Origin of the sequence: Mycolicibacterium gilvum (assembly GCF_900454025.1) — a bacterium.
Taxonomy (GTDB): Bacteria; Actinomycetota; Actinomycetes; order Mycobacteriales; family Mycobacteriaceae; genus Mycobacterium; species Mycobacterium gilvum.
Window position 1 is genome coordinate 806,007 of sequence record NZ_UGQM01000001.1, and the last position, 230,686, is coordinate 1,036,692.

General features: G+C 67.4%; 217 protein-coding genes, 1 tRNA gene, 2 pseudogenes and 3 riboswitches (1 of these 223 running past the window's edge). Of the genes and pseudogenes, 150 read left to right on the forward strand and 70 right to left on the reverse strand.

Translation table 11 applies throughout. From position 1 onward, the window contains the following. Both DYE23_RS03790 and DYE23_RS03795 read left to right on the forward strand, forming a co-directional pair. Nucleotides 1–13, forward strand: partial view of a 3-hydroxybutyryl-CoA dehydrogenase gene (locus tag DYE23_RS03790; protein ID WP_011891108.1) — the 3' end only. It extends 842 nt beyond the left edge of the window; the window shows 13 of its 855 coding nt (coding positions 843–855); its start codon lies beyond the left edge, outside the window; its stop codon occupies nt 11–13. Nucleotides 14–76: 63 nt separating this feature from the next. Further along, a pseudogene (locus tag DYE23_RS03795) lies at nt 77–975 on the forward strand (hypothetical protein). Nucleotides 976–1,030: 55 nt separating this feature from the next. On the opposite strand, the gene DYE23_RS03800 reads toward DYE23_RS03795, so the two are convergent. Then, nucleotides 1,031–1,897, reverse strand: a complete 867-nt coding sequence (locus DYE23_RS03800) for a polyphosphate kinase 2 family protein (RefSeq protein ID WP_011891107.1) — start codon at nt 1,895–1,897, stop codon at nt 1,031–1,033. A gap of 4 nt (nt 1,898–1,901) precedes the next feature. Beyond that, nucleotides 1,902–2,606, reverse strand: a complete 705-nt coding sequence (locus DYE23_RS03805; RefSeq protein WP_011891106.1) for a TetR/AcrR family transcriptional regulator — start codon at nt 2,604–2,606, stop codon at nt 1,902–1,904. A 114-nt stretch (nt 2,607–2,720) separates the two neighbouring features. Here DYE23_RS03805 and DYE23_RS03810 point away from each other — a divergent pair, with 114 nt between their 5' ends. The 6 genes from DYE23_RS03810 to deoC all read left to right on the forward strand — a co-directional run bounded on the left by DYE23_RS03810 (nt 2,721) and on the right by deoC (nt 6,768). Beyond that, complete coding sequence (locus tag DYE23_RS03810) at nt 2,721–4,040, forward strand: DUF445 domain-containing protein (protein ID WP_013470597.1); 1,320 nt, start codon at nt 2,721–2,723, stop codon at nt 4,038–4,040. Between the two features lie 93 nt (nt 4,041–4,133). Beyond that, nucleotides 4,134–4,682 carry a helix-turn-helix domain-containing protein gene (locus DYE23_RS03815; RefSeq protein WP_115326526.1) on the forward strand — a complete coding sequence of 183 codons (549 nt, stop codon included), beginning with the start codon at nt 4,134–4,136 and terminating at the stop codon, nt 4,680–4,682. Beyond that, nucleotides 4,675–5,337: a hypothetical protein gene (locus DYE23_RS03820; RefSeq protein WP_011891103.1), complete on the forward strand. Its 663-nt coding sequence runs from the start codon at nt 4,675–4,677 to the stop codon at nt 5,335–5,337. Before DYE23_RS03815 ends, DYE23_RS03820 begins: the two co-directional genes overlap by 8 nt. A 62-nt stretch (nt 5,338–5,399) precedes the next feature. After that, a complete protein-coding gene (locus DYE23_RS03825; RefSeq protein WP_115326527.1) occupies nt 5,400–5,681 on the forward strand; it encodes a DUF2516 family protein in 282 nt (93 codons plus the stop codon). Further along, nucleotides 5,681–6,091 carry a DUF2599 domain-containing protein gene (locus DYE23_RS03830; RefSeq protein ID WP_011891101.1) on the forward strand — a complete coding sequence of 137 codons (411 nt, stop codon included), beginning with the start codon at nt 5,681–5,683 and terminating at the stop codon, nt 6,089–6,091. Before DYE23_RS03825 ends, DYE23_RS03830 begins: the two co-directional genes overlap by 1 nt. After that, nucleotides 6,088–6,768: a deoxyribose-phosphate aldolase gene (gene deoC, locus DYE23_RS03835; RefSeq protein ID WP_172527880.1), complete on the forward strand. Its 681-nt coding sequence runs from the start codon at nt 6,088–6,090 to the stop codon at nt 6,766–6,768. Before DYE23_RS03830 ends, deoC begins: the two co-directional genes overlap by 4 nt. Here the strand turns inward: deoC and DYE23_RS03840 are convergent. The 3 genes from DYE23_RS03840 to DYE23_RS03850 are packed head-to-tail and all read right to left on the reverse strand — an operon-like array spanning nt 6,765 to nt 9,620. Beyond that, on the reverse strand, nt 6,765–7,622 hold the full coding sequence (locus tag DYE23_RS03840) for an LmeA family phospholipid-binding protein (RefSeq protein ID WP_099962413.1): 858 nt from the start codon (nt 7,620–7,622) through the stop codon (nt 6,765–6,767). The two genes, deoC and DYE23_RS03840, sit on opposite strands and share 4 nt — an antisense overlap. Further along, entirely contained in the window at nt 7,619–8,446 is an 828-nt protein-coding gene (locus tag DYE23_RS03845) for a carbon-nitrogen hydrolase family protein (RefSeq protein ID WP_172527881.1), read from the reverse strand. The genes DYE23_RS03840 and DYE23_RS03845 overlap by 4 nt, the downstream gene beginning before the upstream one ends. A 25-nt stretch (nt 8,447–8,471) precedes the next feature. Continuing rightward, nucleotides 8,472–9,620: an agmatinase family protein gene (locus DYE23_RS03850; RefSeq protein WP_011891097.1), complete on the reverse strand. Its 1,149-nt coding sequence runs from the start codon at nt 9,618–9,620 to the stop codon at nt 8,472–8,474. A gap of 10 nt (nt 9,621–9,630) precedes the next feature. Then, nucleotides 9,631–9,698: riboswitch (guanidine-III (ykkC-III) riboswitch) on the reverse strand. Nucleotides 9,699–9,816: 118 nt separating this feature from the next. Then, a riboswitch (guanidine-I (ykkC/yxkD leader) is annotated at nt 9,817–9,936 on the forward strand. A 30-nt stretch (nt 9,937–9,966) separates the two neighbouring features. On the opposite strand from DYE23_RS03850, the gene DYE23_RS03855 reads away from it, so the two are divergent. Further along, on the forward strand, nt 9,967–11,484 hold the full coding sequence (locus tag DYE23_RS03855) for a high affinity choline transporter 1 (RefSeq protein ID WP_115326529.1): 1,518 nt from the start codon (nt 9,967–9,969) through the stop codon (nt 11,482–11,484). Here the strand turns inward: DYE23_RS03855 and DYE23_RS03860 are convergent. Next, nucleotides 11,477–12,271 carry a hypothetical protein gene (locus DYE23_RS03860; RefSeq protein ID WP_011891095.1) on the reverse strand — a complete coding sequence of 265 codons (795 nt, stop codon included), beginning with the start codon at nt 12,269–12,271 and terminating at the stop codon, nt 11,477–11,479. The two genes, DYE23_RS03855 and DYE23_RS03860, sit on opposite strands and share 8 nt — an antisense overlap. A 21-nt stretch (nt 12,272–12,292) precedes the next feature. Continuing rightward, nucleotides 12,293–12,814, reverse strand: coding sequence for a DUF2505 domain-containing protein (locus tag DYE23_RS03865; RefSeq protein ID WP_011891094.1), 522 nt, complete (start codon nt 12,812–12,814; stop codon nt 12,293–12,295). Nucleotides 12,815–12,839: 25 nt separating this feature from the next. Here DYE23_RS03865 and DYE23_RS03870 point away from each other — a divergent pair, with 25 nt between their 5' ends. Together DYE23_RS03870 and DYE23_RS03875 are read left to right on the forward strand one after the other, a co-directional pair. After that, the gene (locus DYE23_RS03870) at nt 12,840–13,889 is read left to right on the forward strand and encodes a UDP-N-acetylmuramate dehydrogenase (RefSeq protein WP_115328855.1); all 1,050 of its coding nucleotides are present in this window, start codon (nt 12,840–12,842) and stop codon (nt 13,887–13,889) included. Nucleotides 13,890–13,904: 15 nt separating this feature from the next. Beyond that, nucleotides 13,905–15,203: a L,D-transpeptidase gene (locus DYE23_RS03875; RefSeq protein WP_115326530.1), complete on the forward strand. Its 1,299-nt coding sequence runs from the start codon at nt 13,905–13,907 to the stop codon at nt 15,201–15,203. Between the two features lie 96 nt (nt 15,204–15,299). Here DYE23_RS03875 and DYE23_RS03880 read toward each other — a convergent pair whose 3' ends face one another. After that, nucleotides 15,300–16,058: an SDR family oxidoreductase gene (locus tag DYE23_RS03880; protein WP_011891091.1), complete on the reverse strand. Its 759-nt coding sequence runs from the start codon at nt 16,056–16,058 to the stop codon at nt 15,300–15,302. A 223-nt stretch (nt 16,059–16,281) separates the two neighbouring features. Here DYE23_RS03880 and DYE23_RS03885 point away from each other — a divergent pair, with 223 nt between their 5' ends. The 6 genes from DYE23_RS03885 (at nt 16,282) to regX (ending at nt 22,283) form a co-directional block, all read left to right on the forward strand. Next, a complete protein-coding gene (locus tag DYE23_RS03885) occupies nt 16,282–17,604 on the forward strand; it encodes an ROK family transcriptional regulator (protein ID WP_115326531.1) in 1,323 nt (440 codons plus the stop codon). A gap of 10 nt (nt 17,605–17,614) precedes the next feature. After that, on the forward strand, nt 17,615–18,943 hold the full coding sequence (gene mshA, locus DYE23_RS03890; protein WP_011891089.1) for a D-inositol-3-phosphate glycosyltransferase: 1,329 nt from the start codon (nt 17,615–17,617) through the stop codon (nt 18,941–18,943). Continuing rightward, nucleotides 18,940–19,449: a type III secretion system chaperone family protein gene (locus tag DYE23_RS03895; protein WP_011891088.1), complete on the forward strand. Its 510-nt coding sequence runs from the start codon at nt 18,940–18,942 to the stop codon at nt 19,447–19,449. The genes mshA and DYE23_RS03895 overlap by 4 nt, the downstream gene beginning before the upstream one ends. A gap of 24 nt (nt 19,450–19,473) precedes the next feature. Further along, complete coding sequence (locus tag DYE23_RS03900) at nt 19,474–20,241, forward strand: phosphoglyceromutase (protein ID WP_115326532.1); 768 nt, start codon at nt 19,474–19,476, stop codon at nt 20,239–20,241. 139 nt (nt 20,242–20,380) lie between these two features. Beyond that, nucleotides 20,381–21,589 (forward strand): sensor histidine kinase, encoded by a 1,209-nt coding sequence (locus tag DYE23_RS03905; protein ID WP_115326533.1) that lies wholly within the window; start codon nt 20,381–20,383, stop codon nt 21,587–21,589. Nucleotides 21,590–21,596: 7 nt separating this feature from the next. Then, nucleotides 21,597–22,283: a two-component sensory transduction protein RegX gene (regX, locus tag DYE23_RS03910; protein ID WP_011891085.1), complete on the forward strand. Its 687-nt coding sequence runs from the start codon at nt 21,597–21,599 to the stop codon at nt 22,281–22,283. Between the two features lie 81 nt (nt 22,284–22,364). Here regX and DYE23_RS03915 read toward each other — a convergent pair whose 3' ends face one another. The 3 genes from DYE23_RS03915 to DYE23_RS03925 all read right to left on the reverse strand — a co-directional run bounded on the left by DYE23_RS03915 (nt 22,365) and on the right by DYE23_RS03925 (nt 25,053). Next, the gene (locus DYE23_RS03915; RefSeq protein ID WP_115326534.1) at nt 22,365–22,673 is read right to left on the reverse strand and encodes a YciI family protein; all 309 of its coding nucleotides are present in this window, start codon (nt 22,671–22,673) and stop codon (nt 22,365–22,367) included. Then, nucleotides 22,670–23,473 (reverse strand): DUF3109 family protein, encoded by an 804-nt coding sequence (locus DYE23_RS03920; protein ID WP_115326535.1) that lies wholly within the window; start codon nt 23,471–23,473, stop codon nt 22,670–22,672. Before DYE23_RS03920 ends, DYE23_RS03915 begins: the two co-directional genes overlap by 4 nt. A 173-nt stretch (nt 23,474–23,646) precedes the next feature. After that, nucleotides 23,647–25,053 (reverse strand): IS1380 family transposase, encoded by a 1,407-nt coding sequence (locus DYE23_RS03925; protein WP_016341434.1) that lies wholly within the window; start codon nt 25,051–25,053, stop codon nt 23,647–23,649. 133 nt (nt 25,054–25,186) lie between these two features. Here DYE23_RS03925 and DYE23_RS03930 point away from each other — a divergent pair, with 133 nt between their 5' ends. From DYE23_RS03930 to DYE23_RS03970, 9 genes are all read left to right on the forward strand, one after another. Continuing rightward, the gene (locus tag DYE23_RS03930) at nt 25,187–26,218 is read left to right on the forward strand and encodes a Ppx/GppA family phosphatase (protein ID WP_115326536.1); all 1,032 of its coding nucleotides are present in this window, start codon (nt 25,187–25,189) and stop codon (nt 26,216–26,218) included. A 40-nt stretch (nt 26,219–26,258) separates the two neighbouring features. Next, the gene (locus DYE23_RS03935) at nt 26,259–27,524 is read left to right on the forward strand and encodes an Rv0497 family membrane protein (RefSeq protein ID WP_115326537.1); all 1,266 of its coding nucleotides are present in this window, start codon (nt 26,259–26,261) and stop codon (nt 27,522–27,524) included. A 27-nt stretch (nt 27,525–27,551) separates the two neighbouring features. Continuing rightward, nucleotides 27,552–28,397, forward strand: coding sequence for a sugar phosphate isomerase/epimerase family protein (locus DYE23_RS03940; protein WP_115326538.1), 846 nt, complete (start codon nt 27,552–27,554; stop codon nt 28,395–28,397). Between the two features lie 24 nt (nt 28,398–28,421). Beyond that, nucleotides 28,422–29,234: a thioesterase family protein gene (locus DYE23_RS03945; RefSeq protein WP_115326539.1), complete on the forward strand. Its 813-nt coding sequence runs from the start codon at nt 28,422–28,424 to the stop codon at nt 29,232–29,234. Between the two features lie 45 nt (nt 29,235–29,279). After that, on the forward strand, nt 29,280–30,149 hold the full coding sequence (gene proC, locus DYE23_RS03950) for a pyrroline-5-carboxylate reductase (protein ID WP_115326540.1): 870 nt from the start codon (nt 29,280–29,282) through the stop codon (nt 30,147–30,149). Between the two features lie 137 nt (nt 30,150–30,286). Then, on the forward strand, nt 30,287–30,559 hold the full coding sequence (locus tag DYE23_RS03955; protein WP_011891077.1) for a helix-turn-helix domain-containing protein: 273 nt from the start codon (nt 30,287–30,289) through the stop codon (nt 30,557–30,559). A gap of 148 nt (nt 30,560–30,707) precedes the next feature. Continuing rightward, entirely contained in the window at nt 30,708–30,809 is a 102-nt protein-coding gene (locus tag DYE23_RS03960; RefSeq protein ID WP_003402602.1) for a 30S ribosomal protein bS22, read from the forward strand. Nucleotides 30,810–30,840: 31 nt separating this feature from the next. Beyond that, nucleotides 30,841–31,941 (forward strand): SDR family oxidoreductase, encoded by a 1,101-nt coding sequence (locus DYE23_RS03965; protein WP_013470609.1) that lies wholly within the window; start codon nt 30,841–30,843, stop codon nt 31,939–31,941. Between the two features lie 50 nt (nt 31,942–31,991). Beyond that, nucleotides 31,992–33,062 carry a lysophospholipid acyltransferase family protein gene (locus tag DYE23_RS03970; RefSeq protein ID WP_011891075.1) on the forward strand — a complete coding sequence of 357 codons (1,071 nt, stop codon included), beginning with the start codon at nt 31,992–31,994 and terminating at the stop codon, nt 33,060–33,062. A gap of 29 nt (nt 33,063–33,091) precedes the next feature. On the opposite strand, the gene DYE23_RS03975 is transcribed toward DYE23_RS03970, so the two are convergent. Together DYE23_RS03975 and DYE23_RS03980 are read right to left on the reverse strand one after the other, a co-directional pair. Continuing rightward, nucleotides 33,092–33,640, reverse strand: coding sequence for an FAS1-like dehydratase domain-containing protein (locus DYE23_RS03975; protein WP_115326541.1), 549 nt, complete (start codon nt 33,638–33,640; stop codon nt 33,092–33,094). Nucleotides 33,641–33,690: 50 nt separating this feature from the next. Further along, the gene (locus DYE23_RS03980; RefSeq protein WP_011891073.1) at nt 33,691–34,578 is read right to left on the reverse strand and encodes an HAD family hydrolase; all 888 of its coding nucleotides are present in this window, start codon (nt 34,576–34,578) and stop codon (nt 33,691–33,693) included. A gap of 39 nt (nt 34,579–34,617) precedes the next feature. Between DYE23_RS03980 and DYE23_RS03985 the strand changes: the two genes are divergently transcribed. The 22 genes from DYE23_RS03985 (at nt 34,618) to DYE23_RS04090 (ending at nt 54,421) form a co-directional block, all read left to right on the forward strand. After that, on the forward strand, nt 34,618–34,872 hold the full coding sequence (locus tag DYE23_RS03985; protein WP_011891072.1) for a glutaredoxin family protein: 255 nt from the start codon (nt 34,618–34,620) through the stop codon (nt 34,870–34,872). A gap of 143 nt (nt 34,873–35,015) precedes the next feature. After that, nucleotides 35,016–36,383 (forward strand): glutamyl-tRNA reductase, encoded by a 1,368-nt coding sequence (locus DYE23_RS03990; RefSeq protein ID WP_115326542.1) that lies wholly within the window; start codon nt 35,016–35,018, stop codon nt 36,381–36,383. Nucleotides 36,384–36,408: 25 nt separating this feature from the next. After that, a complete protein-coding gene (gene hemC / locus DYE23_RS03995; RefSeq protein WP_115326543.1) occupies nt 36,409–37,347 on the forward strand; it encodes a hydroxymethylbilane synthase in 939 nt (312 codons plus the stop codon). Next, a complete protein-coding gene (locus tag DYE23_RS04000; RefSeq protein ID WP_011891069.1) occupies nt 37,344–39,053 on the forward strand; it encodes a bifunctional uroporphyrinogen-III C-methyltransferase/uroporphyrinogen-III synthase in 1,710 nt (569 codons plus the stop codon). The genes hemC and DYE23_RS04000 overlap by 4 nt, the downstream gene beginning before the upstream one ends. Nucleotides 39,054–39,141: 88 nt before the next feature. Beyond that, on the forward strand, nt 39,142–40,122 hold the full coding sequence (hemB, locus tag DYE23_RS04005) for a porphobilinogen synthase (RefSeq protein ID WP_011891068.1): 981 nt from the start codon (nt 39,142–39,144) through the stop codon (nt 40,120–40,122). After that, nucleotides 40,119–40,556, forward strand: coding sequence for a hypothetical protein (locus DYE23_RS04010; protein WP_115326544.1), 438 nt, complete (start codon nt 40,119–40,121; stop codon nt 40,554–40,556). The genes hemB and DYE23_RS04010 overlap by 4 nt, the downstream gene beginning before the upstream one ends. A gap of 20 nt (nt 40,557–40,576) precedes the next feature. Continuing rightward, a complete protein-coding gene (locus DYE23_RS04015) occupies nt 40,577–41,023 on the forward strand; it encodes a hypothetical protein (protein WP_041787611.1) in 447 nt (148 codons plus the stop codon). Continuing rightward, a complete protein-coding gene (mce1N, locus tag DYE23_RS04020) occupies nt 41,020–41,508 on the forward strand; it encodes a transport-regulating membrane protein Mce1N (RefSeq protein WP_115326545.1) in 489 nt (162 codons plus the stop codon). The genes DYE23_RS04015 and mce1N overlap by 4 nt, the downstream gene beginning before the upstream one ends. Then, entirely contained in the window at nt 41,505–41,747 is a 243-nt protein-coding gene (locus DYE23_RS04025; RefSeq protein ID WP_115326546.1) for a hypothetical protein, read from the forward strand. Before mce1N ends, DYE23_RS04025 begins: the two co-directional genes overlap by 4 nt. 125 nt (nt 41,748–41,872) lie before the next feature. Continuing rightward, nucleotides 41,873–42,781 carry an oxygenase MpaB family protein gene (locus DYE23_RS04030; protein ID WP_115326547.1) on the forward strand — a complete coding sequence of 303 codons (909 nt, stop codon included), beginning with the start codon at nt 41,873–41,875 and terminating at the stop codon, nt 42,779–42,781. Next, a complete protein-coding gene (locus DYE23_RS04035; RefSeq protein ID WP_041788367.1) occupies nt 42,768–43,361 on the forward strand; it encodes a TetR/AcrR family transcriptional regulator in 594 nt (197 codons plus the stop codon). The genes DYE23_RS04030 and DYE23_RS04035 overlap by 14 nt, the downstream gene beginning before the upstream one ends. Nucleotides 43,362–43,403: 42 nt before the next feature. Next, entirely contained in the window at nt 43,404–43,739 is a 336-nt protein-coding gene (locus tag DYE23_RS04040; protein ID WP_115326548.1) for a hypothetical protein, read from the forward strand. Nucleotides 43,740–43,788: 49 nt separating this feature from the next. Next, a complete protein-coding gene (locus tag DYE23_RS04045) occupies nt 43,789–44,289 on the forward strand; it encodes a pyridoxamine 5'-phosphate oxidase family protein (protein WP_099962422.1) in 501 nt (166 codons plus the stop codon). Further along, nucleotides 44,273–45,634, forward strand: a complete 1,362-nt coding sequence (locus DYE23_RS04050; RefSeq protein ID WP_011891060.1) for a cytochrome P450 — start codon at nt 44,273–44,275, stop codon at nt 45,632–45,634. Before DYE23_RS04045 ends, DYE23_RS04050 begins: the two co-directional genes overlap by 17 nt. Nucleotides 45,635–45,838: 204 nt before the next feature. After that, a complete protein-coding gene (locus tag DYE23_RS04055) occupies nt 45,839–47,224 on the forward strand; it encodes a cytosine permease (protein ID WP_115326549.1) in 1,386 nt (461 codons plus the stop codon). Between the two features lie 86 nt (nt 47,225–47,310). After that, nucleotides 47,311–48,609, forward strand: coding sequence for a glutamate-1-semialdehyde 2,1-aminomutase (gene hemL, locus DYE23_RS04060; RefSeq protein WP_115326550.1), 1,299 nt, complete (start codon nt 47,311–47,313; stop codon nt 48,607–48,609). Nucleotides 48,610–48,740: 131 nt separating this feature from the next. Next, nucleotides 48,741–49,322: a histidine phosphatase family protein gene (locus DYE23_RS04065; RefSeq protein ID WP_115328856.1), complete on the forward strand. Its 582-nt coding sequence runs from the start codon at nt 48,741–48,743 to the stop codon at nt 49,320–49,322. Next, nucleotides 49,319–49,921 carry a TlpA disulfide reductase family protein gene (locus DYE23_RS04070; RefSeq protein WP_011891056.1) on the forward strand — a complete coding sequence of 201 codons (603 nt, stop codon included), beginning with the start codon at nt 49,319–49,321 and terminating at the stop codon, nt 49,919–49,921. The genes DYE23_RS04065 and DYE23_RS04070 overlap by 4 nt, the downstream gene beginning before the upstream one ends. After that, nucleotides 49,918–50,703 (forward strand): cytochrome c biogenesis CcdA family protein, encoded by a 786-nt coding sequence (locus DYE23_RS04075; protein ID WP_172527702.1) that lies wholly within the window; start codon nt 49,918–49,920, stop codon nt 50,701–50,703. The genes DYE23_RS04070 and DYE23_RS04075 overlap by 4 nt, the downstream gene beginning before the upstream one ends. Beyond that, nucleotides 50,703–52,352 carry a cytochrome c biogenesis protein ResB gene (gene resB, locus DYE23_RS04080; protein ID WP_011891054.1) on the forward strand — a complete coding sequence of 550 codons (1,650 nt, stop codon included), beginning with the start codon at nt 50,703–50,705 and terminating at the stop codon, nt 52,350–52,352. Before DYE23_RS04075 ends, resB begins: the two co-directional genes overlap by 1 nt. Continuing rightward, nucleotides 52,349–53,323, forward strand: a complete 975-nt coding sequence (gene ccsB / locus DYE23_RS04085; protein WP_011891053.1) for a c-type cytochrome biogenesis protein CcsB — start codon at nt 52,349–52,351, stop codon at nt 53,321–53,323. The genes resB and ccsB overlap by 4 nt, the downstream gene beginning before the upstream one ends. A 3-nt stretch (nt 53,324–53,326) precedes the next feature. Then, on the forward strand, nt 53,327–54,421 hold the full coding sequence (locus DYE23_RS04090) for a MinD/ParA family ATP-binding protein (RefSeq protein ID WP_115326551.1): 1,095 nt from the start codon (nt 53,327–53,329) through the stop codon (nt 54,419–54,421). A 25-nt stretch (nt 54,422–54,446) separates the two neighbouring features. Here the strand turns inward: DYE23_RS04090 and DYE23_RS30745 are convergent, their stop codons facing one another. Continuing rightward, on the reverse strand, nt 54,447–54,611 hold the full coding sequence (locus DYE23_RS30745; protein WP_011891051.1) for a hypothetical protein: 165 nt from the start codon (nt 54,609–54,611) through the stop codon (nt 54,447–54,449). A 49-nt stretch (nt 54,612–54,660) separates the two neighbouring features. On the opposite strand from DYE23_RS30745, the gene DYE23_RS04095 reads away from it, so the two are divergent. Together DYE23_RS04095 and DYE23_RS04100 are read left to right on the forward strand one after the other, a co-directional pair. Continuing rightward, nucleotides 54,661–55,002, forward strand: a complete 342-nt coding sequence (locus tag DYE23_RS04095) for a DUF4229 domain-containing protein (protein ID WP_115326552.1) — start codon at nt 54,661–54,663, stop codon at nt 55,000–55,002. A gap of 64 nt (nt 55,003–55,066) precedes the next feature. Further along, complete coding sequence (locus DYE23_RS04100) at nt 55,067–55,480, forward strand: ester cyclase (RefSeq protein WP_115326553.1); 414 nt, start codon at nt 55,067–55,069, stop codon at nt 55,478–55,480. Here DYE23_RS04100 and DYE23_RS04105 read toward each other — a convergent pair. The 7 genes and pseudogenes from DYE23_RS04105 to DYE23_RS04135 all read right to left on the reverse strand — a co-directional run bounded on the left by DYE23_RS04105 (nt 55,477) and on the right by DYE23_RS04135 (nt 61,295). Next, a complete protein-coding gene (locus tag DYE23_RS04105; protein ID WP_115326554.1) occupies nt 55,477–56,187 on the reverse strand; it encodes a hypothetical protein in 711 nt (236 codons plus the stop codon). The genes DYE23_RS04100 and DYE23_RS04105 overlap by 4 nt on opposite strands. Next, nucleotides 56,184–57,098, reverse strand: a complete 915-nt coding sequence (locus DYE23_RS04110; protein WP_115326555.1) for a vWA domain-containing protein — start codon at nt 57,096–57,098, stop codon at nt 56,184–56,186. The genes DYE23_RS04105 and DYE23_RS04110 overlap by 4 nt, the downstream gene beginning before the upstream one ends. Beyond that, entirely contained in the window at nt 57,095–58,051 is a 957-nt protein-coding gene (locus DYE23_RS04115; RefSeq protein ID WP_011891046.1) for a hypothetical protein, read from the reverse strand. Before DYE23_RS04115 ends, DYE23_RS04110 begins: the two co-directional genes overlap by 4 nt. After that, entirely contained in the window at nt 58,042–58,515 is a 474-nt protein-coding gene (locus tag DYE23_RS04120; protein ID WP_011891045.1) for a hypothetical protein, read from the reverse strand. Before DYE23_RS04120 ends, DYE23_RS04115 begins: the two co-directional genes overlap by 10 nt. After that, nucleotides 58,505–59,366: pseudogene (locus DYE23_RS04125) on the reverse strand (DUF58 domain-containing protein). The gene DYE23_RS04120 and the pseudogene DYE23_RS04125 overlap by 11 nt, the downstream one beginning before the upstream one ends. A 13-nt stretch (nt 59,367–59,379) precedes the next feature. Further along, nucleotides 59,380–60,381, reverse strand: a complete 1,002-nt coding sequence (locus DYE23_RS04130; RefSeq protein WP_115326556.1) for an AAA family ATPase — start codon at nt 60,379–60,381, stop codon at nt 59,380–59,382. 44 nt (nt 60,382–60,425) lie between these two features. Continuing rightward, complete coding sequence (locus tag DYE23_RS04135; protein ID WP_115326557.1) at nt 60,426–61,295, reverse strand: 1,4-dihydroxy-2-naphthoate polyprenyltransferase; 870 nt, start codon at nt 61,293–61,295, stop codon at nt 60,426–60,428. A 42-nt stretch (nt 61,296–61,337) separates the two neighbouring features. Between DYE23_RS04135 and DYE23_RS04140 the strand changes: the two genes are divergently transcribed. Together DYE23_RS04140 and DYE23_RS04145 are read left to right on the forward strand one after the other, a co-directional pair. Further along, on the forward strand, nt 61,338–61,550 hold the full coding sequence (locus tag DYE23_RS04140) for a hypothetical protein (protein ID WP_013470638.1): 213 nt from the start codon (nt 61,338–61,340) through the stop codon (nt 61,548–61,550). A gap of 83 nt (nt 61,551–61,633) precedes the next feature. Continuing rightward, nucleotides 61,634–62,764: an NAD(P)H-dependent flavin oxidoreductase gene (locus DYE23_RS04145; RefSeq protein ID WP_041788370.1), complete on the forward strand. Its 1,131-nt coding sequence runs from the start codon at nt 61,634–61,636 to the stop codon at nt 62,762–62,764. Between the two features lie 80 nt (nt 62,765–62,844). Here the strand turns inward: DYE23_RS04145 and DYE23_RS04150 are convergent, their stop codons facing one another. The 5 genes from DYE23_RS04150 to DYE23_RS04170 all read right to left on the reverse strand — a co-directional run bounded on the left by DYE23_RS04150 (nt 62,845) and on the right by DYE23_RS04170 (nt 66,745). Beyond that, nucleotides 62,845–63,867, reverse strand: coding sequence for a sensor histidine kinase (locus tag DYE23_RS04150; RefSeq protein ID WP_011891040.1), 1,023 nt, complete (start codon nt 63,865–63,867; stop codon nt 62,845–62,847). After that, complete coding sequence (locus DYE23_RS04155) at nt 63,854–64,561, reverse strand: response regulator transcription factor (protein WP_041788371.1); 708 nt, start codon at nt 64,559–64,561, stop codon at nt 63,854–63,856. Before DYE23_RS04155 ends, DYE23_RS04150 begins: the two co-directional genes overlap by 14 nt. 66 nt (nt 64,562–64,627) lie before the next feature. Continuing rightward, nucleotides 64,628–65,242 carry a pyridoxamine 5'-phosphate oxidase family protein gene (locus DYE23_RS04160; protein ID WP_011891038.1) on the reverse strand — a complete coding sequence of 205 codons (615 nt, stop codon included), beginning with the start codon at nt 65,240–65,242 and terminating at the stop codon, nt 64,628–64,630. Nucleotides 65,243–65,285: 43 nt separating this feature from the next. After that, nucleotides 65,286–66,371, reverse strand: coding sequence for an o-succinylbenzoate--CoA ligase (menE, locus tag DYE23_RS04165; RefSeq protein WP_011891037.1), 1,086 nt, complete (start codon nt 66,369–66,371; stop codon nt 65,286–65,288). A 56-nt stretch (nt 66,372–66,427) separates the two neighbouring features. Then, a complete protein-coding gene (locus DYE23_RS04170; protein WP_011891036.1) occupies nt 66,428–66,745 on the reverse strand; it encodes a DUF3349 domain-containing protein in 318 nt (105 codons plus the stop codon). Nucleotides 66,746–66,978: 233 nt separating this feature from the next. Between DYE23_RS04170 and DYE23_RS04175 the strand changes: the two genes are divergently transcribed. From DYE23_RS04175 to DYE23_RS04185, 3 genes are read left to right on the forward strand one after another with little or no spacing between them, the layout of a single operon-like run. After that, nucleotides 66,979–68,229 (forward strand): inorganic phosphate transporter, encoded by a 1,251-nt coding sequence (locus DYE23_RS04175; protein WP_013470643.1) that lies wholly within the window; start codon nt 66,979–66,981, stop codon nt 68,227–68,229. Between the two features lie 16 nt (nt 68,230–68,245). Continuing rightward, nucleotides 68,246–68,533 (forward strand): hypothetical protein, encoded by a 288-nt coding sequence (locus DYE23_RS04180; protein WP_011891034.1) that lies wholly within the window; start codon nt 68,246–68,248, stop codon nt 68,531–68,533. A gap of 10 nt (nt 68,534–68,543) precedes the next feature. Beyond that, nucleotides 68,544–68,843, forward strand: coding sequence for a DUF3349 domain-containing protein (locus tag DYE23_RS04185; RefSeq protein ID WP_115326558.1), 300 nt, complete (start codon nt 68,544–68,546; stop codon nt 68,841–68,843). On the opposite strand, the gene DYE23_RS04190 is transcribed toward DYE23_RS04185, so the two are convergent. From DYE23_RS04190 to DYE23_RS04215, 6 genes are all read right to left on the reverse strand, one after another. Then, entirely contained in the window at nt 68,840–69,223 is a 384-nt protein-coding gene (locus DYE23_RS04190) for a VOC family protein (protein ID WP_115326559.1), read from the reverse strand. The two genes, DYE23_RS04185 and DYE23_RS04190, sit on opposite strands and share 4 nt — an antisense overlap. A 23-nt stretch (nt 69,224–69,246) precedes the next feature. Continuing rightward, nucleotides 69,247–70,776, reverse strand: coding sequence for a long-chain-fatty-acid--CoA ligase (locus DYE23_RS04195; RefSeq protein WP_115326560.1), 1,530 nt, complete (start codon nt 70,774–70,776; stop codon nt 69,247–69,249). A gap of 6 nt (nt 70,777–70,782) precedes the next feature. Further along, the gene (locus DYE23_RS04200) at nt 70,783–71,667 is read right to left on the reverse strand and encodes an SDR family oxidoreductase (RefSeq protein WP_115326561.1); all 885 of its coding nucleotides are present in this window, start codon (nt 71,665–71,667) and stop codon (nt 70,783–70,785) included. 90 nt (nt 71,668–71,757) lie between these two features. Then, complete coding sequence (locus tag DYE23_RS04205) at nt 71,758–72,669, reverse strand: 1,4-dihydroxy-2-naphthoyl-CoA synthase (RefSeq protein ID WP_115326562.1); 912 nt, start codon at nt 72,667–72,669, stop codon at nt 71,758–71,760. 3 nt (nt 72,670–72,672) lie between these two features. Next, nucleotides 72,673–73,122 carry a nitroreductase family deazaflavin-dependent oxidoreductase gene (locus tag DYE23_RS04210; protein ID WP_115326563.1) on the reverse strand — a complete coding sequence of 150 codons (450 nt, stop codon included), beginning with the start codon at nt 73,120–73,122 and terminating at the stop codon, nt 72,673–72,675. Nucleotides 73,123–73,132: 10 nt separating this feature from the next. Beyond that, on the reverse strand, nt 73,133–73,819 hold the full coding sequence (locus DYE23_RS04215; protein ID WP_115326564.1) for an HAD family hydrolase: 687 nt from the start codon (nt 73,817–73,819) through the stop codon (nt 73,133–73,135). 51 nt (nt 73,820–73,870) lie between these two features. On the opposite strand from DYE23_RS04215, the gene DYE23_RS04220 reads away from it, so the two are divergent. The 4 genes from DYE23_RS04220 to DYE23_RS04235 are packed head-to-tail and all read left to right on the forward strand — an operon-like array spanning nt 73,871 to nt 76,906. After that, the gene (locus DYE23_RS04220) at nt 73,871–74,584 is read left to right on the forward strand and encodes a glycosyltransferase family 2 protein (RefSeq protein ID WP_115326565.1); all 714 of its coding nucleotides are present in this window, start codon (nt 73,871–73,873) and stop codon (nt 74,582–74,584) included. Then, nucleotides 74,581–75,522 (forward strand): acyl-CoA dehydrogenase family protein, encoded by a 942-nt coding sequence (locus DYE23_RS04225; RefSeq protein WP_115326566.1) that lies wholly within the window; start codon nt 74,581–74,583, stop codon nt 75,520–75,522. Before DYE23_RS04220 ends, DYE23_RS04225 begins: the two co-directional genes overlap by 4 nt. Beyond that, nucleotides 75,519–76,286 (forward strand): PIG-L deacetylase family protein, encoded by a 768-nt coding sequence (locus DYE23_RS04230; protein ID WP_115326567.1) that lies wholly within the window; start codon nt 75,519–75,521, stop codon nt 76,284–76,286. Before DYE23_RS04225 ends, DYE23_RS04230 begins: the two co-directional genes overlap by 4 nt. Then, the gene (locus DYE23_RS04235; protein WP_115326568.1) at nt 76,283–76,906 is read left to right on the forward strand and encodes an SAM-dependent methyltransferase; all 624 of its coding nucleotides are present in this window, start codon (nt 76,283–76,285) and stop codon (nt 76,904–76,906) included. Before DYE23_RS04230 ends, DYE23_RS04235 begins: the two co-directional genes overlap by 4 nt. Before the next feature lie 9 nt (nt 76,907–76,915). On the opposite strand, the gene DYE23_RS04240 is transcribed toward DYE23_RS04235, so the two are convergent. Both DYE23_RS04240 and DYE23_RS04245 read right to left on the reverse strand, forming a co-directional pair. Beyond that, nucleotides 76,916–78,166 carry a hypothetical protein gene (locus DYE23_RS04240; protein ID WP_115326569.1) on the reverse strand — a complete coding sequence of 417 codons (1,251 nt, stop codon included), beginning with the start codon at nt 78,164–78,166 and terminating at the stop codon, nt 76,916–76,918. 22 nt (nt 78,167–78,188) lie between these two features. Continuing rightward, on the reverse strand, nt 78,189–79,409 hold the full coding sequence (locus tag DYE23_RS04245) for a CynX/NimT family MFS transporter (protein ID WP_011891021.1): 1,221 nt from the start codon (nt 79,407–79,409) through the stop codon (nt 78,189–78,191). Nucleotides 79,410–79,456: 47 nt separating this feature from the next. On the opposite strand from DYE23_RS04245, the gene DYE23_RS04250 reads away from it, so the two are divergent. After that, complete coding sequence (locus DYE23_RS04250) at nt 79,457–80,134, forward strand: FadR/GntR family transcriptional regulator (RefSeq protein WP_115326570.1); 678 nt, start codon at nt 79,457–79,459, stop codon at nt 80,132–80,134. A 36-nt stretch (nt 80,135–80,170) separates the two neighbouring features. On the opposite strand, the gene fadD8 is transcribed toward DYE23_RS04250, so the two are convergent. Together fadD8 and DYE23_RS04260 are read right to left on the reverse strand one after the other, a co-directional pair. Further along, nucleotides 80,171–81,781 carry a fatty-acid--CoA ligase FadD8 gene (fadD8, locus tag DYE23_RS04255; RefSeq protein WP_115326571.1) on the reverse strand — a complete coding sequence of 537 codons (1,611 nt, stop codon included), beginning with the start codon at nt 81,779–81,781 and terminating at the stop codon, nt 80,171–80,173. Nucleotides 81,782–81,839: 58 nt separating this feature from the next. Continuing rightward, entirely contained in the window at nt 81,840–82,133 is a 294-nt protein-coding gene (locus DYE23_RS04260) for a hypothetical protein (RefSeq protein ID WP_235660323.1), read from the reverse strand. A 293-nt stretch (nt 82,134–82,426) separates the two neighbouring features. Here DYE23_RS04260 and DYE23_RS04265 point away from each other — a divergent pair, with 293 nt between their 5' ends. The 20 genes from DYE23_RS04265 to DYE23_RS04360 all read left to right on the forward strand — a co-directional run bounded on the left by DYE23_RS04265 (nt 82,427) and on the right by DYE23_RS04360 (nt 101,908). Then, nucleotides 82,427–83,638, forward strand: coding sequence for a TetR/AcrR family transcriptional regulator (locus tag DYE23_RS04265; protein WP_115326573.1), 1,212 nt, complete (start codon nt 82,427–82,429; stop codon nt 83,636–83,638). 268 nt (nt 83,639–83,906) lie between these two features. Continuing rightward, nucleotides 83,907–84,764 carry an MlaE family ABC transporter permease gene (locus DYE23_RS04270; RefSeq protein WP_013470657.1) on the forward strand — a complete coding sequence of 286 codons (858 nt, stop codon included), beginning with the start codon at nt 83,907–83,909 and terminating at the stop codon, nt 84,762–84,764. A gap of 1 nt (nt 84,765) precedes the next feature. Then, nucleotides 84,766–85,620: an ABC transporter permease gene (locus DYE23_RS04275; RefSeq protein ID WP_013470658.1), complete on the forward strand. Its 855-nt coding sequence runs from the start codon at nt 84,766–84,768 to the stop codon at nt 85,618–85,620. Then, nucleotides 85,621–87,264 (forward strand): MlaD family protein, encoded by a 1,644-nt coding sequence (locus DYE23_RS04280; RefSeq protein WP_115326574.1) that lies wholly within the window; start codon nt 85,621–85,623, stop codon nt 87,262–87,264. Beyond that, a complete protein-coding gene (locus DYE23_RS04285) occupies nt 87,261–88,316 on the forward strand; it encodes an MCE family protein (protein ID WP_115326575.1) in 1,056 nt (351 codons plus the stop codon). The genes DYE23_RS04280 and DYE23_RS04285 overlap by 4 nt, the downstream gene beginning before the upstream one ends. Beyond that, nucleotides 88,309–89,355, forward strand: coding sequence for an MCE family protein (locus DYE23_RS04290; RefSeq protein WP_115326576.1), 1,047 nt, complete (start codon nt 88,309–88,311; stop codon nt 89,353–89,355). The genes DYE23_RS04285 and DYE23_RS04290 overlap by 8 nt, the downstream gene beginning before the upstream one ends. Next, complete coding sequence (locus DYE23_RS04295) at nt 89,352–90,470, forward strand: MCE family protein (protein WP_013470662.1); 1,119 nt, start codon at nt 89,352–89,354, stop codon at nt 90,468–90,470. The genes DYE23_RS04290 and DYE23_RS04295 overlap by 4 nt, the downstream gene beginning before the upstream one ends. Further along, a complete protein-coding gene (locus DYE23_RS04300) occupies nt 90,467–91,753 on the forward strand; it encodes an MCE family protein (protein WP_115326577.1) in 1,287 nt (428 codons plus the stop codon). Before DYE23_RS04295 ends, DYE23_RS04300 begins: the two co-directional genes overlap by 4 nt. After that, complete coding sequence (locus DYE23_RS04305) at nt 91,750–93,000, forward strand: MlaD family protein (protein WP_013470664.1); 1,251 nt, start codon at nt 91,750–91,752, stop codon at nt 92,998–93,000. Before DYE23_RS04300 ends, DYE23_RS04305 begins: the two co-directional genes overlap by 4 nt. A gap of 25 nt (nt 93,001–93,025) precedes the next feature. Beyond that, the gene (locus DYE23_RS04310) at nt 93,026–93,694 is read left to right on the forward strand and encodes an Rv1363c family protein (protein WP_115328858.1); all 669 of its coding nucleotides are present in this window, start codon (nt 93,026–93,028) and stop codon (nt 93,692–93,694) included. Continuing rightward, complete coding sequence (locus tag DYE23_RS04315) at nt 93,694–94,500, forward strand: mannan-binding family protein (protein ID WP_115326578.1); 807 nt, start codon at nt 93,694–93,696, stop codon at nt 94,498–94,500. The genes DYE23_RS04310 and DYE23_RS04315 overlap by 1 nt, the downstream gene beginning before the upstream one ends. A 2-nt stretch (nt 94,501–94,502) precedes the next feature. Continuing rightward, nucleotides 94,503–95,081: a hypothetical protein gene (locus DYE23_RS04320; RefSeq protein ID WP_013470667.1), complete on the forward strand. Its 579-nt coding sequence runs from the start codon at nt 94,503–94,505 to the stop codon at nt 95,079–95,081. Between the two features lie 80 nt (nt 95,082–95,161). Further along, nucleotides 95,162–96,130: an oxygenase MpaB family protein gene (locus tag DYE23_RS04325; RefSeq protein ID WP_099962447.1), complete on the forward strand. Its 969-nt coding sequence runs from the start codon at nt 95,162–95,164 to the stop codon at nt 96,128–96,130. Between the two features lie 4 nt (nt 96,131–96,134). Further along, nucleotides 96,135–96,722, forward strand: coding sequence for a TetR/AcrR family transcriptional regulator (locus DYE23_RS04330; protein WP_011896092.1), 588 nt, complete (start codon nt 96,135–96,137; stop codon nt 96,720–96,722). A gap of 59 nt (nt 96,723–96,781) precedes the next feature. Then, the gene (locus tag DYE23_RS04335; protein WP_115326579.1) at nt 96,782–98,344 is read left to right on the forward strand and encodes a long-chain-fatty-acid--CoA ligase; all 1,563 of its coding nucleotides are present in this window, start codon (nt 96,782–96,784) and stop codon (nt 98,342–98,344) included. A 77-nt stretch (nt 98,345–98,421) separates the two neighbouring features. Next, nucleotides 98,422–98,488, forward strand: a riboswitch (guanidine-III (ykkC-III) riboswitch). A gap of 10 nt (nt 98,489–98,498) precedes the next feature. After that, nucleotides 98,499–98,813: a DMT family transporter gene (locus DYE23_RS04340; protein WP_013470670.1), complete on the forward strand. Its 315-nt coding sequence runs from the start codon at nt 98,499–98,501 to the stop codon at nt 98,811–98,813. 1 nt (nt 98,814) lies between these two features. Continuing rightward, nucleotides 98,815–99,162, forward strand: coding sequence for a DMT family transporter (locus DYE23_RS04345; RefSeq protein WP_011896089.1), 348 nt, complete (start codon nt 98,815–98,817; stop codon nt 99,160–99,162). Nucleotides 99,163–99,176: 14 nt separating this feature from the next. Next, a complete protein-coding gene (locus DYE23_RS04350; protein WP_115326580.1) occupies nt 99,177–100,133 on the forward strand; it encodes an o-succinylbenzoate synthase in 957 nt (318 codons plus the stop codon). Between the two features lie 53 nt (nt 100,134–100,186). Continuing rightward, nucleotides 100,187–101,149 carry a GlxA family transcriptional regulator gene (locus tag DYE23_RS04355; protein ID WP_115326581.1) on the forward strand — a complete coding sequence of 321 codons (963 nt, stop codon included), beginning with the start codon at nt 100,187–100,189 and terminating at the stop codon, nt 101,147–101,149. 18 nt (nt 101,150–101,167) lie between these two features. Continuing rightward, a complete protein-coding gene (locus DYE23_RS04360) occupies nt 101,168–101,908 on the forward strand; it encodes a DJ-1/PfpI family protein (RefSeq protein ID WP_115326582.1) in 741 nt (246 codons plus the stop codon). Here the strand turns inward: DYE23_RS04360 and DYE23_RS04365 are convergent. Then, complete coding sequence (locus tag DYE23_RS04365; RefSeq protein ID WP_115326583.1) at nt 101,895–102,755, reverse strand: PDDEXK-like endonuclease domain-containing protein; 861 nt, start codon at nt 102,753–102,755, stop codon at nt 101,895–101,897. The genes DYE23_RS04360 and DYE23_RS04365 overlap by 14 nt on opposite strands. A 113-nt stretch (nt 102,756–102,868) precedes the next feature. Between DYE23_RS04365 and DYE23_RS04370 the strand changes: the two genes are divergently transcribed. Genes DYE23_RS04370 through DYE23_RS04380 form a run of 3 tightly spaced genes read left to right on the forward strand, consistent with a single transcriptional unit; the run spans nt 102,869 to nt 105,815 of the window. Next, complete coding sequence (locus tag DYE23_RS04370; RefSeq protein WP_115326584.1) at nt 102,869–103,651, forward strand: alpha/beta fold hydrolase; 783 nt, start codon at nt 102,869–102,871, stop codon at nt 103,649–103,651. 2 nt (nt 103,652–103,653) lie between these two features. After that, nucleotides 103,654–105,288: a 2-succinyl-5-enolpyruvyl-6-hydroxy-3-cyclohexene-1-carboxylic-acid synthase gene (gene menD / locus DYE23_RS04375; RefSeq protein ID WP_172527703.1), complete on the forward strand. Its 1,635-nt coding sequence runs from the start codon at nt 103,654–103,656 to the stop codon at nt 105,286–105,288. Beyond that, on the forward strand, nt 105,285–105,815 hold the full coding sequence (locus tag DYE23_RS04380; RefSeq protein ID WP_115326586.1) for a DUF3592 domain-containing protein: 531 nt from the start codon (nt 105,285–105,287) through the stop codon (nt 105,813–105,815). Before menD ends, DYE23_RS04380 begins: the two co-directional genes overlap by 4 nt. Here DYE23_RS04380 and DYE23_RS04385 read toward each other — a convergent pair. Beyond that, on the reverse strand, nt 105,812–106,495 hold the full coding sequence (locus DYE23_RS04385) for a DsbA family protein (RefSeq protein WP_115326587.1): 684 nt from the start codon (nt 106,493–106,495) through the stop codon (nt 105,812–105,814). The two genes, DYE23_RS04380 and DYE23_RS04385, sit on opposite strands and share 4 nt — an antisense overlap. A gap of 134 nt (nt 106,496–106,629) precedes the next feature. On the opposite strand from DYE23_RS04385, the gene DYE23_RS04390 reads away from it, so the two are divergent. The 4 genes from DYE23_RS04390 (at nt 106,630) to DYE23_RS04405 (ending at nt 110,583) form a co-directional block, all read left to right on the forward strand. Continuing rightward, nucleotides 106,630–107,757 (forward strand): glycosyltransferase family 4 protein, encoded by a 1,128-nt coding sequence (locus DYE23_RS04390; protein ID WP_011896080.1) that lies wholly within the window; start codon nt 106,630–106,632, stop codon nt 107,755–107,757. 71 nt (nt 107,758–107,828) lie between these two features. Then, nucleotides 107,829–108,632: a class I SAM-dependent methyltransferase gene (locus DYE23_RS04395; RefSeq protein WP_011896079.1), complete on the forward strand. Its 804-nt coding sequence runs from the start codon at nt 107,829–107,831 to the stop codon at nt 108,630–108,632. A gap of 58 nt (nt 108,633–108,690) precedes the next feature. After that, a complete protein-coding gene (locus tag DYE23_RS04400; RefSeq protein ID WP_011896078.1) occupies nt 108,691–109,377 on the forward strand; it encodes a demethylmenaquinone methyltransferase in 687 nt (228 codons plus the stop codon). 129 nt (nt 109,378–109,506) lie between these two features. After that, nucleotides 109,507–110,583 (forward strand): alpha/beta hydrolase fold domain-containing protein, encoded by a 1,077-nt coding sequence (locus DYE23_RS04405; protein ID WP_115326588.1) that lies wholly within the window; start codon nt 109,507–109,509, stop codon nt 110,581–110,583. Here the strand turns inward: DYE23_RS04405 and DYE23_RS04410 are convergent. The 3 genes from DYE23_RS04410 to menJ are packed head-to-tail and all read right to left on the reverse strand — an operon-like array spanning nt 110,567 to nt 112,789. After that, nucleotides 110,567–111,049, reverse strand: coding sequence for a YflT domain-containing protein (locus tag DYE23_RS04410; protein ID WP_115328859.1), 483 nt, complete (start codon nt 111,047–111,049; stop codon nt 110,567–110,569). The two genes, DYE23_RS04405 and DYE23_RS04410, sit on opposite strands and share 17 nt — an antisense overlap. Nucleotides 111,050–111,098: 49 nt before the next feature. Next, nucleotides 111,099–111,542, reverse strand: a complete 444-nt coding sequence (locus DYE23_RS04415; protein WP_115326589.1) for a GAF domain-containing protein — start codon at nt 111,540–111,542, stop codon at nt 111,099–111,101. After that, a complete protein-coding gene (menJ, locus tag DYE23_RS04420; protein ID WP_115326590.1) occupies nt 111,539–112,789 on the reverse strand; it encodes a menaquinone reductase MenJ in 1,251 nt (416 codons plus the stop codon). The genes DYE23_RS04415 and menJ overlap by 4 nt, the downstream gene beginning before the upstream one ends. Nucleotides 112,790–112,810: 21 nt before the next feature. Between menJ and grcC1 the strand changes: the two genes are divergently transcribed. The 4 genes from grcC1 to DYE23_RS04440 all read left to right on the forward strand — a co-directional run bounded on the left by grcC1 (nt 112,811) and on the right by DYE23_RS04440 (nt 115,885). Continuing rightward, a complete protein-coding gene (gene grcC1 / locus DYE23_RS04425; protein WP_172527704.1) occupies nt 112,811–113,818 on the forward strand; it encodes a nonaprenyl/(2E,6E)-farnesyl/geranylgeranyl diphosphat synthase in 1,008 nt (335 codons plus the stop codon). 92 nt (nt 113,819–113,910) lie between these two features. Further along, nucleotides 113,911–114,789, forward strand: coding sequence for a zinc metalloprotease HtpX (htpX, locus tag DYE23_RS04430; RefSeq protein WP_011896072.1), 879 nt, complete (start codon nt 113,911–113,913; stop codon nt 114,787–114,789). Nucleotides 114,790–114,850: 61 nt separating this feature from the next. Next, nucleotides 114,851–115,315 carry a hypothetical protein gene (locus tag DYE23_RS04435; RefSeq protein WP_041788374.1) on the forward strand — a complete coding sequence of 155 codons (465 nt, stop codon included), beginning with the start codon at nt 114,851–114,853 and terminating at the stop codon, nt 115,313–115,315. 36 nt (nt 115,316–115,351) lie between these two features. Next, entirely contained in the window at nt 115,352–115,885 is a 534-nt protein-coding gene (locus DYE23_RS04440; RefSeq protein WP_013470681.1) for a hypothetical protein, read from the forward strand. 3 nt (nt 115,886–115,888) lie between these two features. Here DYE23_RS04440 and DYE23_RS04445 read toward each other — a convergent pair whose 3' ends face one another. Both DYE23_RS04445 and DYE23_RS04450 read right to left on the reverse strand, forming a co-directional pair. Next, nucleotides 115,889–116,914 (reverse strand): NAD(P)H-dependent glycerol-3-phosphate dehydrogenase, encoded by a 1,026-nt coding sequence (locus tag DYE23_RS04445; RefSeq protein ID WP_011896069.1) that lies wholly within the window; start codon nt 116,912–116,914, stop codon nt 115,889–115,891. Nucleotides 116,915–117,045: 131 nt separating this feature from the next. Next, nucleotides 117,046–117,537, reverse strand: coding sequence for a YajQ family cyclic di-GMP-binding protein (locus tag DYE23_RS04450; RefSeq protein ID WP_115326592.1), 492 nt, complete (start codon nt 117,535–117,537; stop codon nt 117,046–117,048). Nucleotides 117,538–117,684: 147 nt separating this feature from the next. Here DYE23_RS04450 and DYE23_RS04455 point away from each other — a divergent pair. Continuing rightward, nucleotides 117,685–117,767 (forward strand) — tRNA-Tyr (locus DYE23_RS04455). A 6-nt stretch (nt 117,768–117,773) separates the two neighbouring features. On the opposite strand, the gene DYE23_RS04460 is transcribed toward DYE23_RS04455, so the two are convergent. Further along, nucleotides 117,774–119,009, reverse strand: a complete 1,236-nt coding sequence (locus DYE23_RS04460; protein ID WP_115326593.1) for a tyrosine-type recombinase/integrase — start codon at nt 119,007–119,009, stop codon at nt 117,774–117,776. Continuing rightward, entirely contained in the window at nt 118,993–119,712 is a 720-nt protein-coding gene (locus DYE23_RS04465) for a helix-turn-helix domain-containing protein (RefSeq protein WP_172527705.1), read from the reverse strand. The genes DYE23_RS04460 and DYE23_RS04465 overlap by 17 nt, the downstream gene beginning before the upstream one ends. A 96-nt stretch (nt 119,713–119,808) precedes the next feature. On the opposite strand from DYE23_RS04465, the gene DYE23_RS04470 reads away from it, so the two are divergent. From DYE23_RS04470 to DYE23_RS04550, 16 genes are all read left to right on the forward strand, one after another. Then, nucleotides 119,809–120,021: a helix-turn-helix domain-containing protein gene (locus DYE23_RS04470; protein WP_105389448.1), complete on the forward strand. Its 213-nt coding sequence runs from the start codon at nt 119,809–119,811 to the stop codon at nt 120,019–120,021. Between the two features lie 157 nt (nt 120,022–120,178). Further along, entirely contained in the window at nt 120,179–120,571 is a 393-nt protein-coding gene (locus tag DYE23_RS04475) for a hypothetical protein (protein WP_115326595.1), read from the forward strand. Further along, on the forward strand, nt 120,568–120,783 hold the full coding sequence (locus DYE23_RS04480) for a hypothetical protein (RefSeq protein ID WP_115326596.1): 216 nt from the start codon (nt 120,568–120,570) through the stop codon (nt 120,781–120,783). Before DYE23_RS04475 ends, DYE23_RS04480 begins: the two co-directional genes overlap by 4 nt. A gap of 558 nt (nt 120,784–121,341) precedes the next feature. Beyond that, nucleotides 121,342–122,136, forward strand: coding sequence for a helix-turn-helix domain-containing protein (locus tag DYE23_RS04495; RefSeq protein ID WP_147292261.1), 795 nt, complete (start codon nt 121,342–121,344; stop codon nt 122,134–122,136). Further along, nucleotides 122,133–122,432 carry a hypothetical protein gene (locus DYE23_RS04500; RefSeq protein WP_147292262.1) on the forward strand — a complete coding sequence of 100 codons (300 nt, stop codon included), beginning with the start codon at nt 122,133–122,135 and terminating at the stop codon, nt 122,430–122,432. Before DYE23_RS04495 ends, DYE23_RS04500 begins: the two co-directional genes overlap by 4 nt. Next, nucleotides 122,429–122,659, forward strand: coding sequence for a hypothetical protein (locus DYE23_RS04505; RefSeq protein WP_115326601.1), 231 nt, complete (start codon nt 122,429–122,431; stop codon nt 122,657–122,659). Before DYE23_RS04500 ends, DYE23_RS04505 begins: the two co-directional genes overlap by 4 nt. Further along, entirely contained in the window at nt 122,656–122,829 is a 174-nt protein-coding gene (locus tag DYE23_RS30750) for a hypothetical protein (protein ID WP_172527706.1), read from the forward strand. The genes DYE23_RS04505 and DYE23_RS30750 overlap by 4 nt, the downstream gene beginning before the upstream one ends. Before the next feature lie 382 nt (nt 122,830–123,211). Beyond that, the gene (locus DYE23_RS04515; RefSeq protein WP_115326602.1) at nt 123,212–124,678 is read left to right on the forward strand and encodes a terminase TerL endonuclease subunit; all 1,467 of its coding nucleotides are present in this window, start codon (nt 123,212–123,214) and stop codon (nt 124,676–124,678) included. Between the two features lie 44 nt (nt 124,679–124,722). Then, complete coding sequence (locus DYE23_RS04520; protein ID WP_115328860.1) at nt 124,723–126,006, forward strand: phage portal protein; 1,284 nt, start codon at nt 124,723–124,725, stop codon at nt 126,004–126,006. Beyond that, nucleotides 125,996–126,199, forward strand: a complete 204-nt coding sequence (locus DYE23_RS30555; protein ID WP_147292263.1) for a hypothetical protein — start codon at nt 125,996–125,998, stop codon at nt 126,197–126,199. Before DYE23_RS04520 ends, DYE23_RS30555 begins: the two co-directional genes overlap by 11 nt. Continuing rightward, a complete protein-coding gene (locus tag DYE23_RS04525) occupies nt 126,196–126,684 on the forward strand; it encodes a hypothetical protein (RefSeq protein ID WP_115326603.1) in 489 nt (162 codons plus the stop codon). Before DYE23_RS30555 ends, DYE23_RS04525 begins: the two co-directional genes overlap by 4 nt. A 99-nt stretch (nt 126,685–126,783) precedes the next feature. Beyond that, nucleotides 126,784–127,659 (forward strand): phage major capsid protein, encoded by an 876-nt coding sequence (locus tag DYE23_RS04530; RefSeq protein ID WP_115326604.1) that lies wholly within the window; start codon nt 126,784–126,786, stop codon nt 127,657–127,659. After that, nucleotides 127,659–127,970 carry a hypothetical protein gene (locus DYE23_RS04535; RefSeq protein ID WP_115326605.1) on the forward strand — a complete coding sequence of 104 codons (312 nt, stop codon included), beginning with the start codon at nt 127,659–127,661 and terminating at the stop codon, nt 127,968–127,970. Before DYE23_RS04530 ends, DYE23_RS04535 begins: the two co-directional genes overlap by 1 nt. Beyond that, a complete protein-coding gene (locus tag DYE23_RS04540; RefSeq protein ID WP_115326606.1) occupies nt 127,967–128,326 on the forward strand; it encodes a hypothetical protein in 360 nt (119 codons plus the stop codon). The genes DYE23_RS04535 and DYE23_RS04540 overlap by 4 nt, the downstream gene beginning before the upstream one ends. Before the next feature lie 331 nt (nt 128,327–128,657). After that, nucleotides 128,658–129,758 (forward strand): ferredoxin reductase, encoded by a 1,101-nt coding sequence (locus DYE23_RS04545; RefSeq protein WP_115326607.1) that lies wholly within the window; start codon nt 128,658–128,660, stop codon nt 129,756–129,758. Nucleotides 129,759–129,770: 12 nt separating this feature from the next. Continuing rightward, a complete protein-coding gene (locus tag DYE23_RS04550) occupies nt 129,771–131,165 on the forward strand; it encodes a fatty acid desaturase family protein (RefSeq protein ID WP_115326608.1) in 1,395 nt (464 codons plus the stop codon). A gap of 20 nt (nt 131,166–131,185) precedes the next feature. Here DYE23_RS04550 and DYE23_RS04555 read toward each other — a convergent pair whose 3' ends face one another. Next, nucleotides 131,186–132,955 (reverse strand): PQQ-dependent sugar dehydrogenase, encoded by a 1,770-nt coding sequence (locus DYE23_RS04555; RefSeq protein ID WP_115326609.1) that lies wholly within the window; start codon nt 132,953–132,955, stop codon nt 131,186–131,188. A gap of 269 nt (nt 132,956–133,224) precedes the next feature. On the opposite strand from DYE23_RS04555, the gene DYE23_RS04560 reads away from it, so the two are divergent. From DYE23_RS04560 to DYE23_RS04580, 5 genes are all read left to right on the forward strand, one after another. Then, the gene (locus DYE23_RS04560; protein WP_115326610.1) at nt 133,225–134,535 is read left to right on the forward strand and encodes a PE-PPE domain-containing protein; all 1,311 of its coding nucleotides are present in this window, start codon (nt 133,225–133,227) and stop codon (nt 134,533–134,535) included. A gap of 71 nt (nt 134,536–134,606) precedes the next feature. Continuing rightward, entirely contained in the window at nt 134,607–135,344 is a 738-nt protein-coding gene (locus DYE23_RS04565) for an SDR family oxidoreductase (protein ID WP_115326611.1), read from the forward strand. 37 nt (nt 135,345–135,381) lie between these two features. Then, nucleotides 135,382–136,308: an AraC family transcriptional regulator gene (locus DYE23_RS04570; RefSeq protein ID WP_435404780.1), complete on the forward strand. Its 927-nt coding sequence runs from the start codon at nt 135,382–135,384 to the stop codon at nt 136,306–136,308. A 124-nt stretch (nt 136,309–136,432) separates the two neighbouring features. Continuing rightward, entirely contained in the window at nt 136,433–137,587 is a 1,155-nt protein-coding gene (locus DYE23_RS04575; protein WP_013470686.1) for a DUF7159 family protein, read from the forward strand. A 30-nt stretch (nt 137,588–137,617) separates the two neighbouring features. Then, nucleotides 137,618–138,589: a 2-hydroxyacid dehydrogenase gene (locus DYE23_RS04580; RefSeq protein ID WP_115326613.1), complete on the forward strand. Its 972-nt coding sequence runs from the start codon at nt 137,618–137,620 to the stop codon at nt 138,587–138,589. 81 nt (nt 138,590–138,670) lie between these two features. Here the strand turns inward: DYE23_RS04580 and DYE23_RS04585 are convergent, their stop codons facing one another. Both DYE23_RS04585 and DYE23_RS04590 read right to left on the reverse strand, forming a co-directional pair. Further along, nucleotides 138,671–139,147 carry a PNPOx family protein gene (locus DYE23_RS04585; protein ID WP_115326614.1) on the reverse strand — a complete coding sequence of 159 codons (477 nt, stop codon included), beginning with the start codon at nt 139,145–139,147 and terminating at the stop codon, nt 138,671–138,673. A 113-nt stretch (nt 139,148–139,260) separates the two neighbouring features. Beyond that, on the reverse strand, nt 139,261–139,947 hold the full coding sequence (locus tag DYE23_RS04590) for an HxlR-like winged helix-turn-helix transcriptional regulator (RefSeq protein WP_115326615.1): 687 nt from the start codon (nt 139,945–139,947) through the stop codon (nt 139,261–139,263). Nucleotides 139,948–140,049: 102 nt separating this feature from the next. Between DYE23_RS04590 and DYE23_RS04595 the strand changes: the two genes are divergently transcribed. The 5 genes from DYE23_RS04595 to DYE23_RS04615 all read left to right on the forward strand — a co-directional run bounded on the left by DYE23_RS04595 (nt 140,050) and on the right by DYE23_RS04615 (nt 143,901). Then, the gene (locus DYE23_RS04595; RefSeq protein ID WP_041800423.1) at nt 140,050–140,274 is read left to right on the forward strand and encodes a hypothetical protein; all 225 of its coding nucleotides are present in this window, start codon (nt 140,050–140,052) and stop codon (nt 140,272–140,274) included. Between the two features lie 298 nt (nt 140,275–140,572). Next, on the forward strand, nt 140,573–142,324 hold the full coding sequence (gene stpK7, locus DYE23_RS04600) for a serine/threonine protein kinase StpK7 (RefSeq protein WP_115326616.1): 1,752 nt from the start codon (nt 140,573–140,575) through the stop codon (nt 142,322–142,324). Nucleotides 142,325–142,412: 88 nt separating this feature from the next. Continuing rightward, nucleotides 142,413–142,958, forward strand: coding sequence for a CsbD family protein (locus DYE23_RS04605; RefSeq protein WP_041800932.1), 546 nt, complete (start codon nt 142,413–142,415; stop codon nt 142,956–142,958). A gap of 32 nt (nt 142,959–142,990) precedes the next feature. Beyond that, nucleotides 142,991–143,665: an IF2 family translation initiation factor gene (locus DYE23_RS04610; RefSeq protein ID WP_099962464.1), complete on the forward strand. Its 675-nt coding sequence runs from the start codon at nt 142,991–142,993 to the stop codon at nt 143,663–143,665. After that, nucleotides 143,662–143,901 (forward strand): DUF6480 family protein, encoded by a 240-nt coding sequence (locus DYE23_RS04615; protein WP_011896054.1) that lies wholly within the window; start codon nt 143,662–143,664, stop codon nt 143,899–143,901. Before DYE23_RS04610 ends, DYE23_RS04615 begins: the two co-directional genes overlap by 4 nt. A gap of 4 nt (nt 143,902–143,905) precedes the next feature. Here the strand turns inward: DYE23_RS04615 and DYE23_RS04620 are convergent, their stop codons facing one another. Further along, a complete protein-coding gene (locus tag DYE23_RS04620; RefSeq protein WP_013470693.1) occupies nt 143,906–144,334 on the reverse strand; it encodes an ATP-binding protein in 429 nt (142 codons plus the stop codon). Nucleotides 144,335–144,420: 86 nt separating this feature from the next. Next, the gene (locus DYE23_RS04625) at nt 144,421–146,619 is read right to left on the reverse strand and encodes an MMPL family transporter (RefSeq protein ID WP_115328861.1); all 2,199 of its coding nucleotides are present in this window, start codon (nt 146,617–146,619) and stop codon (nt 144,421–144,423) included. A gap of 83 nt (nt 146,620–146,702) precedes the next feature. Here DYE23_RS04625 and DYE23_RS04630 point away from each other — a divergent pair, with 83 nt between their 5' ends. Next, a complete protein-coding gene (locus tag DYE23_RS04630; protein WP_235660550.1) occupies nt 146,703–148,055 on the forward strand; it encodes a cytochrome P450 in 1,353 nt (450 codons plus the stop codon). Nucleotides 148,056–148,267: 212 nt separating this feature from the next. Here DYE23_RS04630 and DYE23_RS04640 read toward each other — a convergent pair whose 3' ends face one another. Further along, on the reverse strand, nt 148,268–149,473 hold the full coding sequence (locus DYE23_RS04640; RefSeq protein WP_011891513.1) for an IS4-like element ISMfl1 family transposase: 1,206 nt from the start codon (nt 149,471–149,473) through the stop codon (nt 148,268–148,270). Between the two features lie 184 nt (nt 149,474–149,657). Here DYE23_RS04640 and DYE23_RS30755 point away from each other — a divergent pair, with 184 nt between their 5' ends. From DYE23_RS30755 to DYE23_RS04665, 7 genes are all read left to right on the forward strand, one after another. After that, nucleotides 149,658–149,798 carry a hypothetical protein gene (locus DYE23_RS30755; protein WP_172527707.1) on the forward strand — a complete coding sequence of 47 codons (141 nt, stop codon included), beginning with the start codon at nt 149,658–149,660 and terminating at the stop codon, nt 149,796–149,798. Nucleotides 149,799–149,967: 169 nt separating this feature from the next. After that, on the forward strand, nt 149,968–150,171 hold the full coding sequence (gene cspE / locus DYE23_RS04645) for a transcription antiterminator/RNA stability regulator CspE (RefSeq protein ID WP_011896051.1): 204 nt from the start codon (nt 149,968–149,970) through the stop codon (nt 150,169–150,171). Nucleotides 150,172–150,384: 213 nt separating this feature from the next. After that, complete coding sequence (locus DYE23_RS04650; RefSeq protein WP_099962466.1) at nt 150,385–152,823, forward strand: S15 peptidase family protein; 2,439 nt, start codon at nt 150,385–150,387, stop codon at nt 152,821–152,823. A gap of 161 nt (nt 152,824–152,984) precedes the next feature. After that, complete coding sequence (locus DYE23_RS30760; protein ID WP_013470698.1) at nt 152,985–153,125, forward strand: hypothetical protein; 141 nt, start codon at nt 152,985–152,987, stop codon at nt 153,123–153,125. Next, nucleotides 153,122–153,613, forward strand: a complete 492-nt coding sequence (locus DYE23_RS04655) for a DUF5994 family protein (protein WP_115326618.1) — start codon at nt 153,122–153,124, stop codon at nt 153,611–153,613. The genes DYE23_RS30760 and DYE23_RS04655 overlap by 4 nt, the downstream gene beginning before the upstream one ends. Before the next feature lie 108 nt (nt 153,614–153,721). Beyond that, the gene (locus DYE23_RS04660; RefSeq protein WP_011896048.1) at nt 153,722–153,925 is read left to right on the forward strand and encodes a cold-shock protein; all 204 of its coding nucleotides are present in this window, start codon (nt 153,722–153,724) and stop codon (nt 153,923–153,925) included. Nucleotides 153,926–154,097: 172 nt separating this feature from the next. Continuing rightward, nucleotides 154,098–154,562 (forward strand): DUF5994 family protein, encoded by a 465-nt coding sequence (locus tag DYE23_RS04665; protein ID WP_115326619.1) that lies wholly within the window; start codon nt 154,098–154,100, stop codon nt 154,560–154,562. A 50-nt stretch (nt 154,563–154,612) separates the two neighbouring features. On the opposite strand, the gene DYE23_RS30765 is transcribed toward DYE23_RS04665, so the two are convergent. Beyond that, nucleotides 154,613–154,750 carry a hypothetical protein gene (locus DYE23_RS30765; protein ID WP_172527708.1) on the reverse strand — a complete coding sequence of 46 codons (138 nt, stop codon included), beginning with the start codon at nt 154,748–154,750 and terminating at the stop codon, nt 154,613–154,615. A 193-nt stretch (nt 154,751–154,943) separates the two neighbouring features. Here DYE23_RS30765 and DYE23_RS04670 point away from each other — a divergent pair, with 193 nt between their 5' ends. Continuing rightward, nucleotides 154,944–156,113 (forward strand): glycosyltransferase, encoded by a 1,170-nt coding sequence (locus DYE23_RS04670; protein WP_235660324.1) that lies wholly within the window; start codon nt 154,944–154,946, stop codon nt 156,111–156,113. Nucleotides 156,114–156,138: 25 nt separating this feature from the next. Here the strand turns inward: DYE23_RS04670 and DYE23_RS04675 are convergent, their stop codons facing one another. Then, on the reverse strand, nt 156,139–157,311 hold the full coding sequence (locus DYE23_RS04675; RefSeq protein WP_115326621.1) for a N(5)-(carboxyethyl)ornithine synthase: 1,173 nt from the start codon (nt 157,309–157,311) through the stop codon (nt 156,139–156,141). 239 nt (nt 157,312–157,550) lie between these two features. Here DYE23_RS04675 and DYE23_RS04680 point away from each other — a divergent pair, with 239 nt between their 5' ends. From DYE23_RS04680 to DYE23_RS04695, 5 genes are all read left to right on the forward strand, one after another. After that, a complete protein-coding gene (locus tag DYE23_RS04680; protein ID WP_115328862.1) occupies nt 157,551–158,699 on the forward strand; it encodes a fatty acid desaturase family protein in 1,149 nt (382 codons plus the stop codon). Nucleotides 158,700–158,789: 90 nt separating this feature from the next. Beyond that, on the forward strand, nt 158,790–158,948 hold the full coding sequence (locus tag DYE23_RS30770; RefSeq protein ID WP_162097001.1) for a DUF6307 family protein: 159 nt from the start codon (nt 158,790–158,792) through the stop codon (nt 158,946–158,948). Between the two features lie 40 nt (nt 158,949–158,988). Then, the gene (locus DYE23_RS04685) at nt 158,989–159,186 is read left to right on the forward strand and encodes a hypothetical protein (protein WP_099962469.1); all 198 of its coding nucleotides are present in this window, start codon (nt 158,989–158,991) and stop codon (nt 159,184–159,186) included. A 33-nt stretch (nt 159,187–159,219) separates the two neighbouring features. After that, nucleotides 159,220–159,927, forward strand: a complete 708-nt coding sequence (locus DYE23_RS04690) for a GAF and ANTAR domain-containing protein (RefSeq protein ID WP_115326622.1) — start codon at nt 159,220–159,222, stop codon at nt 159,925–159,927. 33 nt (nt 159,928–159,960) lie between these two features. Next, on the forward strand, nt 159,961–160,719 hold the full coding sequence (locus DYE23_RS04695; protein WP_115328863.1) for a GAF and ANTAR domain-containing protein: 759 nt from the start codon (nt 159,961–159,963) through the stop codon (nt 160,717–160,719). On the opposite strand, the gene DYE23_RS04700 is transcribed toward DYE23_RS04695, so the two are convergent. Beyond that, on the reverse strand, nt 160,716–161,516 hold the full coding sequence (locus tag DYE23_RS04700) for a GAF and ANTAR domain-containing protein (RefSeq protein ID WP_115326623.1): 801 nt from the start codon (nt 161,514–161,516) through the stop codon (nt 160,716–160,718). The genes DYE23_RS04695 and DYE23_RS04700 overlap by 4 nt on opposite strands. 23 nt (nt 161,517–161,539) lie before the next feature. Then, the gene (locus tag DYE23_RS04705; protein WP_115326624.1) at nt 161,540–163,174 is read right to left on the reverse strand and encodes a fatty acyl-AMP ligase; all 1,635 of its coding nucleotides are present in this window, start codon (nt 163,172–163,174) and stop codon (nt 161,540–161,542) included. 521 nt (nt 163,175–163,695) lie between these two features. Here DYE23_RS04705 and DYE23_RS04710 point away from each other — a divergent pair. From DYE23_RS04710 to DYE23_RS04735, 6 genes are all read left to right on the forward strand, one after another. Beyond that, on the forward strand, nt 163,696–164,829 hold the full coding sequence (locus tag DYE23_RS04710; protein WP_115326625.1) for a glycosyltransferase: 1,134 nt from the start codon (nt 163,696–163,698) through the stop codon (nt 164,827–164,829). After that, complete coding sequence (locus DYE23_RS04715; RefSeq protein WP_115326626.1) at nt 164,826–165,848, forward strand: glycosyltransferase; 1,023 nt, start codon at nt 164,826–164,828, stop codon at nt 165,846–165,848. The genes DYE23_RS04710 and DYE23_RS04715 overlap by 4 nt, the downstream gene beginning before the upstream one ends. Next, entirely contained in the window at nt 165,845–167,320 is a 1,476-nt protein-coding gene (locus DYE23_RS04720) for a glycoside hydrolase family 130 protein (protein WP_011896035.1), read from the forward strand. The genes DYE23_RS04715 and DYE23_RS04720 overlap by 4 nt, the downstream gene beginning before the upstream one ends. Before the next feature lie 146 nt (nt 167,321–167,466). Beyond that, nucleotides 167,467–168,540, forward strand: coding sequence for a fatty acid desaturase family protein (locus tag DYE23_RS04725; protein ID WP_115326627.1), 1,074 nt, complete (start codon nt 167,467–167,469; stop codon nt 168,538–168,540). 30 nt (nt 168,541–168,570) lie between these two features. Next, nucleotides 168,571–169,956 (forward strand): WS/DGAT/MGAT family O-acyltransferase, encoded by a 1,386-nt coding sequence (locus DYE23_RS04730; RefSeq protein WP_115326628.1) that lies wholly within the window; start codon nt 168,571–168,573, stop codon nt 169,954–169,956. 90 nt (nt 169,957–170,046) lie between these two features. Then, on the forward strand, nt 170,047–171,498 hold the full coding sequence (locus DYE23_RS04735) for a serine/threonine-protein kinase (protein ID WP_115326629.1): 1,452 nt from the start codon (nt 170,047–170,049) through the stop codon (nt 171,496–171,498). 70 nt (nt 171,499–171,568) lie between these two features. Here DYE23_RS04735 and ponA2 read toward each other — a convergent pair whose 3' ends face one another. Both ponA2 and DYE23_RS04745 read right to left on the reverse strand, forming a co-directional pair. Then, nucleotides 171,569–174,052 carry a transglycosylase/D,D-transpeptidase PonA2 gene (gene ponA2, locus DYE23_RS04740; RefSeq protein ID WP_172527709.1) on the reverse strand — a complete coding sequence of 828 codons (2,484 nt, stop codon included), beginning with the start codon at nt 174,050–174,052 and terminating at the stop codon, nt 171,569–171,571. Nucleotides 174,053–174,086: 34 nt separating this feature from the next. Continuing rightward, nucleotides 174,087–175,415 carry an IS701 family transposase gene (locus tag DYE23_RS04745; protein ID WP_435404778.1) on the reverse strand — a complete coding sequence of 443 codons (1,329 nt, stop codon included), beginning with the start codon at nt 175,413–175,415 and terminating at the stop codon, nt 174,087–174,089. 191 nt (nt 175,416–175,606) lie between these two features. On the opposite strand from DYE23_RS04745, the gene DYE23_RS04750 reads away from it, so the two are divergent. The 3 genes from DYE23_RS04750 to DYE23_RS04760 all read left to right on the forward strand — a co-directional run bounded on the left by DYE23_RS04750 (nt 175,607) and on the right by DYE23_RS04760 (nt 179,149). After that, nucleotides 175,607–176,956: an MFS transporter gene (locus tag DYE23_RS04750; protein WP_115326630.1), complete on the forward strand. Its 1,350-nt coding sequence runs from the start codon at nt 175,607–175,609 to the stop codon at nt 176,954–176,956. A gap of 148 nt (nt 176,957–177,104) precedes the next feature. Next, nucleotides 177,105–178,388: a hypothetical protein gene (locus DYE23_RS04755; protein WP_235660325.1), complete on the forward strand. Its 1,284-nt coding sequence runs from the start codon at nt 177,105–177,107 to the stop codon at nt 178,386–178,388. Beyond that, a complete protein-coding gene (locus DYE23_RS04760; RefSeq protein WP_115326632.1) occupies nt 178,376–179,149 on the forward strand; it encodes a hypothetical protein in 774 nt (257 codons plus the stop codon). Before DYE23_RS04755 ends, DYE23_RS04760 begins: the two co-directional genes overlap by 13 nt. 217 nt (nt 179,150–179,366) lie before the next feature. Here the strand turns inward: DYE23_RS04760 and DYE23_RS04765 are convergent, their stop codons facing one another. Next, the gene (locus DYE23_RS04765) at nt 179,367–180,332 is read right to left on the reverse strand and encodes a DUF2293 domain-containing protein (protein WP_172527710.1); all 966 of its coding nucleotides are present in this window, start codon (nt 180,330–180,332) and stop codon (nt 179,367–179,369) included. A gap of 294 nt (nt 180,333–180,626) precedes the next feature. Between DYE23_RS04765 and DYE23_RS04770 the strand changes: the two genes are divergently transcribed. From DYE23_RS04770 to DYE23_RS04780, 3 genes are all read left to right on the forward strand, one after another. Next, the gene (locus tag DYE23_RS04770; RefSeq protein ID WP_235660326.1) at nt 180,627–183,980 is read left to right on the forward strand and encodes a hypothetical protein; all 3,354 of its coding nucleotides are present in this window, start codon (nt 180,627–180,629) and stop codon (nt 183,978–183,980) included. Next, a complete protein-coding gene (locus DYE23_RS04775; RefSeq protein ID WP_115326635.1) occupies nt 183,977–188,602 on the forward strand; it encodes a DEAD/DEAH box helicase family protein in 4,626 nt (1,541 codons plus the stop codon). The genes DYE23_RS04770 and DYE23_RS04775 overlap by 4 nt, the downstream gene beginning before the upstream one ends. Before the next feature lie 134 nt (nt 188,603–188,736). Further along, the gene (locus DYE23_RS04780; RefSeq protein ID WP_235660327.1) at nt 188,737–189,573 is read left to right on the forward strand and encodes a hypothetical protein; all 837 of its coding nucleotides are present in this window, start codon (nt 188,737–188,739) and stop codon (nt 189,571–189,573) included. A 467-nt stretch (nt 189,574–190,040) separates the two neighbouring features. Here the strand turns inward: DYE23_RS04780 and DYE23_RS04785 are convergent, their stop codons facing one another. The 7 genes from DYE23_RS04785 to pglW are packed head-to-tail and all read right to left on the reverse strand — an operon-like array spanning nt 190,041 to nt 209,288. Further along, nucleotides 190,041–191,828: a DUF262 domain-containing protein gene (locus tag DYE23_RS04785; protein WP_115326637.1), complete on the reverse strand. Its 1,788-nt coding sequence runs from the start codon at nt 191,826–191,828 to the stop codon at nt 190,041–190,043. 20 nt (nt 191,829–191,848) lie between these two features. Beyond that, nucleotides 191,849–193,927, reverse strand: coding sequence for a DEAD/DEAH box helicase (locus DYE23_RS04790; protein ID WP_115326638.1), 2,079 nt, complete (start codon nt 193,925–193,927; stop codon nt 191,849–191,851). Further along, nucleotides 193,927–195,201, reverse strand: coding sequence for a BREX system ATP-binding protein BrxD (brxD, locus tag DYE23_RS04795; RefSeq protein WP_115326639.1), 1,275 nt, complete (start codon nt 195,199–195,201; stop codon nt 193,927–193,929). Before brxD ends, DYE23_RS04790 begins: the two co-directional genes overlap by 1 nt. Next, a complete protein-coding gene (pglZ, locus tag DYE23_RS04800; protein WP_115326640.1) occupies nt 195,198–197,849 on the reverse strand; it encodes a BREX-2 system phosphatase PglZ in 2,652 nt (883 codons plus the stop codon). The genes brxD and pglZ overlap by 4 nt, the downstream gene beginning before the upstream one ends. Then, on the reverse strand, nt 197,846–201,532 hold the full coding sequence (locus tag DYE23_RS04805) for a DUF6079 family protein (RefSeq protein ID WP_115328865.1): 3,687 nt from the start codon (nt 201,530–201,532) through the stop codon (nt 197,846–197,848). Before DYE23_RS04805 ends, pglZ begins: the two co-directional genes overlap by 4 nt. After that, nucleotides 201,529–205,071 carry a BREX-2 system adenine-specific DNA-methyltransferase PglX gene (gene pglX / locus DYE23_RS04810; protein WP_115326641.1) on the reverse strand — a complete coding sequence of 1,181 codons (3,543 nt, stop codon included), beginning with the start codon at nt 205,069–205,071 and terminating at the stop codon, nt 201,529–201,531. The genes DYE23_RS04805 and pglX overlap by 4 nt, the downstream gene beginning before the upstream one ends. Beyond that, nucleotides 205,071–209,288, reverse strand: a complete 4,218-nt coding sequence (pglW, locus tag DYE23_RS04815) for a BREX system serine/threonine kinase PglW (RefSeq protein ID WP_115326642.1) — start codon at nt 209,286–209,288, stop codon at nt 205,071–205,073. The genes pglX and pglW overlap by 1 nt, the downstream gene beginning before the upstream one ends. A gap of 400 nt (nt 209,289–209,688) precedes the next feature. Between pglW and DYE23_RS04820 the strand changes: the two genes are divergently transcribed. Next, nucleotides 209,689–210,378, forward strand: a complete 690-nt coding sequence (locus DYE23_RS04820) for a hypothetical protein (protein ID WP_147292264.1) — start codon at nt 209,689–209,691, stop codon at nt 210,376–210,378. A 7-nt stretch (nt 210,379–210,385) separates the two neighbouring features. On the opposite strand, the gene DYE23_RS04825 is transcribed toward DYE23_RS04820, so the two are convergent. Further along, nucleotides 210,386–211,714 (reverse strand): IS701 family transposase, encoded by a 1,329-nt coding sequence (locus DYE23_RS04825; RefSeq protein ID WP_435404778.1) that lies wholly within the window; start codon nt 211,712–211,714, stop codon nt 210,386–210,388. A gap of 296 nt (nt 211,715–212,010) precedes the next feature. On the opposite strand from DYE23_RS04825, the gene DYE23_RS04830 reads away from it, so the two are divergent. After that, nucleotides 212,011–212,442, forward strand: coding sequence for a hypothetical protein (locus DYE23_RS04830; protein WP_218566979.1), 432 nt, complete (start codon nt 212,011–212,013; stop codon nt 212,440–212,442). Between the two features lie 619 nt (nt 212,443–213,061). Further along, nucleotides 213,062–219,400 (forward strand): anti-phage protein ProA, encoded by a 6,339-nt coding sequence (gene proA, locus DYE23_RS04835; protein WP_115326644.1) that lies wholly within the window; start codon nt 213,062–213,064, stop codon nt 219,398–219,400. Between the two features lie 1,235 nt (nt 219,401–220,635). On the opposite strand, the gene DYE23_RS04850 is transcribed toward proA, so the two are convergent. The 4 genes from DYE23_RS04850 to DYE23_RS04865 all read right to left on the reverse strand — a co-directional run bounded on the left by DYE23_RS04850 (nt 220,636) and on the right by DYE23_RS04865 (nt 225,418). After that, complete coding sequence (locus DYE23_RS04850) at nt 220,636–221,280, reverse strand: vWA domain-containing protein (protein ID WP_115326647.1); 645 nt, start codon at nt 221,278–221,280, stop codon at nt 220,636–220,638. 23 nt (nt 221,281–221,303) lie between these two features. Beyond that, on the reverse strand, nt 221,304–221,594 hold the full coding sequence (locus tag DYE23_RS04855; RefSeq protein WP_235660328.1) for a hypothetical protein: 291 nt from the start codon (nt 221,592–221,594) through the stop codon (nt 221,304–221,306). A gap of 152 nt (nt 221,595–221,746) precedes the next feature. Then, nucleotides 221,747–222,448 carry an endonuclease/exonuclease/phosphatase family protein gene (locus tag DYE23_RS04860; RefSeq protein WP_115326649.1) on the reverse strand — a complete coding sequence of 234 codons (702 nt, stop codon included), beginning with the start codon at nt 222,446–222,448 and terminating at the stop codon, nt 221,747–221,749. Between the two features lie 123 nt (nt 222,449–222,571). Then, nucleotides 222,572–225,418: a DEAD/DEAH box helicase gene (locus DYE23_RS04865; protein WP_235660329.1), complete on the reverse strand. Its 2,847-nt coding sequence runs from the start codon at nt 225,416–225,418 to the stop codon at nt 222,572–222,574. A gap of 119 nt (nt 225,419–225,537) precedes the next feature. Between DYE23_RS04865 and DYE23_RS04870 the strand changes: the two genes are divergently transcribed. The 3 genes from DYE23_RS04870 to DYE23_RS04880 all read left to right on the forward strand — a co-directional run bounded on the left by DYE23_RS04870 (nt 225,538) and on the right by DYE23_RS04880 (nt 230,608). Further along, nucleotides 225,538–226,464 (forward strand): hypothetical protein, encoded by a 927-nt coding sequence (locus tag DYE23_RS04870; RefSeq protein ID WP_235660551.1) that lies wholly within the window; start codon nt 225,538–225,540, stop codon nt 226,462–226,464. Nucleotides 226,465–226,467: 3 nt separating this feature from the next. Next, nucleotides 226,468–229,221 (forward strand): AAA family ATPase, encoded by a 2,754-nt coding sequence (locus DYE23_RS04875; RefSeq protein WP_115326652.1) that lies wholly within the window; start codon nt 226,468–226,470, stop codon nt 229,219–229,221. A gap of 283 nt (nt 229,222–229,504) precedes the next feature. Further along, nucleotides 229,505–230,608, forward strand: coding sequence for a hypothetical protein (locus DYE23_RS04880; protein WP_235660330.1), 1,104 nt, complete (start codon nt 229,505–229,507; stop codon nt 230,606–230,608). Nucleotides 230,609–230,686: the final 78 nt, after the last annotated feature.

Below are 230,686 nucleotides of genomic sequence, written 5' to 3' on the forward strand. Positions count from 1 at the left end.
CTACTCCTACTGAGTCGCGCCGAACGCAACGCGTGCAGTCGGGAACCGGCCGGCGTCCCCGTGCGCCTAACAGTGTGTGAGTGGACTCTTTCTCGGATCGGAGGCGCTGGCCGACGGACGGGTGACCCGCTACGACCTTCGTCGGAGATACGTCAAACTCCATCACAACGTGTACGCGCCTGTCGGCATGGAGCTTTCGGCATGCGATCGCGCGGTCGCGGCGTGGCTGTGGTCGGGACGGCGCGCCACCGTGGCGGGGCTGTCGGCGGCGGCCATGCACGGGTCACGGTGGCTGCCCGACACCGCCCCGGCCGAGCTCACCCGCATGCGGTGCGGCAGGCCGCCGGGTATCGCGATCCATCGGGACACCCTGTTCGACGACGAGGTCTGCCTGGTGCGGAGCATCGACTGCACGACGGTCGCCCGCACCGCATTCGACCTCGGCCGTCGAATTCCCGGCGATGAGGCCATCATTCGCATCGACGCGCTGCTCAACGCGACCCTCTGCCCGTGTCGCAGGTGAGCGTACTGGCAAGCAGGCATCCCGGGGTGCGCGGACTGCGTCGTCTTCGCACGGTCCTGTCGCTGGTCGACGGGGGAGCGGAATCGCCGCAGGAGACCCGGTTGCGGCTGGTGCTCGTGCGCCGCGGGCTTCCCCGGCCCGTCACCCAGGTCCCGGTCACCGACTCCAGAGGCCGGGTGGTACGACGCATCGACCTGGGCTGGCCTTGCTACCGGGTCGGTGTCGAGTACGACGGCGGTCTGGGGGCACCTCCCGCTTGCGGGGGACACTGGACGGACCCGCGAGCGCATGCCGAGGACATCGGCCGGCTGGAATTTCTGGCCGGCCGCGGGTGGATCATCGTGCGGGTGAGCGCACTCCATCTGCGCGACGCCGACGACATACTCCTTCGGGTCGAGCAGGCATTGCGCCGGCGGGGGTGGCCGGGACCGCCGCGAGTGCACGAACATTGACTGAATTTCGGCGAAAACTGCGCAGAATGCGTGCATTCGGCGCGCCAACCCGCCCCTACGCGGACGCCAGCCGCTTCTTCTCGGCCGCCACGTCGAAATCCGGTGGCGGCCAGGCCATGTTGAGCCCTTTGAGTGCCTCGATCATCAACTCGGTGATCGCCAGCCGGCTGTACCACTTCCGGTTGCACGGCACGATGTGCCACGGCGCGTGATCGGTCGACGTCCGGTCCAGCATCGCCTGGTAGGCCTCCTGGTACGCAGGCCATTTGAGGCGTTCGTCGATGTCGCCCGGGTTGTACTTCCAGTACTTGTCCGGCCGTTCCAGTCGCTCTGCCAGTCGCTTCTTCTGCTCGTCGAGCGAGACGAACATCGCGACCTTCACCAAAGTCGTTCCACCGTCGACGAGTTCACGTTCGAAGGCGTTGATCTCGTCGTAGCGCGGCTCCCAGACCTCCGGCGGCACCAGGTTGTGCACCCGCACGATCAGCACGTCCTCGTAGTGCGACCGGTCGAAGACCCCGATGTGGCCGGCCGAGGGCAGCGCCTTGCGGATCCGCCACAGGTAGTGGTGCGCCAACTCTTCAGCAGTCGGCTTGCCGAAGCTGCGGTACTGCACGCCCTGCGGGTTGCAGCCTCCGACAACATGTTTGACGATGCCGCCCTTGCCTGCGGTGTCCATGCCCTGCAGCACCAGCAGCACCGAGCGGGTGTCGCCGGAGCGGCTGTTGGCGTACAGCATCTCCTGCAGCTCGGCGAAACGCACGTTGCGTTCGGCCTGCAGCGTGGGTGCGTCGGACTTGTCGCCGCGGAATCCGGGCGTCGCATCGGCGTCGATGTCGGCGACCCGGTCGCCCGGCCGGAACCTCAGCTCGACGTGCGGTTCGTGGCTCCACAGCGACGGAAGGTCGTCAGGCTCGGTCATGCCCTCAGTCAAGCAGGCTCGACGGCAGGACCGGGGACGGATGGGGGTTCTGCCGGAACGTCTCCAGCGATCCGTTGACCTCGACGATGCCGCACAGCGCGCTCCACGACAGCATGGTCAGGTAGTCGATCAGGTCGTCGGAGGTCATCCGCGGGTTCGACATCCACGAGTGTGTGGCGAGCTGCACTCCGCCGACGGTGTGGAACGCCCACGGCTCGGCGCCGCTGGCGTCCATTCCCGCCGCGGCCATCCTCCTGCGCAGCATCACCGCGAGCATGCGGGCGATGATCGCCTCCGAGTCGGCGACGGCCTTGCTCTTGCTCGCCGAGTTGTTGGCCATCACGAACTGGTAGGGCTCGGGTTCGTTGGCGACGGTCTCGACGTAGACGCGGATGACCTCGCGCGTCAGCTCGTAGCCGTCGAGGTTCGACGTCAGGGCCGCGGCCATGTTCGGGATGAGGGTGGTCTGCGCGAAGCGCATCATCACCGCGGTGGTGAGGTCGTTCTTGTCGACGAAGTACCGGTAGAGCACCGTTTTGGACACGCCGATCTCCGCGGCGATCTCGTCCATGCTGACGTTGCTGCCGAGGCGGCGGATCGCGTCGAGGGTCCCGTCGACCAATTCGTTGCGCCGTTCGACCTTGTGCTGGTGCCAGCGACGCTTACGGCCATCGGTCTTGACCGCCACGGGCGAAGTGTGTTGGGCCACGTTCGTGCAGATCCGTTCCTTAAGTCGGTGTCGATAATACGTTGGCCAGGGGCGCAGGTCGTGTCGGACCGCTGCGCCGACGGGGCACTCGGCGCGGTAGCGGATGATGTAGGGGTGGCACACCGACCTGATGTCGTCGACGCCCCGGTGCGCCGGAGTTTCGCCGAGAAGCTCGCCGGGGCAGATTCGGCCGCCGACGCGGAACGCCGTCGCGGGTTGCGACGGATGAAGGCCGTCGCGCTGAGCTTCCTGCTCGGCGCGACCGTTGTCTTCCTCGTCTGCAGCTGGTGGCAGTCCGCGGGCGCTCCCGGATGGGTCGGGTACGTGCGGGCGGCCGCCGAGGCCGGCATGATCGGCGCGCTGGCCGACTGGTTCGCCGTCACCGCCCTGTTCAAGCACCCTCTGGGCATCCCGATCCCGCACACCGCGATCATCAAGCGCAAGAAGGACCAGCTCGGTGAGGGGCTGGGCAGCTTCGTGCGGGAGAACTTCCTGTCCCCGGAGAACGTCGAGACGAAGCTGCGCGACGCCGATGTCGCGGGACGGGCCGGCAAGTGGCTGGCCGAGCCGGTCAACGCCGAGCGGGTGGCCGCCGAGGCGTCCACCGTGCTTCGCGTGCTGGTCGAGATGCTGCGTGACGAGGACGTCCAGCAGGTGCTGGACCGCATGATCATCAAGCGGATCGCCGAACCGCAGTGGGGCCCGCCGATCGGCCGTGTCCTGAACTCGCTGCTCGACGAGGGCCGCCAGGAGGCGCTGCTGCAACTGCTCGCCGACCGCGCTTTCCAGTGGTCGCTCGACTCCGAAGAGATCATCGAGCGCGTCATCGAGCGCGATTCACCGCAGTGGTCACCGCGCTGGGTGGACCATCTGGTCGGCGATCGCATCCACCGCGAACTGGTCGATTTCACCGACAAGGTGCGGCGCAACCCCGACCACGAGCTGCGCCGGTCGGCGACCCGGTTCCTGTTCGAGTTCGCGGGCGACCTGCAGAACGACGCGGTGACGATCCAGAAGGCCGAGAACGTCAAGGAACAGATCATGGCCCGCGACGAGGTCGCCCGGGCCGCCGAGACCGCGTGGAGCGCGGCGAAGCGGATCATCCTGGAGTCGGTCGACGACCCGTCCTCGACCCTGCGCGCGCGTATCGCGGACACCGTGGTGCGGTTCGGGGAGTCGCTGCGCGACGACGTGGAGATGCGCGACAAGGTCGACAACTGGATCGTGCGCGGTGCGAACCATCTGGTCTCGGAGTATGGGGCGGAGATCACAACGATCATCACCGACACGATCGAGCGCTGGGACGCCGAAGAGGCCAGTCGCCGGATCGAACTCCATGTGGGCCGTGACCTGCAGTTCATCCGCATCAACGGCACCGTGGTCGGTTCGTTGGCGGGTCTGGTGATCTACACCGTGGCGCAGCTACTGTTCTGACCTGCGCTAACTCAGTGCTTGCAAAAGTTAGCACTCCGTCGTACGGTGGGTTTTGTCGGTAACCGGATACCCATCGCACGTGAGGGAGCAGGCATGCCACCGCCGCCGCAGGATGAGAATCTTGCCGCTGTCGTGTCCAACGCCGCACAGGACATCGGGTCGTTCATCCGCTCCCAGCGCGAAGCTGCGCAGGTGTCGGTGCGGCAACTGGCTGAGAAGGCGGGAGTTTCCAACCCGTACCTCAGCCAGATCGAGCGCGGTCTGCGGAAGCCGTCCGCAGACGTGCTCAACCAGATCGCCAAAGCGCTGCGGGTCTCTGCCGAGGTGCTCTACATCCAGGCGGGGATCCTCGAACCGGGTGACACCAACGAGGTCCGCGACGCGATCATCACCGACATGGCGATCAACGAGCGGCAGAAGCAGGTGCTGCTCGACATCTACACGTCGTTCTGCCAGCAGAACGAAGCCGCACTTGCGGAGGCCGCCGCCGCCGAGGAAATGGCGAAGGCATCCGCGGACAGTGTCAGCGACGCAGATGAGGAGCCCACGACTGAACAAGGCACGAGCGCTCTAGAAATCTCCCGAACTCCGCAATCCATTGCAGAACTCAATCTTCAGAAGGAAGGACTCCACCATGGCTGAGGCCAAGAACCAACTCGATGTCGACGATCTGAAGGCCCCGCTGCTCGCCGCCGTGGGTGCTGCCGACCTCGCTCTCGAGCGTGTCAACGAGATCGTCGCGACGCTGCGTGAGCGCGCCGGCGACGCCCGCACCGACGCCGAGACCCGCGTCGAAGAGAGCCGCGCCCGGGTCGCGAAGCTGCAGGAAGACCTGCCCAACCAGTTCGGCGACCTGCGTGACCGGTTGACCTCCGACGAACTGCGCAAGTTCGCCGAGGGCTACGCCGAGGCCGCCCAGACCACCTACACCAAGCTGATCGAGCGCGGTGAGGCCGCTCTGGAGCGCCTGCGCAGCCAGCCCGCCCTCGAGGGCGCGGCCAGCCGGGTCGAGGAGTACACCGACCAGGCCGTCGAGCTGACGCAGGAGGCGCTGGGCAACGTCGCGTCGCAGACCCGCGCCGTCGGCGAGCGCGCCGCCAAGCTGGTCGGTGTCGAGCTGCCGAAGAAGGCCGAGTCGGCCGCCGAGCCGGTGAAGAAGGCCGCCGAGAAGGCTCCCGCCAAGAAGGCGCCGGCCAAGAAGGCGACCCCGGCCGCGGCTGCGAAGGCCAACCCGACCGTCCCGGCCAAGAAGGCCCCCGCCAAGAAGGCGCCGGCCAAGAAGGTCACCCAGAAGTAAGCCGACATCACCCGTGAGTGGGTGAAGGTCGAACAGGGGACGTAACCCGTAGGCTGTGGAGCGTGGAGCTCATCGACTTGGCGGGTTACGTCCTCCGTGCATTGAAGGTCGCTGTGTTGGTTGCTGCGGTCTATGCATTCGTACATGCTGCGATGCAGCGTCCGGACGCCTACACCGCGGTCGACAAGCTCACCAAGCCGGTCTGGCTGGTGATCCTCGGTGTCGGTGTGCTGCTTCTGGCGGTGTTCGACGTGATGGGGATGGCGATCGCGGCCGTCGCAGCCGGCGTCTACATCGTCGATGTACGTCCGAAGATTCTTGAGGTGCAAGGGAAGTCGCGCTGATGCGGTGGATGCCCGCGGCCCTGGCGGCGGTGACGCTGCCCGTTCTGCTCGCTCCCGCGGCGACCGCCACGCCGGCCGCCCCGGCTCCGCCCTACATCGACCACGTCACGTGGGCGAAGTGGGGAGACCTGTCGAGCCTGCGCGTCTACCCGACGCCGGGGGCCCGCCGGGCGTCGGGTCACGCCGGCACCCAACCGCTGGCCGATGCCGCGTGGAACGAGATCCTCGCGCTGGCCCCGGACGCCGCGATCCCCGGCATGCGCGATCAGTTCCTGTGCCACTGGAACCTCGCCGAATTCGTCGAACCGGGCAAGACGAGCTGGAACCTCGAACCATGGCGTCCTGAGGTCAGCTACGAGCAGATGGTCGCCAAGCGCTGCAACCCGGGCGGCACCGAAGAGCCCTTCTGATGGGGTCCTACACCCGCGCCCAGGTCGCCGCCCTGGTCGATCACACGCTTCTCAAGCCGGAAGTGACCGAGGCCGACATCGAGGCGGTGGTCGCCGAGGCGCTCGCGCTGGAGGTGAAGGCGATCTGCGTGTCGCCCACCTTCGTGGCCGCTGTCGCGTCACTGGCCCCCGCGGCCACCGTGGCCTCGGTCGTCGGATTCCCGTCCGGCAAGCACCTGTCCTCGGTGAAGGCCGCCGAGGCGCAGGCGGCCGCCGCGGCCGGGGCCGCCGAGATCGACATGGTGATCGACGTCGGCGCCGCGCTGGCCGGTCAGCTGGACGCCGTGCGCGCCGACATCGCCGCGGTGCGCGACGCCGCGCCGGAAGCGGTGCTCAAGGTGATCGTCGAGTCGGCGGCCCTGCTGGAGTTCGGCGGGCAGCCGATTCTGCTCGACGTGTGCCGGATCGCCGAGGACGCCGGTGCCGACTTCGTCAAGACCTCGACAGGCTTCCATCCCAGCGGCGGCGCGTCGCCGCGGGCGGTCGAACTGATGGCGGGCGCCGTCGGCGGCCGGCTCGGGGTCAAAGCCAGCGGCGGCATCCGGACCGCCGCAGCGGCGACGGAGATGCTCGACGCCGGCGCGACCCGGCTCGGTCTGTCCGGAACCCGCGCGGTGCTCGACGGCTTACGCGCTTAGAGGCCCGCGAAGCAGGGATCCTGCTGGCCCTTCGGGATCGATGCGTTGCTGGTCGAGAACTGGCTCACCACACCGGAATCGGTGACCTCGACGGAATCGGCGCGGATGTCCATCGGGTAGTCCTGGGTGAGCCGCTCGGTGAATGCGTCGAGAGCCGGTTGCACCGCCTCGCGAGGGAGGGTGAACCCGAGACCGGTGACCTGCTGAACCTGCAGGGAGAGTCCGCCGTTGACGACGACAGGCTTGGCGGTGATGCTGCCGAGCGCGCCTTCGAGCTCGATGGTGCCGGCGCCGGCATCGGTTGTGACCGCGTTGACGAAGCTGCCGACCAGCGGAATGGCGCCCTGGATCGTCTCCCGGATGCCCTCGGTGCTCCAGCTGATGTTCGCGACGAGTGAGCCGATCGAACCGCTCGACGTCGCGGAGTCCTCCAGCCGCACGTCGTTGATGTCGATGTTGAGCTTCATGCCCTTGGCGTCGCGGACCTGATTGCCCGCGGTCTCGATGCGGATGTTGTCGTAGTGGCCCGACAGGTGCTGCAGCAGGAACGGCGGCATGACACCGAACGATGCGGTCGCATCGTCCTGCACGACGCACTCGATGGTGCCGGCGACGACGGTGTCGGCGCGGTTGCGCGCGTAGAGCTCCGTGCCGAGCAGGCCGGCGAACACCAGCGCGAGCACGATCACCACCACGAGCACGACCGATACGGGGTCGCTGAAGATCCTCTTGAGCTTCGCGGGAAGCGAGGAGTCGTCCTGTGGCGCGGGCGCCGACGGTTGGCTCGGGTCCTGCGGAAACGGCCCCGGCGCGGTGCCGGGCTGCTGCGGCGGACGGGCCCAGGGATCGGTCATCCCCGCGATTCTGCCTTACCGCGATGAGCGAAACCTGAGCGGTTCTGCATCACCGCCACCGTCTGGCGTGCTTTCCGGGCCGCCTCGAGGTCGACGTCGCACACCAGCAACTCGGGATCGTCACCGGCGGAGGCCAGCACCTCACCCAGCGCGGAGGCGACCAGGCTGCCCCCCACCCCGGTGGGCCCGAGCGCGGCGATCTCGTCGCCGGGGTAGGCCTGACCCACCGCGGCGACCACGCTGCTGGTGTCGATCGCCCGGGCTCTGGCCAGCAGCGTCCACTGCTCGAGCTTGCCCGGACCGGTGCCCCAGGAGGCGTGCGCGGTGATGATCTCGGCGCCGCGGTCGGCGAGCTCGACGTAGAGCTCCGGGAAGCGGATGTCGTAGCAGAGCGTCAGCCCGACGGTGACCGGGCCCGACTCGGTGTCCACGGAGATGACGACCGGTTCGCGTCCCGGCGCCACCGTCTTGGACTCGAGGAAGCCGAACGCGTCGTAGAGGTGGATCTTGTCGTAGCGCGCCTCCACCCCGGGCCCGGTGGCCAGCAGCGTGTTGAACGAGCGGCCATCGTCAGAGGGCACGAACATGCCCGCGACGACGACGATGCCCGCGCGTGCCGCGATGTCGCGGACCGCGTTGGCCCAGGGCCCGTCGAACGGTTCGGCGACCCCGCCGAGCGGGACCCCGAAGCGCACCATGGTGGCCTCCGGAAAGAGCACCAGCGACGCACCCGCGTCGACGGCGCGACGGGTGTACTCCTCGACCAGCGTCAGGTTGGCCGCGGGGTCGGTGCTGCTCTGGATCTGGGCCAGCGCGATTCGCATTCCTGAACGCATGGCACCAGCCTAGTTACGGCCCCCAGGCCGGCCGGTCGGCCTTGGCGGCCTTCTTGCCGAGCTTTCCGGAGCGGACCTGCGCGGCGAGGCTGTCGAGGATCACCCGCGAGCTCATCAGCGCGGTCTGCTCGGCCCAGTCGTACGGGGGTGAGCACTCGACGACCTCGATGCCCGCCAGACCCGGCTCGGAGATCATCTTGACCAGATTCAGCGCCTCGCGGGGCAGCAGCCCGCCCGGCTCCGGCCACCCGGTGCCGGGGACGAACCCGGCGTCGATGACGTCGATGTCGAACGACAGGTAGACCGCCTTGGCGCCCTTCCACGCGATCTCCAGGGCCGTTTCCGCGATCTTCTCTATGCCGACGCGTTCGACGTCCCCGACGGTGATGACCGTCGACTTGCGTTCGCGGCCCACCTTGACGCCCTCGCGCGGGCTCTGCCAGCCGCCGATCCCGATCTGGACAAGGTTGGTCGCGGGCGCGTTCTTGATGTTGGTGGCGTGGAACCACGGCGTGGTGTGCATCCGCTCGTCGAGGTCGGTCTCCTGCGTGTCGACGTGACGGTCGAAGTGGATGATGCCGATGTTGCCGTCCATGTGCGGTGCGAGGCCGCGGATGGTCGGGAAGCCGATCGAGTGGTCACCACCCAGCACGATCGGCATCACGCCTTTGCTCGCGACGTGGGCCATCGCGGTGCTGATCTGGTCGAACGACTTCTCCAGATTGCCCGGGATGGTGAACACGTCGCCGATGTCGACCATGTTGAGCTGCTCGCGCAGATCGACCCCGGACTCGTAGTTGTAGGTACCGAAAAGGTTGGTGGAGCGGCGAATTCCCTGCGGACCGAATCGCGTCCCGGGTCGGTAGGTCGCCCCGGCGTCGAGCGGGACACCGAAGATCGCGACCTCGGCGTCGTCGACCTCGTTGACGTCCTCGATGAAGGGGCACTTCAGGAATGTGCCGCGCTCACCGGCGAAGTGGGGTTTCTCGCCGCGCACGAACGTCGAGATCGTCCGGTCGTTGATCGTCGGCGCGGCCTCCAGGCCGTAGGTCAGGCCGCGGTCGATCTCCTCGCGCAGCCGACGGTCGCCGAGGTTGGCCTCGACCTGTTGCGCCCACGCGCCTTCGGCATTCGGTAGCGACGGGTCTGGGTAGTCGGACATGAGAGCTCCCAACGCGCCGTCTTGTCGCTGACCGGGTACGGCACACCTCGTCCGGGGCGCCGGATCGACGGCGCCTGCGACAATTGTTGGCACGTCGGCGAATCCCTGTCCAGCGGAAGTGGAAACCTACCGTTAACGCGACGTGCGACCGGAGGTAATGCGCAGGGCTTTTCCTGACGTGGACTCACATGTGCATGTGGGGCGCGTCTAGGGTTCCGCCGGCGGCATTCGTCGAACAGGCCGGGTCTGGTCCGAGAGACGCAGGCGGCCGGCACCGACGCAGACCGTTCCACGGCGGGAGAAAAGCCCGGGAGACTCCAGCGCGTCAATCGGAGGCTCCCGCAACATGATTCTTCTCGGCGTGGCGATCAGCATCGCCGTGGTCGTCGCTGTCGGCTTCTTCGTGTCCACACGGATCAAGGGCGACAGCTCGAACTTCCTCGTCGGCGGCCGGATGCTGCCGTTCTGGCTCGTCGGCGGCGCGTTGATGGGCGCGGCCGTCGACACCAATGCGACCCTCGGAAACACCGACCTTGCTTACGAATTCGGATTCTGGGCGGGTGCGTGCCTGCCCCTGGGGCTGGCGCTGTGCCTACTGATCACCGGCATCTTCTTCGCCAAGCCGATGAACCGGATGGGCCTCACGTCGTTCCCGGACTACTACCGGTTGCGGTTCGGGCGCTCGGTCGAGATCGGCGCCTCGATACTGCTCGCCGTCGCGTTCTGCATGCTCGTGGCGGGCAACCTGGTGGCCGGTGGTCTGCTGTTCAACTACTTCCTCGGCATGCCGTACTGGCTCGGGGTCGTGCTGATCGCGGCGATCGCGGTGGCCTACACCGGAACCGGCGGGCTGATCGCCGACGCGTACACCGCGATCATCCAGATGGGGCTGATCCTGGCCGGCGCGATCGGCCTGTTCTTCTGGATGACGACGACCCACGGACTCGACATCGCCGACGGCACAGGTCCTTTCGCGCTGGGCCAGCTGTCGGACCCGGCACAGGGCGCGGTGATCAACTGGGCGACGCTGATCGCGCTGGGCATCGGCGACATCGTCGCGATCGACTTCATGGCGCGGGTGTTCTCGGCGAAATCGCCTGAGGCGGCACGCCGGGCCTGCTTCACCGCGGCGGCCGGCACGGCCGCGATCTGCGTGCCGTTCGGGCTCGTCGTGCTCGCCGCGCACTCGTTCCTGCCCGCCGAACTCGACGGGCCGGTGCTGTTCGTGCTGCTCGATCAGTACGCGCCGGCCGGGCTGACGGTGCTGGTGCTGTGCGGACTGGTCGGCGCGTCGATGTCGACCGCCAACGGCGCGATCCTGGCGATCTCGAACGTGTGCGTGCGCAACCTCGGCGGGGTGCGGCGCATCCACGAGCCGGGCAGGAAGGATCCGCTGCTGCGCGCCGCCCGCGTCGCCATGGCGCCGATGACGCTGTTCTCGATCCTGTTCGCGATCTACGTGCAGCAGACGGGAATCCTGCTCACGCTGGCGTTCGACCTGATGCTGGCCTGCCTGATCGTTCCGTTCATCCTGGGCCTGGTGTGGCGACGGGGGACGACGACGGCGGCGCTCGCCGCGATCGCGGTCGGATTCACCGTCCGGATCGGTCTTTTCGTGCTGACCCCGACGATGTTCGGCGTCGAGAACACCATCCTGTACATCCCCAACGATCTGGTCAGCGCATCGTTCGACGGCTGGCCGACGTTCATCGCATTCGCGGCGGGTCTGGCGACCTATGTCGCGGTCGCACTGGCCACGAAGCCGGCCCACATGCGCGGACTGGACATCCAGGTCGCCAGGGATCTCGACGACATCCTCGACGATGCGGACCGCTTCGAGAAGGAACCCGAGCCCGTCAGCTGACCGGTGCGACGGCGTCCCACGGCACCGTGAGGACGCCGTCGCGCAGGCTGCGTCGCGGTACCTCGATCGGAAACCCCTCGGCGACAAGCAGATCCAGCATCGCCCGCCAGCGGATCCGTGGGCCGAAAACCCCGTGGCCGGCGACGCTGGCCCATGCACGATCGGCGGCACGCAGCAGGGTGTGGATCGGCTGGCCCTCGACGTTGTGGTGGATCAGCACCTTCGGCAGCCGCTCGGCCAGCTGCGAGGGACGCTCGATGGCGAACGGATCGCAGGCGAGCGTCAGGCTCACCGGCCGCGTCGCGTCCAACAGCACCCAGCAGCACAGCCGGCCCAGTTCGTCGCAGGTGCCGTCGACGATCAGGCCGCCGGTGGCGAGCCGGTCACGCATGGCGGCCCACGCCCCCTCCACGTCCTCGACCGGGTACTGGCGCAGAACGTTGAAGGCGCGCACCAGGATCGGCCGATGATCGGCCAACTCGAAACCGCCGAGGGCGAATTCAACGCCGGGGTGCGCGCCGTGGCGTACAGCGGACTGACCGGCGCGCACCCGTTCCGGCTCGATCTCCAACCCGACGACCCGCACGTCGCGGCGCACCTCACGCAACCGGATCGCCAGTTCCAGCGTCGTCACCGGTTTGGCCCCGTATCCGAGATCGACGACGAGCGGGTCCGCCGCTGCCTGCAGGGCGGTGCGCACGCGCGACGAGTGCACCAGCCAGCGGTCGCTACGACGCAGCCTGTTGTGCCCCGTCGTGCCCCGGGTCACCTGTCCGAGGGGGGCCATGGCTCGATGGTAGAGACCAGATCAGCTGTTCTCGGTGATCCACACCGTGGTGAATCGCTGTTCGGCGATCAGCAGTTCGACGAGCTGGCTGCCGATGAAGTTCTCGATCTTGCCGCCGACGAGCGGCACCCGGACCTCGACGGTGGCCGTGAACGCTAGCCGGGACGCGATGGCGCCCGCGGAATCGGCCACCGATGACAACACCGCGTCGCCGGTCAGCGAGGCCGGGGCCCCCGGGATCGAACCGGTAACCCGTGCGGTGGAGCGCCGGTTGCTGATCGGGGTCCAGATCTCCTCGCGCACGAGGCTGAGGTCGCCGCGGTGGAACTGGCTGACGATCCCGGGCAGCCGGTCGGCGCGCAGCGTCTGGGTGGTGCGGATACGCAGGCCACCGGCGTCGTCGACGGTCAACTCGTCGAGGGTGGCGTAGTCGGCACCGGAGTCGTCGAGGCGGATCTGCCAGTAGTCCTCGTCGCTGAACGCGCGGTGCACGTCTTCGACCGTGCCGCCGTACTCGGTCGCCATGTCGAATGAACGGGGCATGGTCGGCACGCTACCGTTACCCGCCGTGGGCACTTCGTTGTTGGGCGGCGTGCCGGTCGCCGAGAACGTGCCGCTCGCGCCGTTGACGACGCTGCGGGTCGGGCCGGTCGCCCGTCGCCTGGTCACCTGCGTCACCACCGATCAAATCGTCGACGCCGTCATGGCCGCGGGTCCGGAGGCGCTCATCCTGGCCGGCGGGTCGAACGTGGTGCTGGCCGGCGACGCCGCCGATCTGACCGTCGTGCGGCTGGCCAACACCGGGATCAGCGTGGACGGCGACGTGGTGCGCGCCGAGGCCGGCGCCGGTTGGGACGACGTCGTCGCGGCGTCGCTCGCCCACGGGTTGGGCGGGCTGGAGTGTCTGTCCGGTATCCCCGGCTCGGCCGGGGCGACCCCGGTGCAGAACGTCGGCGCCTACGGAGCCGAGGTCGCCGACACCATCCGCCGGGTCAGGCTGTTGGAGCGCGGCACCGGATCCGTCCGCTGGGTGTCTCCGGAGTTCCTCCGGTTCGGTTACCGCACAAGCGTTCTCAAGCACTCGTCGCAGTGGGTGGTGCTGGAGGTCGAGTTCGGCCTCGATGCCGCCGGGCGCAGCGCACCGGTGCGTTACCGCGAGCTCGCCACCGAACTGGCCGTGGAGCAGGGGGAGCGCACCGATCCGCAGCGGGTCCGCGCGGCGGTGCTGGAGCTTCGCGCCCGCAAGGGGATGGTGCTCGACGCGGCCGACCACGACACCTGGAGCGTCGGATCCTTCTTCACCAACCCGGTCGTGTCCCGTGCCGAGTTCGAGCGGATCGCCGCGACCGTCGGATCTGCGGTCCCGAACTATCCCGCCGAGGACGGTGTGAAGCTCGCGGCGGGCTGGCTCGTCGAACAGGCTGGATTCGGCAAGGGTTATCCGGGTGCTGACGCGCCCGCCCGGCTGTCGACCAAGCACGCCCTGGCGCTGACCAACCGCGGGACCGCCACCACCGCCGACGTCCTCGCGCTGGCCAGGACCGTCCGAGACGGTGTCAAGGCGGCCTTCGGGATCGAACTCACACCTGAACCTGTGCTGGTCGGCTGCTCGCTGTAAGTACGCTGGGTCTACGTGAGCCCTGCCGATCCACTGCCGTCGATCACCCGTAGGCGCGCGCTGGCCGCGTTCGCGGTCGGGATCGTCGCGCCGGCGACCCTGGCGGCCTGCATGTCCGACGGCGGCGGCGCAGGCGCCGAGAACGCCGACGAGGCGCCCCAGGCGCCCACCGTCAGCTATGAGCCCGTCGACGGGTCGTCCGACGTGGCCCCCAAGGGAGCGGTCGGCGTCACGGTCGAGAACGGCTGGTTCCAGAAGGTCTCGCTGGTCAACGCGAATACCGGCAAGGTCGTCGCCGGGACCCTGGACAAGGACCGCACCACCTTCACCGTCACCGAATCGCTGGGTTACGGCGCCGACTACGAGTGGTCGGGCTCGGTGGTCGGCGAGGACGGCAAGGCCGTGCCGCTGTCCGGATCGTTCACGACCGTCGCCCCGACGACCGAGGTCAACGGACGATTCCAGCTGGCCGACGGGCAGACCGTCGGGGTGGCCGCGCCCATCATCCTGCAGTTCGACGCCGCGATCGCCGACGCCGACCGCGCCGAGGTGGAGAAGGCCGTCACGGTCACCACCACCCCGCCGGTGGAGGGCAGCTGGGCCTGGCTGCCCGACGAGGCGGGCGGTTCGCGCATGCACTGGCGCACCAGGGAGTACTACCCGGCGGGCGCCACGGTGCATGTCGATGCCGACCTCTACGGCGTGCCGTTCGGCGACGGCGCGTACGGCGCCGCCGACTCGACGCTGGACTTCACCGTCGGGCGCTTCCAGGTCGTCAAGGCCGAGGCGTCGTCGCACCGCATCCAGGTGATCACCGACGCCGGCGTCATCATGGACTTCCCGTGCAGTTACGGCGAGGGGGACCTGGACCGCAACGTCACCCGCAGCGGCATCCACGTGGTCACGGAGAAGTACGAGGACTTCTACATGACCAACCCGGCGGCCGGCTACGCCAATGTGCGCGAGCGGTTCGCGGTGCGTATCTCCAACAACGGCGAGTTCATCCACGCCAACCCGGCCAGTCTGGGCTCGCAGGGCAACTCGAACGTCACCAACGGGTGTATCAACCTGTCCGAGTCGGACGCCCAGCAGTACTTCAACACCGCGATCTACGGCGATCCGGTCGAGGTGACGGGCACCCGTATCCAGCTCTCCTACGCCGACGGCGACATCTGGGACTGGGCTGTGCCGTGGGACGAGTGGACCTCGATGTCGGCGTTGTCGTCGGCCGACCGCACCGACGACATTCCCAGCTCGGCGCCCGTGACCCCGTCCGGCGCGCCCCAGCCCGCCGGCGCCCGGCCCGGGGGATAGCCCCCCAGACCCCCGCCGAAATTGCATTCCAGCAGGAAAATGCCGAGAAGAGGCCTGCTGGAATGCAATTTCGGCGGTCTCGCGGCGGTCAGAAGGTCAGCTCTGCCGGTGGAACCGCGAGCCGCTGGCCCCGGACACCTGGTCGCGTGGGCGGACCACGATCAGGTCGAGGTCGACGTGCGACGGTCGGCTGGCGACGAAGCCGACGACCTCGGCGATGTCCTCGGCCACCAGCGGCGTCACCCCCTCGTACACCTTCTCGGCGCGTTCGGCGTCGCCGTCGAAGCGGTTCAGCGAGAAGTCGGTCTTCACCATGCCCGGCGCAACCTCGGTGAGCCGCACCGGTTTTCCGAGCAGCTCGCTGCGCAGCGTGCGGTGCAGGACCCCCTGCGCGTGCTTGGCCGACGTGTACCCGCCGCCGTTGTCGTAGATCTCCACCGCCGCGATCGAGGTGATCGTGACGATCAGCCCGTCGCCGGAATCGATCAGCTTCGGCAGCAGTGCCCTGGTGACGTGCAGGGTGCCCATCACGTTGGCCTCCCACATCCACCGCCAGTTCTCCACGTCGGCGTCGGAGATGGACTCCAGGCCGCGGGCGCCGCCGGCGTTGTTGACCAGGACGTCGACCCGGTCGAGCCGTCCGGCGAGCGCCGCCACCGCCGTCGGGTCAGTGACGTCCGCCACAATCGCCGTCCCGTCGATCTCGGCGGCCAGCGCCTTGATCGGACCCTCTCTCCGTGCCACGCAGATCACGTGAAAGCCCTGCGCCGCAAGAGTTCTGGCGATTGCTTCACCGATTCCGGCGCTGGCCCCGGTGACCACTGCGACCCGGCGGGCGTCTGATGGCGTCGTCATGGGATCAAGACTAGGCCCCTCTCACGAGTCGTCGCGATGACGGCGATGCTCGTGCTACGTTGACCGCGTGTTCCCGAACAGTCAGGCAGTTCTCGCTGCCGCGCGGCGTGCGTGTTGTTGTTGCGCACACCGCCGCGCCTGACTGCGCCCGGGACTGATCGAGTCCTGCTGAGTCGCCAGGTGTGGCTTCGTCCCACCTCCCGACTCGACGAAGGACCCTCCCGTGAGCACCACCACCCTCGCCCCGCGCACCCGCACCACGTCGGCCACGGGCGCCCCCGCGAAGAGTCCCGCCGTCGGCGGGCGCTACCCCCAGGCTCTGCTGCACCAGATCGTGGCACCGTCGCTGTGCCTCCCCGAGGCCGCCGCGGCGTCGGTGTTCGCCGCCGCCCGGCAGCGGGGGCCGATCGCCCGCGACGTGATCGCGCAGGTCACCGGCCTGTCCATCGCCACCGTGAACCGGCAGGTCACCGCGCTCCTCGACGCCGGACTGCTCCGCGAACGGGCGGACCTCGCGGTGTCGGGTGCCATCGGCCGGCCCCGCGTTCCGGTCGAGGTCAACCATGAACCCTTCCTGACGCTCGGCATCCACATCGGCGCCCGCACCACCAGCATCGTCGCCGCCGACCTGTTCGGCCGCACCCTCGACGTCGTCGAGACGCCCACCCCCCGCGTCGCGCAGGCGGTCGCGCTGACCGCCATCGCGGGCAGCGCGAGCCGGTATCTGAGCCGCTGGCACCGCAGGCGTCCGCTGTGGGTCGGCGTGGCCACCGGCGGCGTCGTCGACAGCGCCACCGGCTACCTGGACCATCCGCGGCTGGGCTGGGCGGACGCTCCGGTCGGGCCGGTGCTCGCCGAAACCCTGGGCCTGCCGGTGTCGGTGGCGTCGCACGTCGACGCGATGGCCGGTGCCGAACTGTTGCTCGGTACGCGCCGCCGGCCCGGCAAGGCGGCCACCAGCCTCTATGTCTACGCCCGCGAGACCGTCGGCTACGCGCTGTCGATCGGCGGACGCGTGCACTCCCCGACGAGCGGACCCGGCACCATCGCGTCGCTGCCGGTGCGCTCCGAACTCTTGGGCGGCACAGGGCAATTGGAGTCCACCGTCAGCGACGAGGCGGTGCTGACCGCGGCACGCAGGGCAGGCATCGTGCCCGCCGAGGGCCCGGCCTCGACGCTGACCGCGGTGCTTCGCGCCGCCAGGAAGGGCAACGAGCACGCCGTCGCGCTCATCGCCGAACGCGCGCGGGTGCTCGGTGAGGCGGTCGCACTGCTGCGCGACATGCTCAACCCCGACGACCTCGTGGTCGGCGGCCAGGCCTTCACGGAGTACCCCGAGGGCATGAGCATCGTCGAGGAGGCGTTCAACGAGCGGTCGGCGCTCGGGCACCGCGACATCCGTCTGACCGCCTTCGGCAACCGGGTGCAGGAGGCCGGCGCCGGCATCGTATCCCTCGGCGGGCTCTACGCCGATCCGATCGCCGCGATGCGCCGGGCGCTGGCCCGAAACGAACGCCTCGGTTCGGCCTCTCCGGCGGCGGTGTAGACATGACGGTGTGCGCCTAGCAACCGATCCGGCCGGTTCGTCCTCCGGACTTCCTCAGCCACGGCGGGTCGCGGTGCTGTCCGTGCACACGTCCCCGTTGGCGCAGCCCGGAACCGGTGACGCCGGAGGCATGAACGTCTACGTGCTGCAAACCTCTCTGGAGCTGGCGCGCCGCGGCGTCGAGGTCGAGATCTTCACCAGGGCCACCTCGTCGGCGGATCAGCCGATCGTCTCGGTGGCGCCGGGAGTGGTGGTGCGCAACGTCGTTGCAGGCCCCTTCGAGGGACTCGACAAGAACGACCTGCCCACGCAGCTGTGTGCGTTCACCGCCGGCGTGCTGCGCGCCGAGGCCACCCACGAACCCGGCTATTACGACATCCTGCATTCGCACTACTGGCTGTCCGGTCAGGTCGGCTGGCTGGCCGCCGACCGGTGGGCGGTGCCGCTGGTGCACACCGCGCACACGCTGGCCGCGGTGAAAAATGCGTCGCTGGCGGCCGGGGACACCCCGGAACCGCCGATGCGCGCGATCGGTGAGCAGCAGGTCGTCGACGAGGCCGACCGCCTGATCGTCAACACCGAACACGAGGCGCAGCAACTGGTTTCGCTGCATCACGCCGACCCCGGCCGCATCGACGTCGTGCACCCCGGCGTCGACCTGGCGACGTTCACCCCCGGCGACCGTGCCGCGGCGCGCGCCGCCCTCGGCCTGGATCCGGCAGCCAGGATCGTCGCGTTCGTCGGACGCATCCAGCCGCTGAAGGCGCCCGACGTGCTGCTGCGCGCCGCGGCGCTGCTGCCCGACGTGCACGTGGTGATCGCGGGCGGGCCGTCCGGGTCCGGTATGGCGACTCCCGACAACCTTGTTCACCTCGCCGGCGAACTGGGTATCGCCGAGCGTGTGACGTTCCTGCCGCCGCAATCGCGTGATCACCTCGTCCGGGTGTACCGGGCCGCTGACATCGTCGCGGTGCCCAGCCACAACGAATCGTTCGGTCTGGTCGCCGTCGAGGCGCAGGCCTGTGGCACCCCGGTGGTCGCGGCCGCGGTCGGCGGGCTTCCCGTCGCGGTGCGCGACGGTGTCAGCGGAGCGCTGGTGCACAGCCACGAACCCGACGCGTGGGCCACGACGCTGGGTGAGGTGTTTGCCGCCGATCCGTCGACGTTCGGGCGGGCCGCCGTCGACCACGCGGCGACGTTCTCCTGGGCGCACACCGTGGATGCGTTGCTGACGGGGTACGGCCGCGCCATCGCCGACCACCGCGCCGACAACACGCTCCAGGTCGCGGCGCGACGCAGCGGACGCCGGTTCTCGATGCGGCGGGGAGTGCGGGCATGAGCACCACCGACGACGTCTCCGACCTGATCGAGCGAACGCTCAAGGACAACGACCTGGAGTATGTCCGCCACGAGGGCGCGGCCGGCGGCCTGCCCGGTCTGGTGGTCGCGCTGCCGGGGGAGCGGCGGCTCAAGACCAACACGATCCTGTCCGTCGGCGAGCATTCGGTGCGCGTCGAGGCGTTCGTGTGCCGCAGGCCCGACGAGAACCACGAGGGCGTCTACCGGTTTCTGCTCAAACGCAATCGCCGGCTCTACGGCGTCGCCTACACGCTCGACAACGTCGGCGACATCTATCTCGTCGGGCGGATGGCACTGGCCTCGGTGACCCCCGACGAGGTGGACCGGGTGCTCGGGCAGGTGCTCGAAGCCGTCGACGCGGACTTCAACACCCTGCTGGAGCTGGGTTTCCGGACCTCGATCCAGAAGGAATGGGAGTGGCGGGTGTCGCGCGGGGAGTCGCTGAAGAACCTGCGCGCGTTCGAGCATCTGATCTCCGACGACTGAACCGGGCCGTGAGAGGATCTGGCCATGGCTGATACCGCGACGGCTGATACCGCGACGCTGATCCTGCTCCGCCACGGTGAGAGCGAATGGAACGCCCTGAACCTGTTCACCGGCTGGGTCGACGTCGACCTCACGGACAAGGGCAGGGCCGAGGCGACCCGGGCGGGCGAGTTGATCGGCGAACAGGACAAGCTTCCCGACGTGCTGTACACCTCGCTGCTGCGGCGCGCGATCACGACCGCGAACATCGCGCTCGACAAGGCCGACCGGCACTGGATCCCCGTGCACCGCGACTGGCGGCTCAACGAACGCCACTACGGCGCGCTGCAGGGACTGAACAAGGCCGAGACGAAGGCCAAGTACGGCGACGAGCAGTTCATGGCGTGGCGTCGCAGCTACGACACCCCGCCCCCGCAGATCGAGGCAGGCAGCGAGTTCAGCCAGGACCGCGACCCGCGCTACGCCGACATCGACGGTGGCGCTCCGCTGACCGAATGCCTCAAGGACGTCGTGGAGCGGTTCGTGCCGTACTTCACCGAGGTGATCGTTCCCGACCTGAAAGCCGGGAAGACCGTGCTGATCGCCGCGCACGGCAATTCGCTGCGCGCGCTGGTCAAGTACCTCGACGGGATGTCCGACGACGACGTCGTGGGCCTCAACATCCCGACGGGCATTCCGCTGCGCTACGACCTGGACGAGAACCTGAAGCCCCTCGTGGCCGGTGGCAGCTACCTCGACCCCGATGCCGCGGCCGCCGGTGCGGCCGCGGTGGCCGCGCAGGGAGCCAAGTAGTCCGGTCTCGGTCGCCGCCGCGAACGGAAGGTGAACAACCGGGGACTGTGGACGAAACTTCCGTCTTTGAGTCTGTGACTTGTCCCGGTTTGGCCGCACGCTGCTGGGATGACGTTCACCGAATGCGTACGCTTTGCGCGTGAGTGTCGTATCGGCGCTGCTGCTCGCGGCGATCGTCGCACTGCTCGCGCTGGCGATCGGTGTCGCGATCGGCGTACGGGCGGTGCCCCGGCTTCGGGAGCGCCGCCAGCGGCGCTCGGCTGAGCAGTCGGGCATCACCGTGTCGCAGATGCTCGAACGCATCGTGTCGTTCTCCCCGATCGGGATCGCGGTCGTCGACAACTTCCGCGACGTGGTCTACAAGAACGACCGGGCCCAGGAACTCGGCCTGCTCGGCGACCGTCTGCTCGACGACCGGGCCTGGGTCGCGGCGCAGCGCACGCTGACCACCGGCGAACCGCACGGATTCGATCTGTCACCGCGCAAGGGCAGCAGGACGGGCCGTTCGGGGCTCTCGGTGCGAGGCTACTGCCGGTTGCTGGCCGAGGAGGACCGCCGGTTCGCCGTCGTCTACGTCGACGACCAGTCCGAGCACGCGCGGATGGAGGCCACGCGCCGCGACTTCGTCGCCAACGTCAGCCACGAACTCAAGACCCCGGTCGGGGCACTCGGTGTGCTCGCTGAGGCGGTGCTGGCCTCGGTCGAGGATCCCGACACCGTCCGGCACTTCGCCGAGAAGATGGTGACCGAAGCCGACCGGTTGGCGAACATGGTCGGCGAGCTGATCGAACTGTCGCGACTGCAGGGCGGTGAACCCCTGCCCGATCTGGAGGCCGTCGACGTCGATGTCGTTGTCTCCGAGGCACTGTCGAGGCACAAGGTGGCTGCCGACAACGCCGACATCGCGATCACCACCGACGCGCCGACGGGCTTTCAGGTGCTGGGCGACCAGACGTTGCTGGTGGCGGCGGTCGCGAACCTGGTCTCCAACGCCATCGCTTACTCGCCCAACGGATCTGCCGTCTCCATCAGCCGTCGCAGAAACGGCGACAATATCGAGATCGCGGTCACCGACCGTGGTATCGGCATCGCGCCCGCCGATCAGGAGCGGGTGTTCGAACGGTTCTTCCGTGTCGACAAGGCACGGTCCCGGGCCACCGGTGGCACCGGGCTCGGGCTGGCGATCGTCAAGCACGTCGCCGCCAACCACAACGGCTCCATCCGGTTGTGGAGTCAACCCGGCACCGGGTCGACGTTCACGTTGTCCATACCCGCGGCACCCCCCGGGGAGCAGCGCAGCGGCGATGCCGCCGGCGGTGCCGCCGATCTCGCCCAACGAGAGGATTGATTCATCGATGACCAGCGTGCTGATCGTGGAGGACGAGGAGTCCTTGGCCGATCCTCTGGCGTTCCTGCTCCGTAAAGAGGGGTTCGAGACCACGGTGGTGACCGACGGGCCTTCTGCGCTGGCCGAATTCGAACGCGCCGGCGCCGACATCGTGTTGCTCGACCTGATGCTGCCGGGCATGAGCGGCACCGATGTCTGCAAGCAGCTGAGGTCACGGTCCAGCGTGCCGGTGATCATGGTGACCGCCCGCGACAGCGAGATCGACAAGGTGGTGGGACTGGAGCTCGGGGCCGACGACTACGTCACCAAGCCGTACTCGGCACGTGAGCTGATCGCCCGGATCCGTGCCGTGCTGCGCCGCGGCGCCGACGCCGACGACCTCGGCGTCGCCGACGGTGTCCTGGAGGCCGGCCCGGTGCGGATGGATGTCGAGCGCCATGTGGTGAGTGTGAACGGTGCTCCGATCACGTTGCCGCTCAAGGAGTTCGATCTGCTCGAGTACCTGATGCGCAACAGCGGCCGGGTGCTCACCCGCGGCCAGTTGATCGACCGTGTCTGGGGGGCCGACTACGTCGGTGACACCAAGACGCTCGACGTGCACGTCAAGCGATTGCGCAGCAAGATCGAATCCGACCCGGCCAACCCGGTGCACCTGGTCACCGTGCGCGGGCTGGGCTACAAGCTGGAGGGCTGAGCCCCCCGCTTTGGCTCCCGACGGGCGATTTCGGTGTAGTTGGTCAACGTCAGCGTGACAAACTACACCGAAATCGCGGGGTCAGCCGGTGGTGCCGCCGAGAATCTCGAGCACCTCGAAGGTGTTGACACCGGCGATGATCGACGGATCGGCCTCGGCGATGGCGAGGGCCTCGGCGCGATCGGCGACCCGCAGCACGCCCAGGCCCCACACGCCTTCGGGATCGGCGACCGGGCCGTAGACGACGACGCGGCCGGCGGCCAGCAACTCCTGCCAGTACGTCATGTGCAGGTGCATCGTGTGCTCTTCGATGTCGGTCATGGTCTGGGCGAAATCCGCTCGCGGCGGGATGAGCCGGAACAGGAAGAGCTGCGAGCGCTCTGTGCTCATTCGGCGGCCCGGGTCGCCGGATGTATCGCGATGAGACCTAATCCACTGCGCCGCTTGCACATTGCCGCGAGCTCGGCGTAGGCCTTCTCGCCGAGCAGCTCGGTCAGCTCGGGGGCGTAGGACTGCCACACCGGCTTGGCGCCGACGTGGGCGGCGGGATCGCCGGTGCAGTACCAGTGCAGGTCGGCTCCGCCCTCACCCCAGCCGCGACGGTCGTACTCGGTGATCGTGGTCTTGAGGATCTCGGTGTCGTCGGGCCGGGTGATCCACTCCTGCGTGCGCCGGATCGGCAGCTGCCAGCACACTTCCGGCTTGAGGGTCAGCGGTTCGACGCCGATCTCGAGCGCCTTGCTGTGCAGCGCGCAGCCGATCCCCTTGGGCCAGCCGGGACGGTTCAGAAAGATGCAGGCGCCCTTGTACTTTCGGGTGCGCCAATTGGGCTTACCGTCATACTCGTCCATCTCCAGGTAGCCCTTCTTGCCGAGCCCCTTGTCGCGGTACTGCCAGTCCTCGGCGGTGAGCAGCGTGACGGCGTCGTCGAGCTGTGCCCGGTCGTCGTCGTCGGAGAGAAACGCGCCGTGGGAACAACATCCGTCGTCGGGCCGGTCCACGACGGTGCCCTTGCAGGCCGGGGTGCCGAACACGCAGGTCCAGCGGGACAGCAGCCACGTCATATCGGCGGCGATCAGATGTTCGGGATTGTCCGGGTCGTAGAACTCCACCCATTCGCGGGCGAAATCCAATTCGACCTCACCAGGATGCGATGCCGATGCGCTCACGATCTTCAACGGTAGACCCATTAGCCCGGATTTTGCGTGGTAATTGGTGTGGGTTCGGTGTGATGCCGAGTTGTGTTGTTGGGTAGTGGTTTTCGTGTGGTGGCGTAGAGGTGCTGTCCCGTGTCGCCGGGTGGGGCGGGCTTTCCTGGGGCCTGTGGGTCCTTCATCGTTGATGGGTCCGATGGGGTGGGGTGTTATCCGAAGGCGGTGCGGACGCGGTGCCAGGCGGCGGCGATCGCCGCCGCCCAGCGCCAGGTGGCATCGATGCGTAGCCGCAGTTGGCGGGCGCCGCGGGTGATACGGGCGGCCACGTGCAGGACCCGGTAGCGGAACGTGGTGATCTCGACGCGGGCCAGAGCGCGATCGCTGGCGAACCCGATGAGGCGGGTCCAGGTGACCAGGTCAGCGGCGGCCAGGACGATTTCGAGCCAGGCAGCATTGGCCCAGAAGGAGTGGCAGGGCAGGTTACGCAGCCCGGTGGCTTTGAGTTCGCGGATACGGTCCTCGACGCGGGCGTGCTGGCGGTGCCGTAGTTCCAGACCGGCGACCTGACCGGGTACGACACCCGGTGGTGTGTCGGTGATGAACGCGGTGACCCGCATGCCGTCGGCGTCGGTGAACCGCAACTGCGCGCCGGGGTGGGGGCGTTCTTTACGCAGGATCAGCCGGGTCCCTTCGGGCCAGGAGGCCAGGTTGACCAGGTCGGTGGCTTCAGCGACCCACGCGCCGTCGCGGATCCCGCCGTCGGTGTCGATCGCTGGATACCAGCAATCGCCGAGGTTGAGGGTGTCCACGGCGTCCTGGACGCGGGTATCGACGGGGTACCCGAAGGAGAACCCGGCCCCGGCGGCCCGGCACGCTGCGGCGAATTTGTGGGTGGATCCGGCGGTATCGCAGCGCACCAACACCTTCGGGGCCTCGGGGTTGTCGGGATCGTCGGGGTTGGGCCGCCACGCCGCTGGCAGCGATGCCAAAGCCTGGTGCAGGACGATGATGTGGTCGGAGGCGGTGTTGGAGCCGGCGTTACCGTTGCGCAGCAACCCGGCCAGGGCTTCGCCGCCGGCGATGTCGGGGCGGTCCAGAAACGCCAGCAGCGGGTGCAGCCCGAACGTTTTCTTCCAGGTCGGCGCAGCCCCGGCCTTGTTGTCGGAGTGATCGATCACCAGCGTGGCATCGATGTCGATATGCAGCCAGCCGCCGGTGGTGGGGGCGGCTCCGACAGCCCAGGCCGCTGCCCGCGCCGCGGCTCGGGCTGCGCGCACCCCGGGTAGATGCGCGGCATCGATCCGCTCATCGATCAGCCGCCACATGGTGGTCGTTGAGGCCTTGGCCCCCAGGACGTGCTCCCGGTCACCGCACAGCTGACCGACCGCGTCGATGCAGTCCGCGCCGTCGGCGACCGCGGCCGCCAGATCAGCGAACACCTCCCCAGGCGCATACACCCACGGGCCGCGGTAGGTGTCGGCCAACGCGGCCGTGACCTGCGCCGATAAGCCGGTCCGGTCGGCAAGCTCACGCAGCATGCCCATCCCGGCATGCGACACAACGCCATGGCCGTCGGCGGAAACTTTCACCGGCGATGCCGCCGCGATATTCTTCACCTGCGAAGTGCCTTCCCGTCAGGGTTTTTGAACCGTAGAGAAGTCCAATTATTCCTTGCAGGACAGGCACTTTCGCTTATCTACACACCCCCACAGTCAACATTCCACGAAAAATCCGGGTTAGGTTGGACGAGTGCGATTAGGCGTGCTCGACGTGGGCAGCAACACCGTTCATCTGTTGGTGGTGGACGCCCGCCGGGGTGGGCACCCGACGCCGATGAGTTCCACGAAGGCCTCCCTGCGCCTCGCCGAGGCGATCGACGACTCGGGGAAGCTGACCCGCCGGGGGGCCGACAAGCTGATCGGCACCCTCGACGAGTTCGCCCGCATCGCGACCAGCTCCGGATGTGCGGAGCTGATGGCGTTCGCGACCTCGGCGGTGCGCGACGCGCGCAACTCCGAAGAGGTGCTCGCCCGCGTGAAGGCCGAGACCGGTGTCGAGCTCAAGGTGCTCAGCGGGGTCGACGAGTCACGGCTGACCTTCCTGGCGGTGCGCCGCTGGTACGGCTGGAGTGCGGGACGCATCGTCAACATCGACATCGGCGGAGGCTCGCTGGAGCTCTCCAGCGGTGTCGACGAGGAGCCCGATGTGGCGTTGTCGCTGCCGCTGGGCGCGGGCCGGATGACCCGCGAATGGCTTCCCGACGATCCGCCGGGGCGGCGCCGGGTCGCGATGCTGCGCGACTGGCTGACCAACGAGCTGTCCGACGCCGCGGCGGCGGTCACCGAGGCCGGGACCCCGGACCTCGCGGTCGCGTCCTCGAAGACGTTCCGTTCGCTGGCGCGCCTCACCGGTGCCGCGCCGTCGGGAGCCGGGCCGAGGGTCAAGCGCACGCTCACCGCAACGGGTCTTCGGCAACTCATAAATTTCATCTCTAGGATGACCGCGGCTGACCGAGCTGAACTGGAAGGAGTGAGCGCCGATCGTGCGCCGCAGATCGTTGCGGGCGCGCTGGTGGCGGAGGCGAGCATGAACGCCCTGAACATCGAGAGTGTCGACATCTGTCCCTGGGCGTTGCGGGAAGGGCTCATCCTGCGGAAACTCGACAGCGAGGCCGACGGCAGCGATTTCGTCGGCGGATCCTCGAACCAAGTGAGTGGAAGGGGCAAGGCAGCCAAGACCGGCGCACGGGAATCCGCCCGCACGGCAGATGCCCGTACGTAATGCTCAACGGTGAAGCAGCGAGGCTCGAAGGCGACAGGCGATGACTGGAACTGAGGACAGCAACAGCAGTACCCGGCCGATCTCGGTCGCCGAACTGCTGGCCAAGAACGGCACCATCGGCGCACCGCCGGTTGGGGGCCGGCGTCGCCGACGCCGCGGCAACAGCGATGCCGTCACCGTCGCCGAGCTCACCGGTGAGATCCCGATCATCCGTCCCGACGACCCCCCGCCCGCGCCGGTCACGGCCACGGAGCCGGTGGCCGAGCCGATCGAGGAAGCTCCCGCTGAGGCTGAAGTCGAAGTCGAAGCTGAAGCCGAAGTCGAAGCCGAGTCCGAAGTCGAGGCTGAGGACACCGACGTCGAGGACGCCACCGACGTCGAGGTTGAGGCCACCGACGACGTCGAGGCCCCCGACGTCGAGGCTGAGGCCCCCGCCGACGTCGTGGACACCGACGTTCAGGCTGAGGCCACCGATGTCGACGTTGAGGCTGAGACCGTCGAGCAGGTTGCGCCCGTCGCACCGCCGGCCGCGGAGCCTTCCCGGTCGCGCCGCTTCGGCTTCCTTCGCCTCGGCCGCAGGAGCGCTCCCGCCGCAGTAACTCCCGTCGCTGAGACTTCTGTCGCCGAAGTTCCCGCCGACCAGGTCGACACGGTCGACGACGCCCCGGTGGCCGAGGAGACGGCCGAGATCGAGAAGACCGAGTCCGGGGAGACCGCCGAAGACGCGATCGCCGAGGAGCCCAGCGACACGATCACCGAGGACGCGCACGACGAGGACCTGCACGCCGAGGACCTCGAACCGGCCTTCGACGACGAGGACCTCGACGACCGGGACAGTGACGAGCTGCCCTCCTACCTGCGCTCGTCGGAGGAACCGCTGTTCGGAGGACAGTCCGTCGTCGACGAGCTGGCACGGCAGGGCGACCGCTCGTCGCGTGCCGACACGGTCGAGGACAGGGACGCCGCCGTCGAGACGGTCGACGCCGACGAGACCGACGACGATCTGGTCGACGAGCCGGACGACCACGACGCACCGCGGACGATGTCACCGCTGGTGAGCGCGCTGTGGATCATCGGGCAGAGCGTGATCGCCGTGGTCTTCGGTGCGGGCCTGTTCGTCGCCTTCGATCAGCTGTGGAAGTGGAACAACATCATCGCGCTGGTGCTGTCGGTCCTGGTGATCCTGGGCCTTGTCGTCGGTGTCCGGCTGGTGCGCAAGACCGAGGACATCGGCAGCACGTTGATCGCCGTGGCGGTCGGTGCGCTGGTCACCCTCGGCCCGCTGGCGTTGTTGCAGTCGGGCTGAGCGCGGATCCCGGTACCCCACACCACTGTGCGCCCTGCAATCAAGGTTGGCCTGTCGACGGCCTCGGTCTATCCGCTCAAGACCGAGGCGGCCTTCGAGTACGCCGCGAACCTCGGCTACGACGGGGTTGAGCTGATGGTGTGGGCCGAAGCCGTCAGCCAGGACATCGATGCGATCGCCGCGATGTCGAAGCGCTACGGCGTGCCGGTGCTGTCGGTGCATGCTCCGTGTCTGCTCATCACCCAGCGGGTGTGGGGCGCCAACCCGATCACGAAGCTCGCGCGCAGCGTGCGCGCGGCCGAACAGCTCGGCGCCCAGACCGTGGTGGTGCATCCACCGTTCCGCTGGCAGCGGCGCTACGCCGAGGGTTTCAGCGACCAGGTGGCCGAACTGGAGTCCGGCAGCGACGTGTTGGTCGCGGTGGAGAACATGTTCCCGTTCCGCGCCGACCGGTTCTTCGGGGCCGGCCCCACCTCGATCGAGCGGATGCGCAAACGCGGCGGAACTCCGGGCCCGGGTATCTCGGCGTTCGCACCGTCCTATGACCCGCTCGACGGAGGCCACGCCCACTACACGCTCGACCTGTCCCACACCGCGACAGCGGGCACCGATGCCCTCGACATGGCCGCCCGGATGGGCGAAGGCCTGGCCCACCTCCACCTCTGCGACGGCAGCGGCGCCTCCTACGACGAGCACCTGGTGCCCGGCCGCGGCACCCAGCCGACGGCCGAGGTGTGCGAGATGCTGGCTGCGAGCGACTTCGCCGGGCATGTCATCCTCGAGGTCACGACCTCCGGCGCGCGCAGCGCGGCCGAGCGGGAGGCGTTGTTGACCGAGTCGCTGCAGTTCGCCAGGACGCATCTGCTGCGCTGAGCCGAGGATGCTGAGGTTGCGGTGATGACGAGTTCCACCCTGTTCACCGACGCGATGGCGCTGACGCCGGCCGGCGACGGTGTGTATCACGGTGTGCTGAACGAACATTGGACGATCGGGCCCAAGGTGCACGGTGGCGCGATGCTCGCGTTGTGCGCGAACGCGGCCAGGACCGAGTTCGGCGAGGAGGGCGTGGAACCGATCGCGGTGTCGGGCAGTTTCCTGTGGGCGCCCGATCCCGGTGCCATGCAGGTCGTCACGACGGTACGCAAGCGGGGCCGCCGGGTCAGCCTGCTCGACGTCGAGCTTCAGCAGGGAGATCGGGTCGCGTTGCGGGCGGCCATCACTATGGGCACCCCGGAACATCATGTGCCGCCGCTGTTGTCGGTGAACCCGGTCGTCCCGTTGATGACGCCGGAGCCGCCGCCCGGGCTGGAACCGATCGGGCCGGGCCACTCGATGGCCGACATCGTCCACCTCGCCCACGGCTGCGACATCAGGCCGTCGCTGACGACGTTCGATCCCCGCCAGGACGGGGGCATGCCGGTGATCGAGTACTGGGTGCGGCCCAAGGGTGTGGCGCCGGATCTGCTGTTCGCGCTGCTGTGCGGCGATGTGTCGGCTCCGGTCACGTTCGGGGTCAACAGGTTCGGCTGGGCCCCGACCGTGCAGCTGACGGCGTACCTGCGGGCGCTGCCCGCCGACGGCTGGCTGCGCGTGATGTGCACGGCCACCCAGATCGGCGAGGACTGGTTCGACGAGGACCATATCGTCGTCGACTGCGAGGGCCGGATCATCGTGCAGACACGACAGCTGGCGATGGTGCCGTCCCGGTAGCCGCCGGGCGCACGCCGACGGGGATCGCGTGCAATGCTTGCCCGCATGGCCAGAATCGCGATCATTGGCGGCGGAAGTATCGGTGAGGCGTTGCTGGCGGGGCTGCTGCGCGCCGGCAGGCAGGTCAAGGACCTGGTGGTTGCGGAGAAGAGCCCCGATCGCGGCAAGTACCTCGCCGAGAAGTACTCCGTGCTGGTGACGACGGTGGCCGACGCCGTCGACGCGGCCACCTACGTGATCGTCGCCGTGAAACCCGCTGACGTGCAGCATGTGATCGGCGACATCGCCGATACCGCGGCCCGTGCCGACAGCGACGCCGCCGAGCAGGTGTTCGTGTCCGTCGCCGCGGGCGTCGGCACATCGTTCTACGAGAGCAAGCTGCCGGCGGGCTCGCCGGTGATCCGGGTGATGCCGAACGCGCCGATGCTCGTCGGCGGCGGTGTCAGCGCGCTGGCCCCGGGGCGCTTCGCGAGCCCCGAGCAACTCAAAGAGGTGTCGCTGCTGTTCGACGCCGTCGGGGGCGTCCTCACCGTCGCCGAGTCACAGATCGACGCCGTCACCGCGGTGTCGGGGTCCGGCCCGGCGTACTTTTTCCTGATGGTCGAGGCGCTCGTCGACGCCGGAGTGGACGCCGGTCTGCCGCGCGCGGTGGCGACGGATCTGGCGGTCCAGACGATGGCGGGTTCGGCGGCGATGCTCCTGGAACGGCTCGATCAGAACGCGGCGGGGAGCGCGTCGGCGGGTCCGTCGATGGACACCTCGGCCGCCCAGCTGCGGGCCACCGTGACGTCCCCGGGCGGTACCACGGCGGCTGGTCTGCGGGAACTGGAGCGGGGCGGTCTGCGGGCGGCGGTCGCGAACGCCGTGGAAGCCGCAAAAAAGCGCTCTGAGCAGCTCGGAATTACAACTGAGTAGTTCACCAATTTGGGACTGAATACCCCACACCCGTCGCAGTAACCCCACCCGCCACGCTATTCTCCCAGTGGTAAGCACGGGTGGGTCCAGCGGTGGGGAAGCCGCTGGAACTGCCCGCGCCTGAGGATTGGGTTGCGATGACGTCTATGAACGGGCCATCTTCGCGGGATTCGGCTGGCGGCAAGGCGGCGCGGGACGCCGGGCAGGGCAGTGCGGGTGACGCGCAGTCGCCTCGTGCCCAGTTCCTGACCGTCGCCGAGGTGGCGAGCCTGATGCGGGTCAGCAAAATGACCGTGTACCGCCTGGTGCACAACGGTGAGCTGCCCGCCGTCCGGGTGGGTCGCTCGTTCCGGGTGCACGCCAAAGCGGTGCACGACATGCTGGAGAGCTCGTACTTCGACGCAGGCTGAGCCTGCCCGAGCACCCCGGTTGCGCCCGGCAACCGGATTTCAGCGCCAGGACGGTCGCCAGGTAAGGTGATCGGTCGAGGCTGGCACCGGCACGGATGGTGTCCGGAGTGCCTTCTAGTCAACTGATCGGACGTAGGTAGCGGAGTTCATGGGTTCTGTCATCAAGAAGCGGCGTAAGCGCATGTCGAAGAAGAAGCACCGCAAGCTGCTTCGTCGCACCCGGGTGCAGCGCAGAAAACTCGGCAAGTAACCCGCCGGCTCGTCGTCGCTAGGCTGTCTGGATGGATTCCGAGGGTCGGTCCGGGACAGGCCCCGAAGGATCCGACGCCCGCGAGGGCCTGGACTATCCGAAGGTCGTCCTGGTCACGGGTGCCTGCCGATTTCTCGGCGGATACCTGACCGCCCGACTGGCGCAGAACCCGCTGATCAACCATGTGATCGCGGTCGACGCGGTCGCACCCAGCAAGGATCTGCTGAGAAGGATGGGCCGCGCGGAGTTCGTCCGCGCCGACATCCGCAACCCGTTCATCGCGAAGGTCATCCGTAACGGCGAGGTCGACACCGTCGTCCACGCCGCGGCCGCGTCCTACGCGCCCCGCGCGGGCGGCCGGGCGACGCTCAAAGAGATCAACGTCATGGGTGCGATCCAGCTTTTCGCCGCGTGCCAGAAGGCGCCGTCGGTGCGCCGGGTCATCCTGAAGTCGACGTCGGAGGTCTACGGGTCCAGTTCACGGGATCCGGTGTTGTTCTCCGAGAGCAGCAGCCGCCGCAGACCTCCGGGCGAGGGCTTCGCCCGGGACAGCATCGACATCGAGGGCTACGCGCGCGGCATGGGCCGGCGCAGGCCCGACATCGCGGTCACCATCCTGCGGCTGGCGAACATGATCGGCCCGGCCATGGACACCGCGCTGTCGCGGTATCTGGCCGGACCGGTGGTACCGACCGTGATCGGACACGATCCGCGGTTGCAGCTGCTCCATGAGCAGGACGCGCTCGGAGCCCTGGAACGCGCCACCATGGCAGGCAGGTCAGGGGCGTTCAACATCGGAGCCTCCGGAATCATCACGATGAGCCAGGCGATCCGGCGCGCCGGCCGGTTGGCCCTTCCGGTTCCGCGTTCGGCGCTGGTGGCGGTGGATTCGCTGTGGCGGGCCACCCGCAACACCGAACTCGACCGCGAGCAACTCGACTATCTGAGCTACGGCCGGGTGATGGACACGTCGAGGATGCGCAACGAGCTCGGCTACTCGCCGAAGTGGACCACTGCCGAAGCCTTCGACGATTATGTCCGGGGCCGCGGTCTGACGCCGATCATCGATCCGCGGTGGATACACGCCGTGGAGAATCGCGCGGTAGCGGCGGCGCAGCGCTGGGGACGGTAGACTCAGCGGCTAGCGCGACAACGGGGGATTGTGGGGAGGAAGTAGAGACGGTGGCCGGCGAGCCTAAAGCGAAAGTCATTCCGCTGCACGCGAATTCAGGTCGCGGTGCGGCCGCTCGTCGTTCGGCGTCGCAGCGGGCTGACAGTGCGTCGCGGCATCCGTCGGTTCTGTCCGACCCGAAGGGCCGCGCCTCGGCCGAGCAGATCGCCTCCGTCGTCCGCGAGATCGACCAGCGTCGCGGGCCGAGTTCCGGCACCGGTTTCGACGCCCCGCCGCCCAACGAACTCGCGCAGCGCATCGCCGCAATCGCCGAGTTCGTCCGCAAGCGGATGACGGGCGAGTACACCGTCGACGAGTTCGGGTTCGACCCACACCTCAACGACGCAATCTTTCTTCCTTTGCTGCGCGTGCTGTTCAACTCGTGGTTCCGGGTCGAGGTCAGCGGAATCGAGAACCTCCCCGAGACGGGTGCCGCGCTCGTGGTGGCCAACCACGCCGGGGTGCTCCCGTTCGACGGCCTGATGACCCAGGTGGCGGTTCGCGACGAGCATCCCGCCCACCGCGATCTGCGCCTGCTGGCCGCCGACATCGTGTTCGACATGCCGATGGTCGGCCAGGCCGCCCGCAAGGCCGGCCACACGATGGCGTGCACCGACGACGCCCACCGGTTGCTGGCCGCGGGCGAGCTGACGGCCGTGTTCCCCGAGGGGTACAAGGGCCTGGGCAAGCACTTCAAGGACCGGTACAAGCTGCAACGGTTCGGCCGCGGCGGCTTCGTGTCCGCCGCGCTGCGCACCAAGGCGCCCATCGTGCCGTGCTCGATCGTCGGGTCCGAGGAGATCTACCCGATGATCGCCGACGTCAAATTGCTGGCCAGGCTGCTGGGTCTGCCCTACTTCCCGGTGACCCCGCTGTTCCCGGCGGCCGGACCGCTGGGTGTGGTGCCGCTGCCGTCGAAGTGGTACATCCAGTTCGGCGAGCCGATCGACACCACCGACTACGACGAGTCCGCCGCCGAGGATCCGATGGTCACGTTCGACCTGACCGACCAGGTGCGCGAGACGATCCAGCAGACGCTCTACCAGCTGCTGGCCAACCGGCGGAACACCTTCTTCGGCTGACTCCCGGGCCGTCGGCCCACTGCGGGTATCTAGTCGGTCTGCCCTTTTTGCCCAGCTACGAACTTCGCCAGGGCATCGGCGTCGCGCTTGGCGGCGATCTGAGCGGTGAGCTCGTCGGCCTCGGTCTCGTGCGCGGCCTCGCCCATCACGGTCACGATGCTGGTGATGATCGGGTTGCCCTCGTCGTCGGTGATCTCACCGCGGATCTCGGTCAGCACGGCGCCGTGCGATTCGGTGACCGAATCGAGGTAGGAGTCGAACCACAGCTTGTCGCCGGCCAGGATAGGCCGGTGGAAGACCAGCTTCTGATCGCGGTGCAGCACCCGCTCCATGTTGATCGGGAGGTCGAACTGGTTGAAGATCTCCTGCTGCACGCGCCGGCCCGCGACCGCGAGGAACGTCAGTGACGCGATCAGCGCGTCGTGCCCGCATTCGCGGGCGGCGTCCTCGTCGTGGTGCGCCGGGTGCTCGTCCTTGACGGCCCGGGCGAACTCGCGGATCTTCTCGCGGTCCACCTGGAAGTAGTCGGGATACCGGTAGTGGGTGCCGATGATGTCTGCAGCGATGCTCGTCGCCATGCGCGCTCCTCGTCGGTTGGCTCGCGCGAGCCTATCAGCGCTCGGAGGGCCTACTTCTTGTCGCGATGGGACACCGCGGCGGCCAGCGCGCCGCCGACCGCGCCCAGTGCCAGCGCCGACGGGACGCCGATGCGGGCGGCCTTGCGGGCGGTGCGGAAGTCTCGAACCTCCCAGCCCCGCTGCCGGGCGAGGTCGCGCAGCGCGGCGTCCGGGTTGATCGCGACGGCCGTGCCCACCAGCGACAACATCGGCACGTCGTTGAAGCTGTCCGAGTACGCGGTGCACCGGCGCAGGTTCAGCCCCTCGCGGATCGCCAGCGAGCGCACCGCGTGCGCCTTGCCGGTGCCGTGCAGGATGTCGCCCACCAGCCGTCCGGTGAACACGCCGTCGATGGACTCGGCGACCGTGCCGAGCGCCCCGGTCAGGCCCAGCCGGCGCGCAATGGTCTCGGCCAGCTCGTAGGGCGTCGCGGTCACCAGCCACACCTGCTGGCCGGCGTCGAGGTGCATCTGCGCCAGCCGTCTGGTGCCCGGCCAGATCTTGTCGGCGATGATCTCGTCGTAGATGTCCTCGCCGAGGGCGACCAGCTCGGCCGTCGAGCGCCCCTCGATGAACGACAGTGCCTTGCGTCGGCCCGCGGCGACGTCGTCGCTGTTCTCGCGGCCCGTCAGCTGGAACTTGGCCTGTGCATACGCGAAGCGGGCCAGGTCCTGGTAGGTGAAGTACTCCCGGGCGGCCAGGCCGCGCGCGAAGTGCACCAGCGACGATCCGTGCACCAGGGTGTTGTCGACGTCGAAGAACGCGGCGGCGGTCAGGTCGGGCGGGGGCGGCGGGGGAGGTGGCGCGGCGGGGCCCAACGGCTCGGTGAGACCCTCGACGGCCGCCTCGGCGCTGGCTTCACCTGCGAGTTGCTGGGCCCGGCCTCCGATATCGGACACGGTGACAACATTAGGTCACCTCGCCGGGATACTGGCGGGGTGGATCGACAGGTGGAGCTGCTGACGCGAGAAGGATGTCCGATGTGCGCGGCTGCCGCGGCGCAGTTGGACGCCCTGGCCGGCGAACTCGGCTTCACCGTCGTCGTCACCGACGTCGACGCCGCGGCCGCGGCGGGGGACGCCGCGCTGCGCGCCGAGTACGGCGACCGGCTGCCCGTGGTCCTGCTCGACGGCGTCGAGCACAGTTACTGGGAGGTCGACGAAGCCCGGCTGCGGGCCGATCTGAGCGGGTGACACCCCCGCCGAAATTGCGTTCCGGCAGGCCCGCACTCGCACGTGCGCTGCTGGAATGCAATTTCGGCGGAAGTCGGAGCAAATTTGGTAGCCCAGCTGGTTAACGACTACCTTGGACCTGTGCAAATCGTGGTGAGGAAGCCATGAGCGTCTTGCTTTTCGGGGTTTCGCACCGCAGCGCGCCGGTGTCTGTGCTGGAGCAGTTGAGCACCGATGAATCCGATCAGGCCAAGATCATCGCCGAAGTGCTGCGATCGTCCCTGGTCACCGAAGCAATGGTGCTCTCGACCTGCAACCGTGTGGAGATCTACGCGGTTGTCGAGGCGTTCCACGGTGGCCTCTCGGTGATCGGCCAGGTGCTGTCCGACCACTCCGGGATGTCGCTGCAGGACCTCACCAAGTACGCCTACGTGCGTTACGCCGAAGCCGCCGTCGAGCACCTCTTCGCCGTCGCGAGCGGACTGGACTCCGCCGTCGTCGGCGAACAGCAGGTGCTGGGCCAGGTGCGGCGCGCCTACGCCTCCGCCGAGTCCAACCACACCGTCGGGCGCACCCTGCACGAGCTGTCCCAGCGGGCGCTGGCGGTCGGCAAACGCGTGCACTCCGAGACCGGGATCGACCGGGCCGGGGCGTCGGTCGTCTCTGTCGCGCTGGACGTCGCCGAGAAGAAGGTCGGCCCGCTGGCGGGCCGCAGCGCGGTCGTCGTCGGCGCAGGATCCATGGGAGCGCTCGCGGCCACGCAGCTGGCGCGGGCCGGCATCGAGCGCATCCACGTCGTCAACCGCAGCCTGCCTCGCGGCAAGCGGCTCGCCGAGAACATCCGCGGGTACGGGATCGCCGCCGAGGCCTACCCCTTCGACCACCTGCCCCCGCTGCTCACCGACGCCGACATCGTCATCAGCTGCACCGGGGCGGTGCGACCGGTGGTCTCCCTCGCCGACGTGCACCGCGGGCTGGCGCACGTCCGCGAACCCAAAGAGCTGGTCATCTGCGACCTGGGGATGCCGCGCGACGTCGATGCGGCGGTGGCCGGGCTGCCCGGGGTCTTCGTCATCGACATGGACCGCATCCTGCGGGAGCCGACGGCCAAGACCGCGACGTCGGACGCCGACGCCGCCCGCACGATCGTCGCCGCCGAGGTGGCGAACTACCTTGCCGGCCAGCGGGTCGCCGAGGTCACGCCCACCGTCACCGCGCTGCGCCAGCGCGCCGCCGACGTCGTCGAGGCCGAGTTGCTGCGCCTGGACAACCGTTTGCCAGGGCTGGAGTCGTCGCACCGCGACGAGGTCGCCAACACCGTGCGCCGCGTCGTGGACAAGCTCCTGCACGCGCCGACAGTGCGCGTCAAGCAACTCGCCAGCGCTCCGGGCGGTGACAGTTACGCCGAAGCGTTGCGCGAGCTGTTCGAACTCGACCAGCATGCCGTCGACGCCGTCGCCGGAAGTGAACTCGGAGCGGTTTCCAGTGACGAATTGGCCGCTCCTGCAATCGATATCGACCTAACCGAGTGACACCCACTCAGCCGAAAGCTGCCACGTGATTCGAATCGGCACCAGGGGAAGCCTGCTTGCCACCACCCAGGCCGGCACCATCCGGGACGCTCTGATCGCCGCCGGGCACGACGCCGAGCTGGTCATCATCTCCACCGAGGGTGACCGTCGCGCCGACGAGCCCATCGCCGACATCGGGGTGGGGGTGTTCACCGCCGCACTGCGCGAGGCCATCGCCGACAACGTCGTCGACGCCGCCGTGCATTCGTACAAAGATTTGCCGACGGCCGTCGACCCGAGGTTCATGATCGCCGCGACGCCGGTGCGCGAGGACGCCAGGGACGCATTCGTCGCCCGCGACGGGATGGTGCTCGGGGAGTTGCCGACGGGCTCGGTGATCGGCACGTCGTCCCCGCGAAGGGTGGCACAGCTTAAAGCACTGGGTCTGGGTTTGGAAATCCGCCCCCTAAGAGGCAACCTAGATACCAGGTTGAACAGGGTAAGCAGCGGTGAACTCGACGCAATCGTGGTGGCCAAGGCGGGTCTGTCCCGCATCGGCCGTCTCGAGGTGGTGACCGAGACGCTGGAGCCGGTGCAGATGTTGCCGGCCCCGGCGCAGGGAGCCTTGGCGATCGAGTGCCGTGCGGGTGACACCGCGCTCGCACAGCTGTTGGCGGAGCTCGACGACGCCGACACGCGAGCGGCGGTCACCGCGGAGCGAACCTTGCTCGCCGAACTGGAGGCGGGCTGCTCAGCACCGGTGGGCGCGATCGCGGAAGTGGTCGAGTCGATCGATGAGGACGGCCGGGTCTTCGAAGAGCTGTCGTTGCGCGGCTGCGTGGCGACGCTGGACGGATCCGACGTGATCCGCGCGTCCGGAATCGGAAGTCCCGATCGGGCACGAGAGCTGGGTCTCTCGGTGGCCGCGGAACTTTTCGATCTGGGGGCGCGCGACTTGTTGGACGAACGCGGGAGAGACACATGAGCTTGCGAGGACGCAAGAACAAGCCCGGCCGCATCACGTTCGTCGGCTCCGGACCCGGTGATCCGGGTCTGTTGACGTCACGTGCCCGCGCTGTGCTGGCCAACGCCGCCCTGGTGTTCACCGATCCCGACGTGCCTGAGGCAGTGCGCGCCCTGGTGGGCTCCGAGCTGCCGCCGCCGTCGGGGCCGTTGCCCCCGGTGGCCGACGCGGCGCCCAAGACCGCCGCTGCCGGCGCCGATCAGCCGGCGAGCCAGGACGCCGCCCCAGCCGACGCCGCGAAGACCGCCAAAGCCGCCGAGGATGCGGTGATCCCGGGTGGCCCCGATGTGCGGCCCGCGCTCGGTGATCCGGCCGAGGTCGCCAAGACGCTGGCCCACGAGGCTCGTACGGGTGTGGACGTGGTCCGGCTCGTAGCCGGGGATCCCCTGTCGAACGACTCTGTGATCACCGAGGTGAACGCGCTGGCCAAGACCCAGCTGAGCTTCGAGATCGTGCCCGGACTGCCCGGTACCTCGGCTGTGCCGACGTATGCCGGTCTGCCGCTGGGCTCCTCGCACACCGTCGCCGACGTGCGCGGGGATGTGGACTGGGCGGCGCTGGCCGCCGCGCCGGGACCGCTGATCCTGCACGCGACCCCGTCGCACCTTCCCGAGGCGGCGCGCACGCTGATCGAGTACGGCCTCGCCGAGTCCACCCCCGCGGTGGTCACCGCCAACGGCACCACGTGCCAACAGCGTTCGGTCGAGACCACGCTGGCCGGTCTGCTCGACAAGGCCGCGCTGGCCGGTACCGAGCCCGCCGGGCCGCTGACGGGGACGCTGGTCGTCACCATCGGTCGCACCGTCGCCAACCGCGCGAAGCTGAACTGGTGGGAGAGCCGTGCGCTGTACGGCTGGACCGTCCTCGTGCCGCGCACCAAGGACCAGGCCGGTGAGATGAGCGATCGTCTCGTAGGACATGGCGCGCTGCCGATCGAGGTGCCGACCATCGCCGTCGAGCCGCCGCGCAGCCCCGCCCAGATGGAAAGGGCCGTCAAGGGTTTGGTGGACGGCCGATTCCAGTGGGTGGTGTTCACCTCCACCAACGCCGTGCGTGCGGTGTGGGAGAAGTTCAACGAGTTCGGCCTCGACGCCCGCGCGTTCTCCGGTGTGAAGATCGCCTGCGTCGGACAGGCGACCGCCGAGAAGGTGCGCGCGTTCGGGATCAACCCGGAGCTGGTGCCCACCGGCGAGCAGTCGTCCCTCGGCCTGCTCGACGAATTCCCGCCGTACGACGACATCTTCGATCCGGTCAACCGGGTGCTGTTGCCGCGTGCCGACATCGCCACCGAGACGCTGGCCGAAGGTCTGCGCGAACTCGGTTGGGAGATCGAGGATGTCACCGCGTACCGCACGGTCCGCGCGGCTCCGCCGCCGGCGCACACCCGCGAGATGATCAAGACGGGCGGCTTCGACGCCGTGTGCTTCACGTCGAGCTCGACGGTGCGCAACCTGGTCGGCATCGCCGGCAAGCCGCACGCCCGCACGATCGTCGCGTGCATCGGACCCAAGACTGCCGAAACCGCAGCGGAATTCGGGCTGCGCGTCGACGTCCAGCCCGAGGTGGCCGCGGTCGGACCGCTGGTCGAGGCGCTGGCCGAACACGCCGCCCGGCTGCGCGCCGAGGGTGCGTTGCCGCCGCCGCGGAAGAAGAGTCGCCGCCGCTAGAACACTCGCCGAAATTGCATTCCAGCAGGCCGTTACTCGGACTGTCTCTGATGGAATGCAATTTCGCCGGAGAAGGAGACGCGCGATAGTGGGGTTCCCCCGACACCGCCCCCGGCGGTTGCGCACGACGCCGGCGATGCGCCGTCTGGTATCCGAGACGTCGCTGGAGCCACGGCATCTCGTGCTGCCGATGTTCGTGGCCGACGGTCTCGACGAGCCGCGCGACATCGCGTCGATGCCCGGGGTGGTGCAGCACACCCGAGAGTCGTTGCGCCGCGCCGCCGCCGAGGCGGTCGAGGCCGGTGTGGGCGGCCTGATGCTCTTCGGCGTGCCCCGGGACGAGGACAAGGACGCGACGGGCAGCATCGGCGTCGATCCGGACGGCATCCTCAACCGCGCACTGCGGGACCTGACCAGGGATCTCGGCGACGACACCGTGCTGATGGCCGACACCTGTCTCGACGAGTTCACCGACCACGGCCACTGCGGGGTGGTGGACCCGACGGGCCGCGTCGACAACGATCTGACCAACCGTCGCTACGTCGAACTCGCTGTGGCCCAAGCAAATTCAGGGGCACAGGTGGTCAGCCCCAGCGGCATGATGGACGGTCAGGTGGCCGCCATCCGGGACGGTCTGGACGTCGCCGGCTACACGCACACCGCGATCCTGGCCTACTCCGCGAAGTTCGCCTCGGGTTTCTACGGGCCGTTCCGCGAGGCGGTGGGCTCCAGCCTGGAGGGCGACCGCCGCACCTACCAACAGGATCCCGGCAACGGCCGGGAGGCGCTGCACGAGGTTCGGCTCGACATCGAGGAGGGCGCCGACATCGTGATGGTCAAACCCGCGATGTCCTACCTCGACGTGGTGCGGGCGACCGCCGAGATATGCCCGTTGCCGCTGGCCGCCTATCAGGTGTCGGGGGAGTACTCGATGATCGCGGCCGCGGCCGAGAAGGGCTGGATCGATCTGCCCACCGTCGTCCTGGAGTCGCTGGTCGGGATCCGGCGCGCCGGCGCCGACATCGTGCTGAGCTACTGGGCCGTCGACGTGGCCCGTTGGCTGACGTGACGGGACCGCACCAACCGCCGCCCGGGCCGCCCGCGGCACCTGGCGCCCGCCCGGCGGATGTGGACACCGGCTTCTGGCTGTGGGTGGCCGCGCTGCCGCTGATGACGGCCGGCTACGTGATCGACATGCTCACGGTGCAGGAGTTCCCGAACACGCTGGTGCTGGCGATCTCGCTGGTGTTCGTGGTCATCGTCGCGTCGGTGGTGCTGACGTTCCAGATCCTGATGCGCCAGGGGTACCGCTGGACACGGACCGTGCTCACGGGCGGTGCGATCGCAGCCGTGGTGTTCTCGGTGTCGGGCCTGTTCTCGACCGAACGCGCCGAGGTGTGGGCGATGGCCTATGCCGCCTGCGTGATCATCGGGTCGGTGTTGATCGCCGGCGGGGTGTACCTGCTGCACCGTAAGGACTCCCACGAGTTCTTCACTCGATGATTGGTTACGCTGACCCGACCATGAGCGCCCCCACCTCGTCCGGCCGTCCCCGCATCGTCGATCTCGGTTTCTGGTGCTTCATGGCCGGCGCGGTGATCATGATCGTCGGCGGATTGATGGCCGTGACCGCGACGTTCGAGGCAGCGCGCTCGGCGATCCCGGACACCGTCTCCGATGACCAGGTCCGCAGTTATCTGACCATCTACCGGGGCACCGGGTTCGGCGCGGTGCTGGGCGCGGGAGCCCTGGCGTTTCTCGCGGGACGCGCCCGCCGCGGCGACGCCCGGTTCCGGCTGGCCACGCTCGCGCTGACCTTCGCCGCCGTCGTCGTCATCGGGCTGCTCGCACTCGGGATCGGGGTGGCCCAACCGCTGATCCTGCTGGGCCTGCTGCCCGCGGTGATCGGCGCGCTGCTGTTCGTCCAACCGTCGGCGCGGGAGTGGTTCCAGCGGGACGGCGCATCGTGACCGGGCTACGCGCGCCCGAGGTGCTGTTCTCCGAGCAGGGCGCCAGCTGGCTGTGGGTGCTGGCCGGTCCCGCCGCGGGCGTCGCGATGGCGCTGATCCAGTACTCCGGCGGATACGGCATCCAGTGGGTCGTCCCGGTGCTGTTCCTCGTGCTCGTCTCGGGTTTCCTCGCGATCCAGGTCAAGGCCGCGCGCATCCACACGTCGGTGGAGTTGACGACCGAGTCGTTGCGCCAGGGCACAGAGCTCATCCGCACCGAGGAGATCGTCCGGATCTACCCCGAGGCCAGCGGTTCGGAGACGCCGAAGTGGCAGTACGCGCGCGCGCTCGGTGAGCTCACCGGCGTGCCGCGCGGGCGCACCGGTATCGGCGTCCGGTTGACGAACGACCGCACCGCTCAGGCGTGGGCCCGCAAGCATCACCAGTTGCGGGCGGCGCTGACGAATCTGGTGGAGGAGCGCATACCTCCCGAGCCGGCTCAGTGAGTCGTCGGCGCGCACTCGTCGAGCTCCTGCTCGGGGCGCTGGCGGCCGTGGGCTGTGTGGCGGCCTGGCTCGGCGCCGCCACCCCGGTGACCGTGGCCCCGGTGCTGCCGGGCGAACCGTCCACCTCGTCCTACACCTACTACGCGCCGATGCTCACACTGTCGCTGCTGCTGGCGACGCTCGCCGGGGTGCTCGTCGTCGTCGGCGTCACGCGGCTGCGCCGCACCTCCGCGAAATAGCATTCCGGGTCGTCAATTGCCCCCGAACCACAGCCGTGGTTGCACACTCGGCGACTCAGGACAGCAACTGTGGGTCTCGCCACATCCGCTTTGGTACAAAGTTCAAGATCTGTAACACTGTGTCCATGACCGAGTTGGCGGACAAGAACGGACATCTCGACGGTGCTGATACGGATGCGTTGCCGCTGGGGCCGCAGTCCCTGGTCTGGCGCTACTTCGGCGACAACCGCATGTATCTGATCGGCCCGCGTCCGGCGGTGCTGCAGAACATGCTGGCCGAACTGGGCCAGGGGGTGTACGACCACTCGACGTTCTTCGCCGATACCGCCGAGCGCCTCAAGCGCACCATCCCGCCGATCTTCAACACCGTCTACGGCTCTGACGACGAGAACGCCGGGCTGCAGGTCCGCGATTTCCACACCGACATCAAGGGCGTGATGCCCGGTCCCGACGGCGAAGAGGCCGGTCGCTACCACGCGCTCGACCCCGAGACGTACTTCTGGGCGCACGCCACGTTCGTCGAGCAGGTCTACTACTTCGCCGACACCTTCGTGAAGCGCCTGACCGACGCCGAGCGTGAGCAGATCTGGCTCGAGTCGAAGACCTGGTATCGCCGGTACGGGGTCAGCGACCGGGTGATGCCCGCGACCTACGCCGAGTTCGTGCAGTACTGGGATCGGATGATGGACCAGGTCGTCGTCGCGCACCCGACCGCGAAGTACGGGGTCGGCTATGTGACCAAGGGCTTCCCGAAGCCGAAGGCCGTCCACCCGCTCGTATGGCGGCTCGTGGCCCCCGTGTTCAACCCGCTGGCGGCGTTCCTGACCACCGGCGGCCTGCCGCCACGGGCCCGGATGCTGTTGGGGCTTCCGTGGAGCGACAAGCAGGAGCGCCGGTATCAGCGCTTCGCCGCGTTCTGGCGCTCGCGGCCGGTGAACTGGGTCTGGGATCGCCTGCCCATGACGGTGCGCTACAGCGGCTACGCCGTGAAGGGCTTCACCCGATCCGACCCGCGATCCGATGTCCGGGCCTGATCCGGCGTCCGAACAGATCCTCGACGCCGCCGTCGTCGAGTTCGAACGGCACGGCTTCCGCCGCGTCGCGCTCGAAGACGTCGCGCGCCGCGCCGGCGTGAGCCGCACGACGATCTACCGGCGCTTCGCCAACAAGGACCAACTCGTCGGCGCCGTGATCGAGCGCGAGAACGTCGCGCTGTTCAGCGACATCGCCACTGAGCTGAAACAGGCCGGCCCGCAGTCGAATTACTATGTCGAGGCGTTCACGCTGTCGATTCTGAAGTTCCGCGGACATCGCGTGCTGCACCGGATGATCACCGAGGAACCGGGCCTCGTGCTGGAGCTGGCGTCGCTGTACTACCGCGCGGCGATCGAGCGGATGGCGGAGGCGCTGCGGGTCATCTTCCCGCCCGGCTTCGCCGAGCGGATCGGCGCCGACGCCGTCGACGAACTCGCCGACACCATCCTGCGGTACGCGACGATGGTGCTGCTGCTGCCCAGCGCCCAACCGCTGGAGACGGCCGACGACATCCGTGCTTTCGCGCGCCGCCATTTCCTGCCGAGCCTTCCCGAAGCGCTGCGCTCGGTGCCCGCGTGACGGGGTGTTTCGCGCGTCACACTTTCGGGCAGCCCGAAAGTCATGACCACCAATGATCAGACCCAGCAACGTTCCACCGGGGACAAACCGGACGTCACACTCGACCACGTCACCGAAACCCCGGATCCGGACACCGACGAACGCACCGAGAAGCCCGAGATCACCGACGAGCACCGGGAAAAGGCCAAGGAGATGGCCAAGGCCTACTCTGACGACCTGCAGACCACCACGCTGCCCGGCAGCAGCGGGACCGTGTCGGGGACGTCGGTCACCGACTGGGTCGACGACGCGGACAAGGGCAAGATCGAGACCTCGGCCGACGAGGGCAACGTCGAGTACCGCAACACCGAGGAGTTCAAGAAGAAGCTGGAGGGCTGACCGGGGTCGACCGGCGCGCCGCCGGGAGCGGTTGCCTAGTCTGAGAGCCGTGACAGCGCTGGAGAGCATCGCGCCCGCCTTCGTCGACATGGCTCACTCGATCGTGTGGGCATCTGTTGCCACCGTCGACGCCGTCGGCAGACCGCGCACCCGCATCCTGCACCCGATCTGGGAGTGGGACGGCACGGACCTCTTCGGATGGATCGCGACGGTCCCGACTCCGCTCAAACGCGCTCACCTGGCCGCGCATCCCGACGTGTCGGTGAGTTACTGGACCACCACCCAGGACACGTGTTCGGCCGAATGCCTCGTCGAGTGGTACACCGACGACGACACCTGCGCCCAGGTATGGGACAAGTTCGCGACGGGCCCGGCACCTGTCGGCTACGACCCGCGCATCATCCCGATGTGGAAGGACGGTCCGACCTCGCACGAGTTCGCCGTCCTGCGGCTGGCGCCGTACCGGCTGCGGGTGATGCCGGGTGCGGTGATGATGCGCGGTGAAGGTGCCCCGCTGATGTGGAGTGACCACAGTGGTCGCCGGGACTGAGCCCGGCGTCGGGCATCTGCCGCTGGCGCCGAAGAACCCGCTTCCGTACCGGCGACTGCTCACGCTGGTGCGCGCGCTCGACACCGGCCAGCTGCAGGTCCGGGCCGCCGGCGGGCCGATCACCCGGGTTCAGGTCGCGCCGCGCTGGCTGTTCCCCCCGTTCGTCGCCGTGTTCTCCCCCCGAGGTGTGCGCGACGTCCTTGGCCGCAACGATGCGTTCTCCGAACGGTGCATCGTCCACGAGGAAGTTCGGGACATGGCCGGCGACAGCCTGTTCGTGCTGCCCAACGAGCCGTGGCGACCGCGCAAACGCGCGCTGCAACCGGTGTTCACCCCGCAGAACGTGCGCAGGTTCGGCGGCCACATGTCGCGCGCCGCCGAGGTCTTCGTCGACGCCTGGCGCGACGGTGGCGACGTCGATCTCGATCTCGAATGCCGCCGCATCACCATGCAGTCGCTGGGGCGCTCGGTGCTCGGCGTGGATCTCAACGAGAGCGCCGACGTGATCGCCGAGCACATGCACGTCGCGTCCTCGTACACCGCCGACCGCGCCCTGCGCCCGGTGCGCGCCCCGCGCTGGCTGCCGACGCCGGCCCGCCGACGGGCCGCCCACGCCGTCGCCGAGATGCGGCAGGTCGCCGCGGACATGCTGCAGGTCTGCCGTGACGACCCGGACCGCGACGCCCCGCTGGTGCGCGCGTTGATGGACGCCAGGGATCCCGAGACCGGTATGGCGTTGTCGGACGACGACATCTGCAACGATCTGCTGATCTTCATGCTCGCCGGTCACGACACCACGGCGACCGCGCTGACCTACGCGCTGTGGGTTCTCGGGCACCATCCCGACGTCCAGGATCGCGTCGCCGCCGAGGCGGCCGCGCTCGGGCGGCGTGAACTCGAGCCCGGCGACGTGCCGCACCTGAAGTACACGACGCAGGTGTTGCTCGAGGCGCTGCGGTTGTGCCCGCCCGCCGCCGGGGTGGGACGGATGGCGGTCCGCGACATCGACGTCGACGGCCACCGGGTGCAGGCGGGAACCCTGGTGGCGGTGGGCATCTACGCGCTGCACCGGGATCCCGAGATCTGGCCGGACCCGGACAGATTCGACCCCGACCGCTTCAGCCCCGAGCAGACCGCGCAGCGCGACCGCTGGCATTTCCTGCCGTTCGCCGGTGGTGCGCGCTCGTGCATCGGAGAGCACTTCGCCCGGCTGGAGACGACGCTGGCGTTGGCGACGATCGTCCGCAGCATGCGAGTCACGTCTTCTGACAACGACTTTCCCGTGGATGTGCCGTTCACGACCGTCGCGCACGGACCGATCCCGGCGCACCTGACACCGCGCTGATCTCCCCGCGCCGATTTCGACATGCGGATGACGGCCGGATGAACGAGACTCTCACCATCGTGGTGACATCCCCTGGGGGGCGGACCCACCGGCGCAGCGTCGCGCGTTCCATTCCGGCCTCTTCAGTGAATCAGGATGTTCTCCGTGACCTCGCTCGATACCCCCTCGGCGCCGACCGGCCCCGGCTCTGGCTCCGGGAATGGCATGCACGATCTCGAAGCCGAACTGACCGTCATCCCCGAGTCCGCCAAGACCACCGATCTGCGGGGTCAGTTCTGGATCTGGGCCGGCGTCAACATCGCGCCGATCAACTGGATCCTGGGAGCGCTCGGCGTCACGATGGGGCTCGGTCTGTTCGAGACCATCGCCGTGCTGGTGGTGGGCAACGCCATCGGCATGTCGCTGTTCGGCACGTTCGTGGTGATCGGTCAGAAGACCGGCGTCACCGGGATGGTGTTGTCGCGCATGGTGTTCGGCCGCCGCGGCGCCTACGTGCCGGCCGCCGTGCAGGCCGCGCTGTGTATCGGCTGGTGTGCCGTCAACACCTGGATCGTGCTCGATCTGGTGATGGCCCTGCTCGGGCGCATCGGCCTTGTCGATCCCGAGCTCAGCAACCACGCGGCGCGCATCGTCGTCGCCGGCATCATCATGACCACCCAGGTGGTCATCGCCTGGTTCGGGTACCGGCTGATCGCGGCCTTCGAACGCTGGACGGTGCCGCCGACGGTCGCGGTGCTCGTCGCGATGACGGCCGTGGCCTGGTTCGGTCTCGACGTCGACTGGGGCTACACCGGTGACGCCGCGCTGACCGGCGCCGAGCACTTCACCGCGATCACCGCGGTCATGACGGCGATCGGAATCGGTTGGGGCATCACGTGGTTGGGCTACGCCGGAGACTACTCCCGGTTCGTGTCGTCCTCGGTGCCGGCGCGGAAACTGTTCGCGGCCAGCGCACTCGGGCAGTTCATCCCGGTCGTGTGGCTCGGCGCTCTGGGCGCGACCCTGGCCACGCTGAGCGCCTCGTCGGACCCGGGCGAGATCATCGTCGACGCCTACGGCGTGCTCGCGATCCCGGTCCTGCTCCTCGTCGTGCACGGCCCCCTGGCCACCAACATCCTCAACATCTACACCTGTGCGGTCTCCACCCAGGCCCTCGACATCCACGTCAACCGCCGCGTGCTCAACATCGTGATCGGCGTGGTCGCGATGGCGTGGGTGGTCTACTTCGTCCTCAACGGCGACTTCGCCGCGACGATCGACGCGTGGCTGGTCGGCATCGTCGGCTGGCTGGCGCCGTGGGCCGCGGTGATGCTGGTCCACTGGTTCGGGGTCGCGCGTCGTCAGGTCGATCCTGCGACGTTGCTCACCCCGCCCAACGAGTCGACCCTGCCCGCGGTGCGCCCCAGCGCGCTGATCTCGCTGGCGGTCGGGATCGTGTTCACCTGGCTGTTCATGTACGGGATGGTGCCGATGATGCAGGGCCCGATCGCGGTCGCCCTCGGCGGTGTCGACCTGTCCTGGCTCGCCGGGGGCCTGGCCGCCGGCTCGCTGTACGCGGCTCTGGAGATCCCGAAGGCCCGCCGGGCGTGAGGCGAGTGGCGCAGGTCACCGGCGGGACGGGGCTCCACTACACCCTGTAGTTGGAGGTTCCTCATCCGGCTGGGACACTGGTCGGCATGAGCACAACCGAGGAGTCCGCGAAGCTGTTCGCCGACGCGTCCTCTGTGATCCCGGGCGGGGTGAACTCCCCGGTCCGCGCGTTCAACTCCGTCGGCGGGACGCCGCGCTTCATCACCTCCGCCAAGGGTTGCCGGCTCACCGACGTCGACGGCAATCAGTACGTGGACCTGGTGTGTTCGTGGGGGCCGATGATCCTGGGACACGCCCACCCGGCCGTTGTGGAGGCGGTGCAGCGGGTAGCCGCCCACGGGCTGTCCTTCGGCGCGCCGACGCCGTCGGAGTCCGAACTGGCCCGCGAGATCATCGACCGGGTCGCTCCCGTCGAACGGGTCCGGCTGGTGAACTCCGGCACCGAGGCCACCATGAGCGCGATCCGGCTGGCCCGGGGATTCACCGGGCGCGCCAAGATCGTGAAGTTCTCCGGCTGCTACCACGGGCACAGCGACGCGCTGCTGGCCGACGCGGGCTCCGGGGTCGCGACGCTGGGTCTGCCGTCGTCGCCGGGTGTCACGGGTGCCGCCGCGGCCGACACCCTCGTGCTGCCGTACAACAACGTCGCCGCGGTCGAGGAGATCTTCGCGCAGTTCGGCGACGAGATCGCCTGCGTCATCACCGAGGCCAGCCCGGGCAACATGGGCACGGTGCCGCCGCTGCCCGGCTTCAACGCCGCGCTGCGCCGCATCACCGCCGCGCACGGCGCCCTGCTGATCGTCGACGAGGTGATGACGGGTTTCCGGGTCAGCCGCTCCGGCTGGTACGGCCTCGATCCGGTCGACGCCGACCTGTTCACGTTCGGCAAGGTGATGAGCGGCGGCCTGCCCGCCGCGGCGTTCGGCGGCACGGCCGAGGTGATGGGACGGCTGGCCCCGCTGGGTCCGGTGTATCAGGCGGGCACGCTGTCGGGAAACCCCGTCGCGATGGCCGCCGGCCTGGCGACGCTGCGGGCGGCGGACGACGCCGCGTACGCGAAGCTCGACGCCAACGCCGACCGCCTCGTCGGGCTGATCGGCGATGCGCTCACCGAAGCCGGTGTCACACACCAGATTCCGCGGGCGGGCAACATGTTCAGCGTGTTCTTCGGTGGTGATCCCGTCACCGACTTCGCCTCCGCGAAGGCCACCGAGACGTGGCGGTTTCCGGCGTTCTTCCATGCGCTGCTCGATGCCGGCATCTACCCGCCGCCGAGCGCCTACGAGGCCTGGTTCGTGTCGACGGCTCTCGATGACGAGGCATTCGACCAGATCGCGGACGCGCTGCCCGGCGCGGCCCGTGCCGCAGCGCAGGCCGCCGCATGACCGATCAGACGCCCGGCGCCGGAGGCGCCAATCAGACGCCCGGCGCCGGAGGTGCCAATCAGACGCCCGGCGCCGGAGGTGCCAATCAGACGCCCGGCGCCGGAGGTGCCAATCAGACGATCGTGCACGTCATGCGCCACGGCGAGGTGCACAACCCGGAGAAGATCCTGTACGGGCGGCTGCCGGACTATCACCTGTCCGACCGCGGTCAGGCGCAGGCGAGAAGGGTGGCCGAGTGGCTGGGCTCGCGCGACATCACCCACGTGGTGGCCTCGCCGCTGGAACGCGCCCAGGAGACCGCCGCCCCGATCGCCGCGGCGCACGGGTTGACCGTCAGCACCGACGACGAGCTGATCGAATCCGAGAACATCTTTCAGGGGCAACGGGTTTCACCGGGAGACGGCGCGCTGCGCGACCCGCGCAACTGGTGGCACCTGCGCAACCCCCGCACGCCGTCCTGGGGTGAGCCGTACAGCCACATCGCGGCACGCATGAAGCGGGCGGTGTTGCGCGCACGCGAGGCCGCCCACGGTCACGAAGCGGTATGTGTCAGTCATCAGCTGCCGGTGGAGACGCTGCGCCGGGCGATGACCGACAGGCCGCTGCACCACTTCCCGACCCGGCGCATGTGCAACCTGGCGTCGGTGACGTCCTTCTATTTCCATGACGGGGTCTGTGTCGGCTGGGGGTATTCGGAGTTGGCCGGGCAGTGAACCGTGTGGTGGCCTTCGGGCGCACGCTGATGGCAGCGTGCGCGGCCACTGCTGTCTTCGCCGGGTGCGCCACAGGCAGCGATGCCGTCGCCCAGGGCGGCACCTTCGAGTTCGTCGCTCCCGGTGGGCAGACCGACATCTTTTACGACCCGCCGCAGGAGCGCGGCACGCCGGGCCCGCTGTCGGGACCGGACCTGATGGACACCGACAGGACCATCTCCCTCGACGACTTCGCCGGCAAGGTCGTGGTGATCAACGTGTGGGGGCAGTGGTGCGGACCGTGCCGCACCGAGATCACCGAGCTGCAGAAGGTCTATGACGCCACCCGCGACAGGGGTGTGGCATTCCTCGGAATCGATGTGCGGGACAACAACATCGACGCCCCGCGGGATTTCATCATCGACCGGGCGATCACCTTCCCGTCGATCTACGACCCCCCGATGCGCACCATGATCGCGTTCGGCGGCCGGTACCCGACCACGGTGATCCCGTCGACGGTCGTGCTGGACCGCGAGCACCGGGTCGCGGCGGTGTTCCTGCGGGAGCTGCTCGCCCAGGACTTGCAGCCGGTCGTCGAGCGGTTGGCGGCCGAGCAGTGAACGTCGACCAGATCGACCAGCTGACCGCGTCCGGCCCCTTGCTGCTGGCCATGGGTCTGGCGGCGCTGGCGGGTCTGGTGTCGTTCGCGTCGCCGTGTGTGGTGCCGTTGGTGCCCGGCTATCTGTCGTATCTGGCCGCGGTCGTCGGTGTCGACGACGGCAACGCCGGATCCGGGGCGGTGGCCGTCAAGGGTGCCCGGCTGCGCGTGGCGGGTGCGGCGGCGCTGTTCGTCGCGGGGTTCACCGTGGTGTTCCTGCTCGGCACCGTCGCGGTGCTCGGTATGACGACCACGCTGATCACCAATCAGCTTCTGCTGCAACGCATCGGCGGCGTCATCACGATACTGATGGGTCTGGTGTTCATCGGCCTGGTCCCGGTGCTGCAGCGCGACACCAGGTTCACCCCGCGTCGCATCTCCACCGTCGGCGGGGCGCCGCTGCTGGGCGCGGTGTTCGCGCTGGGCTGGACCCCGTGCCTGGGGCCGACGCTGACCGGTGTGATCGCGGTGGCCTCGGCGACCGAGGGCAGCAACGTGGCCCGCGGCGTGGTGCTGGTGATCGCCTACTGCCTCGGCCTCGGAATTCCGTTCGTGTTGCTCGCGTTCGGTTCGGCGCGGGCCGTCGCGGGTCTCGGCTGGCTGCGCCGCAACACCCGCACCATCCAGATCCTGGGCGGGGTGTTGATGATCCTCGTCGGCGCCGCGCTCGTCACCGGTCTGTGGAACGAGTTCGTGTCGTGGGTGCGCGACGCGTTCGTCAGCGACGTGAGGCTCCCGATCTGATGGTCACCACCACCCCGCGAGAAGACACAAACTCGCGCAACACGCCGCCGACACGCCCGATTACGCGTCTGCTCGCGCTGGTGCGCAACACGTGGCGGACCCTGACGTCCATGGGCACCGCCCTGGTGCTGCTGTTCCTGCTCGCGCTCGCCGCGATCCCGGGCGCCCTGCTGCCGCAGCGCAGCCTCAACGAGAGCAAGGTCGCCGAGTACATCGCCGAGCATCCGACGCTCGGCCCGTGGCTGGACCGCGTCCAGGCGTTCGACGTCTTCTCCAGCTTCTGGTTCACCTCGATCTACGTGCTGCTGTTCGTGTCGCTGGTGGGATGCCTGACGCCGCGACTGTTCGAGCATTTCCGCAGCCTGCGCGCGACACCCGTCCCGGCCCCCCGCAACCTGAGCCGGCTCCCCAAGCACCACAGCGCCGACGTGCCCTGCGCCGACGTCGACGCCGCCGCGACGGCTGTCGACGGCCAACTCCGCGGGTGGCGCCGCACCACCCGGCGCGACGGTGAGGCCACAGAAATCTCCGCGGAGAAGGGGTATCTGCGCGAGTTCGGCAACATCGTCTTCCACTTCTCGCTACTCGGTCTGCTCGTCGCGATCGCCGCCGGCAAGCTGTTCAGCTACGAGGGCAACGTCATCGTCATCGCCAACGGCGGGCCGGGCTTCTGCACCGCGTCGCCGGCGGCGTTCGACTCGTTCCGCGCCGGCAACACCGTCGACGGCACCTCGCTGTATCCGATGTGCATCCAGGTCGACGACTTCGACGCCACCTATCTGGACAACGGCCAGGCCGTCGGATTCCAGGCCAACATCAGGTACCAGGCGGACGACGACCTGACCACCGGGACGTGGCAGCCGTACCTGCTGAAGGTCAACGAGCCGCTGCGCGTCGGCGGGGACCGCGTCTACCTGCAGGGCCACGGTTACGCCCCGACGTTCACCGTGACGTTCCCCGACGGGCAGACCCGCACCCAGACGCTGCAGTGGCGACCCGACGACCAGTTCACGTTCCTGTCCTCGGGCGCGATGCGGTTCGATCCGCCCGCGGGTACCTACCCCGACGAAGACGAACGCCGCGACAATCAGATCGCGATCCAGGGTCTGTTCGCCCCGACCGCGCTGCTGCACGGCGCACTGCTGTCGTCGCGCTTCCCCGAGATGCAGGATCCGGCGGTCGCCATCGACATCTACAAGGGCGACACCGGCCTGGACACCGGCCGGCCGCAGTCGGTCTTCTCCCTCGACGAGCGCATGATCGGGCAGGGGCGCCTGGAGAAGATGGCCCGGGTGAACCTGAAGGTCGGGGAAGACACCCGTCTGGCCGACGGCACCGTCGTGCGGTTCGACGGGGCGGAGCAGTTCGTGAACCTGCAGGTGTCCCACGATCCCGCCCAGATCTGGGTGCTGGTCTTCTCGATGACGATGATGGGCGGACTGCTCGTGTCGCTGATCGTCCGGCGGCGACGAGTCTGGGTGCGGTTGACCCCGGGACCGGCAGGTACGGTGAACGTCGAGCTGGGTGGCCTGGCCCGCACCGACAACTCGGGATGGGGCGACGAGTTCGAGCGGCTGACGGAACGGCTGCTCACCGCAGTCGAGTCGGCCACGCCGGCGGAGAAAGCGAAGAAAGCGGATCATTCATGAGTACGACCATCGACCTGGATCTGGCCCGTTACTCCGATTGGGCGTTCACGTCGTCGGTGCTGGTCCTTGTCGCCGCGCTGTTGTTGTTCGCCGTCGAACTGGCCTACAGCCGCAGTCGCAAGGTGGAGGACCGCGAATTGGTCGGCGCCGCTTCGGGCCGGGTGTCGGGTGACAGCTCCGCGCCCGGGGTCGTCGTCGATGCGCCTCGGCGCTCGATGGACGAGCGGCTCGGCGCGGCGGGCATGTCGCTGACGTATGTCGGGATCGCGTTGCTGCTGGCGTGCATCGTGCTGCGTGGCCTGTCCACGTCGCGGGTGCCGTGGGGCAACATGTACGAGTTCATCAACCTGACGTGTTTCTGCGGTCTGGTCGCCGCGGCGTGGGTGCTGCGCAAGCCCCAGTACCGGTCGCTGTGGGTGTTCGTCCTGGTGCCCGTGCTGATCCTGCTGACGGTGTCGGGCAAGTGGCTGTACTCGCATGCCGCGCCGGTGATGCCCGCGCTGCAGTCCTACTGGCTGCCGATCCACGTGTCGGTGGTGAGCCTCGGGTCCGGGGTGTTCCTGGTGGCGGGCGTGGCCAGCATCCTGTTCCTGGTGAAGATGTCGCGGCTGGCCGACCGCGACGACGCGATCGGCCGGATCGTGGCGAAACTGCCCGACGGTCAGACGTTGGATCGGATCGCCTACCGCACAACGATCTTCGCATTCCCGGTGTTCGGTTTCGGGGTGATCTTCGGCGCCATCTGGGCCGAGGAGGCGTGGGGCCGCTACTGGGGCTGGGACCCGAAGGAGACGGTGTCGTTCATCGCGTGGGTGGTCTATGCGGCGTACCTGCACGCGCGGTCGACGGCGGGGTGGCGCGACCGTAAGGCCGCGTGGATCAACATCGCCGGGTTCGTCGCGATGGTGTTCAACCTGTTCTTCATCAACTTGGTGACGGTGGGCCTGCACTCCTATGCAGGCGTCGGGTAGCCGATGAGCTTTCGGGCGCAGCAACGGTTCTCGGATCCGATGGCGCCGGTGCCCGCCGAGTGGACGGCGCCGACACCCCCGGAGGGCGTCGTGCCCGTCGTCGCCGCGGCCACCCCGTCCACCGAACTTGTGCCGTATCGCGAACTGTCGACGGTCGCGCTGCTGGGGGCGCTCCCGAAGGCCCCGTCGGCGGGCTGGCGCAAATGGGTGTACCGGGCGTCCGGCCGGTTGATCAATCCCGGCGAGAGCCCGAAGGTGATCCGGCACGACGACCTGCTGGTGCGGATGCAGCAGCCACTGCAGGGCTGCTATCGGGTCGCGATGCTCTCGCAGAAGGGCGGGGTCGGCAAGACCACGATCACCGCAACCCTCGGCGCGACGTTCGCCGGCGCGCGCGGCGACCGCGTGATCGCCGTGGACGCGAACCCCGACCGCGGCACGCTGAGCCAGAAGGTGCCGGTGCAGACTCCGGCGACGGTGCGGCATCTGCTGCGCGATGCGGAGGGTGTCTCGGCCTACAGCGATGTGCGCCGGTACACCTCGCAGGGGCCCAGCCGGCTTGAGGTGTTGGCGTCGGAGAGCGATCCCGCGGTGTCGGAGGCGTTCTCGGCGACCGACTACGTCCGCGCGCTGAACATCCTCGAGCGCTTCTACAGCATGGTGCTCACCGACTGCGGCACCGGCATGCTGCACTCGGCGATGTCGGCGGTCATCGACAAGGCGGACGTTCTGGTCGTGATCAGCTCGGGATCGGCGGACGGCGCGCGCAGCGCGTCGGCGACGCTGGACTGGCTCGACGCCCACGGCCACGACGACATGGTGCGCAACTCGATCGCGGTCATCAACGGGGTGCGGCCCCGGGGCCGTCGGGGGACGAGCCGGGGCACCGCGAAGGTCGACCTGGACAAGATCGTCGACCATTTCACGAGACGGTGCCGCGCCGTGTGTCAGGTGCCGTTCGATACCCACCTGGAGGAGGGCGCCGAGATCAGCCTTGAGCGACTGCGCCCGCAGACGCGGGAGTCCCTGCTGGAGTTGGCGGCTGCGGTGGCCGACGGATTTCCCGGGGCACGCAGTCGGTCCGACCCGGCCGATTGACACCGGGTCTCGCGGTCACTTCTCGTCAGGACCTGGGCTGGTCGTCGCGCGGATTGATCCGCCGCAGGAACTCGGGATCGTCGTCCGGCCCGATCGTCCGGGTGCGCGGTCTGTTCGCGTTCATCCGGATCACCCGCCAGCCGACGTAGACCAGTCCGGCCAAGACGAGAACAAGGAGCAAATACGCCACTCAAAACCTCCTTCCTGCCAATATACGCGTCGGCGCTAGGCTCGGATTCGTGTCTGACGACCCGCGACCCGGCTCCCGGTTGTATCTCGATGTGCTCGCCTACGTGGCGGCGCGACTTGTCCTCGTCGCCGCGGTGGCGGCCGCCGTGCTCGGTATCGGCCATCTGATCGGAATTCGCGATTTCCCCGTCGTGGTGGCTTTGCTGTTCGCGATCGTGGTGGCGTTGCCGCTGGGAATCTGGTTGTTCAGCCCGCTTCGCCGGCGCGCCAATGCCAGCATCGCGGCGATCGACGAACGCCGCCGCCGGGACCGTGAGCAACTGCAGGAGCGGCTGCGTGGCGGTGCCGGTAAGCCTGCGCCGAAGTCCGATCCGAAACGTCGGGACGGCTGAATGCGCATGTACTTTTCGTAATTTGGCGGCGTAGCTGAGGTGTGTTCTGGGTAACACTCGGTACATGACTGATCCGCAGGTCATGAACCGTCCTCGTGGTCTGACCGACCACAGAGCCCTCAGTAGCCCCGGCCGCGCGGGAGCGCACCGGCTCTACCGCCGCTGGATCCACGAACTGTGGTCCGGGCGCCGTGTCGCCGAGCAGTTGGTGTCGCCCGATTTCGTCGGCCATCTGCCCAACCGCGAGATTCGCGGGCCCGCGGGGCTGCAGGCCGAGGTCGACCGGACCCATCTGACGTTGAAGGAGTTGTCCTTCGTCGTCGACGTCGGGCCGATCGTGGACGGTGACATGGTCGCGGCGCGCTGGATCGCCACTGGGGCCGGCCGCAACGGTCCGGTGCGCTACACGGGCAATGACCTGCTGCGGATCGCGAACGGCAAGGTCGTCGAGTACTGGTCGGGGACCTCGCGCGCCTAACCGGCGGCGTCCCGGAGGAGTTGGCGCAGGGCCGCCAGCGGGTCTTCACCGATATCGAGGCGACGTTCGTCCGGCCGCGGCTGATCGGCGCCGGCAGGCGGGGGAGCCGTCGGCGCGACGGGTGCGGCCGGTGGCGGCGGGGACGGTGGTGCGAGGGGTGCCACCGTCCCCAGCGCGTCGATCTTGGCCTGGACCCGCGCAGCGGCATCGGCACGGACCGCGCGCCGCTGCGGATCGGGATCGTCGTTGCCGGAGAAGCACGCAGGCGGTGCCTCGGCGATCACGGTCAGCGCTTCCTCGTAGCGTTGTCTGGCGTCGTCCAGTCGCGCCTCCCACGCGTCGATGTCACCGCGCCGCTCGCGGACCAGTTCCAGATTGATCCGCACCGGACAGGAACGGCTGTCGTCGGTGGTCTCTAGCGCCGCGGTGAACTGCATGTCGGCGACGTCGAGTCGATCCTGGAGCACCGCGAGGACGCCCGCGGCGACGGTCGCGTTCGCCGGCTCGATCATGTTGGCGACCTGCAGCAGCGACACGTCGTCGGACAGGGCGCCGATGTCGCCGGACGCGTAGTGCTGTTGGGCCGCACCGCCGACGACGACTACCGAGATCAGCTTGACGGCCAGCAGCGTGACCAGCACGGCGGGCACCGCGGAGAACAGCAGCAGGCGGCGCCGCAGACGGATGCGCGCGGGTGGGCGGGTCATGACGGGGCCTGCCGGCGGACGGCGCGGGTACGGTGCAGATCCCTGGTGGTCAGGTAGATCTCGACGAGAAGCAGCGCGGTGGCGAGCATCGTCAGCACCCAGTACAGCTCGGTGGGCTGCGGCGCAGTCGCCGGATCCGTCGCGGTGGCGGTTCCCGATGCAGGCGCGCGGTCGGAGGGGAGTTCGGCGCCGTCGCGGCGCGGCACGTAGGGCAGCCCCAGCTGCCCGGCGATCTCACGCAGCCTGGCCTCGCCGGGTCCGGTGCCGTAGCCCAGAACCGCGCCGTCGTCGATCCGCGGGGTGTCGAAGACGCCCTGCGGCACCGTGGACTCACCCGCCCCCGAACCGAGGTAGTAGACCAGATTCTCGGCTTGTGGAAACTGCTGTCCTGCTGAAATCAGTTGATAGCGAAGGACATTGGCTGCCGCGGCAGCGTTGACTTCGGTGCTGTCGATGCCCGGATGCGGCGTCAGCGCGTCGACGGCGGGTTGCAGACTCCACGCGTCCGCCGACAGCGGCCAGTCGATCGAGGGACGCGCAGCGAACCCGATGATCGCGAACCGCGCGTCGGGGTGGGCCCGGATCACCTCCTCGATGTCGGAGCGCATGGCCGTGATCCGCGGAGCGTCTCCGAAGTCCGGGATGGCCGAGTCGGACGACCGATCGACGAGGAAGTAGATGTTGGCGCCCGCCTGCGGGCGTTGCGCGTTCTGTTCTCCGGCAGCGGATCCGGTGACGGGCCGCGCCGCGGCGAGCACGAGGAGGAGCAGCGCGACGGTGGTGACCGCCCACCGGGCCACCGACGTGCGGCCCGCCCTCGCCGCCGGCAGGAGTGCGACCGCGCGCAGCGCGAGAAGTGTTGCGGCGGCGACCGCGAGCACGATTCCCGGCATCACCGGATCGAACGTCATCGGCGCACCGCCAACAGCGAGACCGCCAGCAGGGCAGATAGTGCCAGCGCGACGATCAGGGCGACGACGGGTGAGTCCTCACGGACGTCGATCCCCTCGGGCGGTGCGGCCGCGGCGGCGCGGATCGCGTCGAGTTGCCCGTCGACCCTGGCTGGGTCGAATCGGAAGAACTGCCCGCCGGTCTCGCCGACCGCCGCGCTCAGCGCCCCGGTGTCGCGGCCGGGTGTCGCGATCGCGCTGATCTGCACCCCGGCGCGGCGCGCCATCTCGACGGTCTCGGCGTCGGTGTAGAGCGACGGCCGGGTGTCGCCGGGAGCTCGCAGCGAGCCGGGGCCCACGTAGATCAGCGACCGGCGCGTCGTCGATTCGTTCTCGAAATCCGGGAATCCGGTGAGGCACAACGCCAGGACGTCGGCGACGGTGGGGGAGTAGTCGGCATAGGTCACCGATGAGGCGAACGTCGGTGCGGCGGGCGAGTTCCGGGCGAAGTCGCCGAGGCGGCCCGCGGCGAACTGATGGTCGCGGGTCAACGGGATGAGCCGCCGGTTCGACGATGTCAGGCCGATCCGCTCGGCGCCGTACGTCGGGGCCTGGCGCGCGAAGTAGCGGAGGAAGTCCGACGTCGCCGGCTCGTCGACGGGAGATCCGGCGCACAGCATGATGTCCTGGCGCGCGACAGCACCCGCCTCATCGCGACGGGGTTCGCTCGGCCGGGCGCTGACGAGGGCGGTGGTGCCGCACAGCAGGATGAGCAGGGTCAGCGTCACGACCGCGGCGCGCGTCTGGCGGCGTAGCACGGCCCGGTATTCGGGCAGCCTGGTCAACCGGTCGGTGTTGGCCAGCGGAAGCCGGCGGTCCTGGTTCCCGGTGACGGGCAGCAGGATCGCCACCGCGATCACCAGCACGACGGCGCCGGCTCCGAGGGCCGCGACCGGCCACCACGTCAGGTCCATGAGCGGATCAACTCTTCGGTCGCGTCACCGAGTGACCCGACATCGACTGTGGACGCGCGGTCGAACTGCGCGCTGCCCAGCGACTCGAGAAGCGGTGCGGCGGCGGCGAGGTCGCTCGCGGCGATGGCCCGCACCTGCATGTACTGCGCGCGGACACCCGTCGCCTGGTGCAGGAAACTGCGCAGCGTGCGGCTGAGGTCGGCCCCGGCCTGCTCGGCGGTGATCTCACCGCTGCGGTGGCGGTCGGTGATGTCGCGGGCGGTTCCCGCGAAGCGCCTGCGCAGCATGCGCGCGTGGGCGTCCTCGACGCCGGGGATGCGGCGTAGCCGGTCTGACGGCATGGTCGCGACGAAAACCGCGGTGTACCAGAGGATCACGGCACCAAGCAGGGCGATGCCGAGCCACAGCCAGATCGCGGAGTACCCCGGCGGTCCGCTGACGAACTCCAGTAGATCATCCGGCACGGGACCACACCCGCGTCATCTCGCCGACCGCCCGCCGGATCTGCCCGGATCCGGTGATGGTGGCGCGTGGGACACCGCGTGCCACCAGAAGTTTGGCTCAGGCGCTCGGCGCGCCGCAGCTCGGCCCGCTCGTAGGCGGCGACGACCCGCGGGTCGGTCGCGGCGCTGCCCAGCACCGGGCGTCCGGTGGCGACGTCGTACGCGCCGTCCTTGACGCCGGCCGCGGGCATGTCGGTGACCATCGCCCACATCACGTCGTGTCGAGACGTCAACCGCGCCACGGCGTCTTCGAGTCGGCTGTCGGTGTCGGGTTCGTCGGAGACCACCACGATCAGCATCGGATGGCGGTAGTGCGTTGCCACATAGGTCAATTGGCAGACGATGTCGCTGGGTCCGTGACGCCCCGCGTGGCCGTGGTAGCCGGCCAGCATGCTCTCGATGTGGTTCTCGCCGCGACTCTGGCGGACCCGCAGGCTGCCTCGGGCATCTCCGTACACCATCCCGATCTGGTCGGAACGGCCCAGCGTGATCAGCCCCACCGCGCCCAGGACGTGCAGCGCCACATCGCTTTTGCGTTCACCGTCGGCGGCCAGTGCCGCCATGTTGCGTCCGGTGTCGGCGACCAGCAGCACCTTGTGGTGCTTCTCGGAGACGAACCTCTTGATCAGGACACTCCCGGAGCGCGCCGAGGCCTTCCAGTCGATGTCGCGCACGTCGTCGCCAGGCACGTAGGGTCGCAGCTCGTCGAATTCCAGGCTGCGCGTGTGCAGCAACGCGTGACGGCCGCCCTCCAGCATGCCCCGGGTGTCGGTGCCGAAATGCGCCCTGGCGCGGTTGAGATGCGTGCCCAATCTGTGCCGCCGCTCAGGGCACCCGCACCGCGTGCAGCACTGCGTCGATCACCCTGTTCGGGGTGACGCCGGCACTGGCCGCCTCGAAGCCGAGGATCAGCCGGTGCTGCAGTACCCGGTGCGCGAGATCGGCGATGTCCGAAGGGATCACGTGGTCGCGGCCGGACAGCACCGCCAACGCCCGCGCCGCGGTGCACAGCGCGATCGTCGCGCGCGGGCTCGCCCCGTACTCGACCATGCGGGCCAGTTGGCTGGGCAGGTGGTTGCCCGGGTCCCGGGTGACCCCGACCAGCCGGCTTGCGTAGAGCATGAGGTCGCGGCTCATGTAGACGTCGCGGGTGATCCGCTGCAGCCGGCGGACGTCGTCGAGGCCGACGACGGGGCTGCTGCGGTGATCCTTGTCGTAGAGCCCGGCGTCGCGGCGCGACATCATGTCGACCTCCTGCTCGGGCGACGGATACCGCACGATCTCCTTGAGTAGGAAGCGGTCGGTCTGCGCCTCGGACAGCGCGTAGGTGCCCTCCTGGTCGACGGGGTTCTGGGTGGCGATCACCAGGAACGGTTCGGGGATCGGGTAGACCGTGCCCGCGATGGTGGTCTGGCGTTCCTCCATCGCTTCGAGCATCGCGCTCTGGGTTTTGGCGCTGGAGCGGTTGATCTCGTCGAGCAGCACGACGTTCGCGTGGACCGGTCCGAGCTGGGTGACGAATGCGGTGGTCGTCGCGTCGTAGACCTGGGTGCCGATGATGTCGCTGGGCAGCAGGTCGGGGGTGCACTGGATGCGGCGGAACTCGCCGTCGATCGACTCGGCGATCACCCGCGCCGCGGTGGTCTTGGCCAGTCCCGGCACGCTTTCGAGCAGGATGTGCCCGCCGGTGAGCAGGCCGATCAGCAGCGTCTCGCGCAGGTGCTCCTGGCCGACGACCTTCGCCGAGAACGCTTCGGACAGCGCCGCGACGACCCGCTGCGCTTCACGGGCGTCGTCGGACTCGCGGGGCATGGGGGCGGCGGTCATCCCGCGCTATGTACCACGCGATTCGGGCCCGCAAACAGCCGTCGTCAGCCGAGGATCAGCGCTGCGGCCACCACGACCGCCCACACCAGCATCGTCAGGCCGGTGTCCTTGAGCACCGGGATCAGGTCCTTGCCGCCCTGTCCGCTGCGCACCGGTCCGGCCGCACGCAGGGCGAGCGGCAGCGCGAGCAGGCCGGCCGCGCACCACGGCGTCGCGGCGATCAGGACCAGCGTCAGCACGAACGGGATCGCCGTCAGCACGGTGAACAGCACCCGTGTTTTCGCGTCGCCGAGCCGTACGGCCAGCGTGATCTTGCCCGACTCCGCGTCGGTGGGGATGTCGCGCAGATTGTTGGCGACCAGGACCGCCGACGACAGGCAGCCGATGGCCACGGCCAGCGTCAGCCCGACCCAGTCCACCCGCAACGCCTGCGTGTACTGGGTGCCGAGCACCGCGACGAGGCCGAAGAACACGAACACCGCGACCTCGCCGAGCCCCAGATACCCGTACGGTTTCGAGCCGCCGGTGTAGAGCCATGCGCCGGCGATGCACACCGCGCCGACCGCGATCAGCCACGGGGCGGAGAACCAGGCCAGCACCAAGCCGGCGAGCGCGCCGACGGCCAGGCTCACCACCGCCGCCGTCAGTACCGACTTCGGTGCTGCGAGCTTCGATCCGACCAGGCGCAGCGGGCCGGAGCGGACATCGTCGGTGCCGCGGATGCCGTCGGAGTAGTCGTTGGCGTAGTTCACCCCGATGATCAGTGCGACGGCGACGACCAGAGCGAGCAGCGCCTTCCACCAGGACGTGCCGTCGAGCCACGCGGCGGCGCCGGTCCCGGCGATGACGGGTGCGACGGCGTTGGGCAACGTCCGGGGACGCGCGCCCTCGATCCACTGGGCAAGACTGGCCACGACGGCCAGTCTTGCAGGTGCCGACCGTGGCAGACTGGGCGCATGGACGACCGGCTGAGCAAGTCCGAGATCGGTAAGGACGCGGTACAGGAGATCGTCGCGGCAGGGGCCTCGGCGGTCGGCGAGGTCACCACGATCATCACCACCGCGGTCAAGGACGTCGCGAACGCGATCGGCGGCTTCGCCACCGACGTGTTCGAGATCCGCGACGGCGCCCGCCGCGCCACCCAGGAGTTCCACGAGGACGACGCCTAGCCCCACGCAGGTGCGCGGGGGTTCCCGCCACATCGTGACACCGGCGCTTCCTTCTTGACACCCGTCAAGTCATACTCATGTCCATGACGTCCACAGCGCTGTGTGAACAGTTCGGCATCGACTTCCCTCTCTTCGCGTTCAGCCACTGTCGCGACGTGGTGGCTGCGGTGACCAATGCCGGCGGCTTCGGCGTGCTCGGCGCCACCGCGTATTCGCCCGACCAGCTCGACCAGGAGCTGGCCTGGATCGACGAGGCCGTCGGCGGCAGGCCCTACGGCGTGGACCTGATCGTCCCGGCGAAGTTCGAGGGCAAGGGCGAGAAGCTGTCCAGCTCCGATCTCGCGGCGCGCATCCCGCAGACCTACAAGGACCTCGTCGACGAGCTGCTGCGCAAGCACGACATCGAGCCCGAGCCTGAGCGGCGTATCGGCAAGCCGATGCTGTCCGGCAACACCGGCCGTGAGCTGCTCGACGTCGCGCTCACCCATCCGGTCAAGCTGATCGCCAACGCCCTCGGCGTCCCGCCGGACTACATGATCGAGGCCGGCAAGGAACGCGGCATCCCGGTCGCGGCGCTCGTCGGCGCCAAGGAGCACGCGGTCAAGCAGGCCGCCGCCGGCGTGGACCTGATCGTCGCGCAGGGCACCGAGGCGGGCGGACACTGCGGTGAGGTCAGCACGCTCGTCGTGGTGCCCGAGGTCTTGGAGGGTCTGGCGGCGCTCGGCGTGTCCACCCCGGTGCTCGCGGCCGGCGGCATCGTCACCGGACGCCAGATGGCGGGCATGGTCGCGATGGGCGCCTCCGGGGCGTGGACGGGGTCGGTGTGGCTGACCACCGAAGAGGCCGAGACCGCACCGCACACCGTGGCCAAGATGCTGGCCGCGACGTCACGCGACACCGTGCGCTCGGCGGGCCGAACCGGCAAGCCGTCACGGCAGCTGGTGTCGGACTGGACGAAGGCGTGGGCGCCGTCGAAGGACGGGGAGCAGCCGCTGGGCCTGCCGCTGCAGTCGATGCTGTGCGAGCCGGTGATCCGCCGCATCGACGTGCTGGCCTCGCAGGGCCACGAGGGTGCGCAGGCGCTCGCGACGTACTTCGTCGGGCAGGGCGTGGGGCTGATGAACAAGGTGAAGCCTGCCCGCGAGGTCGTCCGCGAGTTCATCGAGGATTACCTCGCCGCCGCCGAGCGCCTCAGCAGCTCTCTGCCGGGCTGACACCCCGCGAAATATCATTCCGGGTCGTGCTTTCGGACCCGATCGCAGCCCGGAATGATATTTCGCGCGCGAAACGCGCGCTACTCGGCCAGCGGCAGGCGCACCTCGAACCGTGCGCCCGTCGGCAGGTTGTGCGCCGTGAGCGTGCCGCGGTGGGCCTGCACCAGCCCGGCCGCGATGGCGAGCCCCAGCCCGGAGCCACTCGGCAGTGACGAATCCGACCGTGGCACACGGCTGTTGGATCCGCGATAGGCGACGTCGAACACGCGCGGCAGGTCGGCCTCGTCGATGCCGACCCCGGTGTCGTCGACGCGGGCCCACGCGCTGATCTCGTCGGCGCCCAGCGCCAGCTCGACGGTCCCTCCCGGCGGGGTGTGGGCGATCGCGTTGGCGACGAGGTTCGACAGCACCCGCACCAGCGCACGGTCGCTGCCGACCACCTGCACGGGCTGCTCGGGCAGGCTGGCACGCAGCCGGACTCCGGCGCGTTCGGCGGGCATTCGGTGCGCGGCGATCACGTCGTCGACGACCTCGTCGAGCGCCACCATGTCGAACGTCGGGGTCAGCGCGCCGGCGTTGATCTTCGACATCTCGAACAGGTCGTCGACCATCTCGGAGAGCCGAATCGATTCGTTCTCAATGTGTTTGGCGTGCACCCGGACTTCTTCGTCGGGCACCACACCGTCGGCGATCGCCTCGGCCACCGCGCGGATACCGGCCAGCGGGGTGCGCAGGTCGTGGCTGACGAAGGCGACCAGCCGTCGCCGGGAGTGCTCTGCCGCCGCCTCGGAATCGCGGATCTCGGCTTCCCACACCATCCGTCGCGCCTGATAGCGGGCCAGCATCACGGCCGCCGGGATCGTCACGATCGAGACGATCACCAGCACCACGGCGGTCCGCTCGAAGGTCCCGCTGATCATGAAGCCGCTGGCTCCCAGCACCCCGGCCAGCGTCGCCAGCACCGGGATCAGCACCAGCGCGACCATGCTCACCGCCAGCGACCACGCCCTCGCCAGCCGCACCACCGCGGCGCCGACGAGCACCACAGGCACCGAGCAGGCCAGCGCCCACCCGATGATCTCCCAGTATTCAGCCGGCAGCATCCGGCTGCCCGGGCGACGCTTCGTCGGGGGCCCACATGTAGCCGCGGCCCCACACGGTCTGTACCCGGTGCCGGTCACCGAGCTTGGAGCGCAGTCGCTTCACATGCACGGTGACCGTGGACAGGTCGCCGAAATCCCAGTGCCACACCTCTTTGAGGAGGTCCTCGCGGGTGTAGACGGTGCCGGCGTGGGTCAGGAAGAACAACAGCAGGTCGAACTCGCGATTGGTCAGGCTGACCGTCCTGCCGCCGACGGTGGCCGAGCGCGACGCCGTCGACACGGTCAGGTCACCGGAGGTGATGTCGACCGGGTGGGCCGCGATCGAGGCCGGTGAGCGTCGCAGCACCGACCGGACGCGCAGCGCCAGCTCACGCGGGCTGAACGGTTTGGTCAGGTAGTCGTCGGCACCGGCTTCCAGCCCGGCGATGCGGTCGTCCTCCTCGCCGAGGGCCGTCAGCAGGATCACGGGCACCGAGTAGTGGCCGTTCTGGCGCAGACGTCGGCACAGCGCCATCCCGTCGGGGCCGGGCATCATCACGTCGAGCACTGCGACGTCGATGCGCTGCGAACTGAGCAGTCGCAGCGCCTCGTTGCCGTCGTGTGCGGTGGACACCTCGAGTCCGTCGCGCTCCAGGTAGCGGCGGACGACGTCGCGGACGACGCCATCGTCATCGGCGATGAGGACTCGGGTCACCACACCGAGGTTAGCGCGACGGACCGGCTACCAGCGTCGACGTCACGCTTTTGTCATGCCCGCAGTTCAGTACAGGGCCTGGCGCATCATGTCCTCGTCGAGCGCCCTGCGCATGTCGTCGAGGTCGGCGTCGGCGTACATCTGCTTGGCCAGGTGCGCCGCGCTGGGCACCGCCGCCGGATCCCAGCTCTGCGGGTCCCACGCGTCCGACCGAAGAAACGCCTTCGCACAGTGGAAGAACACCTCCTCGACCGCGATCTCCAGCGCCAGGATCGGGCGCCTGCCCTCGACCGACATCGCGTCGAAGTAGTCGGCGTCGGCCATCACGCGGGCGCTGCCGTTGATCCGCAGGGTGTCGCCGCGGCCGGGGATGACGAACAGGGTGCCGACGCGCGGGCGCTCCAGCACGTTGAGGTAGCCGTCGACGCGCTTGTTGCCGGGCCGTTCGGGGATCGCGATGGTGTGGTCGTCGATGATGTGGACGAATCCGGCCGGATCACCTTTCGGGGAGACGTCGACGCGGCCGTCGGCATCCGTCGTCGCGACGAAGCCCAGCGGCGAATGCGCCAGCCAGTCCCGCATCGCCGGCAACAGGCGGTCGCGGACCTTGCCGGCGACCACGGCGTGGGGATGTCCGACGATCGCGCGCAGTTCCTCGACGGTGGTGACGTGGCGGCTCATGGTGTCCATGATGCGGGTCGGCGGCGGCGAAAGGGGAGGTCCCTCAGTCCGACTCACCGAAGCGCCGGACCAGTTCGCGTCGGTCGATCTTGCCGATGCCGAGGCGGGGAAGCTCGTCGACGAGATGCAGCTGGCGCGGCGCGGCGCTCGACGGCAGCGTCTCGGTGACATGAGATCGCAACTGCGCCAACGTCACCGATGATTCCGGAGTGGTCACCACCGCGGCGGCCACACGCTGGCCGAGCCTGGCGTCGGCGACCCCGAACACCGCGCATTCGGCGACGGCGGGGTGGGTGGCCAACGCGGCCTCGACCATGCCGGGTAGCACCGTCAGCCCGCCGGTGCTGATCGCGTCGTCGGCGCGGCCGAGGACGCGCAGCACCCCGGCGTCGAGGACACCGATGTCGTCGGTGCGGAACCAGCCGGGCTCGGCGAACGGGTCCGGTGTGACGGGGTTGCGGTACCCGACCGCGACCGTCGGCCCGCCGAGCTCGATGCGGCCGTCCTCGGCGATACGCACCTCGACGCCGCGCAGAGGTACCCCGTCGTAGACGCAGCCGCCGGCCGTCTCGCTCATGCCGTACGTGCGGATCACCGAAATGCCTGCGGCCGACGCCTTTTCGGCGACCCCGGCCGGCATCGGGCCACCGCCGATCAGCACCGCGTCGAGGGAGGCCAGCGCCCGGGTGGCCGCGACGTCGCCCAAAGCCTTGTCCAATTGGACCGCAACCAGCGACGCATACCGCCGACCCGGCTCCATCCCTGCGATCGCCGAGGTCAGCGCCTCGGGTTCGAACGACGCCGGGACGGCCACCGGGCGGGTGCCCGCGACGACGCTGCGGACGAGGACCTGAAATCCCGCGACGTGATGGGCCGGCAGCGCGAGCAGCCACTGACCGGGACCGCCGAGGCGCTCGTGGGTGGCCTCCGCGCCGGCCCTCAGTGCGGCGGCGGTCAGCAGGGCGCCTTTGGGGGTTCCCGTGGTTCCGGACGTCGACAGCACCGCGCCGACGGCGTCGTCGATGTCTTCGCCGGCACGCAGGGCGGTGGCCAGCGCCGCGCTCTGGTGCGGATCGTCCGCGGGCACCGGCAGCACCGCGGCGCGACCGTCGAGGACGTCGGCGATCACCGGCAGCTGCGCCGATGCCGCTGCGCCGGAACCGAATTCGACCGCTCGTAGGATCGCTATGTGTCCTCCTCATCGCGCGAATCGTCGAGCGGCCAGCCCTGCGCGGCGAGGCGGGCGCGGACCCTTTCGATGTCGTCGGGGGACGGCAGGCCGTCGGTGATCTCGGTGATCAGCACGCCGATGTCGACGGTGTCGATGCCGGGCGTGTCGGTCAGTTCGGCACGGGTGCGCAATTCGGTGACCACGGCCCGCACCTCGTCGTCGGTCAACCGGCGGCGCAGCAACGCCAGCAGCGGTACCCGGTCGGGGCCGGGGACACCCTCCGGATATCCCTCGACGATCCAGGCGACGATCCTGGCCAGGAACTTGGTCACGAACTCACTCCCCACACGGCATCGGAATGCCCACGGCCGTAGATCTTAGACGCGAGGACCCCGCCGGACCGGCCACGCGAAGGCCCCGGCGAACGGGGGTGGCCCCCAAGATGAACATTGGATGAACAGCTGCGCGTGACTTGGGAAAACGGCATGTTGTGGGCTCAATCTCACACGCGCCCACGCCCGCGAAAATTCGGAAAACGGGCGCCGAAGGACGCAGAATCAACAGCATGAGCGCAGAGTTGGTCGTGCTGGTGCTGTTGATCATCACCGCACTGGCGTTCGACTTCACCAACGGGTTCCACGACACCGGGAACGCGATGGCCACGTCGATCGCCACCGGCGCTCTCAAGCCCAAGACCGCGGTTCTGCTGGCCGGAATTTTGAACCTCGTCGGCGCCTTCCTGTCGGTCGAGGTGGCGGTCACGGTGACCACCTCGGTCCTCAAGGTCCAGGACTCCACGTCCGGTGAACTGCTGTCGGGTATCGACGCCTCCACAGGTCTGACGATCATCTTCGCGGGCCTGATCGGCGGCATCCTGTGGAACCTGCTGACGTGGTTGTTCGGCATCCCGTCGAGCTCCTCGCACGCGCTGTTCGGCGGGCTGATCGGCGCGGGCCTCGCGGCCCTCGGCCTGGCGGGGGTCAACTGGTCGGGTGTCACCCAGAAGGTGCTGATCCCCGCGCTGGCCGCCCCGATGATCGCGTGCCTGGTCGCCGGCTGCGGAACCTGGCTGGTCTACCGCCTCACCCGCCGGGTCGCCGAGAAGCGTCGGCGTGAGGGCTTCCGCTGGGGGCAGATCGCGACCGCCTCGCTCGTCGCGCTCTCGCACGGCACCAACGACGCGCAGAAGACCATGGGCGTCATCGCGCTGGCGCTCATCACCACCGGGCACCTGACCGGCGATGTGAAGGAAGAGGGTCTGCCGTTCTGGATCATCTTCAGCTGCGCGGTCGCGATCGGGCTGGGCACCTACCTCGGCGGCTGGCGCGTCATCCGCACCCTCGGCAAGGGTCTGGTGGAGATCCAGTCGCCGCAGGGTTTCGCCGCCGAAGCCTCGTCGGCGGCGATCATCCTGAGCTCGAGCGCGGCCGGGATGGCGCTGTCGACCACCCACGTCGCCACCGGGTCGATCCTGGGCAGCGGCGTCGGCAAGCCCGGCGCCGAGGTGCGCTGGGCGGTCGCCGGACGGATGGCGGTCGCCTGGCTGATCACGTTGCCGGCCGCGGGCCTCGTCGGTGCGCTGACCTACTGGCTGTCCAGCGGCGTGACGTCGGCGACCGGCTCCGATCTCGCCGGCGACGGCCTGATCTTCGTGATCCTGGTGGGCCTGTCGGCGTTCATGTGGTGGCGCGCCCAGCAGCAGAAGGTCGACCACAAGAACGTCAACGCCGACTGGGACGACACCACCAACTCCGTCGTGCCCGCCGAACTGCGCGTGACCACCACCCCCGACCCCAAGCCCGTCGCCACGGTCTGATCGGCAAGGAATCCAGATGACGTACTTCGAGAGCATTTTCAAGGTGCTCGGCATCGGGCTGCTGCTGGGTGCGGGGCTGCCGGCGGTCTTCGCCCTCGGCCTGGTCGCGTTCTCACGCGGCGCCGGATCGGACGGCTCCGACGGCGGCGCCGTGGCCGCACCGAACCCTGCGATGAAGATCCTGGGCGTCAGCATGTTCGTGTTCGTCGGCTGGGTGATCCTGACCGCGGTCCTGTGGATCACGCGCGGGACGGTCATCCACTACACCGGCATCGACATGTTCCCGTTCCTTCCGGCGAAGTGAGGCGACGCAGATGCGTGAGAACGTCTTCGACAACGTCCTGGGCTGGTTGCGACACGGGTACCCGCACGGCATCCCGACGACGGACTATTTCCCGCTGTCGGCGCTGTTGTCCCGCACGCTGACCGAGGACGAGGTCGTCGGGGTCGCCCAGACCGTGCTGCGTGGAACGGACTCCGACACGGTGACGCCGCAGGAGATCCGCGCGGCGATCCATCTGGTCACCGACAAGGAACCCAATCCCGAAGAGATGCACCAGGTGGCGGCGCGGCTCGCGTCGGTCGGCTGGCCGCTGGCCGCTCCTGCCGGTTAGCGGGTGTCCCTGCGCAGCGGGTGGTCGTCGGGTACCTGCACGAAGATCAGGCTGATGCCGTCGGGATCGGCGACGTGCATCTCGTGCAGTCCCCACGGTTCCTGACGGGCCTCCCGCGCGATCGTCACGCCGCGTTGTGTCAGCTGCTCCTGGGTGGCGGCGAGGTCTCGCACCTGCAGCCACAGCGCGCCGGGAAATGGGGGAGCCCCGACGGGTGGCGCTCCGTGTCCGGCGATCTCGATCAGCGTCTGGCCCGCGTAGAACACCGTGCCGCCGCTGTACTCCCGGGCGATCGCGAGTCCGAGGCTGTCGCGGTAGAACGCGACCGTGCGCGCACAGTCCTTCGGACGGAACAACACCCGGCTGGCCAGGATCTCCATGGGTGTGTGTCTATCACGCCCGCTCAGCCGATGTGGCGGTGCTCGTCTGTCCAGTACGGTTCTCGCAGCTGGCGTTTGAGCAGCTTGCCGCTGGGGTTGCGGGGCAGCGCGTCGACGAAGTCGACGGACTTCGGCAGCTTGAACCCGGCCAGCTGTTCGCGCGCGAAGGCGATCAACTCGGCCTCGGTGACCGGGGCGCCGGCGACGACGACGGCTTTGACGGCCTCGCCCCACCGGGTGTCCGGGATGCCGATGACGGCGACGTCGGTGACGGCCGGGTGCGTCATCAGCACGTTCTCGACCTCGGCGGGATACACGTTCTCCGCACCCGAGACGATCATGTCCTTGATCCGGTCGTGCAGGTACAGGTAGCCGTCCCGGTCGAGGTATCCGGCATCGCCGGTTCGCAGCCAGCCGTCGGGGGTCAGCGTCGCCGCCGTCGCCTCGGGGTTGTTCCAGTAGCCGAGCATGTTCTGGTCCGACCGGGTCCACACCTCGCCGACGGTGCCGGGCGCGACGTCGCGTCCCGTCGGGTCCACGACGCGGATCTGCACCCACGGGTAGGGCCTGCCGCAGGAGCGCAGCAGCTGCGGCAGGTGTTCGTCGCCGTCGAGCTGGGTGACCGATCCGGTCGACTCGGTCATGCCGTACACCTGGGCGAAGATCCCGCCGAACCGGTCGATCCCGCGCATCAGGACGTCATCGGTGATCGGGGAGGCCCCGTACACGACGATCCGCAGCCGGGAGAGGTCGGTGTCGTCGAGACCCGGTGTGTCGAGCAGGAATTGGATCACCGCGGGAACCAGCAGCATGTTGGTGACGCGGTGGCGCGCGACGGCGTCGAGGATTGCGCCGGGGTCGACGTCACGCAGCACCACGGTGACCGCGCCCTCCCACAGCCCGGCCAGCGCCCACCCGAATCCCGCCATGTGGAACAGAGGCATCACCGCCAGGCTCACCGAGTCCGCGTCGAACTTCCACGGCCCGCCCACGCCCGCGGTCTTGCACACGACGTTGGCGTTGCTCAGCATCACCCCCTTCGGCGCCCCGGTGGTGCCCGACGTGTACATCAGGAACACCAGGTCGTCGGGTCCGGTGACGACACCGGGGTCGACGGCCGGCGCCGCGGCCAGCAGGTCCTCGAAAGTCGGCCAGTGGCGGTGCTTTCCGATGACGACGACCTCGACGTCGAGATCGTCTGCGATGGCTTCGATCTGACCGGTGAACTCCTGTCCGACGACCACCACCGATGCGCCGCAGTCGGCGATCACGTGGCGCATCTCCGGCGCGGTGAGCCGCCAGTTCACCGGTACCGCGACGGCGCCGAGTTTCGCGGAACCGAAAGCGACGTCGAAGAATTCGATGCCGTTGCGCTCCACGAAAGCGACCCTGTCGCCGGGCCCGACGCCGGTCCGGGAGAACGCCTGGGCGGTCCGGTTGGAGCGCTCGTCGAGTTTGCGGTAGCTGACGGTGCGGTCGCCGACGATCAGCGCGGGCGCGTCCGGGCGGTCGCGGCCGTGGCTGCGGACGATGTCGGCGAGGTTGTGGAACACGGCTTTTCAGTCCCTGGGCTGCATCCGCTGGCGTTTCATGATGGTGTCGACGGCGCCCGGGGCGACGCTGTTGATCGCATGGGCGGTGACGGCGATGCGCGGTGCGATGCTGACCGGACGGTGCCGCGCGGCGGTGACGATCCAGCCGGCGGCCTCGTCGGCCGACAGACCGGGCAGTCCGTCGTAGGCCCGTGTCGGGGCGATCATCGGCGTCTTCACCAGCGGGTAGTACAGCGTGGTCGCGTGCACGCCGCGGCCGGACCATTCGGTCTCGATGATGCGGCTGACCGAGCTCAGCGCGGCCTTCGAGGCGTTGTAGACGCCGAACAGCGGTGGGCTCTCGGTCTTCACGCCCCAGGTGGACACGTTGATGATGTGCCCGTCGCCACGCGCCAGCATGCCGGGCGCCAGGCCGCGGATCAGCCGCAGCGGGCCGTAGTAGTTCAGCGTCATCGTGCGTTCCACGTCATGCCAGCGCTCCAGCGACTCCTCCAGCGGGCGGCGAATCGAGCGGCCGGCGTTGTTGACCAGGATGTCGATGCCGCCGAGGTCCTTCTCGACGGTCGCGACGAGCTCGTCGACGGCGTCGAGGTCGGACAGGTCGCAGGCGTGGGCCCGGGCGTCACCCCCGGCGTCAGCGATCCGGATGACGAGCTCGTCGAGCAGATCCCGGCGCCGCGCGACCGCCACCACCGTCGCTCCGCGGCGGGCGAGCTTCTCGGCGGCGGCCTCCCCGATACCCGAGGACGAGCCGGTGAGCAGGACGCGCTTGCCCCGCAGCTCGATGGTCTCGCGGGTCGGTCGGTTCAGCAGCGCCGGCAGGATCGGCGGACGCATGCTGGTCAGCACCACCTGGTCGGCGAGACGCCGCAGCGGATTCCTACTCGTCACGCCGCGGAGTCTATTTCCAGCGCCGAAATTGCATTCCAGCAGGACCTCACTCGCACTTCTCCTGCTGGAACGCAATTTCGGCGGAAATCACTAGAAGTAGCGGGGGAACGGCGACCAGTCGGGGTCGCGTTTCTCCAGGAACGCGTCGCGACCTTCGACGGCCTCGTCGGTCATGTACGCCAACCGCGTCGCCTCGCCGGCGAACAGCTGCTGGCCGACCAGTCCGTCGTCGAGCAGGTTGAACGCATACTTGAGCATCCGGACGGCCTGTGGAGATTTGCCGTTGATCTCCGAAGCCCACTGCAGCGCAACATTTTCCAGCTCGGCGTGGTCGACGACCTCGTTGACCGCGCCCATCGCGTGCATCTGCTCGGCGGTGTAGGGCCGGCCCAGGAAGAAGATCTCGCGGGCGAACTTCTGCCCGGCCTGGCGCGCCAGGTACGCCGAACCGTAGCCGCCGTCGAACGAGCCGACATCGGCGTCGGTCTGCTTGAAGCGGGCGTGCTCCCGCGACGCCAGGGTCAGGTCGCACACTACGTGCAGCGAGTGTCCGCCGCCGGCGGCCCACCCGTTGACCAGACAGATCACCGGTTTGGGCATGAAGCGGATCAGCCGCTGGACCTCGAGGATGTGCAGCCGCCCGGCACGGGCCGGGTCCACCGTCTCGGCGGTATCGCCGCTGGCGTACTGGTAGCCGCTGCGGCCGCGGATCCGCTGGTCGCCGCCGGAGCAGAACGCCCAGCCGCCGTCCTTCGGCGACGGCCCGTTGCCGGTCAGCAGCACCACCCCGACGTTCGACGACATCCTGGCGTGGTCCAGGACGCGGTACAGCTCGTCGACGGTGTGCGGTCGGAACGCGTTGCGCACCTCCGGGCGGTCGAACGCGATCCTTACGGTCGGTTGGTCGACGGCGCGGTGATAGGTGATGTCGGTCAGGTCGTCGAAGCCGGACACCGGCTCCCAGAGGCTGGGGTCGAACGGATTGCTCCCGGGGGTAGTCACGCCTCAAACGTTATCGAAGCGGAACACCGGGCAGCGTTCGGCCAGTGCCTCGAACTCGTCGGGGTGAGGTCCGGTGACCAGACCGGCGTTCTTCATGAAGTCCATGCCGGTCGGCACCAGCACCGGGAACTGCCGCAGCAGCGGGCGCGCTTCCTCGACGGGCAGCTCGGCCATCCGCACGCGTTCCCGCGTCCGGCCGCGTGTCAGCACGGCATCGGGATTGGCCTGCAGATTGCGGACCCAGTCCGATCCGGGAAGCCCGCCGACCACATACCGCCGCCCGTCGACCTCGAACGGGGTGATCGGTGTGGAGCGCGGCTTACCGGTTCTGCGTCCGGTCACGGTCAGCACCACGGGCCCGTTCTTCAGCAGACCGGTCCTGTTGATCGCGATCATCGCCTTGTTCACGTATTTGAGCCACCACGGAGGCCGGATCCGCTCGCCACTCGCCATGAGTTCGACGCTACAACCGGATTCCGTGTACCCGCAGGGCGCCGAGCAGCCCGTCGCTGCGTTCACGCGTCGGTAGCGGGTCGACGAGCGCGAACGCGCACCCCAGCGCGCGGGCGCCGCCGTCGGCTTCGTCGCTGTCTCCGACCATCAAGGCGCGCTCTGCGGGCACTCCGAGCCGGTCCAGGGCGGTCTGGAAGATCGACGGATCCGGTTTGACGGCGCCCACCTCGAAGGAGAGCACGAACTCGTCGACGGTCCCGACGCCGTCGAATGCGGGCCGCAGATCGAACGCGATGTTGGACACGACCGCTGTCCTGATGCCGCGCCGGCGAAGACCGGTGAGCACCGTCGCGGTGTCGGGGTAGGGCGTCCAGCAGGCGGGGTCGATCACCCGGGAGTAGAGCGATTCGGCGTGCTCGCACGCGAGTCCCGACTCCCGCAGCACGTGCAGATAAGCCTCGCGGTGCAGGTGCGGGGCGAGGTCGCGGTTCATCCACGCCTCCAAGGCTTCCGGCGTCATCGATACCGACCGTCCCGTCGGTGCGGTCAACCGCCGCATCAACTCGGCCTGCACGTGTTCGTCGACGTCCCGGTTGCCGGCGGAGGCGAGGGTCATCCCGTCGAACCAGCTCTCGTCTTCCTCGAGCCGGAACAACGTGCCGGAGAAATCGAACAGCACCGCGTCCAGGTCGGTCACTCCACCATGGTGCCAGGTGTGAAATTTTCGCGAAATGGCTAATAAACCGGGGTGAATGACTTGTCACGTGCCGTCGTGGTGGTGCCTGCGCACAACGAGAAGGACCATCTGCCGGACTGCCTCCGCGCGCTCACCACCGCCGCGCTGTGCGTGCCCATCCCGGTCGGCATCGTGGTGGTCCTCGATTCCTGTGATGACGGCAGCGACGCGCTCGCCGGGCAGTTCGGCGCCGACGTCCACTTCGTCTCCGTCGACGCGGGCAACGTCGGCGCCACCCGCGCCGCCGGGTTCGAGTACGCCCGCACCTTGTTCGGCGACGACGAGATCGGGCGCACCTGGTATGCGACCACCGACGCGGACAGCACGGTCGACGCGGACTGGCTGGTCCGGATGCTCGGCGCCGGCGCCGACATGGTGCTCGGTGTGGTGCGGGTGTCGAGCTGGCGGCACTTCTCACCTGCGGTGGCGCGACGCTATCTGCGCGGCTACCGGTCTCGCGGTACGGGACACCGGCACATTCACGGTGCGAACATGGGGTTCCGTGCCGAATCCTATTGGCGTGTCGGGGGATTCCGGGCGCTGAAGAGCAGCGAGGATGTCGACCTGGTCCGTAGATTCGAAGACGCCGGAATGTTCATCCACCGGGACCGGCGCCTGTCGGTGGCGACCTCGGACCGTCGGGAGGGTCGTGCGCCCGGCGGCTTCGCCCAGCATCTGCGGAATCTGTCGCGTTCGGACGACCCCGGGAAAGCCGACGTGGCATGACTGCCGGCCTGGTCCGGAGCTGGCTGGAATCCGGTCGGCTCGACCTGCCGCTGCCGGGGGGCGGCGACACGGCCCTGCGCTGGGAGAGATTGGCCGAACTCGCCGAGATCGACGTCGTGGCAGGGCGTCTGGCGGAAGCGCACGCCGATGCGGCGGCGATCCTCGCAGAACTCGGGGGCCGGGCACCGGCGCCGGGCCAGTGGTGGGGAGTGTGGGCCGCGGAGTCCGGCGACGAGGTGGTGACCGCACACGACGACGGCACCCGGGTACTGCTCGACGGGACGAAGGTGTGGTGCTCGGGGGCGGGGCTGTGTACACACGCACTGGTGACGGCGCGGCTGTCGACGGGTGAGCGCGGCCTGTTCGCCGTCGACCTCGCGGCGGACGGGGTGCGGCCGCTGCGGAGCGGGTGGCACACCACCGGTATGGCCGAATCCGACACCCGCTCGGTGGCATTCGCGATGACCCCCGCGGTCGCGGTGGGGGCACCGGGCGAGTATCTGACCCGTCCGGGCTTCTGGCACGGCGCGGTCGGGGTGGCCGCCTGCTGGCTCGGCGGAGCCCGCGCCGTGGCCGCAGCACTGTATGCGCGGGTCGCCGCGGGAAACGCCGACGCGCACACCGCGGCGCATCTGGGCGCCGTGGATGCGTCGCTGACCGCCGCGCACGCCACGCTGGCGGCCGTGGCCGCAGACATTGACGCCGATCCGCGGAACTGCGGTGGCCGTGCGGAACTAGGTGCTCGCCGCGCCCGCGCCGTCGTCGAGACCGCTGTCGAGGAAACGCTGAGCAGAACCGCGCGGGCGCTCGGCCCGTCGCCACTGGCCATGGACTCCGACCATGCGCGTCGGGTGGCCGATCTGTCGATCTACGTCCGGCAGAGCCACGCCGAACGGGACCTTGAGCGTCTCGGGGTGCTCGCGGCGGAGCCGTCATGACGGCGTCACAGACCGGCAACTCCGACCGGTTCGCCGTCCATCCGCTCCCGGACGGGGGCACACCCGAGAAGGTGTGGGCGCGAGCCGGTCTCCGATTGCCCCCGCTGGATCTCGCGGGTTGCCGTGAGATCGTGATCGTCGGCGCGCACCCGGACGACGAGACCCTCGGATTCGGCTCAGCGGCAGCGATGCTGGCGGAGTCCGGGGTGCGGGTGCAGATCGTGTCGGCCAGCGACGGCGGCGCCGCGTTTCCGAATGTGTCCCTGCTGCAGCGGTATCGGATCGAGGCGTTACGTCGGTCCGAACTGCGCGCCGCCGCCGACACGCTGGGGTTGTCGACGCCGATCAGCCTCGGTCTGCCCGACGGCGAGATCGCCCGTCACGAGCAGCGTCTGACCGATCTGCTCATCGAGATCCTGACCGACACTCCGGCCGGCACCTGGTGCGCCGCGACGTGGCGAGGAGACGGGCACCCCGATCACGAAGCTGTGGGCCGGGCCGCCGCGGTGGCCGCCGAGTGCACCGGAACAGTGCTGCTCGAGTACCCGGTGTGGATGTGGCACTGGGCGCGCCCCGGGGATCCGGCGGTCCCGTGGGAGCGGGCCCGTGCCGTGGGCGCGACGCCGGCGGCCGTGGCGCGGAAGATGAAGGCGGCTGCGCTTTTTCGCAGCCAGTTCGAGCCGACGGAGTACGGTGACGAGCCCGTGCTGCCGCCGTACTTCCTCCCGCGGTTGCTCACCGTCGGCGAGGTGGTGTTTCGGTGACTCCCAGGCTTCCGGACGGCTTCTTCGACCGCATGTATGCGCACGCGGCCGATCCGTGGCAGCTCGAATCCCGGTGGTACGAGAAGCGCAAGTACGACATCACCATGGCGTTGCTGCCCTACCCCCGGTACCGGCACGCATTCGAGCCGGGGTGTTCAATCGGCGTGCTGACCGAGCGTCTGGTCGCGCGCTGCGATCACGTCACCAGTTCCGATGTCGCCGTCGCGGCGCTGGACGCCGCACACCGGCGGTTGTCGGATCGCCGCATCAGGCACCGCGTCACGTTGCTCCGGGGATCGCTTGACGATCCCTGGCCGACAACACCTTTCGATCTCATCGTGCTCTCCGAAGTGTGCTACTACCTGCAGCCGGCCACTCTGCGCGCGGTGCTGGACCGTGAGGTGCCCCGCCTGGGTCACCCGACGACCGTCGTCGCGGCACACTGGCGCCACGACGTCGAGGAGTATCCGATGAACGGCGATCACGCCAACGACGTCATCGGGGCCACCGAGGGTCTTCATCATCTCGGCGGGTACCGGGACGCCGACGTCGTCATCGACGTGTTCGACAATGCGGGCGGTGCTTCGGTGGCCGCACGCACCGGAGTTCCCGGCTCCTGACCACCCGGGTCAGCCGCCCAGAACGGCCGTCGTGTCCGATGTGCGCCAGAGGTGAAGGAAATTCGTCATCATCAGCAGCCGGCTGCGGGCCTGCTCGCTGCCGGCGATCCGGGGATCGAAGCGGTCCGCGACGGGTTCGGGGAGCAGATTCAGCAGATACCCGGGAACGTCGAGCAGCCATGCGGTTCCCATGATCGCGACGTAGGCCAGCACGTGGTCCCGCAGCACGGCGATGTCGAGCGACGGTCCGCCCGCGCCCGCGTACTCGTCGGCGAAATGCTGCAGCAGCACGGTGAAATGTGTTTCCCACAGCGCGGTCTCGGCGCTGCACATCGCACCCCAGATCGCCATCGCGAGGTTCATCTGCCCGACGCAACCCCAGTCCATCAGGCCGCACCGCAGCAGATCGCCGTCGCGCCAGAACCAGGCGTTGTCGACGTTGGCGTTCCAGTGGCACAGCGCGACGTACTCCGGGTCGGCGCCGAGGCTGTCCCACAGGGCGTCGACCCGGTCGGCGATGACCGCGACGTCGCGCCGGAGGCGGGACACGAACTCCGGAGAGCCCAGATCCGCTGGCAGCAAGCCCGGTTGACGCTCGGCGAGCTGGGCGAGCCGGTCGACGCGGCGGCGCAACTGGTCGGCGGTGTAGGGTGCGCGCTCCCCGACCGACAGGCTACGGATGTCGACGGCGAAATCGGAACCGGCCGCCACCGCACCGGCGCTGTGCGCACCGGCGAGCCGGCCCAGCGCGCTGAACAACGCCCGATAGTGCCCGAGCTGGTCCGGCATCGCATAGTCGGCGCACTTCTCGTACTGCGGCTCGATGCCGTTGCGGCCGAACGCTATCCGCTCGGTGATCAGGATTCCGCTGCCCGATTCCCCGTGGTAGTCCGCGTAGAGGCAGCGGGGTACGTCGATCGGAAAGCCGGGCGCTCGCGTGAGCAGGGCGAAGCGCACCTCGTGGGCCATCTGGGTCCGCCCGAGATCGCGGGCCGGATCGTCGAAGTCGCGGGAGAACTTGACGAAGAGTTCCCGCGGGAGCGTGTCGGCGCCGCCGTAGGTGAGGGACAGGACGGCCTTGCGTCCGGTGCTGCCGCCGCCGAACTCGCGCAGTTCGTCGACGGAGACGACGGTGCCCTGGTCGGGCAACACCCCGGACCTGCGAAACGCCGCGGTCAGAAACCGCGGGCCGGCTTGGCCGAGCGACGCGGCGTCGGCGGGGAACTCGAGACCGAGGTGATCGCCGGGGAAGGTCCGCATGCCGTGATTGTGCCTGGGGCGTTCACACGTAACGGTTTCGCCCCGCCAGTGCGCCGGTGACGGTCTGTACGCAGAACACCGCGAGGAACAGCACCCACGGCGCCGTCCATCCGTGGGTGACGTCGTGCAGGAGCCCGAACAGGAACGGGCCCGTGCCTGCCAACAGGTAGCCGAATCCCTGCGCCATGCCCGACAGCGCCGCGGTGTCCTCCGGGGTGCGGGCGCGGAGCCCGAGCAGCGCCAGTGCGAGGGAGAACCCGCTCAGCCCGGTGCCGAGAAGCACGCTCCACAGCAGCGGTTGTGCTGTCGGGGCGACCATCAGGCCGACGGTGCCGAGGAAGCCGAACGAGCCCACGCCCACGATCCAGCCGCTCTGGCTGGCGCTGCGCGCGGCGAGGGGCGTGATCACCAGCGACAAGGGCACCCCGACCAGCGATGCGACGGCGACCAGCAGGCCGGCCTGCACCTTGTCGATCCCGTTGTCGATGAAAACCTGTGGTAGCCAACCCATCATGATGTAGGCCAGGAACGCCTGGCTGCCGAAGAACACGGTGACCGTCCACGCGAGGGGGCTCCGCAACAGGGAGCGGCGCGCCGCGCTCGGACGGGTGTGCACGGCCCAGGCGCTGCGGTGGCGTGCGGTCGCCGGAATCCACAGCGTCAGCGCGAGCAGCGACACCGCCGCCCACACCATCAGTGCGGTCCGCCATCCGCCCAGCGGATCGGCCAGCCCGGGTGTGACGGCGGAGCCGAGCGCGCCACCGCCCTGTAATGCGGCGGTGTAGATACCGGTCATCATGCCGATCCGGGCCGGGAACGACGTCTTGATGACCACGGGGATCAGGACGTTGGCCAGCGCGATGCCGGCGCACGCGATCAGCGTCGCGCCGATGACGACGTATTCGCCGCCCACGCCGCGCAGTGCCAGGCCGGCGGTCAGCGCCAGCAGGGCCACCGAGATCGCCCGGCTCAGCCCGATGCGGGAGGCCACCCACGGTGCCGCGAGACCGGCGCCGGCGAAGCAGAGGGCGGGCAGCGTCGTCACCAGACCGGCCCAGGTCGCCGACACCGCCAGGTCGCCGCGGATGTCGTGCAGCAGCGTCGCGATGCTCGTCACCGCGGGGCGCAGGTTCAGCGCGGCCAGCACTACCGCGACCGCGAGCAGTGCACCGCCGGCGACGGGCGGCACGGAGTCCGGGGTCGCCCGTGGATCCACGATCATCGGCTGCCGCTCAGAACGCATCCTGGTACCGTGCCATACATCCCATGATTGGACGAAAGGATATCCGTGTGCCGTTGAGCACAGCACGACGCAGCGGGCTGGTCGAGCAGGTCATCGACCAGTTACGGCACGCGGTGGCCGGCCAGGAATGGCGCATCGGCGAACGGATACCCAATGAGACCGTGCTCGTCGAGAAGTTCGGAGTCGGGCGCAACACTGTGCGCGAGGCCGTGCGCGCGCTGGCCCACGCCGGCATCCTCGAAGTCCGGCAGGGCGACGGCACCTACGTCCGGGCCACCAGCGAGGTGTCCGGCGCCCTGCGGCGCCTGTGCGGTGAGGAACTCCGCGAGGTGCTGGAGGTGCGTCGGGCACTCGAGGTGGAGGCCGCCCGGCTGGCGGCGTCGCGCCGAACCCCGGCCGACGTCGCCGAGATGCGCGGGCTGCTGGCACGCCGTGACGAACGCGATTCCGCCGGCGACGTCGAGGCCTTCGCGCGCATCGACACCGAGTTCCATCTCGCGGTCGTGCGCTGCGCACGCAACAACACCCTGATCGAGCTGTACCGCGGTCTGCTCGAAGCCGTCACCGCCAGCGTCGCCCACACCCGTCACGTGCCGGTGGACGTGTGTGACCACGGCGTGCTGCTCGATCACATCGCCGCCGGCGACCCCGACCTGGCCGCGCGCACCGCAGGCGAGTTCCTGGACCGGATCATCAACGGCCTCGGCTCAGCCGACTCCAGCTGAATCGTCGGCTCAGCCGACTCCAGCTGACTTGTCGGCTCAGCCGACGGCGCGCCCCGCGCTTTCCCAGAACTGCGCCCGCACCGCCTTCTTGTCCGGCTTGCCCAGCGCGGTGATCGGCACCGAGTCGGTCACGACCACCTGCTTGGGCACGTGCACCGAACCCTTGCGCTCCTTCACCGACGCCTGGATCTCGGAGATCATGACCTCCACGGCCGCGGCGTCGGAGGCCGCGTCGGGCCGCAGCACCACCACAGCCGTCACCGCCTCGCCCCACTTCTCGTCGGGAGTGCCGATCACGCATACCTGGGCGATCGAAGGATGTTCGGCCACAACGTCTTCCACCTCGCGCGGGAACACGTTGAAACCGCCGGTGACGATCATGTCCTTGGTGCGGTCGACGATGAAATAGAAGCCGTCCTCGTCCTCGCGGGCCAGATCGCCGGTGTGCATCCAGCCGTCCCGGAACGTCTCGGCCGTCGCCTCCGGCAGGTTCCAGTACCCGCCCGACAGCAGCGGACCCGACACGCAGATCTCGCCGACCTCACCCTGCGGGACGGGCTGCCCGTCCTCGCCGAGCAGTGCGACCTTCGCGAACAGCGTCGGCCGGCCACACGACGTCAGCCTCTTGTCGTCGTGCTCCTTCTTGGACAGGTAGGTGATCACCATCGGCGCCTCGGACTGGCCGTAATACTGCGCGAAGATCGGCCCGAACCGGCGGATCGCCTCTTTGAGCCGCACCGGATTCATCGCCGACGCGCCGTAGTAAACGGTCTCCAGCGACGACAGATCGCGGGTGTGGGAATCGGGATGGTCCATCAGCGCGTAGATCATCGACGGCACGAGCATCGTCGCGGTGATCTTCTGCTCCTCGATCACGCGCAGCACCTCGGCCGGATCGAACTTCGTCAGCACGATCAGCTCACCGCCCTTGACGATGACGGGGGTGAAGAACGCCGCGCCGGCGTGCGAGAGCGGCGTGCACATCAGGAAGCGCGGGTTCTCCGGCCATTCCCATTCCGCGAGCTGCACGGTCGTCATCGTGGTGATCGACTGCGTGGTGCCGATGACGCCCTTGGGCTTACCGGTGGTGCCGCCGGTGTAGGTCAACCCGCCGATGTGGTCCGGGGGCAGGGCCGCAGCCGTCAGCGGCCTGGGGGAGTACTTCGCCGCCTCGGCGCTGAGGTCCACCGCCTTCACCCCGGCCTTGGCGAACTCCTCGGGAACCGGGCCGATGGTCAGCACCTGCGTGAGGGTCGGCACCTTCTCGACCAGTCCGAGCGCACGTTCGACGAACATCGGATTGGGGTCGATGATCAGCGACGTCACCTCGGCGTCGGTGAGCACGTAGGCGTGATCGTCGAGCGAGCCTAGAGGGTGTAGTGCCGTGCGGCGGTAGCCCTGGGTCTGGCCGGCGCCGATGATCATCAGCACCTCGGGCCGGTTCAGCGACAGCAGGCCGACGGCGGCACCGGTACCGGCCCCGAGCGCCTCGAACGCCTGGATGTACTGGCTGATGCGATCGGCGAGTTCGCCACCGGTCAACGTGGTGTCGCCGAGAAACAGCACGGGCCGGTCCTTGTGGCGCTTCAGCGCGCCGACGGTGAGGTGGCCGGAATGCAGGAAAGGACGGAGCTGAGGATCACCCATGGCTACAGACTAGAACGTGTTCCAATTCCCGCAGAAGGGTCCGACGGAAAATCGTTGTTCACAGCACGCCGCACCCGGCCGTCCCGCAGACCCACGAGCTGACGAGCAGCAGCGGCCACAGCACCACGGCCGCCACAATGGCGACAAGATCGGCAAAGACGGTGAATTGCGCGCTGAACAAAGCCTCGAGTCGATCGAGGACGGGCACGTTGAAGCCGAGGTACACGACCCCGATCGCGGTGTAGGCCAGCGCGACGAGCAGCGCACGGTCCACGAAGGACCCGGCACCGCCGTCCTTTCGGTGCGCGTGCAGGAACCGCCGGCCGCGGCCCTCGGGTTCGTCGCCTGTCACGGATTCACCCGACGCAGGGCGGCGGACGGTCGAGAATGGAACGCACACAAAGGTGTTCGGTCATGCGGCCCACCCGCGATCTGCGCTCGATCCCCGCGCGCAGAGATTACGGGCGCACGTTGAAAGCTCCCACGAGGGCGCCGATCGGCCACGACGCCATCGTGGCACACGATGCCAACCGTAGACTTTCAGCATCCGCGCGCGACGTCCGGGGGAGCCGCCAAAAGTTAATGAGTGTTCGCGAAAAATACAGTTGAGTCCGCAGCAAGGGGCGCAGCGTTAAGGTGTGCCCTATGGCACCCTCTGTGGGCGTCCGCGACGCGCGCAGGCGACCCAAAGATCGTAAGCAACAGATCGCGCGAGCATCGGCGGAAGCGTTCAGCGAACTCGGCTACCACGCGGTCAGCATGGAGGACATCGCGTCGCGCGTGGGCGTCACGGCCGCATCGCTGTACCGCCACTACTCCGGCAAGTACGACCTGTTCCGGGCCGCCGTGCTGAATCTCGGCGAGCAACTGGTCTCGGCGACGGCCTTCGCCGACGACGAATCCGGCGACTCCCCGGAGGAATTGTGGGAGCGCATCGTTGCTGCACTGGCCGACGCGGCGATCAAGACCCGCGCCAGCGGCGGGCTGTACCGGTGGGAGGCGCGGTTTCTGCAGGAGTCCGACCAGGCCATTTCGAACGAGCAGATCAGGCTGGTGAACCGCCGCCTGCAGCGGCCGCTGTCGGCGCTCCGGCCAGAGCTCGACAGCAGGCAGCGGTGGACGGTGACCGCGTCGGTGCTCAGTGCCATCGGCAGCATCTGTGACCACCGCGCCAAGCTTCCGGTCAACGACATGCGTCGATTGCTGGTGAGCCTGGCGCGCCGGCTCCGTGACGCCGATCTGCCGCCGGTATCCGCCCGTGAAAAGCCAGGACGGCGGGCCGCCCCGTCGGTCGGTCCCGCCGGCGAATACGAAGCGATCCTTGCCGCGGCGCTTCGGCTGTTCCACGAACACGGATTCCGCGAGACCGGAATGGACGACATCGCCTCGGCGATCGGCCTGCCCGCATCGACGATCTATCGGTACTTCAGCGGGAAGTCCGCGGTGCTCAGCACCATCTACCGACGCGCCGCCGACCGGGTCTCCGGTGACATGGGCGCGATCCTGGCGATGGCGCCCGACGAACGCACCGCCGTCGGCCAGCTGATCGACGCGTACGTATGGCGGACGTTCGCCGAGCCGGAGTTGGCCTACGTCTACTACGCCGAACAGCTCAACGTGCCCGCCGAGGACCGGGCCGCGCTGCACAACATCCAGCGGTCGATCGTCGAGGGCTGGGCCCGGCAGGTGGTGGCCGCGCGCCCCGATCTGTCGGTGCGCGAGGCCCGGTTCGCTGTGCACGCCGGCCTCGGTCTCGTCGTCGACATCGGCAGGCTGGAGCGCTTCGCCGACACCGAATCTTCACGCCGGCTGATCGGGCGGCTGCTGCGGGTGCTCCTGCTTCCCGAGCCCGTCTGAAATCTACAACTCCGTCAATCCCGGCGTGGGACGTCCTGCTCTGCCTAATAAGTTAATGAAAGATTCCCGAAACCTTGACGCAATCATCGCCGCCGCCCTACGGTGACGACCATCCAGAACCTGGTTACCTAGGTTGCTTCAAACGGGTGGGTCATCGAAATCGGGAGGCGTGGAACGTGAATCCCTCATGCGCCTCCCAGGTCCGCGCACGCGGTGCGGCCGTCGGCATAGTCGGTCAGAATGCGCTGCGGCGGAACGGACTTCAGGCATGACCACGGCGGATCAGCCGGTTCGTCGCGATGACTCCGTCCACGCCGTGCAGGACTGGGTCGGAGGTTATGTGCGCCGCCATCCGCTGGCGTCGCTGGCCACGGTCGGAGACCAGTTCGTCATGGGTGTCCGCACCCTGCAGTGGTTCTTCGTCGACCTCTTCACCGGGCGTTTCCAATGGCAGGAGTTCGTGCGCCAGGGTGCGTTCATGGCCGGCACCGCTGTGCTGCCCACCGTCCTGGTCGCGCTGCCGATCGGGGTGACGCTGTCGATCCAGTTCGCGTTGCTCGCCGGTCAGGTCGGCGCGACATCGCTGGCCGGTGCGGCCAGCGGGCTGGCCGTGATCCGGCAGGCCGCGTCGTTGACCGCCGCGATCCTGATGGCCGCGGCGGTCGGCTCGGCGATCACCGCGGACCTCGGTTCCCGCACGATGCGCGAGGAGACCGACGCCATGGAGGTCATGGGCGTGTCGGTGATCCGCCGCCTCGTGGTGCCGCGTTTCGCCGCGGCGATCATGATCGGTGTCGCGCTCACCGGTGTGGTGTGCTTCGTCGGCTTCCTGGCCAGCTACCTGTTCAATGTGTACTTCCAGAACGGCGCGCCGGGCAGCTTCGTTGCCACCTTCGCGTCGTTCACGACCACCGGTGACATGATCGTGGCACTGGTCAAGGCGGTGATCTTCGGGGCGATCGTCGCCATCGTCTCGTGCCAGAAGGGGATGTCGACAAGGGGCGGGCCCACCGGCGTCGCGAACTCGGTCAATGCCGCCGTCGTCGAATCGATTCTGATCCTGATGGTCGTCAACGTCGCGATCAGCCAGCTCTACATCATGCTGTTCCCCAGGGTCGGGCTCTGATATGGCGTCGACCTACGTACCGCCGCTGCTGAAGCCCTTCGTCCGGCTCTACCAGAAGTCCACACCGCCGGTCGCCCGCCTGGGCCACATGCTGGTGTTCTTCGTCCGGGCGCTCGTCGCCATCCCGCTGGCCCTACGGCACTACCGCGCCGAGTTCGTCCGTCTGCTGTCCGATATCGCCTGGGGTAACGGCTCTTTGGTCGTCGGTGGTGGTACGGCGGGGGTGGCGATCGTGCTCGGTATCACGGTCGGCGCGCTCGTCGGCATCGAGGGATACAACTTCCTGGACCTGCTCGGCCTGGGACCGGCGACGGGCATCATCTCGTCGTTGGTGAACACGCGCGAACTCGCTCCGATCGCGCTGTCGTTGGCGTTCGCCACCCAGGCGGGTTGCCGGTTCACCGCGCAGCTGGGATCGATGCGGATCGCCGAGGAGATCGACGCCCTGGATTCCATTGCCATCCGGCCGATTCCGTATCTGGTGACCACTCGGCTGATGGCCTCGGTGGTCGCCGTCGTCCCGCTCTATGTGGTGTGCCTGGCGGTGAGCTACCTGACCACCCAAATCGTGGTCCGGGCCATCAGCGGCGGTGCGACCGGTTCGTACATGCACTACTTCACGTTGATGCTGTCGGGTCAGGACATCCTGTACTCGCTCCTCAAGGCCATCATCTTCGTGTGGATCGCCACGACGATCCAGTGCTACTACGGCTTCTACGCCAGCGGCGGACCCGAAGGGGTCGGGGTCGCCGCCGGACATGCCATGCGCGCCAGCATCACCGTGGTGATCATCGTCAACATGCTGCTGACGATGGCGCTGTGGAACATCGACTCCGGTGCGAGGTTCGGGGGATAGATGCCGAATTCCTTTGACACCGACGGCCGCGGGCCCACCAATCGTCAGTTGCTTGTCGCAGGCACCGCCGTGATGGTGGTGGCAGCGCTGGTCACCGCGGGTCTGTTGGTCAAGGCGACCGGACGCCTCGATCCGTTCGTCCGGGTCGTCGCGGATTTGGTGAACGTAGGTGACGGGCTCCCGCAGCGCTCGGACGTCAAGTACCACGGGGTGCTGGTCGGGGCGGTGGACAGTGTGACACCGGCAGCGCATGGTGATCCGAACTTCGTGCACATCAACCTCAATCCGCAGTATGCAGACGCGATCCCGGCCAACGTCACCGCCCGGGTCGTGCCCAGCAATGTGTTCGCGGTGTCCTCGGTGCAACTCGTCGACAACGGACCCGGCCCGGCGATCGAACCCGGCGCGCACATCGCGGAGGACACTGAGCTACCGCCCGTGTTGTTCCAGACGACGATCAGCAAGCTGCGCGACATCCTGGCCGCGACCGGGCGAGGCCGAGAAGACAAGACAGTAGGCGTTCTGGCCGCGGTGAACGCCGCCACCGAGGACCGCCGCAGCGAGCTGTTGGCCAGTGGTGCGCAACTGAATCGCCTTGTCGACGAACTCGATTCGATCGTGGCCACCGATCCCGGGCCCACCACGGTGTCGGCGCTCGTCGACGCGACCCGCGGACTGCGGGCGACCGCGCCGGAACTGCTCGACGCGTTGCACATGGCGGTCGAGCCGATGCGGGTCCTCGTCGAGCAGCGCACCCAGCTCGACAGTCTCGTCACCGGCGGCCTCAACACCGTCGGTACCAGCCAGACGGCATTGAACAACCATGCCGACCGGCTGGTGACGATCACCAAGGAGTTCACACCGGTGATCGCCAACCTCGCGGACACCTCGCACCACTGGTTGCCCGCGTTCCGCAAGCTCAACGGGTTGTCCGACAAGTTCTTCAACGAGGTGTGGCGCCCGGAACGCGACGTGGGCAACATGCGGATGAACCTGTCGCTGACCCCGACCTATACCTACACCCGTGCCGACTGCCCGCGCTACGGCGAGCTGAAGGGGCCGAGCTGCTACACCGCGCCGCTGGTGGTGACCCGACCGGAGCTGCCCGACGTGCTGCTGCCCCAGAACTACCAGCCACCGAAGGATCTGGCGCCGCCCCAGGGAACGGTGCTCGGCGAGAACGGCAACCTGGTGGCGGTAGGGCCGCCGCTGGTCAACCCGAATCCGAGTCTGGCCGACCCCAATCCGCCGCTACCGCCGTGGATGTCGCCGGCACCGCCGGTCCCCGGGACGGCCAATGACGCGCTGGTTCCGATACCCCCGCCGCCGGTGAATCAGTCGCCGCTGGCGCCGGTGGCGCCGAAGCGGCCGGATTCGCCTCGGGCGCAGACGGTTCCGCCGGCGGGTCCGGCGCCGGTCGCACCGCCCGCCGGTCCCGCGCCCGGACCGCTGTTGCCGGCCGAGGCCGCACCGGCGTCTTTCGGCGGCAATGTGGGACCCGTGGGCAGCGCGTACGAACGAGCGACCCTCAGCGTCATCACCGGTCAACCAGCCACTGCGGCAACCCAATTGCTTCTGGGGCCGGTGGCTCGCGGGACAACGGTGTCTGCGGCGCCGCCTGCCCCCGGAGAGGAGCCTCGATGAAGTACCGGGGTGCGATGGTGGGGCTGTCGCTGTTCATGGTGGCGGCACTGACACTGACCTGGCTGGTATACGTCACCCTGCGGCGCGACGTGACCGGGCCGACGGTGCCCTACTCGGCGGTGTTCACCGACGTGTTCGGCCTGCGCGAGGGCGACGACGTGCGAATGGCCGGTGTGCGGGTGGGCCGCGTAGAGAGCATCGAGCTGGACGGCAAGCACGCCAAGGTGTCGTTCGTGGTGCAGAGCGACCAGCAGGTGCTGGGCACCACCGTGGCGTCGGTGACCTACCAGAACATCGTGGGACAGCGGTATCTCGGGCTGTCGCTGGGGAATCTCGGACAGCCGGATCCGCTGCCCGCGGGCAGCGTCATCCCGGTCGAGCAGACCGACCCCTCGTTCGACGTCGGCACCCTGCTCAACGGATACGAGCCGCTGTTCTCTCTGTTGGACCCCCGTCACGCCGACAACCTGACCAAAGGCGTCATCCAGTCGCTGCAGGGCGACGAGGCGTCGATCACCGCACTGGTGGATCAGACTGCGCAGCTGACCGACGCGTTCGCCGGCCGCGACGAGGAACTCGGCGGGGTGATCACCGACCTGAACGTGGTCGTCTCAAACCTGGCCCGGCACAACGACGATCTCGACCACATCGTCGGTCAGGCCCAGTCGGTGGTGTCCACGTTCAATGCGCGGCGCCCGCAGCTCGTGGAGTCCATGGGGTCGATGGCCAAGGTGGTGCGGCAGCTGTCGACGATCTCCGACGAGGTGTACACGCCGCTGAGCGAGCTCGTGCAGCGCCAACCGGGCTTCGCCGCGCACATGGTCGGCATCGAACCGCAGCTGGCATTCGTCGGCGCCAATCTCCCGTTGATGCTGAAGGGATTCGCGCGGATCACCGGCGAAGGCACCTACGCCAACGCCTATGCGTGTGAGTTGGACGGCACCGCATTCTTCCCCGGGCTCAACGATGTGACGCCGATCGTCGTCGCCGCCGCCACCCCCGGCAACAAGGCCCGCCACACCCCCAAGTGCAGGAATATGGCCAATGGCTGACCCGTCGTCGAAGATGCGGCGCAGGCGTCGCCCACTGGAGAGCTACAACAAGGTCTGGTTGGGCGTCGTCGCGGTCGCGGTGGTCGCCGTGCTCGTCGGCGCGCTGCTGCTGGTGCGGGTCGCCGACTTCGGATACCGCCACTACACAGCACGATTCCTGCAGGCCGCCGCCCTGCAACCCGGACATCCGATCACCGTCGCGGGTATCCCGGTGGGTGAGGTGACCAGCATGGAGCTCGCCGGCGATCACGTCGTGGCCGGACTGAAAGTCCGTGACGACGTGGTGTTCGGGGAGGACTCCTGGGCCTCCATCAAGGTCACCACCATCCTGGGCTCGCGCTACCTGGCGCTGTACCCCGAGGGAACCGGCGCCCTGCCTGACGACACGTTCGATCTGTCGCACACCGAGGTGCCCTACGACCTGCAGGAGGCACTCTCCGACGTCACCACCACCTTCGAACAGGTGGACTCCGATCAGTTCGCCGAGACACTGGCGGTCCTCGGTAAGCAGTTGGAGACTCTCCCCCCGGTGGTACCGCAGGCCCTGGAGAACACCCACACCCTCTCGACGATCATCGCGCAGCGCCGGGATCAGCTCGGAGAACTGCTCGAGACCACCGATGCGGTCAGCACCACGCTGCGACGCCAGCAGGCGACCATCGGAAGCCTGATGGATCAGGGGAATTCGCTTCTCGGAGAGTTCGTCGCCCGGCGCGCCTCATTCCACGCGATGATGGGCGCGCTGACCAACCTCGTGCAGACGCTGAGCAACATCGTGGTCGACGACCGTCCCGAGCTCGAGAAGCTGCTCACCGACCTCCGGGAGCTCGCCACCTTGCTCGGCAAGAACGACGGCATGGTGCGCAGCATCCTGCAGTCCGGGCCGATCGCGCTGCGGAACCTGACCAACATCACCGGCACCGGCAACGCAATCGACTTCAACGCCTCCAGCGGTCTGCTGGTCGACTCCTGGATGTGCGCGATCAGCGGCCGCGCCAAGCAATTCGGAATGATCGAGTACTTCCAGGACTGCAAATGAGCACCAGGTCGAGGGTCGTCGCGTTCGTCGCTGTGGGCGTGGCGCTCGCGCTGGTGGTCGCCGTCGTGGTCGGGAAGTACGCCAAGGACCAGCTCGACACCATCAGCGTCACCGCCCAGTTCGACAGCGCCGCAGGCCTGTACGAGGGCAACACGGTCGCGGTGCTGGGCATGCCCGTCGGCAAGGTCACCACGATCACCCCGAAGGGTGGATACGTCGAGGTCGAGTTCACCGTCGACAAGAACGTCAAGGTGCCCGCGGACGTGCAGGCGGCCACCATCTCCAACTCGATTCTGACCGACCGCCAGATCGAGCTGACCCCGCCCTACCGGGACGGACCGGTCCTGCAGAACCACGACACCATCGGTTTGAACCGGACACGGACGCCGGTGGAGTTCGCTCGGGTGCTCGATGTTCTCGACAAGCTCGCGGTGTCCTTGCGCGGGGACGGCAAGGGCAACGGGCCGCTCGCCGACGCGATCAACGGGGGCGCGGCCGTGGTGGACGGCAACGGCCAGCAGATGAAGGATGCCCTCGGCGAACTGTCGAACGCGTTGCGGCTCAGCTCCGATCGCGGCATGGTGACCAAAGATCAGCTGACGACCATCGTCCGCAACGTGAGCTCGCTGTCGGATGCGGCGGCCCGCAACGACGAGATGATGCGGGAGTTCGGTTCGTCGGTGCGCGCGCTGAGCCAGATCCTCGCCGACGAGAACCTGGGCACCGGCACCACCGGCAAGAAGATCAACGAGGTTCTGACCCACACCGGTGAGGTGCTCGAGGCCCACCGTGAGGACATCAAGGCTCTGGTCGCCAACGGCGACATCGTGCTCAACACCGCCGCGGTCGATCACGAGCGTGACCTGATGGAGTTCCTCGACGTTGCGCCGATGCTGCTGGACAACCTGTACAACGTGGCCGATCAGAAGAACGGTGCGCTGCGGGTGAAGGTGGTCACCGACAAGGTCCTGTTCGACAACCAGTTGGTCAAGGAGGTCTGCAATATGATGGGCCTGCGTCAATTGGGCTGCAGCACAGGAACTCTTCAGGATTTTGGGCCGGATTTCGGTCTGAGCTACATGCTCGACGGGCTTGCGGCGATGGGGCAGAAGTGAAGACGTCGCCTCCGACCCGCCAATGGCTGGTGACCGCGCTGGCCACCGTCGCGTGCCTGACCGTGTCGGGCTGCGCCACCGACGGCCTGTCCAGCCTGCCGTTGCCGGCGCCCGGCGTGGGTACCGGTGGATACCAGCTGACGGCTGTGTTCTCCAACGCGTTGAACCTGCCTGCCAACGCGAAGGTCAAGCTCGCCGGCGCAGACGTCGGACAGATGGAATCCATGGTCGCGCGCAATTACACGGCAGTCACGACCCTCCGGATCATGGACGGGGTCCAGTTGCCACAGGGCAGCACAGCTGAATTGCGTTCCGCGACACCGCTGGGCGATGTGTTCGTTGCGATCAAGCCGCCGTCGCCGATTCAGCCGGGTGCGCCTCTGCTGCGCGACGGTGACACCATCGGACTGGAGTCGACCACCGCGGCCGCCACCGTCGAATCGGTGCTGGGATCGGCGGCGATCCTGGTCAACGGCGGCGCGGTGCGCAACTTCACCAACGTCATCAATGGGCTGGGCAAGGCCACCGGCGAGGAAGGTCAGGCGTTCGGCACCCTGATCAGCAAGACCAACACCACCCTCGGCAAGTTGAACGCCCGCTCCGAGGAGATCTCGACGGCGATGGACGAGACATCCCGGCTGGCATCGGAGATCGCGGCCAAGAACCAGGTGATCAGCGATGTGATGGCGCAGGCGCGGCCGGCGACCGACACGCTGGCCGCCCACACCACCGACATCGCCGATCTCGTCACCCAGATCGGCGGAGTCTCCGATCAACTGCGCAAGTTCCCGTCGATCGCCGGGACCGACACCAGCGGGCGCAGCGTCATCGCCGACGCCAACACCATCGCCTCCGCCTGGAACGACGTCGCGCTGGCACCGGACGCCACGCTCTACTCGCTCAACCGCCTGATGCCGCCGTTCATCAAGTCCATGACCAGCAGCTCGATCGCCCTCGACGCGAGCGCCGACCGGTTGATCCTCGGATCCATCCCCGACATCGGCTACGACGGTGATTCCGGGCTGCACGGGCCCAAGCGGCACGACTGGCATCAGCTGGTCGGCACGCTGAAGTACACGTTGTTCCGGTTGCAGGAACGTGTCGTCGGGAAGGGTCCTGGTGTGCCGCAGATGCCGGTGATCCCGAGTCCGACCGAACCCGGCGAGATCATCGCCGATCCCCGCGCGCCGGCCCCTCCGCCACCGGCCCCTCCGCCACCGGCGGCTCCGGCTCCGGCTGCACCGGCGGCACCACCGCCGTTACCCGCGGAGGCCCCCCGATGATCGCCGGTGTCGCCGACCGGGTCGTCGGCATCGTCCGGTACGGCTATCGGCGCCGCGCCTGGTTGTCGGCGCTCGGACTGGTCATGACGCTGGTCGTCGCGACGGCGTATCTCTTATTCGGTGCGCTGCGGGTCAATCCGTTCGCGTCCAGCTACCGGATGACCATCGAACTGCCGGAGTCCGCCGGCCTGTTGCCAGAACAGGACGTGACCCTGCGGGGTGTGCCCATCGGGCGGGTCGAGCGGCTCGACATCACCCCGGCCGGGGTCAATGCCGTCGTCAATGTCGAAGCGGCAGCGCAAATTCCGGAGTCCAGCGATGTTCGGGTGTCCGGTCTGTCACCGGCGGGCGAGCAGTACATCGACTTCGTTCCTGCATCCGATGTGGGACCGTTCCTGGCCGACGGCGCGGTGGTGCGTCAAGGTCGCGCGACGGTGCCCGTCAGCCTCGCGAAGCTGCTCGCCGATGCCGACGGCGCTTTGGCGCAGGCGGATACGGCGAAGCTGGAGATCATCAAGAAGGAGCTGAGCCTCAGCGACGCCGGGCCGCAGAAGCTCGCCGACATCGTCGACGGGGGCACCTTCCTGCTGTCCACCCTCGATTCGGTGCTGCCCGAGACCAGCTCACTGCTCCGCAGCAGCCGGGTGGTCTTCACAATGGTCGCCGACAAGAACGCCGGAATCGACGCCGCGTCGGATAATCTCAGTGCGACTTTCGAGGGCATCAACGCGATGCGCGACGGTTATCGCCGGCTGACCCAGCAGGCGCCGGAGACGTTGGCCCATGTCGACAACCTCTTCGCCGACAACTCCGACACCATGGTGCAGTTATTGGGCAATCTGACGACCACATCCCGCCTGCTCTATCTGCGGGTGCCGGCCTTGAACGCGTTGTTCCCGACGCACCGCACGTCGGTGCTCGACGCTCTCGGCGCTGCGATGCACGACGGCGGCCTGTGGGGCACCGCGGAGATATATCCGCGCTACACCTGCGATTACGGCACACCGAAGCTGCCGCCGTCCGCGGCGGACTACCCGGAGCCGTTCATGTACACCTACTGCCGCGACGACCATCCCGGTGTCCTGATCCGCGGCGCCAAGAATGCGCCGAGGCCCGCGGGCGATGACACCGCCGGACCCCCGCCGGGTGCCGACCTCGGCCGCCAGACCGATCCAACGCCCAAGGGCCGCTACACGATTCCGACGCCCTACGGTGGGCCGACGCTGCCCATCGAGCCGCCCCGCTGACCGTGCCATCCGCTAGGAGATGATGATGTCCGTGAGCACCGACGACGACAAAGACACCGGCAAGAAATCCGCCGCCGCCGCCGCCGCCGCCGCCGCCGACGCCGCCGACCCCGCTGCGGAGTCGGAGTCGGAGACCGCCGAGACCGAATCCGCCGAGACTGCCGGCGAACCCGTGGACGACGACTCGGACCCCGCCGAGCCGGTCACCGCCCGCGGACGACGGCGTCGGTTGCTGACTACACTGGTGGCGGCGGCGTTGGTCACACTCCTGGCTGTCGCCGGGTTCCTCGGTTGGCAACTGTGGCAGGAGCGCGAGGTAACCCGGGCGAGCGAGCAGGCCCAGCAGGCGGCCGTCGAATACGCACAGGTCTTGACGAGTATCGACTCGGCGAAGGTGGACGAGAACTTCGACGCCGTGCTCGACGGCGCCACCGGCGAGTTCAAGGACATGTACTCGCAGTCCAGCACCGAGTTGCGGCAGCTGCTGATCGACAACAAGGCGTCCGCGCACGGGGTCGTGCTGGAATCAGCGGTCCAGTCGGCATCCAAGGACAAGGTAGTGGTGCTGCTGTTCGTCGATCAGTCGGTCTCCAACACCAACGTGCCGGACCCGCGTATCGACCGCAGCCGCATCAAGATGACCATGGAGGACGTCGACGGCCGTTGGCGCGCAAGCAAAGTCGAGCTGCCCTGATGTTCCGCCGGTTCATCTGCAGTAGTGCTGTCGCGGTGGTGGCCGCGGCCGTGTTGGCCACCGCATCGCCGGTGTCTGCGTCAGCTCCCTCGTTCTGTGATGAGCTGGGCGGTCAGTGGGACGGGCAATTCTGTACGACTTCGGTGGTGTCGGAGCGAAAAGCGACCCGGGACATCAAGATGGCGCTGCCCGGTGATCTCGTGGAGAACCCCGTAATTCGGGCGTACCTGACCAACCTGATGAACAACTGGCGCAATGCGGCGAAGAAGATGGTCCAGAACAGCTTCGGAGAGCAGCACTTCCAGATTTTTCATCGGGGCGAAGCGATGACGGTCGTCTTCCACGAGATGTACTCGGGTACGGTCGGTACCGACGCACTGGCCCATCCGAACGCACCCATCGTCAGTGACGCCTACCGCACCTTCACGTTCGCCGGAGGGCGGCAGTTGCAACTGGCCGATCTGTTCAAACCCGGCGTCGACCACCTGGCCGAGATCCCGCGCCTGGGTGCGCCGTTCATCGTCGCTGCCCTCGACGCCGCACCGCCGCCGCACCAGCCCGGCACCTACCCGTTCACGCCGGACCGCTGGACCCCGGACAAGGTGTACTCAGGGGCGTACAAGGCGTGGGCGCTGACGCCCGATGAGCTGGTGATCTACATGCCGGACTACCCCGTGGGCCGGGACCGCCCGACGGACTTCACGCCGGGGCTCATGCAGTGGTCGATGGACGGGGGCACCGTGCAGGCCCACATCCCGCTCGCGGCGTTGGCGCCGATCCTGCGGCCAGAATTCGGCGGCGTGTAGTGATGTTTCGCGCGATGGCGGGTGTGGCCGCGGTATTGGCCGGGCTCGTGATCTGCGCGCCGGTGGGCCGTGCTGAACCCGCCCCGACGTTGCCGGTGTTCACCCCGTACCCGTCGAACTGGCAACCCGATTACAGCCAGTTTCCGTACAACCTCTGGCAGATGCGCGTGACGCCGCAGCAGATCACCGCGCAACGGGAATCCTGCCAGTGGATCAACGCGCAGTACGACCAGTTGATGAGCCAGGTCTACGGTTTCCAGCACTTCCTCGCCGAGCAGGGCGACTACTGGACGCGGCCGGGCGTCAGCGAAGCCGGGGACACGGTCGCGGCGAACCTCGACCAGTCGGCGGCATTCCTGGACCCGCGCGCGCACACGTTGTTCATCGTCAATTATCCGGATCAGAGCGAGTATTCGCCGCTGTTCCACGGTGACTCGATCTACCGGCTTTGGTACCAGTTCACCCAGATCAGCGACAAGATCAAGCAGCGGCTGCCCTCGGGTGTCATCAACGCCAACATCGCGACGGCGAACGTCTACGGCTCGGTGATCCGCAATTCCGGAGTCTGCAGGGGCGCATGAGCAACGGCCGACCGCCCCAACCGTTGACATGTTGACACAAATCGCTAGTCTTTGTGTCAACGACAATGCCGGGAGGCGCCATGGTCGCGATCGCCACGGAGTCCGTCGACTCCACGCTCAGCTCCGACAGCAATGTCCGCCCGAAGATGATCCACGAATTCCGCAAGCATTCCGGCAGCGTGCTGGGTGGGCTGTTCGGTGCCGCAGCGTTCGACGAGGTGGCCCTGGTGCCGGTCGCCGCGGCCGTCGACAAGACCGGCCGGTTCGCCTCCAACTTCGCCGATCGCGGTGTGCGCAGCGGCTTTTCGGCGCTGCTGGCGATCTGGGGTGACGCGACCGACCGCGAAGCGGAGGGGCAGCGCCTCAAGACCATGCATCGCGAGGTCCATGGCCACGGCACAGGGGAGTTCTCCGATGTCCGCTACAGCGCGCTGGATCCCCGGCTGTGGAACTGGATCGCGGTCAGCGGGCTGCTTCTCGTGATGAACTCGTTCACCCCGTGTACCGGGCACACGCTGAACGACGACGAGCGTGAGGTCGCCTATCAGCAACTCCTGGAGGGCTTCCGGTCCCTGGAGTTGCCCGGCAAGAGCGCGAAGTTTCCCGCCAGCTACGCCGAGGCCGTCGCCTACTACGACGAGATGGTCGACACCGAGCTCGCGTCGAATCCGTTCCTGCGCCGCGTCACCCAAGATCTGACCAAGCTGCCGTTGCCCACGCTGGTGCTGCCGCCCGCGCTGCGGGTGGCGCTGACGCCGGGCTGGATGGCGCTGCGGCCGTTGGCCGGTCGGGTGGTCAAGGTGTGCTCATTCGGCATTCTGCATCCCGGTATCCGGGAGATGACGGGCTTCCGGTGGGAGTCCCGCCACGACCGCGAGTTCGCGGTGTACACGCGCCTGCTGCAGCTGGCATGGCGCACGCTTCCCGACCGCGTCTTGCTGATCCCGTTGGCGCGCAACCGGATCGAATACGAGAAGCTGGTCCGGCTGCATCGGTCGGTGGCGCTGGATTCGTTCGCGCCGCCGGCCGGCCGGTGCCCGGTGGGCTAGGCCGATGCGACGGGCACGCAACACCGACAGCCCCACCGAGCAGGAGTCGGCGATCCTGAAGGCCGCGGCCGAGGAGGTCGCGCTGGTCGGGGTCGGCCGGCTCAGCATGGACGTCGTCGCACGCCAGGCGGGCGTCAGCCGCAGCACGCTGTACCGGCGCTTTCCCAGCCGAGACGCGCTGATCACCGAACTGGGCCGCCAGACGTTCGAGTTCGCGATGGCGCGGCTGCAGACCGTCGCGATCGACGACGGTCCACAGCAGGCCGCGGTCGCCGCGTTCCGCGAAGGCGTCCGGCTGCTCACCGGCGAACCGGTGATGCGCCGCTTCCTGCAGCTCGACGGCGAGTTCACCGCGACGACGGAGATGGTCGCCGAGGCCCGGCTCTTCCTGGTCAGCGCCGCGACGGCGATGGCCAAGGCGCTGCGCGCCGCCGGCGCGACGATGCCCGACAGTGAGCTGCTGGCGGTCGCCGAGGTCCACATCCGTCTCGCGGCGTCGCTGGTGCAGGTGAACACCGACGTGCTCGACGTGACCGACGACGAGGCCGTCGCGCGGTACGCCCGGACCTACCTCGCGCCGCTGGTGCGCTGAGCCGGGGCAAACCAGCGAATCCGGCAAGCGGCAGCGGCTCGCGTGGCACGCTTCTGGGCATGGCCGAGCTGACCGAACCCCGATTCCTGGACGAACGACTTGCCCACTGGGCGACCGTCAATCCCGACGGTGAAGCAATGGACTACCTCGAGCGGTCCTGGACGTGGTCGCAGTGGAACGACCGCGTCCGCAGGCTGGCCGGAGCGCTGACCGAACGCGGGATCTCGCGCGGGGACGTCGTCGCGTTCCTCGACAAGAACCACCCCGCGTGTGTCGAGCTCACCTTCGCCGCGGCGTCGCTCGGCGCGGCGACCGCGATCGTGAACTGCCGTCTGGCGCCCGACGAACTGGACTACGTGCTCAACGACTCAGGGGCCAAGCTGCTCATCGTCGGTGAGGAGTTCACGGGGTCGATCGACAAGATCCGCGACAAGCTGGGCCGGGTCGAGCACGTCATTTCGGTCAAGCCCGACGGCGACGACGAGTACGAGGCGATGCTGGAGGCGTCCTCGCCGGTCGACCGTGCCGACGACGTCGAACCCGGCGACGTCTGCATCATCATGTACTCGTCGGGCACCACCGGCCGGCCCAAGGGCGTGGAGCTCACCCAGGCCAACATCATCGCCCACACCGTCAACGCCCACGAAGGCTTCGAGTTCGACGAGGGCGACAAGAACATGGTGTCGATGCCGCTGTTCCACGTCGGCGGATCGTCCTACGTACAGTTCGGGATTCACGACGGCTTCCCGAGCGTGATGACCCGCGACGTCGACGGCACGACGCTGGCGGGCGCGATCCTCAAGGGCGCCAACCGCACGTTCCTGGTGCCGGCGGTGCTGGCCAAGGTGCTCGACGCCGGCGAGGACGCCGTCAAGCTGTTCGGGTCGCTCAAGACCTTCGCCTACGGGGCGTCGCCCATGCCGCTGCCGTTGCTGCGTCAGGCGCTGGAGGCCTGGCCCAACACCGATTTCATGCAGGCCTACGGTCTGACCGAGCTGTGCGGGGTGATCAGCCACCTGCTGCCCGAGGCGCACCGCGACCCGGGCCGGGAGGAGCGGCTGTCCAGCGCGGGCACCCTGGTGCCCAATGCGGAGTTGCGGGTGGTCGACCCGGACACCCTCAAGGACGTCCCGACCGGTGAGCAGGGCGAATTGTGGTTCCGTTCACCGCAATTGATGAAGGGTTACCACAACAAGCCGGAGGCGACCGCGGAGTCGATCACCGAGGACGGGTGGTTCCGCACCGGCGATGTGGGCCGCGTCGACGACGGCGGCTACATCTTCGTCGAGGACCGGCTCAAGGACATGATCATCTCGGGCGGGGAGAACATCTACTCCATCGAGGTCGAGCGGGTGCTCGCCGAGCACGACGCCGTGGTCGAGGTCGCGGTGATCGGGGTGCCCGACGACAAGTGGGGTGAGGTCGTCAAGGCTGTCGTCGTGATCGAGGGGGAGACCTCGGAGTCCGAGCTGATCGCGTTCGCCCGCGAGCGGCTGGCCGCCTACAAGTGCCCGAAGTCCGTCGACATCACCGATGAGCTGCCGCGCAACCCCACCGGAAAGATCCTCAAGAAGGAGCTGCGCAAGCCGCACTGGGACGGCCGCGACCGCGCCACCGTCTAGATCGGCGTGCCGGAGACCCTCGTCACCCGGTGTTTCCGGGACATGACCATCCTGAAACCCGTGTGTAACGTGGCTGGTGCGGCGTCCATTTCCGGATGCCGGCGGACGAGGGAGCAGTACCCGCACAGACAAGACTGACTCGCAGGAGGGTCTTGTGGCGTGGCTGATACTCGTCGCCAGTGGCTTCCTCGAGGCCGTCTGGGCGACCGCGCTCGGCATGTCGAACGGTTTCCGGCGCTGGCGCCCGACGGTGGTGTTCGCCGTCGCGATGCCCGCCAGTCTCGCGGGTCTGGCGTACGCGATGACCGAGGTGCCGACCGGCACCGCCTACGCGGTGTGGGTCGGCATCGGCGCCACGCTGACGGTGGTGTGGGCGATCGTCACCAAGAAGGAAGCCGCCACCACGGCGAGGGTTCTGCTGCTGTGCCTGTTGGTCGGCAGCGTCGTCGGACTGAAGGCGGTGAGCTGACGTGGCGTGGTTCGTGCTGATCGTGAGTGCGGTCCTCGAAGCGGTGTGGGCGACGGCGCTCGGCAGAGCCGACGGCTTCACCGCGCCGGGCCCGACGGTGGTGTTCCTCGTCGCGATGCTGGCGAGCCTCGGCGGTCTCGGCTGGGCGACCAAGCACATCCCGATCGGCACGGCGTACGCCGTGTGGACCGGTCTCGGCGCCGCGCTGACGGTGGGCTACGCGATGCTCAGCGGCGACGAGCACGCCTCGCTGGGCAAGGCCGTGTTCCTCACCGGCATCATCGCCGCGGTGGCGGGCCTCAAAGTCTTGCCGAGCAGCACCCCGGACAGGGAGTCGGCGAAGCGCTGACGGACCATGGAACCGTGGCCGACCTCGCCGACATCCTCGACCGTCTGCATGTCGTCGCGTTGCCGATGCGGGTGCGGTTCCGCGGCATCACCACTCGTGAGGTGGCGCTGATCGACGGCCCCGCCGGGTGGGGCGAGTTCGGGCCGTTCCTGGAGTACGAGCCGCCCGAGGCCGCGCACTGGCTGGCATCGGGCGTCGCCGCGGCCTACCGGCCGATGCCCGAGGTGAGACGCGCCCGGATCCCGATCAACGCGACCGTGCCCGCCGTCGCCGCCGACGCGGTCCCCGATGTGTTGGCCCGGTTCCCCGGCGCGCGCACGGCCAAGGTCAAGGTCGCCGAGCCCGGCCAGACGCTCGCCGACGACGTCGCCCGGGTGAACGCGGTGCGTGCGGCGGGGCTCACCGCGCGCGTCGACGCCAATGGCGGCTGGACCGTCGAGCAGGCCGTCGCGGCCGCGCAGGCACTCACGGCCGACGGTGCGCTCGAATACCTGGAACAACCCTGTCGCACGGTGCCCGAGCTGGCCGAGGTCCGACGCCGGGTCGACGTCCCCGTCGCCGCCGACGAGAGCATTCGCAAGGCCGACGACCCGCTGCACGTCGTGCGTTCCGGGGCGGCCGACGTCGCCGTGCTCAAGGTGGCGCCGCTGGGCGGCGTGCAGACGATGCTCGACATCGCCGCGCAGATCGACATCCCGGTCGTCGTGTCCAGCGCCCTGGACACCGCGGTCGGCATCGGGGCGGGGCTCGTCGCGGCGGGGTGTCTGCCGCGGCTGGAGCACGCGTGCGGACTGGGTACCGGGAGCCTGTTCGTCGACGACGTCGCCGAACCGCGCACGCCGGTCGACGGCTACCTGCCCGCAGCGGCGGTGACCCCGGATCCGGCGCGGATCACGGCTCTGGCCGCTTCGGAGGACCGCCGGCAGTGGTGGATCGACCGCGTCCGGGCCTGCTATCCGCTGATGTCCTGATCTGTGGGGACCATGTCCTGGACGCCATCGTCGCCGTCCCCAACACTGAGTGCATGACGCGCACGGTCCTGATCGTCGGCTTCGCCGGGGTGCAGGCGCTCGACATCGTCGGGCCGTTCGACGTGTTCACCGGTGCGTCCGTGGCCGCCACCGCCCGGGGCGGCGACGGGTACGCGGTGACGGTGGTCTCGGTCGGTGGTGACCCGGTGAGCACCGGGACCGGCCTGACGCTGGCGGCTGAACCGCTGCCCGACCCCGGTCACCCGATCGACACCCTGGTGCTGCCCGGCGGTTTCGGCGCCGACGCCGCGCGCAGGGACGACGTGCTGATCGACTGGATCGCCGCCATCGCTCCGCACGCCCGCCGGGTGGTCAGCGTGTGCAGCGGGGCCGTGCTGGCCGCGCAGGCCGGGCTGCTCGACGGCTGCGTCGCCACCACCCACTGGGCCTACGCGCCGCACATGGCCGCCGAATTCCCCTCGGTGACAGTCGATCCCGACCCGATTTTCGTGCGCAGCTCGGAGAAGGTGTGGACCGCGGCCGGCGTGACCGCGGGCATCGACCTGGCGCTGTCGCTGGTCGAGGACGATCACGGCACCGAGCTCGCCCAGACCGTCGCCCGCCACCTGGTGATGTATCTGCGCCGGCCGGGCGGGCAGACGCAGTTCGCCGCCCCGGTGTGGATGCCGCGGGCCCGGCGCAGCCCGATCCGCGACGTGCAGGAGGTCATCGAGTCCGAACCCGGTGCCGTGCACAGCATTTCCGAACTGGCGCGCCGCGCGGCCATGAGTACCCGGCACTTCACTCGGGTGTTCACCGACGAGGTCGGGGAGGCACCGGGTGCCTACGTCGAACGTGTCCGCACCGAAGCGGCTCGCCGTCAACTCGAGGAGACCGACGACACGGTGACGGTGATCGCCGCGCGGTGCGGCTTCGGCTCGGCCGAGACGCTGCGCCGCAGTTTCGTCCGCCGTCTCGGCGTCTCGCCGGATCAGTACCGCAAGACATTCGCCTGACACAGAAGGAGTTTCACGATGCAGGTCGCGATCATGCTCTACCCGGGCTTCACCGCCCTGGACTTCATCGGCCCGTACGAGAGCCTGCGTTGGCTGCCCGACACCGAGGTCAGGTTCGTCTGGCACGAGCCCGGGCCGATCGCCGCCGACTCCCACGTGCTGCTCGTCGGCGCCACGCACTCGTTCGACGAGACACCGTCGCCGGACGTCGTCCTGATCCCGGGTGGTTTCGCGACGATGGAGCACGCGCGCGACGAGGTGGTTCTGGCGTGGGTGCGCCGCGCGCACGAGACGTCGACGTGGACGACGTCGGTGTGTTCGGGTTCGGTGATCCTGGCCGCCGCGGGGGTGCTCGACGGTAAGCGGGCGACGTCGCACTGGGCGGCGCTACCTGTGCTCAAGACCCTCGGCGCGCAACCTGTCGGCGATCAGCGCATCGTCGAGGCTGACCCGAAGACCGTCACCGCGGCCGGAGTCTCGGCGGGTATCGACCTCGGGTTGTGGTTGGCCGGTCGCATCGCCGGCGAGGAGAAGGCCAAGGCCATTCAGCTGTCCATGGAGTACGACCCGCAGCCGCCGTTCGATTCGGGCCACATGTCGAAGGCGTCCGCGGGCACCAAGGCCCTGGCCACCGCGATGATGGGCCGGGAGATGGTCCGGCCCGCCGCGCTCGCCGCGTCGAGCGGTCTGCTCTGGGACGCCGCGTTGAAGCGAATCCGGCGCGCAAAACGACGTCAGGGGTCGCTCAGCGCGCCGTAATCGCCGCGCGAATGACGGCGATCACGCGCTCGGGGTACTCGGTGAGGTCGAGCCAGGTGAACCGCAGCACCTGCCAGTCGCGCAGCACGATCGCGTTCTGGCGCTCACGGTCGATCTGGAATGCGTGTGCGCCGCTGTGGAACGCGTACCCGTCGACCTCGAGGGCGACCTTCGGACCCGGAAACCCCACGTCGACGCGGTAACCCGCGACCCGATAGTTCGGTTTCCAGCCGGTGATGTCCGCCTCGCGCAGGAGCTTGTGCAGCAGCCGTTCGGCGTGTGAGCGCGCACCGCCGGACGCCGTCTCTAGCAGCTGACGTGCACGCGGTGCCCCCGTTCGGCCCTTGTTGCGCAGATGAGACCACCACAGGCTGTTGAGGGTGACGTGTCGTTGTAACGCGTTGTCCATCAACTTCATACCGCCGCGGGACTGCACGGAGGCCTCGACGACGGTCAGTGGCATCGCGGTCACGCGGACCCCGCGCAGCTCCACGATGTCGACCGGATCGAGGTCTCGGCGCCGCACTCGGCTGTCCGGGTGCCGGCGACCGTGGCTGTCCCGGGGAACCGTCACTTCGAGCACTTCGGGGGTGAACTGCGTCAATCCGTGCCACCGGGCGGCGGTCAGCCCGCTTGCTGCTGCGTGCGCTCCGTAGCCCCAGACCGTCGACCGGATCCGCGCCTCGTCGGTGAACAGTCGGTCATCGGCGAAGTAGACCCCACGCGCGCAGCGCCGCCACTGTCCCGAGTTGACCCGACGTTGCACGGAGCGCCGACTCAGGCCCGATGCACGTGCCTGGGCGAGGGTGATCACCCCGTCCTGACGCCGAAGATAGTCGTTGATCATGTCGAAAGGACGCGCCCGGCCGACCCCACGGTTCCGTCCCCCGCGGATTCGGCGCGAAATGCGACGCCCAGGGTGCATAAGCGCGCCCGATTCGCCCGAGTACCGTCTTCGGGGTGAATTTGGCATACGACGACCGCGGCTCCGGGGATCCGGTCCTGTTCATCGCAGGTCGCGGCGGTGCGGGGCGCACCTGGCATCTGCATCAGGTGCCGGTCTTCACCCGGGCCGGTTACCGATGTGTGACGTTCGACAACCGTGGAATCGGCGCCACCGAGAATGCCGAGGGCTTCACGACCGAGACGATGATCGGTGACACCGCGGCGCTGATCGAGCAGCTCGACCTCGCGCCGGTGCGCATCGTCGCGGTGTCGATGGGCTCGTTCATCGCCCAGGAACTGATGGTGGCCCGCCCTGAACTGGTGCACTCGGCGGTCCTGATGGCGACCCGCGGGCGACATGACCGCACCCGCGAGTTCTTCTGGCGGGGCGAGCACGCGCTGGCTTCCTCCGGCCTCGATCTTCCACCCGAATTCGACGCCAAAGTCCGCCTCCTGGAGAGCTTTTCACCCAAGACGCTGAACGACGACAACGCGGTCCGGGACTGGATCGACATGTTCACGATGTGGCCGCAGAAGCCGACGCCGGGCATCCGCACGCATCTGTCCATCTCACCGCAGGACAACAGGCTGGCGGCCTACCAGAACGTCACCACACCGGCGCTGGTGATCGGGTTCGGCGACGACGTGGTGCTGCCGCCGCACCTGGGCCGGGAGGTCGCCAACGCACTGCCCAACGGGCGGTTCGTGGAGATCCCGGACACCGGGCATCTGGGCTTCATCGAGAAGCCCGAGGTCGTCAACACCGCGATCCTCAATTTCTTCGCCGATACCCTGTAATGGTGAATCCCTCGACGGCGCAGGCCCGCGTGGTCGTCGACGAACTCGTCCGCGGCGGCGTGCGCGACGTGGTGCTGTGCCCCGGGTCGCGCAACGCGCCGCTGGCCTTCGCGCTGCACGACGCCGACCGCGCCGGACGGCTGCGCCTGCACGTGCGCATCGACGAGCGCACCGCGGGCTTCCTCGCGATCGGTCTCGCGGTCGCTGAGCGGGCGCCGGTCTGCGTGGCGATGACGTCGGGCACGGCGGTGGCCAACCTCGGCCCCGCGGTGGTGGAGGCCAACTACGCGCGGGTGCCGTTGATCGTGCTGACCGCCAACCGGCCCTACGAGCTGCTGGGCACCGGCGCCAACCAGACTTTCGAGCAGCTCGGCTATTTCGGCACCCAGGTGCGGGAGAGCATCAGCCTCGGCCTGGCCGGGGATCACGCCGACATGGGCTCGCTGAACGCGCAGTGGCGTTCGGCAACGTGCCGGGTTCTGGTGGCCGCCAAGGGTTCTCGTTCGGCCAACGCCGGGCCGGTGCAGTTCGACATCCCGCTGCGGGAGCCGCTGGTGCCCGACGCCGACGACGGTTCGGCGTATGCGCCCGAGGGACGTCCCGGCGGCAAGGAGTGGACGTACACGCCGGCGGTGACGTTCGATCAGCCGCTGGAGATCGACCTCACCCCCGACACCGTGGTCATCGCCGGCCACGGCGCCGGGGTGCATCCGAACCTCGCGCACCTGCCGACGGTCGCCGAGCCGACCGCCCCCTACGCCCAGACGCCGTTGCATCCGTTGGCGCTCAGCCTGATTCGGCCCCGTCAGGTCATCATGCTGGGCCGGCCCACGCTGCACCGGCCGGTGTCGACGCTGCTCGCCGATCCGGCGGTCCCGGTGTTCGCGCTGACGACGGGTCCGCGCTGGCCCGACGTGTCGGGCAACTCGCAGGCGACCGGCACCAGGGCCGTCACCTCCGGTGCCGCGTCGCCGGAGTGGTTGCGTCGCTGCGCGGAGGTGAACCGGCACGCCGTGGAGGCGGTCCGCGGCCAGCTCGCGGCGCATCCGCTGACGACCGGTCTGCATGTCGCGGCGGTCGTCGCCGACGCGGTGGGCCCCGGTGACCAGTTGGTGCTGGGGGCGTCGAATCCGGTGCGCGACATCGCCCTGGTCGGCTTCAACACCGCGGATGTCAAGGTCCGGTCCAACCGTGGGGTCGCCGGCATCGACGGGACGGTGTCGACGGCCATCGGCGCCGCGCTGGCCCACGAGCGCGCCACCGGCGGTCGCACGGTCGCGCTGATCGGGGACCTGACGTTCGTGCACGACAGCTCGGGGCTGCTGGTGGGGCCGACGGAGCCGACGCCGCGCAAGCTCACCATCGTGGTGTCCAACGACAACGGCGGCGGAATCTTCGAGCTGCTTGAGCAGGGCGACCCGCGGTTCTCCGATGTGTCGTCACGGATTTTCGGCACCCCGCACGACGTCGACGTCGGAGCGCTGTGCCGGGCCTATCACGTCGAGAGCACACAGATCGAGGCCGGTGAGCTCGCGACGGCCCTCGCCGAGGATTTCGACGGTATGCGGGTGCTGGAGGTCAAGGCCGACCGGTCGTCGCTGCGGGCGCTGCACGCGTCGATCAAGGCGAGCCTGTGACGGCAACCGACGTGCTGGACCGCGGCAGGGCCCGGTGGCGCGCGGTGCGTCCGTACCTGACCGCGTTCCTGTTCGGCGCGGGCGGAGATACCCGCCGCGCCACGGTGTTCCGCCGCATCAGGATCGGCATCATCGTGCTGGCGTGCCTGGTGACGCTGCAGTCGGTGCTGCTGGTCCTGGGTGCGTGGCGCAACGACCGGCAGATCGAGCGTCATCTCGGTGTCGCCGAGGCGACGGTGCTCGATGCCGGTCCGCGACGGTCCACCATCGAGTTCGTCACCCCCGACCGGATCACCTATCGGCCCGAGCTCGGGGTGCTGTACCCGTCGGAGCTCGAGAACGGCATGCGCATCTACGTCGAATACGACGTGAACAACCCGGATCTGGTGCGTGTGCAGCACCGCAACGCGGCGCTGGCGATCATTCCGGCGGGGTCGATCGCGGTGGTCGGGTGGTTAGTCGCCGCGGCGGCACTGGGCGCGACCGCGCTGATCGAGCGGCGCACGCAGCGTCCTGTGTCCGCCTAGGACTTCACCAGGTCGGCGAGCCAGCTGCTGTCGGCGATGTCGAGCTTCTCGGCGGCGTTGAGGTCGTACACCGTGGGGGTGCCGGTGGTGATCTGGTCGACCTCGAACAGCATCTCGAAGTTGTGGTCCTCCATGTCGACCAGGTCGACGGCCTCCGATCCGCCGGCGACACGGTCGGCGACGGGGCCGGGCAGACCGGCGTCGTCGGCCATGCGGCGTAGTTCGTCGGCGGCGAACGGCTGGCCGCCCGGGTCCTGATTGACCCAGAGTTGTTCGACGAACCGCTGGAACTGTGTCCCGTTCGCGGGGAACTCGCCCTTGGCCTCGGTGGCTGCGAACAACGCGTTGGCCACGGTGGCCGAGTACCCGTCGTAGGAGTCGTCCAGGAAGGTCAGCGGACGGTACACGACCTGGAGGTCGCCGACGGTGATGTGGTAGGCCAGCTCGTCGCCGTATTCGCGCTGCAGGTCACCGCAATGCGTGCACTGCGGTTCGGTGTAGATCTCGATCTTGGCGGGTGCGGTGTCGAACCCGGCGACGACACCGAAGCCGTCCTCGGCCACAGCCAGCGGGACCGGCGCCGGATCTGCGCGCGGGGTGCCGGTGACGGCCCTGGAGCAGCCCGGTCCGACCAGCAGTCCGAGCGCGGCGATCAGGGCCAGCGGACGAGAGAAACGCATACCACCATCCTCGCTGCGGCGTTGACGACGGGCACGCTTTTCGACGACGTGCCCCGGTCATGTCCCACCCGCATTTCGTGTGACATATCCCTGCGCGCAACCTCGCCGACAGGTGCCCATGTCATCGTCGCGGTGTGCGCGTTGCAATCGTCGCAGAATCGTTCCTCCCGAATGTCAACGGTGTCACCAACTCGGTGCTGCGGGTCATCGAGCATCTCCGCCGCACCGGACACGAAGCGCTCGTCATCGCGCCGGACACCCCGCGCGGTGAGCCGCCCGCGGACAGGGTGTACGACGGGGTGCGGGTGCACCGGGTGCCGTCGGCGATGTTCCCGAAGGTCACCTCGCTGCCGCTGGGTGTCCCGCGGCCCCGGATGGTCGGTGTGCTGCGTGGTTTCGATCCCGACGTGGTGCACCTGGCCTCGCCGGCGTTGCTCGGCTGGGGCGGGGTGCACGCCGCGCGTCACCTCGGCGTCCCGACCGTCGCGGTGTTCCAGACCGACGTGGCCGGATTCGCGCAGAGCTACGGCATCGGCATGATGTCCCGCGCGTCCTGGGCCTGGACTCGGCGGCTGCACAGCAAGGCCGACCGCACTCTGGCGCCTTCCACCTCGGCCATGGAAAACCTTGCTGCTCATGGAATCCCGCGCGTGCACAAGTGGGCGCGCGGGGTGGACGTGACGGGCTTCGCGCCGTCTGCGCGCGACCAGCGGCTCCGGCAGTCGTGGTCGCCGCAGGGTAAGCCGATCGTCGGTTTCGTCGGGCGGCTGGCGCCGGAGAAGCATGTCGAACGGCTGGCGCCGCTGCATGCCCGAGACGACATCCAGCTCGTCATCGTCGGCGATGGCGTCGACCGGGCCCGTCTCGAATCCGCGTTTCCCCGTGCGGTTTTCACCGGCGCCCTGTACGGTCCGGAACTCGCGGCGGCCTACGCCAGCATGGACGTGTTCGTCCACGGCGGGGAGCACGAAACGTTCTGTCAGGCCGTCCAGGAGGCGATGGCGTCGGGTCTGCCGGTCATCGCCCCGGACGCGGGCGGCCCCCGCGACCTCGTCGCGCCGTACCGCAGCGGGCTGCTGCTCCCGGTCGCCGAATTCGAGGACAGGCTCTCGGAGTCCGTCGACCATCTCGTCGTCGAGCGTCGCCGCTATTCGCAGGCGGCGCGCCGGAGTGTGCTGGGTCGGACGTGGCCGGTGATCTGCGACGAGCTGGTCGGGCATTACGAGGCCGTGGTCGGTGCCCGTGCGCTGCGCGCGGCGTAGTCAACTCGGGGGCACTCGGGCCCGCGGGTAGGTTCGTCGGTGTGGATCCCGATCGCAAAGTCGACGCCGGAATGCTGGCAGGCGTCTCCGAAACCGCCCTGCTGACGCTGAACGGTCGTGCCTACCAGGCACGCCACCCGAACGCGATCCTCGACGATCCGATGGCGATCCGGGTCGTCGACTCCATCGATTTCGACTTCGACAAGTTCGGCCGGCGCAAGGGTCAGGAGATGGCGTTGCGGTCGCTGGCCTTCGACCGTGCCGCCACGGCGTATCTGGCGAAGCATCCGAAAGCGACTGTCGTCGCGCTCGCCGAAGGTCTGCAGACCTCGTTCTGGCGGCTCGACGCCGCGCTGCCGACAGCGGAATTCCGTTGGCTGACCGTCGACTTCGAACCGATCATCGAACTGAGGCGACGACTGCTGCCGGAGTCTGCGCGCATCACCACGCTGGCGCAGTCGGCGCTGGACTACAGCTGGATGGACGCCGTCGACACCACGCACGGGGTGTTCATCACCGCCGAGGGTCTGCTGATGTATCTGCAGCCCGAGGAGTCGATGGGCCTGATCACCGAGTGCGCGGCGCGGTTCCCCGGCGCGCAGATGATCTTCGATCTGCCGCCGGTGATGGTGAAGAAGTTCGCGCCGAAGGGGGTGCGCTCGTCGTCGCGCTACCGGGTGCCTCCGATGCCGTTCAGCCTGTCGGCGGCAGAACTGGCCGACCTGGTGCACACCGTGCCCGGCGTCCGCGCCGTGCACGACCTGCCGATGCCGCAGGGCCGCGGCTTCTTCTTCGAGAAGGTGTTCCCGGCGTTCTGGGGATTGAAGGCGACGAAGAACTACCGCGGCGCCTACACGCTGCTGGAGTTCGGCTGAGCGCCCGGGCCTCGCAGCCCGAGGAGCGCCGACCCGTCTGCCTGATACGTTCGGCAACGTGAACCGCGCCTCGCTGGAGAAGAACCCGCACGAGGTGGCGTCGATGTTCGACGGTGTCGCACGACGCTACGACCTGACCAACACCGTGCTGTCGTTGGGGCAGGACCGGTTCTGGCGACGCGCCACCCGGGAGGCACTGCAGCTGAGCCCCGCGGACAAGGTGCTGGATCTGGCAGCCGGAACCGCGGTGTCGACCGTCGAGCTGGCGAGCTCGGGCGCGTGGTGCGTGGCGGCCGATTTCTCTGTCGGCATGCTGGCCGCGGGCGCCTCGCGCCGGGTGCCGAAGGTCGCCGGTGATGCGACGCGGCTGCCGTTCGACGACGGTGTGTTCGACGCGGTGACGATCAGCTTCGGCCTGCGCAATGTCGTCGACTTCTCGGCGGGGCTGCGCGAGATGGCGCGGGTGACGCGGCCGGGCGGGCGGCTGGTGGTGTGCGAGTTCTCGACGCCGACCAACGGGCTGTTCTCGACGGTGTACAAGGAGTACCTGATGAAGGCGCTGCCGGCGATGGCCACGGCGGTGTCGTCCAACCCGGACGCGTATGTGTATCTGGCCGAGTCGATCAGGGCCTGGCCCGATCAGCGTGCGCTGGCCCGGCGTATCGAGGCGGCGGGCTGGTCGGATGTGCGATGGCGCAACCTGACCGGCGGCATCGTCGCACTGCACGCCGCCACCAAACCCTGAGAGCCCCATCCCTTGCACCGCGAGCGCGCGGGTCTGCACGCAGACACGCCGCGCGCCGCGGTCCTGCACGCGCGCTCGCGGAGAGCGAAATCGCCCTCCGTGCCCATACCGCGGGGCTACCGTCAGCTCATGCTTCTCGGACGTCATGCTGATCCGGAATCCACTCTCGGCACCGACCCCCGCGCGGACCCGCGCATGGTGGAGGCGTTCGCCGGCTTCGGTCTCGACGGCAGGTTCCCGTCGAGCGGACTGACCGTCGATTCGCCGATCGACCAGCGCCACGCCTTCGCCGCGATGAGCGAGCAGGCCGTCGGCGCCGTTTTCGACGCCCTCGCCGGGAGTCTCCCGCAGCCGCCCGGTGTCGAGACCACGACGTCGACGATCCCGGGACCCGACGGCAACGACATCATCGTCTACGTCAGCCGGCCCGCGGGGGCGTCGACGGTATTGCCGGGCATCGTGCATCTGCACGGCGGTGGGATGGCGATCGCGAGTGCCGCCGACGCGCCGTACATGAGACTGCGTGAGCATCTCGCGGCAACCGGACTGGTGGTTATCGGCGTCGAATTCCGTAACAGCGCAGGGAAACTGGGGCCGCATCCGTATCCGGCGGGGCTCGGCGACTGCGCTGCCGCGGCGCGGTGGGTCAGCGCGGAGCGGGCCGAACTCGGCGTCAGTCACATCGTGGTGTCCGGGGAGTCGGGTGGCGGAAACCTGACATTGACGTTGGCGCACAGGGCGAAACGTGAAGGATGGATCGGCGACATCGCCGGGTTCTATGCGCAGTGCCCGTACATCTCCAACCGGTGGATGGACACCTGTGAGGACCTGCCGTCGTTGGAGGAGAACGACGGCTACTTCATCAGCCGGGAGCAGCTGGCGCTGCTCGGTTCGCTCTACGACCCGGACGGAGCGTACTCGCAGGACCCGACCTGCTGGGCGTCGGCAGCGACCGACGAAGACCTCAAAGATCTTCCGCCGCATGTGATTTCGGTCAACGAGCTCGATCCGCTGCGGGACGAGGGTTTGCAGTACTACCGCAGGTTGCTGCGTGCCGGCGTGCCCGCCGTCGGTCGGGTGGTGGCGGGAACGTGCCACGGTGGTGACCTGCTGTGCGGGACGGCGATGCCGGATGTGTTCGCCGCCAGCATCAACGATGTGAGCGGCTTCGCCAAGAGTCTGGGGGTCCTCAGGGGGCCTGGGTGAACCGTGCCGCCTCGGCGGCCAACTCTGCTGAGACGCAGACGTCGTAGCGGCGTGCTTCGAGTGACTTGACGCTGTCGAAGTCCCGCTCGCCTCCGGTGGCGATATGAGCGACGAAGCCGAACACCCCTCCCCAGAACGAACCGATCACCAAAGCGGTCAGCATCGTCACGATCCACACGGGCCCGACGGTGAAGATCGCCAGCAGCAGTCCGATGAACAACCCGAACCAGGCCCCGCTGGCAGCACCTGCGAACGCCGCCCTGCCCTTGGTCATCCGCCCGACGACGCGTTCGACCGTGCGCAATTCGTCGCCGATGATGCGCACGTGCTCGACGGGGAAGCCGCCGTCCGACATCCGGTCGACCAACCGCTGTGCGTCGGCGTAGTTGTCGAACGAGGCGACGACTTGCCGAGGGGCAGGTTTGGGGTCGCCTTGCTGCTGGTGGGGTCCACTCAGGTTCGTCACTGCTACCTCCGGGTTGAACATTGGTGCCGGGTGGGTGTCTGCGTTCAGGCTACGAGATCGTCTCCTGGTCGGTGCGAAAGGTGTTCCATATTCGAGTCGATTCCTCGCCGACACGGTCGTCGTGGATCTGTTGGAAGTTCCGACCGCCGCGGCCGAAGGTGGCGACAACGGCTGTCGGACAACGGGATTCGGTCAAGGGGGCGTCGAGCCACCGACACGGACGCACGTGGACCAGGTCGACCCCCTCGCCGTCGGAGTCGTAGAAGTACGGTCCCTCGATGCGGCCCAGCCGGTACCGGCCGTCGGGGTCGCGACTCCAGACGAACGACCCGTCGGGCACGTCGGCGAACCGATCCACCCGCCGTGCCAGCCTCTCGGGGTCGCCGAATCTGCCGAATCCGCACAGCCCCAACGACTGCGCGCGGTCGAAAGTCCGGCCGAAAGGCACGTCGTCGCTGCGCGACCGCATCGGCGCGCGATACACGAGGGTCACGCGAACGGGCGGCGCTCGTCGATCCGGCGCGACAGCCTGCCCGCGCCGCGCCAGACCCGCGCCACCGCGTCCTCGTCCTCGTCGGTCACGAAGTTGCCCATCACCCGCACCGCGATCTTCATCAGCGTCGAGGACCGCATCGCCACCGGTCCGGCCACCGGAAGGAACCGCGGGAACGTCAGCAGCAGCGCCAGCCGCCGCGCCACCGAGAACCCGCGGGCATAGTGCTCGTGCAGCAGCGCGGGCCACGAGGCCTCGAAGGACCCTGTGCCCAGCAGCGACACCGCCAGCCGTCCGGTCTCCAGCCCGTAGTCGATGCCTTCGCCGTTGAGCGGATTCACACACGCGGCGGCATCGCCGGTCAGCATCCAGTTCGGCCCCGCGACGCGCGACACCGCGCCGCCCATCGGCAGCAGCGCCGACAGCGGTGCGCGCGGGTCGCCCTCGAAACCCCACTCGGCGCGCCGCAGACCCGTGTAGTAGTTCAGCAGCGGTCGCAGGGCCGCGTCGGCCGGACGCTTCGAGGTGGCCAGCGCGCCGACGCCGATGTTCACCTCACCGTTGCCCAACGGGAAGATCCACCCGTACCCGGGCAGCACCTCGCCGGCGGGGGAGCGCAGTTCCAGGTGCGAGGTGATCCACTCCTCGTCGCTGCGCGGCGTGCCGATGTAGCCGCGGATCGCGACGCCGTAGACGGTCTCCTTGTGCCACTGCCGGCCGAGCGTGCGCCCGAGTGTCGACCTCGCCCCGTCGGCGACGATCAGCGACGAACACCGCACCAGCTCGCCGGAGTCCAGCACCACGCCGGTCACCCGGCCCGTGGAGTCCCGCTCCACGTCGACGGCCTTGACGCCGAGCTTCATCTTCGCGCCGTCGTCGACGGCCACCAGTCGGATCCGCTCATCGAGTTCGGTGCGCGGCACGGCGCTGCTGGTCGGCGGGAACGACGGCCCGGGCCAGGGCACCTCGACGTCGGAGCCGAAACCCGACATCCGCAGTCCGCGGTGCGCGATACGCCCGTCCAGCCACGACCGCAGACCCAGCCGATCCAGTTCGGCGACGGCGCGCGGGGTCAATCCGTCGCCACAGGCCTTGTCGCGGGGGAACTGCGCGGAGTCGATGACGAGCACGTCGCGACCCGACCGCGCGGCCCACGCCGCGGCCGACGAGCCCGCCGGTCCTGCCCCGATGACCACCACATCGGCACCAGAAGAGCCCCGGATCGCTCCGACCGCCGGTGTGTCCATGTCTCCCAGTATGTTGGCTGTGTGAGGACACCGGCGAACGTGGTGGCGGGAGTGGACTTCGGCGATGCCCAATTCGCCCAGGACGTCCGCGACGGGGTTGCCCGTATCGAGGCTCTGATGTCCGAGGAGCTGGGCAGGGCCGACGCCCTGATGTCAGAGGCGGTCAACCACCTCTTCCAGGCGGGCGGCAAGCGTTTCCGGCCGCTGTTCACCGTGCTGTCGGCCCAACTCGGTCCCGAGCCGGACGCGTGGCAGGTCACCGTCGCCGGCGCCGTGATCGAGCTGGTGCATCTGGCCACGCTGTATCACGACGACGTCATGGACGAGGCCCAGGTCCGTCGCGGTGCGCCCAGCGCCAACGCCCGGTGGGGTAACAACATCGCGATCCTGGCCGGCGACTACCTGTTCGCGACGGCCTCGCGCCTGACCAGCCGGCTGGGCCCCGAGGCGGTGCGCATCATCGCCGACACGTTCGCTCTGCTCGTGACGGGCCAGATGCGCGAGACCCGTGGCGCCGCCGACCAGGTCGATTCGGTCGACCACTACCTGAAGGTCGTCTACGAGAAGACGGCCTGCCTGATCTCGGCGTCGGGCAGGTTCGGGGCGACGTTCTCCGGCGCCGACGAGGCGCAGATCGAACGGCTCGCCAAGCTCGGCGGGATCGTCGGCACCGCGTTCCAGATCTCCGACGACATCATCGACATCGACAGCGACGCCGACGAGTCGGGCAAGGTTCCCGGCACCGACCTGCGCGAGGGTGTGCACACCCTGCCGGTGCTGTACGCGTTGCGCGAAACCGGTCCGGACGCAGACCGGTTGCGCGAGCTGCTGGCCGGTCCGGTCACCGACGACGCCGACGTCGCCGAGGCGTTGCGCCTGCTGCGCGGGTCGCAGGGCATCCGCAAGGCCAAGGAGACGGTCATCGGGTACGCGCAGGAAGCGCAGCGGGAGCTCGACCAGCTCCCGGACGTGCCGGGCCGTCAGGCGCTCGCGAGCCTGGTCGACTACACCGTCAATCGGCACGGCTAGCGGGTCGGAACCCGGGCGGGCTGTCCGGTCGTTGCCTCTGCGATGACCCACGCAGGTTTCTACACGCAGGTTTCTACAAGGAGGAACCCACGATGACTTGGCACCCGCACGCCAACAGGGCCAAGACGTTCCTGTTGCTGGCGGTGTTCTCCGGTCTGATCGTCGCCGTCGGCGCCATGTTCGGCCGCAACATCATGTTCCTGGCGGTGTTATTCGCGCTCGGCATGAACGCCTACGTGTACTTCAACAGCGACAAGCTCGCGCTTCGCGCCATGCACGCCCAGCCGGTCAACGAGATGCAGGCGCCGGTGATGTACAAGATCGTGCGCGAGCTCGCGACGACGGCGCGCCAGCCGATGCCGCGGCTCTACATCAGCGACACCGCCGCCCCCAACGCGTTCGCGACCGGCCGCAACCCGCGCAACTCGGCGGTGTGCTGCACCACGGGCATCCTGCAGATGCTCAACGAGCGCGAGCTGCGTGCCGTGCTCGGCCATGAGCTGTCCCACGTCTACAACCGCGACATCCTGATCTCGTGCGTCGCCGGTGCGATGGCCTCGGTCATCACCGCGCTGGCCAACCTCGCGTTCTTTGCGAGCATGTTCGGTGGTAACCGCGACGGTGGCACCAATCCCTTTGCGATCCTTCTGGTTTCGCTGCTCGGCCCGATCGCGGCGACGGTCATCCGGCTGGCGGTGTCGCGGTCGCGCGAGTACCAGGCCGACCAGTCCGGTGCCGAGCTGACGGGCGACCCGCTGGCGTTGGCCAGTGCGCTGCGCAAGATCAGCTCCGGGGTGGAGCGGGCGCCGCTGCCGCCGGAACCGCAGCTGGCCGACCAGGCGCACCTGATGATCGCCAACCCTTTCCGCGCGGGCGAGAAGATCGGCAAGCTGTTCGCGACGCACCCGCCGATGGCCGACCGCATCGCGCGACTGGAGGCGATGGCCGGGCGCGGGCCTGGTCAGTACTGACACCCCCGTCACTTTCGGGCGAGATCTGCACACCCGCGGGCACCCGTTTAGGGTGTGGTCCGTGCTGAGCAGAATCATGATCGTGCTGGCCGGAGCCGCGGCAGCGGTGCTCGGCGCCTCGGGTGTGGCCTCGGCGGAGCCGGTGCTGCCGAATATCAACGCGATGCCGCCGGCGAACCCGAAGGACTACGCCGCCAACGACGGCGCCTGGTACGTGTTCAGCGCACTCGACGGCGTCACCTGCGTGCTGGACCGCGGGTCGGGCAGCTACGGCTGCAGCGGGCCGCTGCCTGCCGCGCCGGGCGGGGCGAACCTGGTCACGGGTAACGCCGGCGGCGGCGTGGGGTTCGCCAACGCTGCGCAGCCGATGTACGGGATCGTCGAGAACGCCCCGGCGCTGGCGCCCCACAGCCGCCTCAGTTTCAAGACCGTGAGCTGCGGCACCGACGGGTTCGCGACGTCGTGCATCAACACGTTCAACCAGTCGGGCTTCGTCATCAGCCCGACCGGTTCGTACGCGTTCTGAAACACTGCCGACCCTTTTGCCGACACTTAGGCTGTGATGGTGCTGAGCCGATCTGTAGTCGCTGCCGTGTGCGTCGCCGCGGCCGGTGTCCTCAACGCGTCCGGCCTGGCCGCGGCGCAACCGCCGCCGCCACCGCCCCCTCCGCCGGCTCCCGACATCAATGCCTATCCACCGGCCAACCCGAAGGACTTCGCGGTCCATCAGGGGTCGGCGTACGCGTTCACCACCGCCGGTCTGACGTGCATGGTGCAGCGCTCGGGACCCTACGGGTGCAGCGGGGTCCTGCCCGGTGCCCCCAACAACGCGAACCTGGTGAGCGGCCGCTCCGGAACGGTTCCGGGGTTCGGCGCCGCACCGCAGCCGATCGTCGGCGAACCGGTCAACGCGCTGCCGCCGAACACCCGGATCAGCTTCGGCACCGTGAGCTGCGGCGGGGACGGCACCGTCACGGCGTGCGTCGACAGCATGAATCAGGCCGGCTTCGTGGTCAGCCCGGATGCCACCTGGATCGTGAACGCGGTCAACCCGCTGGTCGCGCGTCCCGAGGGCACGAACCCGTACTTCAACTAGGGGTCAGAACCCCGAGCCGTGCACCTCGTGCCCGGGCTTCTCGGCGACCAGACCGTGGTAGGCCTGCTCGACGGTCGAGCCGTGGTTCACGACCCCGTCGACCTCGCGCGCGATCGGCATGGAGATCCCGTACTTCTCGGCGAACTCCATGATGACGCTGGCGGCCTTGACCCCTTCGGCGACCTGGTTCATCGCGGCGATGATCTCCTCGATCGTCTTGCCCTGACCGAGCTGCTCGCCGACGTGCCGGTTGCGGCTGCGCTGCGAGGTGCACGTCACGATGAGGTCGCCCATACCGGCCAGGCCGGCGAAGGTGTCGCGGTGCCCGCCCATCGCGACGCCCATCTTCGACATCTCGTTGACGGCGCGGGCCATCACCATCGCGCGGGTGTTCTCGCCGATGCCCAGCGAGTAGCCCATGCCGACGGCGATCGCGTAGACGTTCTTCAGCGCACCGGCGATCTCGACGCCGACGACGTCGTCGGTGGTGTAGGTACGAAAACGCTTGGTACGAAACAGGTTCGCGAGATTGGCGGCGAGATGCTGGTCGGGCATCGCGAGCACCGCGGCGGCGGCGTACCCGTCGGCGACCTCGCGGGCGATGTTGGGTCCGGCGAGGATCCCGGCGGGATGGCCCGGCAGCACCTCGTCAACGATCTGGCTCATCCGGTAGTTGGTGCCCTGTTCGAGGCCCTTGACCAACGACACCACCGGAACCCACGGTCGTAGCTCCTTGGCCAGTTCGGTGAGCACGCCGCGGAATCCGTGCGACGGTACGCCCATCACGATCACGTCGGCGCACTCGGCGGCCTCGGAGAAGTCGGTCGTGGCCTTCAGGGTGTGGGCGAGTTCGACATCGTCGCCGAGGTACTTGCTGTTGCGGTGGTTGTCGTTGATGTCGCTCGCGGTTTCCTCCGAGCGCACCCACTGCAGCGTCGGGCCGCGCCGGGCGCAGATCGACGCGACGGTGGTTCCCCAGGAGCCGCCGCCGAGAACAACAACCTTGGGTTCGCGCTGCGCAGGTGCCATGGCGATCACCCTAGGTCGGGGGAGCCACCCCGAGGGCGGAAATGACGTCGCTCAGGTCCGCGGGCGACGAGCGTGGGGCCCGTGTACGCGCAACGACGGTTTCGCGTACACAAGGCCCACGGTCGCTGCGCTCAGCGGTAGTTGACGAACTGCACCGCGAAGTCGAGGTCGGCGCCGCGCAGCAGGGACTGGACGGCCTGCAGATCGTCGCGCTTCTTGGAGCTGACGCGGATCTCCTCGCCCTGGATCTGCGCCTTCACACCCTTGGGGCCCTCGTCGCGGATCAGCTTGGTGACCTTCTTGGCGTCCTCGCTCGAGATGCCCTGCTTGATGCTGCCGATCACCTTGTAGGTCTTGCCCGACGGTTGCGGGTCGCCGGCGTCGAACGCCTTCATCGAGATGTCGCGGCGGATCAGCTTCTCTTTGAAGACGTCCACGGCGGCCTTGACGCGTTCTTCGGTGGAGGAGACGAGGATGATGCCTTCTTCGCCCTGCCACTCGATGGTGGTGTCGGTGCCCCGGAAGTCGAATCGGGTGGCCAGCTCTTTGGCCGCCTGGTTGAGCGCGTTGTCGACCTCCTGGCGGTCGACCTTGCTGACGATGTCGAACGAAGAATCCGCCATTGGACCCGTCCCTCCCTCGCGGTGTCGGTGCTTGCGACCATCTTGGCCGTAGCCGGCGGTGACAGCCAAACCACCCTGGCGATTTGTTGTGGGGGTATGGGTTCGTTATATCCTGCTGTGCGCGCTCCACAGCGCACGCAGCACCCCGGCAGGTTGCCCGAGCGGCCAATGGGAGCGGACTGTAAATCCGTCGGCTAACGCCTACACAGGTTCGAATCCTGTACCTGCCACGCTGGTCAGGCCCCCTTTCGAGGGGGCCTGCTTGCGTTCTGGGGGACGGCCGTCCGCAGTGCGTCCGCAGTAGTCGCGGCAGCCGCATCGAACGCGGCCGCTACGGCGTCCAGATCGTCCGGGAACAAGTGGCCGTAGCGGTCCAGCGTCAGCACCGCCGACTTATGGCCCAAGAGCTTCTGTACGACCTTGATGTTCGCCCCTGACCGAATGGCCAAGCTGGCGCATGTATGCCGCAGGTCGTGCAGCCGCGCACCCTCGCACCCGTCGACCGCCGCCGAGGCCTTCTGGAAGGTGTAGCGGGCCTGACCGAGCGTCAGGTACCCCCCGCCGCGCGCAGACGGGAACACTAACGCCGTCTTGTCCCGGTCGCCGATCTCCGTCTCCAGCATCCTCGCCACGAACGCTGGCACCGGCACCGTGCGATTGGTGTGATTCTTCGTCGACCCCTCAACCAACCCTGTCTTGCGGACGTACGTCACTGACCGCCGCACCCGAATCCGGCGGCCCATCACATCGACATCAGCCACCTGGAGCGCGGCGGCCTCGCCGAACCGCAGACCGCAGTAGCCGAGGACCAGGACCAGCGTCCGTAGCCGGCCTGACGCGACAGCGATCCTGTGCAGCTGCTCGTGTGTCAGGTACCGCTGCTCGGTATCGGGCAACACCGGCAGTTCCAAGTCCTCGGCGGGATTAGCCGCCAGGTGCTTGGCCTTCACCGCGAACCGCAATACGGCACCGACGAGCTGGTGCGCTTGCCGCACTCGTGACGCGCTCAACCCCTTGCCCTCGAAGCGAACCGACCCCTCGACGGACAGACCCGTCACCCACACCTGCAGGTCTTCGAATCGGATTTCCCGTAGTGCCACATCCTTCCACCGAGGCAAAACGATGGTGTCAAGCAGCGAGCGGTATCCCGCAACAGTTTTCGCCGACCGATGCGCCTTCGTGGATATCCACCTCTCGGCCATCGTCCCGAAGGTGATGCCCGATAGTGCCGGATCGGTCCAGGTGCCGGTGACTTGATCGGAAACCTGTTTGTTCAGCCAGTTCTGCGCGTCAGCCTTACGGCCGAATCCCTTGGCATGTTCTTTCCCGTTCTCGTCGACATACCGTGCACGCCAACGCAACCCATTGCCGTTGGCCGCGGATGGGGCTGTCTCTGTCGTGCCGTCGTGGAGTCGGACCGTCTTCGTCCAGCGATCCTCGACACCGGAGCGGCGGTTACGCGTCTGGGTCATCTAAGTCATCGAAGTCATCTAGGCCATCGGGCGGCGCTGGCCGATACTTCAGCGCATCGAGCATCGCCAGTTGAGAAATTGAGGGATGTATCGGCCGCAATTCTGTACCTCTCACTCGATCAAGAACTTCCCGATACGAATCCCCCTTGAACTCGTCGCGAAGGTCGGTCATAAATTCTTGTTTCCGCAGCGTGGACATAATCTCCCGGTTCAATTCACGCCCCCAGTTTGTAAGCAGCCAAGACTCCGCCCACGCCTTCATCGGGCCCAGATCGGCAGTCCTGCCGTCTTCGTCTGACGCCGATTCCTGATCCAGCGCCGCCATTAGAAGGGCGAGGTCCACCAACTGCGGCGCCAGGTCGGCCGCGAACTCTTTCAGCGCCTTACGGTGGCCTCGGAAATCCTTGTTCAGTTGCAGCAATAGCCCTCGCGCCGCTCGGTCCTCACGCCCCGCGAGCAGCATGTAGTCCTGGACCCCCAACACCTTCGCCACCGCGCGCGCCTCGCTGAAGCGCAACGGACGCGTGCCCTTCTCGATCTTCAGAATCGTCTGCTGGTGGACACGCTCGCCCAGTGACCGGCCAAGCGCCTCGGCCAATTCAAGCTGCGACATGCCGATAGCCGTCCTGTAGGCCCTGATGTTCGCACCAACCAACTGGTCGAACCCAACCTCGGCCCCACCGTCCCCACCGTCGCCTGTCACGCGCCAAACGCTACAACGTGACATCACCTTGACTCAACACCCAAACGGTTGCTACTTTCTGGTTGTCGAATACCAACAACGAAAGGGTTGATTTGGATGGCAGGTGACGAGCTGCTCCACACCAAGCAGGTTGAAGAGCAGTACGGGATCAACGCCGGAACGCTGCGGTTCTGGAGGTCTACGGACCAGGGGCCGGCGTCCTTCACGCTCGGCCGACGTGGCCGCGTCGTGTACCGGCGCAGCGAGGTTGAACGCTGGCTGGCCGAGCAGGAGGCCACAACCCGGCGCGGTGGTGGCGACGCAGCGTGAGCCATCCCCACATCACACAAGCCGACCGGGACGCGCTCGACGACCGCGGCCTAGTCGACGACGACAACACGGAAATGCTGACGGCTCCCGTGAACCCGGTTGTTGACGCAACCGGCGGGAGCCGTCCGAACCCACCAATCAGCAGAAAGGCAAGTTCATGACAACAACTGTAACCCCACCCACCGACGAACTGGTCGATGGACGCGGCGGCCGCTGGCTCGGCAAGCGCGGCATCTACCGCCACAACCAGCCTGCGGTCGAGTGCGTCGATGTCGAGGACGGAGGTGTGGCGTTTCACACGATGGTCACCTCTGTTGGCTGGGACCCAGGCATCAAGGGTGAACTGATCCGCTGGGTGGCCAGCGACGGCGAAGTCGGATACGAGGTGCGCATCAACGGCACCGAAGAGGACGCGGGTACGTGCGATGTCGCTGCATTCAGCATCGACAGTCTGGGCGCACTGGCCAAAGTCGCCAACGACCTCCGCTACGAGTGGGAGATCATCACCGGCGTCTACGCATCCGAGGGCATCCGCTGGAGTGTCTGGTGAACGACGCTAACCTCGACGACCCGAACGAGGCGATCCGAACCAACCTCGAATCCGCACGGGAACACGTGAAGGCCGGCGGGGCGCGCCTCATCGCCGACACCTTTCCGCTCGTGAATGTCGACAGCCGTCGGGCCATCGCCGAGATCACCGCGAACCTGATTTCGCTTGAGGAAGCCATCGACGGTGTGATCGGGAGCGAGGCCGGCGGATAAATGACAGATGCAAGGTTCCCGGACCGGTGGCTGTCCGACCGTCGTCTCCAGCGGTTGTCGGACAGCCACTTCCGGGCCTTCATCACCTCGTTGGCGTGGTCGGTGTCGAACCGGACAGACGGGGTGATCGAGCCCGAGGATCTGGGACTGATTCCGAACTTCTCTGCCGGTGCCGTGAAGGCATTCATGGACGCAGACCTGTGGTCCCCGCTCGTGAAGGGTTGGCTGATCACCGACTACGCGACGACTCAGACCAGCCGGGAACAGCTTTCGGCCGCGGAGATGGCTCGTGCCCGGGATCGGGAGAAGAAGGCCCGACAGCGCGCGGCGAAGAAGTCGGCTGCGACCAGTGCAGATGCAGATGTCCCCGGAGACGTCCCAGGGGATGTCCCGGGGGACAACACAGGACAGGACAGGCCAGGACAGGCTAGGCGTAGTAAAGGGGAGGTACCACCTCCGCTTGCCGCTGTCGTGAACGGTCCCCCGCAGTGGCGCGGCTCTGGTCCTAACCCATTCGATGAATACAAGTAGCAGCAACAACTTTCAGAGGAGATCAAGGTGAGTGAAGTACAGGTGATGGAGGACCACGAGGTTTTGGTCCCGCTCGACCGTTCGGGTGCGGAGAAGCTTGACGGTCGTATCCGCCGGTTGGCCAAGCAGGCGGGGGATCAGCTCCTCCAGGTCGGTCGGCTCCTCGATGAGGCCCGGGCCGGCCGCGCACACGAGGCGTTGGGGTTCCCGAGCTGGACGGCCTATGTCGCCGACGCGCTCGGCGGGACGCTGCAGCTTTCGGGGGAGGCGCGCCAGGCGATGGTCCAGATGATGGCGGGGGAGGGCATGTCTGTCCGGGCTATCGCGGCCGCGACCGGTGTCAGCAAGTCGACCGTCGACCGAGACCTCGCGCAGGTGCCACATGATGACGGTGCGAGTGCGCCGGAATCAACTGTCCCACAACGGGACAGTTCAGATTCAGACCGCGCGGACGTGGACCCCGGACCGACCGGTGAGAAGGTCACCACCGGACTCGACGGCAAGTCTCGACGGCGCAAGCCGCGGGCCAAGAAGGAACCCAAACAGGAACCGGTGGTCGAGCTGAAAACGGAGCCCGTCAGCACTCGGCAAATCCAGATCCCTACTGCCTATCGCGCGTCGATCAAGACGCTGAGCACCGTCGCCTGCAGCATGCGGGATCTGGTCGACGATCCACGCTGGTCGAAAGCTCGGGATCGGTTCACCGAAAAAGACCGCGTGGAGCTGGACGGCAACATCGCGGTTCTCCAGACGCTGCGCGCCGCGATGGAAAACACTGCGGTGAACCGTACCGGCGATGTTTCCGAGGAGAGGACAGCATGACCGAACCGACACCCGACTACCATGCCCGCGCTGGGATGTACCGCCTATTGGTGGGGTATGGCGCAATGACGCTCACCGGCAATCCCGGCGGTGCTGCCGTCTACAACTCAGCACTCGACAATGCCCTCGCCGACCCGCGCCTCAAACGCATCCTCAATCAACTTGTGGGCGTGGTCTTCGCCACCCACCTGCAGTCCTGTGGTGACGACCCGAAAGCCACCGTGGAGATGATCGTGCGGGAGCTGCGAGCCGCTGAGGATCTGGCCGGTCTCGATGACCAGGACGGCGAGCGATGACCGGTGAACCGAAGCTCGCTTGGCAGCACGCATGGGATTACGGCATCGAGACGGGCCGCTACATCCTGGTGGGGGAACCGGGAGACCGCTGGGAAGACGCTGTTCTGCACAAGGGCCCGAACTTCGACACCGCCCCACTGCACACCGACCCGCGCATCGCCGCCGAGCAACAGATTCTTGACAACATGGTGCGCGCCCAGGCGAAGGCCGAAGAGGAGGGGTCGTGAGGATCAACGCCTACAACGGCATCGAGCCACGCGCATGGGCCAGCGCCAACAAGCGGGTACAGATCCAGCTCGGTGTCCATCGGATCACCGCGTTGCCCGATGAGGCGGCCGAGTTCGCACGCAGGCTGGCCGCCGCCGAGCGAGCCGAAGCTGGCGAGGTCGATCGGTGACCCTCAAGCCCTGCATCGACTGCGGTGTGCCGAGTGCCTCGACCCGGTGCTCAGCCCACCGCGGCTACGACGCGGCATGGACCAGGCTCAGCCAGCGTGCCCGCAAGCTGCAACGGTTCTGCTCCGACTGCGGCGCCACCGAGAACCTGCAGGCCGACCACAGCCCCGAGGCATGGGCACGCCGAGCGGCCGGCAAGCGTATCCGCCTCAAGGACATCGACGTCGTGTGCGGACCATGCAACACCACGAGAGGACAGGCACGACCAGATCCGTTGCAGCACAACCATACTCGCAGGTCAGTAAGTGGGGGGATGCCCCGAGCGAAAGCCCAGGCCAGACCGCCCAGCCGAGAAGCCGATTACACACCCTTGGGGGGTATGAGGTGAAGGCAGGCCCGAAGGCCGCAGTCGATGACAGTCCGTTGCCGTTCCGCCCCAGCTCAGAGGTGGAATCTGAGCGTTTTCTTGCGTTCGCCGACAAGTTCATTCGGGTGCCGAAGGGTACGAACTCCCGCGGGAAGCTCAACCCTCGCCCGTGGCAGATGGACATCGTGCGGGACGTGCTGGACTCCGGTGCTCGCACGGTAGGGCTGATGCTGCCGAGGGGGTCGGGCAAAACGACGTTGAACGCGGCCATCGGGCTGTACGTGTTCTTCTGCTGGGGCGACGGTGCGAACGTGGTGGTGTTCGCGGTCGATGAGAAACAGGCGAATCTGGCGTTCTCGGCGGCCCGACGCATGGTCGAGTTGTCACCCGAGCTTGCCAACAGGTGCCAGGTGTTCAAAGAGCGCTTGTATCTGCCCTCCTCAGACTCGTCGTTCGCCGTGTACGCGGCGTCACCGGCTGGGGCGGAAGGGCTCGATTATGTGCTGGCAATCTGCGACGAGGCCGGTGTCATCAACCGCGACCTTTTCGAGGTTGTGCAGCTCGCCCAGGGCAAGAGGAAACGCTCAGTGGTGGTGGCCATCGGGACGCCCGGACCGAGGCTCGACGATCAGGTCCTCCTGGATCTGCGGGCCTATGCAGCCGAGCACCCCGAGGACCGATCGCAGGTGTGGCGGGAGTTCAGCGCAGCGGGTTTCGAGGATCACCCGCCGGACTGCGAACACTGCTGGAAGCTGGCCAACCCGGCGTTGGATGACTTTCTGCACCGCGACGCCTTGCACGCCTTGCTGCCACCGAAGGTGCGAGAGAGCACGTTCCGGCGGGCTCGGCTGTGTCAGCTCGCCAGCGCGACTGACAATGCGTTCCTGCCCAGTGGGGTCTGGGACGGACTCAGTACCGGCGTCGGCATTCCCGCGGGCCGTGAGGTGGTCGTCGCTCTCGACGGTTCGTTCAGTGACGACACCACCGCGCTGCTTGTCGCTACCGTCTCGCCGACACCGCACTTCGACGTCATCAAGGTCTGGGAGCGACCCCGAGGTGACGACGATTACCGGGTGCCGGTCGCCGACGTCGAGGACGAGATCCGCGCCGCGTGCCGACGCTGGCAAGTCGTCGAGGTGATCGCCGACCCGTTCCGCTGGACCCGCACCTTGCAAGTCCTGGAATCCGAGCGGCTGCCTGTCGTCGAGTTCCCGCACAGCCCATCGCGTCTGACGACCGCGACGGGCGACCTGTACAGCGCTGCGGTGAACGGCCGGATCACTCACTCCGGTAATGCCACCTTGGCCGCTCACGTCGCGGCTGCGGTCATCCGCGAGGACGCGCGGGGGATGCGGCTGGACAAGGCGTCACGGTCCCGTACCGCTCCGAAGATCGACCTGGCCGCTTGTCTGGTCATGGCCCATAGTCGCGCCACCTGGCGTGCAACCAAGAAACGCAACAGAGCAAGGAGTTTCGCATCGTGACAACCCAAGACGAACTACTGACCCGGCTGATTCAGCGGCTCAACATGCCGTTGGCCAGATACTCCGATTTGGACAGATACTACGAGGGCCGGCCGCCGTTGGCGTTCCTCTCACCCGAGGCAAAGACCGCTCTGGGCAACAGGTTCGGCATCATGTCGAGCAACATTCCACGCCTGTCTGTGACGGCACTCGCTGAGCGGCTGCGGATCACCGGGTTCTCCGGGGACGAGGCGCTGTGGGCCGATTGGATTCGCAACGACCTCGATCAGACCAGCGGTGTCGCCCACCGAGAAGCGCTGCTGCTCGGCGACTCCTACGTCATCGTCTGGGCCGATAGGTTCGGCCGGCCGTCCGTGACCGTCGAGAGCGGCAAGCAGGTTGCCGTACAGACCGACCCCGGCACCCGACAGATCACCGCCGCGGTGAAGCGTTGGGAGGACAAGGACCGCAACGTCACTCACGCGGTTCTCTATGAGCCCGACCAGATCACGCGCCTGATTGCCCAGCAGGTCGGCGCAATCACCGGATTCACCGCCGTCGAGTCCATCGCCAACCCGCTCGGTGTCGTCCCGGTCGTGAACCTGCGCAACACTGACCGCATCGTCGGAGAGTGGGGGATCAGTGAGATTGACGACCTCAAGCCGCTCGTCGACGCGCTTAACAAGAGCCTGGCCGACATGATGGTCACCTCCGAATATGTCGGCCGGCCGCGCCGCTGGGCCACCGGCATCGAACTGACCGAGGCCCCGGTGATCGACGACGAGGGAAATCCGGTCCTCGACGAGGACGACCAGCCGGTGATGATCGAGGTCAACCCGATCCCCGAGGGCCACCGCGCGATGATCTCGGAGAACAACGAAGCGAAGTTCGGGCAGCTCAACGCGGCCGATCTCGGCGGCTACGAGGCCAGTGTGCGGGTCATCCTCGGCCAGATCATGGCTGTGTCAACGCTTCCTGCGCACTACGTCGGGGTGTTCACCGATAACCCCGCCTCGGCAGACGCACTGCGTGCCGCCGAGGCGTCCCTGACCGCGCGCGCCGAGGCCCGGCAAGCCACCTTCGGCCGGTCCTGGGAGCAGGTCGCCAAGCTGATGATCGCGGTGCGGGATGGCCGAGACCCCAACGTCATCGACGACATCCGCGTGCACTGGGCCGACGCCGCGACCCGCTCTGTCGCCCAGGAGGCCGACGCCGTGGTCAAGCTGTACCAGGCCGGCCTACTGCCGCAGGCATACGCACTTGGCAAGCTCGGCTACTCCAACGACGAGATCGCCAAGGTGCTGGCGTCGGGAGCCGCTGCACCACAGGAGGATTCCAATGTGGCTTAGCGGTCGTGACTTCGCCTACAACATTCGCCTATCTCCTGTGTCCGGGCGGCCGATCCGGCTGCGCATCGGCGGTATGACCTACTGCATGGACGTTGCCGAAACCGTCGAACTGGCCAATGCACTCGCCGATGCAATCGACGACTACCAGAAGCTCCCACCCCAACCCGCCAGTACCGAAAGGACCGAACAATGAGCGACACCACCGACACCACGACCGAGCCCGCCGAGGATCGCGTTTCAGACGCGACCCCCGAGGGGGACACCTCAGACGCGACCGCCGAGGGGGACACCTCAGACGCGACCGCCGCGACGGACGCAGGGTCCGATTCCGAATCGGACCCCACGGACGACCCCGATACCTTCCCGCGTCACGTCGTCGAGGATCTGCGCAAGGAGAACGGACGCTACCGGCAGCGCGCTCAGCAGGCCGATGCCTACGCCCACCGGCTGCACCTCGAAATGGTCAAGGCCACCGGCAGATTGGCCGACCCGACCGACCTCGAGTTCGACGAGGCCCACCTCGACGACCCTGAGACGCTGGCCGCCGCCATCGACGACCTGCTCGGCCGCAAACCCCACCTGGCCACCCGCAAGCCCTCCGGTGACATCGGCCAAGGCCACCGCGGAGGAGCGGCTGAACCGTTCAGCTTGCTCGGCCTACTCAAAGAACGGACCTGAGCGCGCTACACTCAACCCTGTAGGGCCTGGCGCCCTCGCCCGATTGACGTCCTGGCGACGTGTCGATTCCCCCCAATCTGACACCGTTAGGACTCAATCGTGGCCATCGAAACCACTTCGGGTAACTCCACTCTCATTCAGTCGCAGGTAGCCAACCTGCTCGTCCAGCCGCTCGAACAGGCGTCAACGTTCCTCGCCGCCGGCCCGACAATCCTCGACTCGTCCAGCCCGGTACGCATCCCGCGCGTCGTCAACGGCGTCACCGCCGGGTTCGTCGCCGAGGGAGCCCAGATCAGTGACGGCGACGTCGCGTTCGACGAAGTGACCCTGCTGCCCTCGACACTCAAGGGCCTCAAGGTGTTGGTGAAGCTCACCAACGAACTGATCCGCACCTCGGTCGTCGGCCTGGAATCGGTGCTCCGTACCCGCCTGGTCGCTGACGTCGCCCACGCCCTCGACGCGGCACTGTGGGACGGCCCCGGCACGTCGAACACCATCAAGGGCATCCTTCGCCAGACCGGCATCGCGACCGGCACACTCGATCTCACCGACGCCGACAGCCTCATCGACGGCATCGCCACCGCCCAAGGCAACAAGGTCAACCCCTCGCACTGGGTGATGACGTCGGCATCGTTCGCCGCGCTGCGCAAGCTGAAGATCGCCGAGCCTGGCGCGACGTCGGATCAGGACTTCCGGCAATACCTGTTCGACCCCACCGGGATTCAGAACGGTACCGCGTTCCGCCTGTTCGGCCTGCCGGTCATCATCACCGACAACATCCCGGTCGCGTCGACGAAGAACCGTGTAGCCCTGGTTGACATGTCCAAGGTGGTCGTGGCCCGCGACGTCGACGCCGAGGTCAAGATCCTCGATCAGACGTGGGGTGACTACGACAGCATCGGTATCCGCGTGGTGTCCCGCTGGGATGTCGGCCTGCTGCAGGACAAGGCCGTCACGCTGCTCACCGAGGCATAATGCCGGTCACCGGCCAAGACGTCGCCGACTTCCTCGGTCAGGGAACAGACACCGCACTGGTGGCCCTGGCCGGGGAGGTCGTGCCCGTCATCACCGCAATGGTGTCCGCCTACACCCGTGGCCGCGGATTCACCGCCACCGAGCCCAACAACGAACTGGCCGCGGTCATCACCACCGCCTCGGCGCGCTTGGTCGCCAACCCCGAGCAGCTCTCCAGCAAGGTCGGCTCGGTGGAGATCCGTGGCGGATTCCAAGGGTTCAGCCTCGCGGAGACGTTCGTGCTCAACCGCTACCGCAGGACCGCGCTGTGATCCTCCACGACGAAGTCACCGTGCAATTCACGGTGATGTCCGACCCGCCCGTCTATGACGAGTACGGGTTCCCGCAGACGGAAACCGTCGACGAGACCGTGCGCGCCGAGGTGTTCCCGCTCGGCACCGAGGTCGTCGTCCAGGATGCCATCGTGTCCAGCCGCTACCGCATAGTCCTGGCCCCCACGGTGGACATTCCACCGGGCCTCGGCGACAACCTGCGCCTCGGGTGGGGACCGTTCGCCATCGACCCCGCCGACAGCGCCACCGGCCTACGGGTCGACGGCACTGTCGAACGGCATATGGTCCGCGGCCGGCTGCACCACTACGAGCTGATCACCAAGACCGTGGAGTAGTCGTTCCGTCCGCAGTGCGTCCGCAGTAGTTTCACGAACCGCCGTTTGCCGCCAACAGCACCAACGCTCTGACCTGCGCTTTACTTGGTAGGCCAACAGTGTCAATATCCACAAATGCCAAGAGGGACAGACTGTAAATCCGTCGGCTTACGCCTACACAGGTTCGAATCCTGTACCTGCCACCATCGTCAGGCCCCCTTTCGAGGGGGCCTGAATGCGTTTCGGACGGCATCCGGATCGTGGCGCTTGCGCATGTTTCAACTCGTGAGCAGTCGGCTATGCCCGGGGGGCGTGATGGGGCTCACATCCGCTTGTCACGGGAGGATTCTGAATGGCCGAACGCGGTGCGCAACCACCGGTGCCCCGCGGGCGCCGGCTGTTTCTCAAAGCGGTGCACCACCTGTTCAAGCCGCTACGGCCGGACGACTACCTGGAGATGATCAACCCGCTGTGGACGACGAAGGAGCTTCGCGGGAAGGTCGAGCGGGTCGAGCCGCGGGGTTCGGAGGCCGCCAGCGTTCTGATCCGGCCGAGTTACGAGTGGCCCGGGCACAAGCCGGGGCAGTACGTGCGGCTCGGACTGGTGATCGACGGCCGGTACCACTGGCGCGCCTATTCGCTCACCTCGGATCCGCACCCCGAGGACGGGCTGATCAGCGTCACCCCGAAAAAGGTCGACAGCGGCGTCGTGTCGCCCTATCTCGTCGAGAAGATCCAACCGGGCGAACTCGTCCGGCTCGGTGAGATCGAGGGTCAGTTCACCTTGCCGGAGCCGTTGCCCGCCAAGATGCTGTTCATCAGCGCCGGCAGCGGTATCACCCCGATCATCAGCATGCTGCGCAGCCTCGACCACAGCGACGACTTGCGCGACACCGTCGTCATCCACTCCGACCGCACCCGCGACCACGTCATGTTCCTGTCCGTCCTCGAGGATCTGGAAGACCGGCACGACGGGGTGCGCCTGGACATCCGGCTCACCTCCGAACGCGGTCGCTTCTCGGCCGACGAACTCGACGACGTCTGCCCGGACTGGCGTGAGCGCGAAGCGTTCTGCTCGGGTCCCGGTGAACTCCTCGATGCGCTCATCGAGCATTGGGAACACCACGGCGATTCCGAGCGGCTGCACTACGAGCGGTTCCAGCCCAAGATCGGCGGGGGTGAGGTCCAGGCCGGCGAGGGCGGCACCGTGGCCTTCCTCGACAGCGACGAGACCGTCGAATGTGACGGCAGCACACCGATTCTCGAAGCCGGCGAACAGGCCGGACTGGAGCTCGCCTTCGGCTGCCGCATCGGGATCTGCCACACCTGCACGGGCACCGTGAAGTCGGGCAAGGTCCGGGATCTGCGCTCCGGCGAGGTCTCCGAACCGACCGGCGGGGACATCCGAATCTGCATTCACGCCGCCGAAGGCGACGTGGAGATCGAACTCTGACTGGAGGACGCCATGACCATCACCGCGGGAAGCCCGCTGACCAGGCTGAGCGAACAGGAGCTCGAAAAGCTCGCCAAGGAGTTCGACGCCATCCACGACGAGGTGTTCGCCGAGCTCGGCGACCGCGATCGGCAGTACATCAAGACCGTGATCTCGGCACAGCGGCAGATCGTCGTCGCCGGGCGCGTCCTGCTGTTGGCATCACGGTCACGGACCGCGCTGGTGTTGGGCACCGCCTGCCTGGGCCTGGCGAAGATCCTGGAGAACATGGAGCTCGGCCACAACATCCTGCACGGGCAGTGGGACTGGATGAACGACCCCGACATCCATTCGTCGGTCTGGGACTGGGACACCGCGTCGAGCGCGAAGGCGTGGAAGCACTCCCACAACTACATCCATCACACGTACACCAACATCCTCGGCAAGGACAAAGATCTCGGTTACGAGATCATGCGGATCGACCCCAATCAGAAATGGCGCCCGAGCAATCTCGGTCAGCCGTTCTACAACTTCCTGCTGACGGTTCTCTTCGAGTGGGGAGTCGCCGTCCACGACACCGACGTGGAATCCCTGTTCCGCGGGGAGAAGAAGCTGAAGGACTTGAAGGAGGACTTCAAGTCCATCGGCGGAAAAGCGCGACAGCAGATCGTCAAGGACTACATCGGCTGGCCGCTGGTGAGTGCCGGCGCGTTCGGGCTGGCGCAATTGGCGCTGCGGGGACGGCTGGACCAGCCGAGCCACTCGCGTATCGGGAAGCTCCTCCGAAGGACCACGGGGAATCGCCGTGTCGGCGGCGTGGCGACGCTGCTCGATCGGTACGCGTCGGGCGTCGAGAGCACCTATCTGCGCACGCTCGGTGCCGACGCGCTGGCGAACCTGATCCGCAACGTATGGGCCCACGCCATCATCTTCTGCGGCCATTTCCCGGACCAGACATGGACTTTCACCGAGGAGGAGGTCGAGGACGAAACCCGTGGCGGCTGGTATGTCCGCCAGCTTCTCGGGGCGGCGAACATCGAGGGCAGCCCGCTGTTCCACGTCCTCAGCGGCAATCTCGGCTACCAGGTCGAACATCACCTGTTCCCCGACATGCCGAGCAGCCGCTACGCCGAGATCGCCCCGAAGGTCAAGGACATCTGCGAACGCTACGAGCTGCCCTACAACTCGGGCCGGTTCGGCAAGCAGTGGTTCACGGTGCACCGCACCATCTTTCGGCTGGCGCTCCCGGGAGGGACGCCGCGGCCGAAGCCCGGTCCCTACCGCAGCCCGAAGCGCGGTCGGTTGCCGCAGGGTGTCAGTGAGGCGGAGCGTTTCCGGAGTCGGGTGCCGGCCGAACACCCGGCCGCCGGACCGGAACACGAATCCGGCGGGGTGGCGGTCGACCCTCCCGCCCGCGGCAACGACTGATCGTGTGACGCTGCGCCGGATCAGACCTGTTCTGGCGCAACGTCGGCCAGCTCGATGCGCACCAGGCTTCCCGGCTGGTAGATCAGCTGGTACAGCGCCCCGTCGGGGCCTTCGGCCAGTACGACGGTCGCGCCGGCATCCGGGTCGAAGGTCGTCGGGTCTCCGCATGCGGTGTAGCCGGGCGTGCAGGTGAGCACGGTGATCCAGCCTTTGACGGTGTCGGCGATGAACACCTTGCCGCGGTGCACCGCGACCGATGTGATCGCCGCGCCCCCGGCGCGGGGATAGCTGTAGATCGGGTCGATCTTGCCGCCGCAGTTGCTGGTGCACACCCCTTCGGAGCTCGGCCAGCCGTAGTTGCCGCCGCTGACGACGTTGTTGACCTCCTCGAAGGCCGCGGCGCCGACGTCGGCGACCAGCAGTTCACCGGTCGGGGTGAAGGTCATGCGGAACGGGTTGCGCAGCCCGTAGGCGTAGATCCCGGTGCGCTCGCCGTCGAGGACGGGGTTGTCGGTCGGGACGGTGCCGTCGGTGTTCAGGCGGAGGATCTTGCCGTGGATGTTGGCGAGGTTCTGCGCGTTCGGCCCGCTGGCGTTGTCGCCGACGCCCCAGTAGAGCTTCCCGTCGGGGCCGAAGGCGAGCGCACCGCCGTGATGGTTCGGTGCCGCGGTCAGCGTCGACTCGACGAGTTGGACGTCGAACGAGGCGGTGTTGCCGTCGACGACGAAGCGCGACAACGTGTTCCGCGTCGTATCGGCGGCGATGTACGCGACGTAGATCCGGCCGTTGTCCTCGAAGTCCGGATCGACCGCCAGCCCGCCGATGCCCCGCTCGGACTCGGTGCGGACCGCGATCGTGATGAGCGGATCGGTGCGCAGGACGCCGTCCTCGACGACGCGGATGGCGCCGGCCTTCTCGGCGACCAGGATTCGGCCGTCGGGCAGGAACCGGAAGTCCACGGGCGAGTTCAGGCCCGACACCACGGTGGCGCGCTGCGACCCGATGAACACGTCCTGCGTGCTGCGGTGGCCGCTGCTGCCGAGCAGGCCGAAGGTGAACAGGTTGAGCAGACCTGCCGCGCCGTGGATGTGGAATCCGCTGCGGGCGTCGCTGACGGTCACCCGGAATCGGTCCTGGCCGGTGTAGGTCGCCCCCGGCGTATAGGTGAAGGTGCCGTCGGACTCGATGGTCACGGTGCCGCTGGCCGGGCGCGTTGCCGTGTACGTCAGCTGGGTGCTGTCGGGATCCTCAGGGTGCAGGTTGCCGATGACCCGGCCCTCGACGACGGTGTCGTCGGCGGGGTTGTGGCTGATGGTCGGTGTCTTGTTGTCGAAGATCCGCTCGAAGAACGTCGGCTCCTCCGCTTCGGCCTGCGCCCTGCTGGTCCCGGTCGCCGGTTCCTCGACCTCTGTGGGCTGCGTGGTGTTTCGCGACGCGCGGTCATCCACGTCGTCACCGGCGTCCTCGGTGCTCTCGTCGGGGGCGTCTGCGTCGTCGGAATCCTCCGACGCGTCAGACTCGGCGTCGGCGTCGGCGTCGGCGTCGGCGTCGGATTCGCTGCGCGATTCGACGGTGGGTTTGGACGATTCGCGTTCGGTGGCCGACGGCCCGGCCGAGGATTCCGCCGAGGACGAACTCGGCTCCGACGTCTCGGCCGACGCCACCGCGGTTCCGGTCAACATCGCCGCTCCGATGCCCAGAGCGAATGCCAGACCGCCCACGCGGCCGATGTACCGGCTGTGCCCACCCGGCGGACGGCCCGCTCGCACGGTGTCTGCGGATACCCCCATGTCGCCTCCTCGCGAAAAGGACATCGCGGCCGCCGGTCGTTGACGCGGGCGCTGATTGTCCGTAGCCAGGCAAACTCTATTGCCTGCTCTGGCCATGCGAGTGCGTTTCGGCGGTGAGGTCATAATTCGGCGCTGTACTGCATCAAGATCAAGTCCACCCGGCTGCGGCGAACCCGGGTTCGGGTCCGCGCAGCAAAGCGGTTGGCGTATGCTCGCGCTGGCTCGGCGGGTCGCATCTGGAACGGCCCGGAGCGGGGAGGGAAAGCCACATGGGAAAGCATCGGGTCACCGGCGGGCGTCGGCCGCGGACTGAGCGCAGGGGTGTCAAGGCCGCGGTGTCCGCTGCGGCGGTGGCGGCTGCGGCCGTCGGCGGTGCCGTCGTGCTCGGAGCCGCGCCGACGCTGTCGATCAGTCCGCAGCTCGCTGCGTCGCTGCACTATCTGCGCGGTACGAACATCGGTGGCATACCGACCGACCAGCAGTACGAGGACTTCATCACCACCGTCATCGACGGCTCCGGCGTCATGGAGCCCGACGGGCCCTACCAGAAGGTCCCGTACAACGCCGGGCTCCGCCCGTTCTCCCACGGCGGTTTCGACGACCTGTCCTACGACGACTCCGTCGAGCAGGGTCTGGAACTGCTGGCCGCGCAGGAGCCCGCCCCCGGTGATGTGATCTTCGGGTTCTCACAGGGAGCCGTGGTCGCCTCTTTGTACAAGGCGACCCACACCGGGAACACCTACATCCTCGTGGGAAATCCGAGCCGCCCCAACGGCGGTGTCATGCAACGCTTCAACGGTGCGAAGATCCCGCTGCTCGACGTCACGTTCGGCGGTGCCACACCGAACAACGGCGTCGACGGAGCCCCCGGCGACCTGACCATCGACGTCACCCGCCAGTACGACGGCTGGGCCGACTTTCCGCGGTACCTCTGGAACCCGGTCGCGATCGCCAATGCCATCGCGGGAATCGCGTTGATACACGGCGCAACTCAGTTCGAGCTCACCGCAGAGCAACTGGAGGAGGCCAAGGCGTCCGGCGACTCCGACTATTACCAGTTCGATGCGGACTCGAACACGCACTACTACGTGATCAGGACGTACCCCATCCCGCTGCTGATGCCGCTCGATCCGTTCCTGTCCGACTCCGCGATGGCGGCATTGGACGCGCCGCTGCGCAAGTTCATCGAAACCGCCTACGACCGAGCGGATTACAGCGAGCCCGCGCGCGCAAGCCTGTTCAAGCCGTGGGGGGCCGACCGGAGCAGTGCGCAGACCGCCGACGTCGTCGAGACCACCGAGCCCGTCGCCGTCGAGGCGGTGGAGGCCGACGCGGAGGACACGGCCCGGTCCGCCTCGCGCAACTCCGGCAAGCGCAGCGTGGATACCGAGTCCGAGGAGTCCGAAGGGTCCGGGGAGTCCGAGGTGGCTGACGAGGCGCTGTCGTCGGATCCGGTGGAGGAGCAGGACACCGCCGCCGGCGAGGACCACGCCGAGAGCCCCGACACCGACACCGACTCGACATCCGAGACGGCGGCGGACAGCGACTCGAGCGACGACGGCGCAGACACCGCAGCCTGACCAGACGATCGCGAAGCATTCTCAGACGCGACAGCGTTGAACGTGGCGAGACACATTCGTAGCGTGAGCGCATGGCTACCGTGCTCATCACAGGATGTTCCTCCGGCTACGGACGTGCGACGGCACTGAAGTTTCTCGCCGAAGGGTGGAATGTCGTTGCCACCATGCGCGATCCGCGTCCGGACGTGCTGCCCGCCTCCGACCGGCTGCGGGTGTCGGCTCTGGACGTGACCGACCCCGAAAGCATCGCTTCTGCCGTCGAGGCCGCCGGCCCGCTCGACGCCGTGGTCAACAACGCGGGCATCGGGGCGGTCGGCGCCTTCGAGGCCACACCGATGTCGACGATCCGGGAGTTGTTCGACACCAACACCTTCGGCGTGATGGCGATGACGCAGGCGGTGGTACCGCAGATGCGCGAGCGCCGGTCGGGCGTCGTCGTCAACGTCACGTCCAGCACCACGCTCGCCCCGATGCCGCTGGCAGCGGCGTACACCGCCAGCAAGTCGGCCATCGAGGGCTTCACCGGGTCGCTGGCGCTGGAACTCGGGTTCTTCGGGGTGCGCGCGAAACTCGTGGAGCCTGGTTACGGGCCGGGGACGCAATTCACCAGCAACGGCGTCGAGCGCATGGCGGGCCTGATTCCTGCCGAGTACCAGGACTTCGCGGCGCCCGTCTTCGAGGAATTCCGCTCACCGGGCATGGTGACCACACCCGATGAGGTCGCGGACGTCGTGTTCCAGGCGGCCACCGACACCTCCGGCCGGCTGCGGTTCGCCGCAGGCGCTGACGCGGTGGCGCTCGCGCAGTAACCCGCGTGGCCTCGCAGATCGCGCTAGCGTCTGCGGTGTGGGCGTTGCGGGGCCGATGGACGTGTTGATGTCGCTCTTGCGCCCGCAAGCCGTGCTGTCGAAGGTCATCACCGGCGCAGGTAGCTGGGGTGTGCGCAAGCCGCGCTACGGCGATCCGGCGTTCTGCCTGATGCTGGAAGGCTCGTGCGTGCTCAAGGCCGACGGGTTGGCGTCCGTAACGCTCTCCCAGGGCGACTTCCTGCTGCTGCCCGAGACCCCGGAGTTCACCCTCAGCGCCGACCCCGAGGCCACCCCGTCGTTCAGCGCGCTGGACCACTCACCTCACACCCGGCACGGGGACGCATCCGCCCCCGTCACGATGCGCATGCTCGGCGGGTACTTCCGGTTCGATCCCGCCAACGCCGCGCTGCTGGTGGCGCTGCTGCCACCGGTGATCCACGTCCGCGGCGGCGACCCCGACGCGCCACGGTTGACCAGGCTCGTCGAGCTGATCGCCGAGGAGGCCGACGCCGACGGCGCATGCCGTGACGCCATCCTGCAGCGGTTGGTCGAGGTGTTGTTGATCGAGGCCGCCCGCGTGCAGTCCGCGTCGGACCTGGCGGGACGGCACCGCGGTCTGATCACCGGTCTCGCCGACCCGGTGCTCGCCCCGGCGTTGCGCGCGCTGCATGCCGACATCGCGCACGGCTGGACGGTCGAGGGTCTGGCCCGCACCGCGTCGGTGTCGCGGGCGGTGTTTGCGCAAAAGTTCACGCGCGCAATGGGACTGACACCGATGCAGTATTTGCTGGAATGGCGTGTCGCGGTGGCCAAGGATCTGATGCGTTCGGAGAGATTGTCGATCGCGCAGCTGGCGCAGCGTGTCGGCTACCAATCGGCCACCGCGTTCACGACGGCGTTCACGCGGGTGGCGGGGGCGCCGCCCACGGAGTTCGCGCGCACGCTCGCTCCCGGCGGGGTGTGAGACCACTGCGACGCGACACGGTCTGCGGTGTTGCTGCCGCGGAGCCCCGGCAGACGACCGACTGTGCCGTGAGAGGGCCTGGAGGTAGTGTCGAGTGCTAGTCGCTGGAGATAGGTAGCAATACATGGACCTCGTACTCGGTTTGTCGATGACGTCGTCATCGGTGCGCTGGGTTGTCGTCGACGGCGCCGCGGGTGAAGAGAGTCGCACCATCGATCGTGGCTCCACGCCGGTCGACGACGGTTTCGACGCACGCGCCCTCGTCGACCGACTGCTGCAGCACTCGGTGCACGCGGTGGGCCTGACCTGGGACATCACGGCAGAGAGCACCGTCAGCGCGGTGTGGCAGGCCTTCACCGACCGCGGCGTCGAGAACGTCTTCGCCGTCTCGGATGTCGAGGCCGCCGAAGCGCTGGCCCGCGGTATCGCCGACATCGCCGGATGCGAGCGCCTGGTGGTGTGTGTGGCCGAGCCCGGACCGTCCGTCCTGGCCGCGGTGACGCCCCACGGGGTCACCGCCGACCGTGTCGACCCGTCCGCGCTGACCGACGTCGAGCCCCTCGCGCCCGACGCGGTGTTCGTGCTCGGATCCGGCGACGTCGCCCCCGTCGTCGCCGAACTGGAGCAGCGTCTGCAGGCGCCGGTGGTGTCCGCCGAGGAAGCCGACCTGGCCCTGGCCCGGGGAGCGGCGTTGGCCTCGGCGTCGGCGGTGTCGATTCTCGACGCGCAGGATGCGCCCGCCCGTCGCAAGCTCACACCCACGGCCACGCTGGCCGGGGTGCTGGCCGCCGCGGTCGTGACGTTCGTCGTCTCGCTGTCGGTCGCGCTGGGCATGACGCTGACCCCCGATCCGCCGGCACCGCAGATGGCCCGCGCTGTCACCGAACCCGCACCCGAGCCCGTCACCAAGCCCTCGCCGGTCAAGGCGGCACCGAAGGCGCCCGAGGCGGCACCCGTCCCGCCGCCACCCCCGCCGGTCGCCGAGCCGGTCGCGGTCGAGATGCCGATGCCCGAGGCGCCGGTCGTCCCGGAAGCGCCGCCGCCCGTCTACGAGGAGCCGCTGGCCCCCGCCCCGTACGTCCCACCCGCGCCGGCCTATGTGCCGCCGCCACCGCCGGCGAACTATCTGCCGCCGGCTCCGCCGCCCGCGGCCCCGCCGTACGTTCCGCCGGTCCAGACGCCGCTGATCCCTCAGCAGCCGGTGCCGCAGCCGCGGCTTCGCGATCGGATCATCGAGCGCATCCCGATCATCAACCGCTTCCACGAACCCCCGTACTGACCCTCGCCGAAATTGCATTCCAGCAGAGAAATGTCGAGTGAAGGCCTGCCGGAATGCAAGTTCGGCGGGTCGGTGCTTCAGGTCGGACCGCTGATGCCGTCGCTGGTCCGGAAGCTCGCCGACGACTACGACGCTCGCCGTCTGCCGTCCGACCCCGCCGAGCGGGCGGCGTTTCTCGCCGACCACGGCGCGGAGTTCACCGTCGCCGTGACGTCGGGTGGTGTCGGCGTGGACGCCTCGCTGATGCAGGCCCTCCCCAACCTGGGTGCGGTGGTGAACTTCGGCGTCGGCTACGACACCACCGACGTCGATGCCGCACACGCCCGGGGTATCGGCGTCAGCAACACCCCCGACGTCCTGACCGACTGCACGGCCGACACCGCGGTGGGGCTGCTGATCGACACGATGCGGCAGCTCCCGGCGGCCGACCGCTACGTCAGGGCGGGGCGCTGGCCTGTCGACGGCATGTTCCCGCTGACCCGCGACGTCAGCAACTCGACGGTGGGCATCATCGGTCTCGGTCGTATCGGCACCGCGATTGCGCAGCGGCTCAAGGCTTTTCGATGCTCGATTTCCTATCACAACCGGCACCGAGTGCCCGACTGCCCGTACCCGTACTTCGCGTCACCGGTCGAGTTGGCCGCCTCGGTGGACGTCCTGGTGGTCGCCGCGGCCGGCGGTGACAGCAGCAGGGGACTGGTGAGCAGCGAAGTCATCGAGGCGCTCGGGCCGAGCGGCTATCTGATCAACATCGCTCGCGGCAGCGTCGTCGACCAGGACGCGCTGGTCGCCGCACTGGTCGAAAAGCGGCTCGCCGGAGCGGGATTGGACGTCTTCGCCGACGAGCCACATGTTCCGGAGGAGCTGTTCGCTCTCGACAATGTCGTGCTACTGCCCCACGTGGGCAGCGGGACCGTGCAGACCCGTGCGGCGATGGAGGAGCTCACCGTCCGCAACCTCCACAGCTTTCTCACCACGGGGGCACTGGTCACCCCGGTGTAGCCCTGGGCCGAGCGCCGAAATTGCATTCCAGCAGCGAACTTTCGAGTAAAGCCCTGCTGGAATGCAATTTCGGCGGGGGGTTTAGGTCTTTGACGTCAGCTTGATGACGGCGATCTTCATCCGGTCGACGGCATCCTCCCACTCCGCGATCGTCGGCAGCCGACCGCCGTCGAACGTCATCCCCATCTGGCGCTGCGCTTTCTTGGCGCCGTAGGACGTGGCGACCCGCTCGCAGATGCCGGCGACGGCCGACCGGTCGGTGATGAGTTCCCCGCGCATCGTGCGGGTCTTCCCGCGATGGGACACCCGCGCGTCGGCGCCGTCGCGAAAGTTGTACTTCCACTGCGCTTCCAGCACGACGTAGAGGTCGCCGTCGAGTTGATGTGCGCTGACCGGCGTCGAGTACCGCTTGCCCGACTTGCGGCCGGTGAAGCTGACGAGCATGAAGTCGCTGAGCAGACCTCCGAGCGGGGTCTTCAGCGCGAGGCGTAAAGCGGGGTTGACGATCGCGAGCATCGCTTCGGGCGGATGCCCGGCATCAATGGTGGGATCTGGCATTCACACACCGTAAGAGCCCCGCCGCCCCGCGTTGACTCTTCCGCCGAAATTGCATTCCAGCAGGGAAAAGTCGAGTAAAGCCCTGCTGGAATGCAATTTCGGCGGGGGGACTCTTACCGCGCCAGGCGCTTCTCGATCACCCCGACGAGTGCGGAGATCTTGTCGGCGTCGCCGGTGATCTCGAGGCTGCCGTCGGCCAGGGCGTCGGCGACGGCGATCTTGTGACCGACGATCTCGGCGATCGTCGAGGCGCGGGACCGGACGACGACATCGCCGGGTGAGGCCGGGGCGCCGGGTGTGACCGTCACCCCGCCGTCGCGCAGGCGCAGGCACGCGGTGCTGTCGTCGATGTGGAATTCGTAGACCGCGTCGAGGTCGTGCGGGCCGTCGCGGCGGACGTCGGCGGCCAGGAAGCTCAGCAGCCATTCGGCCCGGAACGCCTCGTGGCAGGCGTCGGCGTCGGCCATCTGGTGGCGCGCGCCCCACATTGCGAGCGGTACCACGGCGGCCGCGAGTTCCCTTCCGGCATCCGATAATTCGTAGACGACGGTCGAGCCGGGCTGGTCCAGCGCGAGCCGGCGCTGCACGACGCCGTCGGTCTCCAGCTGTCGCATTCGGGTGGCCAGCAGCGAGGTCCCGATGCCGGCGAGTGCCTCGGCCAGTTCGGTGTAGCGCTTCGGCCCTGAGGCGAGTTCACGCACGATCAGCAGCGTCCACCGCTCGCCGACCACGTCGAGTGCGTGGGCGAGCCCGCAGTACTGCCCGTAGGTCCGTCGTGACACGTCGGCAAGCCTACCCATCAAGCTCCTCTTTCACGCTCAAGCTTACTTATCCATTGGTTACTTCTAAATCTTATGTTACGTTGCGAAAGCAGAAGCGCAATTGTCGAAAGGTGAACGCTCATGGCATCGATCGCCGGATTCCGCCCCTGGCCCCGATGGACACCCAGATGGACACTCCGATGGGCACTGCCGGGGCTTTTCCGCAAAGCCCCCGCAACCTCGGCCGTCGCAGTCGTCGAGTCCGCATCGCGGCGCCCAGACCTGCGGAAGCGTCGCAACTACGCCCCGCCGCGTGACTCGTTCTTCGAAACCGCCGCCATGCGCCGCGAGATGTACCGGCTCTGAGCTGCCCGGGAAGTCGGCGCAAAACCGCTGCTCAGCGGCGTTGAGCAGCGATCCTGGCCTTGAATGCCGTCGATTCGGGCGTCAGAACCACATCGCAGGCATGCGCGACACCGCTGTCGATGACGGTCCCGCGTGGTAAGAATGCTGCACCCCTGCAGCACGCCGTGGCGTCGTCTCGAACCGGTACGTCCAAAACGGGCAACTCGCTCTGAGGCGACTGACATGGGTCCGGGCAGCCCCGGCAAACAGATGTAGCTTCAGTCGACAGTCCGATTGGCCGCAGCCGAGGAGAGCACCGGTGAATGCGACACCATTCGGGCACTATCGACTCCAGAAGTTGATCGGCCAGGGTGGGATGGGCGAGGTCTACCAGGCCTACGACACCAAGACCGACCGCGTCGTCGCGCTCAAGGTGCTGCCGCACCACATGGCCCAGGACGAGACGTTCCAGGCCCGGTTCCGGCGCGAGTCCCAGGCCGCTGCCGGAATCAACGACCCCCACGTCGTCCCGATCCACGGCTTCGGCGAGATCGACGGCCGGCTCTATCTGGACATGCGGCTCATCGAGGGCCGCAACCTCGGCACCATGCTGCAGGAGACCGACAAACCGCTGGGCGCCGCGTTCGCGGTGATGATCGTCGACCAGGTGGCCAACGGTCTGGACGCCGCGCACCGGCTCGGTCTGATCCACCGCGACATCAAGCCGTCGAACATCCTGATCACCGACAAAGACTTCGTGTACCTGATCGACTTCGGTCTGGTCCGCACCGCGGGTGAGCAGGGCCTGACGACGGCCGGCAGCACGCTGGGCACGCTCGCCTACATGGCGCCGGAGCGGTTCGAGGGCGGGGAGGTCGACGCCCGCTCCGACATCTACGCGCTGACCTGCGTCCTCTACGAATGTCTCACCGGCGCAAGGCCTTACCCGGCCGAAAGCCTCGAGCAGCAGATCGCCGGGCACATGGTCTCGCCGATCCCGCGACCCTCCGATGTCGATCCGCGGCTCGCGGCGTTCGACGAGGTCATCGCCAAGGGCATGGCGAAGAAGCCGGCCAAGCGCTACCAGAGCGCCGGTGAACTCGCCGAGGCCGCCAAGCGTGCGCTGAGCGCGCCGGTGCGCCGCGGAAGTTCCCGCCACGCCGCCCGCCCCGCCGCCAAGCGGCCCCGCAAAGGACTGATCGCGGCGACGGTCGGGGCGCTCGTCCTCGTCGCGGCCGGCCTCGGGCTGTGGGCGTGGGCGCCGTGGGACGACGGCGGAGACGACGCGCTGCCCGCCGGGGCCGTGGCCGAGATCGCGGCGACGGTTCCCGCCGACGTCCGCGCCGCCGGCCGGCTCGTCATCGGCGTGAACGTGCCGTATGCGCCGATGGAGTTCAAGAACGCCGACGGTCAGCTCGTCGGCTTCGACGTCGAGCTGATGGACGCGGTGTCGCGGGTGCTGGGCCTGGTGCCCGACTACCGCGACACCGCCTTCGACACGATCCTGCCCGGGGTGGTCGACGGGACCTATGACGTCGGCATGTCGTCGGTGACCGACACCAAGGAGCGCGAGGAGCTCGTCGACTTCGTCACCTATCTGCAGGCCGGCACGCAGTGGGCGCGCAGGCCGGGCACCGCCTTGGGGCCGGCGTCCGCCTGCGGCCTGAAAGTCGGTGTGGCAGAAGGAACTCTGCAGGCCACCGAAGAGCTACCGGCCAAGAGCGACCAGTGTGCGGCGGCCGGGATGCCCCCGATCGAGATGGTCGTGTTCAAGAGCCAGGACGAGGTGACCTCGGCGCTGGTGAAGGGTGAGGTGGACGCGATGTCGGCCGACTCGCCGGTGACGGGCTTCGCGATCAAACTCAGCCGCGGCGATCTGGTGCCGGCCGGTGATGTGTTCGACTCCGCGCCGTACGGCTGGCCGGTAGCGAAGGAATCTGGGATGACCGAGCCGCTGCAGCGGGCGCTCGAGCACCTGATGGAGACCGGCGAGTACCGGGCCATCGCGACGATGTGGGGGGTCGAGCGCGGCATGATCGACAAACCGGTGGTCAACGGCGCCGGCCGCTGAGTTTCGGGCCGTGTCCGCCGCGGTCTGTGTAGATCCCCTCCTTCGGGGTACCTGGAGGCAGTTCATGCCCGACCCCAGAAGGAGCAAGATGTCCCAGGACGACAAGGCTGCCCAGACCCGCAAGAGCTTTGCGGAGTCGGTGAAGGGCAAGGCCAAGGAGTTGGCGGGCGCTGTCACGGGCAATGACTCGTTGACGGCGGAAGGCCAGCTGGAGCAGGCCGAGGCCAAGGAACGCCGCGAGGCGAGCCGCAAAGAGGCCGAGGCCGACGCCGAGGCCGCGCAGGCCCAGGCGCAAGCCAGAGAGGCGCGGCTCGAAGGAGCGCAGGAGCGTGCCGCGGCCGAGGTCCGTGCCGCCGGGGTGGAAACCCAGGTCAGTGCCGATCAGGCGGCCGCGCGCCAGTCGGTCGAGGAGGCCGGCCGGCGCGACGTCGCCCGTGCTCAGACCCAGGCCGAGGCCAAGGTGGCGCAGGAGTCTGCGCGCGCCCAGGCCGAGCAGCGCGAAGAGATCGTCGAGGCGGCCGAGGAGTACCAGGAGGCCGCCGCGGACTACCAGGAGGCGACCAGCGAAGCGGCCCGGGCCGAAGCCCAGGCCGAGCGTCTGCGGCAGCGCGCGAACGACTCCACCCCGACCTGACCGACGCACGGCGTCGAACCAAGGAGAGACACATGACAATCACCGATCTTCCATTCGCCGTGCTGCGACTGCAGTACCGCATCGCCCGCACACCGCTGCAACTGTTCGAGAGCAGCGTCATCTCGAGGATGGACACCGAGGCCCCTCGACGGCTGATGTTCGAGCGGGCCGTGGGCTCGATCGACGCGACCGTCGGCAACCTGCTGCGCGACCGCGACCTCGAGCAGAGTGGCATCACCCGGATCGAGCGGGCCGTCGAGCTGGCCGAGGCCGCCCGCCTGGATGAGGTCGCCGACCAGAAGAAGCGGCAGGCAGGCGACGAGCTGAAGGAGAAGCGGGACCAGGCCGTGGCTGCTCCGCAGAAGGCCCGCGAAGAGGCCAAGGAGCGGGTGCAGGAGGCTCGCGCCGAGGCTGAGCAGGGCAAACGGCAGGCCGCCGAGAATGTCGCGAAGCGCACCTCGCAGGCCAAGGAGCAGATCGACCAGAGCGCCCAGCAGCGTAAGCAGAATGCCGAGAAGGCCAAGCAGAACGTGCAGAACCGCAGCCGTGCTGCGGAGAAGGCCGAGGTCAAGGTTGCCGAGGAGCAGCTCGACGACGCGGCGGACAAGCGCAGCGCGGCCGTCGGCGCCCGCGCCCACGCCGACAAGCTGGAGGATTACAGCGAGACCGAGAAGCTCAAGCGCCAGGCTGCTGCGGATAAGCCGTGACGGCAGTTCCTCCTGATCCCGATCCGTTCGGCACCCCCGGCGTGGACCGCGCCGGGGGTGTCCGTCCGGGCGACACCCCACCCGATTCCGCGCAGACGAAAGCTACGGCCAACCGTGATCCGGCGGCCGGGCGCAACCTCACTCCGCGCGCCGTGATCGCGTTCGTGGTGATCGGTCTTTTCGTGGTGTGCTTCCTGGCCGCCGGGGTCTACCTCGTGGTCCAGATGTTCGGCTGAAAGCTCAGCGGCAGCGGTAGTCGAGGCAGACGGTCGTCCCGTCGCGGCGGCCGTTGATCGTGCAGTGGTCGGCCATCGCGTGCATCAGTGCGACGCCGCGGCCGCGGCGGCGGTCGGCGGCGGCCTGTGGGCCGGGCCGGCGCCAGGTGCCGTGATCGGTGACGCAGATACTGAGACAGCCGGCGGCCGGTTCGAAGTCGGCGCGCACCGCCATGGTGCCTGCGGTGGGGCGTCCGGAGTAGGCGTGGTCGACACAGTTGGCCAGCGCCTCGTTGACCGCCAGAAGGATCTCGTTGGTCTGCAACGGGGAGACCCCGCGGTCGCGAAGCCAGTCGCCGAACTCGTCGCGGAGTTCCGCGGCACACGCAGCCGTCGCCACGCCTCGGACTGTCAACTGCTCTGAGGTTCGCGACTCGACTGCGGTGACGCTCATGCTCTGTGGGCTACCCAGCCGTGAGCGGCTTTATTCGCCTGGGCTTTTCGATCGTGTCACAACCTCATCACACGTCATGTCACACCTCATGCCGACGCAGTGACCGGGGCGCGATGCTCGACTTCCAGTGCGGTGCCTTCGATGTCAAGATCGGGCACGTACCTGTCGAACCACTTCGACCGCGACCACATCCGGTCGCCCAGTACGGCCATCGCCGCGGGGATCAGCGTGAGCCGCACGACGAACGCGTCGAGGAACACCCCGACCGCGAGCGTCAGGCCGACGGACTTGATGATCGGGTCGCCGGCGGCGAGGAACGCGATGAACACGCCGAACATGATCAGCGCCGCGGCGGTGACCACTCGTGCCGAGAGGCCGACGCCGCTGCGGACGGCGTCGAGCGCGCCGTGGTCGCCCTTGCTGAGTTCCTCCTTGATGCGTGAGACCACGAACACCTGGTAGTCGCTGGACAGGCCGAAGATGATCGCCAGCGCGATGATCGGCAGGAAGCTGATCGTCTCGCCGGGCGTGACACCGAGAAGGTCTGCGCCCCAACCCCATTGGAAGATCGCGACCTGCACACCCAGCGCGGCGAACACCGACAGCAGGAACCCGACGATCGACGTCAGAGGCACCAGGGCCGCGCGGAACGCGATGGTGAGCAGGAGGAACGCAAGACCGACGACCACCACCAGGAAGATCGGCAGCGCGGTGGCGAGCTTGTCGGAGGTGTCGATGTTGGACGCGGTGGTGCCGCCGACGAGGAACGTCGCGCCGGTGTCCGCTTCGATCGCGTCGCGGTCGGCGCGAATCTTGGCGACCAGGTCGGCGGTCGCGGCGTCGTTGGGTCCGGTGTCGGGGATGACCTGGATGACCGCGGTGCGCTGATCGCCGCCGGCCGGGGTGGCCGCCAGGACACCGTCCTCGCGGCTGATGTTGGACGCGATGATCTGCGCGGCGTTCGGGTCGGTGGCCCGGGTCAGGTCGGCGACGACGAGCAGGGGACCGTTGAACCCGGGACCGAGATGTTCGGCGGTCAGGTCATAGGCCTGGCGCGACGTGTTGGACTCCGGCTGCGACGAGCCGCTGGGCAGGCCCAGCTGCATTCCCAGCGCGGGCAATCCGATCACGATCAGGGCCGCCGAGCCTCCGACGAGCAGCGGCTTGCGGAATCGGACGACGAAGCGTGCCCACGCCGCACCCATCGTGCGCTGCGGCGTGTAGGCCGCCACCTGGGCCACCTCTTTGGGCCGGTGGGGCTGCAGCGGCGGCTCGATGAACTTCGCGACCCTGCCGCCGGCGAAACCGAGCAGCGCCGGGAGCAGCGTCAGCGCGATGAGCATCGCGATCAGGACGGCGACCGCGGCGGCCACGCCCATGTAGGTCAGGAACGGGATGCCGACGACCGACAGCCCGCACAGTGCGATGATCACCGTCAGCGCCGCGAAAACGACTGCGCCGCCCGCGGTTCCGACGGCCAGACCGGCAGCCTCCTGCCGAGGCATGAGCAGCAGCAGATTGTTGCGGTATCGGTTGAGGATGAACAGCGCGTAGTCGATGCCGCAGGACAGCCCCAACATCAGCGCCAGCGACAGCGATGCCGTCGGCATGTCGACGAACGCGGCGACGACGAAGATGCCGAGCGCACCGATACCGACGCCGATGGCCGCGGTCAGGATCGGCAGGCCGGCGGCCACCACGGCGCCGAACGTGATCAACAGGATCAGGAAGGCGACGCCGATGCCGATGATCTCGGGTGTGTGGGGGACAGCGACCTTGTAGCCGGGGAACACCGCGCCGGCGTATTCGACGGTGGCGCCGGCGTCGATCGCGGGTTGCATCGCCTTCTCGAGTTCGGTCAGCGCGCCGTCGCTGACCTCACCGATCGGGGCGGTCCACTGCACGGTGCCCAGGCCGACCCGCCCGTCCTCGGAGATCTGCCGGGTCTGAGCGGGTCCGGCGGCGACGGCGACGTCGGGCAGGGTGTTCAACGTCGCGACGGCACCGTCGATCGGCGCGGCGATCCGCGGGTCGGTCAGCGTCGTGCCGTCGGGCGCGGCGATGGTGATCTGCGTCTGCGCCCCGCTGAAGTCGGGCAGGTTCTGCTGCAGCTGCTCGACGGCCCGCTGCGACTCGGTGCCGGGGATGGTGAAGTTGTCACTGGGTTCGCCCCGGAAACCGACGAAGGCCAGGCCGACTCCGAGGAGAACGGCCAGCCACGTGCCCAGGACCAGCCACCGGCGCCGAAAGCTCGCGGCACCGAGAGTGAACAGAAATCGCGACATGTGCACCCCTGTTCCCGTTCGCATCCGAAATACGCGCCGATCGGCTGTGATCTGCGCGACGGCTCGTACGCTGTGCTCGTAGGCTGAAGGGCATGGTGACGACAGGGTTGCCGCCGGGTCCGCGGCTCCCGAGAGCGGTGCAGGCGGGCCTGATGCTGCGGCTGGGCCCGCGCTTCATCGACGCGTGCAAGCGCCGTTACGGGCCGACGTTCACACTGCGCGTCGCGGGCATGGGCACTCTCGTCTACCTCACCGATCCCGCCGACATCAAGACCGTGTTCGCCGGCGACCCGCGCATTTACCATGCCGGAGAAGCCAATTCGATGCTCAAGGGGTTGCTGGGCGACACCTCGGTGCTGGTGGTCGACGGCGATGCGCACCGGGACCGGCGGCGGGTGATGCTCGCGCCGTTCACGCGGGACGCCGTCGCCGGTCAGACCGGGCTGATGGCGCAGATCGCCGCGGACAACATCGCGCGCTGGCCGGTGGGCCGTCCGTTCGCGGCCGCGCCGAAGATGGCTCAGATCACGCTGGAGATCATCCTGCGCACCGTGATCGGCGCCAGCGACCCGGCTCGGCTGACCGCACTGCGCGAAGTGATGCCGCGGGTGCTGCGGGTGGGGGCGTGGGAGACGCTGGCGCTGGCCAACGAGGCGCTGTTGGGGAAGAGCCCGTGGCGGACGCTGCGGGAGGCCATCGACGCCGCCGACGGCCTGCTCTACGCCGAGATCGCCGACCGCCGCGCGGATCCGGACCTGGTGACCAGAACCGACGCGCTCTCGATTCTGGTGCGCACCGGTGGCATGAGCGACCGGGAACTGCGCGACCAGTTGATCACGCTGCTCGTGGCGGGCCACGACACCACCGCGACGGGTCTGTCGTGGGCGCTGGAACGGCTGAGCAGACACCCCGAGGTGCTGACCCGGGCGGTGCGTGCGGCGCGCACGGGGCAGGACGACTACCTCGACGCCGTCGCCAGGGAGACACTGCGCGTCCGCTCGGTGGTGTTCGACGTCGGCCGCGTGCTGAAAGAACCGGTCGACCTGGGCGGCTACACGTTGCCGGCCGGGGTCATGGCGATCCCCGGGATGGTGCTGGTGCACGGCGATCCGCACATCTACCCGGACGCGGACCGTTTCGACCCGGACCGGATGCTGGGCGTCACGCCGGGCCCGTCGACGTATCTGCCGTTCGGCGGCGGCAACCGCCGATGCCTGGGGGCCACGTTCGCGATGGTCGAGTTCCGTGTGGTGCTGCGCGAGATCCTGCGCCGCGTCGACCTGCAGACCACGACGGCGCCGGGGGAGCGACGCAGGCTCAAGCACGTGATCTTCGTGCCCCACCGGGGCGCGCGGATCCGCGTGACCGCCACGAGGAGCGTGCCGGTGCGCTCAGGTGGCGACGAGGGGTCGTGTCCTGTCGGGGGACAGGCCTAGGGGCAATACCGTTCAGTTAGTGGCTGATGACGGTGACGCTGGGTGGGTGTTCGGGTTGTGGCCAGTGTTGGTGCGCTGATCTTTTGACATGCCACTTGGGCATTTTGCGTTTGATCACGCGGGGAGCTGACCGTGTGCGGCGTGCCGGGTTGATGCGGTCGAGGAGGCGACGGAGGAACGCCTGCCAGTGAGGGTCGGCGGATCGGCGCCGGTTAGGGGGAAAAAGCGCCCTGATGGGCGACGGATTGGCGCACGACGCGCAACGCGGCGGTGAAGCTGAGTCGGTCCGGGTCGTGTCCGCTGTGGTGTGCGGCTTGGCTCATCAACGAGCGAATCGCGTAGTGGCAGCACAGGTATCCCCAGATCTCCTGCAGGACGAGGTCGGGCGACTTCGACCGCAGCACCACCTTCGACCCACGCTGGTGGGTCTTGAGTTCGTCGAAGACGCTCTCGATCTCCCAGCGCTGGGCGTACGCGGCCGCCAACTCGACCGCGGGTGCGGTGTCCGGGTCGGTCAGCGTGGTGAGCAACCGGTAGGCCACGGGGTTGTCGCGGCCGTCGTCGACGGTGTAGTCGATGACGCGAGCCAGCATTGGCTCGCCGTGTCGGTCCTTGGCCGCGCGCAGGTGGGCCAGCCACGAACCGTCGGCGAGATCCTCGACGTGAGTGGGGGTCGGGCCGTTGCGTCCGGTGCTCACGCGCCACAGCAGATCGGCTCCGGTATCGGAAGCGTTACGCCACAACGCGTATGAGAAGAATCCACGATCAGCCAGCACGAGCATTTCCGGTGTCAGTGCATCGAGCACGTGCTCGACCATCGTGGACTCCGCGTCGCGGTAGGCGCCGATCGTGGCGGCGAAGATCGCATGAGTGCCGCACTCGGCGACCGCCAACAACCGCGCCTGCGGAAACGCCGACTTCTCACCCTTGTTCACCCCCGGACGCCCGAAGAACTCTTCATTGACCGGGCTATCCGCCACATCCAGGCACGTCCCGTCGATCGCGACCACCCTGCGTCCGGCCACCCACGTCCCCGGCGTATCCGCCGCGCCCAACGGACGAGCGACCCTCGCGAACAACGCAGCCAACGGCTGGGACCCCAATCGCTCCCGCGCCTGGAAAATGGCCGACTTCCCCGGCAACTGATACTGCTCACGCCACCCGGAAGCCCACGCTAAACCATCCGTGAGCTGGGATAACACATCCTCGTAGGAGCCATCGGAGTACAGGCCCATGCCGATGGCGAAATACGCCATCACCCGTGCCGGCAGTGCACGATGACGCACCTGAGTACGCCCCGTCGCCTCGATCACCTCATCAACCATCGCCGGCGGGAACACCCTCGTCAGGACACCCACAGACACCAGATCCGACAACCGACGATCCGATTCAGGCTTCCGCCAACCCGCGCGAGGCATACCAACAAACTACACCCATGTAGTCTTAACTGAACGGTATTGGGCCTAGGGGCGGGTGTACTGTCGGCCCTGGATCAAGTTCCCGACTCGCGACGCATAGCTTGCCGACGCCCCCCGCGGGGCTGAAACCCGGTACGGCACAAGGACGTCGCAATACGTGTCGCAATACGTAAGGACCCCACCCATGGATTCGTCTGACCTGTTTTCCCATCGGGAGACGACGCAGACCGGTTCGCCCGGCGACACCTCGCACGAGGCGGTCGAAATGCCGGTTTTCTCCGATCAGCCCAAGAAGTGGCATCCGACCGATTCACCCTCGGAGTGAACAGGTTCCACCCTCGCTGACCCGGTTCTGGAATGCCGCTATGTCGCGAAAAAGTTGCGATCACAGTGATCCCGAAACTTCAGTCAGTCCCTGGCGGTTACCCGTGCTAGCCTGACCTGCGGATGTTCGACTGACTGACATCCAGATCAACAGTGAGAGAAGAAAAAGTATGGCGCAGGGAACTGTGAAGTGGTTCAACGGCGAAAAGGGCTTCGGCTTCATCGCCCCCGATGACGGCTCGAAGGATGTGTTCGTCCACTACTCCGAGATCAGTGGCAGCGGATACCGCTCGCTGGAAGAAAACCAGCGCGTCGAGTTCGAGGTCGAGCAGGGCAACAAGGGCCCGCAGGCGGTCCGGGTCAACGCGATCTGACAAGACTTAAAACGAATTCGTGGGTCGGTAGGAATTTCCTACCGGCCCACGTTTCGTTTGACGCGCCGAAGCGAGAAAGCGTGCGCGGAATTCGTGGCGAAATCGAATATCCCGCACGAAATCCGTAGGCCGTAACCCGTCGATCTGACTCACCGGTAAGAAAAGCGCTCGGCGTCTTTCCCAGGGCGTTTACGCAGGGTAGACATTGACACCATGGGTGCCGCGTCGTTCGTGGGTCGAATCGGTGGGTTGGCGGTCGCGCTGGGGGTCGGCGCCGCCGTCGTGGCCGGGGCCGGATCGGCCTACGCCGACGACGACGGCGGATCCGAGACGAAGGACGCTCCCACCTCCTCGGCGACATCGCCGGGCGAGTCGACGGCCTCGATGTCGGGCGCCCGCACGCCGGGCAAGCCCCAGGTCGCGCGCGGTGAACGGACCGCAGGCACGACTCCGTCGGTGCCCTCCGGCGACGACGAGGACGCGTCCGCTGACGTATCGAATGAGCCTGACGACGCGCCCGGGCGCGGGAGCGCGAACAAGCGGGGCGAGCCGGCCGACGAAGCCGACGAAGCCACCGAAGCCGACGAGGTCGACGCTCCAGTCGATGCTGCAGCCGACGCTGAGGAACCTGCCGCGCCGGAGGGGCTCCAGGCGCCCGCCGCGGACGAGCCCGTCGCAGCACCTGTCCCGACCGAGGTTGCGCCGTCCGTCCCTCAGAAGCCGCCCGCTCCCACCGAACCGTCCGCGCCGCCCGCGCAGACCGTGACCGCTCAGTTCGTCGACGAGCCCGCGGGGGGCGCCGAGCCCGGCGAAGATTCTGGAGATCCGGCGCTGCCGGCGCTGGCCGCCCTGTTCTCGTCGGTGCTCTCGGCCGGCCGCGAAGCCACCAACGAGTCGCCGACAGCGGTCGGCGCGCAGGTGGCCACGAGCCTGGCCGAGTCGGGGAGCGCGCAGTACCCGATCCCGACGGGCGTCACCGTCGAGGAGTGGACGCCGCCGCTGGAATGGCTGCAACGTATTCCGGTGCTCGGACCGCTGTTGGTGACCCCGATCGTCGGCTTCATCCACGTGCTCCCGCTCGTCGGTGACATCATTCACCCCGTGGTCGGCTTCCCGATCGATCATCGGGCGCCCGCCGGAACGCCGCAGGCGCGCAACTACCGGGTCACGTCCTTCGACGGCACCCGGATCTTCGTGAACTTCATGCCCGCCAAGGGTTTACAGGCCGGGGAGACCGCGCCGACGATCCTGAACGGCCCGGGCCTGGGACTGCCCGGGTCCACGGCACTCGAGCTGCCGGTCGACAGCTTCCTGCCCGACGACGTGATCGGCGTGGGCACGTTGCGGCAGAACGGCTACAACGTCGTCACGTGGGATCCCCGCGGCGAGTGGCGCTCCGAGGGTGTCATGCATCTGAACTCGCCCGACCTCGAGGGCCGCGACATGTCGCACATCATCAGCTTCCTGGCCACGCTGCCCGAGGTCGCGCTCGACGCGGAGAACGATCCACGGGTCGGGATGACGGGCGCGTCCTACGGCGGTGGTATCCAATTGGCCACCGCGGCAATCGATCACCGCGTCGACGCGCTCGTGCCGACCATCGCGTGGAACAACCTGGTCGACGTGCTGTTCCCCCGCGACGCGGTCAACAGCAGCTGGGGCACGATCCTGCCGGCTGTGCTGGCGCTGACGTTCGCGCGTGAGCATCCGAGGATCTTCCCGGTCGCGATCCAGGGTGTGCTGTTCGGCCTCGCGCAGCAGTCCGACATCGATCTGGTGAACAGCCTCAGCTTCGGCGACCAGATCAAGGACATCACCGCGCCGACGCTGTTGATCCAGGGCACCGTGGACACGCTGTTCACCCTCGATCAGGCACACCGCAACGCGCTGGATCTGATCGACGCCGGCACGACGACGAAGGTGATCTGGTACTGCGGTGGTCACGGCGCCTGCCTGAGCGACGTCAACGACGGCGAGTTCGTCATCGAACGCACCTTGAGCTGGCTGGACCGTTACGTCAAGGGCAACGAGAACGCCGACACCGGAGCGCAATTCGAGTGGGTGGACCAGAACGGCCTCTGGCACAGCGACGACAGCTACCCAGCGGCCTCGGGTACGCCGATCGTCGTGACCCGGGAAGAGGACAGTCGCGTGATGCCGATCATCCCGGCGCTGTTCGGATCCGGACCGAACCCGTTGATCATCACTCGCGGGTTGATCGCTGCGCTGCTCGGGCTGCCGTCGGCGGCCGCGGCGTACAACGCGGTGAACCTGCAGGTCCCCGACGCCACGGAGCTGACCCACGTCGTCGGCGCCCCGCAGGTCACGATGACGTACTCGGGCGAGGGCACAGCCGAGCACGTGTACGCCCAAATCGTGGATGAAGAAACGGGTTTGGTGCTCGGCAACCACGCCACCCCGATACCGGTCACCCTCGACGGGACGACACGCACCGCGACGTTCTCGCTCGAGCCGGTGGCGCACACGCTGAGGCCGGGTCAGTCGGTCACCGTGCAGATCGTGACGTCGACGGCGAAGTTCATCAACTACTACTCATGGGGTGCGATCACGGTCGAGGAGCTCACCGTCGAACTGCCGACGCGGATACCGGCCGGCGCCGGGGCGTCGCGGGAGCCGCTCGCTGTCGCTTGAGGGCGAACGGGTGTACGCTGGGTGTCAGGCCGTTTCACGTCCGCAGCCCGATTTCTCCGCTGGTCTCCCTTCGTGATTGCTTTCAGCCCGATCTCGACCCGCGACGCGATGAACTTCGCGCGACCGCTGTACGGCCCTTCCGTACCACCCAAGGATTGTTTATGGACTCATCTGAATTGTTCTCCCACCTGCAGACTCCGCAGGTGTTCGCCCCCGACGCGCGTTCGAGCGAGCCGGTGCAGGCCCCGGTGTTCTCCGACGCTCCGCGCAGGAAGACCCCCGGCGACTCCGCGGCGTCGTGAACGGCCTCGTGGGCTCTCGCCGCGGCAGCCGCCCGGTGCGGCTGACCCTGTGCGAACAGCTCGGTGGCGTCATCGACGGCGCCTGGTGGCCCCGCTCCGGCCAGATCGCGTCGGAGCTTCCCGAGCTCATCGAAGTGCTGCACAAGCCGCTGGGCGAGGTCCTCGACATCCAGATCAACTGGACGGCGACCGACGGTCAGCTCGATCTGGCATGGATCGCGACCGGATCGAAACTCCCCGACGCGGCGTACCGGCGTCCCCGGCTGATGCGCGTCGCGGGACGCGACGCCTGCGTGAAGCTTCTGGTCGTACCGAGTCTGACATCTCCGGCGTTGGGCGCCATCGTGATGCGCGCCGCGGCCGGTCTGCCGACCGGATGCGGCAACGGTGACGCGCGGCTGTTCGATACCGCGCAGGTCGTGATGGACATCGTGCGCACCGAGAGTGCGCAGTGGTGCCCGCCGGTCAAGGTGGCAGCCAAAAAGTAAGTGACCGTTGATCATTCGATGCGATCGGGCGGCAGAGACAATCACCGTGTTACGGTGATCCAGGGTGTCTGTTCGACATCCGTTGAAAATGAGAGAAGTTGGAAAAGTATGGCACAGGGAACTGTGAAGTGGTTCAACGGCGACAAGGGCTTCGGCTTCATCGCCCCCGACAATGCGTCTGAGGACGTGTTCGTCCACTATTCGTCCATCACCGGCAGCGGTTTCAAGTCACTCGACGAGAACCAGCGCGTGGAGTTCGAGATCGAGCAAGGCGCCAAGGGCCCGCAGGCCGTTGGGGTTTCCGCGATCTGAGACTCTGAGACTTCTGAGTCTCGGGAGATCGAATGTTGGGCCGGTGGATTTTCCACCGGTCCACTTTCGTTTTCGGAGTACAGTGAAATCCTCGGCGAAACGATTTATGCGGCATCTCTGATCGCGTCGTCGCCGAAGAGCAGGGCTGATCCCAGCCCGGTCGGGACGTCACATGACGCAGAGCGGACAAGACAGAGGAGTCGGCTTCGGCCAACCCCACAACGGACCTCAGTCCACCCCGAGACTTCGGCTGAAACCGAAGGCGGCCACCACCGGGTTCGTCGACGGGGCTTGGTGGCCGCACAGTACGGACCTTCTTGCTGAGCTACCAGATCTGTTGGCTGTCTTGTCGGTTCGTCTCGGCGACATCGCACGGGTGGCCTACAACCGGGGCGAATGGACTTCCACCACCCCGCGCAAGATGCTCATCGACAACCGCGTGGTGCGGTTGGACGGGTACGACCGTCAGCCCGCACACACGATCGGGGTCACCGGTCGCGGAGGCTGGAGCAATGTCCTGCTGGTGGTTCCGGCGGCGACGGATTCGGACGACGCGCACCACGTGATGATGGCTGCCGCCGCACCGGGCGACAGATCCGCCGTCGATCTGTTGTTGACGACCGGGGCGACCGGGTAAGAGCCCGGGTAGCGCAGTCCCGGGCTCATTGCGATGAAAAGTACTGGCTCTCAGCGCTTCTTGATCTCATGGATTGATTCTGCCGCCGAGGTCTTCGCGTCCCCCTTGGCATGCTTGTCGGCGCGCTTCTCCTTCAGCGATTTCCCGGATTTCTTCGACATCGCTTGTCGCGGAGACTTGTCAGACATGAGTGGCCCTCCATCATGGGGCCTGAACGGTCCCGACCATTCGAGCCTACCCCCGTCGGCGGGTGTAACCTCGAAGTAATTGGGAACCCAGCCGATCCGGGATGTGTCAGCTGACATTGCTGATCTCGACGAGCAACCGCTCACGCCGCCGCGCCGGTACCAATCTGCTGTCGGGAATGTCGTGAACGCTTCTGTGCCCACTTTCGAATCGATACTTGCGCCCTCGGCGCGCCGGTGGACTTCCGGAAGAGTCCGGTTCGGCCTTCTCGGCAGCTACCCGCCCAGCACCAGCGGAGTCGCGACTTTCGGCTCGGCACTGGCGGCTGCACTGACTGCGCGCGGGTCTGAGGTCAGCGTCGTCCGGGTCGCTGATGGGTCGGAGTCCTCGGATGCCGGCGTGATCGGAGAGCTGGTCAAGGGATCGCCGCAGTCGGTGACGGCCTGTGTCGAGTCGCTCAACGGCAGCGAAGTCGCGGTGATCCAGCACCAGCAGGGACTTTACGGTGGCACCCACGGCGATGAGGTGCTGGCCATCCTGGGGGGATTACGTGTCCCGTCCATAGTGATCGTTCACGATGTGTCGAAAAGTCCGGAGCCGCATCAACGTTGGGTTCTCGAGCAGATCGTGACCATGGCCGACAGCGTGGTGGTGATGTCCGAGGCCGCCAGAGCGCGGTTGCGCGGTGAGTATGGCGTCGCCGGCCACAAGATCGTCGTGATCCCACACGGGGCGGTACTTCCCACCCAGCCGCGGCTGAAGCGGGGAAGCCGGCCTGTGATCCTGTCGTTCGGACTGTTGGGTCCCGGGAAGGGCGTCGAACACGTCATCGATGCGATGCCGTCATTGCTCAGTGTCGCCGGGCGGCCTCGCTACGTGGTGGCCGGCCGCACGCATCCGGAGGTTCTGGCCCGTGACGGTGAGGCGTACCGGGAAGCCCGCGTCGAGCAGGCCCGGGCGAGCGGGGTAGCCGACTCGGTGTCCTTCGACGACCGCTACCTGGACAGGGCGTCGTTGGCGGCGCTGATCCAGACCGCCGCGGTGATCGTGCTGCCGTTCGATTCGAAGGACCAGGTGACCTCCGGTGTCCTGGTGGATGCGGTCGCCAGCGGCAGACCTGTGGTCGCCACGGCTTTCCCGCATGCGGTCGAGCTCCTGTGTGACGGTGCCGGCATCGTCGTCCCACATGACGATCCGCAGGCCTTGACCGTCGCATTGCGCCGGGTCCTTTCGCAACCACGGCTTGCCGGGTCGATGGCGGCCGAGGCGCGGCAACTCGCGCCGACGATGGCGTGGCCGGTCGTGGCTGACGCCTATGCGCAGCTGGCCGCGCGAGTGGTCGGGGAGCGGCAGATGCGGATGTGACCGACCCGCGCGATCAGACAGATGCTCACCGCGCGGTGACGCTGACTTCGTGGGGATAGGCGGAGGCGCGGTGTTGGAACGTCAGGATGTTCTCGTTGACGACGACACCCTCGCGGATTTCTATGGCGCGGCTCAGCGTCGGCATGGTGTCCCACGTCGCGGGGCCTTCCAGCAGCGGGGCGAGATGGGGCAGCAGTGCCTCGCTGATCTCCCAGGTCGCCGAATCCCACAGGTAGGACGGGCTGTGGTCCACCGCGTAGTAGAGCAGGCCGTTGGGTAACGCGATGACGGGCCGGGCGAACGAGGTGGGTCTGGCCCAGGAGAAGCCCATTCCGACGTCGCACGAGACATCGATGATGAGGCTGCGAGGCGCGAACGACGACAGGTCGTCCTCGGAGACGAAGGTCAGTGGCGCGTTGGGGTCCTGGAGGACACAGTTGACCACGATGTCCTTGTCGGAGAGGAACTGGGCGACCGGGATGCGTCCGTCCGGCGTATCGGCCCATATCCGGTCGGGTGCGTCCGGCTCCGGTCCCATCTGCGAAATCTGAGTGGAGTGGATGGGCGACCCGACGGCCGCGGTGTCTCGGTTGGTCAGCACGTGCACATCGTCGACGCCCAACGCGTTGAGAGCGGTCACAGCACCGCGGGCGGTCGCGCCGAAGCCGAGGACCGCGGCACTCAGCCGGCGGCCATAGGTGCCGGTGACACCTGCCAACTGGGTGGCGTGCAGGACCGAGCAGTAACCCGCGAGCTCGTTGTTCTTGTGGAAGACGTGCAGACCGAACCCGCCGTCGGCACGCCAGTGGTTCATCGCCTCGAACGCAATCAGCGTCAATTTCCGGTCGATGGCAACCTGGGTCAGGCCGGTGTCCTGGACACAGTGTGGCCAGCCCCAGATGATCTGTCCGGTACGGCATTCCGCAAGGTCTTCGGCTTGGACCTTGGGTAGCAGGATGACGTCGCACTCGGCGATGAGTTCCTCCCGGCTGCGCACCCCTCCGACGTGATCGGACACCGCGTCATCGGTCGCCCCGAAGTGGGATCCATAGCCGTGTTCAAGGAACACCCTGCGCCCCACCGCGCGACCGATCCGGCTCAGGTGCGCAGGGTGGATCGGCAGTCGGCGCTCGTCCGCCTTGCGGGAGGTCGCGAGGATCCCGATCGAAAGTTGTTCTGGCTCAGCTTTTTCTGACATCGGACCTATCCACGTCACCGGGTGCCGTCCGCACTCGTCTGCCGGGGCCCGGGTGGCCCGACCGGGCCAGGGTACCTCCCCACTCCGTGGCCGGTCTGCGTTGACGTGTGGGGGGAGCCTCACTAGGCTGAGGGTGCCGATACACAGACTCTGCCCGTGAGGTAGCGCCGGTGGTCCGCACTCCCGGGTTCGACACAGAGCCCAGACGCTCCATCCACAAGACCGATCGGCGGAATCGTTTGGCAATCGGCGATGTCGCTGTATACGCGCACCTGAGCGGAGAGGACATCGAGGCCCTCGCGCAGGACCTCGACGAGGTTCGCCGGGATATCGAGGGGTCGCTCGGAGAACGGGATGCGGCCTACATCCGGCGCACCATCTTCTTTCAGCGGACGCTCGACGTGGTCGCGCGGGTGGTGATCGCCCGTAGCCGGTCGCGAACCGGTTGGCTGGCGGGGACGGCGGCGCTCGCGTTCGCCAAGTGCGTGGAGAACATGGAGATCGGGCACAACGTGTCCCACGGCCAGTGGGATTGGATGAACGATCCCGAGATCCACTCCACCTCATGGGAATGGGACATGGTGGCGGTCTCCTCGCAATGGAGGTACTCGCACAACTATCGTCACCACGTCCTGACCAACATCGTGGGTGTCGACGACGACCTCGGGTTCGGCATCATGCGGATGACCCGCGACGAGCCCTGGCAACCGGTCCACCTGCTCCAACCGCTTCGAAATCTTCTGTTGGCCGTCATCTTCGAGTGGGGTATCGCTCTGCACGGCATCCACTCAGAGCGGGACCGCGTGTTGCCCGACACCGCTCGATTGGCCGAGGCGAGAGCGGAATTGCGGCGAAAGATCGCCCGACAGGTGACCAAAGACTATGTGTTGCTGCCGTCTCTCAGCGGAAAGCGTTGGCGCAGAACATTATCTGCCAACCTCATCGCCAACTTGGTCCGGAATCTCTGGGCGTACGTGGTGATCTTCTGTGGGCATTTCCCCGATGGCGCCGAGAAATTCGTCCCGGGTGTCGTCGAACAGGAGACCAAGGGGGAGTGGTATCTGCGGCAGATTCTGGGCGCGGCGAATTTCAAGGCGGGCCGGATCCTGTCGTTCGCCAGCGGCAACCTGTGCTACCAGATCGAACACCATCTCTTCCCCGATCTACCGAGCAATCGTTACGCGCAGATCGCGGGCCGGGTGCGGGTGATCTGCGACAGGTACGGACTGTCCTACACCACCGGTTCGCTTGCGCGCCAGTACTTTCTGACATTGCGCACGATTCACAAACTCGCGTTTCCGGACCGGTTCCTCAGGGCCACGAGTGACGACGCGCCGGAGACTGCTTCGGAGAGAAAGTTTCTCGGTTCCACGGCAGGGCTGGCGTAACCACCCCCTGCGGAGCAAAGCAGCGTACGTTGGAGGTATCGGGCAGCTCGATTGCGAGTGAACAGGCCTGACTTCAGAAGGAAAATCATGATGGCTTCGCCACAATCATTCCGGACTCCGTACGAAAAGCGCGTCGCGCTCGTGCAGGACACCATCAAGGACAATTCCAAGCTCGGCGATGAAGATGCCGGCAAGCTCGCAGTGCGCGTGCTGCATGTGCTGGACGCGATTCCCGAGAAGATGCGGTAGCGCCGACTCCTGCGAATGCTCGGAATGAAGGTGCATGACAATGACAGTCACGGTGACATTGCCTGACGGGCGAGTCGACGGATATATGAGATCCGGTGATTCCTACGTCAAACACGACGACGGCACGCTCGATGTGGTTCGTACCGGCGCCAGGCAGGCGTTCACGTATGCGGTCGGCGAGTGGACCGATGTCGACGGAGATGAGAAGCGGTGGAAGAAATCGCGTTTCTGGCGTTGAGCGCACCACGGCGCCCGTTCCCGGCCGGTTGATGTGTCGATCACCGAACAGTTGCTCGCGGCCGTCGACGGTCGCCGCGGAGTCGACGCCGCCGACCGGCTGTGCGAGGCGTGCGTGACACTTCTCGACGTCGATGCGGCGGCGATCTCCCTGGTGTTCGACGGCGCCAACTCCGGGACGCTGGGCTCGAGTAGCCCTCGTGCCAGGGACTGCGATGAGCTGCAGTTCGTCCTCGGCGAGGGGCCCTGTCTGGAGTCGGTGCAGCGACGTGCTCCCGTTCTGGTGACCGATCTGGCCGAACCGGCAGGACGGCGCTGGCCGCTGTACGGGCCGGCGATGCTGGGCAAGAGTATCCGCAGCGTCAGCGCGATGCCGGTCGTGGTCGCAGGAGAGTACGTCGGTGCGCTCGACCTTTTTCGGGTGGAGCCCGGGGCGCTGACCACTACGCAACTCAGTGGGGCGGCGGCGGCTGCCGAGCTGGCCGCGGTTCCGGTGCTCGACCTCCTCGACTCGGATCTGCAAGCCGCCATCGCAGAACCGGACAGCGACGCCTGGGCAGAGCTCAATGCGCTGTCCCGTGCCGAGGTCAGCCAGGCCACCGGCATGCTGGTCGCACAACTGGACGTGGAGCCTGCCGAGGCGCTGCTTCGACTGCGCGCCCACGCCTATGTGACCGGCAATCCGGCGTCCGAGGTTGCCCGCGACATCCTGGAGCGCAGACTGAACTTGGCCGTCGATTGATGTGCACCCGTGATTCTCAAGGAGGAGGGCGACGTGACTGAGCACGAGCGACAGACACAAGTCCTGGATGTGGTGGGGTCCTTCGTCGACCGCCTGCTCGTCGATTTCGACGTGGTGGACCTGCTCACCGAGCTGACGGAGAGCTGCGCAGAGCTGCTCGACGTGGCGGCCGCGGGTTTCCTGCTCGCCGACGCGTTCGGCAAGCTGAGCCTGCTGGCTGCCACAACCGAGCAGGCCCGGGACCTGGAGGTCCTCCAGCTGCAAGCCGAACAGGGCCCGTGCCTGGACTGCTACGCCACCGGCGAACCGATCTCGGTCGCCGATGTGCATTTTGCCGCGGCGCGGTGGCCGGTGTTCGTTCCGGCGGCAGTCGACGCCGGGTTTTCGGCAGTGCACGCCGTGCCGATGCGGGCGGCCGGCGACGTTCTGGGGACCTTCGGTCTGTTCGGTGTCCGGCCCGGCGAGCTCGCCGACGGCGACCGCCTGATCGCCCAGACGCTGGCCCACATCGCGTGTGTCGCCATCCTGCAGGAGCAGGCGCCGACACCGGCGACCATCATCCCGCAGCTGCGCAACGCCTTCAGCAGTCGCGTCGTGGTCGAGCAGGCGAAGGGCTTCCTCCGGGAGATCCTCGACGTGTCGATCGACGAGGCCTTCAAGGTTCTCCGAGGCTACTCACGTGCCCACGGGGAACACCTGACCGACGTCGCCCGCCGGTTGATGACAGACCGGTACACCCGGCCGGTGCTGGTCGCGGCGATCACCGAGTTCGCGGCCGGCTCACAGCGTTAAGGGCCCCTCCTGGCGCGGGCCCGGCGGACCGCCTCGTCCACCAGATGTTGAGCGACCTCGACGAGTTTGACGTTGTCGGTCTGGCTCAGGTGTTTGAGCCGGTCGAACGCCTCTTGTGCAGTGCCGCCCGAGCGGCTGCGGATGATCCCGACGGCCTGGTCGATCACCGCGCGGCTGCCCAAGGCCCGCTGGAGGCGTTCGGTTCGCTCGCGCGCGCCGGCCAGTAGGCGGGCGTTGTACACCGAAACCGCCGCAGGTACGGCGAAACGGGACCCCAACTCGACGGCGTGGTCGCCGAAAGCGTCGCGGGCGCGGGCGTACGCGTTGATCGCGCCGATGACGTCATCGTCGACGATCAGCGGCAACGACAGCGCCGAATGCACCGCCATCCGGGCCACCCGGCCGCCGAAGTGCGGCCACCGATTGTCACTGCCCAGTGAACCGCTGACGGAGACCCGGCCGGTGACCATGGCGGTGATGCACGGCCCCTCATGCAGCTCCTGGTACTGGATACGGTCGATGTCGGCGACGAAAGCATCGGTGGCGGCGCACATCTGAATCTGTGGGCCGGCGGGGCCCGGTTGCAGCAGCGCGATGCTCACCCCGTCGACGTCGGGGATGGCGTGACCGGCGAACTCGGCGACGTCGGCGAGCAGTTGCTCGACGGTGCGGGCACCGGCAACGAGGCCGGCGACGCCGGACATCCCCGCGTACAGGTCGATCTCGTCGGCCTCACGCTGTGAAGCCGACAGATCTACCTTCGGCGCCCGTCCGGGCTGCGCGTCGAAATCCGCCATCGTGTGCTATGACGGTACTCGCCTCAGCTGACCAGCGAGAGCGCGTGTGCGCGGCGCAGTTTTCCCGACGGTGTCTTCGGGATCGTGCCGGGTTCGAGCACCACGACGTTGCGGGGCCGGACGTCGACCTCGGCGAACACCTCATGGGCGACCTGGCGTTCGACACGACGCACCTCGACCTCGTCGTCGAAGTGTTTACTCTCCACCGCGACGGCGAACGACTCTCGTGACCGGCCCGCGTCCAGTCGCACGGCGACGGCGCATCCGGGTCGTACCCCCTCGACCCGGGACGCAGCGCGTTCGATGTCGGCGGGGAAGATGTTCCGGCCGGCCATGATGATGACGTCCTTGAGGCGCCCGCACACCACGACGTCGCCGTCCTCGGTGAGATAGCCGATGTCGCCTGTGTCGTACCAGCCCCGATCATCCTGTGCGGCAATGGATCCGGCAGCGGTGGTGTATCCCCTGGTGACGGACTGCCCGCGGACCTCGATGACGCCGACTCCGCGGGGCTGCAGCGCGGCGCCGTCCTCGTCGACGATCCGCATCTCCAGCCCGGCCAGGGGGCGCCCCAGGGCGACGAGGCGGCGGGTGTGCCCCTTGGCGGCAGGTACGGCACGGTGCAGAACGGCGAGCAGATCGGCGTCCACCTCGTCGACGACCATCCCGCCGCCGCACTCGGAGAACGACACCGCCACCGTCGTCTCGGCCATACCGTAGGCGGGGATCACCGCTTCGGGCCTGAGCCCGAACGGAGCGCCGGCGGCGCAGAGATCCTCGACGTCGTCGGGGTCGACCTGCTCGGCCCCCGACAACGCCCACCGCAGCGACGACAGATCGAACTCACCCGGGGTGGCCTGTCGGCGCAGTCTTCGGGCGAGCAGGTTGTAGGCGAAGTTCGGTGCGGCGGTCATGGTGCCGCGGTACTTGTGGATAAGCCTGGGCCACAACAGAATATCTCCCAGGAAGTCCATCGGCGTGATTTTGACGAGCTCGGCACCGAAGTACATCGGCACGGTCAGGTAGCCCGTCATGCCCATGTCGTGGAAGCACGGCAGCCAGCTGACGATCACATCGGTGTCGATGTCGAAATCGCAGCCGGCGGTCATGGCATCGGCGTTGGCGACGATGTTGGCGTGGGTGATCTGAACCGCCTTGGGCGACCCCGTGGAGCCGCTCGTCAACTGCATCAGCGCGATGTCGTCGTCACAGGTGTCGACGGGGTCGATCGGCTCGGCCGTCAGCAGGTCGGCGATGCTCAGCACGGTCATGCCCATCCCGCTCAGCAGCGGTGCGGCCGCCATGAACGGATCGGAGATGACCACAGCCGAGGCCGAGATCATGTCGATGACCGAGGTGGTCTCGTCGGCCCAGCGAATCAGATCGGTCCGCGGTGTCGGCTGGTGAACCATCGTCACGCTGGCGCCGCGCATCCAGACGCCCTGCGCGGCGGGGGCGATCTCCACCGGTGCGCCGGCAAGCATGGCGACGGCGTCTCCGTGTCCGACCCCGGCAGCCGCCAGTCCGCCGGCAATCCTGCGGGCGCGCTGGTGCACCTCTTCCCAGGTATGGCGGACCGGCGAGTGGGGCTCGCCGGTGTTGAGGCCCTTGCTGCTGCGGTGGGCGTTGGCGTACATGGTTTCGGTGAACTGGCTCATCGGCAGCCCTTCATGGCGTCGGTCCGCACAGATGGTGATCTGAACGAGGTGGCCCGCCCTGTGGTGCGGGGCCATCGGGAATGTGCGGAGACGGTGAAGAAAGCCGCGAGAACGCAGCCGCGGAAATCGTCTCTGACGTCGCAGCAGACCCGAGTGTGTCGCAACCGTGAATTGGCGGCTGACGTCGAGGTTGGCTCGGCGGGGACTGTGTCGCCGCCGCGACGTTTCCGTGAGGCTGGGGTGTCAACCTGACTAAACCGTAGCGCGTCTGACCCCGTAGGTCGGGGATGAGGCCCTCCGATCGGCGTTTACGTGCCGCCGCGACGGGCCGGTTCGGGGGTGTGCGGGTGTAGGCTTGCAACAGCTGGTAATCCCGGCAGTCCGGTCGAGTTCGATCTCCGCGTCGCGGTGTTCTCCCCCGAGTCTTCACACACGCCGACTTTCACGCCGGTGGCAACAGTCCAGTCGGGACGATCTTGAATGCTCCATCGTTAGTCAACCATCTGGTCGCACCCTTTGGGATGCAGGGATTCTCCTATCTGCCCAGCGTCGGAATCCTCAGCACCTACGTGCCGACGGCATGCGGCCTCGCGACGTTCAGCGCCGCTCTCGCAGGCGGCTTGGCGGCCAAGGGCATCAGCGTCAACGTGGTGCGCATCGCCGACGGGACCCCCTCGACCAGCGCGGATGTCGTCGGGGAGCTCGTCAACGGTTCGGCATCCTCGGTCGCGGCCGCGTCGGAATCACTCAACAGCAACGACATCGCCGTCATCCAGCACGAGTACGGCATCTACGGGGGCGCCGACGGCGACGAGGTCGTCGACATCATCAGGGGCCTGCGGGTCCCCGCGATCGTCGTCGTGCACACCGTGCTCAAAACGCCTACGCCCCACCAACGTTCGGTTCTGGAAGAGGTTCTCGCGCTGGCCGGATGCGCGGTCGTGATGTCCGAGGCGGCGCGGTCACTGTTGTGCGCCGGCTACGCCGTGGACCCGCAGAAGGTGATCATCATCCCGCACGGAGCGGCGCCGGCCGAGGACGTCGAGTGGAAGCCTGCGGTACGGCCGACAATCCTGACCTGGGGCCTCCTGGGCCCCGGTAAGGGTGTAGAGCGCGTCATCGACGTGATGGCTTCGCTGCAGGACCTTCCCGATCCACCGCGATACCTGATCGCCGGTCGCACCCACCCCAAAGTGCTCGCGGCCCAGGGTGAGGCCTATCGGGACGGCCTCGCCGCGCGGGCGGACCGCCTCGGTGTCGGCGACTCGGTGATCTTCGACGCGACCTACCGCAGCCCCCAGGCGCTGGCCGAGATGCTGCGCGACGCCGCCGTCGTCGTCCTGCCCTACGACTCGAAGGACCAGGTCACCTCGGGTGTGCTGATCGACTCCATCGCCAATGGGCGGCCCGTGGTCGCGACCGCCTTCCCCCATGCGGTGGAGGTGCTGGGCAACGGTGCGGGCACCGTCGTCGATCACGACGATCCCGAAGCGCTGACCGATGCGCTGCGACGGCTGATCACCGATCCGGACACTGCGGGCTCGATGGCGGCTGTGGCGCGCACGCTGGCTCCCTCGGTGGCCTGGCCGGTGGTGGCCGACGCGTACGCCGCACTGGCGCAGCGCCTCGTCGCCGAGAAGCTGGCAACCGCATGACGGGCGAGGTGCCGCGACCGGTATTCGCCCATCTGCTGCGTATGACGGACCATCGCGCCACGTTCGAGCACGCACTTCTCGCCGACCCGCGCCGCGAACACGGCTACTGCACCGACGACATGGCCCGCGTGCTGGTCGTCGCCGCCCGCGAACCCGAATCGACGGGGGAGGTCACCCGCCTGGCCACCCACGCGTTGCGCTTCCTGAACCGCGCGCAACGCGTCGACGGCACCTTCCGCAACAGGATGAGTGCCGACGGCCATTGGACCGACGCGCCGAGTACCGACGATCACTGGGGTCGCGCCATCTGGGGGCTGGGCACAGCCGCCGCCCACAGCGCGGTCGGAATGGTCCGTCGGCTGGCGGTGATCCAGTTCGAACGCGCCGCGGTGGCCCGCTCACCGCATTCTCGCGCAATGGCCTACGCCGCGATCGGGGCTGCCGAGATCCTCAGCGTGGACCCCGGCAATGTCGCAGCGCTCACACTGCTCGCCGACTACGCCGCTTCGGCACCGCGACCGGCCGGCGATGCCGAATGGTACTGGCCTGAAAGAAGACTCACCTACAACAACGCCGCACTGGCCGAGGCGATGATCGCCACCGGGGTTGCGCTGCACCACGGCGAACTTCGGCAGTGCGGACTGGACATGCTGCGTTGGCTGCTGCGCGTCGAGACCTCGAACGGTCACCTCTCGCCGACCCCCGTCGGAGGGCGCGGGCCCGGCGACGGCGCCCCCGGATTCGACCAGCAGCCGATCGAGGTGGCCAGCCTGGCCGAGGCGTGTGCCCGCGCCGCGGACACCGACCCGGACCCGATGTGGCCGGAGGCGGTGCTGGCCGCGGCGGCCTGGTTCCAGGGTGACAATGACCGCGGATCACCGATGTGGGATCCACAGACCGGTGGTGGCTTCGACGGCTTGCACCCCGACCGGGTGAACCTGAATCAGGGTGCGGAGTCCACCCTCGCGGTGATCGCCACGCTGCAACACGCGCGCACCTTCGCACAGGTCGCATCATGACCCTCGCCGGGGAACGGTTGGCGACCCGCAGCCCGCAGCGCGTCGCGGCCGATCCGAGCCGCGTGGTCACCCGGCTGTTCGTGCCGGGCCAGGAGGGTTTCGAGGCCCAGGATTCCCGGGCCGGGGCCGTGCTGTCCCGGATCCTGAGCCTGACCGACGACGAGGTGCGTGCGACCCTGCACGACGTGCTGTCCCGTTTCGACGGGCGCCACCGTGATCTGAAAGCGACGTTGCGCCGGCATGCCGGCGAGTTCGCCGACCGGCTCGACAAGGACTGTGAGCTCGATGAGTCGCGAATGCTGTTGGTGGGCGCGACATTCACCAACGAGTATGCGATCGAGGGTGCGGCGCTGTGCAATCCGAGCATGGTCGCCCATCCCGATCAGTCCGACGTCGCCGCTGGCAGCTTGCGGTTCGTGATGAGCGTGCGGGGGATCGGTGAGGGGCACCGCTCCACCATCGGATTTCGTAGCGGCGTGGTCGATTCGGCGGGTAACGCCACCGTCGACGAGGCTGCCCGGTTCGCCGGCACCGGGCGGATGAGGCCGACCATGCTCGAGGCCGCCGTCTTCCGCACGGAGCTGCGCGAGCAGGGCCGTGGCGGCGAGGCCGCCGACTACGTCTTCGACGCCCTCGGTGAATTGTTCACCTGGTCCGACCTCGACGAGCAGCTCGACAAGCTGCACGACCACCTGCGTACCCGGGGGCACGTCGAGGAGACGATCACTGTCATCCGCAGTATCGCCGCCCGCGCGTATGCCGTCGAATTCCCCTCAGACATAAATCTTTCCGAGTGTGTGCTGTGGCCGGCGATGGACGCCGAGCACGCCGGCATGGAGGACGCCCGCTTCGTTCGGTTCGTCGACGACGGTTCGGTCAGCTACCACGCCACGTACACGGCCTACAGCGGCTCGCATATCAGCCAGCAGCTGCTCACCACCACGGACTTCCGCACCTTCACGTCTGGACCGCTTGTCGGACGTGCCGCCGCGAACAAGGGGCTGGCGCTGTTTCCGCGCCGCATCAACGGTCGGTACGCGGCCATGTCCAGATCGGACCGCGAGACCAACACCGTCGCGTTCGCCGATCACCTGTCGGTGTGGCCGACGGCCTCGCCGTGTCAGGCGCCGGCCGAGGTGTGGGAGACGCTGCAACTCGGGAACTGCGGTCCGCCCATCGAAACCGGGGAGGGCTGGCTGGTGTTGACGCACGGGGTCGGGCCGATGCGCACGTACAGCATCGGCGCGATCCTGCTCGACCTCGACGATCCGACCCGGGTGATCGGCCGTCTGCGCAGACCGCTGCTGACTCCGGAGCCTCATGAGCGCAACGGGTACGTCCCGAATGTCGTGTACTCGTGCGGTGCGCTCGTCCACGCCGGCACGCTGGTGATCCCGATCGGGATCTGCGACAGCGCGATCGGCGTGGCCACGGTGCCACTCGCCGATCTGATGGGTGAACTCGGACGGTAAGCGTCGGCGTCGAGCACGGGTATGCTCAAAGGCAACCCGTCGGTGCGATGCCGCTGTTCACTCCGCCACCGCCGACCGGTTCCCATCACTTTCGGTTTCAGGGTCTGTCACGGCGCCCTTCGGCTGGATCGACGCTAGGACCCCCAATGGCCATCACCGACATCGCCAAGTACACGCATCTCAGTCCCGAGGACATCGAAAGCCTCGGCCGGGAGCTGGACGCGATCCGTAGCGACATCGAGGAGTCGCTGGGCTCCCGCGACGCCGCCTACATCCGGCGCACCATCGCGTTCCAGCGCACACTCGACGTCGCAGCGCGGGCGCTCATCGCGACGACTCGCTCGACGGCCGGCTGGTTGCTGGGGACCGCCGCGCTCGGCGTCGCCAAGAGCGTCGAGAACATGGAGATCGGGCACAATGTGTCTCACGGCCAATGGGATTGGATGAATGATCCGGCGATCCACTCCAGCACCTGGGAGTGGGACATGGTCGCGGTGTCGAGTCAGTGGCGGTCGTCGCACAACTACCGCCACCACGTGTTCACCAACGTGCTCGGCGAGGATGACGACCTGGGATTCGGCGTCATGCGGGTGACCCCGGAGCAGCCATGGACGAAGGCGCATCTGCTGCAGCCGCTGCAGAACCTGTTCCTGGCGCTGACGTTCGAGTGGGCCATCGCCCTGCACGGTGTGGACCTCGGCCGTACCCGGCCCGAGAAGATCGCCCAGGTGAAGGCGGTCGTGGGTAAGGTCGCGCGCCAGGGCGTCAAGGACTACGCATTGTGGCCGGCGCTGAGTCTCAGGCGCTGGCGCCGAACCCTGAAGGCCAACGTCGTCGCCAACCTGATGCGCAACCTGTGGGCGTACGTGGTGATCTTCTGCGGGCATTTCCCCGACGGCACACAGAAATTCATGCCGGAGGTGCTGGAGACCGAGACCAGGGCCGAATGGTACCTGCGCCAGATGCTGGGCACCGCCAACTTCAAGGCCGGCCGACTGCTGGGGTTCGCCAGCGGCAACCTGTGCTATCAGATCGAGCACCATCTCTTCCCGGACCTGCCGAGCAACCGCCTCGCCGAGATCTCGCGACGGGTACGGCCGTTGTGCGAGAAGTACGACCTGCCCTACCTCACGGGTTCCTTGGCGCGTCAGTACGCGTCGACACTGCGGACCATCCATCGGCTGGCGCTGCCGAACGGGTTCGTGGCCGCGGCCGTTTGAGATGCCGGTCACATTGGGTACGCGGGCGCCATGGAACGCCTGAGCGGTCTCGACGCGGGGATGTTGTACAGCGAATCTCCCACGGTGCCGCTGCACGTGTGTTCGGTGACCGAACTGGACACCTCGACCGTCCCGGGCGGCTACACGTTCGCGAAGTTCCGCGACCATCTCGCCTCCCGGGTGCCCGCCATCCCGGAGTTCCGCACCAAGCTCGCCGACAACGACCTGAACTTCGACCATCCGGTCTGGGTGGAGGACGACGACTTCGACCTCACCCGGCACCTCAACCGGGTCGCGCTGCCCGAACCCGGGGGACGCGACGAGCTGGCCGAGCTCTGCGGACGCCTCATCGGGATGCCGCTGGAGCGCAGCAAGCCGTTGTGGGAGATGTGGGTGATCGAGGGCGTGGGCGGCAGTGCCGCGCGCGAGGACGGACGGCTGGCGCTGCTGCTCAAGGTCCATCACGCCGCCGTCGACGGTGTGTCTGCGGCCGACCTGCTCGCGAAGCTGCTGGACACCGAACCCGACGCCCCGCCGCCCGACCCGGTCGACGCGCCGACGGGCGCGAGCACGTGGGAGATCGCCGCGGACGGGCTCTGGCGGGTCGTGACGCGACCCTGGCAGCTCACGCGCGTGGTGCCGGTCGCGACGTCGCTGGTCACCAACACCGTCAGTCGCGCCTTCTCGGGGAACGCGATGGCCCTGCCGTTCTCGGCGCCGTCGACACCGTTCAACGCCCCGTTGACCTCCGACCGAAACATTGCGTTCGCGCAGTTGGACCTCGACGACGTCAAGAAGGTCAAGAACCAGGCCGAGGTGAAGGTCAACGACGTGGTGATGGCGCTGTGCGCGGGCGCGTTGCGCGGATACCTGGACGAGCGCGGCGCACTGCCGGACAAGCCGTTGATCGCCGTCGTCCCGTCTTCGGTGCACGGTCAGACCGACCGTCCCGGCCGAAACCAGCTCTCGGGCATGTTCTGCAACCTGCACACCGACATCGAGGATCCGCTGGACCGCCTGTACGCGATCGGCGCCTCGAACGTGCGGGCCAAGGAACACAGCGGGTCGCTGGGCCCGTCCATGTTGATGGACCTGGCGCAGTCGGTGTCGCGCACCATGTTCGGATGGTTGCTCGGCGGGCTGTCGCGGACCTCGCTGGGCAACACCGCGATCCACAACGTGATCATCTCCAACGTCGCCGGCCCGCCGACCACGCTCTACAGCGGCGGGGCCGAGATCACCGGCCTGTACCCGCTGGGCCCGATCTTCCCGGGATCCGGCCTGAACATCACGGTGATGTCGATGGGTGACAAGCTCAACGTCGGCATCATCTCGTGCCCGAAACTCACCGATGACCTGTGGGATCTGGCCGACCGCTTCGACGCCGAGCTGGCCGACCTGCTCGCACGCAGCTGATATCCCTCGGCGGGCACCCCGGCGGTTAAGAGTGCGGGCGAAGCGGGAAGCCTAGACGTCGGCTGCTGGTCGTCGACGGAAGGAGTGCATGTGAGCACCCCGCAGGGTGGCGCTCGGTTGGGTACCCGGTTCGGGCCGTACGAGTTGCACTCCGTGATCGGGGTCGGGGGAATGGGCGAGGTGTACCGCGCCTACGACACCGCGCGGGAGCGCATGGTCGCGATCAAGCTGCTGCGCCCCGAGATGGCGGCCGACCACAGTTTTCAGGAGCGGTTCCGACGCGAATCGCGGGTGGCGGCGCGGCTGCAGGAGCCGCACGTGATCCCGGTGCACAACTTCGGCGAGATCGACGGCGTCCTCTACATCGACATGCGACTGGTCGAGGGCTCCAGCCTCAAAGAGGTGCTGCGCAGCGACGGCCCGCTGCAGCCGGCGCGGGCGGTGTCGATCATCCGGCAGGTGGCCGCGGCGCTGGACGACGCGCACGCCAACGGGCTGGTGCACCGCGACATCAAGCCGGAGAACGTGCTGCTCACCGGAGACGACTTCGCCTACCTGGTCGACTTCGGCATCGCCCACGGCGGCGGGGAGGCGTCGGTGACCTCGACCGGTCTGGTCGTCGGGTCCAGCGCCTACATGGCGCCCGAACGCTTCAGCGGGGAACGCGGCGGGCCCGCGTCGGACATCTACTCGCTGGCCTGCCTGCTGTACGAGTCGCTGACGGGCCGCGCGCCGTTCGAGGCGGCCGACGTGCGGCAGGTGTGGAGCGCGCACATGTTCGCCGCACCGCCGCGGCCGAGCATCATGCGCCGCGGGGTCAGCCGCGCGTTCGACGACGTGATCGCCCGCGGGATGGCGAAGAACCCGGCCGAGCGCTACGCCACTGCGGGCGAGCTGGCCCGCGCGGCGGCCGCCGCGGCCGCTGCGGCACCCGATGCCGAGCCGGTGGCCCCGGTGGCGCCGCCGTCGACGCGGCAGTTCTCCGGGGTGCATCCCGCGATGACCCCGCCGCCGGCGCCTGCACCGGTGGCCCCGGCGCGGAAGGCCGGGCGGGGGCAGGCCGCGCTGGTGGCCGGGATCGTCGTGATGTTCGTCGCGGCCGCGGTGCTGGCGTTGGTGCTGGTGTTCACCGGCGGCTCGGACCCGCAGCCGCCCCGCATCGCGGCACCGCCGTCCTCGTCGTCGGAGACGACACCGCCGACCACGTCGGCCGTCGACGGGGTGTCGGGCACGGATTCGCAAGGCTTCGTGGGACATACGGCCCGCTGCGATTCGGGGGACACGCCCGCGGCGCTGATCCGGACGTCGCTGTCGCTGGCGATCATCTGCGACCGCGGGGACGGCGACTACTACTACCGCGGGGAGCGGTTGCGGGACGGCGCGAATCGCGAGATCGACGGGGCGCGGCGCTCCGGTGACGGTTTCACCGTGACGGGCTCGGACGGTGCCCGCTATGACGTGCAGCCGGATCAGTTGACGATCTCCAGCGGCGGGAGTGTGGATTCCGCGGAGCCGGCGTTGGAGTACGGCTCCGCGCAGTGACCCGGCCTCGAGATTGCGCTGAGGGTTGCGGGCGTGCCGATTCCACAGCCCTGACTGCAATCTCGCGGCCTCACGCCGGCGGCGGCGGGGGTGGTGCCGGTGGAGGGGGCGGCGGCGGAGGGGGCGCCGGCCACGGCAGCACTATCGGCGGCAGCCCCGGGATCTCGATGACGTTCGGCGGAGGCGGTGGCGGCGGCGCGTCCCCGGGCGGTGGAGGTGGCGGTGCGCTGGGCGGTGGCGGTGGACGGTAGACCACGGGCGGGATGCCGTTGCTGGTGAGGATCGTGACGATCGAGCCGGGGATCGTCTTACCGCGCGGTGACGTCCCCACCACTGTGCCCCTCGCCGAGTTGCTGTTGATCGCGGTCGGATCGGGGGAGACCTGAAAGCCGCTCTCTACCAACTTGTTCCGCGCTGCGTCGAGCTTCATCCCGGTGACGCTGGGCACCTCGCTGCCCGGGCCGCCGTCGACATAGCGGGGTTCGGTGGGCGGCAGCGCGACCGGACCGAAGTCCTCGGCGATCGGTTTCATGGCCCGGTACCAGGTCAGCGCGGGTTCGGTACCGCCGTACAGATCGCCGTCGCCGCACTTGCGCAGGGGGTAGGAGCACAGACCCGACGGCGACGGGGAGTCGTCGAAGATGTAGTTCGCGGCGGCGTAGCGATTCGTGAACCCGAGGAACGCCGAGGACCGGTGCGACTCGGTGGTGCCGGTCTTGCCGGACATCGGTAGATCCCATCCGACCGAACCCGCTGCGCCGGTGGCGGTTCCGCTGGTGTGGTCCTTGCCGAGCGCGTTGGCCATCGCGTTGGCGAGCCCTTCGGGGACCACCTGCTCGCAGGGCGGCGTCTGCAGCGGGACCTCGTTGCCGTGGCGGTCGAAGACCTTGTCGATGGGGCTCGGCGGGCACCACATGCCGCCGGAGGCCAGCGTCGCCGCGACATTGGTCAACTCCAGGGCGTTGAGCTCGAAGGGGCCCAGCGTGAAAGAGCCGATGTTCTGCCGCTTGACGAAATCGGCGATGCTCTCGTCGGTTTCGGGATCGTAGACGCGGGCGGACCCGGGCTCGGTGTAGGAGCGCAGCCCGAGCCGGACGGCCATGTCCACCGCGCGGGGCACCCCGATCTGCGAGATCAGTTTGGCGAACGCGGTATTGGGTGATTTCGCCAGCGCATCGGTGACGTTCATCTGGCCGGCGAAGCCAGAGACGTTCTTCACGCACCAGGTCTTCGGTGGGCATCCCGGTTCGGTACTGTCGCCCAGGCCGGTGGCGCGGAACGTCTGCGGCACGTCCAGGGTGGCGTTGATGCCCAGACCCATCTCCAGCGCTGCGGCGGTGGTAAAGATCTTGAAGATCGACCCGGCGCCGTCGCCGGCGAGGGTGAACGGTTGCGGCTGCACCGTCTGCCCGGCGTTGAGATCCAGCCCGTAGCTGCGATTGTCGGCCATCGCGACCACCCGGTGGGCGTCCTTGCCGGGGAGGATCACGCTCATGACGCTGGCCACACCGGGGGTGGTCGGCTCGGCGTAGTGGTCGACGGCCGATTTCACGCCGGCCTGGATCTTCGGGTCCAGCGTGGTGCGGATCAGGTAGCCGTTGCGTGCGACGTCTTTCATGCTCAGGCCCGCTCGAGCGAGGTAGCGCATCGCGTATTCGCAGAAGAAGCCCCGGTCGCCGGCGGCGATGCAGCCCTGCGGCAGGGGAGCGGGTCGCGGCAGCACCCCGAGCGGCTGGGCCTTGGCGGCACGCAGTTCGTCGGCGTGCTCGGGCAGGTTGTCGATCATCGTGTCGAGCACGATGTTGCGCCGCGCCAGCGCGTCGTCGGGGTTGGTGTACGGGTCGAGGAGGCTGGTGGAGCGCACCATCCCGGCGAGCAGGCTCGCCTGCGCCCAGTCGAGGTCGGCGGCGTCGATGCCGAAGTAGGTGCGCGCGGCTTCCTGCACGCCGAAGGCCCCGTTGCCGAACGCCACCAGGTTCAGGTAGCGGGTCAGGATCTCGGTCTTGGACAGCAATTTGTCCATGGCCAGGGCTGCCCGGATCTCGCGCAGCTTGCGTGCGGGGGTGACGGCGACCGCGGCGCGCCGGTCGGCGTCGGTCTTCGCGCGTACCAGCAGGTTGAAGTTCTTGACGTACTGCTGTTCCAGCGTCGACCCGCCGCGGACCCCTTTGTCGCCGCGCAGGTAGCCGGCCAGGCCGGTCAGGGTGCCCTGCCAGTCGACGCCGTTGTGTTCGGTGAACCGCTTGTCCTCGATGGAGATGATGGCGAGCTTCATCGCGCCGGAGATCCGGTCGCTGGGCACCTCCCAGCGGCGTTGCTCGTAGAGCCACGCGATGGGTTTCCCGGAGGCATCGACCATGGTGGACACGCGCGGCAGTTCGCCGTTGATCAGGTCGGCGGATTCGTCGGTCGCGGAGTTGGATACGCGCATGACCACCGTGCCGGCGCCGCCCACTAACGGGAACATCAGTGCGGCGACGAGCAGACCCGCGATCAGGACGCAGCCGGCCAGCTTGCCGGCGGCGATCACCTGTGCCCGACGTCGGTCGCGCATCACGCCAGCCTAGTACTACAGCCGTAGATAGCGTTCATTGTTGTTGATGTTGTTTGCGGTAATGGTAGGTGCGGGCTCTCGTTTGATGTCGTCGCCGCCAGGTGGACCAGGCGAGGACGTCGGCAACCGCGTGTAGCGGCTGCAATACCAGGGCGATGAAGAGTCTGCGGAATTCATTGACTGTCAACGTGATCAGTGTCTGGCCGGTCTGGTCGTCGGGTTCGTCGCTGCGCCGTTGAGCGGCGGTCGTGACGACGAGGAAGGCATGGGCAAGCATGGATAGGGTGACCCAGCGGTGCCAAGAGGTCCAGGTCCGTACCTGGTGCTCGTCGAGCCCGGCCAGGCCCTTGCCGGCTTGAAACGATTCCTCGACCTTCCAGCGCCGCCCGGCGACCCGTACGTAGTCGGCCAGGGTGACCGGATTGGGGCTGTAGCAGCGGTAATAGGCCAATTCAGCGGTCTTGTCGTTGCGGCGCACCAGCAGGTGATGGTGGCCGGGCTCGGCGTCGGTGATTTCGACCAACGTCCAGGAGTACCAGCGTTGGCCCTTGGCGCCGGTTCCGGCGCTGACGCGCCGCCAGGCCCGCCGCGGCAGAGACCGGGCAAGCTCGTCTACTCGCTGGCTGCCCGTACTGGTGGTGACGGTGCGATTGGACCCGACGGCCAGCACATAGCCCAGCCCCTGGGCGGCGATCGCGGCGCGCAGGTCGGGGTCGGCGCCGTAGACCTCGTCGCCGGTGGCCCATCGCGCAGGGACTCCGGCGGCCACAGCACGAGTGATCATCCGCTCGGCCAGCGCAGGTTTGGTGGCGAACTCGACATCGGTGGGCACCCCGGCGCACTGACGGCGTTCCGAGTCGTCGATCCACGACTTCGGCAGGTATAGCTCGCGGTCCACCAGTGCGTGACTGTTGGGCCCCGCATAGGCCAAATACACAGCGACTTGGGCGTTTTCGATCCTGCCCGCGGTACCGGTGTACTGGCGCTGAGTCCCGACGGTATGAGTGCCCTTCTTCACGTCTCCAGTCTCATCGACGATCAGGATCGCCTCGTCATCGCCGAGGTGGTCGACCACGTAGGCGCGAAGATCATCACGCACTCCCTCGGCGTCCCACTTCGCCCGCGCCAGCAGATGCTGCATCCGGTCCGGGCTGCTGTGGCCGCAACGCTCGGCCAGCGTCCAACAGTTCTTACGGTCAATGTCACAGACCAACCCGAGCATCAACGCGCCGGCGTTGCGCAGCGGCTCGCACCGAGCGAACCGTGACGCGACCCGATCCAGCACCTCATCAAAGCCACTTCGCCACCGATCAACGTCTACCCTGTAAGCCGCGGCGACCGCGGCATCATCGTTAGTTCTCACAAACTCCGAACGATGCCGCGGTCACCCAATCCAGCAAGGCAAACACGCCGACGAGCAACGATCTACGGCTGTAGTACTAGGACGGCCGGCGGTGTCGGGTGTGTGCTTCGGCCGATGTGATCGGGGCGGAGTAGCGTGCTCAGACGTCGAGCAAGCGGCATCCGTCGAAGTACACACTGGGGAGGACGTCGATGACCGCGAACACCGTCGTAACAGCACCGCGGTCCAGTCCCGCCGAGACCCGGCGGGCAATCTGGAACACGCTGCGCGGATCGTCGGGAAACCTCGTCGAGTGGTACGACGTCTACGTCTACACCGTGTTCGCAACGTATTTCGAGGGCCAGTTCTTCGCCGAGGACAACAAGAACTCCACGGTGTACGTGTACGCGATCTTCGCGATCACGTTCGTGATGCGGCCGGTGGGGTCGTGGTTCTTCGGAAGGTTCGCCGACCGGCGGGGGCGGCGGGCGGCGTTGACGTTCAGCGTGTCGCTGATGGCGTTGTGCTCGGCGGTGATCGCGCTGGTGCCGTCGCAGGCGTCGATCGGCATCGCGGCGCCGATCATCCTGATCCTGGCGCGGCTTGTGCAGGGCTTTGCGACGGGCGGGGAGTACGGCACGTCGGCGACGTACATGTCGGAGGCGGCGACGCGGGAGCGCCGCGGGTTCTTCTCGTCGTTCCAGTACGTGACGCTGGTCGGCGGGCATGTGCTGGCGCAGTTCACGCTGCTGATCCTGCAGACGTTCCTGTCGGATGCTCAGATGCGCGAGTTCGGTTGGCGCATAGCGTTCGCCATCGGCGGTGTGGCGGCGATCGTGGTGTTCTGGTTGCGGCGCACGATGGACGAGTCGCTGTCCGAGGAGGTCATCGAGGCGGCGCGCGCGGGGGCGGATCCGGGTGCGGGCTCGATGCGGACGCTGTTGACCGACTACTGGCGGCCGCTGCTGATGTGCTTCCTGATCACGATGGGCGGCACGGTCGCGTTTTACACCTACAGCGTGAATGCGCCGGCGATCGTGAAGACCGCGTTCAAGGACGACGGGATGACGGCGACGTGGGTGAACCTGATCGGGCTGATCTTCCTGATGCTGCTGCAGCCGGTCGGGGGAATGATCAGCGACAAGATCGGCCGCAAGCCGATGCTGGTGTCCTTCGGAGTCGGGGCGTTGTTCTACACCTATATCCTGATCACGTTCCTGCCCGAAAGTAGCTCGCCTTTCGTGTCTTTCGCGTTGGTGGCGGGCGGCTATGTGATCTTGACGGGGTACACGTCGATCAACGCGCTGGTGAAGTCGGAGCTGTTCCCGGCGCATGTGCGCGCGTTGGGCGTGGGAATCGGCTACGCACTGGCGAATTCGATCTTCGGCGGGACGGCACCGCTGATCTACCAGGCGGCGAAAGAGCAGGGGCACGTGCCGCTGTTCATCGCGTACGTGACGGTGTGTGTGGCGGTATCGCTGGTGGTCTATGTGTTCTTCCTGCGGAACAAGTCGGAGACGCATCTGGATCGGGAGCGCGGGGCGGCGTTCACGCGGGTCTAGGGCGTCGACGTCGGTCAATTGGTGCACCAGGGGTAGTCGTGGAGGGGGCAGAATCGGAGCGGTGTTGCCGTCTAGATCGACCCTAGCCGGCTGGAGGCCGGATTCGTTGGGCGCCACGGCGGGCGCAGTCGCGACATCCGGTGTTTCGGTGAAGGACGCGGTATCGGGCATCGACGACGCCCTGGGACGGTTCCCGGACGTCCGAGCGTGGTCGGGGCCGGCCCATGATGCGGCGGGCAGGATGTTCGGCCGCGCCGACGCGGAGGCCGAGCGGTTCTCCGAGTACACCGACGCGGTAGCTGTGGCATTGGCCAGCGGGGCGGGATCGATCGGGAGCGCGCGCACGGCGTTGTTGTCCAAGGCCGAGGAAGTCGACGCTGGGCCGCTGAGCGTGACCGATCAGTGGGTGGTTCTGGTCGACCCGGTCATGATGTCGGAGAGGGAGATGGCCACGCTGCAGGCCAGGGCCCGCCAGGAACAGGCAGTCCTCAACCAGCTGCTGATCGCGGTCGACGAGGCCGACGACGCCGTCGCCGAGGCGGTGCTCGTGGCCGGCGCCGAATTCGGGTTCGTCGAGCCGGGACAGCCGACCGGTCTCGGCGACCTGTTGTTGCCCGCTGCGCAGCGTCCTGCGGACGAGGTGCCTGATCCGCGCACCGCGGCGGGTGTGGTGGCGCAGGAGTCGATGCGGTCGGCCGATCAACAGCAGAACGTACGAGAGGTCATCGACTCGACGAACGAGTACGGCGAGGAGGTGACGACGGTGATCAAGCAGGACGGCAGCAGGATCGTCAAGACGCGGATGGATCCGTTCGAGTGGCCCAGCAAGCAGAACTTCTACCAGATCGAGGAGTTCGACAAGAGCGGGGACTTCATCGCCAGGACGAGTTCGTGGCACGACCTGTCCAACGACTGCGATTACACCTCGATCACCTATGCCGACGGTTCCAATTGGACAATGTCGATGGACCCGACCGGGTATCGCACCGGGGGCTTCACGACGGCCGATGGTCGGCACAGTGCGGTCCCTGTCGAGCTGATCGATCAGATGTCCCTGGGAACCGGCGCCGCCATGTCGGGGTTGGAGGCTCACATCACCAGGGGCGGCTCGCTGCCGATGGTCACTGCTGAGTCCCTCGAAAACATCGGCAAGAGTATGAAAGTCGGTGGACCCGCGCTGGGGGCGGCGACGACGGTGTTCGACATGGTGATGGCGGATTCGGGAAAGGATCGATGCATTGCGTTCGTGTCCGGTGTGGCCGGCGGCGGAGCGGGATGGGGGATGGCGGAGGCCGGTGCAGCGCTGGGGGCGTTCGGCGGGCCGGCCGCACCCGTCACGGTTCCGCTGGGTGCGCTCGTACTCGGGGGCATCGGAGCGTTCGGAGGTGCCGAGTTGGGCAAGTTCGTAGGGGATGTGGTGTGTCCGTACTAGAACTTCCAGAGCCGGCCGGGTGGCGCGCGGCGAACCGGATCGGTGCGCTCGCAGCAGTTGTCGGTTTGGCTGTCGCGGCGGCGTACCTCTACTGGGCGGTGATGGCCGCGTTCCGCGGCAACTACCTGACGACGGTGGTGGCACTCGGACCGGCGGCTTCTATCGCGTTGATGGTGGCGGCGGTGGGTCTGGTGCTGTCGGGGCGGACCTCACCGCGGACAAGCACGGACGCAACGGGTTTCACGGTGTGGCCGGACAGGCGCTTCAGCATGCTGATCCTCGGATGCATGGTGGTGTTCATCCCCAGCGGCGTGCTATTTTCCTTTCTTGCCCCGCAGGGCCTTATCGACTTACCGCTCAGTGCGGGGATGCGGACCTTCGGGTCGTTCGCCGCCGGACTGGTCACCCTCATAGGCGCTGCGGGGTTGGTCACCGCGTGGCGTCGCGGGGGAGTGGGTCACGTCAAACTGACACCGGCCATGGTGGAGAACGCCGATATTTTCTCGACGCGGGTCTTCGAATGGGATGACGTGGTCGATGTCGTCGACCATGCCGAAACACGAAGGGCGCGTAGGGCGGTGGTGCTACGACTTCCGGACGGCCGTGAGGAGATCATCAGCGTCGCCGACATCTACCTGCCCCGCGGTGTGGCGTTGTACTGGCTGGTGCGGCACTACTGGCGACACCCCGAAGACCGGATGGAGTTGGTGGACAGTCGAGTTGGGGAGCGGCTCGAGGACGGGCGTTTCGATCTGACGTAGCGCGGTCGTGCGCAGGCCACCGCGCCGGAGGGCGCTTGATCACCTGGCCGACCGGATGGGAGCTCGTCCCGCTGGCCGGCCAGCGCGTGAATCTCGGCAAGGCCCCAAGTGGGCCAGCCATGCCGGAAGCTATCGCTCCGATTGAAACAATCGAAACAGGACTGCGCCGAGATGGCACTCAAGGCTGTAGATCGGCCTACCGCCGCGACCCTGATGGCTATCTCACCGGATCGGGGGCGTCCAGGTCGATGATGCCGCTGCGCCAGGTACCCAGAATGTCGTCGACGCGGGGCTGCACTCGACGGCGCGCGTCAAGGGGTCCGACTCCAGACAGGATGAGATTGTCGTAGCCAGTGTCGATGTGACGGACGGATGCTGCGGCCCATTCGCAGATGGTGTCGGGGTGCTTGCAGGCGTTGGGGGAATAGCCCCCGTACACCGCAAGAAAGCGGGCGATTCCGCCCGCCCGCGCGGGTGGGCAGCCGGGGAATTCGGCGCGTATACCGTCGGCGGTGTTACGTCCCAGATCGTCGGTGTGCGCATTTCGGTGGTCGTCGGCGAGGCACTGCTGCGCTGCATACTCGATGTCGCGCTGCTCGGCCAGTACGCCCTCTAGTGACCGTCGCGTGTGGACGCGACCGACGGCGATGGTCAGGCGGGCGGTCTTGGTCGTTCGACGGGTCAGCGCGGCATCGCCGGCCGGCAGGTACACCAGATGGCCGAGGCCGGCACAATCGAGGCAGAAGCCGCCGCCGTTGGTGCTGACGATCGGTTTGTGGATGCCGCCGCAGTTGTCGCAGTCCACTTTGAGGTACTCGATGCGCACGGTCGGCCGCGGGGACGGGGTCTTGGGCGCTGGAGTGTCACTGGGCGCCCAGCGGATGCGGAAGGCACGCTCATATGCCGGATCATCGCTGAAAGCGAGCCCGGCGTAATCGGTTTCCCACGGTTGCAGGCCGCTCTCGTGTGCCCAGGCACTCAATGTGTCGATCGCGTCGTGCGTCGCGGTCGGGGTGACGCGAAGACAGCGGTCGAGTGACGTCACGAACCCCGCCAGCCACAGATCGACCTTCGCCTTTGCGGCCCAGCCCAGGCCGAGCATGACATCGAGGGGCGTCACGAACTGCTGATCGGCCAAGGCGTCATCCGCGATCTGCTCAACGCGAGAGTCGAGTCCTGACATCACATTCGCAGGGTATGACCATCCACTGACATGAGCTGCGGCCATTCTATGGATTGCGCGAGGAATTCCCCGCAGGCATGTACCCGGTACATGCCTGATCGGCTAAGGACTGGGGAGTTCCCTGATTCCCTCCGCAAGCATCAAGGCGTCAGAATCGGTGAGGGGGCTCTTCCCAACAGTAACCGGCACTAGTTAACTGGTGCCTTACGGGGAAATTTGGCAGTGCAATAATTTACAGTGCGTCAATATTCGTTTTGACGGTGGGGGATCGAAGCAGTGTCGCTTTCAGCGTGGATGAGCGATCACGAGTACGAGTGGCGTCAGCGCTTAATGCCGGTCAAGCTCGTCGTGGAGACGGACTTCAGCGAACACGAGGTTCGGGAAGCTCAAAAGCGGTATGGCGCTGCCGCGCGGCATCTGCTCGCTCGCGGTGAGACTCACGACGGCTTCCTAAAGACCTACCCGGCGCTGACGCTGTTGGTACTCGTCGGCCACGCATCTTTGGACTACGACCAGGGACGATACTGGGACAGCTTTTGGGAAGAGCTGGGTTGCGGCCAGGATCAGGACTTCGAAAGCGCGATCCGTCGCAATCTCACAAAGTTTCTCGACAAGTTCTCCCTCGCACGTTTCCCCGACATCGAAAGGGCTGCCGCGTACAGGTACGTCATGATGCTGGCCCTGCACGCCGGCATTCCCGTGCATTGCCTGCGTGACCTCCTCAAACTCATCAACGATCACATCGCGCAGGGGCGCCCCGCGCGTGGCGCTGCACTGGTCGAATGGCTACACGAACCCGGCAAGGAGCATCGGGCCGCGGATCTGGACGTTCCGGTGCGGAACTTCCTGGTGAACGGCGCAGAGTTTGCCATCGACATCCTCGACCGCATCATCGAATTCGTCGAAGCGGCGACGGCGGATCCGACGCTGTTCGATCTGCACCTTGATGCGTCGACAACTGGGCTGCCCAGCGTTCTGCTCCGTGAGCTGATTGAGCAGCTCCGGGAGGAGCCTCTGCGGTTCGAGCGTAAGCGGCTGGTGGCGAGAAACTCGTCGCAGCCGGCGATCATCTACAACGTCGACGATGACGAGATTGTGCTCATCCTGCCGACGCCCGAGGTGGACAACGACCTGCCGTGGCGGGTGTCTTTCGACGGCGAGGTGCGCGACGTTCACCCTGCGCGCAAGTGGGGCAGCGATGCCCAGACGGTCCGTGTCGCAGTACCAAGTCCGGTGCGTGAGACGGTGTTCTCACACCCGGGCCACGGCAGCTCAGCGTTGCCGGTTGTCATCAAGGCCGACCCGATGCTGACGTTCGATAGAGCGGGGCGCTGGATCGCTCGCAATGACGGACTGAAAGACGCGACGTGGGCCGTCTACCCTGACCTCTACGAATTGGTCGATCCACAGTCATCCAGGCCGCTCGATGTCAGCGACGTTGGCGTGCCCGCGGGTTGGCACGGATGGCGAAGCGCCTTCGTCGAACTTGACGACGTGGCGGCGCTGCAGCTGCGAGCTGCCGACGGAACGACAGTGGGCACCGAGCGGTGGGTCCGCAAGGACGCCCGCCCGTCCTTCGACCTGGGTGAGCCCGTAATCGGCCTGTACACCAATGACGGACGCACCGTATATGGCGCCAGGCCGTGGGTCATGCTGCCCCCGGCGCAATCAGACCCTGGCCCATCGTGGAACGTCCGGGTGCGTCATCTGGGCGACTCCGAGTGGCTCGTCAACGAGAACTGGGCTGCCGAACGCGAGGAAACGTGCGTCGACCCGTTCGACGAGGCAGAAGAACCACAACTCGGACTTTTCGAGATCGTTGTCAGCGGTCCCCTGGGCGCCGACGCCCGCTGCGTCATCTTCCTGGCGGAGGGGTTGGCGGCATCCTTCAGCGCGGCAGTGCGCGTCCCTGATGAGGGAGGGCTGACGCCATGCACGGCTGAGATTCTCGGCCAAGGCTTTTCGATCATGCCGGAGTCCACCTTTGAGTTCGATTCGCGCCGACTGGAGGCGAAGTTCAAGCTCCACGCGGACGACACGAGTGAAGAACTCGTGGTTCGACCGCCGCACATCGAAGTCCGAACGGGCGAGGCGGGGACTCCGGCCGCGTGGCGCATGACGCCGGCAGTGTGCGATCCGGAGGACTTCGCCGAAGATCGCTTTATTGCTGTTCGAGCGCCTGGCGTCGCCGCCGCCACGATGAGTTACTTCTCGGCCAGTGGGGGACTTCTTCAAACCGATGAGAACCCGCGTCGACGGCCGGGTGATGTGTTCGAATGCCGTACCCAGCAGTTCGCCGATACCGCCCGCGCCAACCCTGGAGGACGGCTCGTCGCGACACTCTTTACGACGGACGGACCCGTCGAGGTGACGATGCTGATGGCCCAGGCGCGTCAGCTCGCGTCGGGTGTTGTTCTTGACGAGGGCCGGCTGCGATTCATCGATGCGGCTCAGATCAGCGACCTCGCGTCGTATGTCTGGAGCTCAACAGCACCCTGGGTCGCGCCCGATGTCCTACCTGTCATTGACGGCGTAGCTACGCTTCCCGAGAGACTTATCGACGCCGGCGAGTTGAGATGCCAACTCTTCGTAGATGATCCGTGGGTCGCTATCGAGGCGCCAGTCTTCCCTTCCGAGAACGCCTTTCGTATCGACCAGCTCGGCTGGCGCGAGGACGGCACGGATCTCCAGGTTCAGCTCTCCCGCTATCTGGGCACCATGCGATCAGCGCCCAAGAACGTTGGGTCCGCGCCAGAGGTTTGGGCGGCATTGGCTCGCCTGCATGCTGACGACGCGATGGACCGCTTCCATGGGTTGATCGAGGTGCTGATCGACGACCCGCGGCGTGCCTTGGAACGGTTGGGAGACAGTACGATTCCGGCCGCCGACAAGATGGCGATGCTGATTCGCAGTGAAATCATTAACAGCAGCTTCGCCGCGGACGACACGCTGAACGATCTCCACAACCACCCTTGGTTCGGGTGCATGGTGGAACTCGCGGATCTGCCGTCTCTCCATAACCGACGTGCCGAGGTGCCCGAGGAGAGAGCCGAGACTCTGTCCTATCTGCGGGACCGTGGTGGCAATCCGCTGATGGACCTTCTGAGTACTGGCAAGAGTACGTCCGCTTGCGGTGCGTGCTTCGACAAGAACGTGTTGGCCATGGTGTCAGTCCCGCGTGGCCAGATTGAAAGCAAGCTTCGCGAGGTGCACTCGGTGCCCCTAGCGCAACTTCACCCTGACAATCTGCGCGCCGCCGTCTACGAGGCATTTCTGCAGCGAACCGGGTGGATGGAATCGGGCTGGTCGGTCAACTATGCACAGCAACTCTCACTGGTGCTTACACCGATCAAAAGGGCCGCTCAACCAGCGTATGAAGTGCTTATGAACCGGCGTGAACATGTTAAAGACATTGATGTGCAGGACAATCCGTGGGTATTGATGTCCGTGGAGTCTCTGACTCTGGCATTGCTGGCTCGACTTGAGGCTCACGGTCGGATCACCGGTCAGTACCTGAACCGCGGACTGCTCGGAAACTGGGCGACGATGGCGCATCTGTGTCCCACCATGGTCGCCAATGATCTGTTGATCGCCGAAGCGTTGATTCTTCACATGCGCCGCGGTGATCTCACTGGAGAGGATTCATGACGAACCGGCTCGATCCGCTTGAGACGTCCCGTCAGATTGAAGACAGCTACAAGCGTTACTTAAAGACGCTGCTGTCACCGCGGGATGGGCGCCTTGCCGAGGCGTTCGACGCGGAGGTCGATGCCACGCGCCTGCTCACCAAGGGACCGCTTCTGGAGTTGACGCCGCCCTACGAAACGGGTGCGACACCGCGGCAGCTGATGGATGAGGGCGTTCTCCACAAGGACTTCGCGCAGCTCGGCTTTCCGGTGGAGCAACCGCTCTACGTTCACCAGGAGACTGCGATCCGGAAGTTTCTCGCCGGCCGCAACTTGGTGGTGAGCACAGGTACGGGTTCGGGTAAGACTGAGAGCTTCTTGATCCCGATCCTGAACTCGCTCTTAGAGGAGCGTGCCAACGGAACTCTCGGCCCCGGTGTGCGCGCGCTCCTGCTCTATCCGATGAATGCGCTCGCCAACGATCAGCTCAAGCGACTGCGCTCAGTGCTCAAAGTATTCCCCGACATCACGTTCGGCCGCTACACCGGCGAGACACTTGAGAAACCCAGGGACGCAGAGAATGATTATCTGCAGAACAATCCGGGAGATCGACGCCTCGCGAACGAACTGCTCAGTCGCGAAGAGATGCGGGTCATTCCGCCAAATTTGCTGCTTACCAACTACGCGATGCTCGAGTATTTGTTGATCCGACCGGCCGATATCGACCTGTTCGACGGCGCCCACGGCGGGACCTGGAAATTCATCGTCATGGACGAGGCGCACGTCTACGACGGTGCGCAGGGCTCGGAAGTCGCCTTGCTCCTGCGACGCCTTAAACAACGGGTCGCGCCGAACTCGAGCGTCCAATGCATTGCGACATCAGCATCCCTGACCGGGAGTGTCCGAAACGATCCCAACGGCGAAGCAATGCAGTTCGCCAGCAACCTCTTTGACGTTCCGTTCGAGTACGTCGATGGCGACAGCTCGCGTCAAGACCTCGTGAAGCCGACCCGTAAGGCTCATGTCGACAGTGCAACGTGGCGTCTCACCGGGGAACAGATCCTGCGCCACGCCTCGGATGCCTCGCGGGACCACGAATTATCCCAACTTGGTGGTGCCGCGACGCCAGCCGCCGCACTGCATTCCGAATCCGCGATTGTCGGCCTCAGACGAGGGTTGAGCGGCGGTCCGCGCGATGTTCGCGAGCTCCAGGAGCATCTGTTCCCCGATGACCCGCAGTCGCCCGAGAAGCTCGACGCGCTGGTGTTGCTCGGTAGTCGCATCCACGACGAGACCGGACACCCTGTGCTCTCGGCCCGATACCACCTCTTCGTGCGTGCGACCGAGGGAGCTTTCGCCAGCTTCACCGAGCAAGGTCCCCGCATCTTCCTTGGCCGGCACGAAGTCGATCCCGAGACAGGCCGCGCTGTCTTCGAGTTTGGTACGTGTAGTCGCTGTGGCGCCGTCCATCTTTCGGGGGAGATCGATTCGCGGGGGCGGGAGGAGTTCTTCGTTCCGACGAAGAAAGCGGACGGGGCGGTCAACTGGCTCGTACTTGCCGATGCGGGCGTTGACGCACTTGTCGACGAGGACGAGATCACACTGGACGAGGTGAACGCGACGGTCGATCCGACGAGCCGCACCCTCTGCACGGGATGCGGATTGCTCGGCGCGGCTGGGATGACTCGATGTGACAACGCGCAATGCACCGGCGGTCCGGTATTGGCCGTGCGTGAACATCCGCGGGCCAAGAAGATCATGACGCGATGCACGGAATGCGGGGCGCAATCGCGGCAAGGCATTCGTCGGTTGCGGACTGACACGAACGCGGCACCCGCCGTGGTGACGACAGCGCTCTACCAGCAGCTGCCGGAGGCGGCGGATGAGACCGCCGACCAGGTGGGCGCTGGCCGAAAGCTGTTGATGTTTTCTGACTCCCGCCAGGCTGCGGCATTCGCGGCACCGTACTTGAACAGAACGTATGCGCGGTTACTCGAACGTCGATATATGGCCGAAGCCCTGCGAGACGCTGGTGGAGAGTCTTTGAACACTGGCGACCTCGCTCTCCTCACTCGGGAGAAGGCGCAGGCCGCCGGGCATTTCCCTCGAACCATGGGCGCCATTGAGGAGAAGCAGGAAGTCAATCAATGGGTGATGGGCGAGTTGATCACTCTCGAGACGCGACAGTCGCTTGAGGGACTCGGCTTGCTGTCGGTTGAACTCAAACGCGACTCACGCGTGCAGTTGCGGGGATTGACTTCGCTTGGGTTGCATGAGGATGAGGCGTGGGCTCTGCTGAACATCCTTGTAAAGACCGCGAGGATGCAAGGAGCGCTCAGCCCGCTCGAGCGGGTCGACATCAAAGACGAGCGCTTCGCCCCGCGCAACGCCACAGTGCGCATGCGGTCGACGGGTTCGGATGCTAAGAAGCAAGTGATCAGCTGGAACCCCAGCGGGCGACCCGGAACGTCGAACAGTCGAATCGTGTTCTTAACCAAGGTCCTTGCTGCTCTGAACAGCGAAGTTCCGGCGGCCAAGATTCTCGAAGGGTGCTGGAAGCTCCTCGAATCCGGCGGATATTTGTCGGCGGAGTCAGATCGCGTACTCGGATCGGTGTCCCAGCTGGACCACACCATGCTGACGTTGGCGGACGGCCGCTCACACGAGTGGTTCATGTGTGACACCTGTAGGACGCTGACGGCTCACTCGGTACGACACGTCTGTCCGAACAGTCGGTGCGTGGGCACCCTGCAACCATTCGCGCTGCCCAATCTCGCCGATGACACGAACCACTACCGCGTTGTTTATCAAACGATGACGTCGGCGCCATTGAGCTCCCAAGAACACACAGCGCAGTGGAACTCAAAGGAAGCAGCCATGATTCAGCGCCAGTTCATCGATGGACGGGTGAACGTGCTGTCGTGTTCCACGACGTTCGAGCTGGGTGTCGATGTCGGTGACCTTCAATCTGTGGTGATGCGGAATATGCCGCCGAAGACTGCGAACTACGTACAGCGCGCCGGGCGTGCCGGTCGGCGCGCCGCCTCTGCTGCTTTGGTGGTGACCTATGCCAATCGCCGCCCCCACGACTTGGCAAAGTTCCAGGACCCGGTCTCGATGATTGCCGGCCAGATGCGTATCCCGTGGGTTCCGGTCGACAACGCGAGAATCGCACGCCGACATGCCCATTCAATCGCTCTGGCCGCATACTTCCGGCATCGTGCGGAGCGCGACGACGCAACCTGGAAGCACGCCGGCCCGTTCTTCACATCATCGACCGCGGGAGAGGACTCTCCTGCGGCGCGCGTGCGGCACTTTCTCGACCCAGTACCCGACCAGGTTCACGAGGCGCTGCGAGCGGCACTGCCGCTGGAGGTCCAAGCAGAGATCGGTGTGCACGACGGAAGCTGGGTCCACGTGTTGGTGGAGCTGCTCGCCAGCGTCGAAGACGAGGTCAAGGCTGACGTCAAGTTCTACAATGAGCAGATCGACGAAGCAGGGCGCGAACGAAAGTTCAGACTTGCCGAGAAGCTGAAAGACACGCTGAACACGATCGAAAAGCGCGAACTGCTTGGTTTCTTGGCCAATAAGAACGTGTTGCCGAAGTACGGGTTCCCGGTCGACACCGTCGAACTGCGGACTCTGCACGCGACCGACTCGATCGGCCGCCGACTTGAACTAGGCCGTGATCTCGCTCTCGCGATTTACGAGTACGCACCCGGTAACCAGGTGGTCGCGGGTGGAAAGGTGTGGACTTCAGCGGGGTTGCGGAAAGTGCCGGGCCACAGATTGGTACCGCTGGAGTACCGAATCTGCGAGGTGTGTAAGCGGTTTGAGAGCGGCCACACTCTCGACGACTCCGCCTCTTGCCCCACCTGTAACAGCGCGTTCAAACCCACGCGCCGGCTGGTCAAGCCCGAGTTCGGATTCGTCGCGGAGCGCGAGAACCGCGATGTTGGCACTACACCGCCTGAAAGTCGTTGGCACGGTTCAAGCTATGTGGAGGACGCAGGTGAAGAGGTCGCGAGCTACACCTGGGCCGGAGCAGGCGGCATGAAGGTGACAGCGCGTGCGGGGATAAGGGCTCGGTTGGCTGTGCTGTCGGACGGTGGTGGTGGGGGCTTCATCGTGTGCGACTGGTGCGGATGGGCGGCCATGCCCCAGCGCGGCAGCAAGCGGCAGAAGCACCAGCGTCCGGAGGATGGACGCGACTGCGGTGGGCCGCTGGAGATTCTCTCTCTCGGACACCAATATCAGTCTGACGTTGCCGAATTTACGTTCGAGGGCGTGCACTTCCACAACGATGACGAGCCGGTGTGGCTGTCCGCGTTGTACGCACTGATTGAGGGTGCGTCGGAGGCGCTGGAGATCAGCCGGGACGACATCGGGGGGACTCTCGCGTGGAGTGCGGATCTGCGCCGGAGCATCGTGCTCTACGACACCGTGCCGGGAGGCGCCGGAGCGGCCAAGGTCATCGCGGCAAACATCGGTCCTGTGCTGAAGAACGCAGTGGAGAGACTCAACAACTGCGACTGCGGCCTGGAGACATCGTGTTACGGATGTCTAAGGACATACCGGAATGCGAAGGAACACGAACAGCTTTCGCGAGGTGCCGCGCTCCAGCTACTGGGTGAGGTGGTGTAGGCAGTGGACTCAGCTGTCTGTTGAGCAGCGCTATCGACGGAGTTTAGGTAGTCAGTTTATGTCGGTTCAGGTCGGTCCCCGTGTGTGCGGGAATCGAATGAGGGTTGTATCAGTCGCCTTTGAAGGGAGAGCAAGTGCCAAACAAGTTTGTTGATGTTCCAATCGGTCTAGACGAGGTTGCGTTGGCTCACAGAGGCTGGAGCTGTCTCGACGCGCGCGCTCGCCTCAAGGTTGATAACTGGAGCAGGCTGTCGGTTTCGCTTGAGCTCAGCCATGACGCTGAAGCCTGGACTAACCGGTTCATTGATCCTGACTTCATGCTCAGTCCTTTGGTTCTTGAGGTCACCAGTGTGGCCACCGGGCTGATCAGCTACGCATCGTTCGGCTTCCGTGACGCAGCTTCGGCGGTTGCCGGTGATATCCATGAAGCGGTGTCGGGTGTCATTTCCTATGGCGACGATCCGGTCTCGGCTTCTGATCTTCGACTGAAGTTGACGAGTTTCGACGCGGCCGATGTACCCCTTTCGATACGGCCGCTTCAGACAGTCCGAAGGCCACTCAAAGTGCAGTTCCGGTCGGCTTCGGCCGGCCTGGATGCTCTCGATCACGAGATAGATGTGGACGCCTACGTCTCTAGTGAGGATCCCGATGACGAAGAAGTCACCGTCTGCGTACGCGGAGTAACGACGATGGCTGCGTATCGAAAGCTGGTCGAAGTGACCGCTAGTCGCGATGAGGGACACGAGGACGGAGAATTCGAGATTCGGCTGCCGAATGTGCAGGTTGACGTTCTCGACGAAACAGATTTTCTACTAAAGCGCTTTGAGGCGACCCACTACATGGAGGTGAGCGGCGCCAGTGCAGACGACGTCCCGAAGCGGGCGGCCGAGTGGGTTGACTTCTTCACGGAGTCGGCAGACGAACTGGCAGGCGAGCCATCGAAAGTGGTGGTGCGACTAGTTCAAGGTTAAAGCCCTTTCTCGCAGCCTCGGACGCATGACAAAGAGCCTCTGGAGCTCCGGAATCAAAGCTACGAGACCTGATTTAGAATTACGTGCACGACATTTCTCCACATTTTCGGCGTGGAAGGCCGAGAGCAGACTTGTTAGATCGCCGGTCTCTTGCACTATCAGAGCGGAGGGGATTGGATTGAGGCTCGCCTTCATGGGAAAGCAGGGAGTATCAGGGTGACCCCTCCCGGCGAGTCCGGAGCGCATCAAACGCGGGAGGCCGCAGGGAGGGGTCAGGGATATGCCCCGATCGCATCACTCTTGGGGCAAAACCACACTGGCCCGGCACGGTCGGTCGCCGTTGCAGAGTTCGATCCGGACGAGGTTTTGGCAGATTGGGGAGGACGTTTCCCGTGCGGTTAACGATTCAGTCGGAAGTTGATTATCGCCGCGATACGCCCCTGCTCTGCAGCTTGGTCATGAACAGGTTAGAGCGGGAACAGCTTCAAGACCAGCTTCGCCAGCTTCTCGGTTCGGGCCTCGATCTCGGTGGCAGTCCATTCCGTCGCCTGAACGACATCGTCATTCAGCGGTAGTCGGTTCTTGAAGCCCACAAAGTTGCCCTTGCTGTCTTTTCGGTTCTTCTTGAACTGGAACGACCGATTGCCCAGAGTGCTGTTGTAGCCCGTAATGGTGAGGTTGCCCAGCCTGTGAACATGCTGTTGCTGAATTGCCGCTGCGACATCGGCACCCCCCAGCATGGCGATCCACTCCTTCGGCAGGCCGGGGCCTTGCGGCAGTATGTGCTCGATCGTCCACTTGAAGTGCTTCCCTTCACGTTCCCACAAATCGGTGAACGTTTCGGTGGTCATGCTTTCCCGAGCTAGTGCAATGAGTATGTATCGCGTGACGACGGCATTCTCGTTGTAGAGCGGGCCCACCAACTTGGCGTAGAAGGTCGTATCGTTGGACGCAACCTTGCGTAGGCGCCGGCGCACTGAATCAACGATCGCTTGGCCAGACATTTCGGATGCTTCCGCAATGATGGACATAAAGAGTCGCTGCAGCGCGTTGGTCGCGGGATCGCCCGTCAGGTTTCTTCGGACAAAAAAGCTGGTTAAAGTTTCTGTGATCGTAGTGAGCTGTTTGTCGTTTAAGTGCAAGTCATTTCGATACGTCATCAAATACAGGAGTAGCGCTTCGGAAGGTGCGCCCTGAACCCGTGCCAAATCAGCGAAGGCCTCGTCGAGGTCATTCTTCTGCTCGTCGGCGTCCAGATTGCCAATGATGCGCCGGTAGACCCCGCCACAGTAGAGGATGTCCGCCAGTCGGTTCTCGACGTCGGTAGATATGAGCTTCTCGTAGATCCGGATGAGGTTCGATCGGGTGGCGATCGGTGCTTTCGATACCGTAGGAAGTTCGTCTTTGAATGCGTTGTAGTAGTGCCGGAAGAATCTCTCTTGCGTTTGGTAGTCGTCGCCTAGGTCGCTGAGAAGCTCATTCCACTGATCGAACACGTGGTCGGCGGTAAAACTGCTGTGGCGCTTTTTATCTGCCGCCGCGAGCAGCGAGTTCTTGATGATGTCAATCGGGGTGAGCTGCATGCCGCGGTTGTTCAGCGACTCGAACAGTGTGAACGCGTCGGAGGTGCTCTCAACTTCGAGCTTGACAAGGATTGCCCGCTTGACCCGCGTGAGGAGATCGAGAATGGGCTTAACCGAAAGCTTGGACCCGGCCTGCTTCTCGATACGGCTGCCGAAATGGTTGTAGGCCTTCATGATGCGTCGGTTGCCGAGGAACTTGACCGGAGGCGCCTTGACGTCCAAGCCGCTGCTTTTGAGGACGTGTAGATAGTCGTCGTAGTTAGAGTTCTGGATCTGTGGACGAACCCGGAGGCGAATGGGGTCCTTCAGGATCAGTTGTCGCCGAAGGTTGTTGAGCTCGGTGTGCTCGTCAGCGTCGAGTTGGTCGATGTGGTCGTTCAAGAACTTATAGATCGCCGCCATGAGAATCGATACGGTCGTCATCCGCTGCTGGCCGTCGACCAGTTCGAGCACGTTCTCTTTGGTGGTGTTTGAGGTGCGGTTAATGCAGATGATGGTGCCCAGGAAGTGCCCGGCGCTTGGGTCTTCCTCCTCGAGCAGGTCATCGAAGAGTTCATCCCACTGCTGTCGCGACCAGGCATACTCGCGTTGGTATTTTGGTATCTGGTAGATCACGGTGTCCTCCGAGCTGAGCAGCTTGTACACCGGGTCGTTACCGACGGACTTGATCATTGTTGCCTCCCACTCCCGTCTTACCTGAAGACCGCCCGTGATTCCGCCATCACTATCGCGGCATTCGCCACATCCCCTAGGCGGGCGCTCAACGTCTCTTTGGCCAATGCTTCCGGCAACGCCGACGAGAACTTCAACCCCCGCAACGCATTCGTGTCCACGTTGGGCGAGCGCCACTGCACATCGGCCAGTGCCGAAGACAGCTCCTGCACCGACACCCCGGGCAGCAACCGCACCGACTTCTCGTCGATGCGCTGGCGCGGGTCCACTACGGCCGGCAACGAGGCCTGCAGCGTCCGGTTGGCCTTGGTGCCGGCCCAGGTCCACCAGCGTCCCGTTGAATCGTCGGGTAGCCGCACTACCAGACGATCCGCAGAAACCGAATCGGAGTATGACGAACGTAAATCCGCCAGGACATTAACGGCACGGGTCGTAAACGTCACCCCAGGCGCTGACCCCAATAGCACCTCGCGCATGCCGCGCGTCACCTCATAGGACAGACCGCCCGGCACTCCCGACCACTTCGCCTTGCCGCCCCCGTCGACGGGATCCACGAAGCAGCGTCGCCGCTCCCAGTCGACATGCGTCACCTTCCACGACCGCCCGCCGAGCAGCAGCAGCCGAGGCCCGTCAACATTTTCGGTCAGCAGGTCGGTGCCGATGGTGCCGACCTCGACCCGTCCGGCCAGCACGATGAACTCCGGCGGCGCGGTGAACACCGCGGTCAGGTCGGAGAAGTAGCGGCGTCCGAATCTCCGCTCAGCCTCCGGGCCGATGTGGAGAAAGGGCCCATCAGTCTCGAAATAACCCTCAGCGAGAAGGAATTCGAGAATCTCCGGCGCCGATGAGTCGAAGACCGGCAGGTCCCCCCACCACGTCGACCACTCCGTGGCGCCGATCCGGTGCTGCTGCAGGCACAACGCCAGCAACTGCTGAGCCGCGATGTGCCGCGGATGCGGGGGAGGGGTGACCGGCTCCACCCAACCCCGCGACCATCGCTGCAGCATCCCGGAGGCCAGCAGCACAGCCTCGTCGTCCAGGCAGAGGAACAGACAGTTGCGCGAGGAATCGGGGCGGCGCCCGGTGCGCCCCAGTCGTTGCAGGAACGACGCCACCGTGCGGGTGGAGTTGATCTGGATGACGCGGTCCAGGTCGCCGACGTCGATGCCGAGCTCCAGCGTCGAGGTCGCGACGATGACGGTGTCACGAGCATCGGCGAACGCCGCCTCGGAGCGGCGCCGCTCCGCTGCCGACAGCGACGAGTGCGAGATGTATGTCTCGATGCCGGCCTCGCGCAGCGCAGCACCGAGTTCCTCGGCCTGGCGCCGGCTGTCGACGAACACCAACCGCTTCTCGCCCGCGTGCAGGGACGCAATCACGGTGGCCGCGTTGGTGAGTGAGCCGACGTAGTCGACCGTGATTTCCGGTGCGGCCGGGGTTTCCACCGCGGGCGCCACGACCGTACTGGTGCGGGAGTGGAAGCTGCCTTGCAGCCATGACAGCAACTCGTCGGGGTTGCCGACCGTGGCCGACAGCCCGATCCGCTGCAGCGGTCGTGCCGCCACCCGCGACAGCCGCTCCAGTACCGCGAGCAGATGCCAGCCGCGGTCGTCCCCGGCGAACGCGTGGATCTCGTCGACCACCACGGCGTGCAACCCGGAGAACAGCACCCGGGGATCGACCTTGGTGGACACCAGCATGGCCTCCAGCGATTCCGGGGTGGTCAGCAGCACATCCGGGCGTTCAATAAGAATCTTCTGGCGCTGCGCCTGGCTGACGTCGCCGTGCCACACCGCGGCCGAGCGGCCCAGCCAGCGGCAGTAGCCATCGATGCGGGGCTGCAGGTTGTTCAGCAGCGCCCGCAGGGGACACACGTACAGCACTGACAGGCCCTGCCAGTCTTCGGTGGCCATTCGGGACAGCAGCGGAAACATCGCGGCCTCGGTTTTTCCGCCGGCGGTGGGTGCCAACACCACAGCATCGGAGCTTGCCAAGACTGGTTCCACAGCAGCAGCCTGGGTGGGCCGTAATCCGTTCCACCGCAATGTGTTGGCTAGGTGGTATTGCACCCCGGGATGTAGCTGATCGAAGGCGTCCATCACAGATCGAGCGGAACGTCGTCCGCGGTGAGTGCGGCCCGTTCGGCGTCGGACAGCTCGGCGGGGGCGATCTTGACCTCGTAGTCAGAGTAGGGGTCGAAGTCGGGGAACTGTTCGATCTTGTCCAGCACATCCACCAGCTTGCGCAGGAACAGCCGTGGCGCAATGCCCATCCTGCCGCCGAGTTCACCGGCCACTGCTGCGGCGAACTGTTCCAGGAAGGTGTCATCGGCCACGCTGGCGACCCGGGCGGGATCACTGATCCCGGCGAGATACAGATCGCGCACCCGGCCGCCGAGTTCGACCAGGCGTGCAGGGTCGAAACCTGTCAGCCGCAGCTGCGGCGCCCGTGGGTTGTCGAAGCGCGGATCTTTGGCGAACTCGGTGTGTAGCCGGTCGGCCAGCGGCGGCAATAGCGGAATGCCTTGCCGTCCTTCGTAAAAGGCCGGGGTTCCGGTGATCAACAGGTACAGGCCGGGGAAATGGCCGTCGTGCACCTCGTCGATCAACTGCCGCAACGCGTTCAGCGCTTTGGCGCGGGCGTCGCTGCGGATCCGCTGCAGCGTCTCGACCTCGTCGAGCACCAGAAGCAGGCCCGGGTGGCCGGCATCGGCCAGGATCGCCAGCAGACCGCGCAGGAATCCCAGCGCAAGATAGTGATCCAGATCGCCCTTGATGCCGGCCTTGCGTTTGACCGCGGCCGCCACGTGCGGTTGCCCGCCGAGCCACGCCACCAGCGCGTCGGCGCCGTCGTGATCACCGTCTGCGACGAAGCGGCGGTAGGCCCGGATCGCCATCGGGAACACCGGGGCGCGGGCGGCGACGTCGGCCAGGCGCCGCTCCAGCAGCACGTCGACGTCGACGTGCTGTTGGCGGGCATCGTCGTCGATGGTGAACAGCCAGGCGTCCAGGATGGGGCGCAGTGCGCTGGGCGGCACCGATGCGGTGCGCAGCGATTCGATGCTGCGCCGGTACACCGTCTCCAGCTTGTGCAGCGGGGTGTCGATCTCGTTGATCTGCACCTCGGCGACGGCGAAACCCTTCTTCATCGCGCGGTCGCCCAGCCAGCGCGCGAAAAACGTCTTACCAGAACCATATTCACCCCGAACCGCCTTGAACACCGCACCGCCGGCGGCGACGACATCGAGTTCGTTGTCCAGTTCGGCTTCGAAGCGGCCCAGCCCGACAGCCAACTGGTCCAGACCGTTGGACGGCACGGTGCCGCGGCGCAGCGCGTCGAGGATTTCGCGGCGCCGTCGCGCGGACACCGTCACGGCGCCACCCTGAACTGTTCGCGCAGCGCGGCCTCGTCCAACTTCACCACGCCGGCGCCGACGGCCAGCACCTCGTATCCTTCGACGTCGAGCACCCGCTTGGCCTGCATCAACGCCCCGTTGACACCGGCGGTCGCCACACCCAGCGCGGCCGCAGCCTGGGCCAGGGTGAGCTCGCGTGCGCCGGCGGCCAACAACTCTGCCAGCAGGGTCTTGATCTGGGTGTCGGTGATCACGATGCGCCCGGCCAGCTTGCGCTGCGCTGTGTACACCTTGCTGCCGATCACCTTGGCGGGCAGCGGGTTCGCTCGCACCGGCTCCTCAACGTCGAACAGGCTCGGGGCACCGCCCTGCTTCGTGACCGCCGGTATCGGCGCCGGCGTGCCCGCGTGCCACCAAGTCGGTTCGACCGCAGCCACCTGTTGGGCCCAGGCCGGGAGCTGGCCCGCCACGAATGCCAGCACCGGCACGATCGCCTCGGCCGGGGCGGCGCCGCCGTGGTAGCCGGCGTTGCGGGCGCCGTAGCGGATGTCCGGGTCGACGGCCAGGACCACCCGATGGGTGTCGGTGAGCACCCGCGGGCCCTCGACCACGACTTCGCGCTCGGGGTCGACGTTCGCGAGATCACCGTGTGCGCGTTGGCCGTAGGTGTTGGCTCTGTTCACCGTGGCGCCGGTGCCGTAGTCGATGAGGTGCCCGTGATCCGAGGTGATCACCACGGCACGCCCGGCGCTGCGGGCCACACCGAGCAGGGCGCGCAGGTGTGTGATGGTGTCGATGGTCCAGTCGGTGCCGCCGGGATCGGTGTGATGCAGGGTGTCGTCGACGTAGTTGAGCACCACCGCCACAAGTGGCCGGTGGTCGGTGTCGGCCAGCGCATTGGTGACGTCGGTGGCCAGCGACGCGCCGGGGGTGATCGCGTCCAGCGCGGCCTTGTGGAAGATCGGGTCCGGTCCGCCGCCGGTGGCTTCCAGGTGGGCGTCGCGGATCAGCGACAGGAAGCCCCTGCGTTCGACGTCGTCGGCGCCCTCGCGCAGTTCGCCGCACAGCAGCGAGCAGCGGCTGCGCCGGGTGAGCGTGGGCAGCACTGCCAGTGCACCGCCGCGGCGGCTGTCGGCGGACACCTCGGTCCAGCCGTCCTGCTGGATGGCGGTCACCAGATCGTTGGCCGCGGCCACCGACAGCGCGTCGACCACCAACAGCAGCGTGGGGGTCTGGCGGGCGATGGGCACCACCGCCTCGCGTAGTACGTTCTCCACCAACGGCACTCGGGGTTTGGGTGCTTCGGCCAATGCGTGGGCGAACACGCGGTCATGGCGGGCGCGCCGCGCCAGCACGGTGTCGATGACGGCGCGCAGCGCAGCGGCAGCCGTCGGCTGCTCGGCGCCGCGGCGCGTCTTGGTCAGTGCGGTGTCCACCCAGGAGTCGCGGGTGAGGTAGGCAGTGGTGGCCTCGGGCAGCCCGGTGGCGACGCTGATGGGCGAGGCCAGCCAGCGGGACAGCCGGACTGCGCCGGAGAACGCGTCGACGGTCTGCGAGTCGGCGGCCAGGAAGTGCCGGTTGACCTCGGCCCAGTGCGCCTCGATGCGGGCCTGGACGGCGGGGGTGAGCAGTGCCGCGTCCAGGTCGGCGGGCAGTGCCTGAGGCAGCGCCTCGGTCAGGGCGTCGGCCAGTGCATTGATGCGGGCCTGCAAGCCTTGCGGCAAGAGATCCGATGATGCTGCGGCAGTGCCGATGTGCAGGTCGTTGGCAATCGATGCGGCGGCCTGCAGCACGGTGTGCGGGTCTTTGAGGGCGGTGGTGACCAGGCCGCGGGCACTGGTGTACCAGGCGTGCAGGGCTTCGGAACCCAGGCTGGTCAGTCCGTAGTGGCCGAGGAACATCCCGAGCGCTTTCGGGTCGGTGGTGTCGTCCTGGCAGAACAGCCCCGCGATCACCCCCAGCGGCACCAATTCGTTGATCCGGCCGGCGCTCAGCAGGGCTGCCAGCGGCTCAGCCAGCAGGCCTGCGCGGCTGCCCAGCCAGCCGGCCGCCGCGTCGAACAGGTCGGCGCCGCCGCGGACCCGTAGGTCGGCCAGGTTGGCCGGGGTGTCCGCTGAACGGGTCCACTCCAGGATTGCCAGCGGGTCCACCTCGACACCGGTGTCCTTGACGATCTCGAGCGCGTCGCGGGCCAGGGTGGTCATGGCGTGGTCGCGGGTCAGCACGCCGCCGGGGGCGGGGGTGTAGGAGTCGGGGGACAGCACGGCGAGCAGACCGTTGGCCACCGCGCGGTCGTTGCCCACCCCCCGGTACAGGGCGGGCTCGATGGTGCTGGCGGAGAAGTTGCCGCGCAACGCATCCCACGGGTCGGGGGTGATCAGTCGGCCGTCCAGCAGGTGCGCCAGCACGGTGTCGCCGAGATCGTCGTCATCGACGTCGGTGAGCACCACGGTCCAGCCGTCGGCGTCGCGGGTGTCGATGGCCTCCCAGATCGCCAGCACCGACGGGCAGGGCACCACCGTCACCGGGATACCCTTGTGGTCGAAAGAGTCTCCGGCCCAGCGTGGTTCGGCACGCAGGCCGAGCACGCCCCGGCGGTAGCGTTTGGCGGCGGCCTTGTCCAAGCGGGCCCGGATGATGGGCTCGGTGGCGGTGAGTGGGCTCATTCCAGCCACCAGCGCACGTGCACCTTCTTGCCGGAATCCTGCAGCGCCGCGGTGATCTCGCTCTGCAGCCCAGCGAGGTCGTCGGTGTTGCGCAGTACCCGGTCGCGTTCGGTCACTGTCGGCGGGGTTGGCGGGGGCGGTGGCGGCGGGGTGGCCGGTTCGCGTTCGACCACCCAGTGCACCAGTTTGCTTTCGGCGGCGGTCAAGTCGTCAGACAGCGAGCGGCCCGGGATCGACACCGCCTCCTGCAGTGACTTCCAGATGGCGTTGGCCCGGTCCCCGACGTCGCCACCGGTGCGGGCGCCGGTCTTGAGCACCTCGACCAGCGGCCACTTGAAGTTGCGCAGCGTGACGCTGTCGCGGGGTGCGTCGGCGCCGATCTGTCCGGCGGTCTCCAAGGCCACCGGCAGCCCGACACCGGCGAGGGCGTCGATCACCGCGACGTTTCCCGCAGTGCGGGACAGGGTGTCGGCCGCGTCGTGCAGCGCCCGTGCGGCGGTCAGCCGGTCGTCGGCACCGGCGACGGCGTCCAACCGGCCGTAGGCCTTGTCCAGTTCGTCGACCAGGTGGCCCAGTTTGGTGCCCACTTCGGTGGCGTGTGTGCGAACCTGTGCGGCGAAGTCGGCGACGTTGGCTCCGGTGAGGTAGGTGCGGGCCATGGTGTAGCCGAACAGTTTGGCGGCGTGGGCGCGGGCGTCGTCCCAGGCCTGCTGTTCGGGGAGTTGTTCGGCGCGCAGTTCGATGTTTTGCCGCATCCGGCCCAGCGGTGGCGCGGTGATGGCGCTGCCCGCCTCGAACCAGGCCCGCTTGCGCAGCAGCGCCCAGGCGCTGACCACGAGATCGCGGACCTCGGGTCGCAGCCCCCACGCCGGGGTGAGTGCGTCGATGTGGGTTTGCAGCGCGCCGACGGTCACCGGGTCGGCGTTCTGGGCGGCCCGGTCCAGTTCGGTGGCCCAGTAGTCGAACGAGGTTTGGTCGAACAGGAAGTGGTCCTCGGTGGCCTTGCCGACGCGCAGTGGGCCGGCGATGCGGCGGACCGCGGTGCGGTCGGCGCCGGGGTTGGTGGGTACCCGGCCGTCTCGGTGGGTGCTGGCCTGCTCGACGTAATCGCGGACGGTTTCGAAGTTGCGGGCGGTGACCTCGCTGTCGGCGGGATCGAACTGCGGGTGGTTGGGGTAGGTGGCGCTGAACGCCTGGTCGATGATGTTCAGGAATGCGTTCTCGAGGTTTGCCGCGGGCGGCAGTTGCGGCTGGAAGTCGCGGCTGAGCGAGGTCAGCACGTCGAACTGCTGGGAGTCGGCGGTGATGCGCTTCGAGTCGGCCGGTTCGATGCCGTAGGCCTGTTTGAGCAGGTTGTCGAAGCCGGTGCGGGTGCCGCTCTCCAGGTTCTTCAGGATGCCCAGGGCCTGGGCGCGGTCGGTGGCCGAGAGGTGATCGGAGTTCTCGGTCCAGCGGTCGCCGCTGCCGGTGAACAGCCAGTCCAACTTGACCAGCAGCGCCAGGTCCTCCATCGCCGACTCGGTGAAGAACCGGGGCAGCCACACCACGGTGTGCCGGTCGCCGCCGGCCAGCAACCGGTCGATGCGGTTGATGTCGTCGGCGCTGGTGAAACCGGCCTCGTCGAATGGGTAGTCCACCACCGCCCGCCAGGTGCCGGGCCGGGCGTCGAACGATTGCTCGGGCAGTGACGCGGCGTCGCGAACGTTGCCGAACACGATGTCGACCTCGCGGCGCGAACCGCGCCAGATGACGGTGCGGGTGGCCGCTCCGCCCAGATCGTCCTGGGCGGTGCCCACGCCGAGCGCCTGGTGGATGAGCCGGCGCAGCAGCGCGCGGCGGCGGCCCGAATTGTCTTCGGCGCGAATGCGATCCAGCACTGACTGGTAGTCGACCTCGGCGAGCTGTACCCGGATCACCGGGTTGGCGCCGTCGGAGACGCTGATCTCCGGGGCGTCCTTCTGCGCCCAGTCGCGCACCACGCCCAGCACCACCCGGGCTTCGCCGCCGGCGACCATCGCCTTGATGGAGCCGTGGTTCAGCGCGGCCAGCCGGCCGGCGGTGATGTCGCGCAGCGCGGGCACATTCGGTGCGATCGCCGACAGCAGAAGGGTTTTGGCGATGCGTTCCTGGCCGCGGAACCCGCGCGGCACCGAGTCGGGGTCGGTGTCGAGTTGTTCGGTGCTCACCCCGTGCTTGTCCAGGAGTGTGGGCAGCAGCCGGTTGCGGTACAGGTCGTGGGCGGCGTCGAACATGTTCTTGGCGTGACTGTCGATGGGTTCGCTGCCCTTGACGATGTAGTCGAACGCATCGCCGACCGGGATCAGGTCCTCGACGGTCAGGGTATCGCGGCGGTCGACCAGCATGCGCTGCATGACCTTGAGTGCGGTGCGTTCGCGCTGCATCACGGAGGACAGGTTGCGCAGCGTGGATACCAGCACCGGGGAGAACGGATAGGTCAGGCGGAACTCGGCCTCCGACGCCCCGCGGTGTTTATCGTCGGCGTTGAGGCTGTCCCGCAGCACCTCCCAAACCTCCGGGCTACGGGTCAGATCGGCGAACGCCTTGTTCAGGATCTCCTGGGCAGCTTCGTCTTTCGGCTTGAGCAGCCGGGCGTGGGCGACTTCGGCCAGGTTGTCATCACCCAGTTCGATCTCACGGAACCGGCCCTGCTGATATTGAAAAGCACGGTCAAGGGCGTCCTGCTCGGCGCCGGAGGCCCCGGCGTCCGCGAACCACTTGCGCAGGTCCATCTGCCGGGAGATGAATGAGATCAGCGGGATGGCCCGTTGGCGGCCCGAGGATTCGACCAATTTGGTGATCTTCTGCGATTCGCGGGCGAAGAACTCGGTGTCGCGCACCGAGAACGCCAACCACAGAACCAGTTCGTCGAGGAACAGCACCACCCCGTCATAGCCGAGTGCCTGGGCGTGCTCGGAGATCACCACCAGCCCGCGATCCAGATCGACGTAGTCCGCGGTCTCGGCGAACGACCCGAAGTAGCTGCCCGCCAACGCCGACACCAATTCTCGACGTTCCGGGTCCTCCGGGCCCGCGGCCAGCGCACCCCGGTAGCGAGGCAGATCCCAGCCACCGCCGATTAGCCCGCTCCAGGGATCGCCACTGCCGCCGCCGCTACTGCCACCCAGCCCCGCCAGGAACTGCTCGTCACCCATCTTGTCGCGCAGGTTCTCGGCGTCGGTGAGCAGCTTGTCGGACAGGTGCACCGCCGGCAGCGGAGCCTCGGGGTGCAGCCGTGTGATCTGGTCGACGTAGCCGCGCAGCACTGCCTGCTCCAGGGACGTGGCGCCGAGCAGGTGATAGGTGAGCCGTAACAGCTTCTTGCCGGCCAGCTCGCCGTCGTAGTGCCCGGTGAGCGCCTGGAACTTTGATGTCCGGACCGCGGGATGGTTGCCGAGCAGCGCGTACAGCACGGCCATGAAGTGGCTCTTACCGGAGCCGAACGACCCGGTCAGATACGCCGCCCGGGAGGTGTTCTGATTGACCGCATCGGCCACCAGATCCAGTGCGGAGTCGAAGTTCTCGCGCAACGACACGGTGAGCACGTAGGCGTCCAGGGTGGCGGCGATGTGCGCGTCGTCGGTGCTGTCGGTCAGTCGCAGCACGTAGTCGTCGCTGCCGACGCGTTCGGGGATGTCGATGACGTCACGAAGGAGGACGGTCATGTGCGGGCTGCCCTTCGGCCGCGGCGGACCGGTTGCGGCCGCCAACTGGTCAGGTCGGTCACCGTGAGGTGATGCTCGTTCAGACGTGAGGTCAGTTCGGCGTCGACGGTGTCGGCCACCGATTCGCCGTACTCCGGGTCGATCTGGTTGTGCCACTGCCGCACCCACGGCACCAGCTCGTGAAGGCCGGCCAGCAGCGGCACGAGCCGAGTGGTGTCCCAGCCCTCGTCGATCCGCGCACTGATCAGCGACGCCAGGGCCAGCGCCTGTTGGGCGTGGTCCCAGCCGGCCCAGCCGAGCAGTTCGGTGGCGTCGGTGTCGCGTCCGACGGCGGGGTAGCCGATGAATCGTTCCTTGGGGACGTCGAGCTTGCCGCGGTGCGCCCAGTAGGAGGACTTCACGAAGTCGGCGGGCTTGTACTTCGGCGGCACCGGGATGGGGGAGGGCAGCTTCTCGCCGGCGTCCTCGCGACGTTGCAGCGCCCAGGTGTCCTCCCAGGCGGCACGCTTGTCCAGACCGGAGGGCTTGTAACGGTAAGCCGCCAGGAACGGAACCGTCTCGTCGGCAAGCAGTTTCGCCAGGGCGGCACCGGTGGTGGCGTTCGGGTCACCGGCCCACAGCCGCAGCACAGAGCGGAAGTCCGCGTCACGATCCAGCACATCGGCCAGTTGCGCCACCGACTGCGGCGTAGGTCGGCCGTCCCGGTCGAACCACAGTGCGCGGTCCTCGACCCGGTCCAACAGCCAGCCCCGCAGTGCGGACTCGACCTGCTTGTCCCACGGCTCGGATGCCCAGCGCCGCTTGTACTCCGGTTTCTCCAACAGGCGGATGTGCGGGTTGGATTCGATGGCATCCAGGCGACGTTGCAGCAGTTCGCGGTAGTCGGCGGGGAAGTGATCGGGGATTTCGGTGGTAGGCGTGGAGCCGTGTCGCTCGAACCAGGCGGTCTCCTCGCCATCCTTCATGCGACGCGCGAGGGCGATCTCGAAAGCACGCTCGCCGAGCGCAAGCCCGGGCAGGTCACCGGTGAAGATGAAGTCGTCCTCGACCAGCCTGTAGATACGGTAGTACTCCCAGTCGAGTTCTTCCTGCTGGGAAATCAGCAAGGTGCGCAGGCGGTTTGACTCGGTGCGAGCGGCGCCGAGCGCTGCCGCAGTTGGCGTTTCGGCCTCGGCGACTTTTGCGGGGGACTGGTCTTGAAGTCCCTGGGCGAGATCATCGAGCCGGGTGGCGCGTTCGATGGGTGTGGTAGAGGGCAATGGGAAGTCATTGAGGGTTGTACCGGTGAACTCATACGTTCGTGACCAAGGATGTTCTGCCGCACCGCCTTTTGGTTGGCTGTTCTGTTTTAGCCAGAAGCAGGCCACTGACGAGTTCAGCACACCCAGGAGTCGCAGATGATCCTCGACCGACGCGCCCGCCGACAACTTGACCACCGGCGCAGACTGTTTGAATACCTTCCCGCCGCGATCCAGGACGAAGTGATTGTGAGTGGCGACAAAGGCGAAGGCAATGGAGAGAGGACTGCGGAAACGCTGCGGAAAGAACATCGAGTGGTCGATCCAACGCAAACCGCGTTCTTCGAGTGTCTGCTGGAAATCGATTCTCTGGCTAAGCAGTACGCGATTTGGCCACAAATAGCGCATAGCGCGGGTGCCAAGAGAAGCGGGTTCACCCTCGGAGTCGTACGGGAACAAGGTGTCTAGTTGAGGGGTGATGGTGTAGTCGCGCACGTCTTCGCCGAGGATCACCGAGACGACATTGTCCTCAAGACCCAATGTTCTGGAGGTAGCGGCTGGCAAGTAGAAGGCATCATCGCTGCCTGTGTGGGTCGTGCGGCCCGTAACGAGAATCCGCTCTGAGAGCTTCGCTGTCTGACGATCGATCTGCTGCTGAAGTTGTACGGCACCGCCGCCCGATAGGCTCCACGGATGGGTATTGAGGGCCTGTCGCGGCAGGTCGGCGACACTGATGTAGACATCTTCGTGGCCAGCCTTGGCAACGTGCTCGACGATCGATGTCCAATACGGGCCAAATCCGCACTCAATGGCATCGGCCGGAGTCTCCCTCACTCCCTTGCTGAGCACGGCGCGCACAGTTGTCGCAACTGGCGGGCGATTGCGTCCAAAGAGAATGGCCGTCGGGGTTCCGTCCATATTGTGCCCAGGAATCCACGCGCCTTCAGAATCAATCACGAGTTGAAGATCGACGGTCGGTAGAAACTCTTCAATCAGCTTCGACCCGAACTCACGCTTCATGAATGAGTTCGACGTGATCTGTCCGACCCATCCGGCTGGGCGGGTTCCGGCCGAGCCACGTGCGAGCCGGAAGAACAACTCCATGAACGGAACTGTCAACGCGTACTGCCGATGGGGGGTCTTGTACAACTGTCGATACGTCGCGTTCAGCGCAGCATCCTTGACCGTGATGTACGGCGGATTACCCACTACCACATCGTGTTCGCGCTGCAGGATGCTGCGCAGCGCGTCAGCGTCTTCGGTGGCATCGGCGCGGATCGCCGGGCCGGCCAACAGGTCTTCGGGCAGCAGTTGCTGGTTGGCACCCCACAGCAGGCTGTCGCCAGCCGCCAGGTGTGGGGTATAGCCGATGTTCTGCTCGATGCTGCTGTCCCCGGCGGCGTGCAGCGCGGCGACGAGCAGGCGGAAGCGGGCGATCGCCACCGCGAACGGGTTGATGTCCACGCCGTAGATGCCGTCGAGCGCCTTGGCGACAAGTTCCCGCGCACCGAGTGCCGGGGCTTCGTGCTGCCACCGTTGATGCAGCCGAGCGAAGGCGCCGAGCAGGAAATGCCCTGAGCCACAGGTCGGGTCGATGACCGTGAACCCCTGCAGCGGCCGGTCGGCCAGCGCGGGCTCCATGGTTTGATCGAGGATGAACTCCTCGACGAACTCCGGGGTCTGCAACAGCGCATACGTCTTCTTGGCGTGCTCGGACAGATCCTGGTACGCGTCGCCCAAGAAACGGGTGTCCACCCCGGCGAACCCGTACAGCGGTTGCCCGCCGTCATCCTGTTGCCACCAGAACTCCAACAGGGCACGCGCCGCGTCACCGGAGGGCGCCACGAGATGCAGCGGCGAGAACCGGTCCACCAGACCCGCCGTCGCAGTGAACTTGCCGAAGTGGGCGATGATCTGGGCGAGCCACTCCCGGTCGGTGTGCTCGGGATGCTTCTGGAAGTAGGCGCGGCGGGCGTCAAGTGCCTGAGCGCGGTGATCGGCATCGGCGCCACCGATCCAGCGCGGGGACAGCAGCGCATTGTCCTCGCAGTAGCGCGCGAACACCGTCAGAAGCACCCAGGCCACCGCGGCCTGCGTCACCCGGTCATTGCGCCACTCCTGCCAGGTGGCCGCGGTGCGCTGCGCGGCGAACGCCGCGTCGTAGTCGCGCCGCCACGCGTCGAGCACACGGTCCTGGCGGGCGTGCTCGTCAGCGCCGTCGACACGCGCCCGCAGATCGCTCTCCAACGCCAAGACTTGACGTTTCAGCACGGTCGCCAGTTCCGCTGCAGCCCAACCCATTACGTCGTCTCCCTGTTACCGACGACGGGAACCGCATCCAGTGCATCCCGCCACAACACGAACTGACCGCCCGGCGACCCCAATTGGATCGGCTTGCGGTCCACCAGCGCCCCGACCTGCCCACGCAGCTGCGGCAGCACCACCCACACCGGTCGCCGGCGCGGAGCGGCCAGATCGCTGAGCGTTGCCAGCAGGTCCAGATGCCCGTAGCGGGCCAGCGGGGACAGCTCGGTCAGGATCAGCGGCGAAGCGCTGCGCGGCCCATCGAACACCGCCGCCCGCAACTTCTCCCGCAGCGCCGGGGCCACCCGGTCGATCACCGCCCGCAGGCCTTGGGCGTCGCGGGCGGTGGCCTCGGCGGCATCGGCTCCGCGGATCAGATCCCACGGGATGCCGCGCTCGTCGGCGAGCTTCTGCATGCCCGCGATCAACTCCGTCGTCACGTCCACCAGTTCGCCGCCGTAGGTCATGGCCAGGTGTTGGGCCACCCGCTCGTGGTCACCGGGGCGGTCCCGCGGGATCTGCACCCCGACAGCCACGAACCCGGCTTCGTCGAGCGAACGGCGCAACAGGGCAACGGAGTTGGCTGCCTGATCGATGTCGGCCACCGTCTCGCCCGTCGCGGGCAGGGCGGTGGGCTGCCGGGTGTGCATGCTGGTGACGCTGGGCGGTTCGGCGTCGGGGAAGCAGTAGACCTCGCGGGCGGCATCCCAGGTCAGGTTGAGCGCGGTCTGCGCGAGGATGGTGTCCAGGTGCGGGCGTTGCGGCACCTTGTCCAGTTCGGGGAACCGTGCGGTGACCCGGCTGCGGATCTGCGAGGCCGACAGCGACTCATTCTGCGCCAACCCGCGCAGCGCCTCGGCCACCGCGGCGGCCGGGGACATGGCGGCGTTGTGCAGTTCCCCGCGGCCCGACACCGCGGCGTGTTTGGCGATCGCGGCGGCCAACCGGACCAGCCGGCCGTCGGTGGGCATCGGGGCGGTGGTGTCGTTGTCGGCGACGGCGGTGTACCCGGCCTGGAACGCGGTGCGCAGCGCCGCGGCGGCGCGCACGGCGGGGATGACCGCGTTCGGGTCCGCCGACACCAGCTCGTCGGCGCATTTCGCGGCCGCCTCGGCGGCGCTGAGCAGCATCTCGTCGGTGGCCAGCAGTGCCAGGCGGCGGCCGTGACGGCGTCGCACCAGAGTCTTCTCATCCGAGGCGGTTTCGTGCTCGTGCAGCCGGTCCAAGGCGACCCGCAGCAGCCCGGCCGCGGCGCGCTCGGCGCGGGGGTCGATGCCGCCGAGGCCGGACTGGGGGAGCTGGGAGCGGATCTCGGCGGTCAGCGTGGACACCGCGGCCACCCCGCCGAAATCCTCGATCACCCCGCGGGCGATGTCGGTCAGCGCGTCGAGCAGCTCGCGGGTGGCCGGAGTGTTGGCCCAGTCCTCCTGCAACTCCTTGATCAGCTGGGTGCCGCGCTGCGGGGCCTTGCCGAGCTTCTCGGCCAGTTCGGTGCTGCTGGCGAAGCCGTCCAGCCCGGGGGTGGTGCCGAGCAGCAGGGCGGCCGCGTCGCGGCGGGTGGTCGACGACCGCGGCGACGAGACCGCCGACAGCAGCAATGCGACGGTGTCGTCCAGGCTGCGCAGTTCGGTGCCCGACGGCTGTGGTTGCTGCTTGCCCAGGCGTTTGGTCCAGGCCCGGTAGCGCTCGACGATCTCCTTGCGGGTGTCCTTGGCCTCGCGGGCCACCAGCCGGTTCAAGGTGGTGGAATCCACCGCCAGCAACTCCCCGACGGTGGTCACCGCCGCCGAGGCCAGCGCGGAGACGGCCCGGGCACTGAGCCCGGCGACACTCAAAGCGGTTGCGGCGTCGGCCTTTTCGGCGTCAGCGTCGTTTGCCTGTGGCGTGACGGGGGTGTCGGCGGCAGTGAAGGTCTGCCGCCAGGCCCGCAGCATGTCCTCGGCGGTGTCTGGTCGGCGGGCAGGGTCGCGGGACAGCGCGGCGGTGAAGAAGGCGACCATCGCCGGGGCCAGGGCGGCCTCGAACATGGCCGGTGCCACGGCAACGTCGTCATCGACGGTGGCCGGGTGGGCGCCGGGGTCGGGGCCGTAGTGCGGGGTGGCGCCGGTGGCCATCTCGAACAGCACCACCGCGGCGCCGTAGCGCTCGGCCGCCGTGTCGTACCGGCGGCGAATGCCGGTGCCCAGGAACGGATCCAGATACGGCGGGGTGCCGGCCTCGACATTGTCCGGCGACACCCCGGCCATCGAGAAGTCGAACATCACCAGATGCGTGTCGGCGCGTGAACTGCTCTGATATACACCGAGATTGGACGGTTTGATGTCGCGGTGCGTGACGCCGTTGCGTTCCAGCGCGACCAGTGCGGTCAGCAGGTCGGTGCCCCAGCGCTGCAGCACGTCGATGGACAGGCGTCCGCGGTTGTTGAGTTCCTCGGCCAGGGTGGTGCGCCCGGCGTAGCGCAGGATCAGTGCGGTGCGCCCGCCGACGTCTTCCACGCCGTGCAGGGTGACGATCCGGTCGTCGTTCTCGAAGCGGCCCAGCACCTGGGCTTCGGCGCGCAGCCTTTCGGCGGCGTCGGGGTCCTTCGCGACCTTGAGCACTCGCAAGGCGCCGCCAATCTGGTTGTCCTTCACCAGGATTCCCACCGCGGTGGAGCCGGCGCCCAGTTTGCGTTGGTAGACGAACCGGCGGCCGGCGAGCTCGGCGCCCGGCCCTGCTTCCAGCGGGTCGGTGCCCGTGGTCTTTAGCAACAGCTCGTTGCGGACGTCGTCGAGCCGCGCGACGAACTCGCCGATGTCGGCGATGCGGTCGGCCGGGCTCGGGTTGGTGGCGTCGAGTACCAGCTGACGCAGGGGGGTCCGGACCTGGGGCATCTCAGCGGCCAGGTCTAGGCCGCGGTCGCGACGCAGCCGGTCGATCAACTCACCGCGTTCGGTGGCCGGGGCGGTGCCGCCGGTGAGGATGAAGAACGCCAGCGCGCCGAGTCCGAAGACGTCGATGCGGGCAGGGTCGGTGGGCCGCGAGCCTTCCGGGGCGGCGAATAGGCGCGCAGTGTCGCTGGGGGCGCCGGCCATCAGTGTCAGCGAACCACCTGAGAGCCGGGTGACGGCGGTGTCGGGGTTGGCCGGCAGGATGCCCGCACTGTCCCAGTCGACGACCTGGGGGAGCAGCGCGTCGGCGCGTTCCCGGACGGCTACCGAGCGCGGGTTGAGGCTGCGGTGCACCACCCGGTTGCGGTGCGCGTAGTGCACGATGTCGGCCAGCCGGGCGATCAGGTCGAGCTGGGCGTCCAACGACAGGGTGTGGTCGGCCAGCCACAGGTCCAGCGCGGTGTCGGACTTGGGTTGCGGGAACACCAGGCCGATGCCCAGTTCGGGTTCGTCGACCAGATCCTTGGGCGCCTGCAGACCGTCGTAGGTCAGACGCTGCAGCAGGTTGTATTCGTGGGTGACGGCCTGGCGGCGGGCGTGATCCTCGGCCTTCGTGGCGCTGGGGTTGGTGGTGTAGAACCGGATGCGGACATGGTCCTCGGTGTTGACGTGGTGAAACGCCGGCCAGTCCTGCCATCCGTCGCCGTCGGCCAGCGGCTGGTCGTCGATGATCCAGGAGCCCACCTCACGCTGGCGGCGCGGCGCCAGGCCGATGGCCTTCATCAGCCCCGCGATCAACTGGCTGTCGCGTTCACTGATGGGGTCGTGCTTGGCGGGCGCGAGCAGGATTTTGGAGATGCCGGGCAGCTTGGTGATGCCCTCGCGGCCGTCGAGGCCGTAGAGGTTGATCTTCGAGTTCGTCGGTAGGTCGCAGACGAACTGCTCGTGGTGCAGGAACACCAGCTCCTGGACGTAGGGGATTCTGCTGACCGCCTCGTTGCCACCGCGTTCCCGGATGGCGTCTTTGAGCAGCGAGGAGAAGTACTGGGCCTTGCGGCGGGCTAGCAACAGCGGCGAGTCCTCGGCGCGGTTGTTGCGCCGCCACAGGTGATCGTTGCCGGTCAGGATGCCGCGGTAGTGCTTGAGCTCGATGAGGTAAAGCGTGTCGCGAGCCAGCACCAGCAGGTCGACCTCGTGCCAGCGGCCGCGGTTGTCGCGGAACTCGAAGTTGGCCCAGGCACGGAACGGCTCGGCGTCGGGCAGCAGCTGCTTGACCGCGTTGAGCCCGGCCTTTTCGTGGTCGAACTGCGACTCGGCGATCGTGACCCAGCGGCCGTCCTTCACCGGTGAGTCACCCCCCTTATCGTCTCAACAAACGCTACCGAGTCGCGTCGCTGCTACCAGACTGCTGCCGGCAGTCACGCCAGGGTGGCGCGGTGCGCGCACGGACAGCGAGTATGCAGGCGGCTGCTGACAGACAACCTAAGCGATTGGCTGCCGAAATGGCGCAAACGTCCCGACATCGAGCAATTGAGCCAAGTGTCGCCGTCAAGTGCACAGAACTGTGTGCTCAACGACCGGTCGAGACGTTAGCTAGATGTGCGGCAGCGTGTCACGGTACTGTGCGCCTGGGGGCATCGAACAAGGGGTGGGGATGGTACTTCCGTTGATACCGGTGGCGCTGATAGCTGTCGGGGCGGTTACCGGGACTGGTGGGCTGGCGTTTGGGGGCAAGGGCGCTCTTTTGATCAAGAAAGCCCAGTCGCAGCGCAGCGAAGCAATAAAACGGTACGAGCAGCGCCGGGAGCAGAGCGAAGCCGCTGTTGCGGCCACCAACGGGCTACTCGAAACGCTCGGCGAGGACCAGCAGCTGGCGCTGACCGATGTCGTGCTGCGGATGGCTGACTTCCTTCGCCGCAACGCGCGCCAAGTTCGAGAGAACGAGCGCCTGCTGGTCGACGGCATTGATGCGACGATGCATCGGGTTACCGGCCTCACGAGTCTCGATATAGATGCGACCTCGTGGATCGCCGGGGCCATCGGGTCAGTCGGTGCAGGGGTTAGTGCTGGAGCTGGGGTGACCGCAGCCGCCGGCACTTTCGGAGTGGCCAGCACTGGTGCGGCGATCACAGGTCTGTCCGGAGCGGCGGCCACGAACGCAACAATGGCATTTCTGGGCGGGGGAAGCCTGGCAGCTGGGGGCGGAGGAATGGCGCTCGGAGCCGCAGCACTGAACTTTGTGACGATCGGGCCTGGGCTTCTCGTCGCCGGGCTTGTCACCCACGCGCAGGGTGATAAAGCGCTGACGCAGGCGAAGGAAGTCTGCGCCAAGGTTGATGTCGGCATTGCCGAACTCGACGAGTTCGATGGGAAAATGGCGGCGGTGGACACGCGAGTGCACGAGCTGCGCACTGTCCTAGTACTACAGCCGTAGATAGCGTTCATTGTTGTTGATGTTGTTTGCGGTAATGGTAGGTGCGGGCTCTCGTTTGATGTCGTCGCCGCCAGGTGGACCAGGCGAGGACGTCGGCAACCGCGTGTAGCGGCTGCAATACCAGGGCGATGAAGAGTCTGCGGAATTCATTGACTGTCAACGTGATCAGTGTCTGGCCGGTCTGGTCGTCGGGTTCGTCGCTGCGCCGTTGAGCGGCGGTCGTGACGACGAGGAAGGCATGGGCAAGCATGGATAGGGTGACCCAGCGGTGCCAAGAGGTCCAGGTCCGTACCTGGTGCTCGTCGAGCCCGGCCAGGCCCTTGCCGGCTTGAAACGATTCCTCGACCTTCCAGCGCCGCCCGGCGACCCGTACGTAGTCGGCCAGGGTGACCGGATTGGGGCTGTAGCAGCGGTAATAGGCCAATTCAGCGGTCTTGTCGTTGCGGCGCACCAGCAGGTGATGGTGGCCGGGCTCGGCGTCGGTGATTTCGACCAACGTCCAGGAGTACCAGCGTTGGCCCTTGGCGCCGGTTCCGGCGCTGACGCGCCGCCAGGCCCGCCGCGGCAGAGACCGGGCAAGCTCGTCTACTCGCTGGCTGCCCGTACTGGTGGTGACGGTGCGATTGGACCCGACGGCCAGCACATAGCCCAGCCCCTGGGCGGCGATCGCGGCGCGCAGGTCGGGGTCGGCGCCGTAGACCTCGTCGCCGGTGGCCCATCGCGCAGGGACTCCGGCGGCCACAGCACGAGTGATCATCCGCTCGGCCAGCGCAGGTTTGGTGGCGAACTCGACATCGGTGGGCACCCCGGCGCACTGACGGCGTTCCGAGTCGTCGATCCACGACTTCGGCAGGTATAGCTCGCGGTCCACCAGTGCGTGACTGTTGGGCCCCGCATAGGCCAAATACACAGCGACTTGGGCGTTTTCGATCCTGCCCGCGGTACCGGTGTACTGGCGCTGAGTCCCGACGGTATGAGTGCCCTTCTTCACGTCTCCAGTCTCATCGACGATCAGGATCGCCTCGTCATCGCCGAGGTGGTCGACCACGTAGGCGCGAAGATCATCACGCACTCCCTCGGCGTCCCACTTCGCCCGCGCCAGCAGATGCTGCATCCGGTCCGGGCTGCTGTGGCCGCAACGCTCGGCCAGCGTCCAACAGTTCTTACGGTCAATGTCACAGACCAACCCGAGCATCAACGCGCCGGCGTTGCGCAGCGGCTCGCACCGAGCGAACCGTGACGCGACCCGATCCAGCACCTCATCAAAGCCACTTCGCCACCGATCAACGTCTACCCTGTAAGCCGCGGCGACCGCGGCATCATCGTTAGTTCTCACAAACTCCGAACGATGCCGCGGTCACCCAATCCAGCAAGGCAAACACGCCGACGAGCAACGATCTACGGCTGTAGTACTAGGTGACTTGCGCGAGCGAGCTGTCGCTGCGCTGGACCTCCTCGAATCAGAGGCATTTGAGGCTCAGGTGCATGCAGATCGATTCCAGAGGGCTATGACGTTAGCCATGGCGGTTCGGGACGTGGCCGCAGCGCCCATTGTCGATGATGCGGGCGAATTGACCGAGGAGAGTGCTCAACTCACGGTCAGATACCGCGCGATGTCGAAGGAGAACTTTAATGCCTGAGCCTGCCAGGACGCATGCTGCCAAGCTGGCCAGGCCAGGGGCGAATGTGATTACGCCGCTGCAGGGCTTCGACGCGCTGAACCAGATCGTCAACGCTACGCGGGAATGCATCGCCGTGCACCAGGTGGAGAAGACAAAACGTGCAAGGCTTGAGGTTTACGAGACGACCGAAATCGCGCGCATAAAGGCTGCGGAATCAGTGCTGAGAGATTACTTCGCTCAAATTTTCGCCGAGCGACGCGCGAACTTCGAGGAGCTGTTCACTCGTCTCGATACCGCCTTGGAGGCGCAGGATGGTGAGACGATCAACTTGGTTGTCCGAGGCATCGTGGATATTGCGAAGTCTTCGCCTTTGGCGGACCTCGGTGACTTGGGTAAAATCCGTGAGGCACTTGACGATCCGAATCAGGTGTGGGAGTTCTAAGTCGGCGAAGAGGTACCGACAAAAAATGGCCGCGCGACTACCTTCCCAAGGGCGTCACCCTCGCCGACTATTCGCTGGAAGCAACCGTTGGCAGTCGAAGAGCAGCTCAATAATCCCCGAACAGTCCTCAAAGACCGTTGTCCCGCCGGACTATTCGCGCCATCGTAGCGTCAAGCAGTCCGTCAGTGTTGCGACGTGACTAGAACCCGCCCCGTCCTCAACGGCACCCTTCATCGAGTTATCGCGAGACTCGCGACAGACACCCCTACGGGGCACTGACAGATCCGCGCGGCGGGGCGGCTGATGGAGTGCTTGAATCAGCGCAGGGGACGATCGTTTGTCGGTGCCCTCTGTCATCCTGGTCGGCTCGCCTCCCGCGGGCGCACAACCCGACGGATGGGAATGATCGATGACCGACTGCCCGAGATTGACGTTCGTTCCAACCCTAGCTGCGCTAATCTTCGCCAGTACAATACGTAGCAAATTGGCGTGCGCGGTGATATTCACGGGGGTTCGACGCGGTATGTCCGATGTTGTGGGGCCGTGCCCGCACCGGTTGTCGGCAAGAGTCCGACTTGTCGAGAATTCGCAAGACGCCCTGAATGTCGAGGTCTGAGAAGTGAACAACGTTGACCGCCACCAACTCATCGGTCAGACACTGACGGCGCTGGCCGGCGGATTATCGCCGTTCGTCACACAGGTGCTTAACCGCGTCATCCCGCCCGGCACCGACTGGGCCGACTTGCTACGAGCAAAGGACACCGCGAATGGCCGAGGGGGCGGGGAGTACCAGAGCCGCGATGTTGCCCTGATGCTTCGCGCCATGACCGAGCGGCTCGGCGACCTCGGCTACCCGTTCAACCGTGCGATGCCGCGCCAGGCGGAGATCTACGCCAAGGAGCTGCGCGAGGTCCGCAACAAGTGGGCGCACACCGGCGAGTTCACCGACGCCGAAACCTATCGGGCCATCGACTCCGCCGAACTCCTACTCCGGGCCGTCGGGGCCGCCGACGTCGCCGAGCGCGTCCACAACCTCAAGACCGCGGTAGCCCCGATGGCGGCCCCGCCGGCACTGCAGCCAGCGACGCCGGCGCCACCGCAGTCCGGACCCGCCACTGTTCCGGCGCGGAAACCGGTGCCGCCCGCCGACGCCCCGCGCATCGACATCTCCGCGATCGCCGACCTCAGCTACGCGATGGCCCACTGCCGCATCCCGGTCATCGACCACATTACCGTCGACAACACCGGCGGTGACCGTCAGGGCGCCGTCCTCGAAATCGACGTCGTCAGCGCCGAGGGCTCGCACGGCGGCCCCGCCGAGATCCACCTCGACCTGCTGGCGCATCAGCCAACCACGTTGCAGACCGTCGACCTCAAACTCGACCCGGCATCGATGTGGCGCGTCGACGAAGCCCGTCCCGGCGACATCCGCGTCGTGCTACGCGACAGCGCCGGCGCGGTCCTCGCCGAGGCCGCCAAGGAAGTCACCATCCTGGCGGCCAATCAGTGGAAGGCCACCCCACCGCAACTGGCCCTGGAGATCCTGGCGGCCTACATCCAGCCCAACGCCGCCGCCATCGCCCCGCTGCTGGTCGAGGTCTCCGACCGGCTCGGCGCGGCCACCGGCAACTCCTCGATCGATGGCTACCAGAGCGAGAACCCGGAACGCGTCGACGCTATCGCCCGCGCGGTATTCGATGCGGTGAAGGCCCGCGACATCCGCTACGCCGAACCGCCCGCCAGTTGGGGCGACATCGGGCAGAAGGTCCGCACGCCCGCCGAGGTGTTCGACGGTCGCCTCGGCACTTGCCTGGACACCACGCTGACGCTGGCCGCCGTGCTGGAACAGTGCGGCATCAACTCGACCATCTGGCTGCTGCGCGGGCACGCATTCCTCGGCTACTGGCGCATCGACGGCGCGCTAGCCACCGTGTCGACCACCGAACCGGCCGAGGTGGTCAATCAGGTCGACCTGAAGAGCATTGGGCTCATTGAAACCACCCTTGTGACACAGTCGGTGCCCGACGCCACCTTCGACGACGCCCGGCGTGCGCCACGCATCCAGCACCTCGCCGAGGACCTGACCAACATCCTCGGCATCACCGATGTGCGGCAAGCACGGCGCTCCCTCATCTTCCCGCTGCCCAGCCGCAGCACAGACGCCGACGGCAACGTAGTCATCTCCGAGTACAAGCCCGGCGACGGACCGATGTTCCAACCGTACGAGGCCACCGAGTCGAAGCCGGCGGCCGCGGCCGAGGCCGTACCTGCGCGCGTCCGGCAGTGGAAGAACGCCCTCCTGGATCTGAGCCTGCGCAACAAGTTGATCAACTACACCGACCGCGCCGGCTACCGCCTCGAAGTTCCCGGCCCGGCGCTCGGCCGCTTCGAAGACGCCGTCAACGCCGGCGCGCGGGTCAACCTGCTCGGTTCCGACGAAGTGCAGAACGTCGACGTCGCCCGCGGGATGCGGTTCGGCAGGGACCTGCCCGAGCCCGAACGCGAGTTGCTGCTTGCCGATAAGCACAGTGCCTACATCGACATCACCGCGGCGTCCTACAAGAACAAGCTGAGATACCTTGCTAACAAGGCAAAGACCATCCGCGAGGAAACCGGCGCCAACAACCTCTACTTGGCCTTCGGGATGCTCAGCTGGCACCTGAACGACCGACCGCTGCGGTCACCGCTGGTGCTGGTTCCGGTGTCGCTGACCACTACCAACCGCGGCGAGCGTTATCTGGTCACCATCGATGACACTGGTGCCTCGACACCGAACTACTGCTTGATCGAGAAGCTACGAATCGCTTTCGGGTTGGAGATCCCGGGGCTAGCGCAGCCCGATGAGGACGCCTCCGGCATCGACCTGGTGGCCACCTTCGACGCGGTCCGCCGCGCTGTCGCAGAGGCCAAGCTGCCCTTCCTGGTCGAAGACAGCGTGCACCTGTCGATCCTGCAGTTCGCCAAGTTCCCACTGTGGAAGGACCTGGACGAATCCTGGAAGGCGCTGTCCGGCAACAGCTTGGTGCGCCACCTGCTGGAGACACCGCAGAACCCGTACGTGGACCCGGCTGCCGAGGTACCGCACACCGACCTCAACGACCTGAGCACCGCGGTGCCGGTGCCCGCCGATGCCTCCCAGCTGCGGGCCGTCGCCGACGCCGTCGGCGGGCGGACCTTCGTCCTGGAGGGCCCGCCAGGAACAGGCAAGTCGCAGACCATCACCAACCTGCTGGCCCACGCGATGGCTAGCGGCCGGCGCGTCCTGTTCGTCGCCGAGAAGCGCGCCGCGCTGGATGTCGTGAAGAAGCGGCTGGAAAGCGTTGGGCTGGGGGAGTTGTCACTGGACATCCACGACAAATCCGCGCGTCCGGCCGCAGTGCGCGCGCAGATCAAACATGCGCTGGAACTGCGGATGAGCCACGACGCGGATCTGCTGCGCACCAAGCTGCAGGTCGTCGAGTCCAGCAGGCACAGCCTGGCCCGCTACGCCGACCGGCTGCACGAGGCCAACGCTGTTGGTCAATCTCTCTACACAGCACGCTCCTTCGAGCTCGCCGCCGATCAGGACATCGCGCCGCTGGCGGTGCCGCGCAGCCTGATCACCAACGCCGACCCAGCCCTTTTCGACGCCGTGGCGCAGGTTATGCGTACCTTGCCGGAGAAGTTCGACGACGCCCGCCCGAGCCCGGACCACCCGTGGGCCTTCATCGCCATGATCCCGCCCAGCGGTTTGGATCCCGCACGGATCCACTCCGCCGCAGTCGCATTCGACACCGCCCTCGCCGAGCTGCACGGTTTGGGCATCACCACCGAAGCCCTCAGTAGATGCCGCAGCCCAGAAACCGTCGACGGATGGGCGCGGCTGACCGGGGAACCGCGCTACCCGTTGTCGGTGGTCGACGCCGTGCACACCGCCGATTGGCAGGCTTACGTCGCGGGGATCGAACATGCGCTGGCGGGCCTGCAGCAGAAGCCGGAGTGGCTGGCGAGCGTGACGCCGGCGGCCATGGACCTCGATATCCCGGCCATTCACGCGGCGGCCGTCGCGGCCGATGAGTCGGGGATGTTCGGCCGCAAGAAGCGCCGCCGCGCGGTGCTGGCTCAGCTCACCGACGTGCTCGCCGTGGACCCTGCCGAGGTCAAACTTAAAACGCTGTCCGCGTTGACCGCGGACTTGCAGGCCAGCCACGCCGTGGTCGCCGATCTGCGGCATCGGGTCGCCGCGCTGCCCGCAGTGCTGTTCGACCGGCCGTGGAACCCGTTCGTGGACGCCGACGCGGCGCACTTGGCGCAGGGGTTGGCGGCGCTGCGCCGCCTCGGCCACACACTGTCCGCCACCCCGGCTGACCCGCACATCGCCGATCTGCGAAAGTTCTACAGCGACACCGCGACCGGAACGTGCACGTCCGCCCTGCAGGCGCTGTCGAAGAGTTGGCGTCAACTCACCGATATCACCGGCAGCGCTGCGCTCCAAGGCGTCTGGGCCGGTGACGCATCGTTCATCGGGCGGTGGTGGGCGACCCGCGGCCCCCGCCGGTTGGAGTCGGCAGTGACCATCGAGCGGTGGGTCACCCTGCTGCAGCACGTCGAGCCCCTGCTGCGTGCGGATATGCATGAGGCGCGCAGCAATATCCTCGCCGGCCGGATCGTGGCCGAGGACGCCAGCCTGTCGTTCGACCGCGGTGTCGCGGTCGCCTCCGTGGCCGAACGGCTGGACGCAAGCGGATTGAGTGACTTCGACGTCACTGCGCACGGCAAGACCATCGATCGGTTCACCACCAGCGCATCGGCGATCCGCTACGAACTGTGCCGGTCGATCCCGGCCCGGCTGCTCGAGGGGCGGACCTTCGACGCGTTCACTGAAAGCGGCCAGATCGGTCTGTTGAAACGACAGTTGGACAGAAAACGCGGCGGCATGAGCGTGCGTGCGTTGATGGAGAATTTCGGAGAGCTGATCACGCAAATCCTTCCGTGCACGCTGATGAGCCCGGATTCGGTGGCGCGGTTCTTCCCTGCGCACGCCGACATCTTCGACATCGTCGTGTTCGACGAGGCGTCCCAGATCCGGGTCGCCGATGCCATCGGCGCAATGGGGAGGGCCAAATCCGTTGTGGTGGTAGGCGACAGCAAGCAGATGCCGCCGACTAGCTTCGCCGAGACCAGCGCGGCCGTGGATGACGGTGAGGAGGACGCCAACCCCGAAGTGGTGGCCGACGAAGAATCGATCCTCAGCGAGTGCGTGCAGTCGTTGGTGCCCCAGCAATGGTTGTCATGGCACTACCGCAGCCAGGACGAGGCGTTGATCGCGTTCAGCAACATCCACTACTACAACGGCCGGCTGGCGTCCTTCCCGGCGCCGCTGACACCCGCGTCCGGGCATGGAATCTCGCTGATCCGGGTTGACGGGCAGTTCGAACGGTCCGGGCGTGGTAAGACATTGCGCACCAACCGGGTCGAGGCCGAGCGCATTGTCACCGATATCCGCAGCCGTTTCGATGCGTCACCCGAGGTTGCGCCGTCCATCGGGGTGATCACCTTCAATGCGCAACAGCGTGACTACATAGAGAACCTATTGCGCGATGCCGGTGATGACCGGCTGCTGCAGGCCCTCGACGAGTCGGATGGTCTATTTGTCAAGAACCTAGAGAACGTGCAGGGCGATGAGCGTGACACCATCCTGTTCTCGGTGGCGTTCAGCAAGAACGACAAGGGCGTGGTGCCATTGAACTTCGGTCCGCTGTCCAGGCCGGGTGGGGAGCGGCGCCTCAACGTCGCGATCACCCGCGCCCGTCGTGAAGTGGTGCTGTACGCCAGCTTCGAACCCGCGGATCTGCGCGCCGAGGAGACCACGCAGGTCGGCACTAAGCATCTGCGCGCCTATCTTGACCTGGCGCACCGCGGTGTGGACACCATCACCCAGGGTGGTCGACGCAATGCGGTGATCGACCGGCATCGTGACGACATAGCTCACGCTTTGCGGAGTGAAGGATTGGTCGTAAGGTCAGACGTCGGGCTTTCCGACTTCCGCGTGGACCTGGTGATCGCCGATCCCGATGAAGCCGAGCGGCCATTAGTGGCAGTCTTACTGGACGGTCCCGAGTGGTTCGCACGCCGGACCGTCGCCGACCGGGACGGCCTACCGGTCGAGGTGCTCTCGAAGCTGCTGCATTGGCCCGGGGTGGAACGGGTGTGGCTGCCGGAATGGTTGGGGGATCGCGACGCGACGGTGACCCGGCTGCGCGATGCGGTGGCCGCGGCCAAACAGCGCACGCTGAAACCACCGGCCGAGCAGGTCGTGACGCCGCCACCAACGGTGATGACACCCATGGAACAGGAGCCTTTTGCATTCCGGTCGGTGCAGCTGAAGCCGAAGCCGGCTGCGCCGCGGCGGCATGCCGATCTCACCGACTTCGCCCCGTGGAATCCGGTGGTGATCGGCAGCATCAGCGTGCTCGATGAGATCCACACCAGGAACAACCGGGCGCATGTGGTGAAGATCGTCGAGTCGATCATCGACGCCGAGGGGCCGGTGCATCGGGATCGGCTGGCCAAGCTGGTGGCCGGGGCATTCAGCCTCGGCAAGGTCAGTGAGGCGCGGCGGACGGCGATACAGCACGTGGTTCCAACTGAATACGTCCGTGGCGACGACCGCGACTTCTACTGGCCCATGGGTGTGGAACCTGCTTCTTGGCGGACCGTGCGTACCGCGAAGCGCGGGGAGAGCCGCCCGCTGGGCGAGATCAGCCTGGTCGAGATCGGCAATGCGATGCGCGTGGTGGCCGAACAGGCCGGCGGCAGTGCGGTCGACGACCTCAAACGTGATGCCTTGGCCCTGTTTGGTGGCATCCGCATCACCAAGGACATCGGTGCGCGTCTTGATGAGGCATTGGAACGGGCCTTGGCCGCCGGCACTCTCAAGCGTCTGCCCTCGGGGATCATTGTGGTCGGATTCGTATGAGCGCAGCCGAATTTGATGACGCTCTGTTCGAACAGGTCTCGGAAGTGGTGAGCCCAGGCACTGCCATCTTGACGCTATCTACTAAGAACCTGAACAGGATCACCGCTGTGGAGCGCAAGGGAGTGTGGGTCGAGACTGAGCGCTCGATGAGTATCGGTTCAGGGCCACAGTTGGTGCCGGCGTGGATGATAGCCACGGCATGGGCCAGGTTGTGTGACAAGGGGGAGCTAAGTCAACAGGAGTTACTTAACGAGTTAAACGTCAAGCGTTCAGCATTCGTGTGTGCACTGGTAGCGAAGTTTCCGGATGTGCACATTCGGTCGACTCGGCCAACCGTTCTCGAGTTGCAGGACTGATCCAAGGACAGCCTGCACTGACTGAGCAAAGGCGCTTGTCGGTCTCTGCCGCTAAAGCGGTAAGCGTTACTAGAGGGCTTGATGGAGCGGATGCCGACCGGGGATCAGTACGCAGAACTGAACCGTTCCGAAAGCCTCACTCCAGTTCCGGCGAGGTCGGTTCCGACTGGTGAACCGCGCGGTGGGGTAGAGAACTTTCGATCCCGCTAGTTGCAGTTACCACATACTCCTGTCAGAGACATTTCCATGCCGCAGGCACAGAAGGTCGCCTTGCGTCGGACGTCCCGGGAACGTTCGCCAGTCACGCGAGCCTTGTTGACTGGATGCAAGACGTACCACGTTCCCTTCCGAGAACTGGGTCCCCAGCCCACCGCATTGGGTGCGATTCGGATGGCCTCGTCTTCGGAGTTGAATCCGTTCGTAGCCCCGTACTCGATGTGTAGATCGCGGCCACCGTCGCGTCTTGTGGCCACGATGTATGACTTGCCCACGTTATGAACGACGCGATACCGAACGGTGTCGACGGCATTCATGATTTCGCGGATGAACGCGTGATTCTCTGCCGGTATTCGTGCCTCCGACAGCGCCGCGATGAGCGAGTCTGACGTCTGCGCCGATATGTCCATGGTCCCCTTGGTTCTCAGTAAGTGGCGCTGTCCGCCCTTACGCGATCCCAGCTGTCGCGAACCTTTCCGCTGACTCCGGCATCGTGATCGCAGGACTGCTGACGTCGGGGCCGATGCCATCGTCGCACGAAATCCTGCGTCAATACCTCGTTGCCTTCGCCATCCTTGGGGTATTGGGATGTTTCCCCATAGCGAGCGGCGTGACACCTTTGCTTAGGGCTCTGTCACGTGGAATCGCCTGGTGCGCAGGGGCTCAGTCGTCGGTTAGGGCGGACCGCTGATCCTCGGTGAACGCCGGCATAGCCGCGGCTCCATCAGTTATCTTCGCGGTCCGATACCCGCGCACATTGCCCGACATAGCCGCCATCGCCTCCCGGGACTTCCCCCTGCTGTACGTGACGGCCTGCTCGGCCTTGACCCCCAGGTCTTTACCGACCTCGACGGCATCCTGATCGGCACCCATATAGAGGAACTCCCAACCGAATTCGTTGGTCTGCTGTTCGACGAGAGACTTGATGGCCGGTCGACTCCATTCGTGGCTGGCGTTCTCCAGGCCGTCGGTCATGATCGCGATGATGACCGACCCCGGCCTGTCGTCCTCGGCGAGTGCGGCAATCTCGGCAGCGGTGTCGGTGATGAGCTTGCCCATCGAATCCAGCAGCGCGGTGCTGTTGCGCGGATTCAGCACCAGCGGTGGCACCTCGCTGACGGGCACCGCACGGTAAACCACCTCGTAGTGGTCGTCGAACTGCGCAAGCGTGACCCGACAGTCACCGTCGCCGGCACGCTGTTCGGCGAGAAACGCGTCGAAACCACCGACCACGTCGGACTTGATGGACTGCATCGACCCGGACCGGTCGAGCAGGAAGGCGATGAGGGTGAGGTTCTGGTTCGACATGGTCGGTTCCTTCCGGTTGTTGACTAGCGAGGGTTGGCTTTTCGGCGTGGCTTGAACCGCATCGGCTCTGCTGGCACAGCGGGTGGCAGAGGGTTGCGGGCGTGCTTGTCGTTGCGAGCGCGTTTGACGTCTTCGGCGGTGATCCGAGCGCCGTTGCTGGCGTACGGGTTGAGTCGGGGCGTGCTGGCGAGGCGTGGGCCGACCGCGTTCTCGGTGAGGCCGGCGCTCTTTCCGGCCGCCGCGATCGACATCTCGTCGTCGACGACCGCGCGGGCCAGTTGTTCATCGAGTAGGAGACTGACCTCCGTCAACACTGACCGAAGGTGTCGGAGGGCTTGGTCTGCGGATGGAGCACTCTCTGCATGGGCGAGATCTGCGCGGATGCGGTCGTACCGGTTGGGCATGTGCCACCATACCGCAGAATATGCGGAGGCCGCAATAACTGCGGACGAAGTTGTGTCATGTGTCAGCCATCCACGACTGCCACGAGACCGGAGTGATCGGTCTCCTCTGATGTCCGTGGCGCATGATCGAACTCGCAGAAGCTGATCTGCCGCGCGAAATCCGGCCCCGCGAAGACATAGTCGAGCCGGAACCCGTTGTCGCCGGGCCGACTGAACCACGAGTACTCACGGACGTCGGGATGCAGCGACCGCCACACATCCGTGTAGCCAGAGGCGATCAGCCTCCCCGGCATCTCCGGGCCGATGAACTTCGCTCCTCGCGGAGCCTTGTCGAGATCGTTGTTGCCGGTGTTGAAATCGCCGATCAACAGATCGATGCCAGAACGATTGGCATCGTTGATCAGAGCCTCCCAATAGGGGAGTTTCGCGGTGTTCTGCGGCATGTACACCCCGCACACGTAGGCGCCGTCGATCTCGGTACACCACAGATGCCGCCGGTCCAGCGACTCGGTGAACGCCCACGATCGGTCGATGCCGCCGCGCGCCGCGATGAGCACCGTATTCTCCTTCACCCCGACCTCGGGATGTGAGGTGTCATAGCCGACCTGGGTGAGGCGGTCGATGAGTCGCTCACCGACAGCATTGGCGCGGAACTCGGTGACCACCAGGATGTCGGCGTCGTACCTGAGCAGTCGGCCGGCCAGCGCCTCCGCGGACTTCGTGCCGCCGTGCCGAATGTTGAGAGTCGCGATCCGTGTCCCCATCGCAGTGCCCTTTCGCTCGGCGTGGAATCTCCCGCGAGCCAGTCAGTATGAGGGTGGGTACCGACAAGTGGCTCTACTGCGGTGAAAAGATGTCCCGCGTCAATGCCGTTCGTGCAAGAAACGCTAGCCCCGCTCCACCCGGTACTTGCCCCCGACATTGGCAGCCACCTGCTTCTCGGTGCGTCTGCGGTCCATCTCGCCTGGCGCGGCCGCTGACCAGAACGTGATCTCGTCATTACCCGTGGTGAAATCCCAGCCCTGACCCGGTAATGCCGCCACGGGATCCAGTCCTCGCGCGGTCAATTCGTCGCGCACCTGCTCGCGCGCGGTGCGCCACGCGCTCGCGGTCGCTGGGCTTGCCGTTCCACGCACATACGCGACAGCGGCGATCTCGTGGTCCAGGTCGTCGCTGAACGCGGCAACCGCCGCCTCGGCCGCGGCGACTTCGCGCGGCTCGGGCGTCGCCCCCATCTCCAGGTCGGTGTATAGGCCCGGGCTCACCTGTTGCCGGTCACCCCCGACGGTCACGGCGTAGGTGGTGACTGTCGACGGATTCCCCTCGGCGGTGGCGACGACGGTCACCAACACATAATCATGGCTGGACCGATTGTCGGACAGCACAATTCCATGATTGAGCGACGAGCCGAATTCCTCGCCGGCGGCGTCGGCGAGCGCAGACACCAGAGGGTGCCCGGGTGCCATCAATTCCGGTGGGTCTGCCGCGAAGACCTGATCGTCAGAGTGCGCGAACGCCACCCTGTCGTAGCGGGCCATCAGCGACGACCCGAACTCGTCTCGCAGCCGTGTGGGCACATACCCGACCTGCCACGCATCACCCCGCATCGTGATGTCCACATGAAAGAGCGGCGCGGCCCGCAACATGAAGTCGCGGGTCACATCCGGCTGAAAACTCATTGCCTTCGCGATCTCCATGTCGCGACGCAGCACAGCGAGTTCCTCCGGCGTCAGCGTGCTCACCGATGCCGCCCGCTTCTCGACGGCCGATTCGAGGCGTCCCGACACCGACTCGAGCTGGGATTCGATCTCGTCGCGCTGCGCCTCTCCGCCCACCGCTCGCCGTAGCAATTGACTGAGGCTGATCTCGGTCAGCACCTCGCCGAGCACGTCGAACACCTGGTCACCGAGCGCCTCCCGCTGCACCTCGACCTTCTCGAGAAGGGTCTGAAAGACATCACCCTCTCGGGTGTCGGCGGCGACGAGATTCCACAGATGACAGGTGTGTCGTTGACCGATTCGATGGATCCGGCCGAACCGCTGTTCGAGCCGATTTGGGTTCCACGGCACGTCGTAGTTGACCATCAGGTGTGCGACCTGAAGGTTGACGCCCTCACCCGCAGCGTCTGTCGCAATGAGGACCGAGCTGCTCGGTTGCGTGATGAAGTTCGCCTGCGCGCGCCGGCGATCGGTCCACGACAGCGCACCGTGAATCACTTGAACGTCGACGGTCCTACCAAGGAGCTCAACGAGACGGTCCTCAAGGTAGTCGAGGGTGTCCCGATTCTCCGAGAAGATGATGATCTTGCGCCGCTGCCCGTCCGCCTCGAACATCGCTTCACTCGTGAGCAGCTCGGCGAGCGCAGCCCACTTCGCGTCGGCACGGGCCGAATAGACGGCCTCGGCCTTCGCGACGAGCCGATCGAGCACCAGGATCTCCGCCTCGAGCTCCGCGACTGTTCGCGCGTTCGTGGCGACGCTGACCACCTCGTCCTGGTACGTCTCCGCCCGCACGCTGCTCATCTCATCGGGATCGTCGTTGCCCACCCCGAGTGTCGCCGCGAGAGCCACGGCGATCTTCCCCTCGGCTGCCTGCGCCTGGTCCGCTTGCGCGCGCAGCCGGTCGCGCCGACGGGTGAGCGACCGCAGAATCGCCTGCGGAGAGGACGCCAGTCGGCGCTGGAGAACGACGAGCGCGAAACCCACACTGCGCCTGGTGTCGTCATCGGAGACCTTGTTCATCTCCTCACGCACGTACTCGCTGACCGCCTCGTAGAGCTCGCTCTCGACCGGGCTGAGTCGGTAGGGCACGGTGCTCGCGCGGCGCTCGGGAAACAGGGGTGTCCCGTCCAAGTGGACGAGTTGCTCTTTGACCAGGCGACGCATCAGTCCGTCGCCGGCAGGATCCTCGACGACGGGCTTATCCGCGGACCCCAGGAGCGTGAGGAATTCCCGATAATCGGCGTCCTTGCCGTTATGCGGAGTCGCCGTCATCAACAACGTGCTCGGGACCGCGTCGCGAATAGCCTCGGCGAGCTTGAAGCGCTTTGTCTTGGTGACCGTGCTGCCCCAGGAGCTGACGGAGAGTTTGTGCGCCTCGTCAAAGATGGCCAGGTCGTAGTCTCCATCGACGGCCTTAGCCGTCAGTTCGCTACTGCGGCTGAACTGGTCGAGCCGAGCGATGAGAAACGGGAAGTCCTGCAGTGACTCGTGCGGCGAATCACCCAGCAACGAATTCTCGAAGATCTCGAAGTGGAGTGCGAATTTTTCTCTCAGCTCGTTCTGCCATTGCTCAACGAGACTTCCGGGCACCACGATGAGACACCGCCGGATCCAGCCCCGCGCGAGCGCCTCTTTGATGAACAGGCCCGCCATGATGGTCTTTCCCGCGCCGGGGTCGTCGGCGAGCAGGAATCGTTTCGGGTGTCCGGTGAGCATGCAGTCGTAGACAGCCTGCACCTGATGCGGCAGAGCTTCGACATTGGACGACGACACCGCGAGCAGCGGGTTGAGCACGGCCGCGTGCCGCAACCGCAGGGCTTCGATCGCGAGCCAGAACTGGTCGGGATCGGCGGCGAGGGTAGGGCCTCGACCGCCCACCGGCAGAACCTTCCTCAACTCGTCCGCAGAGAGAAGCCGCGAGTCCTCGATGCCGAACTCATCCCGATAGCGGACGAAGGCCCCGGAGCCGGCGGCGGTGATGTCGACGATCTCGACGACCGCATCGAATGCCAATCCCTCGACTTTGCTTCCCGGCGACAGGTGAGCGAAGCCAGGCAGCACCTCGTCTCCAATCTTCCGGGATCAGCTACCCGCATGATAGACAGCAACGGGGAGGATTCGGCGTGGACATCATGGTTGCCAGTGGGGTGCAACTCGACCATGCGTGGGTCGGTCTCGGTGCTGAATTCGGAGCGGCGTTACGCGATTGGTCGCGTCAAGTGCTGGCGCTCGTTGTCGAGGAGGCCAACCGCCGGGGTGCTGGAACGTTGCTGATCGCGGGCGGTCTCTTTGACCGGACGTCCGTGTTACCTGCCACCGTCGATTACGCGTCCCAGATACTCGGCACGTTCGGCGGCGACGTTGTCGTCGTTCCCGGCAAGCCCGACTGGATCGACGGCACCAGCCTGTACAACACTCACCGCTGGGCTCCCAATACCTCGATCTGTTCGTCCTCCGAATACCAACCCTGCGCGACCGCGCCGTCGGTATGGGTGAGCGCGTGGACCTCGCCGGGTGGCGCCGTCCCACGTCTTCCCGACGTGCCGGAACCGCACGTGCTCATCCGCGCCGGCGCGGGTGGCGACGGCAGAATCCTCGCCGTCCCGAACCTCGTCCGTGATCCACGTGAACCGGGAGGGTTCGCCGTGCTGATCGACGGCACCTCGCCCGAAGAGCCTGCCCGGCGGGTCGATCTACCAAGCCAACCCGGATCGTTGGCAGACCTCGACGTCACAGACGCCGCGCACTCCGACGCGCTCGCGGCCGCCGTGGAGGCCGTCCTCACGCCGGGACATCCACTGCTTCTGCGACTGGTCGGCACGCTCGCACCCGGGGTACTGCTCCCGGGATTCAGCGGACCGGACCGAAACCTTCCGTCCGACGTCGTGCTCGACGTCGATTCTCTGAGCTTCGCCACACCGTCGGTGGACCCGGCCGACCGCAGCGCCCGAGCCGAATTCCTCCGAGCGATGGCGCACGCCAACGCCTCTGACTTGCAACGGCATCAGACCACCGCCCTCGGTCTGGCCGCACTCGACGCCTCAGTCCAGGGGGCGTGACACATGCGCATCGACCGCGTCATCGGCACCGCGTTTGGTCCACTCCGCGGCGAAACACTGCAGTTCGCACCCGGTCTCAATGTCGTACACGGACCCAACGAAGCGGGAAAGTCCAGTTGGTTCAACGCCACGTACACGGCTCTCGCCGGACGGCGGAAGTACAAGGGCAGAGGCAGTGCCGCCGAGACGGAGTTCAGGAACCGACACAAGCCCTGGTCGGGCTCCAAATGGGCTGCCGGCGTTGCCGTCACGCTCGACGACGATCGCGCACTGGCTATTACCCAGGATCTTGCGAAGGGAGAATGGACGATCGTCGACGGCTCGACTGCCCAGGCGATATCCGATGCTGAATTGCTCACGGACGCAAGCCTGGACGGCACCCGCCTACTGGGCCTCAACCGCCACTCAGCGCGATCGACCATCTTCACCGGCCAAGCCGACATCCTCCGAGTGCGCGACGACGCCGGCGAACTTCAGGAGCTCCTGGAGAGGGCCGCCTCGACCGGGGCGACCGATGCGACTGCCGACGCGGCGCTGGCCTGGCTCAAGGAGCGACGTGCCGAATGGGTGGGAGTGGCGCACGGAAAGAAGCCGCTCGCGACCACCCGAGCTGCTCTGAACGCGTCGCGAGCGCTGGCGCAGACACGACGAGACGACCTCGCTGAGCTCCTCGAGACCATTGCCAACCGTCAGAAGCTTGTCGCACCCCTCGTGAAAGCCCGCGCGAAAGTCGAACTGTCCGAACGCTTCGTGAAGTGGCAGAGCGTGTACGAGTTGCGGGGCCGTGTCGAGAAGGCTGCAGAGCTGTCGACCAGAGTGGCTCAACTACGCGAAGCCGACCTGACTGTTGACGAGGAGAAAGCCGCGGCCGCCACCGAGGCTCTGGTGGTGTTTGACCGCGGGACCGATGTAGCGCCACTGGGTGACGGACCGACAGCGGCCGAGCTGCAAATCCAGATCGACGAGCTGCCCCAGGTGCCGGAGGGTGATCGCGAGCCACGTCAAGACGTCGTCGACGCCCACAGCGACCTGCTCAAGGCTCAAACTGCACTCGACACCCACATGCAGGCCACGCCGCCCGACGTCGAGCCACCTCCACCGACCACACTCTTCTCGGACGAGTTGCGCACTCTCGCTGATGTTCTGGCGTCGCCGCCGCCTGTGGTGGACGCGGCTGCGGTAGCGGCGTTTCAGCAGGACAGGGAACAGCGGACGGCGCAGTTGGCAGCACTGCAGCGCAACGTCGACGAGTACGATGCCGCGTACCGGCAGGCGAAGGTCGATTACGACGCCGCCGTCGAAAACGGTGGACTGGCTCTCGAGTTGGCCGCGCTCCACGCCATTGAGCGATCGGCCGCTGAAGACGTTTTGGCCGCCCGTCGCAGACAAGTCGACCTTCTGACGGGAGCACTGTCGGCGCAGGAAGTTCAGGCGGGCGTGATGGCGCAAGAGGTTGCGCTACGCCAACATCAGGAACGCGTCGGTGCCGCCCAAGCCCAGGTACGTGAGGAATCGCTCGACGCCGACCCGGAGGCCCTGAAAAAGATCGCCCGCGAGATTGATGCCGCCGGCGCAGCGCGGATCGCGGCAGCCAAGCATGCGGATCGAGCCGCGGAGTTCCGGGCCGCACGAGACGACCGCGTCCGAGCACTTGCGCGCCTACTCGGGGGACAGGATCCTCTCACCACGGAAGATCCTCTTGCGCAGACACTTCAGAGGTTCACCGACTACGTCGAGGCCTGCAAGTCTCGCGCGGAGGTCGCCAACCAAGCCGCTCGTCACGCCGACCTCGTCGAGGCGCATAGCCAGCGGCTACAGCTCGAAGCGAGCCACCTCCAGGCGCTCTCCGTGCGTGAAGCGCAAGGACGCGAGGTGATCCAGCGTGCCGCTGGCCTTGGCGTAACCGCCGATACTCTGGAGACCGCGATCGAACAGCTACGCCGGTGGGTGAGTGAGCAAGACGCAAAGCGCGCGGCGCTGACCAAGTGGAAGACCGACGTCGCCCTACTCGAACAACTACTGAGTGGTCGCGAACTGGCTGACCTGCAAGCGGATCTCGCGACGTTGACTGCGGGCGCCGGTGAGGAGCCGGAGGAGCCGATGCCGCCGGATCTGAACACGTTCGTCACGGAGGCAAAAGCGCTCTACGACAGGATGATCGACCTCGACGGTCAGCTCAAGGGAAAGATTCAGGCCCTCGGCAACGCCCTCGGGTCGGTGGCGGAGGCCGTGGAGGAGGAGGCCGACGCACAGCGGGCAGTCGATCAGGTCGAGACGTTGGCGTCGTGTCTGGACGCGGCCACCGCCGAACTCACCAACGCCAAGGAACGCGCCAACGCTTCCATTGCACCCGCTCTCGCTGATCGGATGCGGCCTTGGCTACCCAGGGTGACCAACGGCCGGTACCGTGACGTCACCGTCGATCCGGGCGATCTGACGATCCACGTGACAGAGACGACCGGCCAAGTACGCCAAGCAGATCGGCTCTCACTCGGTACGACCGAACAGATCTACCTCCTACTTCGGGTAACCCTCTCGGAAGTACTCTCCGGTGGCGCCGAGACCGCGCCGCTGATCTTCGACGATGTCACCACCCAGTCGGACACCACTCGCACGCTCGCGGTGATGGAACTGCTGCATGAGCTCAGCGCAGAGCATCAGGTCATCCTCTTCTCTCAGGAGGACGAAGTCGTCGAGTGGGCGCAGCGAAACATCGATCCCACGAGGGACAGGATTATTCCGCTGCCGGCGCCCTGAATCAACGTCGATTCGAAGCGCGGAATCAACCCAAACCACTCGAGTCCCGCGTCGCCAAACTCATCGCGGTGACGGCTTGATCGTCCACGCCCGAAAAAGTAGCTCTCTCGACGGATGGCTGTACCGCCGAACACCGGTACGCCGTCAACGACTTCGTGTCCAGGGGGAACTCCTGTGGTCGGTGGTTCGGGGTAGGACCGCCGACGGTCCTGAGGCTGTCTGCCATGACGAGGGCCTCTCCGAGTGTGCCGACATGTCGGGGCTCCCGCGTAGCGTCCGCGTCATGAGTCACGGGCGTAGAAACCGCAAGATGAAGCAGGCGCGCCGCGATGCGCTTCGTGCAAAGAAACGCCGGGTGGATGCAGTCCCCGAACCGCCTCCCGATGATGTGTCGCCGCTCTCGTTCGCGATGGAGAACCCCTGGGGTCTCTTGATGTTCGCGAGCGAGAAGGTCGAGGCGGCGAAGCCAGACCCCGTCGCGAATTGGCGCCTTGATAAGCGCACTTCACTCGACTTCGGCCACCTCCTCCAGAATTTCCGCAACGCTCCCAATTCCGAGAGCGCCATGCTCGTCGCTCTGTTCAGTGAACTGTTGGACGATGAGGCGCTGCAGCAGCGCTATCGTTCGGCGCTGGACGCGTACAACGGGCCGCTACCGCTGTGGGCCGCTGGACTTCGCGAGGTCGAGGTTCATCGGGCGGTGCGTCACTCCCATGTGCTCGGAGATTTCGACGAGCTCTGGATCGGCGCCCGACTCGCCGACGGACGGGAAGCGACCTGTGTGGTCCGGATGGAGCACCTCGAAGACTCCGAGATCGTCGATGCAGACCTCTGGGTCGACGCGATCGACATCCACTTGCGGCGAAGCTCCAATGCTGACTTCACCACCATGGACATGAGCCTCGCCGATGCGCGGGCGTGGATCGAACGCAGCCTGCAGCAGAAGTTCGTCTTCCGGGAGACCGCGACGTGGCCTGGTTGCCGACCGCTGGTGCGATGGTTGGTCGGTCATCTACCGGAGGGCGGCGACGGGTACCAGTGGTCGGGCTCGGCATGGGGATCGGGCAGAGCACTGGGCGACGAGTTCTTCGGATGTGAGGCCGGCGCACGCTTCGATCGCCGCGACCACCTGCTCCTCTTGACGGACCTCATGCAATCCGGGACGGGGGATCCCCTGCGGTGGAGCGCCCGGCGCGTCGAGCATGTGCTCGAATCATCGACGCTCCACGACCACTCGTTGAAAGTCCTCCTGGAGGTACCCGCGCTCCTGCGGGCATTCATCCCGTTCGCGCATCAGCGAAGCGGGATCCGCGACGGCTTGACCGCAGAAGCCCTGACCGCCCTCGATGGGAGCCAGACCGGTGACGGGTTGAGAGTCGCAGGGTAGACGTGGGTCGTCAACTGTTGTTGACGTGGACCAAGCGCATAAGGTTTCTGAGCGTCGCCGACGCCGCAACCATGGCAA

Bases quoted from the DNA above. Each gene is read 5' to 3' on its own strand.
- DYE23_RS04640 (WP_011891513.1), bottom strand. From the start codon at position 149,473: ATGCCTCGCGCGGGTTGGCGGAAGCCTGAATCGGATCGTCGGTTGTCG.
- regX (WP_011891085.1), top strand. From the start codon at position 21,597: ATGACCAGCGTGCTGATCGTGGAGGACGAGGAGTCCTTGGCCGATCCT.
- DYE23_RS04605 (WP_041800932.1), top strand. From the start codon at position 142,413: ATGTCCCAGGACGACAAGGCTGCCCAGACCCGCAAGAGCTTTGCGGAG.
- ponA2 (WP_172527709.1), bottom strand. From the start codon at position 174,052: ATGCGCGACCGACGTCGGGCACAGGTGATCGCCGCCGGCAAGCTGGCC.
- DYE23_RS30765 (WP_172527708.1), bottom strand. From the start codon at position 154,750: ATGTCTGACAAGTCTCCGCGACAAGCGATGTCGAAGAAATCCGGGAAA.
- DYE23_RS04180 (WP_011891034.1), top strand. From the start codon at position 68,246: ATGACGTACTTCGAGAGCATTTTCAAGGTGCTCGGCATCGGGCTGCTG.
- DYE23_RS03850 (WP_011891097.1), bottom strand. From the start codon at position 9,620: ATGTCCGACTACCCAGACCCGTCGCTACCGAATGCCGAAGGCGCGTGG.
- DYE23_RS04750 (WP_115326630.1), top strand. From the start codon at position 175,607: ATGACCGCGAACACCGTCGTAACAGCACCGCGGTCCAGTCCCGCCGAG.
- DYE23_RS04185 (WP_115326558.1), top strand. From the start codon at position 68,544: ATGCGTGAGAACGTCTTCGACAACGTCCTGGGCTGGTTGCGACACGGG.
- DYE23_RS04105 (WP_115326554.1), bottom strand. From the start codon at position 56,187: ATGACCCGCCCACCCGCGCGCATCCGTCTGCGGCGCCGCCTGCTGCTG.
- DYE23_RS30555 (WP_147292263.1), top strand. From the start codon at position 125,996: ATGTGGCTTAGCGGTCGTGACTTCGCCTACAACATTCGCCTATCTCCT.
- DYE23_RS03865 (WP_011891094.1), bottom strand. From the start codon at position 12,814: ATGCCCCGTTCATTCGACATGGCGACCGAGTACGGCGGCACGGTCGAA.
- DYE23_RS04475 (WP_115326595.1), top strand. From the start codon at position 120,179: ATGACAACAACTGTAACCCCACCCACCGACGAACTGGTCGATGGACGC.
- DYE23_RS04130 (WP_115326556.1), bottom strand. From the start codon at position 60,381: ATGACCGCCGCCCCCATGCCCCGCGAGTCCGACGACGCCCGTGAAGCG.
- DYE23_RS04585 (WP_115326614.1), bottom strand. From the start codon at position 139,147: ATGCCAGATCCCACCATTGATGCCGGGCATCCGCCCGAAGCGATGCTC.
- DYE23_RS04270 (WP_013470657.1), top strand. From the start codon at position 83,907: ATGACCACGGCGGATCAGCCGGTTCGTCGCGATGACTCCGTCCACGCC.
- DYE23_RS04395 (WP_011896079.1), top strand. From the start codon at position 107,829: ATGCTGGCAGGCGTCTCCGAAACCGCCCTGCTGACGCTGAACGGTCGT.
- DYE23_RS03800 (WP_011891107.1), bottom strand. From the start codon at position 1,897: ATGACCGAGCCTGACGACCTTCCGTCGCTGTGGAGCCACGAACCGCAC.
- DYE23_RS04620 (WP_013470693.1), bottom strand. From the start codon at position 144,334: ATGAGCGTCACCGCAGTCGAGTCGCGAACCTCAGAGCAGTTGACAGTC.
- DYE23_RS04520 (WP_115328860.1), top strand. From the start codon at position 124,723: ATGCCGTTGGCCAGATACTCCGATTTGGACAGATACTACGAGGGCCGG.
- DYE23_RS04685 (WP_099962469.1), top strand. From the start codon at position 158,989: ATGACAGTCACGGTGACATTGCCTGACGGGCGAGTCGACGGATATATG.
- DYE23_RS04440 (WP_013470681.1), top strand. From the start codon at position 115,352: ATGGTGCTGAGCCGATCTGTAGTCGCTGCCGTGTGCGTCGCCGCGGCC.
- DYE23_RS04445 (WP_011896069.1), bottom strand. From the start codon at position 116,914: ATGGCACCTGCGCAGCGCGAACCCAAGGTTGTTGTTCTCGGCGGCGGC.
- DYE23_RS04230 (WP_115326567.1), top strand. From the start codon at position 75,519: ATGACGGCGTCACAGACCGGCAACTCCGACCGGTTCGCCGTCCATCCG.
- DYE23_RS04280 (WP_115326574.1), top strand. From the start codon at position 85,621: ATGCCGAATTCCTTTGACACCGACGGCCGCGGGCCCACCAATCGTCAG.
- DYE23_RS04730 (WP_115326628.1), top strand. From the start codon at position 168,571: ATGGAACGCCTGAGCGGTCTCGACGCGGGGATGTTGTACAGCGAATCT.
- DYE23_RS03920 (WP_115326535.1), bottom strand. From the start codon at position 23,473: ATGGGTCTACCGTTGAAGATCGTGAGCGCATCGGCATCGCATCCTGGT.
- DYE23_RS04595 (WP_041800423.1), top strand. From the start codon at position 140,050: ATGGCATCGATCGCCGGATTCCGCCCCTGGCCCCGATGGACACCCAGA.
- DYE23_RS03990 (WP_115326542.1), top strand. From the start codon at position 35,016: ATGAGCGTCTTGCTTTTCGGGGTTTCGCACCGCAGCGCGCCGGTGTCT.
- DYE23_RS04330 (WP_011896092.1), top strand. From the start codon at position 96,135: ATGCGACGGGCACGCAACACCGACAGCCCCACCGAGCAGGAGTCGGCG.
- proC (WP_115326540.1), top strand. From the start codon at position 29,280: ATGGCCAGAATCGCGATCATTGGCGGCGGAAGTATCGGTGAGGCGTTG.
- DYE23_RS04805 (WP_115328865.1), bottom strand. From the start codon at position 201,532: ATGACCGTCCTCCTTCGTGACGTCATCGACATCCCCGAACGCGTCGGC.
- hemL (WP_115326550.1), top strand. From the start codon at position 47,311: ATGAGCACAACCGAGGAGTCCGCGAAGCTGTTCGCCGACGCGTCCTCT.
- DYE23_RS04315 (WP_115326578.1), top strand. From the start codon at position 93,694: ATGTTCCGCCGGTTCATCTGCAGTAGTGCTGTCGCGGTGGTGGCCGCG.
- DYE23_RS04285 (WP_115326575.1), top strand. From the start codon at position 87,261: ATGAAGTACCGGGGTGCGATGGTGGGGCTGTCGCTGTTCATGGTGGCG.
- DYE23_RS03915 (WP_115326534.1), bottom strand. From the start codon at position 22,673: ATGAGCACAGAGCGCTCGCAGCTCTTCCTGTTCCGGCTCATCCCGCCG.
- DYE23_RS04525 (WP_115326603.1), top strand. From the start codon at position 126,196: ATGAGCGACACCACCGACACCACGACCGAGCCCGCCGAGGATCGCGTT.
- DYE23_RS03895 (WP_011891088.1), top strand. From the start codon at position 18,940: ATGAGCACCACCGACGACGTCTCCGACCTGATCGAGCGAACGCTCAAG.
- DYE23_RS03945 (WP_115326539.1), top strand. From the start codon at position 28,422: ATGACGAGTTCCACCCTGTTCACCGACGCGATGGCGCTGACGCCGGCC.
- DYE23_RS04035 (WP_041788367.1), top strand. From the start codon at position 42,768: ATGTCCGGGCCTGATCCGGCGTCCGAACAGATCCTCGACGCCGCCGTC.
- resB (WP_011891054.1), top strand. From the start codon at position 50,703: ATGGTCACCACCACCCCGCGAGAAGACACAAACTCGCGCAACACGCCG.
- DYE23_RS04860 (WP_115326649.1), bottom strand. From the start codon at position 222,448: ATGGGGACACGGATCGCGACTCTCAACATTCGGCACGGCGGCACGAAG.
- DYE23_RS04550 (WP_115326608.1), top strand. From the start codon at position 129,771: ATGACCATCACCGCGGGAAGCCCGCTGACCAGGCTGAGCGAACAGGAG.
- DYE23_RS30770 (WP_162097001.1), top strand. From the start codon at position 158,790: ATGGCTTCGCCACAATCATTCCGGACTCCGTACGAAAAGCGCGTCGCG.
- cspE (WP_011896051.1), top strand. From the start codon at position 149,968: ATGGCGCAGGGAACTGTGAAGTGGTTCAACGGCGAAAAGGGCTTCGGC.
- ccsB (WP_011891053.1), top strand. From the start codon at position 52,349: ATGAGTACGACCATCGACCTGGATCTGGCCCGTTACTCCGATTGGGCG.
- DYE23_RS04725 (WP_115326627.1), top strand. From the start codon at position 167,467: ATGGCCATCACCGACATCGCCAAGTACACGCATCTCAGTCCCGAGGAC.
- DYE23_RS04140 (WP_013470638.1), top strand. From the start codon at position 61,338: ATGGACGACCGGCTGAGCAAGTCCGAGATCGGTAAGGACGCGGTACAG.
- DYE23_RS03855 (WP_115326529.1), top strand. From the start codon at position 9,967: ATGATTCTTCTCGGCGTGGCGATCAGCATCGCCGTGGTCGTCGCTGTC.
- DYE23_RS04310 (WP_115328858.1), top strand. From the start codon at position 93,026: ATGTCCGTGAGCACCGACGACGACAAAGACACCGGCAAGAAATCCGCC.
- DYE23_RS04590 (WP_115326615.1), bottom strand. From the start codon at position 139,947: ATGGGTAGGCTTGCCGACGTGTCACGACGGACCTACGGGCAGTACTGC.
- DYE23_RS03840 (WP_099962413.1), bottom strand. From the start codon at position 7,622: ATGACCGATCCCTGGGCCCGTCCGCCGCAGCAGCCCGGCACCGCGCCG.
- DYE23_RS04545 (WP_115326607.1), top strand. From the start codon at position 128,658: ATGGCCGAACGCGGTGCGCAACCACCGGTGCCCCGCGGGCGCCGGCTG.
- DYE23_RS04385 (WP_115326587.1), bottom strand. From the start codon at position 106,495: ATGCGTTTCTCTCGTCCGCTGGCCCTGATCGCCGCGCTCGGACTGCTG.
- DYE23_RS03935 (WP_115326537.1), top strand. From the start codon at position 26,259: ATGACTGGAACTGAGGACAGCAACAGCAGTACCCGGCCGATCTCGGTC.
- DYE23_RS04405 (WP_115326588.1), top strand. From the start codon at position 109,507: ATGCTTCTCGGACGTCATGCTGATCCGGAATCCACTCTCGGCACCGAC.
- DYE23_RS04160 (WP_011891038.1), bottom strand. From the start codon at position 65,242: ATGAGCCGCCACGTCACCACCGTCGAGGAACTGCGCGCGATCGTCGGA.
- DYE23_RS04110 (WP_115326555.1), bottom strand. From the start codon at position 57,098: ATGACGTTCGATCCGGTGATGCCGGGAATCGTGCTCGCGGTCGCCGCC.
- DYE23_RS04710 (WP_115326625.1), top strand. From the start codon at position 163,696: ATGCAGGGATTCTCCTATCTGCCCAGCGTCGGAATCCTCAGCACCTAC.
- DYE23_RS04555 (WP_115326609.1), bottom strand. From the start codon at position 132,955: ATGGGGGTATCCGCAGACACCGTGCGAGCGGGCCGTCCGCCGGGTGGG.
- DYE23_RS04335 (WP_115326579.1), top strand. From the start codon at position 96,782: ATGGCCGAGCTGACCGAACCCCGATTCCTGGACGAACGACTTGCCCAC.
- DYE23_RS04115 (WP_011891046.1), bottom strand. From the start codon at position 58,051: ATGGACCTGACGTGGTGGCCGGTCGCGGCCCTCGGAGCCGGCGCCGTC.
- htpX (WP_011896072.1), top strand. From the start codon at position 113,911: ATGACTTGGCACCCGCACGCCAACAGGGCCAAGACGTTCCTGTTGCTG.
- DYE23_RS04575 (WP_013470686.1), top strand. From the start codon at position 136,433: ATGGACCTCGTACTCGGTTTGTCGATGACGTCGTCATCGGTGCGCTGG.
- menJ (WP_115326590.1), bottom strand. From the start codon at position 112,789: ATGGACACACCGGCGGTCGGAGCGATCCGGGGCTCTTCTGGTGCCGAT.
- DYE23_RS04770 (WP_235660326.1), top strand. From the start codon at position 180,627: ATGAGCGATCACGAGTACGAGTGGCGTCAGCGCTTAATGCCGGTCAAG.
- DYE23_RS04040 (WP_115326548.1), top strand. From the start codon at position 43,404: ATGACCACCAATGATCAGACCCAGCAACGTTCCACCGGGGACAAACCG.
- DYE23_RS03965 (WP_013470609.1), top strand. From the start codon at position 30,841: ATGGATTCCGAGGGTCGGTCCGGGACAGGCCCCGAAGGATCCGACGCC.
- DYE23_RS04245 (WP_011891021.1), bottom strand. From the start codon at position 79,409: ATGCGTTCTGAGCGGCAGCCGATGATCGTGGATCCACGGGCGACCCCG.
- DYE23_RS04790 (WP_115326638.1), bottom strand. From the start codon at position 193,927: ATGGACGCCTTCGATCAGCTACATCCCGGGGTGCAATACCACCTAGCC.
- DYE23_RS04015 (WP_041787611.1), top strand. From the start codon at position 40,577: ATGAGCGCCCCCACCTCGTCCGGCCGTCCCCGCATCGTCGATCTCGGT.
- DYE23_RS04625 (WP_115328861.1), bottom strand. From the start codon at position 146,619: ATGTCGCGATTTCTGTTCACTCTCGGTGCCGCGAGCTTTCGGCGCCGG.
- DYE23_RS04500 (WP_147292262.1), top strand. From the start codon at position 122,133: ATGACCGAACCGACACCCGACTACCATGCCCGCGCTGGGATGTACCGC.
- DYE23_RS03845 (WP_172527881.1), bottom strand. From the start codon at position 8,446: ATGCGAATCGCGCTGGCCCAGATCCAGAGCAGCACCGACCCCGCGGCC.
- DYE23_RS04355 (WP_115326581.1), top strand. From the start codon at position 100,187: ATGACGCGCACGGTCCTGATCGTCGGCTTCGCCGGGGTGCAGGCGCTC.
- DYE23_RS03860 (WP_011891095.1), bottom strand. From the start codon at position 12,271: ATGGCCCCCCTCGGACAGGTGACCCGGGGCACGACGGGGCACAACAGG.
- DYE23_RS04000 (WP_011891069.1), top strand. From the start codon at position 37,344: ATGAGCTTGCGAGGACGCAAGAACAAGCCCGGCCGCATCACGTTCGTC.
- DYE23_RS04705 (WP_115326624.1), bottom strand. From the start codon at position 163,174: ATGAGCCAGTTCACCGAAACCATGTACGCCAACGCCCACCGCAGCAGC.
- DYE23_RS04210 (WP_115326563.1), bottom strand. From the start codon at position 73,122: ATGGCGAGTGGCGAGCGGATCCGGCCTCCGTGGTGGCTCAAATACGTG.
- DYE23_RS03820 (WP_011891103.1), top strand. From the start codon at position 4,675: ATGGCTGAGGCCAAGAACCAACTCGATGTCGACGATCTGAAGGCCCCG.
- DYE23_RS04580 (WP_115326613.1), top strand. From the start codon at position 137,618: ATGTCGAGTGAAGGCCTGCCGGAATGCAAGTTCGGCGGGTCGGTGCTT.
- DYE23_RS04505 (WP_115326601.1), top strand. From the start codon at position 122,429: ATGACCGGTGAACCGAAGCTCGCTTGGCAGCACGCATGGGATTACGGC.
- DYE23_RS04775 (WP_115326635.1), top strand. From the start codon at position 183,977: ATGACGAACCGGCTCGATCCGCTTGAGACGTCCCGTCAGATTGAAGAC.
- DYE23_RS04240 (WP_115326569.1), bottom strand. From the start codon at position 78,166: ATGCGGACCTTCCCCGGCGATCACCTCGGTCTCGAGTTCCCCGCCGAC.
- DYE23_RS03815 (WP_115326526.1), top strand. From the start codon at position 4,134: ATGCCACCGCCGCCGCAGGATGAGAATCTTGCCGCTGTCGTGTCCAAC.
- DYE23_RS04055 (WP_115326549.1), top strand. From the start codon at position 45,839: ATGCACGATCTCGAAGCCGAACTGACCGTCATCCCCGAGTCCGCCAAG.
- DYE23_RS04145 (WP_041788370.1), top strand. From the start codon at position 61,634: ATGACGTCCACAGCGCTGTGTGAACAGTTCGGCATCGACTTCCCTCTC.
- DYE23_RS03960 (WP_003402602.1), top strand. From the start codon at position 30,708: ATGGGTTCTGTCATCAAGAAGCGGCGTAAGCGCATGTCGAAGAAGAAG.
- DYE23_RS03975 (WP_115326541.1), bottom strand. From the start codon at position 33,640: ATGGCGACGAGCATCGCTGCAGACATCATCGGCACCCACTACCGGTAT.
- DYE23_RS04785 (WP_115326637.1), bottom strand. From the start codon at position 191,828: ATGATCAAGTCCGTCGGTAACGACCCGGTGTACAAGCTGCTCAGCTCG.
- DYE23_RS04675 (WP_115326621.1), bottom strand. From the start codon at position 157,311: ATGTCAGAAAAAGCTGAGCCAGAACAACTTTCGATCGGGATCCTCGCG.
- DYE23_RS04305 (WP_013470664.1), top strand. From the start codon at position 91,750: ATGATCGCCGGTGTCGCCGACCGGGTCGTCGGCATCGTCCGGTACGGC.
- DYE23_RS04715 (WP_115326626.1), top strand. From the start codon at position 164,826: ATGACGGGCGAGGTGCCGCGACCGGTATTCGCCCATCTGCTGCGTATG.
- DYE23_RS04295 (WP_013470662.1), top strand. From the start codon at position 89,352: ATGAGCACCAGGTCGAGGGTCGTCGCGTTCGTCGCTGTGGGCGTGGCG.
- DYE23_RS04470 (WP_105389448.1), top strand. From the start codon at position 119,809: ATGGCAGGTGACGAGCTGCTCCACACCAAGCAGGTTGAAGAGCAGTAC.
- DYE23_RS04090 (WP_115326551.1), top strand. From the start codon at position 53,327: ATGAGCTTTCGGGCGCAGCAACGGTTCTCGGATCCGATGGCGCCGGTG.
- DYE23_RS03880 (WP_011891091.1), bottom strand. From the start codon at position 16,058: ATGACGACGCCATCAGACGCCCGCCGGGTCGCAGTGGTCACCGGGGCC.
- fadD8 (WP_115326571.1), bottom strand. From the start codon at position 81,781: ATGGGTGATCCTCAGCTCCGTCCTTTCCTGCATTCCGGCCACCTCACC.
- pglZ (WP_115326640.1), bottom strand. From the start codon at position 197,849: ATGAGCCCACTCACCGCCACCGAGCCCATCATCCGGGCCCGCTTGGAC.
- DYE23_RS04365 (WP_115326583.1), bottom strand. From the start codon at position 102,755: ATGATCAACGACTATCTTCGGCGTCAGGACGGGGTGATCACCCTCGCC.
- DYE23_RS04700 (WP_115326623.1), bottom strand. From the start codon at position 161,516: ATGGCGGATTTCGACGCGCAGCCCGGACGGGCGCCGAAGGTAGATCTG.
- DYE23_RS04565 (WP_115326611.1), top strand. From the start codon at position 134,607: ATGGCTACCGTGCTCATCACAGGATGTTCCTCCGGCTACGGACGTGCG.
- DYE23_RS04360 (WP_115326582.1), top strand. From the start codon at position 101,168: ATGCAGGTCGCGATCATGCTCTACCCGGGCTTCACCGCCCTGGACTTC.
- DYE23_RS04150 (WP_011891040.1), bottom strand. From the start codon at position 63,867: ATGCTGCCGGCTGAATACTGGGAGATCATCGGGTGGGCGCTGGCCTGC.
- DYE23_RS04560 (WP_115326610.1), top strand. From the start codon at position 133,225: ATGGGAAAGCATCGGGTCACCGGCGGGCGTCGGCCGCGGACTGAGCGC.
- DYE23_RS04190 (WP_115326559.1), bottom strand. From the start codon at position 69,223: ATGGAGATCCTGGCCAGCCGGGTGTTGTTCCGTCCGAAGGACTGTGCG.
- DYE23_RS03955 (WP_011891077.1), top strand. From the start codon at position 30,287: ATGACGTCTATGAACGGGCCATCTTCGCGGGATTCGGCTGGCGGCAAG.
- DYE23_RS04650 (WP_099962466.1), top strand. From the start codon at position 150,385: ATGGGTGCCGCGTCGTTCGTGGGTCGAATCGGTGGGTTGGCGGTCGCG.
- DYE23_RS04265 (WP_115326573.1), top strand. From the start codon at position 82,427: ATGGCACCCTCTGTGGGCGTCCGCGACGCGCGCAGGCGACCCAAAGAT.
- DYE23_RS04850 (WP_115326647.1), bottom strand. From the start codon at position 221,280: ATGTCGAACCAGAACCTCACCCTCATCGCCTTCCTGCTCGACCGGTCC.
- DYE23_RS04610 (WP_099962464.1), top strand. From the start codon at position 142,991: ATGACAATCACCGATCTTCCATTCGCCGTGCTGCGACTGCAGTACCGC.
- DYE23_RS04175 (WP_013470643.1), top strand. From the start codon at position 66,979: ATGAGCGCAGAGTTGGTCGTGCTGGTGCTGTTGATCATCACCGCACTG.
- DYE23_RS04325 (WP_099962447.1), top strand. From the start codon at position 95,162: ATGGTCGCGATCGCCACGGAGTCCGTCGACTCCACGCTCAGCTCCGAC.
- DYE23_RS30755 (WP_172527707.1), top strand. From the start codon at position 149,658: ATGGATTCGTCTGACCTGTTTTCCCATCGGGAGACGACGCAGACCGGT.
- DYE23_RS04460 (WP_115326593.1), bottom strand. From the start codon at position 119,009: ATGACCCAGACGCGTAACCGCCGCTCCGGTGTCGAGGATCGCTGGACG.
- DYE23_RS03830 (WP_011891101.1), top strand. From the start codon at position 5,681: ATGCGGTGGATGCCCGCGGCCCTGGCGGCGGTGACGCTGCCCGTTCTG.
- DYE23_RS04660 (WP_011896048.1), top strand. From the start codon at position 153,722: ATGGCACAGGGAACTGTGAAGTGGTTCAACGGCGACAAGGGCTTCGGC.
- DYE23_RS04535 (WP_115326605.1), top strand. From the start codon at position 127,659: ATGCCGGTCACCGGCCAAGACGTCGCCGACTTCCTCGGTCAGGGAACA.
- DYE23_RS04275 (WP_013470658.1), top strand. From the start codon at position 84,766: ATGGCGTCGACCTACGTACCGCCGCTGCTGAAGCCCTTCGTCCGGCTC.
- DYE23_RS04870 (WP_235660551.1), top strand. From the start codon at position 225,538: ATGGTTGCCAGTGGGGTGCAACTCGACCATGCGTGGGTCGGTCTCGGT.
- DYE23_RS30760 (WP_013470698.1), top strand. From the start codon at position 152,985: ATGGACTCATCTGAATTGTTCTCCCACCTGCAGACTCCGCAGGTGTTC.
- DYE23_RS04830 (WP_218566979.1), top strand. From the start codon at position 212,011: ATGCCTGAGCCTGCCAGGACGCATGCTGCCAAGCTGGCCAGGCCAGGG.
- DYE23_RS04290 (WP_115326576.1), top strand. From the start codon at position 88,309: ATGGCTGACCCGTCGTCGAAGATGCGGCGCAGGCGTCGCCCACTGGAG.
- DYE23_RS04720 (WP_011896035.1), top strand. From the start codon at position 165,845: ATGACCCTCGCCGGGGAACGGTTGGCGACCCGCAGCCCGCAGCGCGTC.
- DYE23_RS04880 (WP_235660330.1), top strand. From the start codon at position 229,505: ATGAGTCACGGGCGTAGAAACCGCAAGATGAAGCAGGCGCGCCGCGAT.
- DYE23_RS04320 (WP_013470667.1), top strand. From the start codon at position 94,503: ATGTTTCGCGCGATGGCGGGTGTGGCCGCGGTATTGGCCGGGCTCGTG.
- DYE23_RS04225 (WP_115326566.1), top strand. From the start codon at position 74,581: ATGACTGCCGGCCTGGTCCGGAGCTGGCTGGAATCCGGTCGGCTCGAC.
- pglX (WP_115326641.1), bottom strand. From the start codon at position 205,071: ATGGGTTGGGCTGCAGCGGAACTGGCGACCGTGCTGAAACGTCAAGTC.
- DYE23_RS04665 (WP_115326619.1), top strand. From the start codon at position 154,098: ATGACGCAGAGCGGACAAGACAGAGGAGTCGGCTTCGGCCAACCCCAC.
- DYE23_RS04065 (WP_115328856.1), top strand. From the start codon at position 48,741: ATGCGCCACGGCGAGGTGCACAACCCGGAGAAGATCCTGTACGGGCGG.
- DYE23_RS04100 (WP_115326553.1), top strand. From the start codon at position 55,067: ATGACTGATCCGCAGGTCATGAACCGTCCTCGTGGTCTGACCGACCAC.
- DYE23_RS03900 (WP_115326532.1), top strand. From the start codon at position 19,474: ATGGCTGATACCGCGACGGCTGATACCGCGACGCTGATCCTGCTCCGC.
- DYE23_RS04875 (WP_115326652.1), top strand. From the start codon at position 226,468: ATGCGCATCGACCGCGTCATCGGCACCGCGTTTGGTCCACTCCGCGGC.
- DYE23_RS04765 (WP_172527710.1), bottom strand. From the start codon at position 180,332: ATGTCAGGACTCGACTCTCGCGTTGAGCAGATCGCGGATGACGCCTTG.
- DYE23_RS04030 (WP_115326547.1), top strand. From the start codon at position 41,873: ATGACCGAGTTGGCGGACAAGAACGGACATCTCGACGGTGCTGATACG.
- DYE23_RS04450 (WP_115326592.1), bottom strand. From the start codon at position 117,537: ATGGCGGATTCTTCGTTCGACATCGTCAGCAAGGTCGACCGCCAGGAG.